Origin of the sequence: Streptococcus ratti FA-1 = DSM 20564 (genome assembly GCF_000286075.1) — a bacterium.
Taxonomy (GTDB): Bacteria; Bacillota; Bacilli; order Lactobacillales; family Streptococcaceae; genus Streptococcus; species Streptococcus ratti.
Map to the genome: position 1 here is coordinate 229381 of NZ_AJTZ01000005.1, position 230686 is coordinate 460066.

Genomic DNA, 230686 nt, shown 5'->3' on the forward strand with positions numbered 1-230686 from the left:
TTAGCTTGTGACTTGCTCTCTTTTTAAAAATCCTTTAAGATAGACTTATGAATATTAAGGAAGAAATCCAAAGGCTGGCTCGAGAAATCGGGATTTCAAAAATCGGCTTTACGACTGCCGATGATTTTGCTTATTTGGAAAAATCGCTGCGCGCTTCTGTTGAAGAAGGGCGTTCTTCAGGCTTTGAACATAAAAATATTGAGGAGCGGATTAAACCTAAGCTCTCTTTAGCAAGTGCCAAAACAATCATTTCCATCGCTGTGGCTTATCCGCATAAGCTCCCTGTTAAACCGCCCAAAACACAGTATCGGCGAGGCAGAATCACCCCTAACAGCTGGGGCTTGGATTATCATTATGTTCTCCAGGACAAGCTTAAACAGTTGGCCGACGGAATCGAAAGGCTGACTGAAAATTTTGAGTATAAAGGCATGGTTGATACAGGTGCCTTAGTTGATACAGCTGTTGCCAGACGGGCTGGGATAGGCTTTATCGGGAAAAACGGTTTAGTCATTTCCAAGGAATTTGGCTCTTACATGTATCTGGGAGAATTGATTACCAATCTGGAAATCGAACCTGACAGTCCTGTTGATTATGATTGCGGCGATTGCCGCCGCTGCTTGGACGCCTGTCCGACTTCGTGTTTGCTTGGTGATGGAACAATGAATGCCAAACGCTGCCTGTCTTTTCAGACACAGGATAAGGGCATGATGGATCTTGAATTCAGAAAGAAAATTAAGACTGTCATTTATGGCTGCGATATTTGTCAAATCTGCTGTCCTTATAATAAAGGGCTCGATAATCCTTTGGCCAGCGCTATTGATCCTGAACTGGCAGAACCAGAGCTGATTCCTTTTTTAAATTTGTCTAACAGTCAGTTTAAGAAAACATTTGGCATGATTGCCGGTTCCTGGCGCGGAAAAAATATTTTGCAGCGCAATGCCATCATTGCCCTGGCTAATGCCCATGACAAAAACGCTGTTGTCAAACTGCTGGAGATCATTGACAGCAGCCAAAATCCCATTCACGCTGCAACAGCCATCTGGGCCTTGGGCGAAATTGTCAAAAAACCAACAGAGGAGCTGCGGAATTTTATTTTAAGCATTGATTCAGATAATGACGCTATCATAAAAGAACGAGAGGCCGTGATTAATAGATGGCAATTTTAAATGAACTATGTTAGAATAAAACAGATACTGAAAAATGAGGTATGAAATATGGATATGGCAGAAATGCGCCAAAAATTAGCAGAAAACAAAGAAAAGCTGACTGGCTTTCGGAGGTCTCTTTGACTTAGATCGCTTGGAAGAAGAGATTGCACTCTTAGAAAATCGGATGACTGAGCCTGATTTTTGGGATGACAATTTGTCAGCTCAAAAAACTTCACAAGAGTTAAATGACTTAAAACTTAAGTACGACACTTTCCATAACATGGAAAGCCTATCCGATGAAGCTGAAATTTTGTATGAATTGGCAGATGAAGAGCCTTCAATGCAGGCTGACTTGGAAGATAGTTTGGAAAAGCTGGACAAGATGATGTCCAGCTATGAAATGACTCTTCTTTTGTCAGAACCTTACGATGCCAATAATGCTATCTTAGAAATTCATCCGGGTTCCGGCGGTACAGAAGCACAGGACTGGGGAGATATGCTGCTGCGAATGTATACACGCTTTGGCAGCAGCAAACATTTTAAGGTAGAAGTTCTGGATTACCAAGCGGGTGATGAAGCAGGTATCAAGTCTGTAACGCTGTCCTTTGAAGGCCCTAATGCTTACGGCCTTTTGAAGTCAGAGATGGGCGTTCACCGCTTGGTAAGAATTTCGCCCTTTGATTCGGCTAAACGCCGCCATACGTCCTTTGCCTCTGTAGAGGTTATGCCTGAACTTGATGATACGATTGAAGTGGACATCCGAGATGAGGACATCAAGATGGATACATTTCGTTCTGGCGGAGCCGGCGGTCAAAATGTTAACAAAGTTTCGACAGGTGTCCGTCTGACCCATGTACCAACTGGCATTGTAGTAGCTTCAACAGTTGACCGTACGCAGTATGGCAACCGTGACCGGGCTATGAAAATGCTGCAGGCAAAGCTCTATCAGCTGGAGCAGGAAAAGAAAGCTCAGGAAGTAGATGCCCTTAAAGGTGATAAAAAAGAAATCACTTGGGGCAGTCAGATTCGCTCTTATGTTTTCACCCCTTACACTATGGTAAAAGACCATCGCACAGGCTATGAAGTTGCGCAGGTTGACAAGGTTATGGACGGTGATTTGGATGGCTTTATTGATGCCTTCCTCAAATGGCGCATGGAGTAGAAAACTGGTTTTTTACAAAGGAGAGCGATTCTCCAAAGATATTATTAAAGAAAAGGAAACGCAAGACATGGCATTAATTCAAATGAAGGGTGTTACAAAAAAGTATCACCGCAGTACGACTGCCTTGAGAAACATATCAATTTCTGTTGATCAAGGTGAATTTGTCTATCTGGTAGGACCATCAGGTGCAGGGAAGTCAACCCTTATCAGACTGCTTTACCGTGAAGAAAGAACGACTAAGGGGTTGCTTAAGGTTGGCAAATTTAACCTGTCTAAAATGAAAAAGCGAGAAATTCCCATCCTTCGCCGCGGCATCGGTGTTGTCTTTCAGGACTATAAGCTTCTGCCTAATAAAACAGTGTTTGAAAACATTGCTTTTGCCATGGAAGTTATCGGGGAAAAGCCGCGTGTGATTAAAAAACGTGTAGCAGAAGTGCTTGACTTGGTTGGACTCAAGCATAAAATGCGTTCTTTTCCTGATCAGCTCTCAGGCGGGGAACAGCAGCGGGTTGCAATTGCCAGAGCTATTGTCAATAATCCTAAAGTTCTGATTGCCGATGAACCGACAGGAAACCTAGACCCTGAAATTTCATGGGAAATTATGCAGTTGCTTGAACGTATCAATCTTCAAGGGACTACTGTTTTGATGGCAACCCATAACCGCCAGATTGTAGATACACTTCGCCACCGTGTGGTTGCCATTGAAGACGGCCGCATTGTTCGCGACGAAGAGGAAGGAGTTTACGGATACAATGATTAGAAGATTTTTCCGTCACTTATGGCAGTCCATTAAAAATATCAAGCGCAATGGCTGGATGTCTATTGCAGCTATCACGTCTGTAGCGATTACCCTGACCTTGGTTGGTATCTTTGCAGCTTTTCTCCTGAATACCGAAAAATTAGCTTCTGGCATTGAAAAAAATGTTCAGATTAACACTTATTTGCAGGTTGATTCTAAAGATAATGTAAAGTCATATGTTGACCCTAACAATTCAAACAAAAAAATTAACAACCCTGATTACCACAAGGTTTATGATCAGATCAAAAAGATTAAAAACGTTAAAAAGATTACCTTTTCAAGCAAGGACGAGCAATTAGAAAAACTGAAGAAAACAATGGGGGATGACTGGACCCTGTTTGACGGGGATTCCAATCCTCTGTACGATGTTTATATCGTGCAGACAACTTCGCCTCGCAAGGTTAAGTCAGTAGCCAAGGCGATTGATAAAATATCAGGCGTTGATTCGGTGGCTTACGGCGGTACTGACACCGACCGCATCTTTGGGTTGGCTAACTTTGTGCGTACCTGGGGACTGGTTGGAACTGGTCTTTTGGTTCTGGTTGCTATCTTCTTGATTTCGAATACGATTCGGATTACCATTCTTTCCCGCCGCAATGAAATTCAAATCATGCGTCTGGTTGGTGCTAAAAATGGCTATATCAGAATGCCTTTCTTCTTTGAAGGAGCCTGGGTCGGTCTTATAGGAGCCATTGTTCCGTCACTGATTGTCGGTTACCTCTATCAGTTTGCTTTTGAACAGTTTAACCCTAATCTGGCCACTCAAAATCTGTCTCTTTATGAGCCTAATCCATTTGTCTTTTATCTCATTGGAGCGATGTTTGTCATCGGTATTATTATCGGTTCTCTTGGTTCTATTCTGTCAATGAGACGCTTCTTGAAGATATAAAAAAGGTACGGAACAGCCTGGGTCAAATGACATTGATATTATTAAAGGGGTCAGCCCTAAAACCGATTTCTGACAAGATTACGGTTTTGGGGCTGACCCCTTTTTCTTCTAGTCTGATAATAAAAGAACAGCAAGTTCATTGGTGCTTTAACTAATTATAACAGGCCTCATGCGGAGTACATCAGCTAAAAGAAAGGATTGAAATTTTTTTCATGCCCAATATGGGTTTCAGGTCCGTGTCCGGGGAAGACCTGAAAGTGATTGGGCAGAGTGAAGAGATTTTCTCGGATACCTTTAATAAGTTCATCAAAATTGCCGGTTGGCAGATCAGTGCGGCCAATCGTTTCTCGAAAAAGAGCATCGCCTGAAAAAACAGCCTGATCGTCATCAAAGATAAAGGAAACACTTCCCCAAGAATGACCCGGCGTTGGGACCACTTTAAAAGTAAAGCCAGACAGCTGATAAATTTTTTCATAATCAAAGTAAAAATCAGCAGGAGCTGCAATAATATCTTCCATATCACTGTGCCGATCCAAGCCCGATAAGTTATCTCGGGGACTGCCCAGCCATGAAGCTTCTTTTTCAGAAATGTAAACAGGCGGGTGATTGAACTGCTGGCGTACCGCATCAAGGCTCATAATGTGATCGTAATGAGCGTGCGTCAATAAAACAGCAGCAAGAGGCTTATTGATGCTCTTTATTTGCTTAAGAATTTCATCGGTGTTGCTTCCTGGGTCAATGACAAGAACAGCTTGGTCATTAACCAGATAATAAGTGTTTTCAAGTGCAGCGTCATTTAATGTCTTCAAAATTTTCATACTTTTAGTTTAACAAAAATGTCTTTCTTTTGAAATTAAAAAGAAAGAAACTGAAGAATATTTTCCATTGACTTTCTGCAGTGTCCTGTTTATACTGCTAGCATAAGAAAAATGGAGGTTATTTATGACAAAAGTTGCTATTGTTACTGGTGCAGGACAAGGAATCGGTCTTGCTATTGCCAAACGTCTTTACAAGGATGGTTTTAAAGTGGCTATTCTTGATTATAATACTCAGGCAGCTCAAGATGCGGCTGCTGGTCTTTCAGAAACTGATGCTTTTGCTGTAACAGTAGATGTGTCTAAACGCGAAGATGTTTTTGCAGCCTTTGATAGGGTTGTTGAAAAATTTGGAGATTTGACAGTTGTTGTTAATAATGCCGGCCTTGGTCCGACTACTCCGGTTGAAACAATTACTGAGGAGCAGTTTAAGCAGGTCTACGGTGTCAATGTCGGCGGTGTTATCTGGGGAATTCAGGCAGCTCAAAAACATTTTAAAGCGTTGGGGCATGGCGGAAAAATTATTAATGCAACTTCTCAGGCAGGCGTGGTCGGCAATCCGGAATTAACGCTTTATTCAGGGACTAAATTTGCTGTGCGCGGCATCACACAGGTAACAGCGCGTGATTTGGCTAAGGATGGCATTACTGTCAATGCCTTTGCACCCGGAATTGTCAAAACACCGATGATGTATGACATTGCTCACAGAGTGGGCAAAAATGCTGGCAAAGATGATGAATGGGGCATGCAGCAGTTTGCCAAAGATATCACTTTGCAGCGTTTATCGGAGCCAGAGGATGTAGCTAATGTTGTTGCATTTTTGGCAGGACCTGATTCGGATTATGTTACTGGTCAGACCCTGCTTGTTGACGGCGGCATGCAGTTTCATTAAAATTAAAGGCTCAAATACTGAAGCCCAAGTTGGAGAAAGAAGCTATGCCTTATTTTCTTCAGCTTTTTTTGCTGGAAAAATAAATGTCGGTAAATAATCAGAAAATTTTGTCATTTTTCTAGAATTCTCTGAAAAATTATGCTAGACTAAAAAAGTAAAAACTAGAAAGAAGAAACACTTATGGATAGAAAAATGAATTTTATCATGATTTCCCCCCATTTTCCGGCTAATTTTGAAACCTTTGCCCATCGTTTGTATGAAAATGGCATCAATACTTTAGGAATTGCTGACAGTCCCTATGAAGAACTGAGTCAGGGACTGCGCGATCATTTGACAGAATACTACCGTGTGGATAATATGGAAGACTACGATCAAGTTTACCGCGCAGTGGCTTATTTTGCCCATAAGTATGGAAGAATTGATCGTATCGAGTCCCATAATGAATACTGGCTGGAATTGGATGCACATTTGCGGACGGATTTCAACGTTTTTGGCTATAAAAATGAAGATATGCTCTCCATCAAGACCAAGTCACAGATGAAGGAAATCTTCCGTAAAACAGGGCTCAAGGTTGCTCGCGGACGCGTCTTTACCAGTGCTGACGATGCCAGAGCTCTGACTGAAGAACTTGGATTTCCGGTCATTATCAAACCAAATTCCGGTGTTGGAGCTTCTGACACCTATAAGATTAAATCTGAGCAAGAATTGGAAGACTTTTTTGGCTATTGCAATCCCCAAGTGGAATACATCATGGAAGAATTCATTGATGGGGATATTGTGACCTTTGATGGCCTGACTGACCATGAAGGCAATATTGTTTTTTATTCCAGCTTAGAGTATTCGGAAGCCGTTCTTGATACGGTGGAAAAAGACAGCGATATGTTTTATTATGTACCGCGGGATATTGCACCTGAACTTATTGAACTAGGCAAGAAGTGTGTGCAGGCTTTTAATGTCAAAGAACGTTTCTTCCATTTTGAATTTTTCCGCATTAAAAAGACCAAAGACCTGATGGCGCTGGAAGTGAACTGCCGTCCGCCAGGAGGCTTGACCATTGACATGTGGAATTATGCAGATGATTTTGATATTTTTGATCAATATGCTAGGGTGGTTAAAGACAACCAATTTACAGCAGATGTACAGCATCGCTATAATGTCGTTTATATTTCGCGTAAGGCCAATAAGAATTATGCTCATAGCATAGCAGACATTGAAGCCAAATACGGGCACCATATCATTGATATCGAATCTGTTCCCGGCATATTTGCAAAAATTATGGGGGAAGTTGGGATTTTGGCTCGGACTGAAACCATGGATGAGCTGCGTGAGATCGTCCAATTTGCTCAGGCAAAACAATGAGTGTGCTGCTCAGCAGAGCTGAAAAATAATTTACATAGAACTTAGAAAGATAAAGATATTCTTTGTGCGCTGGCACTGGCATCTGTTTTTCAATTTCTATGGTTCGGTAAGTCATATTTGGTATTTTAGAAAGGAAGAGAGCAGGCACAAAACATGTGTTTAGCTGCTCGCAAGATCTTATATATGCATTTTGAGAGAAGAAGCCAATGGTCGGGAGAACTCGGCCGTGAAATGTACTTTAATGTTTACGGCCATGCCGGAAAGCCTGTCATTGTTTTTCCATCGTCAGGCGGCAGTCAGAATGAATACGGTGATTTTGGCATGATCGAGGCCTGCCAGGATTTTATCAACCGCGGTCTGGTCAAATTTTACACACCCGATTCGTTGGATAAAGAGTCCTGGCTGGCTCAAGGGAAGTCAGGCCATGATATGGCGCTTGCCCATGAGGCCTATGACCGCTATATTATCCATGAATTGGTGCCGCTGATTCGCTATGAATCCAATTGGGATGGCGGCATGATAGCTACCGGCTGTTCGATGGGGGCTTTTCACACTGTGAACTTTGCCCTGCGCCATCCGGATTTGTTTGATGCTGCTATCGCCTTGTCCGGTGTTTATGATGCACGCTTTTTCACCGGTGATTTTGCTGGAGATCTAGCTGTGTATTACAATTCTCCTATTGATTATCTCTGGAATCAAAATGACCCCTGGTTCTTAGACCAATACCGCCGCAATCGTTTTATCGTGGCTGTCGGTCAGGGGGCTTGGGAAGAGCCGCATGTGATTGACACGATTCGTCTGCAGGAAGCATTTGAAGCTAAGTCAATCCCAGCCTGGTTTGATTTCTGGGGACACGATGTTGCCCATGATTGGAATTGGTGGCGCGTGCAGATGCCGTATTTCTTAGGAAAATTGGAAGAAGAAGGGCGGATTTGATAAAAAATAGCTCTTGACTTGTGTTTTAATTCAAATTATAATAGAAGTATCTTTTTTATTCGTTTTAAAGCAAATATTTTTGCTGTTTATTTCTAATTAAGAGCAATACAAATCAATTTGTTTTTTTTAAAAATGAATATTATAAAGAAGGTTGTAATCAAGTTTTGCTTGATTAATAAACCAAAATAGGGAAAGGAGACTACAAGAATTTTTTATAATTGGAAATCATCATTTTATAACTAATGCTGTTTGTATAAACACATTATAATTTGAAAATTTAAAAAAATATTAAGGAGATTATATTATGTCTAATTATTCAATTAAAGAAAACGAAATTATTGATACACAAACTAAGAGTATGAAAAAAATCGTTCATGATTGGGAGGGCGAAGATGATAGTTGGGGGGTTACTGTCATAAAGGACAACGGACACAGACTTCATGAGTTTACCAATGTGCGTGATATTAACATTCTGTGTTGCTGCTGTGCAAAAGGTGGAACAGGTTCCTTGAATTAAGTAGTATGGATAAGTTTAGAATAAAATCGTTTTTACTATATGATATTAATCAACATGAGACAGTAGTACAGACAAATGCTTCGATATCTATTTTAAAAAGTCAACGGATGATTAACTTTTTAAAATCAATTGAAGACTCACATTTTATTACGGAGCAAGATATACTTGCTGTGTTTGAAGAAAAGTATGAATCCGCTCTTCATTTTTTAAAATCTCAGGCTATTTTGACAGAAGATATTGATTTAAATTTCTCGGTTCAAAAAATTTATTTTTTGTATAATGGGAGCTTAAATGAGCAATTTATCCCCAGTACTTTTGATAATATTCTTATAGAAATTAAAAAATTAGAAGAAGTAAAATTTGAAAGTTTGGCTGAGAACTCTCTTGTCATATTAATGTTGAATTCTTATCATACCAAATACGTTAAACAACTGTATAATACTATTAATAATAAGCAAAATATTTATCTATTAAGTGTTTTTTATTATGGATTTAATTATTATATTGATAACCTTTATCATTCTGATTGGGTTGTTCCGACACACTTTGATCACATTGGTATCATAAAAACAACCTTACCTGATACAGAGGAGCATTTATCCTACAATTCACTTGTGGAGGCTATTCTTGAAAAAGAGCCTTACTTTAGCAATGAGAGAAATCTCAATGATATGGAACAAATTTTTCTAATCAATACAGTAATGGTCAGAATCTATGAATTATTTTCTATTGATGATAAAGAAGTACTGAGTCAGTCCAGTTTATTGGAAACAGTTGAGATTAATTTATCAAATCGAAAAATATCCAAAGATTCAGCCATATTTTGGGAGCTTCTAGAATGACAGATGATATCAATAAATACTATTATGACAATTCAATCGGTAAGCAATATCAAAATGAAAAAGATATTGCTTTAATGCGTGATATTAATAAATTTCACCAGAAGTCAGTCTTTATTAGTCCACAACATAATCAAAAAAGGTATTTGAATCCTCTTTTAGAATCTTATCTCATTGAAATTGAAAAGAAAATACCTAAGATTGAAATATACGAGGATGCTATTGCACTTGATAATGTTGTTATTGATAACAAAGGTTCTCTACGTCAATTCAATGCTAATTTAAATCTCCAAGAAATAAGCTATGTTCTGAATCACTCTTTTGGGATTGATAAAAGCAATTTGCATAGGAAGTTTCCTTCTGCAGGAGGCTTGTATCCTGTTTATCCTATTTTTATACAGCTTCAGGATAATGAATATGACAGCAGATTAGCCAGAGGTTACTACTATTTTGATAGTATCCAAAATAAATTATTGAAATTAGGAAGTCTTGATAAACAAGTTATGGGTAGATCTATTGAATTTGCTTTAGGAACTGATGAATTATCCATGTCTCCTCAATTGATTGTTTATGTGGGGGATTTAGAGAAGGTCGTTTCAAAATATCATTATCTAGGTTACAAACATTTATTTATAGAAACAGGCATGATGGCACAATGTTTAAGAGAGGCTCTATCTTTAATACCTTCTGCTGGTGATCTTTCTATTTCAGGTTTTAGACATAATCTTTTAGCCAAACATTTGAACTTATCCTTAAGTACTAACTTAATATCAATGGTTCAATGGATAGGGAAAAAGTATGAAGAATAACTTTTGTCACCTTTCACGGAAACCTCTATTTCTGGATTATTATCTTTCATCAATAAAACCTGGGAGGATTTCGTATCAAAACAATGTTGGTCCCTCAGGCGGAAATGCTATTGATAAAAAGGCTGATTTATCTATGCTGAAATCTTTCTCTGAATCTTTAGATCGCAGATCATCTATCTTTTGGTATAATAATAAGGAAAGTGTTAAAGCTTATGATATAGTAACAAACTCCTTATGCGAAATAAAAAAAGAACAGTTTTCCTTAAGTAATAACCCAAACTCTTATAAAGACACAACTGGAACAGCTGTACATATAGATGGTAATTTGGCAGTATATAACTCTTTACAGGAGTTATTCCAGAAAAACGCCTTGGCTTTGATGTGGTACTCACGACGCTTATATAGGAGAAAGTTTAAAGGATTTGATTTGTTAGTAAATACTGATTTTTTTCCTATGTATCATACTTTGATATTGGTAGATTTAGATGGTAGAAGTTGTTTCGGCATGGGAAGTTCGGTAGACTTTGAGATAGCTAGCCAAAAGGCCTTTGAAGAAGCCTTGTTATTATTATATGAAAACGCACATACTGAATTTCTTTTCCATGGGAGAAATAGATTAACTTATCAGCTTACTGATGAAAAGCAAAAATCCTATTTCAACAGTTTGCTTGAAGACGCTAATGAGTATTCGTTCAAGAAGATAAATAAAAGGGAAGAAGATTATTGGCTTAATGAATTTGTTCCTCATTGGGTTCGTCATATCTATGTCTCACTGTTACCTAATGAATATAATACTCTGTTCAAAGTTGTTAGACTCTACTCACCAGATTTATTTGCTTCACTTCCTTATAAAGCTGTTGTATTGGCAGCAAAGAACAAGGGAATTTTGAGATTTATTAATAAAGAGGAGCTTATTTCAGTTCCCAATATACCAAATTTGTAATGGAGAAAAAATGAAACATATTTTATCTGGAACTCATCATCAATTATATACAAATAAACTATTATTTAAAAAAGAATATCTAGCAAAATGGAGCACGAACATTTTAGGAAGTCAAGGAGTTGGCAAGTCTAGTCAAAAAGTTGATGCTGTCAGGAAAGCTTTTGGTGAAAATTTTGAAAGAAGAGAACTGTTTAGCTGGATTAATGTTTTAAAGCAGTCTGGGGTAGTTACTTTTTTTAATAATAGATTTTCTTTTGAACAGGCTCCTAACTTTCAATTGTTAATAGGTAACCTTAATAAGGATACTTCTGGAGTGGCCGCGGGGAGTCACTCTGCAATGGCGATAGAGCATGCTTTTTATGAGTTTATTGAACGGCAGAGTTTTGTTTATAGTTTTGTGACACAGTCTGCTGGTATAACCCTTAGTCATCTTGTTAAAGAAAGTAGTGATTTTAAGTTAATAAATAAAGGAAACTATTATGTTAATGATATTAGTATTGTTCCTAATATCTCAGTTGTTATTTTTATTTATTGGACGAATAAACATTTTTCTATGGGCTTAGGCTGTCACAAAAATCAATATGAAGCATTTTTAAAGGCGTTCAAGGAAGCTTCTGGATTTGGGAATCATTTATTTCCAAATGTTGAAAAGGAAAAGATTTCTTTTACAGACTTTATTTCGGGGCAGGAGTATACCCACAATGCATATACGGATTATTTTGAAAAGCACGTCTCTTTAAAGTTATTGCTGGAAACCTATAACTATTTAAAAGCAGCTGAGAGTCTTGATAATTGGATACTGAGAGATAGAACTTTTTCAATAGACGATTTCTTAATAGCTTCTAATCATCTCAATATTCCCATAAGTCTTCAATTGCAAGAAACAGCCTCAGCAATGAATTATTGTAAGTTGGTCAGAGTCTATTCTACTGAAGGCTTTCCTTCAATTGATAATACAAAAATAGACCCCAAAAATTATAAAATTTCTTATTACAAAGATAAAAATCAGTCTTTTCCAAATGAGAAAAAGTATCTGCCTTTTCCATAATTTTCAGTATTAATATAACTTGGAGGTAACCATCGGTCATGTTAAAAAAATTATTGGCACTGTTTAGATTTCAGCTAAATATAACTCTGTCCAATAAATTCTTTTTGGTCTATACTTTGCTTTTGCCGGCTGTCAATTTGTTTGTTGCTTTGGACAAAAGAGAAACGGCCTTACATGCTCAAGAGAAACTTGTTTTGTTAACCCCCTATATTTCTTATATTATTGTTATAGCTATGTTATTTGGCTGGGCAGGAAATATCGTTTCTCTAAGAGAAAATAACTACCTCAAAGTTTTTTCTAGCCTAACGGGTTCAAAATTTTATGTTTTTACTGTCAATTTGCTAGTTAACTTTTTTTTAGCAATCGTACAGGTCAATATTCTGCTCCTGATTTTTGAATGTATCAATAGAAGTATTGATTTAAAATTATTTTTATTTTTTAATACTTTAACTGTTTTGGGAGTAGCTGTTTGCTTTTTTGCTTTTGCTGTCTTTTTAAAATTCTCGGTAAATGCAATAACCTTACAGGCTGTCTTAATGTCTTATCTGCTGATTTCTTTACTGTCATTGGAATACGTCCCTGAAAATGCCATTCTGAAAGGAGCGTTTCATTTTGTCAACCTCTTTTCTCTGGTTAATGAGATTGGCTTAGTGGTAGGTGGTAAGCTTACGACTGTAACTCCGCTATGCGTGCCGGTAGTCGTGTGGTTTATTGTAGGCACTTATTGTCTGAAAAAGTCATCAGTATTTTCAATAAAAGATAGGAATTAACATGCATATAGAAAATTTTGATTTAAAAATAAACCAGGAACTCTTATTGGATAATGCCAGCATGTCGTTTGAAACTAAGAAATTAAATCTTATTATCGGCAGAAATGGTGTTGGAAAGACATTGTTATTGGACTTGATCTCTGATTTAGATCATAATCGGCCTAAAAACTTTCACGGTTTTCCTGAAAGCAGCCGGATAATTTATCACAGTCAGGGTCTGCCTTTTATTGCAGAAGCCACTGTAAAAGATACGATAGCCTTGATTGGCGATCTGTCCAAAGACAGTGCAGTCACAATGGACTATCTTCCTCAAAAAATTAGAAATAATTTGGATAAACCTTTTGGTGCTTTGTCTATGGGGGAGCGTAGATACCTGACCATCTGGTTATTTTTGCAGATTGAGAGAGATTTGTATATTTTCGATGAACCCTTTGCTAATTTAGACTTGGGTGTTATTTCTGATATCTTAAATCTCTTTTACGATAAACTGAACCAAGGAAAGCAGATGATACTCACCTCTCATCAATTTGATTTTTTAATTCCTGAAAAAACACACATCATTTTTATTGAGGAGAGACAGGTCAGATTTAATGATAGTCTGACAGCTTTTTTAGATCATTATCAGTCATTTGGTCAGGCCTTTGATATATAATAATCTTTCAGGCTGATTTTTTCGAATCGTTTTTAAAATCATAGAAAAACATGACAGACTGCTGTGATTCATTAGCAGCCTGTCATGTTTTTTATGTTATTTATTCTGTTAGGGTAAATTTTAAAAATTCAATAAAGTGATCTGCCCAATATTTTTCATGGTGAATTTCATTAGCCATAATATGCAAATCAATATTTTCCATAGGAAGTCCTGTGCCTAGGAGAGACTGATAGTAGTGGAGGGTGCAGTCAATATAGGCCTGATTCATATTTGGAGCAAAGGCTTCGTCTACCTCATCGCCTTCTTTGGTGCCAACCTGGATAAAGACTTTGCTGTTCTTATCCAGAGGATGGTGATCGCAAAAGCGCAGGAAATCACGTTCGCTGAACCAGGAAGCTAAGGAAAAGACACCTAAATTACCGAAGATGTCAGGATAGGCTGCTCCCATGTAGGCAGTGATAATGCCGCCCATAGACGAGCCAGCCAGCAAAGTGTTTTGGCGGTCAGGTTTTGTTCTGTAATTGTCATCAATAAAGGGCTTAACTGTATGGACTAGCCAGTCGCCATAAGCCATACCATCACCGCCGACGCTGGCAGTTTCAGGTGTCGTCCCAACATCGGTCATCCAGGGAGCATATTCATTGAGGCGGTTGTCACCAGCATTGTCAATACCAACAATAATTAACTTAGGCAATTCCTTGTGCTGCTTGATGGTCGGAATGATTTTCCAAGAGTAGCCTGAAAAAGATTCCTTGCTGTAAAAGATGTTTTGGCCGTCATGCATGTAAAGAACAGGATATGAAGCCCAATCTTCCTTATCATAGTCCTTGGGCAGAAGCACACGAACGCGCCTTTTTTCATTGTAATAAGGGACATCAAGATAATGCTCCATCATTTCAAGATAGTAGTTGTTCAGCTTGGTTTTCTTTTTCACAGCAGTCTCCCTTGCAAAATAGAATTAAGGCTATTATAACATAGAAAATTTTGAAAAAATAGCTGGAATTTTTGACAAATTCTGCAGAGCTCTTGTTCCTGCATTTGAGAAGGAAGGATAAGCCATCTTTTTCCCTTTAAATATGGTATAATTTTAATGTTATGACAGAACGTAATTCAAGAAAGTATGCTGTGGTAGATTTGGAAGCAACAAGTGCCAGCAGCTCAGCTTCTATTATCCAAGTGGGCATTGTCATTATTGAGAATAATCGCATTGTACAGACCTATGCGACGGATGTCAACCCTCACGAGAAGCTTTCTCAGGCCATTGTCAGCTTGACGGGTATTACTGATAGCCGCTTACAAAAGGCTCCCGATTTTTCTGAAGTAGCTGCTGATATTTATGAACTCATTGCTGACAGTATTTTTGTTGCTCATAATGTTAAATTCGATGCCAATCTCTTGGCTGAGCATCTTTTTTTAGAAGGCTATGAACTTTTGAACCCTCGTGTGGATACGGTTGAACTAGCACAGATTTTTTATCCGACTTTTGAAAAATATTCACTGGGCAATCTGACTGAACTTTTAGGAATTGAGCTGTCGGATGCCCATACAGCCATTGCGGACGCTAAAGCTACCGCAGAGCTGTTTTTAAAGCTGAAAAAGAAAATGGCTGCCTTGCCTAGGATAACGCTGGAAAAAATTCTTGTATTTTCTGACAGCCTGCTCTATGAATCCAGGCTGCCAATTGAAGAAGCATTGGAGCTGGCTCCCCTTCATCTGTCAGAAGACTATCAGGAAGCAGCAGGACTTGTCTTAAGAAAAGAGGAGCCTGTGCTGCATGAACGCTGCTTATCTCAAGATTTTGCAGCTAATATCGCTCTTTTGAACCTTGAGGACAGGGCAAAACAGCTTGACTTTGCAAATCTGGTTGCTAAGAGATTTGACGATCCCAGAGCAAGTTTCATCGAAGCGCAGTCTGGTATTGGCAAAACCTATGGCTACCTGCTGCCTTTGCTGAATAATGCTAAAACAGAGCAAATTATTGTCAGTGTTCCGACCAAGGTCCTGCAGGATCAGATTATGGCCAATGAAGCTAAAGCTTTGAGGAACATTTTTCATATTAACTGTCACAGCTTGAAAAGTCCCAAAAACTACCTTAAACTGGACAGTTTTTATGAGAGTTTAGCAAGAAGTGATGACAACCGCCTGCTCAATCGCTATAAAATGCAGCTTTTGGTCTGGCTTTTGGAAACAAGGACCGGTGATCTGGATGAAATCAGACAGAAACAGCGTTATGCCGCTTATTTTGATGAAATTAAGCATGACGGCCGTCTCAGCAGGCACTCGCTTTTTTATGACTGTGACTTCTGGCAAAGAAGCTATCAGAAGGCTCAGAACAGCCGTTTAATTATCACCAATCATGCTTATCTGCTGACACGAATAGAAGATGATCAAGCCTTTGTAGAAAATCAGATTTTAGTCATTGATGAAGCTCAAAAGCTGTTTTTAACCTTGGAACAATTTTCCCAACAGCAGATTAATATGACTAAGATACTGCAAACATTGAGTCAGCTCTTGGAAAAGTCTCGGGATATTTTAGAAAAACGGCTGCTGGAAAGCATCCAATTTGAACTGAACCACCTGCTGACTCTCTTCTATAAACGAAGAAGAAAGCAGCTTAAGGACGAGGATGTCAGCCGTCTGAGGCAGAATCTAAAAGAGATTGATCTGCCGGAATTAGCTGATTTGAAGCAGCTGTTTGCAGATTCTTTTTCTGATTTTTGGTTTGAAGAAGAAGTTTCTCCGGACCATCGGATTGTGCTGCTCAAGTCTGTCCGTTTGGACTTTACAGATTTTACCAGCTTTTTGCCGCCGACTAAAAAAACCTACTTGGTTTCGGCTACTCTTCGCATCAGTCCGCAGGTCAGTCTGGCTAATCTTCTTGGTTTTGCAACCTTTAGTTTCGACAGTGTTCCGGGTGATACCTCTAAGCAGCAGGCTATTTGGATTGATGACAGTATGCCTGATATTGCTGAGCTGACAGACACAGAGTATGAGCGTCTGCTGGCGGAACGTCTGCTGGCTCTAGCCGAGCTTGAGCAGCCCATGCTTGCCCTTTTTAATTCTAGAAAAACCATGTTTGCCGTGTCTGAACGTCTTGATGAAGCGCAGCTGGCTCATTTAGCCCAGGATAAAAACGGCACACCTTTTAATGTCAAGCGGCGTTTTGACCGAGGAGAAGCTAACCTTCTTTTAGGAACCGGCAGTTTTTGGGAAGGGGTTGATTTTGTTGAGCAGGAGCGGCTGATCGAAGTTATTACGCGCCTTCCTTTTGACAATCCCGAAAATATCTTTATTAAAAAGTTAAATCGCAGGCTCAGACAAGAAGGTAAGAATCCTTTTTATGATTATGCTCTGCCCAGTACGATTTTGCGGCTGAGGCAGGCTATCGGCCGTACGAAGCGCAAGAGCCGCCAGCTTTCTGCTATTATTATACTGGACAGCCGCATTATGCGTAAAAGATATGGCAAGACCATTTATGATGCCTTATCTGCACAATTTCCTCTCGTCAATCAGAAGTTCCAAAACATCCTTGATGACATTGCTCATTTTTTAATGTTTTAAGGAAGCAAGAAAAGGGAATCCAGGCAGCTGTTCTTATTCCCAGCTGCTGCGCTAAGCTGTTTATATAAGGAGGCTAAGATTTCTGTCTTGGCCTCCTTTACTCAATTTGACAGAGCCTAATAACAAATTCTATAAAGAACAATGAAACATTTTCCAAGCAAAGAAGTTGAAGACCCTATTTTGCAGCTGTGTGCGGACTTTCAAGAATATTTAAATGGCAGTTGGAAATTTAGAGTCATGTTTGATATAATAAAAAGTATTAGTGTGTAATGCTATGAATCAGTGTTTGAGAAGAAGAACAAAGGAGATAGGATGGTTAAATTATCAAGGCGTGTTGTAGAGATGGAAGAATCAATTACTTTGGCTGCCAGTGCACGTGCTAAAGAACTAAAAGCACAGGGTCGGGACATTTTAGAACTCTCTGTGGGACAGCCAGACTTTATAACGCCTAAACACATTCAAGATGCAGCTATTAAGTCTATCCAAGACGGCAGTGCATCTTTTTATACGGTTGCTTCGGGTCTGCCTGAGTTAAAAGATGCAGTCATCCAGTATTTTGAAAACTTCTACGGTTATTCTGTAGAGCGCAGTCAGATAGTTGCAGGAACCGGTGCTAAATTTATGCTTTATGCGCTCTTTGCAGCGCTTATTGACTCGGGCGATGAAGTTATTATTCCGACACCTTTTTGGGTGTCTTATGCTGATCAAATTAAGATGAATGAGGGGGTTCCGGTTTTTGTCAAAACCAGCGAAGACAATCATTTTAAAGTTACCTTGGATCAACTGGAAGCAGCAAGGACAGATAAGACTAAAATGTTTTTGTTCAACAGTCCTTCTAATCCAACAGGGATGATTTACAGCAAAGAAGAATTAGAAGCTATCGGTAACTGGGCTGTAGAACATGATATTCTAATTTTGGCTGATGATATTTATGGCCGTTTGGTCTACAACGGTGCTAAATTTATCCCTATTTCAACTCTGTCAGAAGCGATCCGCAAGCAAACGATTGTTGTAAACGGTGTTTCTAAGACCTATTCGATGACCGGCTGGCGTGTCGGCTATATTGTTGCAGATCCTGAAATTGCTGCAGCGATTTCTAAGATTGTCAGTCAGACAACATCTAATCTGACCACTGCGGCTCAGTATGCGGCCATTGAAGCTTTGACCGGAGCTCAGGACAGCGTTGAAGAAATGCGTCGGGCCTTTGAAGAACGTCTCAATACAATCTATCCGCTGCTGGCAGAAGTCCCTGGTTTTGATGTCGTGAAGCCGCAAGGAGCTTTTTACTTCTTCCCAAATGTTAAAAAAGCAATGGAAATGAAGGGCTATAGGGATGTGACGGCCTTTACAACTGCTATTTTGGAAGAGGCTGGCGTTGCTTTGGTGACAGGAGCAGGCTTTGGCGCTCCTGAAAATGTTCGCATGAGCTATGCGACTGATATGGATACACTTAAAGAAGCAATCCGCCGCCTCAAGGTCTTTATGGAAAGCTAAGCAATGGTTTAGAAGATTCATCGCTAATTCATTCCGGCTATTCTGATTCTAATCATCATAGGCCTCAGCTGTGCCTTTTCCAAACTAAAATGGAGCTAAGAACAGTTAAAGATAGGGCTTTCCGCATCTTGCCTTTGACCAAAGGGATATCAAATTCAAAAATCTGATGACACCTTTAAGTTGACTTTTGTATCTAACGGCTCGACTGGCTATTTTTGGAAAGTGAGCGATGTGTCTGAAAAACTGGATTTGGATGAAATTACTTCTGAAGATTTATCATCATTTTACGGTTCTGATGAGCAATTACGAGTGGGACTCAAATTTTTCCTACCTTAAGAGGAAGTGCCGGCACCAGTTTAAATTGACTTATAAGCGCCAAGGGGAGAAAACATCTCTGGAGAAACACTGTCTTGTTACTGTCCAAAGTTAAACAAGCGTTATAGCAAAACATCTTCAGAGCCTGTAATCAGCTTAATTTCCATCCAAGAAATCATAACGAAATAAGAAAGTAGAAAAGAGAACCACTATACATGTCTAAAGAGTTAGTATCTATTATTGACGTTCCTAAACACGTTGGCGAAGAGGTGACCATAGGTAGCTGGGTTGCCAACAAGTCAGGCAAAGGTAAAATTGCCTTTCTTCAGCTGCGTGACGGCTCTGCCTTTTTCCAAGGTGTGGCCTTTAAACCAAACTTTATCGAAAAATTTGGGGAAGAAGCAGGGCTTGAAAAGTTCACTGCCATCAAGCATCTTAATCAGGAAACAGCTGTTTTGGTGACAGGTACCGTCAAAGAAGATGAACGGTCAAAATTTGGCTATGAGCTCGATATAACTGATCTTGAAATAGTTGGAGAATCGGAAAATTATCCCATTACCCCCAAGGAACATGGAACTGATTTTTTGATGGATCACCGTCATCTCTGGCTGCGCTCACGCAAGCAAATGGCCATCATGCAAATTCGTAACGCTATTATTTATGCCTCTTATGAATTTTTTGATCAAAACGGCTTCATCAAATTTGACAGTCCAATCTTATCGGGTAATGCGGCTGAAAACACGACGGATCTTTTTGAAACCGATTATTTTGGAGAGCCTGCCTTTCTCAGTCAGTCCGGCCAGCTCTATCTGGAAGCAGGGGCTATGGCGCTCGGCCGTGTCTTTGACTTTGGCCCTGTTTTCCGTGCTGAAAAATCAAAAACCCGCCGCCATCTGACAGAATTTTGGATGATGGACGCCGAATACCCATTCATGTCGCATGAGCAGTCCCTTGACTTGCAGGAAGCTTATGTCAAAGCGCTCATTCAGGGTGTTCTTGACCGGGCACCGCAGGCTCTTGATATCTTAGAGCGTGATAGTGATTTACTCAGAAAATATATTGCTGAACCCTTTAAGCGTGTCTCTTATGATGATGCCATTACCCTTCTTCAGGAGCATGAAGCAGATGAGGATGCTGATTATGAACATGTTGAGCATGGCGATGATTTTGGTTCGCCCCATGAAACATGGATTTCCAACTACTTTGGCCTCCCAACTTTTGTAGTCAATTATCCAGCCAGCTTAAAAGCCTTTTACATGAAACCGGTCCCTGACAATCCAGATCGTGTTCTCTGTGCTGATTTGCTTGCTCCGGAAGGCTATGGTGAAATTATCGGCGGTTCCGAGCGTGAAACGAATTATGATAGTCTGCTTGAGAAAATCAGAGAAAACGGACTTAATCCAGATGACTATGCCTTTTATCTTGACCTGCGCAAATACGGTTCTGTTCCGCATTGTGGTTTCGGTCTTGGTTTGGAGCGTATGGTGACCTTTGTAGCAGGAACTAAGCATATTCGCGAAGCTATTCCGTTTCCGCGCATGCTCCATCGAATTAAACCGTAAATATTCTTAAAACTGGCAGCTAATCCGGCTGTACAGCGAGCGGATACTATTTTGGTTTTGGCGGTAGAAGGGTCCTTGATACAGCTAAAAGGGTTGCTAAAAAACTGGACAAACCGACCTTCGCCTTCCCAATGATTTGTTCCAATTGCCCAGCTACCCAGCTGGGACTGCAATCGCAGTCGTTTACAATGATGATCATTCTCTTTTGAGGTATGGTTATCACGACTCACCGCTCCATATTTTCATCAATACGCGGATTATTGCAGAAGCACCTGAAAAAATGTTTTTGGGCAGGGATTGGCGATGGTATTTCCAAAACTCCTGAAGTAGAGCATGCTATTAAGGAAGCAAAGAAAAAAGACAGCGGCCTTTCCTCATACCGCAACATTGGGTGAAGCTTTAGCACTGTCTTCAAAAGAGGCCTTTAATCCTGAAAAAATTTGCTCAGGCCATTCGTGCAGTTGATTGTCTAGGTCAGCAGCTATAGGTAAGAAAAAAGAAAGAAGGAAAAAAAGATGAAAAATATTCACACAGATAAAGCACCTGCCGCTATCGGTCCTTATGTCCAAGGGAAAATTGCCGGCAATCTTCTATTTGCATCCGGCCAAATTGCTCTTTCACCGGAAACCGGTGAAATTGTCGGTGAAACCATTGAGGAGCAAACACAGCAGGTATTAAAAAATATTTCAGCTATTCTGTCAGAAGCAGGTACAGACTTTGACCATGTTGTTAAAACGACTTGTTTTTTAGCTGACATCAAAGATTTTGTTCCTTTCAACAATGTTTATGCAACAGCCTTCGGTCAGGAATTTCCGGCTCGCTCCGCTGTTGAAGTAGCCCGTCTGCCAAAAGATGCTAAAATTGAAATTGAAGTCATTGCTTCTATTGACTGATAACATCAGACACAAAAACTCGGACAATAAGTCTGAGTTTTTGCTTATTATTTGAGAAAGAAAATCATCGATAAAAAGTTAAAAATGAGAGGCGGAGCCATCATAGATGTCTGTCCCGCTCTCTCGTTTTTTATGTCAGTCAGCGGTTTTGGCTAGGCTTTTTGCTTTTTTTTGGCAGTCGTCATCATAAGACGGATACGGTTGAGCTGATTAACTTCTGATGAACCCGGGTCGTAGTCGATTGGGGCAATGTTGGCACCCTTGTATTGGCGGCGCAGCTCCTTAATCATTCCTTTGCCGACAATATGATTTGGCAGACAGCCAAATGGCTGCAGGCAGACAATGTTTTTAACATCATTGTTGAGCAGTTCAATCATTTCACCGGTCAGGAACCAGCCTTCGCCGGTATGGTTACCGATGGAAATAATCTTGGAAGCACCGTCAGCAATCTTGTAAATGGATTCAATGCCTTCAAAGCGCTGCGATTTTTCCAGAGCCTTATTCATCGGTTTTTCAAGGAGGTTAATGGCATCAATGCCCAATTTAGCCAAACGCTTGGTTTTGCTGCTCATGTTGAGCTCATCAGCCTTCCAAATTTGGTTGAAAAGAGAGTAGTTCATAAAACCAATCAGGTCAGGGACGACAGCCTCACCGCCTTCTCTTTCGATGATACCAACGATGTCATTGTTAGCAGTTGGGGCATATTTAACAAGAATTTCACCGACCACACCGACACGGGGTTTTTGATCAAAATCAACTGTTTCAAGCTGGTCGAATTCCTTGATAATACGCTTCATGTTGCGGTTGAATTCAAAGTAGGAACCAGATTTGATATTTTTCTTAGCGGTGCTCAGCCATTTATTATAAAGAGCATTGGCAGAGCCAGCAACCTTTTCGTAAGGGCGGACGCGGTAGAGAACGCGTTCAAAAAGGTCGCCGTAGAGAACGGCAATGAGCAGCCGCTTGACAAAGGGCAGGGTAATAGTCCAGCCCGGAGTTTCTTCTGTCCCTTGATTGCCCATGGAAATAGAAACGACTGGAATTTGCGGGAAGCCGGCATCCTTTAAGGCCTTGCGCAAGAGCGGAATATAGTTGGTTGCCCGACAACCGCCGCCTGTTTGCGTCATCATGACACTGGTATTGTTTAGGTCGTACTTGCCGCTTTCTAAGGCTTCAACTAGCTGACCAATAGTGATAATGGCGGGATAGCAGGCATCATTGTGGACAAATTTGAGGCCGACATCGACTGCTTCTCTGTCCATGGCAGGCAGAATAACAACATTGTAACCAGCCTGCTTGAAGGCTTCTTCAATAAGTCCGTTTTGGTGGATGGGAGACAGCATGGGCATAAGCAGGGTATGAGTTTTCCTCATCTCTTTAGTGAAGACCGGATTGGTCGGCGTATCTTCCTCCGTTTCACTGGTGAATTGCGGCGCTTGATTGAAGATGTGGTCAAGGTTGGCTTTTTTGAGTTTGTTATCACGTTCTTCTACGGCAGCCTTGAGCGAACGTAGGCGAATGCGGATGGCGCCCATATTGCTGCCTTCGTCAATTTTAAGAACGGTATAGAGTTTGTTGTGACCGCGCATGATTTCCTCTACTTGATCGGTCGTCACCGCATCGAGGCCGCAGCCAAAACTGTTTAATTGAACCAGTTCCAGATTAGGGTTTTTAGCGACGACTTTAGCTGCTGCATAGAGGCGTGAGTGGTAAACCCATTGGTTGACAACTCGCAGACCAGAGACTTCTTCCAAACCTGAAACCATATCTTCTGTTAAAACATGGAAGCCTTCCTGAACGATGATATTGGCAATTCCATGATTAATTTCCGGATCAAGATGATAGGGGCGGCCGGAGAGAACGATAGCCTTTTCCCCGTTCATACTGATAGCTGTCAGCAGTTCATCAGCTTTTTTCTGCAAATCATCCTTGAAATCAGCCAAAGCTTGATAGCCGTGGTTAACAGCCTTACGAATGTTCTCAGGCCTTATATCATCGTAGTCAGCAAAGGCTTGCGATAAAGAATGCACAAGAGTTTCAGGATCAGCCAAATTAACGAAAGGATGGTAAAATTTAACATCGCCGTCACGAATGGAATCCATATTTTTTTCGATCACTTCTGGATACCCTTGGACGATAGGGCAGTTGTAATGGTTGGGTGCCTTGGTGTTTTCCACGCGTTCATAGATAACACTTGGGTAGAAGATAGCATCTACCTTCTTGTCAATCAAAGATTGGATGTGACCGTGAACTAGCTTGGCAGGATAGCAGACCGTATCGCTTGGAATGGTTTCGATTCCTTTTTCAAAGAGTTTCTTGTCAGATTTCGGTGAGATCTGCACGCGAAAACCAAGATCGGTCAGCACCGTATGCCAGAGGGGATAATTCTCATACATGTTGAGTACACGCGGAATTCCCATAATACCATGGACAGCATCGCGTTTTGACAGAGCCTTGAATTTGAAGAGTTTCTTGTATTTGTAGTCAACCAGATTTTCTTTAGCCTTGCTGCGGTCGAATTTAATCTTAGTGACCTTTTCAGCTCCGCGCTCACAGCGGTTGCCGGTAACAAATTTTGAACCATCGCTGAAAATGGTGACCGTCAAGGCACAGTTGTTTTCGCACAGACCGCAGCGCGTGAATTCTTTTTTAGCGGTAAAGGTGTCTAGTTCATCCAGATTCATGATGCTTGAACGTTTGCGGTGTATCAGTTGTTCAGACATAGCATTCTCCTTTAGCCCATAGTCATTTCAGGCTGGGCAGCAGTTTGGTCAGTTTGTTTTTGATTGTCCAAGGCGATCTCGTCTTCATATTTTTCCTGAGCAATGAGAGCACAGCCATAGGCTCCCATGAGGCCGGCAATATTAGGGCGGACCACTTGGCGGCCGGATACTAGCTCAAAGGCACGAAGCACCGCCTCATTGTAGAAGGTGCCTCCTTGGCAGACAATCTTTTCACCTAAATCTTCGAGTCGTTTGAGTTTGATAACCTTATAGAGGGCATTCTTGATGACTGAGTAAGACAGTCCTGCGGAAATATCGGCAATGCTGGCACCTTCTTTTTGGACTTGTTTGACCTTTGAATTCATAAAAACGGTGCATTTTGAACCTAGATCAACAGGATGTTCAGACAGCAGGGCGACCTGAGCGAAGTCCCTGACATCATATTTTAGCGATTTGGCGAAGGTTTCGATGAAAGAACCGCAGCCAGATGAACAGGCTTCGTTAAGCTGAATGCTTGATAGAGCTCCGTCTTGAACAGACATAGCTTTCATGTCCTGCCCGCCAATATCTAAAATAAAATCAACACCGGGATTGAAATAATTGGCAGCCTTGAAGTGAGCAACGGTTTCCACCTCGCCATAATCCACACGCAGGGCAGCTTTGATTAAATTTTCACCGTAGCCGGTCACGCAAGAACGAGCAATGAAAGCCTCCTTAGGCAGCTGATGATACAAGTCTTTCAAAACAGCAATGACATTTTCCAAGGGCTGGCCTTGATTGTTGCTGTAATGCTGGAAGAGAATATTGCCACAGGGATCGGTTAAGATGACTTTTGAAGTAGTAGAACCAGCATCTATACCTAAGAAAACAGGACCGGAGACAGCTGAGATATCCTTGTACTTGGCGCTGGCCTCATCATGACGCTCACGCCAGTCTTTCAGCTCTGTCTGATTTTCAAAAAGACGATCCAAGGTATTTTTAGGAACCAAGGATTTTGAGGTATTTTTTTCAAGATTATCAATAATTTGTGTCAGGCTCAGCTGGGCTTGTTCTTCTTCCAAAGCTGCCCCCATAGCTACAAAGAGCTGCGGGTTTTCCGGGAAAATCACATGTTCAGGGGCAACATTTAAGGTTTCGATAAAGCGCTGGCGGAGCTCACTCATAAAGAAGAGCGGACCGCCCAAAAAGGCAATGTTGCCAGTGATTTTACGGCCCGAAGCAAGACCTGCGATAGTTTGATTGACGACAGCCTGAAAAATAGAAGCGGCAATATCTTCCTTGCGGGCTCCTTCGTTGATGAGGGGCTGTACATCAGTTTTAGCAAAGACTCCGCAGCGACTGGCAATGGGATAGATGGTTTTGTAATCTTTGGCCAGTTCGTTGACACCATTAGCGTCGGTTTTTAAAAGCTCTGCCATTTGATCAATAAAGGCTCCTGTACCGCCCGCACAAGTCCCATTCATCCGCTGTTCCAATGTATCGCCAAAGAAAGTCATCTTTGCATCTTCACCGCCTAACTCAATGACCACATCGGTTTGCGGAATGAGTTTTTCAACAGTAGTGGTGGCAGCGATAACTTCCTGAACAAAGGGAATATCAGCAGCATCCGACAATCCGATACCTCCTGAACCGGTAATAGCAATACTGACCTCTTGATCACCGATATCAGCAATAGCTTCTCTTAGTACTTTAACAGTAGCTGTTTTGACATCTGAAAAATGGCGCTGATAGCGTGAAAAAAGTAATTTATCGTTTTCATCAAAGACAACCAGTTTAACGGTTGTTGACCCAACATCAATTCCTGCTTTATACATCATTAAGACAGTATAAGGGCAAAAAAGCGGCAGACATGGGGGAAATAGGCCATGCATTGATCCTATCTCACACTGAATAAGTTTTGAATATTGAAAACAGTTCTCTTTTCAGATAATGTGAGCTGCTGAAATTTTGCCCGCCTTAGTCCTTTCTTTTGTTTTAGGCGACAGGCTGTCAGTCCTGTAACAATCTGTTGCTTAATTAACAGTCTGTCTGTTATAATATTATTATAAAACTCATAAAGACAAATGCAATCGTTGATTTTTTTAAAACTGTTGTTTAAGCAACACACTGCCAACAAAGTGTTGCTTATCTTGCCAACGAACACCGTTGCAGGAACAAGCGAGCAGTGACAGTCTAAGCGTTTGGGGTCTCAGCATTAAGATTTGTTATACTCTATAAGCAGGCCTGCTTTTAGATGGCATTCGTTTTTTAGGGCAACTAATCTGGACGACTGTTTTATCGGATTGGTTAAGGACTGTTATTTGTTTTAAGAGAAAGAGTGCTCATGAAATTTACCGATATTCGTTATCTACGGACAGAAAAACTTATTTTTGATGCTTTTACCAAGCTTTTGAGTGAAAAGCCTTATGAAAAAATTACAGTGCAGGACATTGCAGGTGAAGCCATGATTAACCGCGCGACCTTTTATGCTCATTATGCAGACAAAGATGAGCTGCAGCAGGGCATTCAAAAACAGCTCCTGCAGGAGCTATCTGATATGATTGATGCGGCTCAGGTAACCAACGGTGATATTGTGCAGGTTAGAAAGGCAGAAAATTTATTGACCGATTTCTATCACAGTCTGGAAAAAAATCGCTCCATTGCCAAGATAGCTTTAAAGAGCATTTCACAGGAAATTATGCAGGAAAATTTCGGCAGGCTCTTAAGAGAAAAGTATGCTGATTTGCTGGAAAAATTGAATGTCACAGAATCTGGAGAATCAGTGCCGACGGATTTTATCGTTGCTTATCTGACCAGCATTTTTACAGGGACGCTCATGTGGTGGATAAAATCCAATTTTGATATGCCTGCCAAGGAACTGGCTCGTTTAGTCATTACCCTGGTCAGCAATGGGCATTTGACTGTTCTGGGGGTTACGATTAACCGTGATTAACAGCGGGCGCTGCTCCAAGCCCATTTTTAGCAGTCAGTCCTCTAAAAAAGTCCGCTGAAGCGGTTTTTTTGTTATAATAGAAGCAATAGAAAGAAGGCAGATTATGAGCAGGAATGAACGGTTGGTGGATGCGATTGACCATAAAAGCTATCTGTTAGAGGAAGGGGTTTTTTTATCTGACTTGGATAAGCGCCTGCAAAAGCTCCTCTGGCAGCATCATCCGCAGCTGACTGAAAAAAGTTTTATCAGTCACAAAAATCTGGCGCAGTACCGCTTGATTTTTTTACGGGAAATTGTTGAAAAAGCTAATAAAAAGAATGATTACGTTCGTGAATCGGTCTATGAAGTAACTAAAGATCAAGATTATAAGCCGTTGAATCTGCAGGAAGAGTGGGACAAAAAAATTACATTTGGCCAGCGGATTGCTGATGATGTCGCGCGCTTTGGCGGCTCATGGACCTTTATTATCTGCTTTGTTGCCCTGATGATTATCTGGATGGCTTTCAATGTTATCAAACCCTTCGGCTTGGTTTTTGATGCCTATCCTTTTATTCTTTTGAATTTAGCCTTATCTACTTTGGCGGCTGTTCAGGCCCCTTTGATCATGATGAGCCAAAATCGGGCTTCGGACTATGACCGCCTGCAGGCTAAAAATGATTATTATGTTAACAAAAAATCAGAAGAGGGCGTGAGACTTCTGCATGCTAAGATTGACCATTTGGTGCACCAAGATCAGTCAGACCTTTTGGAAATTCAGAAATTACAGGCAGAAATGCTGGTTTCTATCACCAAACAGCTAGCCGATATGCAGGAGCAAAATCAAGCCCTGATGGGAAAAGTGGAAGAGCTAGAAAAAAGGAGCAGTGAAAATGTCTGACAAAAAAATTGATCTTGTTTTTGTTACAGGTATGAGCGGTGCTGGGAAAACCGTTGCCATCCAGTCTTTTGAAGACTTAGGCTACTTTACAATTGATAATATGCCGCCGGCCTTGGTGCCCAAATTCTTAGAATTGCTTGAAAGCAGCGGTGACAATGATAAGGTTGCCCTGGTAGTTGATATGCGCAGTCGTCTCTTTTTCAAGGAGGTCATCTCTATTTTGGACAAGATAGAACTGAACGACTCCATTAATTTTCGCATTCTCTTTTTAGATGCCACTGACAGTGAATTAGTGTCACGCTATAAAGAAACCCGCCGCAGCCATCCTTTAGCAGCAACAGGCCGTGTTTTGGACGGTATTGCGCTTGAGCGTAAGCTGCTGGCGCCTTTAAAAAACCTCAGCCAGAATGTTGTCGATACGACAGAATTAACACCGCGGCAGCTGCGCCAAACCATCTCAGAGCAGTTTTCAGGAGAACAAAATCAAGCCACTTTTCATTTGGAAGTTGTCAGCTTTGGTTTTAAATACGGTCTGCCTTTGGATGCTGACTTGGTATTTGATGTGCGCTTTCTGCCCAATCCCTATTATAAGCCCCAACTGCGCAACAAAACTGGCCTTGACAAAGATGTCTCAGACTATGTCATGAATCATGAGGAATCAGAGGAATTCTATCACAATCTTTTAGCTCTGTTAAAGCCTATCCTGCCCGGTTACCAAAAGGAGGGAAAATCCGTTTTAACTATCGCTATTGGCTGCACAGGCGGTCAGCATCGCAGCGTGGCCTTTGCCCATCGCTTAGCTGAAGATTTAAAGCACAATTGGACTGTTCATGAAAGCCACCGTGATAAAAATCGACGCAAGGAGACAGTGAATCGCTCATGAGAAAACCCAAAATAACCCTTATCGGCGGCGGTACAGGCCTGCCTGTTCTTTTAAGCAGTCTGCGTCATGAAGATGTGGATATTACAGCGATTGTGACTGTAGCAGATGATGGCGGCAGCTCCGGAGCTATTCGTCATGTCATGCAGCTGACCCCTCCCGGAGATCTGAGAAATGTTCTGGTGGCGATGAGCGATATGCCCAGATTTTATGAAAAAATTTTTCAATACCGCTTTAATGCTGAAGACGGCGCACTTGCTGGGCACCCGCTCGGCAATTTAATCATTGCCGGCATTTCAGAAATGCAAGGTTCTACCTATAATGCCATGCAGATTCTGTCAAAATTTTTCCACATTACTGGCAAAATCTATCCTTCCAGTGAAAAAGCTCTGACGCTTCATGCTGTTTTTCAGGACGGTCAGGAGGTCGTCGGTGAGAGTCAGATTGCCAAACACAAAGGTATGATAGACCATGTTTATGTGACCAATAGCTATGACGATGCTAAGCCAACTGCCAGCCGCAAGGTTGTTGATGCCATCATGGATAGTGATATGATTGTCTTGGGACCGGGTTCACTCTTTACCTCTATCTTACCAAACTTGGTTATTGATGAAATCGGGAAAGCACTCTGTGAGACCAAGGCAGAAGTGGCTTATGTCTGCAATATCATGACCCAATACGGAGAGACCGAGCATTTTACTGATGCGGATCATGTGCGGGTGCTCAACCGTCACTTGGGACAACAGTTTATTGATACAGTCTTAGTCAATGTTGAGCAGGTGCCCAAAGAGTATATGAATTCTAATAAATTTGATGAGTATCTCGTTCAGGTAGAGCACGATTTTGCCGGCCTTAAAGAGCAGGTGCCCCGGGTCGTTTCGTCAAACTTTCTCTGTCTGGAAAATGGCGGCGCTTTTCACAACGGCGAGAGTGTTGTTGCCGAGCTGATGAGCCTGATTAGAATGAAAGAATTATGAGTTTTACCACATCTGTTAAAGAAGAAATTTTAAATTTAGATACAGCTGACAAAAATGAATTGTCAGCTATTATTAAAATGTCAGGAAATTTGGGTCTGACCCAGCAGGGTCTGACCCTGTCCATTATTACCGAAAATGCGAAAATTGCCCGTCATATTTATGCCCTGCTGGAGCAGTTTTACCAGATAGGTCCCGAAATCAAATACCATCAAAAGACCAATCTGAGAAAAAACCGAATTTATACAGTTTTTCTTGAGCAGCATGTGGATAAGATACTATCTGATTTGCAGCTGTCAGATGCTTTCTTTGGCATTGAAACAGGGATTCAGAAAAAAATCCTGTCTGATGATGACGCAGGCCGTTCTTATTTAAGAGGTGCTTTTCTGTCTGCCGGTTCTATCAGAGATCCGGAATCCGGCAAATACCAGCTGGAGATTTTTTCTGTCTATTTAGATCATGCTCAGGACCTTGTCCAGCTGATGCAAAAATTTATGCTGGATGCTAAGGTGATTGAGCATAAGCACGGAGCAGTTACTTATCTGCAAAAGGCAGAAGATATCATGGATTTTCTGATCGTTATCGGCAGTATGGATGCCATGCTAGCCTTTGAAAAAATCAAAATCATGCGGGAAACCAGAAATGATGTCAACCGCGCCAATAATGCAGAAACTGCTAATATTGCCAGGACTGTCAGCGCAAGCATGAGAACAATTAATAATATTATTAAAATCAGAGACAGTGTTGGTCTAGAAAGTCTGCCCTTGGAGCTGCAGCAGATCGCTCAGATAAGAGTTGCCAATCCTGATTTTTCCATCCAGCAGATTGCTGATAGTTTAGAGACGCCCTTGACAAAGAGCGGTGTTAATCATCGCTTGCGCAAAATCAATAAAATTGCTGAAGAATTATAATAAAGGAGATGCTTCATATGACATGCACAACTATTCTGGTCGGTAAAAAGGCCAGTTATGATGGCTCGACGATGATTGCCAGAACAGAAGATTCGCAAAATGGTGTCTTTTGTCCTAAAAAATTTGAAGTAATAGGTTCAAAAGATCAGCCCAAACATTATAAATCAGTTTTATCAAGTTTTGAACTTACTTTACCCGATAATCCCCTATCCTACACATCAGTTCCTAATGCCTTAGACAATGAAGGTGTCTGGGGAGAAGCAGGTATCAATGCTGCCAATGTAGCCATGAGTGCCACCGAGACTATCACTACCAACAGCCGTGTATTAGGGGCAGATCCTCTAGTAGCATCGGGCATTGGTGAAGAAGATATGCTGACTTTAGTTTTGCCTTATATCCATTCAGCGCGGGAGGGGGTTGAACGTTTGGGCAAGCTTCTTGAAGAATACGGCACCTATGAATCTAATGGCATAGCTTTTTCAGATCTCGATAACATTTGGTGGCTGGAGACTGTTGGCGGCCACCACTGGATTGCCCGCCGTGTGCCTGATGATGCCTACGTTACCAATCCTAATCAGTTAGGAATTGACCATTTTGAATTCAATAATCCAGATGACTACCTTTCTTCCAGTGATTTGAGAAGTTTTATTGATGACAATCACCTTGATCTGACTTATTCAAATGAGCATTTCAATCCTCGCTATGCCTTCGGCAGCCAAAAGGATAAGGATAGACATTACAATACACCGCGTTCTTGGGCCATACAACGGTTTTTAAATCCAGAAATTGAGCAAGACCCACAGAGTTTTTTTATTCCTTGGTGCCAAAAACCTTATCGTAAGATTACAGTGGAAGACATCAAGCATGTTTTAAGCAATCACTATCAAGATACGGCTTTTGATCCTTACGGTTCTGAGGGAAATCAGCTTAGCTTTAGAACGATTGGTATTAACCGCACCAGTCAGACAGCCCTTTTGCAATTGCGTCCTAATCAAAGTCAAGCAACAAGGGGCATTCAATGGCTTTCTTACGGCTCTATGCCTTTTAATACCATGGTGCCTTTCTTTACACAAGTGTCAAAAACGCCGGACTACTTTGCCAATACCACTGATAAGGTATCTACGGACAGTTTTTACTGGGTCAACCGTTTGATTGCCGCGCTTGCCGATCCGCATTACCATAAGCATGAAGCTGATTTGGAAGCCTACGCTGAGAAAACGATGGCAAAAGGACACGAAATGATTTGCCGGGCAGATAAGGCCTTGGCGGCAGGAGAGGCAGTTGATTTTGAAGCAGAGAATCAAGCTATGAGTGATTTTATTGAGAAGGAGACACAGATGCTTCTTCAAAAAATTCTCTTTGATGCCAGCAATCTGATGACCAACCGTTATGGTGTCAGTGATTAAGCTGGCATTATTTTATTGTTTTCAAGATATAAAAATGCAGAAGCTGAATGCTGTGCTGACTTTCCAAGCTGTTTTTTCTGTCCAGTTTTTGGGGTGCGGTTCAAAGTAATACCGGCTCTTTGTAATTATTACTTTAAAAATCCTTTGCTGAAAAATAAGCAAAGGAAATAGGTAAACTATTCGTGTGTTAGAACATCAAGTAGGCTTACCAGTTTTTCGGCTTCTGGTGAGAGCAAGGCGGCTTTAGGATAGGCATAGCTGACATGAAAAGCCATGTGATCATCTTTCAAAGGGATTTTCACTAAACCTTTAAAATTTTTTGGAAAGGCAATGTCTGTCAAGAAAGCAATGCCTAGATTTTCATTGACCATTTGCCCCAGCATAAAAACATCATCCAGTGTCACCAGCACCTGCGCTGCCTCATGGTATTTGTCATTCATGATGTGAAAGGCTTGGTGATGGACATGTCGGTCATCTAATAGGATAAAGGGTTCCTCCAAGACCTCCTCGAAGCTCAAAGCTTCTTGCTTAGCTAAAGGGTGTTTTTCTGACAGCACAAAATAGAAAGATTTGGTCACTAACTCTTTGGTGACCAATTTTGGATGATGCAAGCTTTCCAAACTGCCAATCAAACTCATATCCAACTCACCTTCAACGAGGAGATGTAGCAGCTCAACCGAGCCACCATAAATCGTCCGCAAAGCAGAAAGGAAGGTAACATCTTCTTTCCTTGTCAAGAGTAAATCAAGGATGTAGCCACTGATAATAGGTGGAAAACCAAGCCGTGTTTCTTGCTGGAAAGAGCGCTTCATGTCTTTTTGGAGACGATTGAGCTCCAGCAGTATTTCCTTACAATGATTAGCTAAAATCTTGCCTTGCGGTGTCAGTGCAAATGTCCGATGCGAAGGATCCTTGACAACAAGGTCACAGCCAAATTGTTCTTCCAAGCGCCTAAGAGCATAAGAAACCGACGGCTGACTAATGTGAAAGCGTTTCGCAACCTTAGTAAAGGATTGTAACTGTGATAGAGCATAAAAATACTGTAAATCTTTGGTATTCATGAACATCCTCGCTGACTTTTCTCCTAGTGTAGCATAAATTTCAAATTTAGGAAAAAACTAGAAGTCTTATAAGTATTTTTTATCCGTTTCGCAAAGGTTGACTATAAGTTGAAGAATTCACTAAAATAAGCAAGGTAAAATCACTTTCTAAGTCTAAGAATTTGTGCATACAGCATTAAGCGTAAGAACATCAAAAATGTTGAGCACCGGTTCTCAGATGGTATTAATTAAGATTATCAAGAGCAGACTGAGATTGTGATTTTAATTTTCAATTTGATTGATGTCTTTCAGGCCTAGTCCAGCTTTTTCAGAAAGTTTTTCTTGGCTAAGAGTTTGGACTGTCTGTGAAATCGAACCTTGTCGGCAATGTATTTTGTAAATAATACTTTTTTGTCCTATATTAAGTATGATACTTTCGTTTTATTTTATAACCCCATAGACATAACTAAGTATTATATCAAATTCATTCGTGCTATAACATAAGTTTATAGATAGGTTAGCTGTCTTGTGTCATCATAAAAAGGAGGACTATTATGACTGGACATACTATTTTAAACAACCCTTTTCTCAACAAAGGTACAGCCTTTAGTCTAGAAGAAAGACAAGAACTAGGTCTTGTCGGTCTTTTACCGCCTTATGTGCAAACTTTGGAGGAGCAGGCGGCTCAGACCTATGCTCATTTTTCCAAAAAAACAACTGACTTGGAAAAACGTTTGTTCTTGATGGAAATTTTCAACACCAATCGCACGCTGTTTTACTATCTTTTTAACCAACACATTACTGAATTCAATCCGATTGTTTATGATCCAACGATTGCAGACACGATTGAAGGTTATAGCGATTTGTTTGTTGATCCACAATATGCAGGGTATTTAGACATTAATCACCCTGAAAATATCGAAGCAACACTCAAGAATGCAGCTGGAGACCGTGACATTCGACTTATTGTCGTGACAGATGCCGAAGGAATTTTAGGTATCGGCGATTGGGGAACCAATGGTGTGGATATTTCGGTTGGTAAGCTTATGGTTTACACAGGAGCGGCTGGCATTGACCCTGCAACAGTTTTACCTCTGGTCATTGATGCTGGGACTAATCGTAAAGAACTGCTGGACAATCCTAACTATCTGGGTAACCGTCATGAACGTATCCGTGGCGATCGTTATTATGATTTTATTGACCAATTTGTACAAACAGCCGAACGTCTTTTCCCTAAACTCTACCTGCATTGGGAAGATTTTGGTCGTCTCAATGCTGCTAACATTCTAAACAAATACAAGGATAAAATTCCTACTTTCAACGATGATATCCAAGGAACAGGGATTGTCACACTGGGCGGTATCTATGGTTCTCTGGATATTACTGGTGAAAAATTAACGGACCAAGTCTATCTTTGCTATGGTGGTGGAACAGCTGGTGCAGGGATTGCGTCACGTGTTCTCAGTGAAATGGTCACCGAAGGACTCTCCGAAGAAGAAGCTTACAAACGTTTCTTTATGGTCGATAAACAAGGACTCCTCTTTGATGACATGAGTGATTTGACACCAGAACAACGTCCATTTGCCAAGAAACGCTCTGACTTTGCTAATGCTGACCAGCTGACAGACTTGCTTGAAGTCGTCAAAACGGTCAAACCAACTATCTTGGTAGGAACATCAACGCAACCTAACACTTTTACCAAAGAAGTTGTTCAGGCCATGTGCCAAAACACTGAACGCCCAATCATTTTCCCACTCAGCAATCCAACGAAATTGGCAGAAGCAAGCGCTAAAGATTTGATTGAGTGGTCTGATGGGAAAGCTTTTGTAGCGACAGGAGTCCCTGCTGACAATGTGGATTATAAAGGGGTATCCTATCAGATTGGTCAAGCCAATAATGCCCTCATCTACCCGGGTCTGGGTCTGGGAATGCTGGCGTCAGAGGCTAAGCTATTGACGGATGAAATGATTGGTGCCGCTGCGCATTCATTGAGTGGTATCGTGGATTCTGGTCAACCAGGCGCACCTGTCTTGCCGCCATTTGCTTATGTGGCAGAAGTTTCAACTAAAGTAGCAGAAGCAGTTGCTCAAAAAGCCCAAGAGCAGGGCTTGGCGCAAAGTCAAGAAACCGATATGATTAAAGCCGTTCGTGAACTTAAGTGGTCTCCCAAGTACTAGGAAGTAGGAGAGATTATGATTTTTTTAACTTCAGTTGAGAGTATTCTTCCCATCATTGTCATTATCATTCTAGGCTATTTCTTGCAGGTGCGTGGCTGGTTTGACGATAGTTTTGGCGGCAATTTATCTAAGCTAATCATGAATGTCGCAATGCCTGTTTCCATCTTTGTATCTGTCATGAAATACCTGACTTTAGACAAGTTGATTAGCTTGTCTGGTGGTCTGATTTATACCTTCGGTGCTTTTATTCTAGGCTATGTCTTAGCTTTTGCGGCTGTCAAAATCTTCAAGGTTCGCCCAGGGCGTCGTGGGACAATGATTAATACCTTTGTCAATGCCAATACCATTTTCATTGGTCTGCCTCTAAATATTGCTCTTTTCGGTGATAAGGCACTGCCTTATTTCCTCGTCTACTACATCACCAATACGGTCTCAACATGGACTTTGGGTGTTTACTTGATGACGACGGACAGCAAATCAGGGCAAAGTAAGGAAGCTGCTAAGTTTAACTGGAAGAAACTTTTCCCTGCTCCCCTTGTTGGTTTCCTCGTTGCTTTGGTCTTTTTAGTCCTGCGCCTTCCCGTGCCTGATTTTGCGACAAACACGCTAACTTACATTGGAAATCTGGTGACGCCTTTGTCTCTTCTCTATATCGGAATTGTCTTAGCCAAGGCGGGCTTGAATACCATTCGTTTTGATACTGATACCATTGTCACACTGGTGGGACGTTTTATTTTGGCACCTGCCCTCATGTATCTTCTGTTAAAATTTGCTGCCGCTGGCATGGAGACTACAGAATTTAAGACCTTTGTAGTACAATCAGCCGCCCCAGCCTTAGCCGTCTTACCAATTCTAGCCGATCAAGGAGATGGCGATGTCGAATTTTCCACAAACGTCGTCACTTTGAGCACTATCCTCTTTATCATTGTCGTTCCGATTGTAGTCACCCTATTAGGCTAGTTCTCATGTTTATAAACAAAACTTTCCTTTCAGCCTTAGCTTTGAAAGGAAAGTTTTTAGGTTCTTTTCTACCATTTGCCAAGGATGATGCGATTTTCCAGTACTAAATATTTTCTGAATGAGCATCAAGGAATTGTCTAAAAGATGAGCTCGATTTGTATTTTTGAAATTTTAGCCCACTAAAAGGATATCTCATCTGGTTGGGCTGTCACTAGGAGCTAGTCTCGCTTTAAAACTGTTGGAACGGCAGACGGATTTGCATGATCGAGTTATTATTGATGGTTCTGGTCATCAACCCATTAAAGGGTATCGCAAAATTATTGTTACAGTCCATTTGATGTCCTTTTTAAAAAAGACCAAATTGGTGGAAAATTTAATGAGTAAAATGATACAGGCAGATGGAGTGACAAGTCAAGAAGTGCAATCGTTTATAGCAGATATGCTAAGAGCATCTAAAAAGTCATTTCCTCATGTAATGTCGCAAGCTAATTTGCTGAGACTGAATTTAAATATTGATAATCCAGTTTTCTTTGTTTTGGGTGCAAAGAATCTTCGTCCATGCATGCGTCGCATCAGTTACTGGCAGAAATCAACAGTCAGAGTGAGTGTGCCTATTTTCCAGAAAGGGGATATGCTTGGCTATTTAGCAATGTGGATACGCATATTCAGCTGGTAAAATACTGTTTTCAGGGATATCCTTTCCCAGAAAAGTTAAAATATGTTAATCGCTTCTTAACAGCTGCTGCTTGGAGTATTTGGATGGTTTTATTTCAATTGACGAATGGATAAAATTATACCTTTCAAAAAGGTCATTTAGGCACTGTGATGTAATCACTGCTTAAATTGACTTTTTTGTTTTTTGTCTTATAATATGTATACAAACTATATGTATGCATATTATAAATGGAGAGATACAATGGAAATTCAAAATTCGCTAGGATTTATTCTGAATACGAGTGCCAAATTGATGAAAAGGCGTTTAGATGCGGAGCTGAAAGCATTTGATATTACTTCCTCGCAATGGGCAGTCTTAAAACTATTAGCTTGTGAAGATAATTTATCGCAAGCAGAGATTTCAGATAAGCTGAATACTGACAGAGCAACATGCGGAGCTGTGATTGAAAAACTCACGTTAAAGGGTCTTGTAACAAAAGCACTATCAAAAGAGGACCGCAGAAGCTATAAGGTGAAGATTTCTCCCAAGGCTTCAGTTATTTTAGAGAAAATAGCACAAAAGGCTGATGAAGTTAATAATTTGGCAATACAAGGACTAACCAATGATGAACTGAAACTATTTATTAAATGCTTGCATACAATTACAAAAAATTGTGAGAAATAGGACAAAGTATTAGTTTCTGCATACAATTTAATTGGAGGTGCATAAAATGAAACTTACAATATGGGTTATGCTCATAGTTGGAATAATTGAGCTAACAGCAAATACATTTTTTCTAATCAATTTAGGCAGAGGAAAGGGTTTGAAAATTGCCAAAAAATTTCATGGTGATTTTCCGGTATATGCGACTGACAAGGCATGGCTTGTCAAAATAGTATCATCAGTAATTCTCGGAATAATTGCTCTTCTTGCCAGCTACACAATAAGTAAAGATTTTTCCATAAAGATAATATTATCCAATCTATTTTCCTTTGGAATGCTGATTATGTGTATAGTGCAAGCCTTATTATATGGGAAAAAACATATACCTGCTCGGATAAGTGTAGTTTTGGGAATCATATTCGTTATGTTCACTATTTTAAAATTATAAGCAGCTGGTCATAAAAGTTATGACAAAATGGTTTTTATGCCCTATATGTAAAAATAAAACAGGCTTGAAATAAGAGGCGATACAGAGATAATTAATTTCACCTTTACTGTCCTAAGTGTAAATTAGAAACTTTGGTCAATATAAAAGAGTTCAAAACTACAATAATTAAAGAGCTGGACACAAAGAAGCAAAGCCGATAATGTAAGATATAAAATCTTATGTTGCCGGCTATCTTTAGTAGGAGAATTATCATGAAAAATATATATTATAAGCCGATTTTATACGGCGTTTACTTACGAACATAAAACACCATTATCCATACAAAAGAAGCCTCCGTGTTTTTTACCTTCACAAATAATATATAAGCAAACACTGCATAAACAGAGAGCAATCTGTTTGTGCTTTTTTTATTTATCTAAAATTTTTTGACCGACCGTCAATGCAACAAATTCCCTTTTCACGCCAGGACTAAGAGTAAAAGGAGATAAAGGGGCAAAGCTCCCTTCAGAGTGTAGACAAACACATTTTTCAATGCAAACATGCTTTGAAGTTCTTCAAATATCGATTAAATGGCTTTGGTTTGCGAGCGAAGCGATCCTTAATCCGAGACTTTCCGCCGTGATAAAAGTGGCAGAAACCCCATTGTTTCTGCCACTCGGAAGATTTGAGACCTTAGGCTCAAATCTTAGGCATGGAATTCCGAAGGAAGTCGCTGCCGTCCGCATCACCTAAGGAAAGTCTCACAAAAGACTTTGTCTTCAAGTTGAAAGGAGCAAAGCTCCCTTTCTTTCAATCCAAAGAAAGGGGTGAAAACATGGAACCATTATCTTTTCAGACGAAAATTTAGCTAAAAAGCTTGCAAAAATTTTTAAATGTGCTATACTTAACCAGTAAATAATTAACTGGTTAACAAAAAAGGAGATTTAGATGAAGAAAAAACCTGTTATCATCATATCACTGCTCATGTCTATATTACTGGCAGCTGTCACATTTTTAATGAATCAGAAAGAAAGCAAGAAAACCGATGGCAAGATAGCTGTCGTTACTACCTTTTATCCCATGTATGAATTTACAAAAAATATTGTTGGCAATCAAGGGCAGGTCTCTCTCTTAATCAAAGCGGGAACAGAAGTCCATGACTTTGAACCGTCAACCAGAGATATTAGCAAAATTCAGGATGCTGACGCCTTTGTCTACGATTCTGACAGCATGGAAACTTGGGTCAAATCTGTTAAAAAAACGATTAATACTAAAAAGGTACCATTTGTCAAAGCAACAGGTAATATGGTTTTAGCGCCAGGAGTGGCAGAGGAAGGAGAACATGGTCATAAAGGGCATCATCATGCTTATGATCCTCACGTTTGGCTGTCACCAAAACGTGCTATTAAGTTGGTGGAAAATATTCGTGATGATCTCTCTAAAAGTTTTCCTCGTCGTGCTGAAGTCTTCAAGAAAAATGCAGCAAACTATATTGAAAAACTTCAGTCCTTGGACAAGGAGTACTCAGAAGTCCTCACCAATGCAAAACAAAAATCTTTTGTCACACAGCATGCAGCTTTTGGCTACTTGGCCCTTGATTATGGCTTGACTCAAATTCCGATTACAGGCTTAACAGCTGAATCTGAACCTTCAGCTAAACGTTTGGCAGAACTTTCTAAATATGTTAAAGAGTACGGCATTAACTATATTTATTTTGAAGAAAATGCCTCTTCAGCCGTTTCCAAAACCTTGGCTGATGAAGCTGGTGTCAAAACGGCTGTACTGAGCCCTTTGGAAAGTCTGACAAAAAAGCAGATGGTGGCTGGCGAAAATTATTTTTCTGTCATGCGGCGCAATCTAAAAGCTCTCCAAAAAACGACAGATACAGCCGGCAAGGCTATTAAGCCTGAAACAGATAACAGCAAGACTGTTGCTAATGGCTACTTTAAGGATAAGAATGTGAAAGATCGCAAACTTTCCGATTGGACGGGTAAGTGGCAGTCAGTTTATCCTTATTTAAAAGACGGCAGTTTGGATAGTGTTTGGGATTATAAGGCCAAGTCTAAAAAAGATATGACTGCGCAGGAATATAAGGCTTATTACACTAAAGGCTACAAGACAGATGTTGACAAGATTGTTATTGATGGCAAGAAAAATACAGTTACCTTTACCCAAAAAGGCAAGGATTATAAGTATACCTATAAATATGTTGGTTACAAGATTCTCAAGTATTCAAAAGGAAATCGCGGTGTTCGCTATCTTTTTGAAACAAAGGCAAAGAATGTTGGCTCCTTCAAATACATTCAATTTAGCGACCATGACATCAAACCTCAAAAGGCAGAGCATTTCCATCTGTTCTGGGGCAGTGAAAGCCAGGATAAGCTGCTGGAAGAACTGGAAAACTGGCCAACCTACTATCCAAGTAAATTAAGCGGTCAAGAAATTGCTCAGGAAATTGTGGCTCACTAAAGACAGCCTGTTAAAATCAAGAAAAAAGCAAAGCAGCCGACAATTTTAAGATGAAGCGGCTGCTTTATTTTTTGTGAGTCATTGAGAAATGATGAAAAGGGCTGTTGCTATTTAGATGAGTAAACGTTTGCAAATAATCCTGCTATTTCTTATAATAGCAGTAATGAAGAAAGGAGTGCTTATGAAAGCAGCAGTTGTTTATAAAGCTGGTGGTCCGGATGCTTTTGTCATCGAGGATAGGCCGCTCCCTAAACTCAAAGCAGGGTGGAGTCTCATCAAGGTTTTAGGCTTTGGTATCAACCATTCAGAAATTTTCACAAGGCAAGGGCTGTCTCCCAGTGTTACCTTTCCCAGAATTTTGGGAATTGAATGTATCGGAGAGGTTGTTCAGACACGGTCTCCCTATCTAAAGGCTAACCAGCAGATTATTTCTATCATGGGAGAAATGGGGCGCGATTTTGATGGTTCTTATGCAGAATACACACTTCTGCCGGATGAGCAGATTTATCCTGTTAAAACGGATTTGCCGATAGAAAAGTTAGCTGCTCTGCCTGAAACTTATTATACTGCCTACGGTGCTTTTAAAAACCTGCAAATTAAAGCAGGAGATGTGACTCTGATACGGGGAGCATCGTCTGGTGTTGGTCTGGCCATGCTTGGTCTGATTAAGGCACAGTTTCCTCAAAATAAGGTTTTCGGCAGCAGCCGCCATCTAGAAAAAGAGGCTGTTTTATTAAACTTGGGCTACGATGAGATTATTTTGGATGAAAACAATGTTTTACAAACGGATTTGAGCTTTGATAAAATTTTAGAGTTAATCGGGCCGGCCTCTGTCAAAGATTCTTTTGATCATATTAACGAGCAGGGGATTGTCTGCTCCAATGGTCAGCTGGGCGGCCGCTGGTATCTGGAAGACTTCGATCCGATTATGGAATTAAAGCACAACAGTTATCTGACAAGTTTTTACTCTGGTAATGTTGACCGAAAAAAGCTACAGGAAATGCTGGATTATGTGACTAAATTCCAAGTTCCGATTCGTGTTGAGAGGACTTTTAAACTAGAGGACATTAGCAAAGCCCATGCTTATATTGAAAGCGCAGCGGGTTTTGGTAAGGTTATTGTTTTAAATTAGGGCTTCTGAGCCCGCAAAACAGGAAAAACTCAGCCTGTCTTGCAGTTTGTAACCTATAGTAGAGATCGGCTGTAAAAAGAAAGAGGAAAAAATGGTTTATATTGAAAAACTTCAGCCTAGCAAGGTATTAGATTTAAAAAAAGAAGTTCCGATTGAAGAAGAGCAGATGCTTAGTAAAACACTGGTACAGCGGAAGGAACTGGGAATGACACTTTTCTCACTGGATAAGGATCAGGAGATCAGCCGCCACTCATCACCTGGTGATGCCATGGTTAATGTTTTAAGCGGTCTGGCAGAAATTACTATTGATGAAGATGTCTTTGAAGTAGCTGCTGGCCAGACTATTGTTATGCCGGCGGGTATTCCGCACAGCCTTTATGCAAAAGAAGCCTTTCAAATGCTGCTAGTTGTTGTAAAACCAGAGGTGGACCATGATTGATAATCTTTTAGAGCTAGTAAAATACCATGACGGGCAAATTGCCAGCCGCTCTTTAACCAAGAAATTGGGAATGAATAATCCCATCACTCTCTATGCCATGCCAGCTGGTGAGTCCATTAGTAATGAAAGCAGTAAATTATGCAAATTGATACAGGTTTTAGAAGGCAGTTTGCAAGTGGAAATAGCGGGAGAGAAGCATATTCTTAATCATCAAGGCTTGATTAGCATTGCTGCCAATCAAGTACACAATCTCTATGCGCTTAAAGATACTAAGCTGTTGCAGATAGAAGGGGAATAACGAAAACAGCTGAACAAACAAAAAACCTTGACAAAGCAAGGTTTTTCTTTCTTATTTGAGACCGTATTTTTTGTTGAAACGATCGACACGTCCGTCTGCTTGAGTGAATTTTTGACGTCCTGTGTAGAATGGGTGTGAATCAGATGAAATTTCCACACGGATGAGTGGGTATGTTTCACCTTCGAATTCAACGGTTTCATTTGAAGTCTTAGTTGAACCGCTGAGGAACTGATAGCCAGTTGAAGTATCCATGAAGACAACTGGACGGTATTCTGGATGAATATCTTTTCTCATTTTAAAAAATTTCCTTTCTGCCATAGCCCTTTTCGAGCCATAGTTAATCAACTATTCTAGTCTAGCAAAACTTTGCCCAATTGGCAAGTCTTTTATAGGATTTTTTTGCTTGGCCGCCCTTCTTGGAACACTTTGTTCGACTTCTTTGATGGTCTTATTGCTAATAGGGGGCCAGATAAGCTATAATAGTAGCAATGTTTGAGAGATAGCATCTGAAATTGGCTGATATAGAAGATTATTCACGGATACCCATGAACAAAGCTTATATAGAGATGGGCAAATCAGCCTCCTTAATCCCTATAAATTAAAGATTAGTGACAGTATCGCAAAGAGAGGAAAGAACCAAGCAACTTTTAAGGGATTAGCAATCAGGACATTAGGCTTGCCTTGAGCGTCCAGACAGAGCTAGTCTTTTGACAAGGTAATAGAGGAGGATTTAGATGTTTACAAGAAAAGATGGTTTTGCCATTCGCCCCTTAAGGGCAGACGATTTAGAAATGTATTATGAAGAAGGTTTTCATCCTTTAGATCCAGCTGTTGTCTATTTTACTGGAGGGACTGCCGATTTTTCAAAGGAGGAGATCAGAGCTTATCTGAATAAGATCAGTCAGGACAGCAGCCGCTTTGATTTTGCCATCTTAAATCCCCAAGGGCGTATCATCGGGGAGGTGGTCATCAACGAGATTGACCAAGAAGTAAGGCAGGCTAATTTTAGGATTCTCTTGTTTTCACAAGCCTATCGCCATCGCGGCATAGGAAGCTGGGCGACCAATTTTGCGCTGGATTTCGCTTTCCAAGAACTAAACCTTCACCGTCTGTCACTTGAGGTTTTCTCTTACAATCAAGCTGCACAGGCCATGTATAGAAAAGTAGGCTTTAAAGAGGAAGGACGCCTGCGTCACGCCATCTTAGACGGAGAAAATTATGCCGACCTAATCTTGATGGCGATCTTAGAAGAAGACTATCACCAATTAAGAACAGGCGGTTGCTGACAACCGCCTGTTTGTTTCTTTAAATGAGTGCTTTCTGTAATTCCTTGTAAATGTCTTCATTCTCGTCGAGAGAATAAGAGTTCGCACCGCTAGCTAAGGGATGGCCGCCGCCGGCATGTCTTTTGGCAACTTCATTGATGACGGTAGACTTGCTGCGCAGGCGCACGCGGTAATGGCCGTCCGGCTGTTCCACAAAAATGGCCCAGGCTTCCACACTGTCGATTTTTCCTGGACTTCCGACAATGGCGGATGTTTCTGCATCGGTTAGTTCATATTCTTTCATCAGATCCTGTGTAAGGGTGACACGCGCTGCTCCATGTGCATCAATTTCAAGATGGTCAAAGACATAAGCCTGCAATTTAGCCACTTTATAGGGGAACGAGTCCATCTGCCGAACCATAGTCGCAAAGTCAAAGTCATATTTCCGAAGTTCACTGGCGATTGCTAAGGTTTTGGCGCTTGTGGCAGGATAGAGAAAGCGTCCGGTATCTCCGACAATACCGGCATAGAGAAGACGTGCAGCCGAATCAGAGAGCTTGAGCTGATGTGACAAGGCAAAATCAGCAATGATTTCACTGGCGCTTGAAGCACTTGTATCAACGAGAGAAATATCGCCATATTGGTCTTCGTCTGGATGGTGATCAATCTTAATCTGAAATGCTCCTTGGCCATAACGTTTGTCATCAATCCGAGGCCGATTGGCAGTGTCAACAATAATAACAAGAGCACCGTGATAATCCTCATCCTGAACGGAATCCATCTGCGTCAGCCAGGCAAGACTTGGTTCATCAAAACCAGTTGCTTTAACGGTTTTTTGGGGGAAATTGGTTTTGATAATTTCTTTTAAGCCAACCTGACTGCCTAGGGCATCAGGATCAGGCTTCATATGACGGTGGATGATGATGGTATCATAAGTTTTAATTTTTTCTAGAATTTGTTCGAATAAAGTCATGTTTTGTCCTTATAGTTATTTTATTTCTTTAACTTCATGTCAATATGAGGAATACCGTCTTCTAAATATTCTTGAGAGCTAGGCTGGAAACCAAAGGAGGCATAAAAAGATTTTAGATATGCCTGAGCCTGAATGTAAATAGGCTGGTTTGGAAATGTTTTTTGACAGATACTGAGTGCTTTAGTGACAAGCTCTTTTGCTAGTCCTTTTTTCCTATTTTCTGGACTAACTAAAACGCGTCCAATTTGAACAAGCTCATTATTTGGAATAATACGACAATAAGCAGAAACAGCTTGGCCATTTTCCAAAAACAAATGAAGGGCAGTCAAATCCTTGTCATCAACTTCGGGGTAGGCACAATTTTGTTCAACCACGAAGATATCTGTACGTACCTTGTAGATAGCAAATAATTCATGTGTGGACAATTCATCAAATGTTTTTAGTTTCCACATAATAAAACCTCCATGGCACTATTATAGCATGAAAAACCCAGTCCTCAAACAGGATTGGGTTTTCCTTATGTGATGGCTTTATAATCAGCTTTCAAAGCCCGCTTAACAGCAGGACGCTGAGCGATTCTTTGCGTCCAGTCTAGTAAGTGTTGGTAGGTGTCTAAAGCGAGAAATTCATAGGCTCCCTCGTAAAGGGCATCCTGTGCTAAACGGCCATACCAAGACCAGACAGCTATATCAGCGATGGTATAGTCTTCTCCGGCAATGTAGGACTTATCAGCTAATTCCTTATCCAATAAGTCTAGCTGACGCTTGGTTTCCATCGTAAAGCGATTGATGGGATATTCTAATTTTTCAGGAGCATAGTTGAAAAAATGACCGAAACCGCCACCGACAAAGGGAGCTGCCCCCATTTGCCAAAAGAGCCAATTAAGAACTTCTGTTCTTTGCGCCCAATCTTTAGGAATGAAGTGTCCAAATTTATCAGCTAAATAAAGCAAAATAGAGCCAGATTCAAAGACACGGATGCTCGGTTCCTGAGACTTATCCAAAAGAGCTGGAATTTTAGAGTTGGGGTTGATGGCAACGAAATCAGAACCAAATTGGTCGCCCTCCATGATGGAAATTTTGAAGAGGTCATAATCCGCTTCTTTGACACCAAGCTCGCGCAGTTCTTCCAGCATAATAGTTACTTTAATACCGTTAGGTGTGCCTAAAGAATAAACCTGCAGCGGCTTGTCACCTTGAGGTAGTTTTTGGTCGAAACGGCTGCCAGCAGTCGGACGGTTGATGCCAGAAAATTTTCCTTGATTGCTTTCCTCATCAGACCAAACTTTTGGCGGGATATAGTGAGACATAATTTCTCCTTTCAAATGCTAAGATATTTTCAAAATATAGCACAGAAAAATGAGAAAAGCAACTGAAATATGTTATGATAGATAGCAATAGAAATTGGAGTCTGATAATGAAAAACATTTTACATGATTTGGCAAAGACTGAGCTGCACTGTCATTTAGATGGTTCTTTATCATTTGAGGCTATTCGAGAATTAGCTAGAATGGCAGATATAGCGCTGCCTGAGTCAGATAGCGAACTTGCAAAATTAGTAACGGTTCCTGAAAACTCTGAAAGTTTACTTGACTATTTAAAGACCTTTGACTTTATTCGTCCGCTGCTGCAGACCACGGAGGCTCTTCGTTTGGCTGCCTATGATGTGGCCAAACAGGCTGCTGCTGAAAATGTCATTTATATTGAGATTCGATTTGCACCTGAGCTGTCTATGGACAAAGGTTTGACGGCTGTTCAGACGGTGGAGGCGGTAGAAGAGGGCTTGAGACAGGCTCAGGCTGACTTTGGTATTGTCGCTAAGGCCTTGATCTGTGGTATGAGGCAGTCGTCTCAGCAGCTAACAAAAGATATTTTTAAACAGATTAGTGCTGCAGAAGGATTGGACTATGCTGGTTTTGACTTTGCCGGCAATGAGCATGATTTTCCGCCGGCAGATATAGCTGAGCTCATCCGCTATACACAGAATTTAGATCGACCTATGACCTTTCATGCTGGCGAGTGCGGCTGTCCTAGCCATATTGCTCAGTCAATAGCCTTGGGGCTCAAACGTTTGGGGCATGTCACAGCTATCCATGATCATCCGGAATTGATAGCAGACTTTGTTAAGAATGAGGTGACAGCAGAGCTATGCTTGACTAGCAATCTTCAAACTAAGGCGGCCAAGTCTCTAGCAGATTTTCCCTATCAAGAACTCTATAAAGCTGGTGCAAAAATAACGATTAATACTGATAACCGCACTGTTTCCAATACTAATTTAACAAAGGAATATCAGCTGTTTGCGGACTATTTCAGAACCAGTCTGGCAGATTTTTATCGCTTTAATCAGATTGCCATTGAGGCTTCTTTTGCCTCTGAAATTGAAAAGTCAGAGCTTTTATCTGCCTTGGCAGCAGCTTATCAAGAGATTGATTAAAATATTTTAAAAGTCAAAAAACTATGATATAATCAAGTTACTATTATTTTGGAGGGTATTATGGCTTTCGCTAAGATTGTTTTTGCTAGTATGACAGGAAATACGGAGGAAATTGCTGATATTGTTGCTCAGAAATTAGAGGAATTAGGACACACGGTTGATGTGGATGAGTGTACGACAGTAGATGCCGATGAATTTCAGGATGCCGATATTGCAATTGTAGCCAGCTATACTTATGGTGACGGTGATCTTCCTGATGAGATTGTAGATTTCTATGAAGATCTGCAAGACCTTGACCTTTCAGGTAAGATTTACGGTGTTGTTGGTTCTGGTGATACTTTCTACGATGATTTTTGCAAATCTGTCGATGATTTTGAATTGGCCTTTGAAGGAACGGGTGCCACAAAAGGAGCTGATTCTGTCAAGGTTGATTTGGCAGCAGAAGATGAAGATATTGACAATCTGGAACGTTTTGCAGAAGAGATTTCTAGTAAGGTCGGCTAGATAAGATATACTGAGGCTGTGAGCTGATTTAGGAATTAACATGTCACTGTTAAGGATCGGCTTGCGGCTTTTTTATTATTGCTAATGCAGCATTGGAGGGTTGCAGGCCTGAATTTTCGTAAGAAAAAGAGTATAATGAAAATGAAAGCGAGTTTTTTCAATACTAAACAGATTTACTTTTAGATGTGAGGTGAGATCGATTGAAGAATAGAGATTATGCTTTTGGCTTTCATGATGATGTTAAGCCTCTTTACTCAACAGGTAAGGGACTGACAGAAGAAGTTGTCCGTAATATTTCTGAGGTTAAAAATGAACCTCAGTGGATGTTAGATTATCGTTTGCGCTGTTTGGAACTTTTTTATAAATTACCCATGCCTAAATGGGGCCCAGATTTATCCGGTATTAATTTTGATGATGTCATTTATTATCAAAAACTCAGCGGTCAGCCTTCCAGAAGCTGGGATGATGTTCCTGATGAAATTAAAAAAACCTTTGAACGTTTGGGGATTCCAAATGCAGAGCAGCAGTTCTTATCAGGTGCCGTGGCTCAGTATGAGTCAGAAGTAGTTTACCATAATATGAAGGAAGAATTTGAAAAACTGGGCATTATTTTTACGGATACAGATACAGCCTTGCAGGAATATCCTGACCTTGTGAGAAAGTATTTTGCGACGGTTGTTTCGCCTGCTGAGCATAAATTTGCAGCTCTAAACGGTGCTGTCTGGTCGGGCGGAACTTTCATCTATGTTCCTAAAGGTGTCCAATGTCAGATTCCTGTTCAAACTTATTTTCGCATTAACGGTGAAAATGCCGGTCAATTTGAACGTTCACTCATCATTCTTGAAGAAGGTGCCTCCATTCAATATATTGAGGGCTGTACGGCTCCAACATATTCAACCAATAGTTTGCATGCGGCTACTGTGGAAATTATTGTTAAGCGTGATGCTTCTTTTCGCTACACCACTATTCAAAATTGGTCCGATAATGTCTATAACCTTGTTACCGAAAGAGGAACAGTAGAAGAAAACGGAACTTTGGAATGGATTGATGGCAATCTTGGCAGTAAGGTCAATATGAAATATCCTTGTTCGATTTTAAATGGTCCGCATGCCAGAACATCTGTTCTATCCATGTCCTTTGCCAATTACGGCCAGCATCTGGACGCTGGCTGTAAGGTTTATCATAATGCTCCTAGGACTTCCAGTACTCTGATTTCCAAGTCAGTCGCTAAAGATGGCGGTAAAACGGATTACCGTGGGACTGTAAAGTTTGGGAAAAACAGTGCAGGCTCCAAGTCGCATATTGAATGTGATACCATTTTGATGGACGGTGAGTCCAGTTCAGATACGATTCCTTTCAATGAAATTCATAATTCAGATGTTTCTTTGGAGCATGAAGCCAAGGTTTCTAAAGTGTCTGAAGAACAGCTTTATTACATTATGAGCCGTGGTATCAGTGAAGAAGAAGCGACTGCTATGATTATTAATGGCTTTATGGATCCCATCACCAAAGAGCTGCCGATGGAATACGCCGTGGAATTAAATGCACTCATCAATATGAGCATGGAAGGTTCGGTCGGCTGACAGACTTTAATGCTGCTTACTCTTTAAAGCAGCAAGCCGAATAAAAGAAGGATTGGATAAACACACCTGCCCAATTTACCTTTGAGCCTTAGTGTGAGAAGAAATCAACTATGAAAAAAATATCTGTAAAATACAAGCAAATCAGCCGCTTCTTTCTTTGGCTGGGTCTGGTAATGACAGCTGCCTATCTTGCCTTTGTTCTTTATCGCTATTGGGATCGCTGGCTGCTGCTTTTAAATCCTCAAAGGGCTGTTAAAGCTTTTGAACAGCAGTTTCGTTCAGAAAACGTACTTAATTTTGTCATTTTAACGCTTTTAACCAGCCTGACGTCTGCCCTTCCATTTTTGTCCAGCTCTGTCCTGTCTGTTTTTAACGGACTGGTTTTTGGACCTTGGCTGGGAAGCTTGATGAATATCAGTGGCAATATGCTGGGCCATTTTTTCCTGATTCAGGTCATGGCCCGTATCAATTTGACAGAAAAAGACAGCAAATTAAATGAGCGGTTGGATAAACTGACACAGCTCAAAAATCCTTATCTGGCTTTGGCACTGGGCTATATGATTCCTTTTATTCCATCTTTTTTAGTGGATTATACAGTTCTTGATACCAAGATATCTTGGCAACGCTGGCTGTTTTGTCTGGTATTGGGAGTGACTCCGGCCAGTGTTCTCTATGCTTTCGGCGGCCATGCCCTTATGCAGGGGAATGTGAAACAGCTCCTTTTCATTGTTGCTGTTGTTCTTGTTTGTTTGATTGTTTATAAAAGTTTTGAACAAAAGAAAGGCTAGAAGCAAGGCCTTTTTTTTGCTATAATGAAGCAAAGGAGTAGATGATGGATTTACAAGATATTAGAGAGCAGATTGATGCTATTGACAGGGAATTAGTTTCTTGTTTAGAAAAGCGCATGGATTTGGTCAGCCAGGTTGCTGCCTATAAAAAAGCAACCGGCAAGGCAGTGCTGGATCCCGAACGTGAGCAGCTCCTGCTGCAAAGAATAGCCGCATTAGTTGCCAATGAGGCTTACCGTCCAGCTATTTTAGCGACCTTTGTTGATATTCTCAAACATTCAAGAGATTATCAGATAAAAGCATTGGGAGAGGATGCAGATGGAAGCCTTTCTTGATTTGAAGAAAAACGGTCGCCTATTGCTGGTATCAGCAGCAGCTATTCTTGTAGGCCTGCTAGTCGGCGTTGTTGACATGATTTTTGGTGTTGTTTTGAATGCCTTGACCGTATTTCGGGACAGTCATTTTTTATTCCTCATTCCTTTTTTGTCCCTGTCCGGTCTTTTGATTGTTTTTCTTTATGATCATTTTGGCGGCAAAAGTATTAAGGGAATGGGGTTGGTTTTTGATGTCGCTGATGAGAGGGAAAAGGCTATTCCTAAAAGATTAGTGCCTTTAGCTATTTTTTCAACCTGGCTGACCCATCTGTTTGGCGGCAGTGCCGGCCGTGAAGGAGTGGCTGTCCAGATAGGGGCAGCCTTATCTCATGCCTTTTCTCCTATTTTTTCATTTAAAGAATCTTCAAGAAGCTTTTTGATTATCGGAATTGCAGCAGGTTTTGCAGGACTCTTTCAAACGCCCATAGCAGCTATACTTTTTGCCCTTGAAGTTCTTGTTATCGGCCGCTTAGAGCTGGCTGCGCTTTTGCCTACCTGTCTGGCTGCTTATACTGCCAGCTATACTTCGCATTTATTAGGATTGAAAAAATTTACCCGCTCAATAGAGGTAAATATGGAGCTCAATCCTCTGCTGTTTTTAAAATTTGCGCTTTTGGGCATATTGTTTGGGCTGACAGGAACTCTTTTTGCCTATTTATTAAGAAGAACCAAGCTAGCCTTGGTTCTGCGCTTTAGAAGACCCTACCAGCGCATAATGATAATAGGGCTGCTGCTCAGTGTATTATTGATTGTGCTGGGTATGGGACGCTATTCTGGTTTGAGTACAGACCTGATTGCAGCCAGTTTTTCAAAGGACGGCAATGTCTATCCTTTCGATTGGTTTTTTAAGCTGATTTTAACAGTTCTAACCCTGTCTGCAGGCTATCAAGGCGGTGAAGTAATGCCTATGTTTACAATCGGAGCAACCCTTGGTGCAGTGCTTGCGCCTTTATTTCATTTGCCGGCAGACTTTGTTGCAGCTCTTGGCTATGCCAGTGTTTTTGGCAGCGGAACGGGAACTTTTTTGGCACCGATTTTTATTGGCGGTGAAATTTTCGGCTTTGATAACATTCCTTATTTGTTTATTGTCGTTTGTTTTGCCAGTATTATAAAAAAACGTATCAGCGTTTACGGTGCCCAAAAAACAAGCTCAAAGATTTGAGAAAGGCTTAGTATCTTTTTAAAAAGGAGATGGGATGACGGAAAAGAAACTTCAGGAAGCTAAGGAACTCCCTTATTCAGTTTTGATTTTGCTGGCTTTAATGGGAATCCTTATAGGCGGTATTGTAGGAGCGATTGATGCTGTATTTGGCCGTGTTCTTTTGTATTTGACTGCTGTCAGAACAGCACATCCTTGGTATTTCTTGCCCTTTTTAGGACTTATTGGCTTAGCGATTGTCTATGCTTATCGCAGTATCGGCGGTAAAAGCAGCAAGGGCATGGGTCTGTTGTTTGAGGTTGGTTTTGACGAGGAAAAAACGATTCCCAAGCGGTTAGTGCCGATGGCTGTTGCAACAACTTGGCTGACCCATTTGTTTGGCGGCAGTGCCGGCCGCGAAGGTGTTGCGGTACAGCTGGGAGGAGCAGTTTCTCATTGGTTCAGCCGCTTTTTTCACTTTCCTAATAAATCGCGTATTTTTCTCCTTACCGGAATGGCAGCTGGCTTTGCAGGTCTCTTTCAAACACCGATGGCTGCGATTCTATTTGCCCTAGAAGTATTGATTGTCGGCAATCTTAGTCTTAGTGCCTTGGTGCCAATGACTGTTGCCTCTTTTACTGCAAGTCTGACTTCACACAGTCTCGGACTGGAAAAATTTTCTCATGTGATTTCTGAGACTCTTTCGCTGACCCCAAAACTCTTTATAGAATTGCTTGTTCTCGGTCTTTTCTTTGGTTTGGCCGGAAATCTTTTTGCCTATCTCCTAGCAAGAATTAAACAGCTGCAAGCGCGGCTGTTTCCCAACCCCTGCTTGAGGATCTTAGTGACTGGAATAGTGTTAAGTATTCTGTTTCTCAGCCTTCATCAGGGACGTTATTCGGGGCTGGGAACCAATTTGATTGCGGCCAGTTTTTCTGGCCAGCAAATTTATGTTTATGATTGGCTGTTAAAATTAATTTTAACCGTTCTGACCTTATCTGCTGGCTTTCAAGGCGGTGAGGTGACGCCCTTATTTGCAATTGGTTCTTCCCTAGGAGTTTTCTTAGCCGGTTTCTTTAACCTGCCGGCTGAGCTGGTTGCGGCTTTAGGTTATATCAGCGTTTTTGGCAGTGCCACTAATACTTATTTAGCACCGATTTTTATTGGAGGAGAGGTTTTTGGCTATCAGAATTTGCCAGCCTACTTTATCGCAGCAACCTTTGCCTATGTTGTAAACCGCAGGCAGTCCATCTATGCGCTTCAGAGGATTAGAGAACATTCAGCAAAGCAGTGAAATTTATTCTTTCAGATGAAGATAATAAAGTGTATTGCAGAATGTTTTTGCTACTAGGCATTTAATAAGACTATTAAAAATCAAGGCTGGAGCTTTTGTAATATTTTACTTTACAGCTGCCGTAGATTTTGTTACAATATTTTTTGTGTGTAATGGACGCACAAAAACGGCTAATCCGCTGGGACAGAAAGCTCTCATGATTAGTAAGATAAGGAGAAGAAAAAATGAATCCATTAATCCAAAGTTTGACTGAAGGTCAGCTTCGCACTGATATTCCAAGTTTCCGTCCTGGTGACACTGTTCGTGTTCATGCCAAGGTTGTCGAAGGAAACCGCGAACGTATCCAGATCTTTGAAGGGGTTGTTATTTCTCGCAAAGGTCAAGGCATTTCAGAAATGTACACTGTTCGTAAGATTTCAAGCGGTGTCGGAGTTGAACGTACTTTCCCTATTCACACACCGCGTGTTGAAAAAATCGAAGTTGTTCGTCACGGTAAAGTGCGTCGTGCTAAACTTTACTACCTGCGCGCATTGCAAGGTAAGGCTGCACGTATCAAAGAACGTCAGTAAAAATAATTTAGAAAGGTCTTTGTTAGAGAGGCCTTTTTAAATTTTCAAAATTCACAGGACTATTCTTGATCCGGCAAATAAGGCTTGCATTCCTTTTTTGTCTAGGGTACAATAGAAAGAGTTAATTGGTCCCCTTAGTTAAATGGATATAACATCTTCCTCCTAAGAAGCAGTTGCTGGTTCGATTCCGGCAGGGGATATTTTGGAATTTTGATGAGAGTAGTTTCGCTGATTTTACAGCCTTTAAGCGATGCTGACTATTGAAATAAGCCGTTTTAATTTTTGGGATAAAAAGTTTTTTATGTACAATAACACTAAGCCTTTTTGGACGGCAGCCATCAGGAATCTGCCTGCAGTAAAGGGCTTTTTAGTATATCATTTTTAGATTCGTCATTGGTAAGCAAGCAGTTAAAACAAAGATCATTGTCAAGTTTCAGAGAATTGACAGGCAAATGCAGGGAAGAAAAGTGATTTGACTTATTCAATGATTATTTTAATCTTTGTTTAGAGGATTTTAGCTTTTAAGACACGATGAAGTTATAAAAATGATATAATGTTTTCTATAACATTCTTAGGAGCAAGCATGGCAACGAAAAAAAACCTATTGACAGTCGAGTTGATTATTCTCTGATTTTACCAGTCTTCTTTTTAGTGCTGATTGGACTGTACTCCGTCTATACTGCAACGATTCATGACTATCCCAGTAAGATTGCTTTTGTGATGGGACAGCAGCTGATTTGGCTGGTTATAGGAGGCGTCATTAGTTTTGTTGTCATGCTTTTTAGCACAGAATTTCTTTGGAAAATCACACCGTATTTATATGGTTTAGGCCTTGTCCTGATGATTTTACCCTTGATTTTTTACAGCCCGGAGCTAGTGGCTTCAACTGGCGCTAAAAACTGGGTTTCCATTGGCTCAGTCACGCTCTTTCAGCCTTCTGAATTCATGAAGATTTCTTATATTTTAATTCTGGCACACCTGACCGTCAGCTTTAAGCAGAAATATAAGGACGGAGAAAAGGATTTGCGGGAAGATGGCAAGCTGTTGCTGTGGTTCGCCCTTTTAACCTTGCCGATTATGGTTTTGCTGGCTTTACAGAAAGATTTGGGAACGGCTATGGTCTTTATGGCTATTTTAGTGGGTCTGGTTCTCATCGCTGGCATTTCCTGGCAGATTATTTTGCCGGTCGCAGGAGCAGTGATCCTTATAGTTGCGCTCTTCATGGTTGTCTTTTTGGTGCCGGGAGGAAAAGAATTTCTTTATCATCATATGGGCATGGATACTTATCAGATTAATCGTCTGTCAGCTTGGTTAAATCCCTTTGATTATGCTGGCAGCATTGCCTATCAGCAGACGCAAGGGATGATTTCTATCGGCAGCGGCGGTTTGTTTGGCAAGGGGGTCAATGTTGTTGATTTGCCTGTTCCTGTGCGTGAAAGCGATATGATTTTTACAGTCATTGCTGAGAATTTTGGCTTTATCGGCGGCAGCATCGTTTTAGCTCTGTATTTGATTTTGATTTACCGCATGCTGCGTGTAACTTTTGCTTCTAATAATTTGTTTTATACTTATATTTCAACTGGCTTTATCATGATGATTCTCTTTCATATTTTTGAAAATATTGGAGCAGCCGTTGGAATTTTGCCTTTAACTGGTATTCCGCTGCCCTTTATTTCTCAGGGCGGAAGTTCCCTGATTTCAAACTTAATCGGTGTCGGTTTGGTGCTTTCGATGTCTTACCAAAACAGCCTTAATCAGGAAAGAGCAATGGAAAAACACTTTAAATATCCTAAGAAAAAAACAGAAGCTAAAAAAGCCTCTAAGGCTTAAATCAGACTTGTTCTATCAGAGCTTTTATCATGAAATCTTGTTTAAAAAGTATCGTTTTTATGTAAACGGTGCTTTTCTACCATTTGTCAAGTCTATCAACGGTTTTGAGAACTATTTTTTTCTACCATTTGTCAAGTCTATCAACGGTTTTGAGAACTATTTTTTAAAGATATAGTAGATGTTTAAAGTCTACTGTATCTTTTTAAGTTGTTTAAATCTAAAAAGTGTACACTAAACCAACACCTTATTTTGTGATTTTTTTGATAAGGTGTTACAATAATAGTGCATAACCCCTTTATTGATTTTGGGTTGAAGTATAATCGTAAAGTTTGTTATGCGTTATGAGGTAATACATTGTCCGAATGAGACGATGTATGGAGGCAATCGTGTGCGGCTTAGTTGAAGTCGTTTGCGATTGTCTTTTTCGTTTCTCATAAAAGTCTGCGATATGGCAAGGATTGGTGTGACTGGCTGAAGCGATATTGTGAATGCATTTGAAAAGAATCTTTCTGGCATAAGGGTTGCCGCGTTTGGTAATATGTTCCTGTGCCAAAAAGTTTCCAGATTCATAGTGCCTAAGATCAATGCCGATAAAGGCGTTGATTTGATTGGCAGAATGAAACCGACGAATGTCACCGAGTTCACCAATAATGCTTGTTGCAGTTGTTTCAGCGATACCAGGAATAGAGAGAAGGATCTCATATTCTGGTAAGGATTGAGCTAGTTCCACCATTTCGTCTAAGATTGTTTGTCTCTTTTCAGAAAGTCTGAGTAATTCTTGTGCATAGTAACGGATCTCTTCGAACATTGGAGAGGTTTTCTTAACGGCACAATAAGACTGATTGGCTAGTGCTGTCAGCTTCTCTGCTAAGTAAACCACACGCTTGTCAGAAATGCGTTTTGAAGTGGATTGCCGAATACTATCTAAGAGTTCATTGCCATCCCTATCTAAGACCAACTCCTTACAAGGAAAAGTCATGACCAATTTCCAGTATTGTTCCCCAGTTGGTGTTGCCAAGATATTTTCCAACTCTGGGAAAGTGACTTGCAAAACCTTGTGCAGACGATTTTTGGCCCGAACAATGTCCTCAGTCAGATTCTGATAGAAACGGCTGAGATCCCGCAAGTTTTGGTAGACTTCTTCTTGGACATAAGTCGGTTTACGATTCAGCACAAATTGAGATTGAGCCAGTTTTTCAGCGTCAATTTGATCGGTTTTACGCACACGCAAGCTATCCAGTTGCTTCTTAGCTTCTAAGGGATTAAGTCGTGTGTAAGCATAGCCATTATCTTCTAGAAAAGCTTGGAGACGGCGAGAGTAGACACCTGTTGCTTCAAAGATGATTTCTGGCTTGTGGACGGTTTTCAAATCGCCAAGTAGCCGAGCAAAGCCAATGGCATCATTGGGCATGGTATAGCCATGAACCTTCTCGCCGTTGACTAGAATAGCCACTTCTGAACTTACCTTACTCACGTCAATCCCAAATACTACTCGCATGCTATTACCTCTTTGTCTTGAATGATTCCTTGTTTTAGTGATGTCATTTTCAATACGCGACGTCTGGCGCCCCACATACTTTGATAACATTCTTCCTAAAACAGGTGTCTTGCCAGTTTTTATTGCGACGTCTAGCGTCAAAAGCACCCACGACTTAACAAGACACCTCTACTTTAACATAAAGAAAAAGCAGTGAGTACTTTCTCCCGTTGGAGATTTCCTCACTACTAATCTTAGTATGTTTTTATTGTGTAGCTGCTCAATGATTGTATAAAAATCTTTTTGTGGTCTCTAAAACAGCCAAGTTAATTTGTCTAGAAAAAGAACATTGTTATTTTTGAAAAAGCGATATCCTGAATTTTATAAAAGGTTCTTTTCCCGCTGAAAATGCTGCATTTCATGTATTTATCCTAGTTTTTCTTGCGGTCCTAACTGTCAAAAATCTTAAAAATATGTTACAATGAAAGATATGAATTATCAGGATTATATCTGGGATTTAGGCGGAACGCTGCTTGATAATTACGGCATGTCAGCCAAGGCCTTTGCTGTTACTCTGGCAGATTTTGGGATTTTAGCCTCTTATCAGCAGGTCTATGACAAACTGCGTGAGTCAACAGATGCTGCGATTGCTTATTTTGTGCCTAATCAGCCGGATTTTTTAAAAGCCTATAAGAAAAATGAGGCTAAATTTTTAGAACATCCCATTCTTTTCAAAGGAGCCAAGGAAATTCTTGAGAAGATTGCAGCAAGCGGCAGCCGCAATTTTTTAGTCTCTCACCGAGATAATCAGGTTTTGGATATTCTGGAAAAAACAGGGATTGCTCCCTTTTTTACAGAAGTTGTCACCAGCAGCAGCGGCTTTGCCAGAAAGCCGGATCCCACCAGTATGCTTTACCTCAAGAAAAAATATGCTATCAAAAAGGCGCTGGTTATTGGTGACCGCAGGATTGATATCGAAGCCGGCCAGGCGGCTGGCTTTGATACAGTACTGACAGACGGTTCTCAATCTCTGATAGAAATCATAAATTAAAGGTTAGGATAATGACAGAAGAAAATAAAAGTTTAGATCAGTTAGCTCAAGAATATGATGCCAGTCAGATCCAGGTTCTGGAAGGTCTGGAAGCTGTGCGGATGCGTCCGGGCATGTATATCGGTTCAACTTCTAAAGAAGGTCTTCATCACCTTGTCTGGGAAATTGTTGATAATTCCATTGACGAGGCTTTGGCAGGTTTTGCCAGCCATATTCAGGTATTTATTGAAGAAGATAATTCGATTACGGTTATTGATGACGGCCGCGGCATTCCAGTTGATATTCAGGAAAAAACCGGCCGTCCGGCAGTTGAAACGGTCTTTACGGTCCTTCATGCCGGCGGGAAATTCGGCGGCGGCGGTTACAAGGTATCTGGCGGTCTCCATGGTGTTGGCTCATCTGTTGTTAATGCTCTGTCAACGCAATTAGATGTTCGAGTTCATAAGAACGGCAAGATTCATTTTCAGGAGTATTATCGCGGCGTTGTTGCTGATGATTTAAAAGTGATTGGTGATACCGATATTACCGGAACGATTGTTCATTTCACACCAGACCCTGAAATTTTCACGGAGACCACTGAATTTGATTTTGACAAACTGGCTAAACGTATTCAAGAACTTGCCTTTTTGAATAAAGGTTTGAGAATCTCGATTACAGACAAGCGTCCTGGTCAGGAAAAAAGTGAGGAGTTCCATTATGAGGGCGGTATCGTCAGCTATGTGGAATTCATCAATGAAAATAAGGATGTTATATTTAATCACCCTATCTATACGGACGGTGAAATGGACGGTATTACGGTTGAAGTGGCCATGCAGTATACAAGCGGTTTTCATGAAAACATCATGAGTTTTGCCAATAACATCCATACCCATGAAGGCGGAACGCATGAACAAGGTTTCCGTACGGCCCTGACCCGTGTCATCAATGACTATGCTAAGAAAAATAAGATTCTCAAAGAAAATGAGGATAATTTGACTGGGGAAGATGTCCGCGAAGGTCTGACAGCTATTATCTCAGTTAAGCATCCCAATCCGCAGTTTGAAGGCCAGACTAAGACCAAGCTTGGCAATTCAGAGGTGGTTAAGATTACCAACCGTCTTTTCAGTGATGCTCTCAGCCGTTTCTTATTGGAAAATCCGCAGACGGCTAAAAAAATTGTTGAAAAAGGGATACTGGCTTCTAAAGCGCGGATTGCGGCTAAACGGGCACGTGAAGTGACTCGCAAGAAGTCTGGTTTGGAAATTTCCAATTTGCCGGGCAAACTGGCAGACTGCTCCTCAAATGATCCTATGCAAAATGAGCTCTTTATCGTAGAGGGGGATTCCGCAGGCGGTTCTGCTAAGTCCGGCCGCAATCGGGAATTTCAGGCAATTCTGCCTATTCGCGGCAAAATTCTCAATGTCGAAAAGGCCACCATGGATAAAATTTTAGCCAATGACGAGATCAGAAGTCTCTTTACGGCTATGGGGACAGGCTTTGGAGCAGACTTTGATGTCTCCAAGGCCCGCTATCAAAAATTGGTTATCATGACCGATGCCGATGTTGACGGTGCCCATATCAGAACGCTTCTTCTGACGCTTATTTACCGCTTCATGCGCCCTGTCCTTGAGGCTGGCTATGTTTATATTGCTCAGCCACCGATTTATGGAGTCAAGGTTGGCAGTGATATTAAGGAATACATTCAGCCGGGCAATGATCAGGAAGAAAAGCTGCAGGAAGCTTTAGAAAAATACAGTCAGGGCCGCTCTAAGCCGACCGTTCAGCGTTACAAGGGCCTGGGAGAAATGGATGACCATCAGCTGTGGGAAACGACGATGAATCCGGATAACCGCCTGATGGCCCGTGTCTCTGTAGACGATGCTGCTGAGGCCGATAAGATATTTGACATGCTCATGGGGGATCGTGTTGAACCTCGCCGTGAATTTATTGAAGAAAATGCGGTTTATAGTACGCTTGACATTTAATCGAAGATTTTTTTGAAAAGCAGCTGGAAGTATGTTATAATCGTAACGTTATAGCCTATTTTGACAATAATAAGACAATTTAAGGAGATTAAGATGTCTAGCGGAATTGTATTGCTGATAGTGGCAATAGTGCTGGTAGTTATTACAGCCTACCTGATTGCTATTATTATCAGAAAACGAAATGATTCGTTAATCACAAAATTAGAAGAACGCAAACAAAATCTTTTTGATTTGCCTGTCAATGATGAGATTGAAGAAGTTAAGAAACTCCATTTAATCGGTCAGAGTCAGACGACCTTTCGTGAGTGGAATCAAAAATGGGTTGATTTATCCCTCAACTCATTCAGCGATATTGAAAATCATATCTTTGAAGCAGAAAATTTAAATGACACTTTCAATTTTATCCGTGCTCACAATCAAATCAACAGTATTGAAAGCCAGCTGAATCTTGCGGAAGAGGATATTAAAGCAATTAGAGAGGCCCTTGCTGTTTTAAAAGAGCAGGAAGAAAAAAACAGCGCCCGTGTTTTGCATGCGCTTGAAATGTACGAAAAGCTGCAGGCTTCAGTTGAAGAAGGGGATAGCAATTTTGGGACTACCATGCCTGAAATTGAGAAACAGCTCAAAAATATTGAAGCTGAGTTTTCACAGTTTGTTACTCTGAATTCTTCAGGCGACCCTGTAGAAGCCTCTGAAATTCTTGACCGTGCCGAAGAGCACACAATTGCACTGGGGCAAATGACTGAAAAAATTCCGGCCATTGTTGCTAAATTGGAGGATGATTTCCCCGATCAGCTGGATGATTTGGAGTCTGGCTATCGCCGGTTATTGGAAGAAAATTATCACTTTCCTGAGAAAAATATTGAAGAACGTTTTCAGGAAATTCGCGAAGCAATTGGCAGCAATTCTAACGACTTGGTTTCTTTGGACTTGGATAAGGCTGAGTCAGAAAATGAATCCATTCAAGAAAAAATTGACGCTCTCTATGATATCTTTGAGCGTGAAATCAGGGCTCATAAGAAAATTGTTAAGAGCAAGAAGATTATTCCGGCTTATTTAGAACATGCCAAGAAGAACAATGAGCAGCTGGAAGCAGAAATTGAACGCCTGGCTCATCGCTATATCTTGAATGAGAAAGAAGAAATCAACGTTCGTGACTTCAATGAGGATTTGACAACGATTGAAAAAGATGTGCTGCCGATTATTGAGAATTTTGATGTGCAGGAAAAACCGTTCTCACTTTTAGAAGATAAGTTTGACCGTGCTATCAAGAAGCTTGATTTGGTTGAAGAAGGTCAGCTGGACGTTTTCAACAGTTTGAAAGATATTGAAAATGTTGAAAAGACATCCCGTCAAAAATTGGACGGCTACATCAATCAGCTGCATGCCATCAAACGCTTTATGGAGAAACGCAATCTCCCTGGTATTCCTCAGGAATTCTTAAGTGTTTTCTTTACAACCAGCGCTCAGCTGGAAGCCTTGATGGATGAACTGAATCGTGCCCGTATCCACATTGAAACGGTGAACCGTCTGACAGAAGCAGCGACAGCGGCTGTTGCTAATTTGGAAGAAACTGCTTATCGGGTGGTTCAAAATGCGACATTGACTGAGCAGCTCCTGCAATACTCAAATCGCTACCGCAGCTTTGAGCCAAATGTTCAGGAAAGCTTTGATATTGCTCTTAAACTCTTTGAAGAAGAGTACGACTATCAAGGTTCTTTTGACGAAATTTCTTATGCTTTGGAAACAGTAGAGCCCGGTGTTACAGACCGCTTTGTTTCTTCCTATGAAAAAACGCGTGAAACCATTCGCTTTTAATAATACTAACAACACTGGTTAGCAAGGCTAATCAGTGTTTTTGGCTCTTTGTCAGCTGTAGTAGCCGACAAGTGATTTTATTTTTTATCAACAATAGAAATTAAAAATACATAAATGATTGTCTTTTGCAACAATAATTTTGAAATTTCATTAAAACAGGCTCAATGATATTGTCAAATGAAAGGAAAATTGTTAGACTGGGAACTATTAGCCAAGGATATTTGGCAATAAAAATAAAAGAAAAATTTCTATGAATTCCTTAGCTTTGGCTTCAATGGCATTTGACAACTTTGAGGTAGCGGATACAGCTCTTCTTTCTGAATTAGAAGGAGGCGGTTTGTTACTTGGTATTACTGGTGCTGTCGTAGGCGGTATTGCCGGTGGCGTTTATGGAGCTGCAACTGGTGGAGCAATTGGAACAATGGTTCTTCCAGGGATAGGAACTGTATCAGGTGCTACAATTAAAGGTGTAAGAGATGGTGTGGCATTAGGCGGCGCCCTTGGACTGGCTGGTGCGGCTGTTGATACATGGGGACCATGGATTTAAAGAAGGTATGAAAATGCATTTTCCTAAATTTATTAGCATTATCATGGGAGCTATACCAATACTGTTACTTTTGTTGGTTATATTTCCAAATAATAAAATGAGACTGTTCATCTATGCCCTACTTGTGATTAATGCACTGGTAATTATTTATATTTATTTGAAAAATAATTATCTTAATCGCTAATGATTTGAATTTCTCTGCACCAGCAATTAATATTTATCTGTGGCTGAAAGAGCTTCAGCCGCAAGTGGTGGTATCGGCGGTGCTATTGCTGAGACATTGCCGGATATAACTTACCATTTTAATAAGTCGTTCATCTATGGAAAGGCAAGTCATTATGATACCTTCAAAAAGATTACTTTATCTGAGTTATGGATATTTATTTAGCCTGCCAATTATCTTATTGGTTTCAGTTTTCATCTGAAAAACAGTAGCCAGATGGATTAATATCCAAGAGTTTGGGACAATAGTGCCCCAGCTCAAACAAAAAAAGTAACGGTTTTGATACCGTTGCTTTTTCAATATTCGAGACAGTATTGCTCAAATTTCAGGAAGAATAAGCAGTTTTTAGTAAGAAGCATACCAAGGCTTTATTGGAAGTCCGATAACAATTTAGGGCTTGCAATATTCAGAATTTTCTTGTAAAATAAAGAAAATAGGAAAGCGACGAGAGAAAAAGTCTAAGTCACCGGTTGGGTTACAGGCACAGACAAGCTGTTATATCTATCCGGCAGCAACAGAGAGTATGGGAAGCTGAAAACATACGTAAAACTTAGACGACACATTCTTGAGTGCGGGTGCCAAATCTTAGGAAAGTAGTGCTCGACGGGTAATTCACGTTACGGATTGGAGTTTCAAACTCCCTGAGGGCAGTCTGGCGACGGGCTGCTGAATTGAAGGTGGAACCACGTCTCAAGCGTCCTTGCAAATTTTTTGCGGGGGCGTTTTTTGCATCGCTGGCAGAGGTGATAAGATGATTAGAGGATTGCGACAAATTGAACCTTATGTAGCAGGCGCTCAGCCTGCTGAGAAGAATATGATTAAGTTAAACACCAATGAGAATGCTTATGGTGCCAGTCCCAAGGTTCGTGAGGCTTTAGCAAATTTTGATGCAGATGATTTACGCAAGTATTCGACTTTGGATCAGGCTGATTTACGAGCTGCCTTGGCTGAAAATTTACAGGTCAGACCTGAACAATTGATGATTGCTAATGGTTCAGATGATGCTTTGTCTATTGCCTTCTTGGCCTTTTTCAATAATGATGAACCTGTCCTGTTTCCTGATTTGACTTATGGTTTTTATAAGGTTTGGGCAGATCTTTATCGGGTTAACTACTATGAAGTTCCCTTGGCAGAGGATTTTACCATCAAAACAGAGGATTATTTGGCCGATAATGGCGGTATTATTTTAACCAATCCTAATGCCCCAACAGGGATTTTTAAGCCGCTGGATGAAATTGAGGCTATTTTGAAGGCTAATCAGGACGTGGTGGTCATCATTGACGAAGCTTATATCAATTTTGGCGGTCAATCAGCCATCCCTTTGTTGGATAAGTATGATAATCTCGTCATCACAAGAACTTTTTCCAAAGATGCAGCTTTAGCGGGCCTGCGTGTTGGCTATGCCATTGCTAATGAGCCCTTGCTTGCTGTTATGAATGCTGTTAAGCATTCTATCAACCCTTATTCGGTGGATTTGTTGGCTGAGCACTTAGCAACAGCAGCTATTGAGGATTGGTCTTACTATCAGGCAAATGCTCAAAAAATCCAAGAAAGCCGAGCTTGGTTTTCACAGCAGCTGCGGGAATTAGATTTTGAGGTTCTGCCAAGCAAGACTAATTTTGTTTTGACAAAACCAGCAGGCATTTCTGCGGCAGCTTTGTTTAAAGCCTTGGAAGCCAGAAAAATTTATGTGCGCTATTTTCCGAAAGTAGAACGGATTAAGGAGTATCTGCGGATTTCAATAGGAAAACAAGAGGAAATGGAAGAGGTCGTTAAGGCTATTGAGGAATTAAGAGGATGAAGAAAACAAGTTTACCAGTTGGCATGCATGATAAGCTCTTTAAACGGGCGCGTGTCATGTATGAGATTGAACGAGATATCAGTGATCTTTTAATAAAGGAAGGATTTAATCGGATTGAAACACCTACTTTGGAGCACTTTGAAGTCTTTGCGGATGAGGTGCTGCCAGAGCATTATCACCTTTTTGACAAAAAAGGCAATCTTTTAAGCCTGCGTCCTGATATTACCAGTCAGATTGGACGGGTCATTGCCTCGACCCGTGTTGAACCCCCTATTAAATTTTCTTATTCCGGTAAGGTTTTTAAGGACAATGAAGAGCTGCGCGGGTTACTGAACGAACATACTCAGGCAGGAATTGAAATCGTAGGCTATGAGGCTGAAGATGCCCTCAAAGATGCTCTGCTGTCAGCGAATAATGCGCTGCAGGTCAGCGGTCTGAAAGATTACAAATTTGAATTTTCACACGCTCATATTTTACAGACCATTTTTGCTTGCCAACAGCTGCCAGACCACGCAAAGGAGGAGCTGGCTGTACTTATTCAGGGTAAAAATATTACAGGGCTTAATGAATTTACCTTTCGCTATCCCAGTGAATTTGATGCTCTTATCAGGGAACTGCCGTTTTTGTTTGGTGAAAGTACTAAGGTATTGCAGAAAGTCCGCCGTTTGAGTCAGAATCCTGGCATTTTACAGGCTCTGTCTGATTTGGAAAATATGCTTGAGGATTTGTATGGCATACTTTCAGAAGTTACTTTGGATTTAGCACAGATTGCCGCTATGCCTTATTATACAGGCATTATGTTTAAGGTGTTTGGTGATAAAATTCCGGATGCTTTTGTCTCTGGCGGCCGCTATGATAAGCTGTTTGAACGCTTTGGTGCCAAAGAACTGACAGCTTTTGGCTGGGCGCTTGATATTGACAGTGTTTATCAGGCTATTCATGATCAGATTCTTTTTTAGGAGGCGCTATGACTAAGCAATTAACTATTGCCCTGACTAAAGGGCGGATTGAAGAAGGCACAGTGGAACTGCTGGAAAGAGCAGGATTTGATATGTCTTTTATGGCTGATAAGGGTCGCAATTTGATTTTTGAAAGTCCTGATAAGCGTTTTCGCTTTTTGTTAGTCAAGGCACCGGATGTTACGACCTATGTCCGCCATGGCGTGGCTGATATTGGTGTGGTTGGCAAGGATGTTCTGATTGAACATCCAACAGGCTATTTGGAAATGCTGGACTTAAATTTTGGTCTATGCAAATTTTCTGTAGCTTCTACAAATGCTTATGATCCGACTGACCATAAACGCAAGCGTATTGCCACAAAATATCCGATTCTCGCTAAAGATTTTTTCAATCAAAAAGGCGAAGACGTGGAAATCATTTCCATTCAAGGTAGTGTTGAAATTGCTCCGGTTATTGGTTTGGCCGATGCGATTGTCGATATTGTGGAGACTGGCAATACTCTAAAAGCTAATGGCTTAGAGGTATTTGAAGATATTTGCCGGATTTCAGCACGGATGATTGTCAATAAGGCCAGCTTAAAAAATAAACCTGAGCTGCTGCCTTTTATTAAAAAAATTGAAGGGTTGGTCGGAGACAGGGAGGTGGCTTTTAAATGAAACGATTAACTGGAACAAATGAAGAAATTTCTAAGATTTTGTATCAAGAGCAGTTAGAGCTCAGCAAAGAAAATTTAGATGTTGAAGCGACTGTTCGCGAGATTATCGAAAGGGTCAAAGAAGAAGGAGATGAGGCTTTACGAGCTTATTCCAAGCAGTTTGACCAAGTAGAACTCTCCAATTTGCAAGTTTCAGATCAGGTTATTGATCAAGCTTTTGACAAGATTGATAAGGATGTCCTAACAGCACTTCAAAATGCCAAGGCTAATATTGAATCCTACCACCGCCAGCAGCTGGAGGCAGGTTTTGAAGACAGACCTACCGAAGGTGTCATTCGCGGTCAACTCATTCGTCCCATTGAGCGCGTAGGTGTCTATGTGCCGGGTGGAACAGCTGCTTATCCGTCTTCTGTTCTTATGAATGTTATCCCTGCTAAAATTGCAGGAGTCAAAGAAATCATCATGATTACACCTCCGCAAAAGGAATTTGTCCCAGCCATTCTGGTAGCTGCTAAACTGGCCGGTGTGGACAAGATTTATCAGGTTGGCGGTGCTCAAGGAATTGCTGCTTTGGCTTATGGAACAGAAAGTATTCCTAAAGTGGATAAAATCACTGGTCCTGGTAATATCTTTGTCGCCACGGCTAAGAAACAAGTTTTCGGGCTTGTTGGGATTGACATGATTGCTGGACCATCAGAAATTGGTGTGATTGCGGATCAGACGGCTAATCCAATTTTTGTAGCAGCAGATCTGTTGTCGCAGGCTGAGCATGATAAATTGGCTCGCGCGATTTTGGTGACCAATTCTGAAACGTTGGCTGATGCGGTAGGGGCTGAGATTGAAAAACAACTGCAAACCTTGCCGCGTCAGGAAATTGCCCGCGCCTCTATTGAAAATAACGGTCGCATTATCATTGCTGAGGATGTCGATGGTATGTTTGATCTCATGAATCAAGTTGCTCCAGAGCATTTGGAAGTTGCTATGGAAAATGCTTATGATTATCTAGATAAGATTGAAAATGCAGGTTCTATCTTCCTAGGACATTACACTAGTGAGCCTATTGGGGATTATTACGCTGGTGCCAATCATGTTCTACCAACCACCGCTACCAGTCGCTTTTCATCAGCGCTAGGGGTGCATGATTTTATCAAACGCATCCAATACACCCAATACAGTAAGGTTGCTGTCAATGCGGCTGAAAAGGATATTACTACCTTGGCTTATGCTGAAGGTTTGCAGGCCCATGCTAGAGCTATTGAGGTGAGAAATGATCAAAATTAAAGGATTGTTAGTCATGGACGTGGATTCAACCTTGGTCCAAGAAGAAGTGATTGATTTACTGGGAGAAGAGGCTGGTGTTGGTCAGCAAGTGGCTGCTATTACTGAACGTGCCATGCGGGGAGAATTGGATTTTAAGCAAGCTCTGGCTGAGCGTGTGGCGACCTTGAAAGGACTACCAGAATCTATTTTTGATAAGGTTTATGCCCGTATTCATTTTAATAAAAATGCCAAGGAATTGGTGGAAGAGTTGCATGCGCGTGGTTATAAGGTTGGTCTAGTTTCAGGTGGCTTTCATGAGACGGTTGACCGACTGGCAGCAGAAGCTAATATTGACTATGTCATGGCCAACCACTTGGAGACGGTGGACGGCGTCCTGACAGGTCGAACCTATGGCGACATTGTGACCAAAGAGGTTAAGGTGCAAAAGCTCCGCGATTGGGCTATTGAAAATGGGCTGACGCTGGCAGAGACTGTTGCCATGGGAGACGGCGCCAATGATTTGCCCATGATTCAGTCAGCCGGCATCGGCATCGCCTTTTGTGCCAAACCAATCGTACGCGAGCAGGCACCCTACCAAATCAATGAACCTGATTTGTATAAAGTGATTGAGATATTAGATGAGGTAAGAAAATGAGACAAGCGGAAATCGAACGCAATACCTTTGAAACCAAAATTAAACTGAGTCTAAATTTAGATGCTCAGGAACCTGTTGATATTGAGACAGGTGTAGGTTTTTTTGACCACATGCTGACCCTTTTTGCCCGCCATGGACGGATGTCTTTGGTGGTTAAGGCTGACGGAGACCTTTGGGTGGACAGCCACCATACCGTAGAGGATGTGGGAATTGCTCTCGGTCAAGCCCTGCGCCAAGCTTTGGGAGATAAAGCGGGAATTAACCGCTATGGAACCAGTTTTGTGCCCATGGACGAAACACTTGGGATGGCCAGTCTTGATTTGTCAGGCCGTAGCTATTTGGTCTTTGACGCAACTTTCGACAACCCTAAGCTAGGCAATTTTGATACAGAGCTCGTTGAGGAATTTTTCCAAGCACTTGCTTTTAATGTTCAAATGAATCTGCATTTGAAAATTCTGCACGGCAAGAACACCCACCACAAGGCAGAAAGTCTCTTTAAGGCGACCGGCCGCGCGCTTCGTGAAGCGGTAACGTTGAATCCCGAAATACATGGGGTAAACTCAACAAAAGGATCGTTGTGATATGAAAATAATTGTGATTGATTACGATGCAGGCAATACTGCTAATGTCTTGCGAGCGTTGAATAAGCTAGGGGTCAAAGCAGAACTGTCAGCTGATCCGCAAAAGATAGCGGCAGCTTCGGGTTTGATTTTGCCAGGTGTAGGAGCCTTTCCTGCGGCAATGGCAGAACTGGAAAAACGCGGTCTAGTATCTGCGATCAAGGAAACTGTTGCTAAAGGAACCCCGCTTTTAGGGATTTGCCTTGGCATGCAATTATTAGTTGAAAAAGGGCTGGAACATCATGAAACGGCTGGTCTAGGCTTCATTCCCGGACTTTGTCGAGAAATTCCTGCTAAGGCTGGCTATCCTGTTCCCCACATGGGCTGGAATGATTTACAGGTTAAGCAAGAATCGCCGCTGACGACTGGCTTACAAGATCAAGCAGTTTATTTTGTGCACAGCTATTTTACAGACATCCCTCAGGAATACATTGATGTAACAGCACAATATTCTATTTCTGTTCCGGCCATGATTCACAAGGATAATGTCTATGGTGCTCAATTTCACCCTGAAAAATCAGGAGATGTTGGACTGGGCATTCTCAAAAAATTTGTGGACTTGTGTGAGCGATGAAATAAATTATAAAGGATGGTTCATTTGGGTATTTTCTGAACTGAACCCATGCTAAGATTTAACTAGATAAGCAAGTTATTTTTGTTAGATAAATAAGAAAGAAAGGAATTGAGTTCAAGCTAAAAGCTCGGAATTTAGATGAGTTGTCTAAGGAATCAAGAGTCCTTATTGCCTTCCTAAAATTCGATTGCTTTATAGACGTTCTCGCATCATATATTATGCAAATTCTTCCTGCTATTGATATTAAAGATGGTCAGGCTGTCCGTCTCTTTAAAGGAGATTTTAATCAAAAAACAGTAGTCAATCCCGACGTTCTAGGACAGGCACGCCTTTTTGCGGATGCTGGTATAGAGTTCATTCATGTGGTGGATTTAGATGGTGCCTTGGCTGGGCGAGCCACCAATCGTGATTTGATAGCAGCACTGAAGGTGGCGACAGGCCTTGGTGTTGAAGTCGGCGGCGGCATTCGCACGCTCGAGCAGATTGAAGATTACCTCAATGTTGGTATTGACCGTGTTATCATTGGCTCTATGGCAGTTAAAAATCCTAGCTTTGTCAAAGCTGCGCTGGATAAGTTTGGGGCAGATAAGATTGTAGTTGGCATTGATGCCAAAGATGGCTACGTTGCCACTGAGGGCTGGCTAGAAACAAGCACGGTTGATTATATTAGCTTAGCTAAAGAAATGGAAAAAATGGGTGTTAGTCTCTTTGTCTACACCGACGTTGACCGAGATGGTACACTGACTGGACCAAATTATGAGCACTACCAGCACTTGGTATCTGAACTGACCACAGCTAAAGTTATTGCTTCTGGTGGCATTGCAGATGTTGGCAATCTCACTAAACTTCAAGAAATTGGAGTAGCTGGCACTATCGTTGGCAAGGCCTATTATAATGGCAATATCAGCCTAGACCAATTAAAATCATTTGGAGGGTAAGATGCTAAAAAAACGAATTATTCCCTGCCTTGATGTCAAAGACGGTCGTGTGGTCAAGGGTGTTAATTTTGTCAATCTCACCGATGTTGGCGATCCCGTAGATTCAGCACGTGCTTATTACCAAGCTGGTTGCGATGAGTTGGTTTTCTTAGACATCACAGCGACATCTGACAATCGTGAAACGACAGTAGAGATGGTGCGGCACGTGGCTGATCAAGTTTTTATTCCTTTTACTGTCGGCGGTGGTATCCGTTCGGTCGAAGACATGAATAAAATGCTCAAAGCTGGTGCTGATAAGGTTGCTGTCAATTCTTCGGCCGTGGCCCATCCGCAGCTTATTGCAGACTGTGCCGAAAAATTTGGCAGTCAGTGTGTGGTTGTTGCCATTGATGCCAAAAAACAAGCAGATGGGACATGGCATGTTTATGTGGCTGGCGGCCGCAAGGACACCGGCAAGGATTTGCTCGCTTGGGTCAAGGAAGCGGTCGGTCTCGGTGCTGGTGAGATTCTTCTGACCTCTATGGACAAGGACGGTACTAAGTCAGGCTTTGATTTGGACATGCTAAATGCAGTTGCAGAAGCGGCAGATGTCCCTATCATTGCCTCAGGCGGTGCAGGAAACATTGCCCACATGGTGGAAGTCTTTGAAAAGACCCCGGCCACGGGTGCCTTAGCAGCCTCCATTTTCCACTATGGAGAAGTTGCTGTCGCAGATACCAAGAAAGCCATGGCTGATGCGGGAATTGAGGTGAGACTGTGACAGATTTCAAACTGGATTTTGAAAAGCAAAATGGACTGGTGCCAGTTATTGTGACGGATTACCAGACTAATCAAGTCCTTATGCTGGCCTATATGAATCAAGAGGCCTATCAGCTGACCCTTGAAACCAAGCAAATGCATTATTGGAGCCGCTCTCGTAATGAAATTTGGCATAAAGGAGCTACAAGCGGGCACTATCAATACGTCAAATCCATCAAAACAGATTGCGACCAAGACACCCTGCTCATTGCTGTAGAGCAAGTTGGCGCAGCCTGCCATACGGGAGCTTATTCTTGCTTTTTTAATGAGATTTACTGCGAAGTAAAAGATGAAAAATAAGCTCTGCTATTTTTCAAAAAATCGAAAGAAAGGAATTGAGTTTGAGCTAAAAGCCCAGAATTTAAATAAATTATCTGGAAAATCAGGATTTCCGATAATTTCCTAAAATTCGGTCGCATTTTAGACACTCTCACATCTTAATTATGTTAGAAACCTTATACAAAGAAGCACTGGATCGCAAACAGCATCCAAAAGAAGGATCTTATACCAACTATCTTTTCGATAAGGGTCTGGACAAGATTTTAAAGAAAGTCGGTGAGGAAGCTACCGAAGTTGTCATCGGCGCTAAAAATGCAGACAAAGAAGAAATTGCCAATGAAACAGCCGATGTCCTCTATCATTTGGCCGTTATGCTGGTTGAAACTGGCGTGACGCCGGACGATGTCAATAGAGTACTGGAAGCTCGTCAGGGCAAAAAAAGCAATGTCCACGATCGTAAGGAAATTACAGATTATTAAGGAAGCCAGCAGGAGGTTCGCGACAAACTATTTTCTGCTGAGTTTCGAGGTTTATAATCGTGAAGAAGTTGATGAATTTTTTTGACGATATCATAGCAATCTTGGACACCTTAGATTAGGAAAATCAATCACTCAAAAGACAAATCAAACGGCTGAAGTTGGGAGATGACTATTTATTGTAGGATTAATAATTATGATCACTCGTCAAATGAGTGGTTATGTTTTATCTTGCACAAAGATTGCAAAACAGACAAAGTAAAAAAATCCACACACGTGGATTTTTTTACTTTGTCTCATCTTTTGATTTTAACTGAGTATAAAAATTGAATTCAAAGCATTGATACTTCTATCCTTTAATAGCCGTTCTTGCAGTGATAGTGATGTTGAAAAATCAATCATTCGCTCATAAATAAATTCAAGTGCTTGGATATCGTCTGCCTTGATTGCAAGTAAAAATACAAATTTAATATTACTACCATTCCAAAGTATTCCCTTTGGTAAGATAGCAACTGATATAGCTGACTTTTTCACACTATTTTTTATAGGGTGAGGAATAGCAAGTACATTATCCAAAACAGTGTTCGATATTTTTTCACGCTGCAACACGTCTTGATAAAAGCTATCATATACAAAGTTTTCATTTACCAGTTGTTCTGATAAATGTTGTAATAATTGTTCTTTCGTCATCGGTCTATCAACTACATGCAGCAATTGGGGATAAAATAAGGTGATTCTTTCTCTTTTTTTCTTTAATAGTCCCTCTAAATTTTTAAAATTTTGTTCAAAATTACTAATATCTAAATAATAAACATTAGTCTTATCATGAATATTTGGAATTGTTGAAATAATCAAATCATATTCATCACAATTGCAGGCTTTATACTCTCGATAGGACAATTTATCGATTTTTTCTAGGAGTCCTATAAACTTTCTCATCAGTTTGCTCTCTATGATCGAACTAACAATTTTTCCTGTCCCGCATATGATGGCTACTGACAGTTTATTTGTATCATCTGAACGATGCTTCTCAATCGCATTTTCAAAATATAAGGCTATGAAAGAAATCTCATCTTCAGAAAATGACAGTCCAAATTCTATCTCAACTTTTGACATTTCATTTACAGCCAGTTCAAAAGCATATGGAAAATTATTTTTGATCTGCTTAATAATTGGATTTGTACGGCTGCCATTGATAATTTGGATATTCAAGGCTCTTAAGATATGATTTTTTAAATTATCATGTAAATCGGTATCAAAAACCCAATTGCTAGCTACAGAAGTCGAAAGATTATGGATGATCGCTTTGACAATCTCATCTGCCAATATCTCATTATGTTCTACAGAGTAAAGACTAGAAATAATATTTGGATAGTTTTCGGATAAGATAAAGAGAAAATAGGATTTTTCATTATCAGATATTTCAATTTGAAACTTGTTTTCTATTTCTCTAATAAATTGAATAAAAAATTTATCATATTTTTTGGACAGTTTCGTCTGAGAAATCAATACATGATTTACCTTATGACCAGATTTTATCCGACTAACAGAAAGGAGCAGATGAACAAATGTTAGCTTTTCAAAATAATCTGTATTGCTGAGTTTAATCTCATCAAAAAGAGAATAAAATAATTCTGAAAACAAATCATAATCCACATTTGCGCACACATCTTTGACTGTGGTTGTTTGTTCAATGATAAAATCATGTAAATCATCCTGAAAAATCAGATTTACAATTGCTCTTCGAATATCTTCTTCCTTCCCTTTGACAGTATAGCCTAGATTGCTTTTATTTTGAATTTTAATATCATAAAAGGCCAACATTGTTTTTAGCTTTCTTAAATCACTATAAAGTGTATTTTGACTGACAAACATTGTATCAAGCAGATAATTTTTTGTTATAAAATGTTCTGTTGTCAAAAATATTCTGAGTAGAAATTGTAATCTTGTTTCAGATGAGGTAAATAAAAAAGTTCCAGTATCTTCATGCGACCAAAATTCATCAAATTTATTCTTATTGTCATACTGTAACTGATAACCTTCCTTACGAACAATTTTGACTCTAGCTCCATTTTTCCCAATATAATCGTTAATCAATCGAATATCATTTCTCAATGTACGAATAGAAATATTCAAATCTTTGCATAGGATATCAGAGGGAATGGGATTTTTCTGTACAATTAAGTAATTCAAAATATCATCCAAGCGCACATAATCTAGTTTTGACATGAACTTCCTTACTCCTTTATACAACGGTCATTTGGATACTTATTATATCACATATGTGTAATCGATTAGCCTCAACTATTGCCGCCAAATTCGGAAATAAAAAGGAATATTTTTTACCTTTCTTTGACATCGAAAGAGGCAAAGAGAGTTAGTGACAAGTCATTGTTGCCATGCTATGATTTAACCATAAAGTTTCAAGTCAGCAGAAAAGTAAATTTATCAGGAGGGAAAGTTATGAGTATTGATGAAAACGCTCTCAATTTGTCAGAATTTATAAATTCAAATCTAATTTCAATTCATTTGCAGGCACAATCAAAGTTAGATGCTATTGAAGAACTGAGCGATCTATTATTTCAAAATCACTATATCAATGATAAAAAAGTATTTGTTGAAGATGTTCTATTTCGAGAGACAGAAGGGCTGACAGGCATTGGCAGCGGGGTTGCTATCCCACACGGCAAGTCCCTAGCAGTAGAAAATACAACAATTGCCATTGGCCTGTCAGATAAGGGCATTGAATGGGGATCATTGGACAATGAACCTGTAACCGCTATTTTCTTATTTGCTGTCAGAGATCGAGATTCAAACATATTACATTTGAAATTACTTCAAAAAATAGCAACACTTTTAGCACATGAGGAATTTGTAGAAGCATTACATAAAATAACATCAAAAGAGGAATTAATTCAACTATTACTACAGTAAAGGAGGTCTTGTTATGAACATTGTAGCTGTTGCAGCCTGCACATCAGGCATCGCTCACACTTACATTGCAAAAGAAAAGCTAATTCGAGCTGCGGAAGCACTTGGTCACAACATCCATGTTGAGACACAGGGAACAATTGGTGTAGAGGATCAACTATCGCCAGAAGCTATCAAAAACGCGGATGTCGCTATCCTTGCAGTTGATATTCAAACAACTGGAAACGAACGCTTCAAATCCTTGCCAACCATTAAAGTGCCAACTTCTATGGTTGTAAAAGCTCCAAAACAGTTGCTTGAAAAAATTGAAGCTGATTTAAAAAACAAAAAGTAAAACTATCTTTTTGAAAAGGAGAAAAATAAAATGAAAAAAGTAGGCCAAGAAGTTAAACAGCACCTGCTAACCGCCATTTCCTACATGCTGCCTTTGGTTGTAGCCTCAGGTCTATTGATTGCTATTGGTAATTTAATGGGCGGGGAAAACGTAACTAAGCTAAGTGGCATGTCTTTCCCTGATGCCTTGACAACTCTTGGTGTCTTAGGTATGGGGTTATTGCCATCCTTCATCGCAGGTTATATTTCCTACTCCATTTCTGACAGACCAGGTATTGCACCCGGTTTCTTAATGGGACAGATCGCCTCATTTCTTGGAGCTGGATTCCTAGGTGGTATTATTGGTGGTTTTATCGCAGGTTATACCTCAAAACTCATTAAAGATCATCTAAAAGTTCCTAATTGGGCACAAGCCTTGATGCCTATGATGATTGTACCAACACTTTCTGCTATTATTGGCGGAGCGATTATGTTCTTCATTCTAGGAACTCCTCTGACCATGGCAACAAAAGGTTTGACGGATTTTATTACTGGATTAGACCAATCTCAAAAAGCAATGTATGGATTCATTATCGGTGCTATTGGATGCATTGATTATGGTGGAGCAATTTCAAAGGTTCCTAACTTGATTTGTGATGGCTTATTACTTGAAGGAATTACAGGACCTGAAGGAATCAAAGTCCTTGCAGCTATGGTTCCTCCAATTGGAGTCACATTTGCCTATCTATTCTCCAATATAGTTCACAAACGTATTTACACTAAACAAGAAGTCAATGCTATCAAAGTAGCCTTTCCAATGGGCTTGTGTATGATTTCTGAAGGTGTCATTCCAATCGCAATGAATGACTTGATACGCACTGTTATTTCAACTTCTATCGGATGTGGAATAACAGGAGCAATCAGCTATTTATTTGGCAATGGCAGCCCTGTCCCATCAGGAGGTATCTTTGTAATTCCAGCAATGGATAAACCTCTTGTTGCGGTTATTGCTCTTTTAGTTGGTTCATGTGTCACTGCAGTTCTTCTTGTCTTACTTAAAAAACCATTATCCGATGCAGAGTTTGATAGCGCACTTGATGATACAGAAGAGGAAGTTGATCTGTCTAATCTTTCATTTGAATAATAAAAAATTTGGAGGTCTTAATATGTTAATTAATATGGAACAAATGTTGTCTATTGCAAAAGAAAATAAATTCGCTGTCGGTGCTTATAATATTTCAAATCTTGAATTAATGAGAATCGTTGTTGAACAATGTGAAGAAGACAATGCACCAGCTATCATTGAAGTTCACCCAACAGAAGTATTTTATTGTAAAGATGATTTCTTTGCTTATGTTTTACAACGTATTAAAAATAGCAGTGTGCCTTTTGTACTTCATCTCGATCACGGTGATAACTTGGATAGTGTCGTGAGAGCTATTCATAATGGATTCAGTTCTGTTATGATTGATGGTTCATTGCTGTCATGGGAAGAGAACGTCGACATTACAAGAAAAACTGTTGAAATCTGCCATCGTGTCGGAGTGAGCGTTGAAGGCGAACTTGGCACTATTGGTAAAACAGGCACTGCTGTTGAAGACGGATTACAAAATGGCATTTATACGAATCCAGATGATGCAAAGCGTTTTGTTGAAGAAACTGGTGTTGATACTCTAGCCATTGGTATTGGTACTGCTCACGGAATTTATCCAAAAGATGTTATTCCAAAAATTCGCATTGATATCCTAGACGACATTGTGAGCAAGGTTAATATCCCATTCGTACTACATGGCGGTTCATCAAATCCAGATGATCAAATTGCTGAAGCCGTTAGGCATGGTATTACAAAGGTTAACATCTCCTCTGACTTCAAACATGCATTCTTCGATAAAGTTCGTGAAGTCTTAGCAAATGATGAAGGTTGGGATCCCAATAATCTCTTTCCAGAATGCTTGGTTGAAGGTAAAAAAGTTGTCCATCACAAGAATGAATTATTCAATTCTGTTGGAAAAGCTGACCTATACAAATCAGTGAAACCATGGCGTGCTGAATTTCTATAGTTATAATCACTCGCCAAACAGGATGCTTTGGACAAAGACAATAAGTCCATATCACCAGCCAATACTTAAAGCTACAATAAAAACAAAAACTGACAGCGGAACTTCTGTCAGTTTTTTTGAGCAAAGCTAAAGCTAATGTTAATCCTCAAAAATGTAGGAGCAGAGCTGCACAACTTTCTGAAAAGACGTAGTATCCAGCCGCCCGATTTTCTGAATGTCACGAGCTCTGTAGTCAAAGGTGTGAAGTTGAAAGGGATTGACCCTACCGTCGATTTGCGGATGATTGACAGTGATCAAGAGGCCTTGCTTGCGCAATTTTTCTTGTCCATGCGTGATAGGACAGACCGCCACAAAACCAGTCTGTTTAGCATAATTGTAACTGGAAACCACGAGTGCCGGTCGGCGTTTTTGAATTTCCCTGCCTGTTGAAGGATCGAAATCTATCCAGACCAAATCTTGTTTCTGGGGAATATAGTTAGGCTTCATTATCCAGCAAAGCCATCCCTTCAAAATCGTCGGACATGGCTAAATCAGTCTTGCCATCAAAAGGGTTAGCAAGCTTTGGTGCCAGAACAATCACGCCATCAACCCCTCTGTAAACAGAGAACTCAGTGCCTTCTTTTACCTTTAGATCCTTTGGAATCGTCACAGTCATCGAATTCCCAACCTTTCTCGCTTTTACTGTTGCCATAAAAATCACCCCTAAGTTCTTTTGTATATATTAAGTGTATACAAAAGAGCTTGCAAAGTCAAATGGCTTTCATAGGAATTATTCGGGAAATGATGGTGAAGAACCTTTTTCACCTCTAACAAATATGGTAAAATAAAATTACAATTTTAAATAAAAACAAGAAGCGAGGCTAGCCTCCTTTGTTATATTTATAACAAAGGAGGCTAGCCTCCTTTGTTATATTTATAACAAAGGAAACCTAACAGTCTCTCTTATACAGAGGAAAATATGGACAATATTAGACAAAAACAATTATTGGAACTTTTGGCTCAGGCACAAGAAGAAGTTATGAATGGAAATGAAGTCTCTACTGAGTTTGCGCGTGTTCTTTTCCCACCTTCTCGTAAGGAATATGAACTGACTTACTATGGGAAAGAGAGCGAACAAGCAATTATCAGTCAGACATTTGCGGCACCACTGCAAGAAAATCGCAGATTTGGTAAAGTAACTGAAAATGGATGGTTGAATAAAATTATTTTTGGAGATAATCTTCAAGTATTAAAAACTCTTGTAGAAATGAAACATCGAGGTGAATTGAAAAACGCCGATGGCACAGATGGAGTGAGATTAATTTATATTGATCCGCCTTTTGCAACAAAACAAGATTTTTCAAATAAAGATGCTAAGGCTTATTCAGACAAGCTGGCAGGAGCGGAGTTTTTAGAGTGGCTGAGAAAACGTCTTATTTTGTTGCGAGAACTTCTTTCTGATGATGGTTCTATTTATATTCATTTAGATTGGCATAAAGCTCATTATATCAAGGTGTTGATGGATGAAATATTTGGAGAGGGTAATTTTAAAAATGAAATTATTTGGCATTATCAGACTTATCAAGGTCAAGTAAAAACATATTTCCCAAGAAAACATGATAATATATTTGTTTATGGAAAAACAAAAACAACAGTGTTTAAACTATTAAAAGATAATAAGCCTGAAGGAACTATAGATGCTGAGAGGTGGAAGGATTATTATACAGATGGATGGAGAATTAAAGGAAATAATTATCCTAAAGATGATTCTAGATTTAATGGATATTTAGAGAGATTTAAAAAGAAATATGGAAGAGAACCTAAAGATGATGATATTGTATATGTAAATAAAGGAAAAACCGTAGATGATGTTTGGGATATAAAAGCTGTTGATCCAAAAAATAAGAACGAGAAAGTTGATTATCCAACACAAAAGCCGGAAGAATTATTAGAAAGGGTCGTTGAGGCTTCGTCTAATAAAGGAGACTTGGTTTTGGATTGTTTCGGAGGTTCTGGAACAACGGCTGCGGTTGCAGAAAAACTAGATAGAAGATGGATTACGGTTGATGCAGGTATACTGTCTATTTACACCATTCAAAAAAGAATTTTAGAGATAGAAAACCATGAAGGATTTGCTGTATATGACGCTGGTTTGTATGATAATGATAAATTGAATGCTTTTGACAATACACAATGGAAGCAATTTGCTATGGCGTTGTATAATGTTCAACCTTCTTATCAAACTATCAAAGGGTTTCCTTTTGATGGTATCAAGGATGGTTCATTAGTAAAAGTTTATTCACCTAATGAATTAGAGGTATGGGGAGCAAAAATTTCGGAAGGTACCTTGGAACAAATTTATTCACGATTAGGGTCAGCTGCACCAAGTGAAATCTTCATTATTGCACCACAAGGGAAATTCACCTTTGCTGTAGATGAATTTGATAAGGATGGACAATGGAGTACAATTTTCAACATTCTCCGAGTTCCTTATTCCATGTATCAGAAATTTACTGAAAATTTTGTAGGAACTGTCCAAGCTGATGGAACAGATTCGGTTAATGCTGCTGTAGATGCCTATGGATTTGATTTTAAGAGAAAGCCTAAGGTTGATTTTAAGGTTGATGGTGAAAGATTAACTATTAATTCTTTTGAATCTTTCTCACGGTTAAAAGGGAAAGATAATATTAATGGTTTTGAAGCATTTTCAATGCTTTTAATCGATTTATCTTATGATGGTGAAGCATTTAATATGGATAGAGTTTATTATCATAATGATTTTGATGAGGAGCAGTCTATTGCTTTTAATGAAAATGATGTTGATGGTCAAGCTATGTATATTTTTATTGATAAGTTTGGAAATGAATTTATAACAACAAGGGGAGAAATGGCCTAAATGGAATATAAAGAAAGTGATTTAGTTTTAAAAGTCAGTAAAAATGTAAATCCGTCAATCTGGGATGAAGGCTTCTTTCAAAATTTTTTTGATTTATTATTTGGTCAAAGAACTTATCAAAAAGAAGCCTCAGAGACTGCATTGCGCTTCTTAAATTCTGGAGAGTACAAAAATATATCTGCATTGGCTAAAGAAAATTTTAGTAATAATGATGTTATCAGGACACGCTGGAGTAATAATTTTTCATTGATGCAGGACGACTTAGATTTATCAGATAAACTATCTGCAACATTAGATTTAGCGACTGGTACAGGTAAATCTTATGTCATATTTGGACTAGCTCTTGTTATGTTGGCAACTAAGAAAGTCAATCGTGTCTTAATTTTAGTTCCTAGTTTAACGATTGAAAGTGAGTTAACGCAAAAATTTAAGGATCTATTAGCTAATCAGCAGTTGTTAAAGACATTGGGTGAGGACTTTATTCCACCACAGATTGTGAATGGCGATAGTACACTCGTAGAAAATTCCATTGCGATTGAAAACCGAAATGCTATTTATAAAGCCCAATCAGCTAGAAATTCAATAGTTGATAGCCTGAAAGGTAATGGTGAAAAGACACTTGTATTGAATGATGAAGTTCATCATGTTTATTATTCTGAATCAAATGAATGGAAAAATTTCATAGAAGATGAAAGAAGTAATAATATCAATTTTAAGTATGTTATTGGAGTAACTGGTACTGCTTATAAAGGGAAAAATAAAAGTGGTAATGACTATTTTTCAAATGTCATTTATCGTTTTTCTCTTCGTGATGCTATTGAGCAGGGTTTTGTAAAGGATATTGAGTATATCTCAAAAGAAGATATTCCTAATGATAAAATCGAGCGTTGGCAAGTTATTTTAAATTCTCATGATACTATAGCTAAACGATTGCCGAGTGAACTTGGAATTAAACCAATTACCATCATCGTAACATCTAGGCAGACAATGGCGGATAACAAAGCTAGGGACTTTAAAAAATTTTTGAAACAACAAAGACAGCTCAGTGATGAAGAAGTCGATAATGTTGTATTATCTGTCCATAGTGGAACCCAAGCAGCGGTTGATAGGATGAAGCTCAAAAAGGTTAATCAACAAGGTAATCCTGTAGAATTTATCTTTAGTGTTTCTATGCTTACCGAAGGTTGGGATGTTAAAAGAGTATTTCAAATTGTTCCTGATGAGGAAAGGGCATTTAACTCCAAGCTTTTAATTGCTCAGGTTTTAGGAAGGGGGTTAAGAATCCCTGATGGTTGGCAAAATAATTGGGGAATACCAAGGGTGACCGTTTTTAATCATGAAAAATGGTCTGCTAATGTTGAAGCCTTAGTAAATGAAGTGCTAGAAATTAGAAAGCGTTTGACAGTAGGTATAAATCCAGATTCAGAATATCATTTTGATTTATTGAATGTAACATATTCTTCAAAAGAAGATGTTAAAAATTATCCTAAAATGGGAACCTATCAACTTTGGGAAAAGGGAGTGAATTTACCAACGGACGATAAAGTAGGGAAAAGCACGGTTACTCTGACTGATATCAAATCTCAAGCAGAGAGAAATTTTGAAACAAGCTTTGAACATGAAACTCTCACTTCACTTCAAATGGCTAATATTTTATATAGTCGATTTGAAGATTTAGAAGATAAAGAGTATGCAGGAGAGTATCAAAAATTATGGCCAGTTTCTAGAATTCAGGAAATGGTAGAGAAATCTCTTGAAGATAGTGGCAATAAGTATATTACTAAGAGTTTAAAAAATAGATTTTTAACTTCAATGAATGTTATTTTCCGTAATACAGCTAAAGTTGTCAGTTATGATACAAATCCTACAGAATATCAGTATATATCTACCAAACAATTACCAAGGACCACTACAGACTTATCAGGATTCCACAGGAATAAAGTACTATTTTATAGTTCTGAATTAAGAGATAGTTTATCAGGGGATAATGGCAGTTTAGAAACATTTAAAGAGCTTTCAGACCTGTCAAAAGGCTATAAACAAAGCCCTGTTGAAAATAGATATCATTTTAAGACACCTCAGTTTGGTATTGTGACTACTGGAAATCCTGAGACGGAATTTTTGAAAAAATTGGTAGAAGATAAAGAAGTCAATAATAGTATTGATTCATTTGTAAAATCAGATGATATGAGCTTTTACAACATTGATTATTCTTGGAAAAAAGGGAACCACCAAAAGACAGGACAGTTTAACCCTGATTGGTTCATTAAGCAAAATAATAATATAATAGTGGTGGAAATCAAAGATGATTCACAGATATCTGATCCAGATACTGAGAATATTGGAAAAAACAAAGCTGCTGTGAAACACTTTGATATAATCAATCATTATTTCAAAGAAAAGGGCGAAAAGGTTCAATATAAATTTACGTTCCTAACACCAAAGGATTTTCCGACTTTCTTTAAGAGTTTAACATCAGGCAATATTCAAACTTTCAAAAGTCATTTAGATATTGCTTTAGATGATATGAATTAATTTTATTATTATGCAGATAACTTAATTTATCTGTGAATTATTTTTGAAAACTATAGTTGATGTAAGTTTAGGAGAAGAAAGTAAAAAGCACTATTTTTATTAAAATAGTGCTTTTTATTATTGAATCGTAAATCAAACCATGCTAAAATTATTATAGAAAATCTAGCAAAGGAGTTATGAATTTATTGTCAGTGCAGGAATATTCGAAATGGGAAATCGAAGATATTTTGAAGCAAATCAAATTGTTGATTTCAAAGGATAGATTTGTCATTTTACTCTGAAGGATTTTTTAGGGGATGAGAAAGAAGTGCAGATTTATGCGAAATTTGTACTTGCGACTAGCCAAACTTCTGGTCTAAAAACAATTGTGGTTTCCTTTCATGAAGCTGAAAGGCCGCTGAGTTATTATTTTCAATAATGATAATAAAGGAGTTGAATGTATCATGGCAGAAAAAAGAGTTTTTTGTGAACATTGCTTAGATGATGTTGCTTATCATATTGAAGACCGCGAGCTCACACGTAAATTAAAGGGGAAAAACTATACTTTTAAGGGACAGGAAGCTATATGCGATAACTGCAACAAGCCTGTTTTTGTTGAAGAAATTGATAATGCCAACAGAATAGCTCTTTATGCTTCTTTTAAAAAGGAAAACGATATTATTTCTGTTTCTGAAATTAAAGCTATTCTTAGAAAATATAATATTGGAGCTAAGCCCCTATCAGAGCTTTTAGGCTGGGGCATTAATACCATTCCTAGGTATTTAAAGGGAGATATTCCTAAAGCAGACTATTCAGCTAAACTTCGCAGGATTGCTGCTGAGCCAGATTATTTTTTGTCTCTCTTAAAAGGCGCATCTGATATTTTAAAACCAGTAGCTTATGACAAAAGCATGAGAGCTACTGAGGAAGCGATCAAAGGAGGAGTAGATAAAGAATCTTTAGCAGCGGATTATCTGCTGTCTAAAAATGATGAGATAACTCCTCTTGCTCTGCAAAAACTGCTTTACTATGTTCAGGGCTTTTCTTATGCCTTTACTGGGAACTTCATGTTCAAGGGTGATTGTGAAAGCTGGGTGCACGGTCCTGTATATAGAGATATTTATAATAAATATCAGGACTTTGGCAGAGAACCGATTGTCTTAGAGAAAAGTTATGATTTCAGCCATTATTTCACGTCTCAGGAAATGCAGTTGCTAGATAGTATTGTCAAACATCTCGGCGTCTATAATGGTAAGGTATTGGAGAAATTCACTCATGAAGAAAGTCCTTGGCTGTTGGCTCGAGGAGATTTAAAAGAAGATGAACCTTCTGCCAATATTATTGAAAAAGAGACGATTGCGGATTTCTTTACCAAAGTTAAAGAAAAATATAATATGCTTACAGTGGATGATCTATCGGCTTATATAAACGTAAGGTTTGCTAATCTTAGTTTTTGATATGTGTCATGAAGTTATATGCTTTCATGTAAAAAGCTGTTTTATGATGCAATTACTTTGAAAATCAATAATCAAGTTGTGAGTTTTATCAGAAAGTCTGTACAAGTACACAGCTTGACTGTTTCTGAATTTGCAGGACAGTTCATCCCTGTCAAGTCTGGAAAGAGAGTCTATTATTTTTGGACCATGGAAAATCCAGACATTACCAAATCGCTTGAAGACTTTAACTTTTCCAAATTTACTTACCGCAAATTGGCTAAGTATTTGCAGATTAAATACACAAAATCACAAAATTAGCAGATAGACTGAGTTTTGACTGACATTCATAAAAGATGACTAAAGCTGACTGCTCTCTAAATTGGATTTTTAGTCTCCCACTTAGAAAAGCCGTTCAGCTTTAGTCATTTTTATCTTATTTTAGACAGCTATGCTAGTGTGCGGTCCTTTCTTTGACAGCAGCTGCGGCGGTCTTAGCCACCTTTCTTGAAAAGCATCCGGAATAATATTGGCCGGGCTGAGTTTGGTGTTTGAAATGCCGACTGCTGTCAGTTTTTGCATGTTACTAGCCGCAAATATATCTCTTATCTGAAAGAGCGCCAATATCTTAAGAGCCGGTACTGTCTATACCAAGGTCGGCTGTCCCTACAAAGTATTTGAAAGGCAAAAATAACATTTTTTGTCAGCGACCTATTTGCAGCAGCAAAGAAAACTAATGAATCTTAATTTAAAATAATTTAAGTTTCCTTTAAGCCTTCCTTGCTATAGTATAAGCATCCTAAAACTTTCTTTTTCATAAATCTCCTAAAAAGTGAAGGCACTGATTGGTTCCTTCACTTTTTCTTTATATCGCAAATGTTAATTATCGCTGCCAGTTTCAAGAATAATCCTTTTTAAATCCTCTGCGTTTTCAGCAATATAATCAGCCTTTGCAGCCTGCAGTTCTTCAAAGCTGCCATATCCATAAAGAACACCGAGTGATGCTATTTTATTTTTCTTAGCCCCTAAAATGTCATATTTGCGATCACCAACCATAAGGGCTGAACGAAGGTCTGTGCTGCTGGTATTTTCCAGAGCATAGGCAATGATATCAGCCTTTTTGCTGCGGGAACTGTCCATACTGGCACCAGCAATGTATTCAAAAAAATCGCTGAGTTTAAAGTGTTCTAAAATTTGGCGCGCAAAAATTTCAGGTTTTGATGTGGCTACTAGGAGCTGCTTTTTCTGGTCTTTTAAATCTGCCAGAAGTTCCGGGATACCTGAATAAATCTCATTTTCAAAGATTCCTTTTTCTCTAAAATAGTCTCGGTAAAATTGAATACCTGCCTGACTTTCAGCCAAGGACATACCCAGAGTTTGTTCAAAACTGGTTTTCAAAGGGGGGCCGATAAAGGTTTTTAGCAGATCGTCGTCTGGAATCGGGCGCTTGAGTTGGGTCAAAGCATAGCGGATAGAATTGAGGATTCCCTGTCCTGAGTCGGTCAGGGTACCATCCAAATCAAATAAAATCGTCTGATACATATAATCTCCTTCGACAAGATCGGCGGGTAAGGTTTTCTGCAATCAAGAAAAGTCTCAAAAAATACTTAGACGTGTTTATCATATTAGTAGTTAATCGGCTCTGACTGTTAAAAACAAGAAGCAGTCAGTCTGATTATCCAATATGAAAATTTTGCTGTTTCTATATTTTGCCAAACCATTTTTTCCAAAATGATTTTTGCTGCGGCTGTTCATCCTGCTGTGCAAATAGTTTAGGATAGAGAGTCTTGATGTCAGTATTTTCAAGGTGTTCAGCTTTGTTTGTATGAACCAGCAAACCAAAGGGGGACTGGCAGTTGTCTTCATCAACGATGGTCGCAGGAAGGCTGGCTTCTTGTGCCTTTTTCATGTAAACCATCTGGCTGTTCAATGAGAGCTTGGATGAAATCTTCAGGCAGCATTCGTCGTAGTTTGCTTTGAGGTCTGCTAAAATAGCATCCAAAGCCTTAAAAACGGCTGGTTTTTCAGCATCTGTTAAAAGAATGCTCAGTACCAGACGTTCAGCAAAGGTTCCTAAGTACTTTCGCTGTTCATCAGGATTTAACCGGCGTTCACCCTGAGCACTTTCCAGAACTTTTTTCTCTAAATCAGTCATTATTCACCTCAATTTATCACTTATAAAAATTATACACTATTTTACAGAGAAAAGCTGTGCTAATTAGAGCAGAAGTTGCTTTTTAGGGAAATTTAATGATATAATCAACACAATAAAAGCTAAGAGAGGGCAGAAGTAGATGGAAAAAAGAACAGATGTTTGGAAGATTCTCGCTATAGTCTTCATTGTTTTAACCAGTGTTTTTTTCATTTTAACAGTGACAATGACAACCGTCTATATTTTATCCAATCAGGAGGTTCATCGCTTGATTGAACACTCAGAAGATAAGGAGGATAAAATTTCTGATTATCGAAAAATAGTGAGAAAGTATAAGGAAAAAGAAGTTCAAGATAGCAAAAATACTTATTATAGCTACAATGACCAGAGCTACGGTTCAGATGACAGCTACGATAACTAAAAACTAACGGAAAAGAGAAGAAAAATGGAAAAAAGAACAAATGTCTGGAAAATTCTTAGTATTGTTTTTATGAGTGTAACAGGTTTTTTCTTTCTGCTTACCTTAGTTATGAGTGCTTTTTATATAGTATCCAGACAAGATTTTAATCATTGGACAGCAACGAACAATATGCAGGACAGAACCATTGCCAACAAGAAAAAAGAAATTAAACGGCTGAAGCTTGAAGATGAGATAAGAAATGGCAATAGGAGCTATGATGATTCGTATGATAAAGCCAAACAGTACATTTTTGGTGAGAGTGCCAAACTGGATACCGGTGAAGAAGTAACTGTAACAGGTATAAAAACAGCATCAAATCTTAAAATAAAAGGTGCTTCCAGCGATGACCAAAAAATTGTTTTGACCGTAAGCGTGAAAAATACAACAATGAACACTATTCAGTTCAGTCCCCGAGATTTCTATATTTACGACAGTGCACTTGATATTGCCGATTTGAGTAATTATGCTGGCAATGAAAAAATTCCAGATACTATTAAACCGGGAGAGACCATTGATGTTAAAATTTATTTCACTATCTCTGAATCATCTCCTTATATCGTCAATTTCGGAAATGCTTACTGGATCCCTCAGTCTGCCTATCAGAAAAAATCACGTTCAGTCTGACAGCTGGGCGCCTGTTTCGCACTTTCCCGGATAAAAACTTAACAAAAGAAAATGTATTTTTGCTTTAATTTTAGAGAGGCAGAGCAAACAAATCTTTTTTTGGTTTGCCTAAGTTCCAACTTTGTGGTATCATTAACATGTAAAAATTAAAACTCATAAGGAGAGTAACATAATGTCAATTATTACTGATGTTTACGCTCGCGAAGTCCTTGACTCACGCGGTAACCCAACACTTGAAGTAGAAGTTTACACTGAATCAGGTGCTTTCGGACGTGGTATGGTTCCTTCAGGAGCTTCTACTGGTGAACACGAAGCAGTAGAACTTCGCGATGGAGACAAATCACGCTACGGTGGTCTTGGTACTCAAAAAGCTGTTGATAACGTAAATAATGTTATTGCAGAAGCACTTATTGGCTACGATGTTCGTGACCAACAAGCTATTGACCGTGCTATGATCGCTCTTGATGGTACTCCAAACAAAGGTAAACTTGGTGCTAATGCTATTCTTGGTGTTTCTATTGCCGTAGCTCGCGCTGCTGCAGACTTCCTTGAAATTCCGCTTTACAGCTACCTTGGCGGTTTCAACACTAAAGTTCTTCCAACTCCAATGATGAACATTATCAACGGTGGTTCTCACTCAGATGCTCCTATTGCTTTCCAAGAATTTATGATTGTACCTGCTGGTGCACCTACATTTAAAGAAGCTCTTCGCTGGGGTGCTGAAATTTTCCATGCTCTTAAGAAAATTCTTAAAGAACGCGGACTTGAAACAGCTGTTGGTGACGAAGGTGGATTCGCTCCTAAATTTGACGGAACAGAAGATGCTGTAGAAACAATTATCAAAGCTATTGAAACAGCTGGTTATAAACCAGGTGAAGAAGTATTCATCGGATTTGACTGTGCATCATCAGAATTTTATGCAGACGGCGTTTATGACTACACTAAATTCGAAGGTGAAACAGGTGCAAAACGTACTGCTGCAGAACAAATTGACTACCTTGAAGAATTGGTTAATAAATATCCAATCATCACTATCGAAGATGGTATGGATGAAAATGACTGGGATGGCTGGAAAGCTCTTACAGAACGTCTTGGCGGACGTGTTCAATTAGTTGGTGACGACTTCTTCGTTACAAACACTGACTATCTTGCTCGTGGTATCAAAGAAGGTGCAGCTAACTCAATCCTTATCAAGGTTAACCAAATCGGTACTTTGACTGAAACATTCGAAGCTATCGAAATGGCTAAAGAAGCTGGCTACACTGCCGTTGTTTCTCACCGTTCAGGTGAAACTGAAGATTCAACAATCGCTGATATCTCAGTTGCAACTAATGCTGGCCAAATCAAGACTGGTTCATTGTCACGTACAGACCGTATTGCTAAATACAACCAATTGCTTCGCATCGAAGACCAACTTGGTGAAGTTGCTGAATACCGTGGTTTGAAATCATTCTACAACCTTAAAAAATAATCGTTGATTTAACAACGTTTCAAAGCTCTCAGTTTATAGACTGGGGGCTTTTTGGCTGCTCTGATATTATTTATTAATAATTGTAAAAAATGAAATATAAAAGATTGCAGAGAAAATGGTTGATTTTGAGCAAGACTTGCGAATATGTTATAATGAAAACAACTATATTTTAAAGGAAAGCAATATGGCAAAAAATAATGTTAAAACCTATCTGATGATTCCTTTGGCCCTGACTCTTTTTATGGCTGCAAGTAAGGTATCTGCAGATGAAACAGCTCAAACTGCCTCTGCCTCAGATAAGCTAGCATCTTCTGAAGTCGCGGCAGCAACCAGCACTGAAACATCAGTATCAAAAGCAAGTACCAGCCAGAACACTGCTGCAGTCAGTCGTCAATCAACCAGCCAGAAAGAGCCAAGTCAGCCTGTCGATCAGACAGCTGCTGCTGAATTAACAACTGCAGAAAGTTCTCAGCAAAGGAAGGAAACGACAGCTGCTGCAACAAGTCCGTCTGTTTCCAGTCAGAAGACTGTTCAGACTCAAAGCCAGCCAACAACCAAAGCTGCTAGCATCCAAAACCAGCAATCCTCGTCTTCTCAGTCCTTTAAGCAAGCCGCACCTTTGAAAAGGCTAGCTGTCACAAAGACTCCTCAGTCAAGTGCTGCAACTGTACAAAAGACGCCTAAGGAAGTGACAGCTGCTGCAGTTGAAGCAAAAGGGATAAAATTACAGTACAAACAGCCTATTGCCAAAGGCAGCAAGATCCAGTTTGCCGTTTGGACGGCGCAGAAAGGGCAGGATGATCTTAAATGGTATACAGCCAATAATATGGGAGCAGCTTATGCCGAGTTCAAGAATCACCGCGAGTATGGAACCTATTATATTCACACCTATGCCAATCAAAATGGTAAGATGACAGGACTCAATGCGATGACTGTTAGGGTTGCTAAGCCGCAGATTAAGACAAAGATTCAAAAAACCTCAGCTAATCATTTTGAAATCACTGTCGCAAATGTTCCCAATACGATTACACAGGTTGATATTCCTGTCTGGTCAGATAAAAAGGGACAGGACGACCTGAAATGGTATAGAGCGGCAAAAATAGCTAATGGCAGTTATAAAATTACAGTCAATCTGCAAAATCACAAAAATACTCTGGGTCACTACCAAGCTCATATTTACGGCTACAGCACTGTTACTCAGTCTCAAATTGGATTGGGGGTCAGTTCAGGTTTTGATAACGTTGACAGCCGTTCCAATGCGACTGCTTCAGTTGTAGGTTACAAAGAAACCTCTGGTACTTTCAATGTAGTTGTCAAGGGCGGTCCAAGTACAAAAGTGATAAAATCAGTCAGTGTCGCCGTCTGGTCAGAAGAGAAAGGTCAGGATGATCTTAAATGGTATACACCGGCAGTTATCAACAATCAAGCGACTGCTAAAATAAATATCGCCAACCATGCCAACGTCTCTGGACTCTACCATGTTCATGTTTACACAGACTATACTGACGGAACAAAATCCGGAAAAATTTTGGGAACCTATAAGATTACTAAGGCAGCTGCTGAGGCCAAATTAACTTCTAAGGGGATTTCTCTAAAGCTAACTGCTGCTAACATTAAGGATAAGACTAAGGTTTCCTTTGCTGTTTGGTCCAATGAAAAAGGTCAGGATGACCTGAAGTGGTATCAGGCAGATAAACAGGGGGAGGCAATCGCCAGCTACGATAATCACAAGGGCTACGGTCTTTATAACATCCATGTTTATCACAGCCAAAACGGACGCTTGACAGGGCTGGGAACAGCGACCATAAACATTCCCAAACCATCTGTAACAACGAGCATTGCTAAAACAGCTGACAATGAGTACACTGTTATTCTTAAAAATGTGCCTTATTATATTTCCTCCGTACAGGTTCCTGTGTGGACGAGTAAGAACAATCAAGATGATATTAAGTGGTATGGAGCTCGCAAGATATCAGATAAAACTTATGAAGCGAAAGTTCTTCTTAAGAATCATCAGTTTGAAACAGGCCGCTATAATGCTCATGTCTATGGCAAAAGCAGACTGGAAAACAACAAATTAATTAGCATGGGAGGAAAAGAATTTACAGTCAGTGCAGCTAAAATCAGCAGTCCAAAGGTTAGCGTGACCAATCATCAGGCTAAGAAGGGGAATCTGGATGTGGTCATTACTGAAACCAGTAATTCTAAAAAGCTGAAATCTGTTAAGGTCGCTGCTTGGTCAGAAGCCAAACAAAGCAATCTCTACTGGTACACCAGCAGCACTGTCAAGGATGGCAAAATCAGCATTACTGTTAACGAAAAAAATCATGGCTATATCAAAGGCAGCTACCATGTTCATGTTTATGTGACTTATCAAGATAATCAGGAAACTGGTTTTGATAAAGGAACTTATCGCTTGGAAGCTGAAAAGCCGGCTGTTGCTTTGCCGTCCTACTTTATTGATATCAGCAGCCATAATGGAACGATTTCTGTTGCAGAATTTAAGAGTTTAAAGCAGCAGGGGATTCAGGGAGTTGTTGTCAAGTTAACAGAAGGTACCAGCTATATCAATCCTTATGCAAAATCACAGATTGCCAATGCCAAAGCAGCAGGAATCAAAGTTTCTGCTTACCACTATTCGCACTATACATCAGCAGCAGGAGCCCAAGCAGAAGCACGTTATTTTGTTAATGCTGCCAAGGCACATGGTTTAGCTTCTGCAACGGTTATGGTAAATGATATGGAAGAATCTTCCATGCTAAGTAATATCAATGCTAATGTTCAAGCCTGGCAAGATGAGATGAAGCGTCAGGGATACAGCAACTTGGTTCACTATACCATGGCGAGCTGGCTGGATATTCGCGGCGGAAGTGTTAAAACAGCACAATTTGGCCTTAATAATTTCTGGATTGCTCACTACGCTAAGGGCTATACTTATATGACTCAGGAAGAGGCTAAGTCCTTTAATTATTATGCCAATGCAGCGGCTTGGCAATACACAAGTGTCTCTCCGAAATTATCTCATCCTTTAGATGAAAATATTGACTATACCGGTCGTTTTACGCGGCAGTCCTAATAAGGAGTTTGATTTATGAAAAAGAAACCTATCTTCAAGAATTTTATTCTTGTATTGCTGTCTGTTTTTCTTCTTATCGGCTGCTCAGATCAGAAAAAGACTTATAATGGGGACAAATCAGCTTCCCCTAAGACAAGTTTGCAGTCGAAATCGCATAAGAGGGATAAACATAGCTCATCCGAACAGGAGAAAAGAACAGAGTCTGCTTCAGAAAGCAGTCAGTCGTCCAGTTCTTCCAGTGAAGAGAGCCGTGAGGCAGAAAGTCTTTCTCCTATTGATACAGGTGCTATCTTAAAGGCTGATTACAGCACAGCGGCAGGTACTTGGAAGAATGCACAGGGACAGACTCTTACCTTCAATGCACAAGGGTTGACAACGTCTGGAATGACAGTCAGCCTGCTGGATATTGATCAGGATGGTATTCTCTTGCTGAATGTGGAGACAGGGAACAAAACAAATTTAACTCTCTACATGGTAACGGCAAATCATACTTTGCCTCAGCGTTACTTTTCTAATGGGCAAACAGATACATCTGATAAATCAAAAGACCGCATCATTTCGTCTAAAACGTTGAGCAGCAATCAGTTGGCAGATCATGTTTATTATCATGTATCAAATCATTAACCAAACTGAAAAAATTCTGAATAATATTTTAAAAAACCGCATATATCTGTGGTTTTTTCTGTTATAATTAAGAGGATAAGAGGTAGAAAATGACTTACGATAATTTGTTAAAACGCTTTTTGACCTATGTTAGAATCAATACTAGAAGTGACGCAAACAGTACTAAGACACCAACAACACAGAGTCAGGCTGACTTTGCATTGACTGTTTTAAAGCCAGAAATGGAAAACATTGGTCTCAAGGATGTTCATTATTTGCCAAATGGTTACTTGGTAGGAACCTTGCCTGCAAATGGGGATTTTCCTTATAAGATCGGTTTTATTGCTCATATGGATACAGCTGACTTTAATGCCGAAGGTGTGAATCCGCAGGTTATTGAACATTATGACGGCGGCTCTGTTCAGCTTGGTCAGACCGATTTTACTCTTAATCCGGCAGACTTTCCCAATCTTAAAAATTATGTTGGACAGACTCTGATTACTACAGATGGAACGACCTTGCTGGGAAGTGATGACAAGTCTGGTATTGCTGAAATTATGACGGCAGTGGAATATTTGGTCAACCATCCTGAGATTGAGCACAGTGAAATTCGTATTGGTTTTGGACCCGATGAAGAAATCGGTATTGGTGCTGATAAATTTGACGTGGCAGACTTTGATGTTGATTTTGCCTATACTGTTGACGGGGGACCGCTGGGCGAGCTGCAATATGAAACCTTCAGTGCCGCAGCGGCAAACATTAACTTTATAGGACGCAATGTTCATCCGGGAACTGCTAAAAATCGGATGATCAATGCACTGCAATTAGCTATTGATTTTCATGAGCAATTGCCTGCTGATGAGCGCCCTGAGAAGACAGATGGGTATGAAGGCTTTTATCATTTGCTCAGTCTTAATGGGACAGTTGAAGAAGCCCACAGTTCCTACATTATCCGTGATTTTGAGGATGGGAGCTTTGCTAATCGCAAAGCATTGCTGCAGCACATTGTTGAGAAGATGAATGCACGTTTAGGAGCCGAACGAGTGGAGCTCAAACTTAATGACCAATATTATAATATGCGAAAAGTGATTGAACAGGATATGACCTGTGTCAATATTGCCAAGAAAGTCATGGAGGACCTAGCTATAGAGCCTGTCATTGAACCCATTCGGGGCGGCACAGATGGCTCTAAAATATCTTTTATGGGACTTCCGACACCGAACCTTTTTGCAGGTGGTGAAAACATGCACGGTCGCTTTGAATTTGTCAGCTTAGAGACCATGCAGAAAGCTGTCGAAGTCATCATAGGCATTGCTGCTTTCAGACATTAAATTTTGGAAAAAATCACTTAACTATGATAAAATGATGTAACATGGAGGAAAAGTAAGTGATTAAAATATTTGGAAAAGTGCGCTATCATTGGCAGCCTGAACTGTCGTGGCTAATCATTTATTGGTCCATTGCGATTATGCCGATTTTCATTGCTTTGTCACTTTTGTATGAGCAAACCAGTATTCCGCAGTATTTCTTTATTTTGTTTATTGCTTTTGTAGTTTTGGTCGGTATTGGATTTCATCGCTATTTCATTATTGAAGATAAGGGTATTTTAAGGGTTGTATCCTTAAATATATTTAGACCGTCTAAGATTATGATTGCTGATATCGAAAAAGTGGAGGTCACAAAATCAACAGTTACTCTGCTGCTTAAAAATAAAAAGAAAAGCCTCTTTTACATGCGAAAATGGCCGAAAAAATATTTTTTAGATGATCTGGCTGTTCATCCAGATTTTAAAGGCGAAGTTGAGCTGATTGATAATTTTGTTAATCTTGATTATTTTGAAGCTTACAAGGATGAAAAAAAGCCCTTACGGTAAAGTAAGTGCTTTTGTTGGACAAGATTTGACCGCAGTGAGAATATTGGCATCATCAATAAAGGTTTTAACGTTTTCGCTAGTACCTGAAAATTTGACAATGCCGTCATCATCATAATCAAAGACATCTGAATAAGTCTGGCAAAGCCCGCAGGCAATACATTTTTCTGGGATAATAGCTACTTTCATAGTAACATTGTAATACTATTGTTGACATTTAACAAGGGGGAAAATCATGTCCAATAAACCATGGGAAGAAAAAGTGACAGAAACGGATACTGAAAACAAGGAACTAACAAGGAACTCTAAAGATGATCGTGCTGTCAGTACACCGGTTTTGACGATTTTGCTGAGTCTCTTTTTCTTGATTATTATTGGTATTTTATTTTTTGTACTTTATACTTCTAATGGCGGCAGTGATGAAAAGGCGGCAACTTCAGGATTTTACGGTTCCTCTAAAACCATCAAAAAATCTAATGATAAAGTCAGTCAATCTTCTGAATCTGAATCGGAAGAACAGACAGTGACAGAAACAACCGAGACTGAGACCACTCAAACAGAGACAACGACTTCTTCTGACGGAGAAGATACCCTTACTGTTCAAGGCGGTGAAGGTGCTGCGGCCATTGCTGCACGTGCAGGAATTTCTGTTGAGAAACTTTATGAGTTAAATCCGGATCACATGACAAAGGGCTATTGGTACGCTAATCCCGGTGATAATATAAAAATTAAGTAAGAGGATTGTATGACAGGAATTAAAATTGCTATTGACGGTCCTGCTTCAAGTGGGAAGAGTACAGTCGCTAAGATTATTGCAAAGGATCTCAATTATACTTATTTGGATACAGGAGCCATGTACCGCTCTGCGACTTATTTGGCCCTTCAAAATGATGTTGCCCTAACTGATGAAGGTGCTATTGTTGAACTTTTACAGAAATATCCAATTAGTTTTGGCCGCCGCGAAGATGGGCAGCAGTTAGTCTTTGTCGGGGATGTTGATGTCAGCCTTCCTATCCGGGAAAATGAGGTAACCAATAATGTTTCCACGGTATCAGCCCTGCCTTTGGTGCGTGAAACTTTGGTTGCGCTTCAGCGTCAGATTGCTGATCAAGGCGGTATTGTTATGGATGGCCGTGATATCGGAACGGTTGTTTTACCAGATGCTGAATTAAAGATTTTTCTGATTGCTTCTGTTGATGAAAGGGCTGAGCGCCGATATAAGGAAAATCTTGAAAAAGGGATTGAAACTGATCTAGCTAAGCTTAAAAGAGAAATTGCAGCGCGTGACTACAAGGACAGCCACCGAAAGGTTTCTCCTCTTAAAGCAGCTGCAGATGCTATTACTTTTGACACAACAGGTGTAACAATTGATGGTGTTGTAAACTTTATTGAAGAAAAAGCAAAGAAAATGATTGACAGACATTAATTGACATGTTATACTGATTAACAGTGAGAAAAGCAGAAGTGAGAACTTCTCGCCTTGCGACTAAGGTTGTCTGGCCCAACATGTCAAAATTCCTTATCTAAGGAAAGTTATGTGTGCGGGCTTGAAATGTCAAGTCCGCTTTCGTTTTTCTCGAAAAAATATAAAGGGGTGAAGAACATAGCTAAAAAAGATTTGTTCATTAATGATGAAATTCGTGTCCGCGAAGTTCGTCTTATTGGCCTTGATGGTGAACAATTAGGAATTAAGCCCTTGGCAGAAGCGCAGTCTATTGCTGATGATGCCAATGTTGACTTAGTTTTAATTCAGCCGCAGGCTACACCGCCTGTAGCCCGTATCATGGACTATGGTAAGTTCAAATTTGAGTATCAGAAGAAGCAAAAAGAGCAGCGCAAAAAACAAAGCGTTGTTACTGTTAAGGAAGTCCGTCTCAGTCCTGTTATTGACAAAGGGGACTTTGAAACAAAACTCCGCAACGGCCGTAAATTCCTGCAAAAAGGAAACAAGGTGAAAGTTTCAATTCGTTTTAGAGGACGTATGATTACTCACAAAGAAATCGGAGCAAAGGTCTTAGCTGATTTTGCTGAAGCAACGCAGGATATTGCGATTATTGAGCAAAGAGCTAAAATGGATGGCCGTCAGATGTTTATGCAGCTGGCACCAATTCCAGATAAAAAATAAGTCGATAAAAATAGTAAAGTAGGAGAATATTAAAATGCCAAAACAAAAAACACACCGCGCATCAGCTAAACGTTTTAAACGTACAGGTTCAGGTGGATTGAAACGCTTCCGCGCTTACACATCTCACCGTTTCCATGGTAAAACTAAGAAACAACGTCGTCATCTTCGCAAGGCATCAATGGTGCATTCAGGAGATTTCAAACGTATCAAATCAATGCTTACTCGCTTGAAATAAGTGTGTCAGTTTAGAAAAATTAGAAAGAACTATTGGAGGATCAATAAATGGCTCGTGTTAAAGGTGGCGTTGTTTCACGCAAACGCCGTAAACGTGTTTTAAAATTAGCTAAAGGTTACTATGGTGCAAAACATATCTTGTTCCGTACTGCAAAAGAACAAGTGATGAATTCATATTACTATGCCTACCGTGACCGCCGTCAAAAGAAACGTGATTTCCGTAAATTGTGGATCACTCGTATCAATGCGGCAGCTCGTATGAACGGACTTTCATACTCACAATTAATGCATGGTTTGAAATTAGCCGAAATTGAAGTTAACCGCAAGATGCTTGCTGACTTAGCAGTTAATGATGCAGCAGCTTTCACAGCTCTTGCAGATGCAGCTAAAGAGAAGCTGGGTAAATAAGGATATAAAAAGTGGGATGGTAAGTTATTGACTTTGTCCCGCTTTTTTATTGCTTAGCAGTGCTAGTACACGGGAAGCACGGTCTGTCAGCGAATATAAGAAATCTAGCAGACATAGCCACAGTCAGTACAGATGAAATACTATTTTGGGGGATGAAGATGGCTTGTTTAGTTAAAATGCGGTTTTCGTCAATATTTAAAAAGACTGGAAAAGAGTTCATTACTCTTTTCCAGTCTTTTTTATACAGAATTATTTTTTCGAATCCGTATTTGCTGTTGATGAGGAGGCCTTGGTTTCTTCCGGGTGTAATTCCTTGTAACTTGGGGCTTTGTATAAATCTTGGGTTGATTTGTTGCCGTTTTTGCTATAAAGGCTGGTTGAATTTTTACCTAATTTCTTTTCAATTTTTTTCAGAGAAGCCAGAGAGTCATTCTTATATGAGATAGAACTGATATTCACCTGTTTTAGACCGCTGTCTTTATCAAAGCGCAGCAAGTCACCTGTTTGAATTTCGTCACTCATACTAAGCTGCTTATCAGCTGCTTTACGGAGTTCCTTAAGTTTTGCGGTTGTCGTTTCATCAGGGTTGGTGATTTCAACACCTGTCTTGGTATCATAGACCTGTCCGCTGTAGTTGGTATAGTTAGGGGTGATGTAGTTGCCTTCAGAGCGGAAAGCAACCAGCTGTTTATTAGCTGGAGACAGCAAATCTTGCCCTAATTCAATATAGTTTTTACTGTCAATTCCAAGCAGATGGAGCAGCGTTGGCAGAGCATCAACTTCACCGCCGTAGGTATTGCTGATAAAGCCCTTGTCTGTTCCAGGAACATGAATCATGTAAGGAACGCGCTGCAGCATGGCATTGTTGTATTCTGTCCATGTCTGTGGATCTTTGCCCAGAAGCGGTGCGAGGTCAGTATTTCTTGAATTTGCAATACCGTAATGGTCGCCGTACAAGACAATAATGGAATTTTTATATAGACCGGAAGCTTTCAAATAGTCAAAGAAACTTTTGATTGCAGAGTCTAGATAATTAGCAGTTGCAAAATAACCATTTATGGTTTCGTCATCTGTCTTAGCAAGAGGGAAGCCCGTATCATCACCAGTCAGACTTTGGTAAGGGTAGTGATTAGATACGGTAATAAACTTGGTATAAAAAGGCTGCTGCAGATGCTCCAGATATTTAATGGAATCTGAGAACATGACTTTATCATTAAGACCGTACTGGAAGGAATTATCCTTGGTCATTTTAGACATGTAAGACTGATCAAAGAAATGCTGATAGCCTAATTGTTTGTAAGCATTGTTGCGATTCCAGAAAGTGCCGATATTACCATGAAAGACAGCACTGCTGTAGTTGTTGGTATCATTGAGGATGTGCGGTGCGGCCTGCTGGGTGTTGTCCCCTCCGTATTGGACGAAGAAAGATCCTTGGTTGAGGCCAAAAAGCGATGTTTCCATGAGGGTTTCAGCATCAGATGTCTTTCCGGCTTTAACCTGATGGAAGAAGTTTGAAAATGCAAATGTTTCTTTGGAGTGGTAAAGAGAATTGAGGAAAGGCGTGACGACATACTCTTTGCCATCAACATTGAGCTTATAATCAATAAGGAACTGCTGGAAACTCTCCAAATGAAGGATGATGACATTCTTGCCCTTGGCAATGCCATAATACTTAGAATTCGGAGCGGCATAATGTTCTTTGACATATTTCTTAACAGTTCCTAGCTCGTCAGCAGTTGCCTCAGACCGTACTTTTTGTGTTTGATAGGTTTGATTGGCACTGTAGGCACTAAAAGCCGGCAGACCTAAAGCACGAACAATGTAGACATTTGAAAAGCCGCGTGTCAGCAATTCGGGCCGGTCAATTTCGGCCATGAAAAGATTAATCGAAAAGAAAAGTCCTGATAGTGCTGAAATAGCAAAGCTGGCTCTTTTATTAAAAGGTCTTGGATCAAAAGAAATTTTCTTGAGGGAAAAGAGCGTGATGAAGATGATGTAATCTAAAATGTAAATAGCATCCCAAGGTCTTAACAAATTAAGAGCCGAAGCTCCCAATCCGGCAGAAGTTTTACTGCTGGCAAGAGCTGCGCTGACCGTAATGAAATCCGAAAATTCTCTGAAGTAAATTGAATTTGCAAATAAAAGAACATTGAGCACAGTGTAAATGACAGCTGCGACGATGTAAAAAGCGCGCGTGTTTTTTATGTAAAGGCTCAGCCCCAGAAGCAGCAAAGATACTGGAATAGGATTAATCAGTGTTAAAAGAAGCTGATAGGAATTTCCTATGTCCAAACTAAAATCAATATTATAGGCCCACAGAGTTTTGAGCCAATAAATGAGCACAAGTGTCAAAATAAATCCTAAACGCGTCTTGACAACGCTCAGGAGAAATTTAACTATTTTTTTCATTATACCGATTCCTTATCATTATAAAGATAAAATCTCATTACTTGATTATAACATAAATTTATTTTTGGCATATAGAAGAAATGTTTTTTAAGGGAGAAAATTTCTTAATTTTTTGTTATAATGATTGTTATGAATAGACTTAGGGTGAGCTTTTCAGCGGAAAAAAAGATTAAGCTGGGAATTCAGTTATTAAGCAGTAAAGATTTTCCCCATATAAGGCTGACTGACCAGATGGTTTATCTGTATTCTCAGGCGGACAGTTTTTTAGGGACTGCTTACCTGTCCAAGCAAAATAAGGGAGTCGGCTGGTTGCTGTCATCCAAAAAGGTGACACTGGATCAGGCTTATTTTGTTGAATTGTTTCAAAAGGCTAAAGAAAAGCGGGAAGCTCTGGCAAATTCGGATTTAACGACAGCCTATCGTCTTTTCAATCAGGATGGCGATTTTTTTGGCGGTATGACTGTTGACCGTTACGGGCAGTTTGCTCTTTTTTCTTGGTACAATGCTTTTGTTTATCAGCTGAGAGATCAGATTACAGCTGCCTTTTGTCAGGTGTACCCAGAATTTTTGGGGGCCTATGAAAAAATTCGTTTCAAAGGACCTGATTACGAATCGGCTCATTTATACGGAAAAGAGGCACCTAGGCATTTTGTTGTTACAGAAAATGGTGTGTCTTACAGCGTTTTTTTGAATGATGGCTTGATGACAGGTATTTTTTTGGATCAGCGTCAAGTGCGTAACAGCCTAGTAAATGGCTTGGCCGCTGGGAAAAGAGTCTTAAATTTATTCTCTTATACAGCTGCTTTTTCTGTTGCCGCTGCTATGGGCGGAGCTCTTGAGACAGTATCAGTGGACTTGGCTAAGCGTTCTAAAGAGCTTTCTTTAGAGCATTTTCAGGCCAATTATTTGGATATGGCTCAGCATCAGCTGCTTGTTATGGATGTTTTTGAGTATTTCAAATACGCTAAGCGACATCAGCTGACCTTTGATGTTCTCATTATTGATCCACCGAGTTTTGCGAGAAACAAAAAAGCGACCTTTTCTGTTTCAAAAGATTACCATAAGTTAATTAGTCAGGGACTGGAGATTTTATCTGAAGGCGGTCTTATTATTGCTTCAACAAATGCTTCTAATATGACAGTGCCTCAGTTTAAAAAACAAATTGAAAAAGGTTTTGAGAAACAAAAACACGCTTATCTTGACTTACAGCAGTTACCCAGTGATTTTGCAGTAAATCCAAAAGATGAAAGCAGCAATTATTTAAAAGTATTTACAATAAAGGTTTAGTTATTTATGAAAATAGTAGTTCCTGTTATGCCTCGAGATATTGACGAGGTTAATCAGCTTGATTTAGCAAAAATTAGCAGCGCTGACATCATTGAATGGCGGGCAGATTATCTGTCTAAGGATGACATTCTGACAGTAGCTCCGGCTATTTTTGAAAAATTTGCAGGGCGTGAAGTCATCTTCACCCTGCGGACAGAAAAAGAGGGCGGCAATATATCGCTGACCAGTTCGGAATATCTTGCAATTATTCGTGATATTGCAACTCTTTATCAGCCGGATTATATTGATTTTGAGTATTTTTCTTATCGTGAAGTCCTAAAAGAAATGTACGATTTTTCTAATTTAGTTCTGTCCTATCATAATTTTAAAGAAACTCCTGAAAATTTGATGGAGGTATTTTCGGAACTGACAGCTCTGGCACCGCGTGTGGTGAAGATAGCTGTCATGCCGCAAAATGAACAGGATGTCCTTGATTTGATGAACTATACGAGAGGGTTCAAAACCTTGAATCCTGAGCAGGACTATGTTACCGTGTCCATGTCCAAATTAGGACAGGTATCGCGTTTAGCGGGTGATTTAACAGGCAGCTCGTGGACTTTTGCCAGTTTGGAGCAAGAAAGCGCTCCAGGGCAGGTTTCATTGACAGATATGCGCAAAATTAAGGAGGTTTTAGATGCAAATTGACGGTCATACGCGTTTAGCAGCAGTTGTTGCGACACCAATTAAACATTCTATTTCACCATTTATTCATAATTATGCCTTTGATAAAACGGGTGTCAACGGCGTTTATGTAGCTTGGGATATTCCAGAGTCTGAACTTGAGGCTACTGCGGAAAATGTCAAACGTTATGATATGTTCGGTATTAATATTTCTATGCCTTACAAGCAAGCTGTTATTCCTTATCTTGATGAGATAACAGAAGCAGCTGACCTAATTGGAGCGGTCAATACGGTTGTCAATCAAGATGGCAGACTCTTAGGTTACAATACAGATGGGCTGGGCTTTTTTAGAAGTCTGAGTGTTTTTGCTGATTTTGATGTTAAGGGTAAGGTGATGACTATTCTTGGCGGCGGAGGTGCTGCAACAGCTCTTATTGCTCAGGCCGCCATCAATGGTGCTGCAAAGATTAATATTTTTAATCAGACAGAGTTTTTACAGGAAACTAAGGAAAAGGCTCAGCGGATTTCTAGTAAAACGGGTGTTCCTCTTGACGTTTTTCCGGTTGAAGATGTGGATTTAATTCAGGAAAAAGTTTTAGAATCAGACTTATTTGTCAATGCTACCAGTGTTGGTATGGATGGCGAATCCATGATCATTGACGAAAATTTTGAATTTCCTGAGAATATCATGGTTGCCGATGTTATTTACCAGCCTTTTGAAACTCCGTTTTTGAAGTTGGTACGCAGCCGCGGCCTAAAGGCTGTCAATGGTTTGGGGATGCTTTTATTTCAGGCAGCAGAAGCTTTTGAGCTCTGGACAGGAAAAGAAATGCCCAGTCAGGAAATTTGGCAGGCTTTAGAGGAAAAGTATAAAACAAAATAAAATAGGTGATTTTATGAAATTAAATGTTAATCTCCCTGATGCTCCCTATGACATTATGATTGAAAAGGGCAGTTTATCCAAGGTCGGCCAATGGGTCAAGACACTTTGGAAGCCGCAAAAAATTGCTATCATTACTGACAATCGTGTCGGAGGTTTCTATGCTGAAAAAGTAAAACTCAGCCTTGAAGATGCAGGATACGAAGTGGTTGTTTTTGATTTTTTAGAGGGTGAAGCCAGAAAAAATTTAACAACAGTTAATAAGGCTTATGAATTCTTAGTAAAACAAGGAATGACCAGAAGCGATGGGATTATTGCTCTTGGCGGCGGTGTTGTTGGAGACTTAGCAGGATTCGTTGCTTCAACCTATATGCGCGGTGTTCACTTTTTACAAATTCCGACCAGTTTAACGGCCCAAGTAGATTCATCTATTGGCGGTAAGACAGGTGTTAACACACCCTTTGCTAAAAATATGGTGGGGACCTTTACCCAGCCTGACGGTGTTCTGATTGATCCGGATACTCTCAAGACGCTTGGCAAACGTGAACTGATTGAAGGCATGGGTGAGGTTATCAAATACGGTTTGATTGCTGATGTGCCCTTGTGGGAAAAATTGGAGGCTCTGGATGGTTCTGCAGATTCCATCTTAGAAAATTCTGAGATGATTATTTACCATTCCTGTGATGTTAAGCGAAAAATCGTTATCGAAGATGAGCTGGATAACGGCGTTCGTCTTTACCTCAATTTTGGTCATACAATAGGGCATGCGATTGAGCAGACAGCTGGCTACGGCAAGGTCATGCATGGTGAAGCTGTTGCCATTGGTATGGTACAGGTTTCCCGTGTTGCTGAAAAAAAGGGCCTTATGTCTGAGGGAGTAACAGATAAAATTGAGGCCATGTGTTCTAAGTTTGGTTTGCCGACTGACTATGAGCCATGGGACATTGAATCGATGTATCAAGCTTTGAGACATGATAAAAAAGCGCGCGGTCAAATGATTAAGATGGTTATTGTTCCTCAGTTGGGGCAGGCTGCTATCAATGAAATCAGTCTGGAAGAGATGAAGGAGTACTTGGAGAAGTAAGATGAGATATTTCACAGCTGGGGAGTCGCACGGCCCTCGTCTGACAGCTATTATTGAAGGAGTACCAGCAGGTTTGCCTTTGACTGCTGAATACATTAATGCTGAATTGAAGCGCCGTCAAGGAGGCTATGGCCGCGGCGGACGTATGAAAATTGAATCCGATCAGGTCGAAATCACATCAGGTGTCCGTCATGGTTTAACAATGGGAAGTCCAATTACACTTAATGTTACCAACAGAGACTTTAAGAACTGGACTGAAATCATGAGTGCTGCTGATATTGAGAAAAAGAAAAAATCTATTCGCAAGCTGACCAAGCCGCGTCCGGGGCACGCAGATTTAGTGGGTGGCATGAAATACCGTTTTTCTGATTTGCGTAATAGCTTAGAGCGCTCCAGCGCGCGTGAAACAACCATGCGTGTCGCAGTAGGAGCAGTGGCTAAAAGGATTTTAGAAGAAGTCGGCATGGATCTTGCCAGCCATATTGTGGTCTTTGGCGGGATTGAAATTGATGTCCCCGAAAATCTAACAGTAGCTGAAATCAAAGAGCGTGCACGTCAATCAGAGGTTTCTATTGTTAATCAGGATCGTGAACAAGAGATTAAAGACTATATTGACCAAATCAAGAAAGAAGGCAATACTATTGGCGGTGTCATTGAAACAGTCGTTGGCGGCGTGCCTGTGGGACTAGGTTCCTATGTTCAATGGGATCGCAAACTAGATGCTAAAATAGCACAGGGTGTTGTTTCCATTAATGCTTTCAAAGGTGTCGAGTTTGGTTTAGGGTTTAAGGATGGCTATCTTAAAGGCAGTGATGTCATGGATGAGATTGTCTGGTCTAAAGAGGATGGCTATACTCGCAAATCCAATAATCTCGGTGGTTTCGAAGGTGGTATGACCAATGGTCAGCCTATCGTTGTCCGCGGTGTTATGAAGCCGATTCCGACACTCTATAAACCTTTGATGAGTGTTGATACGGAGACACATGAGCCTTACAAGGCCAGTGTAGAACGCTCAGATCCGACAGCTGTTCCTGCAGCTGCAGTTGTTATGGAAAGTGTAGTTGCAACTGTTTTGGCAGCAGAAGTTCTGGATAAGTTTTCTTCTGATAATATGGAAGAACTGAAGGAAGCAGTCGAGCGCCATCAACAATTTGTCAAAGCCTTTTAACGTTTGAAGAATTTGCGAAACTAGCGGAATTTTTTCAAAGTTAGAAACAGCAGCTGACTTGGTTTGGAGAAAAAGATGGAAGAAAAAACTATTTATGTAGCAGGTTTAGGTCTGATTGGCGCTTCTCTTGCTTTAGGGATTAAGCGCGGGCATCCAGACTATAAAGTGATTGGCTATAATCGCTCTGATAAGTCGCGTGAAGTTGCTCTGGAGCGCGGAATTGTTGATGAGGCTACATCTGACTTTAAAGAATTTGCTCCTTTGGCAGATATTATTATCTTGGCAGTGCCGATTAAACAAACAATCGATTTTATCAAAATTTTGGCAAATTTGGATTTAAAAGAAAATGTTATTATTACAGATGCCGGTTCTACCAAATTTGAAATTGTCAAGGCTGCAGAGCATTACCTTAAAGATAAGCCTATCCAGTTTGCAGGCAGCCATCCGATGGCTGGAAGCCATAAATCAGGAGCTATCGCAGCAGACGTCAATCTCTTTGAAAATGCTTATTACATCTTTTCGCCGTCGAGTCTGACTAAAGCTGATACCATACCTGCTTTACAAGATCTTTTATCAGGTCTGCATGCTAGATATGTTGAAATTGATGCAGCAGAACACGATCAAGTGACTAGCCAAATCAGTCATTTTCCCCATATTATTGCTTCAAGCCTGATGGAGCAGGCAGGTGACTTTTCAGAGAGCCACGAAATGACCAAGCACTTTGCTGCGGGCGGTTTTCGCGATATGACGCGCATTGCAGAAAGTGAACCTGGCATGTGGACGAGCATTCTGTTGACGAATTCTCAAGCCGTTTTAGATCGCATTGAAAATTTCAAGCAGCGGCTGGATGGAATTTCTGATTTAATTAAAGCTAAAGATGAAGATGCCATTTGGGAATTCTTTAATCGAGGCCGGCAAATTCGTAAAAATATGGAAATCCACAAACGCGCAGGTGTTGACAGCTTTTATGATCTTTATGTTGATGTTCCCGATGAAGAAAATGTTATTTTGGAAATTTTGGAGCTGCTGAGAGGCACCTCTTTGGTTAATATCCGCATTAATGAAGAGAATCGAGAAGATATTAACGGGATTTTGCAGATTTCATTCAAGAATGAGCGCGATCTTAAACGTGCTGAGGGGCTCATTCGTAAACATACCAACTATCGTGTTTATTTAAATTAAAGGAGACAATATGACAGTAAATGTATATGATTTAGCAAATGATTTGGAGCGCGCTATTCGTGCTTTGCCTGAGTATCAAGCCGTTTCAGCGGTTAAATCTAAAATTGACGCGGATGAAGAGGCCAAAAAACTGTGGTCTGAGTTTACAGAATTTCAAATGAAAATTCAAGGGCTTATGCAGACAGGTCAAATGCCAACACCTGAAATTCAAGAAGAAATGCAAAGTTTCGGTCAAAAAATTGAAGCCAATCCACTCTTAAAAGAATATGCTGAATCTCAGCAGGCTCTGGGTGTTTATATTAATGATATTGAACGTATTGTTTTTCAGCCTCTTCAAGATCTGGCTAAAACAGACGCCTAAATATCAAGTATTGATCAGACAGTGTTTTAAAAGGCAGGATGAATTATCTGTCTTTTAAAAATCAGTTAATTATTAAACAAAATCCCTCATTAGATGAATATCTATGAAGTAATAATTCCAAAAAGTTAAATATTATATTTAAGCTAAGGATTGAGTTCTGTACTGGACAGGACTCAGTCCTTTTGGCTTTAGTGTGATGCGTTTATTGTTGTAATAGTCAATGTAGTCTGAAATAGGAGTTTTCAATTCTTCAAGAGAAGACAACGTCTTCTCAAATCCTGTGAGGCGGGAGAGTTTGGATTTGTTAAAGGCAGGCAAGCTGTCTGCTGAGGAGATAGCAGAGCAGTTTGATTTGGCTGCTGCCACGAGTTTCAATTACCATAAGGTTTTAAAACAGTCCGATTTGACTTTGGCAACAGGTGAGAAAAATTTTATGTACTATGAGTTGAACACCTCGGTTCTTGAAGAAGGGCTGGTCTGGTTGGCTGACTTGAAAGGAAGTAAAGACGATGAAAATGAATAAAAAATTAGTGGTATTGACGAGTTTGCTTACTCTGCTGCCTGTTTTGATTGGCTGCTTCCTATGGTCACGATTGCCAGAAACGGTAGCAACACATTTTAGCTTATCAGGTAAAGCAGATGGTTTTAGCAACCGTTTGTTTACAATGTTTGGACTTCCGTTCTTTCTTTCTACCATTTGTCAAGTTTATCAACGGTTTTGAGAACTATTTTTTAAAGATATAGTAGATGTTTAAAGTCTACTGTATCTTTTTAAGTTGTTTAAATCTAAAAAGTGTACACTAAAACAACACCTTATTTTGTGATTTTTTTGATAAGGTGTTACAATAATAGTGCATAACCCCTTTATTGATTTTTGGTTGAAGTATAATCGTAAAGTTTGTTATGCGTTATGAGGTAATACATTGTCCGAATGAGACGATGTATGGAGGCAATCGTGTGTGGCTTGGTTGAAGTCGTTTGCGATTGTCTTTTTCGTTTCTCATAAAAGTCTGCGATATGGCAAGGATTGGTGTGACTGGCTGAAGCGATATTGTGAATGCATTTGAAAAGAATCTTTCTGGCATAAGGGTTGCCGCGTTTGGTAATGTGTTCCTGTGCCAAAAAGTTTCCAGATTCATAGTGCCTAAGATCAATGCCAATAAAGGCGTTGATTTGATTGGCAGACTGAAAACGGCGAATATCTCCCAGTTCACCAATAATGCTTGTTGCAGTTGTTTCAGCGATACCAGGAATAGAGAGAAGGATCTCATATTCTGGTAAAGGCTTAGCTAGAGTAACCATTTGGTCTAAGACAGCTTTCCTGCGTTCAGAAAGTCTGAGTAATTCTTGTGCATAGTAACGGATCTCTTCGAACATTGGAGAGGTTTTCTTAACGGCACAATAAGACTGATTGGCTAGTGCTGTCAGCTTCTCTGCTAAGTAAACCACACGCTTGTCAGAAATGCGTTTTGAAGTGGATTGCCGAATACTATCTAAGAGTTCATTGCCATCCCTATCTAAGACCAACTCCTTACAAGGAAAAGTCATGACCAATTTCCAGTATTGTTCCCCAGTTGGTGTTGCCAAGATATTTTCCAACTCTGGGAAAGCGACCTGCAAGACCTTGTGCAGACGATTTTTGGCCCGAACAATGTCCTCAGTCAGATTCTGATAGAAACGGCTGAGATCCCGCAAGTTTTGGTAGACTTCTTCTTGGACATAAGTCGGTTTACGATTCAGCACAAATTGAGATTGAGCCAGTTTTTCAGCGTCAATTTGATCGGTTTTCCGTACACGCAAGCTATCCAGTTGCTTCTTAGCTTCTAAGGGATTAAGTCGTGTGTAAGCATAGCCATTATCTTCTAGAAAAGCCTGAAGACGACGAGAATAAACGCCAGTCGCCTCGAAGACAATCTCTGGCTTGTGGACGGTTTTCAAATCGCCAAGTAGCCGAGCAAAGCCAATGGCATCATTGGGCATGGTATAGCCATGAACCTTCTCGCCGTTGACTAGAATAGCCACTTCTGAACTTACCTTACTCACGTCAATCCCAAATACTACTCGCATGCTATTACCTCTTTGTCTTGAATGATTCCTTGTTTTAGTGATGTCATTTTCAATACGCGACGTCTGGCGCCCCACATACTTTGATAACATTCTTCCTAAAACAGGTGTCTTGCCAGTTTTTGTTACGACGTCCAGCGCCTAGAGAGAACACGACTTAACAAGACACCTCTACTTTATCATCTTGAGAATGAAAAAAGTAGCGAGTACTCTCTCCCGTTGGAGATTTCTTCACTACTAATCTTAGTATGTTTTTGTTGCTGCACTGGTTTTGTCTCTTTGTAACTAGTGGGGATCCCAAATCAGCTAATGCTGACAGAAAAATGCAGACTTTTGTCTACTGGTTTTGTCCATCTGTTTCTAATATTCTTATGCTGGGAATTTGTTTACCTAAAACAAGACAAAGTTATACCATTGGTATTCGTCTTCCTTGGACCTTGGACAATGAAGAAAACTGGGTGAAGACCCATCGTATGGCTGGCAGACTCTGGGTAATTGGCGGTTTATTAATTTTATTAGATGTTTTTTTCCATTTAAGCCATGAAATACTGACAATGGTTACTCTCTGTGTTTTGATTGTGTTGCCAGTGATTTATTCTTACTATCTTAGTTTGAATGTCAAAAAATAAAAAAGCTTCTGAATCGGTGTCCTTGAGCAGTTTTGAGTTTGACGGCTCTATTTTCTTGTGATATGCTAAGATTAAGATACGTGATATTTTCTCGGTTGAAAATATCTAATTTTAAAGTGAGAGTTGAGATGTTAAAACAATTTTACCCCTATGCCTATGTAGACAGTGTCTATGCGATTGATTACGAGAAGCTTTATAGATCAGGCTATCGAGCCTTGATTTTTGATATTGATCAGACACTTGTTCAACATGGTTATCCGTCAACCAAAGAAGTTGATGCCCTTTTTAGTGGCCTTCATGCTCTTGGTTTTAAGACACTATTTTTATCCAATAACAGTGACGAGCGGATTCAGGATTTCACTAAAAATATTGATGCTCAGTATATTCCCATGGCTGATAAGCCACAGGTTGATGGTTATTTAAAAGCTCTGCAGTTATTAGAGATTGATAAGGATCAGACAATTTTTATTGGAGATCAAGTATTTACAGACATTCTTGGAGCTAATCGTGCAGGTATTCCTAGTATCTTGGTCAAATTTTTAAGACATGAACATGAGACTAAAATCGGGAAGAAACGTCAATTGGAACGACTCATCCTAGCATGCTACCAGATGAGTCGTCATAAAAATAGATTGGGAAGTATTGATAAGGGGAGTAAATAGATGGTTTTTTGGAATAAAGAGTTGCTGTTTTGTGAAATTAGTCCGACAACTTACGCTATTTCTGTACAGAAAGAAATTATCAAGCGTCATTTACAAGACTTTAAGGCAAAGAAAAACTTTGCTAAAACCTTTGATACACATATTTTACCCCAGTTGGTATCCAGTCATGCTTCGGGCCTTATCAAAAAAGGACCTGGGATTGATGTTAGCTTGCAAAAAAATAAGGCAATTAATATTGATATCGCCTCTAAAAAAATGAATCACATTTTAATTCGTCCAGGGGAAGAGTTTTCTTTTTGGAAGTTAGTTGGAAAAATTACCAAGCGTCATGGCTATTTGGACGGTCGTGTCATTATGGGAGATAAGGTTGAGCCGGGGCTTGGCGGTGGACTTTGCAATTTAGCCAATACAATTAACTGGCTGATTGTTCACAGTCCGATGGATATAACAGAATTTCACACGCATTCTGATGCACTAGCACCCGACGGTGACAAGCGTACTCCCCTAGCTAACGGTACTTCAGTAGCCTATAACAATATTGATTATCGCTTTAAAAATAATACTGACCAAATAGTACAAATGCTTTTATGGTGTGACAATGAAACTTTATTTGCTGAATTAAGAAGTGAGCGTGACTTTCCTTGGATTTATGAAATTTTAGAAGAAGACCACCATTTCAAAAAGGAGGGGCAAAAATTTTACCGTAATTCTAAAATTTATCGCTTAAAACGTGATAAGCAAACGGATCAGGTTTTAGAGAAAACTCTGATTTGGGACAATCATTCAGAAGTAATGTTTGACTATGACTCAATTCCGCAAGAACTAATAAGAGATCAAAAGAGCTAGGTTTTTATCCTAGCTCTTTTGATCTCTTAAACATAATCGTTTAGTACAGTATGGAAGTGAGGAATAGAATAGAACTTTATAAGCATTACAAGTCTATATCTAAGAGCAATGATTTTTATTCTGCTCCCTTTTGATTAATATAATCGCAAACAGCGTTGATTTGCTGGGTAAAATCGTGGCCAAACTTATTTTCAAAGAAAGCACTGCCGATGGTGAAAGTCCAAGGTGCTGCATCTTGGATTTGATCTAAACGCTGATAACTATCAATACTTCCTGCAATACAAACAGGTGCAGGAACTTGTTCGACAAAGGCCTTGTTGAGCGCAATAGCATCTCCTGTATAACGGTAGCCAAGAAGATCAAAGCCATGAACACCTTTATCAAGATAAGCTTTTGCTTGTTCTATCATGCTATCGATACTTCCGTCTAAAACAGACGGACGACCTGTGATTTCCCCTACAAAGGGCATGTATTTCATCTGGTTTTCTTTACAGAAGTTATTAATTTTGTCAGAAAATATGGTTCCCATCAAAAAATCACAACCACACTCAACAGCGATTTTTGCACCTTCTAACCCTTCTTTTTCGCTATATTCAACGACTTCTAAAAAGGTGGTTTTGCCCTGAGCTCTCATATAAGCAAAGAGTTCTTTCATCTGAGGAAGCGGCAAAGCTTTTTCTTTAAATCCCCAAAATTTAGCCTTGGAATCTTTATGTTTGTCAAAAATGTCGTAAGCATTTTCGACAGTCAAATCGTTATGAGTTAACATAACAATAAGTTCAGAATGGCTCACTTAATTTTCCCTTCTCTTAAGTTAATGTAAATACTTTAAAAATTATATCATTAAATCCCTGATCTGACAATGAAGCGGGCCCAATCTGATGAGCAAAAAGTCTTCTTAAATTGATAAATTCATGATTTCTGACTGTGTAGCGATAAAGTCAATAAAATTCTTTAAGTCGGTATGCAGCTCCTTGCCTTTATGATAGGCAGCATAATAGACGCGGCGATTTTCCAATGATTTAATATGGGGACAGACTCACCATCGGGAGCTAATAATGCCTGGGCTTTGACTTCGGGTAAGTTAGCAGCTGAAAAAATTAAGAATAAAATTGAGCACTAACCTTTTGAAGGCGGTTTGTTTCCTATTATTTAAGGAATGGGCCGTCTTATTTGCAAACTGTTATGGTTAATCTTAATTTTATGGCATAAGTTTGTCAAAACATCAGAAAATTTAGCAAAATTATGATAAAATGAATGTAACTTTCCTAAAAAATTCGCTATAATGACTGCCGCTGCAGTTTTGGCGGTCAAAGTTGGGGGAAGTCAGCCTTAGATTAGGCAGAAGCAGTTAACAGTCTTATCTCATGTTTCTTCTTGAACTTGGAACAGTTTAGTTAAAATGAATTAAAGGAGTTTGTTATGGCAAAAGTGTTGCTTGGCTTTATGGGTGCCGGCAAAACAACAGTTGCTGGGGAATTGCAAGAAAGCTTTGATCAGTTTTTAGACATGGATCTTATTATTGAAGAGCGTATCGGCATGTCTATTTCAGAATATTTTGCGCGGGAAGGAGAGGCTAGCTTTCGTAAGATTGAGTCTCAGGTGCTGGAAGAATTATTGGCTTTAGAAGGAAACATTATCATTTCTACAGGCGGCGGTGTTGTTATTTCAGAACACAATCGCGAACTACTGAGAGCCAACCGTAAGAATAATGTCCTTTTGGCTGCATCCTTTGAAGTGTTGTATGATCGTATTGAACATGATAAAATCTTCCAGCGTCCGCTCTTCCTAAACAATTCCAAAGAAGACTTTCATGGGATTTATGAACGCCGCATGAAACTCTATGAAGGTCTGTCGGATTTGATTATCAATACCGATCACCGCACTCCAAAAGAAATAGCCAGAATTATTGAGTGCATGTAAGGTATTTCTTCCATACTATGTAGCCTGTTTCCACCCTTGCGGTGGTTTTTTTGTTTCTGAAATTATGGTAAAATAAAGGAAAATTATTTTTGGAGCAATAAATGAAACTACGGACAAATGCAAAACAGTTAAAAGGACAGCTAAGAATTCCAGGAGATAAATCGATTAGCCACCGTTCGATCATATTTGGCAGTTTGGCCCAAGGGGTAACCACTGTTTATGATATTTTGCGCGGTGAGGATGTCCTATCAACAATGCAGGTCTTTCGCGATTTGGGCGTTGACATTAAAGATGAGGGAGATGTGGTTGAAATTCATGGCCGTGGATTTAAGGGGCTTAGGGCGCCTCAAAATGCCTTGGACATGGGAAATTCAGGGACGTCTATCCGCTTGATTTCAGGAGTTTTGGCAGGTCAGGATTTTGAAGTGGAAATGTTTGGAGATGACAGTCTGTCCAAGCGGCCTATGGATCGGGTGACTATTCCGCTTCGGCAGATGGGGGTCACAGTTTCCGGACGAACCGAGCGCGATTTGCCGCCTTTAAAAATGAAGGGATCAAAAGCACTCAAACCCATCCACTATCAGCTTCCGGTTGCTTCTGCTCAAGTTAAATCAGCCCTTATTTTTGCAGCGCTTCAGGCTGACGGTGAAAGCATCATCATTGAAAAAGAAAAGACACGCAATCATACTGAGGATATGCTCAAACAGTTCGGCGGTCATTTAGAGGTAAAGGGTAAAGAAATTCGCATTGCCGGCAAGCAAGAGCTGACGGGACAAAAAGTCACTGTTCCTGGTGATATCTCAAGCGCAGCCTTCTGGCTGGTTGCAGGGCTGATTGTTCCTAATGCTAAGCTAACCCTTAAAAACGTTGGAATCAATGAAACGCGGACAGGGATTCTCGAAGTTATTAAGGCTATGGGCGGCAAGATTAAGCTAAGTGATAAGGATGAGACGGCAAAAGCAGCAACCATCACGGTTGAGAGTTCCCAGCTAAAAGGAACAGAAATTGGCGGAGATATTATCCCGCGCTTAATTGATGAGCTGCCGGTTATCGCTCTTTTAGCGACACAGGCTGAAGGAAAAACAATTATCCGGGATGCTGAAGAGTTGAAAGTCAAGGAGACCGATCGTATTCAAGTTGTAGCAGATGCCCTGAATGCCATGGGTGCTCACATTACACCGACGGATGATGGAATGATTATTGAAGGAAAAACCAATCTTCACGGTGCTAAGGTCAATACTTTCGGCGATCACCGTATCGGTATGATGACTGCCATTGCAGCTTTGCTGGTGGCTGATGGCGACGTTGAATTAGAGCGAGCCGAAGCAATCAATACCAGCTATCCTAGCTTTTTTAGTGATTTAGAAAGAATTATCCAGGATTGATAGTTTAGAATAACCGCCATATTTTTGTTTTCATGGCAAAATCAGCTGCTTCAAAGTACTTTTGAAGCAGCGGGTAGGCTGTGAAAAGCTAGATAGAATTGCTAATATTACTGCTTAAACACCCCTAACAATCAATTGAGGAAATAAATCAAATGAAAATTGCTTATTTAGGTCCCAACGGATCCTTTACGCATAATGCAGCTATACAGGCTTTTCCGGAAGCTGAACTGCTTCCTTTGGCTAATATTACGGAAGTTATCAAGGCTTATGAGGATCAGAAGGTTGATTTTGCCATTGTTCCTATCGAAAATTCGATTGAGGGCAGTGTTCATGAAACCACTGATTATCTGTTTCATCAAGCAGAAATTCAAGCTGTGGCTGAAATCATTCAGCCGATTAAGCAGCAACTGATGGCTGTTCGAACAGACAGGAATATTGAGAAGATTTTTTCTCATCCTCAAGCCATTGCTCAAGGTAAAAAATATATTAAACATCATTATCCTAATGCTAAAATTGAGATGACTGCCAGCACTGCTTATGCAGCTCGGCTGGTAGCGGAGCATCCTCAGGAAAACTTTGCGGCCATCGCCCCTAAAGCAGCAGCTGATGAATATGGTTTGTCTATTATTGCACAAGATATTCAGGAAATTGAAGAAAATTATACACGTTTTTGGGTGCTGGGCCATCAAGTGCCCGAGATTCATCTGGAAAAGACTGATGACAAAGTATCGCTGGCTCTGACACTTCCTGACAATCTTCCGGGAGCCCTTTACAAGGCCTTGTCCACCTTTGCTTGGAGAGGGATTGATCTGACTAAGATTGAAAGCCGCCCTTTGAAGACGGTTCTGGGGGAATATTTCTTTATTATTGATTTTGAGAATGACAATAAAAAATTGGTTTCTTTTGCCCTTGAAGAGTTGACAAGTATCGGAATTCAGTATAAAATTTTGGGTATGTATGCCGTTTACAGGCTTTAAAAGAATTGCTAAGTATTAGAAAAAAATAAGTTAGAGACATTAAAAAATGAGCAGAAACGACAAGGGGAAAGTAAGCCGTCATGAACAGCTGCGTTACGAGTACCTCTTAAGAAACATAGCCTATCTCAGCGAGCGTGAACAGGCTGAGTTTGACTATCTTAGAAAGAAGGTTGAAGCTAACAGCGCTGAGGAAGCCTCTTATTATGATGAGCCTGAGGAAGATTACTATCAGGATTATGGACAGTCTTATGATGATTATTATGACGATGATTATCAAGATGATGATTCATGGAAGGAAGATTCTTCAAATGGTCAATACACAGAACAGGGCCTGCCTGTTTATCCAGACCAGACATCAAAGCGCTCCCGTCAGAGCCGCAAGGAGGAAAAGGCAGCTCAGGCACTGACTAAGGTTAAGCCGAAGAAAAAACGGCTGACCTTTAAACGTTTTTTAAAAATTATCAGTCTTATACTGCTAGCAGTATTTGTTGGTATGGTCATTATGTTTATTAAGGGAGTGTATGATATTTCCTCCGGAAAAAATAAGGACTATAAACCAGCTGTTGTTGAAAAATTTAACGGTCAAGATGCCAAAGACGGAACGAATATTTTGGTTTTAGGAAGCGATCAGCGCATCACACAAGGTTCATCAGAAGCACGGACAGATACTATCATGGTCTTAAATATCGGCAATAAAGATAAGAAGATCAAGATGGTCAGCTTTATGCGCGATACGCTTGTTAATATTAAAGGTGTTAGTGCTGATAATTACTCTTATGACAATAAGCTTAATACAGCCTTCAACATTGGAGAGCAGGACAATAACCAAGGCGCTGAGCTGATGCGTCAGACCCTCAAGCGTAATTTTGATATTGACATTAAATATTATGTCATGGTTGATTTTCAAACTTTTGCAGAAGCCATTGATACGCTTTTCCCTAATGGCGTAGAAATTAATGCTAAATTTGCTACGGTTGATGGCAATGCAGTGGATTCTGTTGAAGTACCGGATGACCTGAATATGAAAAACGGTGTCGTACCTAATCAGACGATTTCTGTCGGCAAACAGAAGATGGACGGACGGACGCTCCTTAACTATGCACGTTTTCGTAAGGATGACGAGGGTGATTTTGGGCGAACCAAGCGTCAGCAGCAAGTTATGTCGGCTGTTATGTCCCAGATTAAAAATCCGGCTAAGCTCTTTACAGGTTCTGCAGCCTTAGGTAAAATTTATGCTTTGACCTCTACCAATATATCTTACGGCTTTTTGCTTAGCCATGGTTTATCCGTTTTGACCAACGGTAAAGAAATTGAACAAGTAACAGTCCCTGAGTACGGTGATTGGATCGATGACTACGATATGTACGGCGGTCAGGCACTGTCTATTAACTTCAAAAAATATAAAAAGAGACTGTCGAAATTAGGCGTTCGCTAATATGATATAATAAAAGGCGGCTGAGAAGTTGAGACCGCCTTTTATATTGGAGAAAAAATGTTAAAAAAGAATGATATTGTAGAAGCTGAAATTGTTGATTTAAGCCATGACGGTTCAGGGGTTGCCAAAATTAACCGCCTGGTTTTCTTTGTGGATAATACTCTGCCGGGTGAAAAAATCCTTATGCGTGTGCTCAAAGTCAGAAAAAATATCGGTTACGGAAAAGTGGAAGAATATCTCACCAAATCACCATACCGAAATGAAGATGTAGATACAACCTATTTACGAACAGGGATTGCTGATTTTGCCCATCTGGCTTACAGCCAGCAGCTTAAATTTAAAGGTAAACAGGTAGCAGATAATCTCTACAAAATCGCAGGAATTACAGATGCAGAAATAGCAGAAACATTGGGGATGGACCATCCTTTCGCCTATCGCAATAAGGCACAGATCCCCGTCCGCCGTGTCAACGGTCAGCTGGAAACAGGTTTCTTCCGCAAGAATTCCCATGACCTCATGCCCATTGAAGATTTTTATATTCAAGACAAAGAAATTGACAGGCTCATCAATTTCATGCATGATTTGCTGCGTCGCTTTGACATCAAACCTTATGATGAAAAAGAGCAGACAGGTCTCATCCGCAATTTGGTTGTTCGCCGCGGCTATTATACCGGTCAGATGATGCTGGTTCTGGTAACGACGCGCCCAAAAATCTTCCGTATTGAGCAGCTGATTGAAAAGATTGTGACCGAATTTCCAGCGGTCAAATCCATCATCCAAAACATCAACGATAAGAATAGCAATGCTATTTTTGGTCCAGAATTCCGCACGCTTTATGGAGTAGATACCATTGAAGATACCATGCTGGGCAATCGCTTTGCCATTTCCGCCCAATCCTTCTACCAAGTCAATACTGTCATGGCAGAGAAACTCTATCAGACAGCTATTGATTTTTCAGAGTTAACCGCTGATGATGTGGTCATTGATGCCTACTCAGGAATTGGGACAATAGGCTTGTCTTTTGCTAAGCAGGTCAAGGCCGTTTACGGCGTGGAAGTTGTCGAAGCGGCTGTCCGTGATGCTCAAAAAAATGCTGCGCTCAACAAGATTACAAATGCTCACTACGTGGCAGACTCAGCCGAGAATGCCATGGCCAACTGGAGCAAGCAGGGCATCAAACCTGATGTTATCCTTGTTGACCCACCGCGCAAGGGCTTGAGCCAAAGCTTTATCAAAGCCAGTGCCGCCATGCAGCCCAAGAAAATCACCTATATCTCCTGCAATCCGGCCACCATGGCGCGTGATATCAAGCTTTATGAAGAACTGGGCTACAAACTTACTAAGGTCCAGCCCGTGGATTTGTTTCCGCAGACGCATCATGTTGAATGCGTAAGTTTGCTTGTCAAGGAATGAAGTGACAAGGAGAAGCGTTATTTCTGTTCAGGTGATAGAACTCGGAGAATTTGTAGGCTGAAAATTTAAAGTAAGGATAATTATATGGCTAATAAAAAAATGTTACAGATTCCGATTAATCGTTATGAAAAGCTGCCTTCTTGGCTGCAGGTGATATTATTTTGTTTTATGCTGCTTGTTTTTGAAATACTGGGCAGTCTGCTTGGAGCAGTTATTTTGGGTGTTTTGTCAGCACCTGTAGCTTTGCTGGATCCCGCCTTCGCAAAAAATTGGTTGAGTTCACTCTATTTTCAATTGTCTCTTTTTGCTTTTGTAACAATTTTAGTTTTAGTCTGGGTTAAATTTTTTGAAAAACGATCAATCAGCAGTTTAGGATTTATAAAAGAAAAATGGCTGATAGAGATAGGAAAGGGCTGGCTGGCTGGAACAGTTTTGTTTAGCTTATCCTTTGTTTTATCCTATTTTTTAGGAGGTTTGACATTTGAAAGAGTAGATTTATCTCCAGCGACACTGGCCTATGTTTTTTCTCTTATTCCTTTTTGGTTTGTCCAGAGTGGAACAGAAGAATTACTAACGCGCGGCTGGCTCTTGCCCAATGTTTATAAGCGGACCAACCTAGCGATTGCTGTTGCAGTTTCCAGCAGTTTATTTGGACTTTTGCACCTGGCAAATAATAACGTAACCATCTTATCTATAGTAAGTATTATTTTATCTGGCTTCCTGATGGCTCTCTATATGCTCAAAACGGATAATATTTGGGGTGTAGCTGGTTTGCATGCTGCTTGGAATTTTACTCAGGGTAATATCTTCGGAGTTGCTGTCAGCGGTCAATCAGCCGGTGCTTCAATTCTTCGATTTTCAGTAAACTCAGATGCAGCTGAGTGGATTTCAGGCGGTTCATTTGGTACAGAAGGCAGTTTGCTGGCCTGTGTTGTTTTGCTTTGCGGAATTGCTTTTCTAGCTGTTAGTTTAAAAAATGAAAAGTTGAACTGCTGCAAAAACGGTGAGCAAGAATGAGCTAATAAAAGAATGACTTAGCTTTATTTTAGTCTTCCGCTGTTTTTAGACCTATATTTTAAAAAATATTTTAGGAGATATTGGATCTCACTGTCAACTGTAGTGGGTAGACGAAAAGCTAAATCCAAGAGAGAATCGACTGATTCTCTCTTTTGATATATTTAAAGCAATGAAAATTTTAAATAGAAAAGCATTTAAGGACAAGAGGAATATAATTTGCAGACATGTCCATAGTCACAACTTTAACAGCCTTATGAACTTTTTTTCATACATTCAAAAAGTTTTATAATAGCTAAGTGGATTTACCCACTACAGAAATTATATTATATTTATAAAACGGCGCAAACTAACAGTTGGGGGTGCTTTTTTGATAAATGAAGGTCTGAAGATAAACTAGAATTTTAATAAGTTAAGTAAGGCTGAATATAAAAAGTAAAGAAGAAATTGTTAATAGCACACAAAATAGCTGACCTTTTTGTAAGTATGCGGTAGAATAATTTTAAAAGCCAAAAAAGAGACCGCTATGACAATAATGCGGAACCGGCAACTAGAAGAAAGTTACGTGCTGGTAAACACGATTAAGACGGATTGCAGCAGGAAGTTCCTGAGGCGTTTTGTGGTGATAAAACCTGTTTAATAGAGAGGATATGATGGAAATGACAAAGACGGTTGTTGAATTAATTCCCCTTTGCATGGAGGACAAGGAGCAATTTATTCTTGACAATCAAGAAGCGTTTACTTACGGGGCGCTGGAAGAGTTTGGCAGAAGGAATGACCATTTTGAAGAAGGTGGAGAGATTATCTCACGGGCCACCATTGCTAACTCAATTGACAGCGGTCAGGCCTACAGGATTTTATGGGATGGTAAGAAAGTCGGCGGTCTGGTCGTTAAAGTGGATGGTCAGCACGGCGAACTGGATTTGCTGTTTACAGCGCCTGCTTTTCACAGTAAAGGCATTGGCTATGCTGCCTGGTGCGAGGTGGAGCGGCTTTTTCCTGAGGTGAAGGTTTGGGAAACAGTAACTCCTTATTTTGAAACAAGAAACATCCATTTTTATGTCAATCGCTGCGGTTTTCATATTGTTGAATTCTTTAACAGCCATCATCTTAATCCTAATGATCCTGATAGTAGGCATGAACCAGAAGGTGAGCAGTTTGCGGATGGAATGTTTAGATTTCAGAAAAAAATACAAAATAAACTCTAATATATGAAAACAGCAGTGCAACTTGCCTGCTGTTTTGTCTATTTTTAAAAATATTTTAGTATTTCAAGGTTAATTCAATCCTAATGGTTTATACTAAATAACAGCAGATTTTAAAAGATAAGGGAAAGAAGTGTATGCGGATTCTAGTTGTTGAAGATGAGAAAGGCATTGCAGAAGCTATAAAAGCTATTTTAGAAGAGGGTCATTACGATGTTGATTTAGCTTTTGACGGTGAAATGGGAATGGATTATATTTTAACGGAACTTTATGATTTAGTTTTGCTGGACATCATGCTTCCCAAAATAGATGGTGTGACCGTCTTGAAGCGGGTACGTCAGCTAGGTATGGAGGTTCCTATCATTTTCCTGACAGCCAAATCTCAGCTAGAGGACCGTGTTGCAGGGCTTGACCTAGGAGCAGACGACTACTTGACTAAGCCTTTTGAGGCGGAGGAATTGCTGGCGCGCATTCGTGTAAGAACCCGCCAATCATCGGCGGCCAAGGTTAATCATCTCAAGCTGGGTAATGTCATTTTGAATTTGGATACCCGTGAGCTGACTGTGAGTGACCACGAAGTCAAACTCTCCAATAAAGAATTTCTACTCATGGAAACCTTGTTACGCAATCCCAAGCAGATTATTCCCAAAAGCCAACTGATTATGAAAGTCTGGGGACCCTTGGATGAGTCAGACTACAATCAACTAGAAGTCTTCATCTCCTTCTTGCGGAAAAAGCTGCGCTTCCTCAAGGCAAATATTGCCATCAAGACCACCAAGGGGGTTGGCTATTCTTTGGAGGAGGCTAGCGCATGCTAAAAAATCTGCGTAAGAAATTTGTCCTTATCACTATGTCCCTGATGACGGGCCTCGTTCTTCTCTTATTTATCATTAGTAATTACTATGACCGTTACTGGGATGACTATGATACCTACCGTATTGTTAAGGTCGTTGCCAATAATGGCTATGTTAAAAACTTTTCCAATGAAGCTATTGCTATAGTTTCCATTGATAAGGACGATAAGCCAACGATTGCTTCCAACTATACTTTGATGACCAATAAGGAAGTTAAGAAGGTTAGTCGTATCCTGATGAAGAAGGGTAAGAAGGGATGGAAGTGGCGTGATTATGTTTATAGTCTAAAAGAGCGAAATGATGGCACATGGCAGCTGGTATTTATTGACTTAAATAGTTATTCCAACCTAACTGATGAGCAATTTTTATTGACTGTGCTATTCACAATTTTTGGTTTTTTGCTGTTAACGAGCATCAGTATTTATCTGTCGCGCTTTATTATTCAGCCGGCTAAGGATGCTATTGACCGAGAAAAGCAGTTTGTTTCTGATGCTAGCCATGAATTAAAAACACCCATTGCCGCTATTCGAGCCAATGCTCAAGTGTTGCAAAATCAGACTGAACCCAATCGTTACTTGGATCACATTCTTTCAGAAACCAAGCGAATGGAGCATTTAGTGCAGAACTTGCTTGGCCTCTCTAAATTAGATGAGACTGAGCAGATCGCTAACTTTATTAGGATCGATTTGTCGAAAATCTGTGAGGAGATGGTTCTCAGCTATGAAAGTCTGGCTTATGAAGAGGGCAAACTGATTGAAGCCCAAATAACTGATGGTGTTTGGATTCTAGGAGAGGAGTCACAATTAAAACAATTAATTACAATCTTGCTGGACAATGCCATCCAGTATTCTCTGGATAAAAGTGTTATTCATATTAATCTGGCACAAGTGAAAAAGAAAGTTGTTCTGCAAGTATCGAATCCAAGTCAAACTTATTCAAAAGAAGTCATGGACAATTTGTTTGAACGCTTTTATCAGGCGGAAGGTTCTCGCCACAGCACATCAAGCTTTGGGCTTGGATTGGCTATTGCTAAGGGGATTGTTAAGCATCATCAAGGGCAGGTGAAGGCTTGGCAGGATAAAGGAGAAATGATTTTGGAAGTGCAGCTGCCAATCACATAAGGAGTTAATTAATGAAACCATTTGTTCAATTTGTATTGAGAACATTAGTTTATACTTTGATTTTCTTAATTTTAATTTATTTTTTCAGTTATCTGGGCCACGGTCAAGGTAATTTCATCTACAATGAATTTTAGAAAGGACAGATACATGCTGCACGATATGATTGACAATCTTGAGCATCTGGCTCAATCGCAGGGAGCTTTTCCCGTTTATAATATTTTGGGATACGTTCACACTTATACTGACTTGAAGGCTGACTCTGATTCCTTGGCGGCTTACATTGATGCTATGAAGCTGCCAGCCAAGTCAGCTGTATTGGTCTTTGGCGGCCAAGAGTATGAGATGCTGGCCAGTTTTGTAGCGCTGACTAAGTCAGGACATGCTTATATTCCGGTGGACCAGCATTCGGCCTTAGAGCGCATTGAGGCTATTATGGAAATAGCAGAGCCTAGTCTTATTATTTCTGTTGGGGACTTTCCGGTGGATATTAAGACTATTCCTGTCATTAAGCTGACGCAGTTAAAGGATATCTTTGCACAAAAGATTTCTTATGAGCTGACGCATTCTGTCAAAGGTGACGATAATTACTATATTATCTTTACCTCTGGCACGACTGGCAAGCCTAAAGGGGTGCAAATTTCTCATGACAATCTGCTCAGTTTCACTAATTGGATTATTTCAGCAGAAGCTTTCTCAGTGCCAGACCAACCGCAGATGCTGGCACAGCCGCCTTATTCCTTTGACCTGTCAGTCATGTACTGGGCACCGACTTTGGCTAAAGGAGGCACGCTTTTTGCCCTGCCAAAAGAATTGACAATAGATTTCAAGCGTCTCTTTGACACTATCAACCAAATGCCTATCCAAGTCTGGACATCAACGCCGTCCTTTGTAGACATGACCATGCTGTCAAATGACTTCAATGATGAGAGTTTGCCGCACTTAACTCATTTTTATTTTTGCGGGGAAGAACTGACAGTCAAGACAGCCCAAAAACTTCATGAACGTTTTCCAAAAGCCCGTATTGTTAATTCCTATGGTCCGACGGAAGCAACTGTTGCCCTATCAGCTCTTGCAGTGACTGATGACCTACTAAAAACCTGTAAGCGCCTGCCAATTGGCTACCCTAAGTTTGACTCGCCAACTTTTATCATTGATGAAGAAGGCAGACAGCTCCCTCATGGGCAGCAGGGTGAGATCATCGTAACTGGTCCTGCTGTGTCCAAGGGCTACCTCAACAGTCCGGAACGCACCGAGGCTGCCTTCTTTGAATTTGATGGACTGCCCGCCTACCATACCGGTGATGTGGGTAGTCTGACAGAGGAAGGTCTGCTTCTTTACGGAGGCCGTGTGGATTTCCAAATAAAATTTAACGGCTATCGCATTGAGTTAGAAGAAGTATCGCAAAATCTTAATAAATCCCGGTATGTCAAGTCAGCCGTCGCTGTGCCCCGTTATAATAAAGATCACAAGGTGCAAAACCTATTAGCCTTTGTCATTCTTAAGGAAGGTGTCAGCAAGCAGTTCAGCCGAGAATTGGATCTAACCAAGGCTATCAAAAAAGATTTGAAAGACATCATGATGGACTATATGATGCCGTCTAAGTTTCTTTATCGCGACAGTTTGCCGCTGACGCCAAATGGGAAGATTGACATCAAGGGTCTGATGAGTGAGGTAAACAGCCGATGATCAACTTTCTCCATCAGCTGCCTCGCTTAGAGGCCTACAGCAATCCCCAGTACTTTATCTATTTGATTGCGGCAGTTACGCCCATTTTTGTCGGTCTTTTTTTCAAGAAACGTTTTCCAGTTTATGAAGCGCTGGTCAGCCTGGCTTTTATTGTGCTCATGCTGACAGGGAAACACCTTTATCAGCTGGCTTCTCTTTTGGCCTATGTCATCTGGCAGATTGTGTTGGTTTACAGTTACAAATTCTATCGTAAGACGCACAATAACAAGTGGATTTTCTACCTCTGGGTCTTCTTGTCCGTCTTACCACTGGCCTTTGTGAAAATCAGTCCGTTAATTGAAGTGGAAAAGCGTGCCTCGCTCTTTGGTTTTTTAGGAATTTCCTACCTGACCTTTCGTGCGGTGGGCATGATTATGGAGCTGCATGACGGGATACTGACAGGCTTCAGCCTTTGGCAATTCTTGCGCTTTCTGCTCTTCATGCCAACTTTCTCCAGCGGTCCAATCGACCGGTTTAGACGCTTCAACGAAGACTATGAGAATATCCCTGAGCGGGAGGAATTGCTGGAACTGCTGGAGCAGGCTGTCCATTATATTATGCTGGGGTTTCTTTACAAGTTTATTCTGGCTTATATTTTTGGTCAGGTGCTCATGAATCCTATCAAGGTAATAGCTCTGCAACGAGGCGGTATTTTTAACCTACCGGCACTTGGTGTCATGTATACTTACGGTTTGAATCTCTTCTTTGATTTTGCAGGTTATAGCATGTTTACGCTAGCTATTTCCAATCTTATGGGCATTAAGAGTCCAGTCAACTTTAATCAGCCTTTTAAATCACGTGATTTGAAAGAATTCTGGAATCGTTGGCACATGAGTCTATCGTTTTGGTTTCGGGACTTTGTCTTTATGCGCCTGGTTAAGGTCATGGTCAAAAACAAGGTTTTTAAAAATCGCAATGTAACATCAAGTGTCGCCTACATCATCAATATGCTTATCATGGGCTTCTGGCATGGGGTGACTTGGTATTACATTGCCTATGGTCTTTTCCACGGATTTGGTCTTGTTATCAATGACTGGTGGCTTCGCAAGAAGAAAAAAATCAACAAGGAGCGAAAAAACAAGGGACAAAAGCCGCTTCCGGACAATAAATGGACCAAGACTTTGGGTATCGTCATTACCTTTAATACAGTCATGCTGTCTTTCCTGATATTTTCAGGATTTTTAGACCAACTCTGGTTTCCAAAGCTGCCAATGAAGCCCTAAGAATTCTTGACAGTAGCTTTTCTAAGCAGCGGGGATCTTGGTAGTTATTTAAATTTTCTATTTTATGATAATGATAAAGTCGCCCTTAAAACCGTAGTTTTCAGACGAAAGACCGACTACCTCAAGATTGACTGAAAAAAAGAAAGCTATTTTTTAAATATTAAGTACAGCTTTCACTTTGATCAGCTATAAAAAAATTAACCAACCTGCGCTGACAGCCTTATATTTATCAATTGGTTACGCTCTAAAAGCATCGTGAAAAGATAAACTTGCTATCACTTTCTTAATGGGCTTTGTATCTTAACTAACTGAACACGGGCTAAACGCTGTGTCAAAAAGATAGAAATCCTAGAGTCTTGAGGACTCTTCGGCTTTCTCCTATTTTGACTTTGCGTTCTTAACGCCCTTTGTATCTTAATTAAAGGAGTAATTGACAATGGATGTAAAATCAGAAGTATTAGCAATTATTGATGATCTTTTCATGGAAGATGTTTCTGACATGATGGATGAAGACTTGTTTGATGCGGGTGTGCTTGACAGTATGGGAACTGTTGAGCTGATTGTAGAGCTGGAAAACCGTTTTGGCATTACGATTCCCGTATCAGAATTTGGCCGTGATGACTGGAATACTGCCAATAAAATCATTGCCGGAATAGAGGAACTGAGCCATGCTTAAACGCCTCTGGCAGATTTTAGGTCCTGTTTTTTGCGCTCTGCTGTTAGCCTTAGCCCTCATTATTTTTCACCCTAGTGCTGTAAAGTACTCTTTGACGGCTGAAAAAAAGGATGCGGTGGCTCTGACTAAAACTAGTTTTAAAAGCAAATATAAAAAAGTTCGCGCACTGACAGACCCCAAGCAGCGCTTTGTACCTTTTTTTGGCTCAAGTGAGCTGTCACGGCTGGACAAGATGCATCCGTCAGTTTTAGCGCAGGCCTATCATCGTAATTACACGCCTTATTTATTGGGACAAAAGGGTGCAGCATCTCTGACACATTACTTTGGCATCCAGCAGATTAGCAGAGAGCTTGAAAATAAGCAGGCTGTCTATATTATTTCACCACAGTGGTTTGTAGCCGAGGGCGCCAATTCTCACGCTTTTCAAAATTATTTTAGCAGTAGTCAGTTTGTTGATTTTTTGCAGAATCAGACCGGCAGTCCTTATGATCGATATGCTGCTAAACGTTTCCTGCAACTCTATCCAGATTCAGAATTTAAACCATTAGCAGAAAAAACAGTGAAAGGAAAAGAAATAAACTCTTTCGATCGGTTCTGGCTGACTTTAAAAGAGAAAATTTTAGCCAAGGAAGATGCCTTTTTCAGCGATTTGTCATTTTTTGATGGCTATAAGAAAAAAGTTTTATCTCAGACGGCTGATTTACCTTCCGAATTTTCCTATGTTGCATTGAAACGGCTAGCTACTGAAGAAGGGAAAAAATCAACGTCTAATAATAGATTTGGCATTGAAAATACTTTCTACAGCATGCGTGTGCAGCATCAGCTTAAAAGATTGCAAGGGTCGCAAAAGTATTTTGATTATACTAAATCTCCTGAGTACAACGATTTACAGCTAGTATTGAACCAATTTGCGAAAACCCATACCAATGTTCTCTTTGTTATTCCGCCTGTTAACAGTAAGTGGGCAGCTTTCACAGGACTTAATCAGACTATGTATCAAAAAGCTGTCGCTAAGATTAAGTATCAGCTGCAGAGTCAAGGCTTCACCAACATTGCCGATTTTTCAAAAGATGGCAGTAAACCCTACTTCATGCAGGATACCATCCACATGGGCTGGAACGGCTGGCTAGCACTGGATATGGCGATCAGATCCTTTCTCAGTGAAGAGACAAATGCTCCGGCTTATATGATTAACGATCGTTTCTTGAGCAAAGACTGGGCCGATTTTACAGGTCAGCCGGATAAATTTTAGAACGGCTGAGAAAACTTTCATTTTATAGCTATTTAAAAAAGCATATTTCTGTAAAGTATGGGACTAACAAATGCATGAAATCCAAAACGACTTCATGCATTTTTGTATATCGTTCTAAGGAGTCTGCTGAGTCTCTTGTATCTTTATTCCGTTATTTCACTAAATTCTCTCTATCTCCCCAATTATCGTTGCAGCAGGACATGCAGAAGTTAAAAAAGAAAAAGGTTTGCAGCGGAAATATTGTAAATGCTGATTTGTTATCTTAAAAAAGAGAGCAGGTATTTCTACAGGAATTTTTACATAGGCTACCTGCTCTTTGCATATTGATGATAGGGTAACTTGGAATTTGATAATAAGTTGGTCTTTAGGAACAACTGAAAATGATGAGACAAAAATGATGCCTTCAGGAATATACAAAATCAGCAGAAGTCCTGCCTTTCTTGAGATTTATTTGCTTTATCTTGGATAAGATAATAATGTGATAGCCGAGCTATCTTCTGGAAAAGTGTTATAATAAAATCAAAGTTAATAATCACAGGCCGTGAAGAACCAGGGAGCTTTGCTGATAAAAAAATAAACAGTAAAATCTATCTGATGATAGTTATTGCTATTGGTCAGCTCAGACGTGAGTACTATAGTTAAATAGGTGAATTTAAGTTGGTTCAGCCTTGTTGAGAAGCTGTAGTCTGCTACTTATGGACTGTTTTAGGCGACAGTATGACTGGCGGCCTATAAGAAAGAGAATTACCAGCTGAATGTAGAAAGGAAAAATGATGACTGATAAACATTTGCACGAAATTCGTGTGTTTGAAAATTTTGATATGGTTTCGTTTGAAAAAGGCCATGTAGTTGTAACGACAGAAGTAGTAGATAAATCCTTGAATTATTATGGCTTTGCACATGGCGGTTATATCTTTACCCTGTGTGACCAAATCAGTGGCTTGGTCTCTATTTCAACTGGTTTTGATGCAGTGACACTTCAATCCAGTATCAATTATTTAAAATCTGGCAAACTAGGTGATACGTTACTAATTGATGGACGTTGCGTTCATGATGGTCGGACAACAAAAGTAGTTGATGTTACGGTAACCAATCAGTTAGAACAAGAAGTGGCTAAGGCTACCTTTACTATGTTTGTGACAGGCGAGCATGCGAATGATTGACCCTTTGTTTTGCAATCAATAAAGCGCATGCCAATGGGAGAACAATCTGATGAAAAAAATAATTATCTGGATTTCAGCCATTTTTCTTGTCATTGTTCTAGCTGGAGGTATCTATATTATGGGGTGGGGAATGCCGGGAAATGTCCTGCATGCCAAAATCAGCTACGGACACTCTAAAATCTACACCCTGAAAGATCGAAAAGCGGCTGCTAATCTGATAAGAAGAAATTTCATTACCTTTAATGGCTGCCGTCTGGAAACATTGGACTATACTTCAGATAAAATATCTCAGGAAATGTTAGCATCAAAAAAACATAGGGATGCTGACAGGTATAAGGAGAAGTATGATAAAAAAGACGCTTCCAAGACCTATGATGAGTGCATTGTTTACCAATCAAGCTTCAGCACAGACGGCTGTCCTGATGCAGGTTTTAGCGCTAATAGTCATTACAGTCATTGGAATTGGATTTTGGTCAGAAAAAAAGGCAGCCCTTGGCGGCTTTACAGCTACGGGCACGATTAAAATTAAAGTGGAGGTTAGATAATGTCCTTGTTTAGTTGGTTTAAGAAAAAGCAGGCTCTCCAAAATTTTGAACCTGGTCTGTCTTTGACGAGCCATAAAGTTGATATTTTAAGTCCTAATTTAAAAGAAGTCAAAGAAGCTGTTTTAGCCGCTGATGAACCAGAAGGTTTTGTCACCTTATCTTGGACTAGTATCAGTGGAGATTGTTCCTTTATTCAAGCGCTTTGCTTTGATGGCACTTACCTTATTGAATATCGAACGAATGATTTAAAAAAGGGCTATGTCTATAGAAAGACGAATGTCTCAACAGAAGAAACGTTACAGCTCTTTCAGTCATTTTTTGAAAATCAGACGCTTACTCTTGATGATACTTGGTCTCAAGTTAAGGTCTATTAGTATAACAATTTTTCGTGAAAGGAGCTGACATGACAGCATATAAGCATTTAGTTCAATATTATGAAACGGATCGCATGGGTATTACCCATCATTCAAACTATATTCGCTGGATGGAGGAGGCGCGTGTTCATTTTTTGACAGAAATCGGCTGGCCCTATGATAAATTGGAAGAAGAAGGCATTATCTCTCCGGTTGTTTCAGTCAGCTGTCAGTACCTGACAACGTCAACCTTTGCGGATGAGATTAGCATTAGTGTTAAAGTAGAGCAGGTCAAGGCTGCCCGTCTCATTCTCACATATAAGATGATCAATCAAAAAGATGACATAGTTTGTCAGGCACAATCAGAACACAGCTTTTTAGCTCAAAGCGGTACTTTTGTCAATATTAAAAAAGAATACCCTGACTTTTACAGCAAGTTATCAGAACTCAGTCAGTCTTGACAATAAGATCTTGACAAACTAAAACAACCCTTTTTAAGTTTATCGATGATATAATGAAGTAAAAAGCATAAGGAGGCTCATTATGACAATTGCTATTACGGGTGTGACAGGAAAATTAGGCGGTAAGGTTGCCAAGCTCATTTCAAAAAACGGACTTTCAGCCAGACACCTTGCCCGAAACCCGCAAAAGGCGGCTAACTATGACAATGCTGAAGTTGTCAGGGCTGCTTTTGAAAATTCTCCAGAAGCCATTAAAGCTCTAAAGGGTATTGATACCTTATTGATGGTATCTGCTTCAGAAAGCCCCGATCGCTTGCAGCAGCATTTTGATTTCATTGATGCAGCGGCAAGTGCAGGTGTTAAGCATATTATTTATACTTCTTTTTATAATGCCAATGCTGAGGCCACTTTTACTTTAGCGCGTGATCATGCTAAGACAGAAAATTATATCAAAGAAAAAGGTTTTGTCTATACTTTTTTGAGGGATAATTTTTATTTGGATTTCTTTTTAGATTTATGTTTAGAAAATGGTGAAATTCGCGGACCAGCCGGCAATGGGAAAGTATCTGCCGTAGTTCGGCAGGATGTTTCTGAAGTGGCTGCAGCAATTTTAGCCAGTCCTTATAAATGGGAAAATCAAACATTAAACATGACCGGACCGGAAGATTTATCTATGACTGATATTGTTCAATTTGTCGGCAAACAAAGGGGGCAAAACATTCCTTATATCAATGAAACACTTGAAGAAGCTTATCAGTCACGCAAGGCTTGGCCGGCAGAGCAGTGGGAATATGATGCCTGGGTCAGCACCTATACAGCTATTCAAAAAGGCGAACAAGCAGGAGTTTCTTCTGATATCGAGCGTGTCCTCGGACGTCCGGCTACCTCTTTGCAAGAATTAATGAATCCCAAAAATGACCTGAGATAAAGGAATGATTTTGTAAGGGAGGAATTCATGATTGTATTAACTTATTTAGATGCTTATCAAACTAAAAAGAAAGCTTTTTTAACAGCCTTGAAGAATTTATGCTGTCACTCAGCGGCTGTGTAACCCTGCCGGATGCTTACCAGGTTGTGTCTTTAACTTATAAAGGACAAGATATTGGTTACAAAGGAGTGGTTGGAGACTTATACCGAACAGTCAGCCAGATGGACTGGAAACAGTTTGAGGCAAATTAAATCTGGCTGCTAAAAGACCTGCTTGCCAGAGAAGAAAAAATACTAAAAGCAGGATAACTGTTTATCGAAACAGATTATCCCGCTTTTGGTCTTTTTTAATCTAACTTATCAAGAAACTTTTTAATATCAACAATGACGCGCGTGTGTTCTCCCTTACCGATGAGTTTGTCACCTTCGTAAACCTCAATATTGAAGCGGGAGCGCCGACCGTCTTTCTCAACATCTAAGATTCTGACTTCCACCGTTTTTCCAATTTTAGTAGCAGCTAAGTGCTGAACGGAAATTTGAGCACCGACCGTTGTTGCTGATACGTCTAAGTCTTCTTCACAATACAAAAAAGCAGCATTTTCTATAAAAGCAATCATACTGGGAGTTGATAAAACGTTAAGACTGCCCGAACCCCAATTCATAGCTGAGTGTTCAGGTGTGGTGACATAAGACTTACTGTAAATTGACATACTTGCCTCCTTTTATTGTAGAGAGAAGTGGGACTAGGAAAATCACAATGCACTTTTTCGTTTTTAAGCTTATGAAAAAATTTCCAGTAGATAATTTCTTTTGTCCCACCCCTGTTATTTTAACTTTAACACATTTAAAAAGAAATCACAAATAATTTTTGGAAGCGTTTCCCGTTGCTTGCTGTTTGCTTATTCCTGTAATTCATGGTAAGATAAATAAGATAAAACGCTGTGAAAGAGGTAAAAAAATTGGCTTTTGGAGATAATGGACCGCGTAAGAAAACACCGTTTGAAAAACTGACCTTAGTTGTCGTTATCATTATGGTTTTGGTTACTGTTGGAGCACTGGTTCTTAGTGCACTTAGCGCCGTTATTTAAAAAGAAACGCTTACGGGCGTTTTTTTAAGCGAATTACAATAAGGTAGAAAAGTTATGAGCATGTTTTTAGATACTGCTAAGGTTTCAGTAAAAGCTGGCCGCGGCGGTGATGGTATGGTTGCTTTCCGCCGTGAAAAATATGTCGCTAATGGCGGTCCTTGGGGCGGTGATGGCGGCCGCGGCGGCAATGTCATCTTTGTCGTTGATGAGGGACTTCGCACTCTCATGGATTTTCGCTACAACCGCAAATTTAAGGCGAAGAACGGTGAAAAGGGAATGACTAAAGGGATGCACGGCCGCGGTGCAGAGGATCTTTATGTACACGTACCGCAAGGAACAACTGTTCGTGATGCAGAGACTGGCAAAGTGATTACTGACTTGGTAGAAAATGGTCAAGAGTTTATCGTAGCTCATGGCGGCCGCGGCGGCCGTGGTAATATCCGTTTTGCAACACCGCGTAATCCTGCTCCGGAGATTTCTGAAAATGGGGAACCCGGTGAAGAGCGTGAATTAGCCTTAGAATTAAAAATCTTAGCTGATGTTGGTTTGGTTGGTTTTCCTTCAGTTGGGAAATCAACTCTTCTCAGTGTTATCACAGCTGCTAAGCCTAAGATTGGCGCCTATCATTTCACAACCATTGTCCCTAACTTGGGCATGGTGCGTACCAAATCAGGTGATTCTTTTGCTGTGGCTGACTTGCCGGGTTTGATCGAAGGGGCTAGTCAAGGTGTTGGCCTTGGTACACAATTCCTTCGCCATATTGAGCGTACTCGTGTTATCCTACACGTGATTGATATGTCAGCCAGTGAAGGTCGTGATCCTTACGAAGATTATTTGGCTATTAATAAGGAATTGGAAACCTATAACCTACGTTTGCTGGAACGCCCGCAAATCATTGTGGCTAATAAGATGGATATGCCTGAGGCTGCAGAAAATCTTGAAAAATTTAAGGAAAAACTGGCTGCTAACTATGATGAATTCGAGGATCAGCCACCAATTTTTCCTATTTCAGGTATTGCTCACCAAGGATTGGATGCACTTTTGGATGCGACAGCCCAGCTTCTAGATCAGACAGATGACTTTCTTCTTTATGATGAATCGGACATGCAGGAAGAAGCTTACTATGGTTTTTCTGAGGAAGAGAAGGCCTTTGATATTTCACGTGCAGACGATGCCTCTTGGATACTTTCGGGTGAGAAGTTAGAAAAACTCTTTGTCATGACCAATTTGGAACGCGATGAGGCTATCATGAAATTCTCACGGCAATTGCGAGCTATGGGGGTTGACCAAGCCCTGCGTGAACGCGGAGCTAAAGACGGAGACATCGTTCGAATCGGAAACTTTGAATTCGAATTTGTGGATTAACCTGCCACTTGTCGTTGATAGCTTAGCTATCTAACGACAAGAAAGCAAGCTCTATGGAGCCTTGCTTAGGCAGCTTACTAGCTCGAAAATGGCTTAGTATCGAACTCATTTTCTTACGTCGTAGTTTGTATTTTAATGACGTGTTTGATTGCTGTGCTGGTTTGCTTAAATAGGAATTGTGATGATTCACAATTGAGCTTATATTACATTTTACTGGAGGTTCTTATGGGTGATAAACCGATATCTTTTCGAGATAAAGATGGTAATTTTGTATCAGCAGCCGATGTTTGGAATGCTGAAAAGCTAGAAGAACTTTTCAATACTCTTAATCCAAATCGACGTTTGCGCTTAGAGCGTGAAAAATTAGCTAAAGAAAAAGCAGGCGAAGTCAAGGAACAAGAATCATAATGCTTGCCTTACTTACCTGCATAAAACTCGCTTTTCAATTTTTAGGCTCATGAAAAAACTGTCCACTGGACAGTTTTTTTAGTATTTTTGAAGGTCTTTGTCAGTCAATTGATAACGCAGATTAGCAACGTCATCAATGAATTTTCTATCGTGAGAAACACTGATAATACAGCCCTTAAAATTTCTTAAAAGTTCTCTGATTAATGGCTGACTAGTTGGTGAAAAATGCCTTGTCGGCTCATCAAGAATTAAGATATGATTTTGGGCTAAAACCATACGTGCTAAGAATAATTTTGCTTTTTGCCCACCTGAAAGCTCAAGGACGCAGTGTTCCATTTCTTGTCTTGTAAATTGAAGGCTGGCAAGGAGTGTTCGAGCTTTTTCGCTGTCTGATACCTGTGTTAAAAATGTTAAAGCGGTCATTTCTTTGTGAAAAACACTATCGTAATCTTGTGGCATATAACCGATTGAAAAATGATTTTTATCTAGCTCTTGGTAAATTTGTGTGAGCAGACGTGTTTTTCCGCTACCGTTTCTCCCAGTAATCACCAGTTTATCTTGACCTAAAATGGTTAAACTGACTTTTTGGCCAGTTGATAAATCATGATTGTCCCAAGACAGAAGTTTTTTCTTTTTATCGAGAGGGACAATATCATCAAAAAATAGTTTTATACTATCCATTTCTTCAGGAAAATCGGTCATTTTTTCCTCTTCTTTGGCATAGCGTTTTTCAAGGGATAAGACATTTTTCATCTTTTTAGCCGCTAATCTCCCCATAGTGCTATCATGAGTATTTCGCACATTATATTGCGCCGCCTGATGAAGCCGTTGCATTTTAGCGTCTCTTTTAGCTTTCATACGGCGGTCATTTTTGGCTTGTCCCAGTTGTTTGGTGTAAGCTTTGTGACGATAAGTCATATAGTCTGTGTAATTTCCTGAAAAATAGCTTGCGCGAGCAACTTGACGACGCTTTATTAACTCAAGGTGTAGAATAGCGGTAGCAGTTTTTTCTAGCAGAGCTTCATCATGAGAGATAAAAATAATTGTCTTGTCAGATGATTGAATGAATGCTTGTAAAGTATTAATTGCCTGCGCATCAAGGTCGCTAGAGGGTTCATCTAGCAGGAGTAAATCATTATTTTTACCAGCTAATTTAGCCAGTTGCAGTTTTAATTTTTCTCCGCCAGATAAGCTTTTCAAAGTCTGATTTCTACTTTCTAAGATTTGAATATCCAAATCTAATCGCGCAGCCATTTGATAAAAAGCATTGAAATCGAAGCTAACATAATCTAAATCATCATAAAGAAATTCTGAAACTGTCATCTTTTCTTGTTTTTGTGACAAAGCTTGTGGTAAATATCCAATTTTGGGAAAATGATTGTCAATTTTTCCCTCAAGGATACTGTAGTTGTCAATTAGTTTTGGAGACAAAATAGCCTTTAAAAGTGTTGACTTCCCAGTACCCTCTTCGCCAATAATAGCTAATTTATCTCCAGAATTGACGATTACATTTAAATCAGAAATTAGCTGTCTTAAGTCTTTAAGATGTGTAATTGTTAAATGATTAATCTGCAGCATAAGAACCTCACTTTCAATAAAAAAACTCTCTACCAGATCAAGTAGAGAGTGAGGCTCAGTTTTATCAAATCAAAAAGCAACCCAATAATGGTAACAAACGACCAGTAATTGGAATTGAAAATGAATTAAGAGCACACTAAAAACAAAACTTGATATGGTAGTATCAAAAATTCTGTTCTTAGTTGTTCATTGCTCCTTTTCCTCCTGAATGTTAATTTGATATTAGTTTATCAAAAGGTGCTATAAAAGTCAAAGGTTATAGTAGGTAGTACTAACAGCAGGTAACGTAAAAGGTCGAGATGTTTTAGCATCCGACCTATATAAAAAGGTTATGACGCAAAAGGAGTAGGTTCGATAATAACCTGCTCCTTTTGCTAATAAGTGAGTTAGGGAGTGAGACAGAAATTAGTAGTTTCGTAGAAACTTGATTTCGTCGTCTCACCCCCGCAAAGTTGAGTAGGGTTGTAAAAGCTGATTTATCAGCGCATTAGAACCCACTCAACCACTGCGCTTTGCAATTGTAACTAGATAACAGAAGAGCTTGAGAACTTTTTGTCTCAGCCTTGTGGAAAACTAACAGCTTTAGCTGTTAAGTTTTCAGCTGTTAAGTTTTCTTACTCAGTTACACATTCAACACCTTATCCAAGAAGTCTTTTAGGCGCGGGTGTTGTGGGTTGTCGAAGATTTGTTCTGGTGTGCCGTCTTCGAGGAATTCACCGCCGTCAGTAAAGATAACGCGGTTGGCAACTTTACGAGCAAATCCCATTTCGTGGGTTACAATCAGCATGGTCATGCCTTGTTCAGCTAAGTCCTTCATAACGTTGAGAACATCACCGACCATTTCAGGGTCAAGAGCCGATGTTGGCTCATCAAAAAGCATGATATCGGGATTCATGGCCAGACTGCGAGCGATAGCCACACGCTGTTTTTGTCCACCTGACAGGCTGTCCGGGTAGGCTTGAGCCTTGTCAGACAGTCCGACTTTTTCCAAAAGTTCCATGCCGTGTTTTTGAGCTTCTTCCTTAGATTCTTTGCCTAGTTCAATCGGAGCAAAAGTAATATTGTCAAGGACAGTCATGTGCGGAAAAAGATTGAAGTGCTGGAAGACCATGCCGATATTTTCACGAGCTTTATCAACATTGGTAGATGGGTCTGATAATTCATAACCATCTACAATTACTTTTCCACTGGTAACTGTTTCAAGAAGATTCAAGGTACGAAGAAAGGTTGACTTTCCTGACCCTGAAGGCCCGATGATACAGACAACATCTCCCTCATTAAATTGCACATCAATGCCCTTGAGGACTTCGTTTTGTCCGAAAGATTTATGCAAATCCTGAACATCAATTTTTAAATCAGTCATTAATTAATCCTCTTTTCTAAGCGTTTTGCCAGGCGTGTCAAGAGTGTAATGATTACAAGATACATCAAAGCAAGAATGGCATACATGCGGAATGATTGGTAGTTGCGGGCGATGATAATTTTGCCGGCTTGGAAAAGCTCAATCAGTCCGATGGCTGAGATAATGGTTGTATCTTTAAGCGAGATAACAAATTGATTGATGAAGTTGGGCAGCATCATTTTAAAGGCCTGCGGCAAAATAATTTTTTGCATGGTTGTCTTGTAGGAAATACCCAAACTGCGGCTGGCTTCCATTTGCCCAATTGGAACAGCTTCAATACCGCCGCGGACAATTTCAGCTATATAAGCACCGCCATTTAGAGTCAGAGCGATGGTACCTGCTACGAAGTCGTTGATTGGACTTTGGTGGCCGGTAATAGACTCAATCAGGTTAGGAATTCCCCAGAAGATAAAGGCCGCGACAATCATCAGCGGAATACCGCGCACGACATCAACAAAAATGGCAGCAATAACACGCAATGCTTTGTAAGGGCTGACACTCATCATACCAAAGAGAATGCCGACAATCAGAGCAAGACCGAATGAAAGAAGGGCTAAACTCAGGGTTGTTCCAAGGCCGGATAAGAGCTGTTTATAATTGTTGGTAATCAAGCCCCAAATGGTTGATTCATTGACAGCTGATTCTGATTTATCCTTTTGCTTATCATCAGACAGGTATTTATTGATAATTTTATCGTACTGACCTGATTTTTTTAGGGCTGCCAAACCGTTGTTAAACATTTGAATGAGCTCAGGATTATTGCCTTTTTTAACGGCAAAGCCATATTCGCCAGATTTTTCACCCGGAATCGGTGTTTCAAAATGACGTCCTTGCTGGATAGCGTATTTAAGCACAGCTTCATCATCCATGAGTGCATAGATAGAACCGGAATTCAGACTATCATACATGGTTGAAGCTTCATCAAATGATTTCAAGGAATAACCATACTTATCTTTGTTTTTTTCCAGAAAGGCGTAAGAAGCAGTTCCGTTTTTGGCACCCACTTTTTTGCCTTTTAAATCCTTGTAAGACACTACGTCGCTTCCTTTACGGACAGCAAGCAAGGTATTTGAAGTGTAGTAAGGATCTGAAAAATCGAAAATTTTCTTGCGCTCATCGGTAATAGACATCCCCGCCATAACGGCGTCTGCCTGACTGGCTTGGACAGTATTGAGAGCTGCATCGAAACCAGGATTTTCGGTTTTGATATTAAAGCCCTGCTGTTTAGCAATGGCCTTAATCAGCTCGACATCAATTCCAACGTATTTACCAGCATCATTTTGGAATTCAAATGGTGCAAAGGAAGAATCCATGACAATCTTATAGCTGCTTTTAACAGGTTTTGCCTTTGCTTTGGCATTGCCAGTACCAGTACTTTGAGATTTACTGGTATCAGCAGAAGCAGACTTAGAAGAAATCCACTTGTTCATGATTTCATCATAAGTACCATCAGCCTTCATTTGCTTTAAGGCTTTGTTGAAATCTTTGATGAGGTATTCATACTTGCTGCCTTTTTTGACGGCGAAGGCAAAGCTGCCGATAGGTTCGCCGTCCATTTCGATACGGAGATTTTGCCCCTGACTGATAGCGTATTGAGCAACGGGTTTATCATCCATAACCGCATCAACAGAAGCCGACTCTAGGCTGTTGTACATAGAATCGCCAGTGTCAAAGGACTTAATCTTAAAATCGTATTTATCCTTATTTTTTTCAAGGAAACTTTGCGCTGCTGTTCCGTTTTTAACACCAACGGTTTTTCCTTTTAGCTGACTGTATTTGGTAATTTTGTCCTTTTTGCGGGTAACGATGACAATTTTAGTATCATAGTAGGTATCTGAAAAAGTAAAGACCTTCTTACGCTCTTTAGTAACAGTTGTTCCTGCCATCAGGGCATCTGCCTGACCGGACTGAACGGCATTGACCGCCGCATCAAAGCCAGGAAAGGTCATCTTATAATCCCAGCCGCTGATTTCAGCCACTTTTTTAATAATATCTACATCAATGCCCTTGTAAACTTGGTCACTGTCCTTAAATTCAAATGGTGCATAAGTGGAGTCTGAAACAATCTTAATCGTATCAGCAGAAACTTTTGCGCCAAACATAAAAGCCAGTGTTAAAAATGCTGTCATAAGAGCAATTATCTTTCGCTTCATGTTCGTACTCCTTAATAAAAATTACTTTATTATACCAAACATTAGGTATTTAAGCAAACTTTAAGATATTAATGTGTCAGGTTTTCTGACATACACAGTGAGGCTTTTCGCTCTTAATTTTTTATCAGAATATGTTAGAATGAAAAAGAGGTAAAAACATGATTGATAAAGTTGAAAACAATAGATTTAAATTAGTTTCTAAATACCAACCATCAGGAGATCAGCCAGAGGCTATTGAAGCTTTGGTGGATAATATCGAAGGCGGTGAGAAAGCACAGATCCTGATGGGAGCAACCGGTACAGGCAAGACCTATACCATGAGCCAGGTTATTCAAAGGGTCAACAAACCGACCTTGGTCATCGCCCATAATAAGACGCTTGCTGGTCAGCTTTACGGGGAATTTAAGGAATTTTTCCCTGATAATGCCGTTGAGTACTTTGTATCTTACTACGACTATTACCAGCCAGAAGCTTATGTGCCGTCCAGTGATACCTATATTGAAAAAGATAGTTCAGTCAATGATGAGATTGACAAACTCCGCCACTCAGCAACATCATCCTTGCTTGAGCGCAATGATGTCATTGTTGTCGCATCTGTTTCTTGCATTTACGGTTTAGGTTCGCCTAAGGAATACGCTGACAGTGTTGTCAGCCTGCGGCCCGGGCAGGAGATTTCTCGTGACCGGCTCTTAAATGACTTGGTGGCTATTCAGTTTGAGCGTAATGATATTGATTTTCAGCGCGGTCGCTTTCGTGTGCGCGGTGATGTGGTGGAGATTTTTCCAGCCAGCCGTGATGAACACGCCTTTCGTATCGAATTTTTCGGCGATGAAATTGATCGCATTCGTGAAATTGAAAGTCTAACCGGCCGTGTTCTCGGTGAGGTTGACCACCTAGCTATCTTCCCGGCCACTCATTTCATGACCAATGACGAGCACATGGAGATTGCTATTGCAAGAATCCAAGAGGAGCTCAAAGAGCAGCTCAGACTCTTTGAATCAGAGGGCAAGCTCTTAGAAGCGCAGCGATTAAAACAAAGAACCGACTACGACATCGAAATGCTGCGGGAAATGGGCTATACCAATGGTGTTGAAAACTATTCCCGCCATATGGACGGCAGAACTGAAGGTGAGCCGCCTTATACGCTTTTAGACTTTTTCCCTGAAGATTTTCTGATCATGGTCGATGAAAGTCACATGACCATGGGACAGATTAAGGGAATGTATAATGGCGACCGCTCGCGTAAAGAGATGCTGGTCAATTACGGCTTTCGTCTTCCGAGTGCCTTGGACAACCGTCCCTTGCGCCGGGAAGAATTTGAAAGTCATGTTCATCAGATTGTCTATGTCTCAGCAACGCCGGGAGATTACGAACTTGCGCAGACAGACACGGTCATTGAGCAAATTATTCGTCCGACTGGTCTCTTGGATCCGGAAGTAGAAGTACGGCCGACCATGGGGCAGATGGATGATTTGTTGGGCGAAATTACTAGGCGTGCCGAAAAGGGTGAGCGGGTCTTTGTCACAACTCTGACTAAGAAGATGGCAGAAGACCTGACGGACTATCTCAAGGAAATGGGGGTCAAGGTCAAATATATGCACTCAGACATCAAGACCTTGGAACGTACTGAGATTATCCGTGACCTGCGTCTGGGCGTTTTTGATGTGCTTGTAGGGATTAATTTGCTGCGCGAAGGAATTGACGTCCCAGAGGTCAGCTTAGTAGCTATCCTTGATGCGGACAAGGAAGGCTTCCTGCGCAATGAACGCGGTCTTATCCAGACCATTGGCCGGGCTGCCCGTAACAGCGAGGGTCATGTTATCATGTATGCTGACACCATGACTCAGTCCATGCAAAATGCTATTGATGAGACCCACCGCCGCCGTCAAATTCAAATGGCCTACAACGAAGAACACGGCATTATTCCGCAAACCATCAAGAAAGATATCCGCGACCTTATCGCCATCAGCAAATCAACGGGCAGCGATGTAACAGAAGAAACCATTGATTACAATGCTATGACCAAATCTGAACGCCAAGAAACTATCAAAAAGCTGCAAAAACAAATGCAGGAAGCCGCCGAGCTGCTTGACTTTGAGCTGGCTGCCGAGATCCGCGATATGGTGCTGGAGCTCAAGGCTATGGATTAAATAAGATGAAAAGAATTCTTTAAGTTAAAAGAATGAGTTATTTAATAACACTCAGCAAACATGATTTATTCAGCAAATACTTTGGTGAAAAAGGCATGATTATTGTAGGCAGTCTCTTGAATTTTATAGGATTAGCAGTAGCCGTCTATACGCATCAGGATTGAACTAGGGAAATGTTTCAAGTTAGGCAAAAACGGATTCTCTGGCTCTGCGCCATCTTGATTTTAGCTGCTGTCAGCCCGCCTTGGCATTATCATTGGAAAGATTTTCCGGTAAGCTATTATTTATTGTTCACAACAGTATCGGTTTTCTGGCAGGAATACCTTACTTTTGGTCTTTTGCAGCAGTATTTGCAGAAGAAATATCTTTTAGGTGGCTAATTGTCTTTCTCCCGCTCTTGTTTACATCGGGACATTTTCTTTACCTTGCAACCAACCCATGATGGTCGTCTTGACTTTTGTAATGGCTATGCTTTTTACTTATTTGAGGGAAAAAACGCAGACCCTGCACTGGCTGATTTTCCTTCATTTACTATTTTATTTTGTGATGGCTTAGAGAAGCATTTTAGCATCAAAAAAATGTTTTTGCAAATAGGTGGAAAACACTGTGAAATAAAGGAATTATGCAAAATGCTACGGAAAGTAGCGATAGTTTTGGTGAATGTTATCAGTAGTTGCTTGTTTGCCTTCTTTCTTTTGATTAAACTTGGAGTGTTCATCAGCAACAAATGATTTTTAGGAGGAAAATGAAGATGACATTTGAAGCACGCTTGCGTGATTATCGTAAACAATTAGGGTTATCGCAAGAGAAATTAGCAGAGGAACTCCATATTTCCAGACAAGCTATTACCAAGTGGGAATCGGGAGCAGGAACACCAGACATTGCCAATTTAATGGCTCTTTCTGACTTCTTTCAGATCTCAATAGACCAACTACTCTTTGGAAAAGAAGCAAATGGACAATCGAAAGATTTTCGTTATGAAAGCAGTACGGAATATGATATTGATGGAAAAAAAGATTTTGATATGCACTTAGGCGGTGCCTATCAGGTTAGTCTGCAAGCTATAGAGAGCGAAAAAGTTAAGGTCAAGCTTCTCAGCAATAACTTAAATCAGTTGGAAGAATTCTTTAAAATTAAAATTGACGATGTTAAAAATAGCATTGATATTGATTTAAATAGGCTGGGGGATATGACAGAAGCTATTGCCAAGGAAAATTTAAGAATTGAAATCCTCCTGCCGGAAAAATACCTTGGGAAAATAGAACTTGCAGTCAACGCTCAAGAATTGCTGCTGACTAATATTTGCAGTCATCGTTTTGAACTGAGCGGAAAAGTTTCAGCGATTACTGTTGATGGCGGTGTCGGCGCAATGGAATTTGACAGTAATCTTGATATGTTTGTTAAGATTTTGTCTCATCAAGGTGAGATTGCTCTCAATCAGCTTTCGGCAACATCCAAGATTCAAGTGCCTAGAGATTATGTTTTCCAAGCTGTTAAAAAAGGGCTTGCCACCAAAATATTCTTTGAAGAAAATGGGAAAACAAGCGATGACTTTTCTATCCAAGATTGTGAAAATATCCTCGAATTAAATGGTTTTAAAAGCGAACTGGTTATTTCAAGAAATTTAAATGATTGAATGCTAACTATCTCATAATGGATATTATTAAAAACATGAAGGAGTTTTCTATGTCCCGTTCAGAAAAGGTCATTCTAACCAATATGTGCTTAGTTGAAGATGGAAAGGGTAATATTCTTATACAGTTTCGCGACCCTAAGCGCTACACTTGGTCAGGAGCTGCTCTGCCCGGCGGGCATGTCGAAGCTGGAGAATCTCTGCACGCTTCGGTTGTTCGTGAGATTTTTGAAGAGACCGGCCTGACCATTGCCAATCCCAGTTTGGTTGGCATGAAGCACTGGCATACCAAAGAAGGTATTCGTTATCTTGTCTTTTTGTATCGAACTCACGAATTTAAAGGGGAAATTCGCTCATCGGAGGAGGGAGAAGTGCGCTGGATAGCGCGTGAAGAATTGCCTCATATAAATCTGGCTTATGATTTGCTCAATTTGCTGCGCGTCTTTGAGGAAGATGAGCTCTCGGAACTTTTTTACAGTGAGCGTTTGCAGGATGACTTTGTCAGAGAATTTTGGTAATAGTTTTTTAGCTGTTTAAGCTAATAGCGAAGTGGACTAAGATATAATGTTTTTGGATTTTTATAAAAAAATGCTTGACAAATGCATAAATATGAAATATAATAATCCTATCTTAATAAAATTAGAAATTGAGGATTGTTATGAAAATAGTTAAAAAAGTTTTAGTAGGAGCTCTTACCGCTTTATCGCTGATCAGTCTTGCTGCCTGCAGCTCTTCATCCAAGGATGATTCTGTAAAAAAGATCGAAGACAAAGGGAAGCTTGTTGTTGCCATGAATCCTGAGTTCGCTCCGTTTGAATTCAAGACATTGGTTAATGGCAAAGATACCATCGTCGGAGCAGATGTTGAGATTGCTAAGGCTATTGCCAAAGAATTGGGTGTAAAAGTAGAATTTTCAGCCATGTCTTTTAACAATGTCCTGTCAAGTGTTCAGTCAGGTAAGGCTGATATTGCTATTTCAGGCATTTCGGCAACCAAAGAGCGTCAAAAGGTTTATGATTTCTCAGAAACTTATTACGAATCTGTTAATGTGGTGATTGTCAAAAAATCTGAGTTGGCAAAATATAAGAAAACTGATTCCCTGAAGGGTCTCTCCGTAGCCACTCAAAAGGGAAGCATTCAGGAAGATGTTGCCAAGAAACAATTGACAGGTGCTAAAATTATCTCTCTCGTTCAAAATGGTGAAATGATTAACGAATTAAAATCTGGCCAAGTTAACGGCGTTGTTTTAGAAAAGCCGATTGCAGAAGGCTATGTTGCTAAAAACAGCGATTTGGCTATTGCCCAAATCAAATTAAAATCCGGAGCATCTGATTCTTATGCTGTTGCCATGCCTAAGGGAAGCACCTCTCTTAAGAAAAGGGTGGATAAGGTCATCAAGAAGCTTAAGAAATCTAACAAAATTGATGCTTTTGTCAAAGAGGCCTATAACTTATCTGTTTCCAGCAAAGAATAAGAAAATGCTTTTTTGAGATAAACTTTCATGAACTATCACGATACCCTTCGGCAGGTGCTTGCGGATCTGCTGAAGGTTTTTAATTAATGGCAGCCTGACTTGCCTGTCCTTAATTTCTTGGCATTGACAAGTACCTATTTATTAAGTATTATCATTAGTAGGAAAAATAAGGAAGTCATACTGGAATTCACGTTTTAGAGTGGAAGAATGGCTGAATATTCATGAAAAGGAGGCTCTCTATGCTATTACCGGTGTGTCTGTCTCAGCTTTGATCATGGAGGCGTTTTTTGGCTGGTACACCAAGAAAGGATATTTTTAAATGGGCTCTATCAAAATTACCTCAGTGTTTGGGAGATTTTGATTAATAAAGGTTATAAATGTTATAACAGACTTATCAAATAGAAAAGAGAAAAAATGACATTAAAAAAATTATTGCTGACTTGCTTAAGCCTTTTGGCTGTGATTGCTCTGACTGCCTGCGGCGCTTCAAATGCAAAAGACATGCAGGATAAAGTGAAAGAGAAGAAGAAAATTGTTGTTGCTGTCAGTCCGGACTATGCTCCCTTTGAATTCAAGGCTCTGATTGACGGGAAAGATACCGTTGTCGGCGCTGATATCGAACTGGCTAGGGCGATTGCTGATGAGCTGGACGTCAAATTGGAAATCTCATCCATGAGTTTTGACAATGTTCTCTCCAGTTTAAAGACAGGAAAGGCTGATATCGCCATTTCCGGTCTGTCCTATACTAAGGAACGTGCCAAGGTTTATGATTTTTCAGATGCTTATTACGAGACTGAAAATGCTATCTTAGTCAGAAAGTCTGATTTTAATAAATACACATCGCTGGCTGCTTTCAACAAGGCCAAGGTTGCTGTGCAAAAAGGAACCATTGAAGAAGGACTGGCAAAAGACCAATTGAAGAAGTCGAATATTACTTCTCTGACTTCCATGGGTGAAGCTGTTAACGAACTGAAATCAGGACAAGTTGATGCTATTGATTTGGAAAAACCGGTAGCAGAAGGTTATATTTCTCAAAACAGCGATCTTGTTCTTGCGAAAGTTGCCCTGAAAACAGGTGAAGGCGATGCCAAAGCCGTTGCACTGCCAAAGGACAGCGGCAAATTAGTTAAGACAGTTAACAAGGTTGTTAAAAAGCTTAAAAAGGAAGGTAAGTATAAACAGTTTATCAGCGATGCAGTTAAATTGACCGGGCAGCAAATTGACTAAAAGGGACTTAATTTTGACTTTGGTTTTCAGCGGTCGTGAAAATAAATTTTAAAATAACCTGAAAATGTCTTGACATTTATTTCAACATTCTTGTATAATGTTTAAGAACGTGTAAATGTTACAATGAAATTGAGGGGAGTGAGATACATGTCAAAGACTGTAGTGCGTAAAAATGAATCACTTGACGATGCTCTTCGTCGTTTCAAACGTTCTGTAACTAAAGCTGGTACACTTCAAGAATCACGCAAACGTGAATTCTACGAAAAACCTTCTGTAAAACGTAAACGTAAGTCAGAAGCAGCTCGCAAACGTAAAAAATTCTAAAGTGATTATTAGTGAAAGGCTGAAACAAAGTTTCAGTTTTTTTATTTTGCCTTCAATTCAGCTAAAATATTCTTTAGATATATCATAATAAAAAAGGACTGTTAAACAGGAAGCGTCTTTAAAAACAGCCAATAAAAAAAGACAGCCTCAATATTGAACCGTCCCCAAAAGTCAGATGAAAAATCTAACGATTGGAATCAGCACAGCAAGGACTGTCTTTGTTCAAAAAGAGAAGCAGCAGCTCAACGATTGTTTAATCGTGATTGCTTCTTGATGTTTTTACTTTTGTTTTTCTAAAAGGGCTTTAATGTCTGCCAGCAGTTCAACTTCAGTAGGTTCAGCTTCAGCAGTATCTTCTTCTGTCTTTTTGGTAAGAGCCATTGCATGATTGGCAGCTTTAACAACGAAAAAGAGTGTTGTTCCTACAATCAAGAAGTTAATGACAGCACTTAAGAAATTACCATAAGCAACACCGTTCCATGAAAGGTCAGCAATTTTGTCTACACCAGCAGCTTTTAAAGCAGGATTCAGAAAGAGCGGTGTGATAACGTCTGAAACGAAGGATGTGATAATAGCATTGAATGCTGCCCCCATAACAACAGCTACAGCAAGTTCAAGAACACTTCCTCGGAACAAAAACTCTTTAAGTTCTTTAATCATTTCTTTTTTCCTTTCCTATTATTAGTTACTTATTATACGGGAAAAAGAGATATTTGACAATATATGTGCTTCACTTTTTTCAAAAATATGGTAAAATTGTAATGCTGCAAAAAATATATTTTCTGAAGGGAAGACAATGGAAAACAGAAGACACAAGAGAAAGGGGCTAGTTCGGAAAAGAGAAATCATCGCATTAGCTATTTTTGTTTCGTCGGCCGTTTTGCTTCTGGCGGCAACGAATTCTTTTAGGGTTTTGGCCAGAACCTTGAATCTAAAGCCTGTCGGAATTGCCCTTCCTTTTGTCAGTAAGGAAGCGAAGCAGAAATCACGATATGATTCCGGCCAAAAGGTTCAAATAAGTTCTGGTAAAAAGCTGGCAGATTATCAAAATTGGATTGGAACAATCAAGAAGGTCAAATCGACAGAGACATCACAGCGAAAATTAGCATACAGCTATGAAATTAAATTTGATAACGGACGCACCATCAAACACGTTCGGGAAAGTGATTTAGCCAAAACTAAGAAGTCAACCTACCATCAAGGGCAGGTCGTTAAGCTAAAATCGTCTGCCAAAGAGAACTTAAAAGGGCGCAGCTTGTCTGATTATCAGACATCGGCTGGCCGAGTTGACCAAGTCTCTTATAATCACAGCAGTGCTGCCGGCGGCTATAAATACGACATTACATTTGATGATGGCGGCAAGGTCACTGACATCCAAGAAGGGGATTTGGAGACTATTTACCAAGTTAAGCTAAAAGCAGAAAATAGTGCTGCTCAAAACAACGACGTTTTGAGACAGGCCTTTGCTTATGCTAAGGAGCACCCAGGCACCATTTTAGGCCTGCCCAGCGGTAAATTTAAAATCGGCAATCAGACACCAAACAAAGATTACCTTACCTTGGCTTCTAACACTGAAATCAGAGGTGATAATACGACACTTCTGGTTGAAGGAGCGGCTTACTGGTTTGCCTTAGCAACAGGGCCTAAGGCAACTGATGGGGTTAAAAATTTCACCATGCGCAACCTTAATATTAAGGCCAGCGATTTGGATAAGGGAAACCATTTTATGATTATGGCCAACCATGGCGATCATTGGCGGGTTCTTAACAACAGTTTTACCATGGTTCATAAAAAAGGCAGCCACGTTTTTGACATGGGAGGCTTGCAAAACTCCACTTTTAAGGGAAACCAGTTCACAGGCTATGCTCCAGAACTGGTTAATGCCAAGCAAATCGATGCTAATACTTCCCTTCACGATTATTATTCGGAGGCTATTCAGTTAGATGCTTCAAGTGACAACGGTGTATGGGACGGCGGCTTAATCAAGGCAATTGACCCTAATTACAGCAGTCACAATAAAGAAAAACAGCTCAGCCGAAATATTGTTGTTACTGATAATTCCTTTGTCCCTTATTATGACAGCAAAGGCAATATTAAAGCTTACAGCGGAAGCGTTGGTCAGCATTCCTCGGATGTAGGGCCGATTAAGATTTACAATAATGTCTTTAGCAATACTCTGGTTGGCCGGATTAGTGTTAATGAGAAAGATAAGCTTTGGCTGTTTAAAGCCGTTCATCTAAAGTTAGAACGCAAAGGTACTGTATACGATAATGATATAGACTAATTGCTGCTGTTAAAAAAATTCTGACAGGGCACCTTCTAAGCTGATTACAAAGATCAAGCTTAGAGGGTGCTTTTGTGCCTCTTTAATTTACAAAAAGTCCTAAAAATGTTATAATGAAAAGCAACGCTAAAATAGGGATTTTGATGTGGAGGTGATGATTTCTGGCTATTGATAAGGAAATGATTAACGACATTAAAAACAGCGTCAATATTGTTGATGTGATTGGTGAAGTTGTCAGTCTTTCACGGGCTGGCCGCAATTATTTAGGTCTTTGTCCCTTCCACAAAGAAAAGACGCCCTCGTTTAATGTTATTGAAGACAGGCAATTTTTTCACTGTTTTGGCTGCGGCCGCTCAGGTGATGTTTTTAAATTTTTAGAAGACTACCGCAATATCAGCTTTTTAGAGAGTGTTCAGGTGCTTGCTGACCGCGCTGGAATTAATATTACGGTTCAGGATAAGAGTCAGGAAACAAGGCAGGAGCACCCCAACCAACGATTTTTTAACATCAATGATGCTGCTAGCAAGTTTTATCAGGCTATTTTAAAGACGACCAAGATAGGCGAAACAGCCCGGCAGTATCTTTATGACAGGGGACTGACGGATGAGTTGATTGATTATTTTAAGATAGGTTTGGCTCCGGATGAACATGATTATCTTTATCAGGCTATGCTGAAAAAATATGATGAAGATACCATTATTAACTCTGGTCTTTTTAATCTGTCCGACAGCAATACAGTTTATGATGCTTTTAGGAATCGCATTATGTTTCCTTTGACGGATGAATTTGGCCACATTGTTGGTTTTTCAGGTCGGATTTGGACAGAGGCTGACAGTGCCAAGAAACAGGCAAAATATAAAAATACACGTGCGACGGCTGTTTTCAACAAATCTTATGAACTTTATCATTTGGACAGAGCCAAAGCAACTGCAAAGAAAGAGCATGAAATTTACCTTATGGAGGGTTTCATGGACGTTATTGCTGCCTATCGTTGTGGAATCAGCAATGCTGTTGCTTCTATGGGTACAGCGCTGACGCCGGAGCATGTGAAACATTTGCAGAAATTCACTAAAAAAGTGATCCTGACCTATGACGGTGACAGTGCCGGGCAGAAGGCTATTGCTAAATCTCTGGATATTTTATCGGATATGGCAGTGGAAATCGTCAGGATTCCCGGTCAGATGGATCCCGATGAGTTTATCAAGGAAAATTCTGCGGAAGAATTAAAGAAACTGCTGACACAGGCAAGGATCAGCAGCGTTGAGTTTTGGCTCCATCATCTAAAACCTGAAAATATTGATAACCTGCAGGCAGAGATTGATTATGTGGAGAAAATGGCGAAAATCATCGCAGCCTCCCCCTCAATTACTGCCCAAAATACCTATATCAATATGGTGGCTGAAGGTCTGCCGGACTTCAATTACCAGCAGGTAGAGCAGGCGGTTAATAATGAGCGCCTGCAAACGCGCTCGCAAAGAAGCGAACAGGCGCTCAGTCAGCCAATCAGGGCAGAGCTGCCCATGAGTAAGCATCTGAGTGCTGTGGCTAAGGCTGAAAGTCAGCTCTTTCACCGGATTCTTCACCATGGTTACCTTCTGAATGAATTTCGCAATCGGGATGATTTTAAATTTGAGACTCCGGAATTGCAGGAACTTTATCAGCTTTTAAAAACCAATGGTGAATTGAATGCTTATGATTTGTCTCAGCTTCCTGAGAAACTTCAAAATGCCTATTACCGTGTTTTAGAGGAAAATCTTCCTGAAGAGATTGCTGAGGGTGAAATCAAACAGCTGGAAAGCCGGCGAAATAAATACTTGCAGCAGCAAGAGATGCGAAAACAAAGCAAAACCATCCGTGAAAACAGTAATCACGGAGACATAGATACTGCAGTTGAGGGCTTGGCAGCTCTCATCGCTCAAAAAAGAAATATGGAATAGAGGAAAAATGGCAAGTAGTAGTAAAAAAACATCAAGTACCTTTAATGTTCAAGTGGCAGATTTTATTCGCAATCATAAAAAAGAAGGGGTTGCTGTTGACGATGAAGTTACTGAAAAACTCGTTATCCCTTTTGGACTGGAGGCCGAGCAAATTGACGATCTGCTGGAACGCTTGACTGACGGCGGTATCTCTATTACAGACAAAGACGGCAATCCTTCATCTAAGTATGCTGTTGAAGAGATTAAACCTGAGGAGCTGACTGATGAAGAACTGCTGGGCAGTAATTCTGCAAAGGTCAATGACCCTGTACGTATGTATTTGAAAGAAATTGGCGTTGTTCCTCTTTTGACAAATGAAGAAGAAAAAGAATTAGCTATTGCAGTTGAAAATGGTGATCTTGAAGCCAAACAGCGCTTGGCAGAAGCCAATCTGCGTTTGGTTGTCTCCATCGCTAAGCGTTATGTTGGCCGTGGTATGCAGTTCCTGGATCTTATCCAAGAAGGCAATATGGGCTTGATGAAGGCGGTTGATAAGTTCGACTACTCCAAGGGATTCAAATTTTCAACCTATGCAACTTGGTGGATTCGTCAAGCCATTACGCGTGCGATTGCGGATCAGGCCCGCACGATTCGTATCCCCGTTCACATGGTGGAAACGATTAACAAATTAGTACGCGAGCAGCGCAACCTTCTGCAAGAACTGGGACAGGATCCAACGCCTGAACAGATTGCAGAGCGGATGGATATGACTCCAGACAAGGTTCGTGAAATCCTGAAAATTGCTCAGGAACCAGTGTCTCTGGAAACACCGATTGGTGAAGAAGATGACAGCCATCTGGGGGATTTCATCGAAGACGAGGTGATTGAAAATCCTGTAGATTATACAACACGTGTTGTACTGCGCGAACAATTGGACGAGGTGCTTGATACGCTGACTGATCGGGAAGAAAATGTTCTGCGTCTGCGTTTTGGTTTAGATGATGGCAAGATGCGTACACTGGAAGATGTGGGCAGAGTATTCAATGTTACTCGCGAACGCATTCGTCAGATTGAGGCTAAGGCCTTACGCAAATTGCGCCATCCCAGCCGCAGCAAGCAGCTGCGTGATTTTGTAGAGGATTAAAAGGAGAGGGAACTATGGCAGAAGCAAACTATACTCCCGAGGAAGTCACAAAAATTAAAGACAGAATCCTTGAAGCTTTGGAAATGGTTATTGATCCAGAATTGGGCATTGATATTGTCAATCTAGGACTTATCTATGACATCCGTTTTGATGACTCAGGCCATACTGAAATTGATATGACCTTGACTACCATGGGCTGTCCTTTGGCAGATTTGCTGACGGATCAGATTTACGATGCCTTAAAAGACGTGCCCGAGGTTCTTGATGTTGATGTTAAACTGGTTTGGTCACCGGCCTGGTCAGTTGACAAAATGAGCCGCTATGCACGGATTGCTTTGGGGATTCGTTAGGGTTGTTGCATCGTAAAAAGGATAATTTTTATTTTTTCTAGTGTAAAATAGAGACAAAGCATTTTTAAAGGAGAATACGAATGATTTTAATCACAGGAAGCAATGGTCAGTTGGGTACAGAATTACGCCATCTGCTTGACGAACGCCATGAAGACTATGTGGCTGTTGATGTTGCAGAAATGGATATTACGAATGCAGACAAAGTGGATGAGGTTTTTTCACAAGTGCAGCCCAGTCTTGTTTATCACTGCGCAGCCTATACAGCTGTTGACGCTGCAGAAGATGAAGGCAAAGAGCTGGACTATGCGATCAATGTGACAGGAACTGAAAACATTGCTAAAGCCTGTGAAAAATACGATTCAACTTTGGTTTATATATCGACAGACTATGTCTTTAATGGTCAAAAACCTGTCGGTCAGGAGTGGGAAGTTGATGATCAGCCCGATCCAAAAACAGAATACGGCCGGACCAAACGCCTAGGTGAAGAAGCCGTTGAAAAATATCTCAGCCATTTCTATATTATCCGCACGGCTTGGGTTTTTGGCAATTACGGAAAAAACTTTGTTTTTACCATGCAAAATTTAGCTAAGACCCATGATACGCTGACGGTCGTAAATGATCAGCACGGCCGTCCGACCTGGACCCGTACTTTGGCTGAGTTTATGACTTATTTGGCTGAAAATCAAAAAGAATTTGGTTATTATCATCTTTCAAATGATGCCGCAGAAGATACAACTTGGTATGATTTTGCCCTTGAAATCTTAAAAGATACAGATGTTGTTGTAAAACCTGTAGATTCCAGTCAGTTTCCGGCTAAAGCTAAGCGCCCTTTAAATTCAACGATGAGTTTAAAAAAAGCAAAAGCAACCGGTTTTGTTATTCCAACTTGGCAGGAAGCCCTGCAGGAGTTTTATAAGCAAGATGTGAAGAAATAAGGTGTCAAAAACGTCTTCATTAAATCTTTGTAATATTGTAAATGACAGCAGGTTTAAGCCTGCTGTTTCTTTTCGCAAAATTCCGTGAAATATGCTATAATGATATGGATTGTATTGTTAAAATGGGGGAATAGAGTTTGCGTCATGTATTCATCATCGGAAGCCGAGGATTGCCGGCTAAATACGGCGGTTTCGAGACTTTTGTAGAAGAATTGGTTAAGCATAAACAGTCACAAGAGCTGATTTATCATGTGGCCTGCCTCAGTGAAACTGACCACCATAAGCATTTTACCTATCTGAATGTTGATTGTTTTACAATCAAAGCTCCTAAATTAGGACCTGCCAGAGTGATTGCCTATGATATGATGGCCATTAGCTACGCTTTAAAATTAATTAAGACCCAAAGTATTGCAGCCCCTATTTTTTATGTTTTAGGCAATACAATAGGCGCCTTTATGGCACCTTTTGCTAAAAAGATTAAGGGGATAGGCGGGCAGTTTTATATTAATCCAGACGGATTAGAGTGGCGCCGTTCTAAATGGTCTCGTCCCGTACAGTCTTATCTGAAATATGCTGAAAAATGCATGACAAAGTGGGCAGACTTGGTTATCTCAGATAATATTGGAATCGAAGACTATATCAAAAGGACCTATCCTTGGTCAAAGACCGTTTTCATTGCCTATGGAACTGATACGTCACCATCCGGGCTGAGTGCAGATGTTCCTAAAGTCCAAGAATTTTACGAGCGGTGGGGGCTTAAGAACAAGGATTATTATTTAATTGTTGGCCGTTTTGTACCTGAAAACAACTATGAGACGGCTATTCGAGAATTTATGACATCGACAAGTAAACGCGATTTAGTCATTATCTGCAACCATGAAGGAAATGTCTATTTTGAAGAATTGAGGCAAAAGACTGCTTTTGATAAGGATCCGCGCATTAAATTTGTCGGGACGGTCTATGACCGCGATTTACTGACCTATATTCGCGAGCATGCTTTCGCTTATATCCACGGACATGAAGTTGGCGGGACAAATCCCGGATTGCTGGAGGCCTTAGCCCATACTGACTTGAACCTTGTCTTAGGTGTTGATTTTAATCGCTCGGTTGCACGGGATGCCGCTTATTATTGGACTAAAGACACAGGCAGTCTTGCGCATTTGATTGAACAGGTTGACAGACAGGCTGATTTTTCAGAATATGGTCAAAAAGCCAAAGAGATTGTTCACAGCCATTACACATGGAAAAAAATTGTAGGAGAGTACGAGGACTTATTTTTGCATGAAAATTAATATTGTAATGTCTGCCTACAATGGTCAGGAATTTATCGCAGAACAAATTAGGAGCATTCAGCAGCAGACCTTCAAAGATTGGAAACTGCTGATCCGCGATGACGGCTCAACTGATGACACACCAAAGATTATTGCAGACTTTGCACAGCAAGATTCCCGTATTCATTTTATAAATGCTGCTGAGCGTATTAACTACGGTGTGATTAAAAATTTTTATACGCTAGTTAAATATGAAAAGGCTGATTATTACTTTTTAAGCGACCAGGATGATATTTGGCTGCCTAATAAATTAGAACTGTCTTTGGCAGAAGCACAAAAATATGACAATGCGAAGCCTCTGATGGTTTATACTGATTTGAAGATTGTTGATAAACATCTGCAGGTTTTGCATGAGAGCATGATTAAAACACAGTCTCATCATGCAAACCAGACACTGCTACAGGAATTAACAGAAAATACAGTAACCGGCGGTACAGCCATGTTTAACCATACTTTAGCTGAAAAATGGAAGGTTTACGATGGCATTCTTATGCACGACTGGTATCTGGCATTGCTGGCTGCTGCTTTAGGAGAATTGGTCTACATGGAAGCTGCGACAGAACTTTATCGTCAGCATGAGAGCAATGTTCTGGGAGCGAGGACCTGGTCTAAGCGTTTAAAAAATTGGCTGCAGCCCCATAAACTGCTTGCCAAGTATTGGTGGCTGATCACATCCAGTCAAAAACAAGCTGCGTATTTATTAGACTTGGATCTGCCAAAAGATAAGCGCCAGTTGGTGACAGCTTATGTTGAGCTGCTCAATCAGCCATGGCTGCAAAGACGGCATGACCTTAAAAAATACGGCTTTGCTAAAAACAGAGCTTTTCATACCTTGATCTTTAAAACCTTAATTACAACAAAAATCGGCTATAGTCACTATCTAAAAAATGGCTATCAGGCATAGGAGAATATCATGGACTTACTTAGTAAGAAGAATCGTATCCTACTAAAAGAACTTATTAAAACAGATTTTAAACTGCGCTATCAAGGCAGCGTCATCGGTTACCTTTGGTCAATTTTAAAACCTTTGCTGCTGTTTATGATCATGTATATGGTCTTTATCCGTTTCCTGCGGTTGGGCGGAGATGTTCCGCATTTTGCTGTGGCGCTGCTCTTGGCCAACGTTATCTGGTCTTTCTTTACCGAGGCAACCAGCATGGGAATGGTCTCTATCGTAACCCGCGGTGATCTGCTGCGTAAACTGAACTTTTCAAAATCTATCATTGTACTGTCAGCAGTCTGCGGAGCCTTGATTAACTTTGGTATCAATTTAATTGTGGTGCTGATTTTTGCCTTGGTCAACGGAGTTCACATCGGCTGGTCAGCTCTTTTGTCTATTCCGCTCTTTTTTGAGCTCTTTATCATGGCTTGGGGAGTAGCGCTACTCTTGGCAACTCTCTATGTTAAATTCCGTGATATCGGCCAAATCTGGGAAGTTATCCTGCAGGCTGGCATGTATGCAACGCCAATCATTTATCCTTTAACCTTTATCACTAATCAAGGAGCTAAGGGAGTGCTTGCTGGTAAAATCATCATGCTCAATCCTTTGGCGCAGATGATTCAAGACCTGCGTTACCTTTTGATTGACAAGGCCAATCTGACCATCTGGCAGCTGATTAATCACTGGTGGTATTACGCTATTCCTTATGTGCTGCCTTTTATTATTTTTGGCATAGGATTAGTCGTTTTCAATCGTAGTTCTAAGAGATTTGCGGAGATTCTATAATGACAGAAAAAAATAATATTGCAGTAAAAGTTGACCATGTCAGTAAGTATTTTAAGCTGCCTGTTGAATCAACAAACAGCTTGCGTACGACTTTGGTTAACCGTTTTAAAGGCGTTAAAGGCTATAAGAAACAGCATGTTCTGCGTGACATCAATTTTGAAGTGGAGAAGGGCGATTTCTTTGGAATTGTCGGCCGAAATGGATCGGGAAAATCCACGCTTTTAAAAATCATTTCACAAATTTATGTACCTGAAAAAGGCTCTGTCAGCATTGATGGGAAACTGGTTTCCTTTATTGAGCTGGGAGTTGGTTTTAATCCTGAGTTGACAGGCCGCGAGAACGTTTATATGAACGGGGCTATGCTGGGCTTTTCAACTGAAGAAGTAGACGCCATGTACGACGATATCGTGGAATTTGCTGAACTCAAAGAGTTCATGAATCAAAAGCTCAAAAACTACTCCAGCGGTATGCAGGTTCGCTTAGCTTTCTCGGTTGCCATCAAGGCTCAGGGAGATATCCTGATTCTTGATGAGGTTCTAGCTGTCGGTGATGAAGCTTTCCAACGTAAGTGCAATGACTACTTTATGGAGAGAAAAGAAAGCGGCAAGACGACGATCCTTGTGACCCATGACATGGCAGCTGTTAAGAAGTATTGCAACAAGGCTGTTTTAATTGATGATGGCTTGATCAAGGCTTATGGCGAACCTTTCAATGTTGCCAATCAATACAGTTTTGACAATACCGACAAGGTTGTTGATGACAGTGGTGAGATGATTGAGGCAGATGCCGATAAAGAACAAGTCACGCATGTTGAGCATTTGGCGGTTAAGCTCCTGTCTGACAATCCTATGACCCCTAAAGATAAGATTAGGTTTGAGATTTCTTATGATGTGCTCAATGATGTTCCAACCTATATTGCCTTGTCATTGACAGATATTGACCGCAATATCTGGGTTTACAATGACAATTCCATGGATTATAAAACATCAGGTGCCGGTCATAAATCGGTCGTCTATGAATGTGATATTGCGCATTTAAATGATATTAAACTGAAATTGGAAGTGACTGTTCGTGATGACGATAATCAGATGCTGGCCTTCTCTGATGCCAAGCAAACACCGATTATTGTTGTTCACCGTGATGACATTGAAGCAGATGATCTTTCAGCTTTGGATTCAGCCAGCGGGCTTTATCAGCGCAATGGTCAGTGGCAGTTTGGATAAGATAAGGAAGAAGTATGAAGGTTTCCATTATTTGTACTAATTTTAATAAGGGAGATTGGATCGCAGAAGCTATTGAAAGCTTTTTGGCCCAGCAGACAGATTTTCCATTTGAGATTATTGTCGTAGATGATGCTTCAAGCGATCATTCAGCGGAAATTATGCGGCAGTATGGTGAGCGCTATCCCGATAAAATTAGGCTGTTCTTTAATGAGACCAACAAAGGCATAACGAGAACCTGGCTTGATATTTGCAAAGAGGCTAAGGGTCAGTATATTGCCAGATGCGATGGCGACGATTACTGGACAGATAAGCTTAAACTCCAAAAACAGGTCGAACTTTTAGAAACATCTCCAGAATCTAAATGGTCTAACACGGACTTTGATATGGTGAATTCTAAGGGGGAAGTTACTCAAAAAGACGTACTGAAAAATGGCATTATTCCTTTTATGGATTCTTATGAAAAAATGCTGGCCTTAAAAGGCATGACTATGGCTTCAACCTGGCTTGTGGAAACCGAGCTGATGTTAGAGGTAAACAGTCAGATTAACAGTGATGCTGTTGATGATACTTTCAATATTCAGCTGGAATTATTCCGCAGGACAAAGCTGGCTTTCTTGGAAGACTCAACAACCGTTTATCGAATGGATTCCGAATCTGATTCCCGAACAAAGGATTCCACAAAGATAAGGGAACGCTTTGACAAACTTTTGGCCACGCAGCTGGAGTATATTGCGAAGTACCCTGACAGTGACTACAAAAAGATTTTAGAATTTTTACTGCCTCAGCACAATGAATTTGAAAAAGCCCTGGCTCAGACGGGTGAGAACAGCTGGGACAATCAGCAGATTACCATTTACTTGGATCGCGGCAGCGAACAGCCTTTTTCAGAAGAAGACTGTCTGCATTTTCCCTTGGAGCATTCAGGCAGTCTTCAGCTGAGCTTTGCAGAAGATGTGCAAAAAATCCGCATTGATCTGTCTGAAATTCCAAGTTACTATCGCAAGGTTTCTTTGATCAATACCCAATCTGATACGGAATTGCTGCCGGCTTGGACCAATGCTAAGGTGGTTGACGAAGCTTACTATTTTGTCGCTCCTGATCCTCAGATTATCTATGAGATTCCTCAGCAAGCAGGCAGAGACTTTCAGCTGACCTATGAATGGTTCAATGCTGACAGACCCAATCAGCCTGACTTCGTTGCTAATAGTTTAGCAGAAGACTTAGCGGCGGCAAGAGCGGAATTAAAAGAAGTTCTGTCCTATAAGCATCAGTACCAAAAGACTGCCTCTGAAAGGGATCAGTACCGCCAGCAGCTCAATGAAATGACCAATCGTTACAATGCGGTTGTTCATTCTCGCCGCTGGACTATTCCGACAAAAATTATCAATCTATTCAGGAGAAAGAAATGAAGCGTCTGCTTTTGTATGTCCATTTTAATAAATATAATCGCCTTAGTTCACATGTCATCTATCAGCTGACGCAGCTAAGATCGCTGTTTTCTAAAATTGTTTTTATCTCAAACAGCGAGCTTGCCTCAGCCGATTTTGATAAGCTGAGAAAAGAGCAGCTGATGGATCATTTTATCCAGCGTCAAAATTCTGGTTTTGATTTTGCCGCTTGGCACGATGGTATGGTTTTTATTGGTTTTGATGAACTAAAAACCTATGATTCCATTACTACTATGAACGACACCTGCTTTGGTCCGCTTTGGGATATGGCGCCAATCTATCAGAAATTTGAAGCTGATCAGGCTGTGGATTTCTGGGGACTAACTAATAACCGTGCCACCAAAGCCTTTCGTGAGCATATTCAAAGTTATTTTATTTCTTTCCAAAAGCCAGTTATAAACAGCAGTGCTTTCATGAACTTCTGGGAAAATGTAGGGGAGTATCAAGATGTTCAAGAGGTTATTGCTCACTATGAAACACAGATGACAACTGTCCTTTTGGATGCCGGATTCAGATACGGTGTGGTTTTTGACACGCGAGAAGAAGATGCCAGCCAGCTCTTGCATGCAGATTTCTCCTACTATCACCCGACAGCCATTTTAAACCACAAGGTTCCCTTCATTAAAGTTAAGGCAATTGATGCCAACCAGTCTATAACACCTTATCTTTTGAACGATATTGAAAGCCGCTCATCCTATCCGATTGACCTTATTGTGTCTCACATGTCAGAAATTAATTATCCTGATTTCAGCTATTTGTTAGGTCATAAGTATATCAAAAGAAAGCCGACGGTTGACTTGAGCAATCAAAAGATTGCCGTCCATCTTCATGTTTTTTATGTGGATTTGCTGGAAGAATTTTTAAGCAGTTTCACACATTTTCATTTTGCTTATGATCTGTTTATAACGACAGACTGTGAAAGTAAAAAAGAAGAAATTCTGGATATTTTGCATCAGCATAACAATCAGGCGCAGGTCTTTGTAACAGGCAATATCGGCCGCGATGTACTGCCCATGTTAAAATTAAAAGCAGAGCTGTCCCAGTATGATTATGTCGGTCATTTTCATACCAAAAAATCCAAGGAAGCCGACTTTTGGGCAGGTGAGTCTTGGCGCAAGGAACTGATTAGCATGCTGGTTAAACCGGCGGATACCATTCTTTCAGAGTTTGTTCGCAATCCCAAAATTGGTTTAGTCATTGCAGATATCCCTACTTTCTTTCGCTATAATAAGATTGTTAACGCTTGGAACGAGCATTTAATTGCACCGGAGATGAATGACTTATGGCAAAAGATGGGAATGAGCAAGTCCATTGATTTTGAAACTTTTCAAACCTTTGTCATGAGCTACGGTACCTTTGTCTGGTTCAAATACAGCGCCTTAAAGCCGCTTTTTGACTTAGATTTGACCGATAAAGATGTGCCTTTAGAACCTCTGCCGCAAAATTCAATTTTACATGCCATTGAACGGCTGTTAATCTATATCGCTTGGAATGAGCATTATGATTTTAGAATTTCTAAGAATCCTGTTAATCTGACACCGTTTATAGACAACAAACTGTTAAATGAGCGAGGAAACTCAGCACCTCATACCTTTGTTGATTTTGACCATATGGGAGGAATAAAGGGAGCCTTTAAATATATTTTTATCGGACCTGCCAGAGCAGTCAAATATATTATCAAACGCTCTCTGCAAAAGATAAAATCATGAAAAACAATCTAAAAAATATTAATTGGGTAAAGATAGGCTATAGTTCACTTTTACTTCTTTCCATCTTTGGCATTAATTTTTTGACACTTAATAACAGCATCCTCAGTGATTTGGGACAAGCAGGCAAAAACATTCTGAGCCATCTTGGTTTTATGCCGTTTATCTTTGTAATTTCACTTGCCATCATTGCTTTTGATTTAGTCCGCAACATATCTTGGAAATTTGTGGGAAAGCTAAGTCTGGGCTATATCATTTATTTGATTGTTGCTTATTTTTTGCTGATTACCCGAAACCTTAATAATGAAAAGTTTAAATTATGGGATTTAGAAGGCAACGGTTTTTGGCAGGTTGATTTTTTACCTATACTGATCCCGCTGGTTATTTCTGCCTTTTTGATAAAGGCTCTGTTTGACTACCTGAAACCCAAACGTCTTAGAGGTGAATTACTCAAGGACTGTCAGACCTCCAATCTTTTGCTTGCAGGCTTGCTTGCCTCTGTTGCTGTTAATGATGGGCATTACATCAGTATCCTGCGTGAAGGTTTTATAAATTCAATTAAAACCAATCAATTTAATGACTACCTGCATAATGTTATCATAGCTTTGGTACTTTCCTTGATAGGTCTTATTTTAATATCTTACACAGCCTTTCAGGCGGGAAAAGATATTATCCAGAATCAGCCGAGCTTATCTTTAGCTTTTACAACCAGCGCTTTACTAGCAGTTATATTTAATTATACTTTGCAACTGGGAGTGGAAGATGATGCGATACTGCTGGGAAAGTACGTTTTTCCTGGGGCTACACTCTATCAGATTTGCCTTTTATTGGTCGTTTATCTTTTTGTATACTGCTTGATTAATAGGTATTTAATATCAACTATCATAATTGTCTCATCTGGTATTGTGATTTCAGTTGTAAATGCTGTTAAAGAAGGTATGCGCAGTGAGCCTTTATTAATTACTGATTTCGTTTGGTTGCAGCAGGTTGATTTATTAGTCAGCTTTGTGAATATAAAGTTGGTTGTCTATACAGTCTTATCTCTTTTGTTAGCTGTATTAATCTATCTATTTTTAAGAAAAAGAATTTTTCCAGGAAGGATTATCAATCGTAAAAGAATCAGATTCGTATTATTAACAGCTCTTGCTTTTTTGTCAGTATCGGTTTTTACTGTTTTTCGAAATGAGAGAGATGCTAAAATTGTAAATGGAATACCTATTATTTCTAAAGTCAATAACTGGTATGATATTAATTGGATGGGCTTTTCAACCAGTGCACGCTATAAATCATTGATGTATGTCTGGACTAAACAACTGACTAAATCAATCATGGATACTCCTAATGATTATAGCCAAGAGAAGATGAATGAGGTATCAAAAAAATACACTAAATTGGCTAAGAAAATAAATCAAAGTCGAAAAGAGAACATTTCTGATCAAACAGTTATTTATCTCTTAAGTGAAAGTTTCTCTGACCCCAACAGAGTAGATGGAGTAACACTGTCGCGGGAAGTTATTCCTAACATCAAACAAATTAAGCAAACTACTACAAGCGGTTTGATGAAGTCAGACGGCTATGGCGGAGGCACAGCTAATATGGAATTTCAGGCCTTAACCGGTTTGCCGTTTTATAATTTTTCATCTTCTGTTTCAGTTTTATATACTGAAGTTGCTCCAGAAATGTCAATATTCCCTTCACTCAGTAGTCAATTTAAATCGAAAAATAGATTAGTGCTTCATCCTTCAGGAGCCAATAATTATGGCAGAAAAAATATTTATAAAAATCTTGGATTTAGTGATTTAGTCTTTACGACTGATTCAAAAGATAAGTTTTCAAATAAAAAATTTACAGGTGTCAGTGTTAGTGATGAAACGCTCTATAATAATATTCTTCAACGTTTAGATACCACACAGAATCAATTCTTTTCAGCCATAACAATGCAGAATCATGTACCATGGTCAGTGTCAGATCCTGCTGATGTTTCTGGTTCTGGCAAAGGGTTTACGGATGGGGAAAATAATAATTTATCAAATTATGCAAGGCTTTTGACTCACACAGATAACTCAACTAAAGCCTTTCTGGATAAGTTATCAAAAATTAATAAGAAAGTTACCGTCGTTTTTTATGGGGATCACCTTCCAGGTTTTTATCCAGACAGTGCTTTTAGTTCTAATGCCGAGAGTAAATACCAAACTGATTACTTCATTTGGAGCAATTTTGAAACCCCAAAGATGAACTATCCGTTGGTAAATTCAAGTGATTTCACTGCCGAATTACTTAAACAGACGAATTCGAGGGTATCGCCTTATTATGCACTCTTGACAGAAGTTCTAGATAATGCTAGTGTTGATAAGAAGAAACTTAATAAAAATCAAAAAAAAATAGCAGAGGATTTGAAATTGATTCAATATGATATAACTTTGGGGAAAGGGTACATCTTAAAACATAAAGACTTTTTTAAGATAGGAAAAAACAATGACTAAGTTATTAAAATTTGGAAACACTATTTTCTTTATACTGGCTTTCTTTTGGTTTTATTTTTCTATTTATTTTTTATTTCAGTATATCAATATTGATTATGTAAATTTAAAAGGATCTATTGCTAAATCACTTGTTATCTTTGTCATTCTCCTTTTTTTAGCATTTTGGTTTAAAGATTCTTTTATAAAGATAGTAAAAAAAGCAACTCATTTTTTGGTCACTAATAAAATTTATGTTTTTGCTGCTATGTTTATTTTTCAGCTTGTTATACTATTAACTAGTTTGGGACTTGCTTCGGCAGATACAACAATCGTGTACAAAATTGCTACAGATGCTGATTTTGCCTCTAAAAGTGATTACATATCTACCTATCCCAATAATTTTTTGCTAGTGGTTTGGATGAAACTTAATTACTTCTTGTTTAGAAGAAATGTAATTTTTGCTTTAGCTTGTTGGAATATTCTTTTTATTGATTTTTCAATATTGCTTAATTATCGTATTCATAAGAAAGTTTTTAATGAAGCTATTGCAAATGTCTCTTTTATGATATTAACGCTGATTATTGGATTATCTCCGCAGCATATTTACACCTATTCTGATTCCGTTACTTTATTTTTACTAAGTTTGTTTTTATATACTGTAGTATATATTAAGTTTTCAAAAAGAAATTTCTGGCTGCCGGCTTTATCAGGTATTATTCTAGCCTTTGCTTACGGATTTAGACCCACAGTTATGATTTTTATCATTGCCGGAGCTCTTGTTTTGCTAAATAACTTACTTTCAGATACTGGGCGGCGTTCTGTTATAAAAGGTGCAAAATTACTATTAATCGGACTTGTTTTATTTGTTTTTGTCAATCGAGGGATGTCCTATATCATTAAGCATCAAAAAGCTGTCAATTACGAACCTAAACAGAGTCGCACACTGCTATATTTTGTTGATTTAGGGCTGACATATTCAGGCAATGTTCATTCTGATATTTCTGAAAAAGTAAGAGAATCAGAAGGAATGTCTAGAAATAAATTAGCACTTGCTGAAATTAAAACTAGACTTCATCAATATAAATTTAATACTTTTGTAGGGCATCTGTTCTATAAGTATTATTGGATTACCGGTGAGGGCATGTTTGGTTGGTATCAAGAGAGGGTTTTAAACGAAAATCAAAGACTGAAGGTTCCGTGGCTAAAAAAAATTCAAGATACAAAATTTGCTTCCTTGGTAAGGACCTACGTTTATGTAGAAGGAGAAAATTATTTCTTTTATAATCTATTTATGCAAATTGTTTGGATAATTATCTCATTTGGTCTTCTTCTCAGTGCATTTTTCTTTAGTGCCAAAAACTCATACCAACTTTGGATGCAGATAGCATTGTTTGGGGGATTAATATTTTTAATGATTTTTGAAGGCGGAAGAACCCGATATTTAATTCAGTTTTTACCTGCTATTGTTACCATGTCTTCAATTGGTTGGTATCATCTATATGAGAAAATTCAGAACAGGATAAAGGAGATATCTTGATGAAAAAAAATCCTATTTTATTTATAGTTATTCCTTGTTACAATGAAGAAGAAGTATTACCTATAACCGTTCCTGAGTTTTTAAAGAAGTTAAATGATTTAATTGAAACAAACAGAGTTCATCATGATAGTAAAATCTTATTTGTTGATGATGGTAGCAAAGATTCAACATGGGAAAAAATCATGAATTTTGCTGCTGATTATCCACAAATTATCGGAATAAGACAAAGTAGAAACAGAGGACATCAAAATGCTGTTTATGCTGGTTTGATGGAAAGCAAAGATAGAGCAGATATTACTATCTCAATTGATTGTGATGGTCAAGATGATATTAATGCTATGGATAAAATGATTGCAGAATATGAAAAAGGTTCTGAAATTGTTTATGGTGTTAGAAACGACAGAGAAACAGATACTTTCTTTAAGCGTACGACTGCCCAATCATTTTATAAAATGATGGAGTTTATGGGAGTTGAAAATATCTATAATCATGCTGACTACCGTTTAGTTTCTTCCAGAGTCTTAAAAGAATTTGCTAATTTTAAAGAAGTCAACCTCTTTTTACGTGGGATGTTTCCGCTTGTAGGTTTTAAGAGTACTTCTGTTTACTATAAAAGATTTGAACGACTGGCCGGAAAAAGCAAATACCCTATTAGCAAAATGTTAAATTTAGCTTTTGAAGGGATTACTAGTTTGAGTGTAAAACCAATAAGGTTTGTTACTTTTTTGGGAATATTTGTCTCTGTCATAAGTTTTTTGATTATTATATGGATATTTATAGCTTATTTTACTCATAAAACGGTTTCGGGCTGGGCAAGCAATGCTACACTGATCTCTTTCTTTTGTGGAGTACAGTTAATTTGTACTGGGATTATCGGAGAATATGTTGGGAAAATATATTTGGAAGTTAAAGGCAGACCGAAATATATTATCAGTGATAGAACTGAAGAATGATGTTTAAATGTATCAATTTTTTAGCTAAATTGTGTTGAATTTTATGCTCCATGTGACATTATGAGAAGCTATTTAGGCTTTTTATGATGTCACATGGAATTTTTTGTGAATTAAAAAACTGCTATTCCTTTGAATGTATTCACACATTAAAGGAGTGGCAGTTTTTTATTTATTATGCAGGTATAAATTTCCATTTTTGTGCCAAAGTGCCGTTTCGCACGTAGAGCTGTACATTAGTTCCTGCTTTTGCAGATCCGCCTGCGACATCTAGCAGCATGTTTTTATGTTTGGATACAATTTCAAAAAATCCTTTTTTAGAACTTTCTTTGATAATCCACTGCTGTGCTTCAGACTTATTAGGACTATAGATAACCACATTAGTTCCATTGTAGCTGCCATTGCCAACGGCATCTAAAGCTTTTCCAGATTTTTTGGCCGTTATAGAATAGTAGCCGTTATTTAAATATTTTACTGTAAAAGTTTGATTAGAATCTGATAGATTAGGATAAATTTGAACATTTGTATTATCAGCTGTTCCAGCTGCAGCAACATCTAGTCCCATTTTTTCATTTACTGCAGAGACAATGTGGTAAACACCATCAGGCAATGTTCTTTTAGCATCTGAATCTACTGCTATGAATCTAAATTTTTGAGCATTGGCTCCATTGGGCTCGTACATTTGAATATTAACGCCATTAGCTACCTTTCCGCCACTAACATCCAAACTTAAACCGCTTCTGCGGGAAATAATTTCAAAAGTATTATTTGGTCCATTTTGTTTTAAAATCCATTGTTGAGCTGCAGAACCATTATAATCCCATAATTGCACATTCGTCTTAATGTCGCGAGAAGCGCTTGCAACATCAATAGATTTTTTCGTGTGTTTATGAATCAGCTTATAATATCCATTGCCTAAATAAGAAACGGTAAATATTTGTGAAGGATCTGAAGCATTTTTATAAATTTGAATATTAGTACCGTTAGCAGAAGCAGCACCAGCCACATCTATTCCATAATTTGGATTTGCTGCTAAGACGATGTGATAGTCACCGTTTGAAATGGTTTGCCCCACTGAAGCAGACAGCTGGTCAACATTGTAACGTTTAACATTTGGTACCGGTGTTCCCTTTAAATAAACATAACCTAAGAAAGTTCGTGCTATATTAGGCACTTGTGATTTAGAGTAATTTCCGTAAGATACGCCTGTATATCCATTCCAAGATGCTCCATAGACTCCCCCTTGAGAGATGGCAACAGTGTTTCCATTGACGTTTTCAACGAAGGCTGCATGGCCATAATTTTCATATCCAGATACTGTTGTGTAGCGCCAAATTGCAAGAGCATACTTAGCAGGTTCGCTTCCCTTAGGATAATTGAGGGTATACCACCAGTTTGAGGCACCGGCTACTCCGCTTGGAGAAGTTCCTGTAGATGGGAGTGTAATCCCTAAGAGGTCTTTTACTCGGTGATTACACCATAAAACACACCCTCCATTGCTGTAATCACGGTTGTAATAAGCACTAACAGTGGTTTTACCCGATATCTTAACTGTTTTGCTGCTGCTTGTTTGGGGTAGTGGTGTTTGCTTATTAAAGCTTTTGTTATCTGAGATGCTCCCAGAAGTATTTTTTTGAGGAAGCGTAGTTTTATCAGAAACTGCAGTTTGTTCTTTTAGAGTATCTCTTTCTTTTGTTACAGTAGGTTGTTCATCAATTTGTTTCTGGTTAGTTTGATCTGAGACTATGTTTGGACTATCATTTTGTGAAGTAACATTGTCTGCTGAGGTTGTTTCACCATCACTTGAAGTATTATTAATTACTGTAGAGGGAAGTGGAACTTCAGAAGTAGAGACGTTATTACTGGATTCCGTTGTTTTTTCTGTTACAGTTTCTTCATTAATTGTCTCCGTTGAAGTTACTTCTGCTTCAGTAGTCAAAGGTGTTGGCGGTAAACCTGTTTCATCATCTGCATAGGCAGTTATAGCAGCGGACGAGGCAGCTATTCCCATAGCTACTGCAGCAAATCCTGCTAAGGCCAATTTATTGAAATTGGTCTCTTTTTTGATCTTATGCTTAAGCATCTTCTTTCTACTTTTCATAAGATTAACCTCCTTATATTTTTATATTATATTTCGGATAATTAATAATTCGAAAAGACAGCAGTGATGGTAAAGTTCATGAAAAAAATTATATTAAATTATTTAGAGTTATTGGTTTATTCACCTAATATTTAATCAACCTTATTATAAAACATTTTAAGATAAATATCTAGCTCAATATTGCTAAAAACTAGCTAAATTTTACTAAAAACTGGTTTTATCTTATGATTTTAGAAAAAAGTAAAATACTTCTGAAAAATAGTTCTTTTTCTAAATTTTATTTCTTCATTTTCGAATATAGAAGTGAGATAAAAAGGGAAAGGAGATTTTTATTGAAAAAAGTCAAATCAATACTTTTTAGTACCTGTCTGTTAGGTATTTTAGCCTGTTCACAAAATGTTAAAGCGGATTCAGGTAGCGCCAATCTGTTCATCAGCAATTACAGTAAATTTTCAGGTGTTTTTGATGTAAATGCCCTAGATCCAGAAGGCGGAAAAACTATCAAAGATTTAAGAGTGGCTATCTGGTCGGAAGAAGGAGGACAGGATGATATGCAGTGGTATTCGGCTCATAATACTGGGAATGATTCTTTAATAGTTCATTTTAATCCTGTCAACCATGCAAGTAAAGCTGGAAATTATGCTGTTCATGCCTATGTGACCTATACTGATGGCAGCAAACAGGGTATCAATTTGGGAAAGCAAAAGATTTCATTGGCGGAGCCTCAGCTGGGGCTGGCACAAAATGGTATTGAGATATTTTCTAAATTAAAACCAAGCGGGCAAGGGAAGCTGGTTTCAGCGGTTTGGTCCGACGAAAATGGCCAAGACGATCTTAAGTGGTATGAGGCCGATGCTGCGGGGAATGCTTTAGCTGATTATGACAGTCACAAGGGTTACGGCACTTATCATATCCACACGTATTTAAAGAAAGACGGGGAAATGCAGCCTGTCGCTGCTCAGACCTTACAGCTGCCTAGACCCAATGTCAGCTGTCAGATTAATAAAATAAAGGATACAAGTTATGAAGCTGTTATCAGTAATGTTCCTCCTTACATGACCTCTATTTATGTTCCTGTCTGGAGTGAGCAGAGCGGTCAGGATGATATTCAATGGTATCAGGCAAAAAAAGAAGCAGATGGTACTTTTAAGGCGAAAATCACTTTGAAAAAGCATTACTTTGATTTGGGAACTTATCAGCTTCATCTGTATGGGAGCGGTCCCTTAAGAGAGTGGAAGCTGGAAGGTTTAGAATCGTCTGCTTTTAATGTTGAAAAGATAGCGGCTTATGAGGAACCTCAACTAGCTGTTCATCATTATAATCTGAAAGAGGGCACCTTTGATGTCAGTGCAGCTGAAACGGACGATTCTAAGATGATCAAATCAATCAGCCTTGCTGTTTGGTCGGATACGGATCAGGCTAATCTGTATTGGTATGAATCAAGTAAGTTATCAAACGGGCAGGCTTCCATTACTGCTGATGTGCAAAAGCATGGCAATAAAAGCGGCAGCTATAATGTTCATGCTTATATTCATTATACAGATGGGACATCAACAGGCCATATATTGCCCAATCAACAGCTCAATGCGCTTAAACCCTCATCTCTTGAAACTCCTGCACCGAAAATTATGGCTTACATCAGCGAGACCAATACCTATCCGATCGGTCAATGTACCTGGGGAGTAAAAGAATTAGCACCTTGGGCACCTAATTGGCTGGGCAATGGCGGCCAATGGGCTGCTAATGCGCGTGCTAAGGGTTTCAGGACAGGAAATGAGGCACGGGTAGGTGCCATTGCCTGCTGGGATGACGGAGGCTATGGACATGTCGCCTATGTGACGCAGGTAGAAAATAATAATCGCATTCAAGTTAAGGAAGCTAATTATCAAAATCAGCAGTATATTGAGAATTTTCGCGGCTGGTTTGATCCGACTGCTTCTTACTGGGGACGTCTCACCTACATTTATCCGGACTAAGACTGATAGGAAAAAAGCAATACTGTCTAAAAACAGATTCCGCAAAAAGGATGTTTATTTGAATCGGCAAAACAGTTAAAACTCTCAAAGGCCGTTAGTCTTTTGAGAGCACAAAAAAACATAGCCTTTGGGAAGGCAGGGCGCTTCATCTGAATGCAGTATCAGTTCATAGCAGGTTCATCACAGCTCAAAAGTAAGCTTGCCGTTTTCTGTAGCAAAAAATTGTCAGCCGATTTTTTTTGTGGTACAGTAAATCTATTATGAAATCAAGGAGTTGTTTGTATGACAAAACAATATGATTATATTGTTATTGGCGGCGGTTCCGGCGGAATCGCATCTGCTAACCGTGCCGCTATGCACGGTGCTAAGGTTGTTCTTTTTGAAGCCAAAGAAATTGGCGGAACCTGTGTTAATGTTGGCTGTGTGCCTAAAAAGGTCATGTGGTACGGTGCACAGGTCGCGGAAACGATAAATACCTATGCGGCTGACTATGGCTTTGATATAGCAGAAAAAACTTTTGATTTTGAGGTGTTAAAGAAGAATCGTCAGGCTTATATTGATCGTATTCATGGCTCTTATGAACGTGGTTTTGACAGTAATGGTGTTGATCGTGTGTATGACTATGCTACTTTTGTGGACAGTCATACGGTCGAAGCAGGCGGTGAGCTTTATACGGCACCGCACATTTTAATTGCGACAGGCGGACACGCTCTTATTCCTGATATTCCGGGCAGCGAATACGGCATGACTTCGGATGGCTTCTTTGAATTAGATACCGTCCCTAAACGGACTGCTGTGATTGGTGCTGGCTATATTGCGGTTGAATTAGCCGGTGTCTTGCATGCTTTGGGCAGTCAGACACATCTTTTTGTTCGCTACGACCGTCCCCTTCGAAAATTTGATGAGGAGATTGTTGAGACACTGGTTGACAGTATGAAAGAAGATGGCCCCGAATTGCATACTTTTTCTGTACCGAAGGAAGTCATAAAGAATGCTGATGATAGTTTGACCTTGGTTTTGGAAAATGGGGAAGAGTATACGGTTGATGCTCTGATTTGGGCAATTGGCCGTGCGGCTAACACAAAAGGCTTTAATCTAGAAGTGACTGGCCTCGCCTTAAACGATAAAGGTTTCATTGCGACGGATGAATTCGAAAATACCAATGTTAAAGGGCTCTATGCAGTGGGAGATGTTAATGGTAAGTTGGAATTGACGCCTGTTGCAGTGGCAGCAGGCCGCCGTCTATCAGAGCGTCTGTTTAACAATAAACCTGAGGAAAAGTTAGATTACAGCAATGTGGCAACAGTTATTTTCAGCCACCCTGTTATTGGTTCGGTCGGTTTGTCAGAGGAAGCTGCTCTGGCCAAATACGGTGAGCAGGAAGTGACCGTTTATCGGTCAACGTTCACTTCCATGTACACAGCGATTACCAGCCATCGTCAAGCTTGTAAAATGAAACTGATAACTGTTGGACCAGATGAAAAAGTTGTAGGTCTTCACGGCATCGGTTACGGTGTGGATGAGATGATTCAAGGATTTGCTGTCGCGATTAAAATGGGAGCTACCAAGGCTGATTTTGACAATACTGTGGCCATTCATCCGACAGGAGCTGAAGAATTTGTCACTATGCGATAAGGAAAAATAGCAAAAAGCCCTTAGAAACTGAATTCTAAGAGCTTTGTCTTCAATCTGAACAAGGCTCAGCTGATCCTTGTTTTTTTAAGTAGATAATTTCTGATTTCAGAGATGAAGTAAAGGGAGCCCGTCACGACAAAGAGATCCTCGGACTGCTCAGCTCTTTTCAGCCAAGAACGGTAGTCCTTTGTTTTAGGGTAGCGCTCAGGGTAACTCTCCAGCTGCGCTGCCTCATAGAAAGAGAAAGTAGTTAGGGTAATATCAAAGGAAGCAAGATGTTTTAGCATATTTTCTAAAGGTTTTCTTTTTAGACCGGCAAAGAGGATATGGATCGTTTTGTCCGGAAATTCATCTTTGAGCAATTGGCTAAGTTTTCTAATACTGTCTTCATTGTGAGCTCCGTCAAGCAGCAGGTTGTCTGCAATTAACTCTCCCCGTCCCGGCCATAGAGCTGACTGGATTCCGCTTTTTATGACAGAGGGAGTGATTTTGGGGAACTTTGAAGAGAGAATGAGGCTGGTCATGATAGCTAGGCTGGCATTAATTTTTTGATGGCGGCCCAGCATTTTCAAATGAATATCGGTAATATTTGCCATTGGACTGGTGAAATCAAATGTTCTGTCTTTTTCTAAAATGGAAAAATCCTGTTCAAATTCGTAAGGAATACTTTGCATCTGCTGAGCAGTTTGATAGAAAATAGGTCTGATCTCATCTGTCATAGGTCCAAATATGAGAGGAACTCCTTTATCCAGAGCGCCTAGTTTCTGTCTGGCAATTTCTGTCAGGCTGTTTCCCAGCGTTTCTGTATGATCTCTGCTGATAGATGGACAGACAAGAGCCAAAGCTTTGAAAACATTAGTGGAGTCATGCAATCCTCCAATACCGGCTTCAATAATAGCTATATCAACTGGATTAACCTGTCCGAAATAGACAAACATCATAAACGTTATAACTTCAAACTCAGTTGGCCTGCCAAGTGAAGTAGTGTTTTGCAGCTTCTCAACAGCAGGCTTTACTGTTGCCGCTAAGCAGCTGAGTTTGTCATCAGAAATGGGCTGTCCATTGATGGCTAAACGTTCATTAAAACGAGTGATGAAAGGAGAGGTAAAGGTGCCTGTTTGATAGCCGGCTTCAGTCAATAGATGCTGGAGAAAACTAGCTGTGGAGCCCTTACCGTTGGTGCCAACGATATGGACGGCTGCTAGATTTTGCTGAGGATTGCCGCTGTTTTCAAGAAGAAAGGTCATCCGTTTTAAATTAGGTCTGCGCCCATTGGCTTTGAAAGAGTGGATCCATTCAAGTGTTTGCTGATAGTTCATAAGGCATCCTTTGGCAGTTTTAATCTATTTTATTATAGCATTATCTCTGTCTTATAAAGCATGATTCTGAAAGATTTTGAACAAAAGAAAGGCTGGAAAATGTTGTTCCAACCCTTTGAGAATTATTGAGCAGCATCAGCAGCACTGTCTGCATTATTTTGCTGATTATTGGCTGCTGACGTTTGACTGTCTGCTTGGTTTTGATTAGCAGCGTTGCTGTCACTGTCGTCTGCGACTGTTGTTGCCGTTTGATTTTGATTAGCAGAATTGTTGCTGTTGCCCGCAGTATTACTGTCAGCAGAATCGCCAACCTGAGCATTATTAGCATTGCTGTTGTTACTTGCATCTGAATTATCTACTTCTTTTTCTTTGATAATGGTGGTTTTAGAAGTAGTGTCTTTTTTATTGCTGTTGCCATTGCGGTAATTATTGATAGTAATCAAAGCTGTAATAATCCCTAAGATCCCAGCAGTAATAGCAACGGTCTTTTGCAGGGCTGAAAAGCCTGTCTTGATATGCTCAGTCGGACGTCTGCGATTTTGTCCTTTAGGTTTTTTATTAGGTTGTTGACGACGAGAATAATTATTTGCCATGTTTCCTCCTTTTTTATAATATTATACGCTTTTTCCCTAAAAAAGCCATAAAAAAGTAACTCTTATTTTCTAAAGATGTATAGGGAAATATGATATAATGTAGCTACTGTATTAAAAAAGGTGATAAGATGATTTATTTTGATAATTCAGCTACAACTCTTCCTTATCCAGAGGCAATCAAGACCTATGAGGAAGCAGCAGCTAAGGTTTTTGGCAACCCCTCGAGTTTACACCGGTTGGGCAGTCAGGCAACGAGGATTTTACAAGCTTCCAGACAGCAGATTGCAGCTCTTTTGGATAAGTCTGAGAAGGAGATTTTTTTCACTTCCGGCGGAACAGAAGGAGATAATTGGGTCATTAAAGGTGTAGCTTTTGAGAAAAAACACTATGGGAAACACATTATCGTTTCTGATATTGAACACCCAGCTGTTAAGGAATCCGCCAAATGGCTGCAAGATCAGGGATTCGCAGTTGATTTTGCTCCTGTTGATGCCAGGGGATTTGTTGATGTAAAAGCTCTAGCTGACTTAATCAGACCTGAGACAACGCTGGTCTCTGTTATGGCTGTTAACAATGAAATCGGTTCTGTTCAGCCGATTGAGGCTATTTCTGAGCTCTTGTCTGATAAGCCGACAATTTCCTTTCACGTTGATGCTGTTCAGGCTGTTGGTAAGGTTGCAAGGGAAACTTATCTGACTGACCGTGTTGATTTTGCGACTTTTTCCGGTCATAAGTTTCACTCGGTGCGAGGCGTTGGCTTTATTTATAAAAAAGCAGGCAAGCGCATTTCACCTCTTTTAAATGGCGGGGGTCAGGAAGCAGGACTTAGAAGTACAACTGAAAACGTGGCTGGCATTGCAGCGACTGCCAAGGCTCTAAGAATGGTACTTGATAAAGAAGCAGCAGCACAGCAGAAGCTTCAGTCTATCAAAGAAACTCTGGCAGGCAGCCTGTCTGTCTATGAGGATGTTACTCTTTTTTCAGGGATGGATCATTTTGCGCCAAACATTTTGACTTTTGGTATTAAGGGCGTCCGCGGTGAAGTGCTGGTGCACGCTTTTGAAAAACATGATATTTATATATCAACAACCAGTGCCTGCTCATCTAAAGCGGGCAAGCCTGCCGGTACGCTGATTGCCATGGGAATTCCTGCAAAATTGGCTCAGACTGCAGTTCGAATCAGTCTTGATGATGATAATGACATGAGCCAGGCTGAACAATTTTTAACGACTTTTAAGCATATTTACCAACAAACAAGAAAAGTCAGGTAAAACTCTTGTTTCACACCACGCAAAGCTAAAAAAAAGAATATAGGTTAGAGGCCTTAGATAAGCAGTGAAGAATTCTGTGAGCCATACTGATCGCTGCTTTCTTGGTTTTCCTACATACATATTTTTAGAAAGGACTGAAAAACAGCCCCAAAACTCGGAAATTTAAACAGCAGTGTAGCAAAACTAAAATTTTGCTGCAGCGATTTTCTTAGATTTTCATTGTTTTGAGGGGCTTTGTATTTTTATATTATGCAGTATTCAGAAATTATGGTACGCTACGGAGAGCTGTCCACCAAGGGCAAAAACCGGATGCGCTTCATTAATCAATTAAAACGAAATATTAAACATGTCTTGTCTGCTTATCCGGACGTCAAGGTGACAGCGGATCGAGACCGTGCCCATATCTATTTAAATGGAACAGACTATCTTGCGGTGGCTGAATCACTCAAACAGATTTTTGGTATTCAGGCCTTTTCGCCATCTTATAAAGTTGAAAAAAGTGTTCCTGTTTTGGAAAAAGCCGTTCAAGATATTATGACGGATCTTTATCAGGATGGTCTGACCTTTAAAATTTCGAGCAAGCGCAGCGATCATCATTTTGAGCTTGACAGCCGCGAGCTTAACCAAGTATTGGGCAGTGCTGTATTTGAGGCTTTACCGCAGATACAAGCACAGATGAAAAATCCAGATGTCAATTTGAAAGTGGAGATTCGTGAAGAAGCAGCCTATCTTTCTTATGAAAATATTAAGGGAGCAGGAGGGCTCCCGGTAGGAACAGCTGGCAAGGGCATGCTCATGCTGTCAGGTGGAATTGATTCACCCGTTGCTGGCTATCTTGCTTTGAAGCGCGGTGTTGATATTGAGGCTGTTCACTTTGCCAGCCCGCCTTATACCAGTCCCGGTGCTTTAAAGAAGGCACAGGATCTGACGCGCAAATTAACGAAATTTGGCGGTAATATTCAATTTATTGAGGTTCCTTTTACTGAAATTCAAGAAGAAATCAAGGCAAAAGCACCGGAAGCTTATCTCATGACCCTGACCCGGCGCTTTATGATGCGGATTACAGACCGCATTCGAGAGGAACGCGGCGGTCTAGTGATTATTAATGGTGAAAGTCTGGGTCAGGTTGCCAGCCAAACCCTAGAGTCTATGCAGGCCATCAACGCTGTCACGACAACACCTGTTATACGACCGGTCGTTACCATGGATAAGTTGGAAATTATTGACATTGCTGAGAAGATTGATACTTTTAATATTTCTATTCAGCCTTTTGAAGACTGCTGTACGATTTTTGCACCTGATCGGCCAAAAACCAATCCAAAAATTAAAAATGTAGAGCAGTATGAAGCTAGATTAGATGTTGAGGGTCTGGTTGCACGGGCTGTGGCTGGTATTAAGGTCACGGAAATAAGCCCACAAATGCATGAGACTGATGAAGTTGAACATCTAATTGAAAATTTATTGTAAAAAAACTTAATAAATCTGTATAATATTATTAAAAGATTTAGCTCATTAAATTCAGAAACAATATTGGGTATCAATTATGGAAAATCCATTAAAAGAAAGCATTTCTAAACGTTTAGAAAAGGAACGTTTGAAAATTCCTTCAGAAGAAAAGGTGCCGAAAAAGAATTATATGGCAGTGATTGCAGCCGCTCCGATTGTTATCGCTTTAATCTTTATTTTACTTAAAACGCTTTTTTAAGTAAGGGGTGTTTTTTGAAAGGTCAGCAAAGAGATGAGAATACACATTACAAATTTATATGGCCAGTCTCCGCAAAGTGTAGCGCTGATGTCTCAAAATATGGTAACGGAAATTGCTAATAGTCTGGGATTTAAAGAAATTGGTATTTATAATTTCTGTCCTGATTTATCCAACAAAGAAGCAGTCTTCTCCCGATTTGACGGGATGAATGCCGCTGTTGGAAGTGACGATATTGTTATCATTCAGTCGCCGACTTGGAATGGTACTGAGTATGATTTGGCTTATATCCGCCGCTTAAAAATCTATTCAAACATCAAATTGGCTGTTTTCATTCATGATGTGATTCCTTTGATGTTTACCAATAATTTCTATTTGATGGATCAAACAATTGAGATGTACAATTTGGCAGATTTGCTCATAGTCCCTTCTCAAAAAATGCTGGATACTCTGCGAGGTTACGGTCTGACCGTTGAAAAAGTTATTATTCAGCATATGTGGGATCATCCGACAGATTTAAGGCTGGATAGTCCTAAGTTTGAACGGCTTATTAATTTTGCTGGTTCTCCTGATCGTTTTCCTTTCCTGTATGACTGGAAATACGAGACTAATTTAAGATTGTTTTCAGATAAGAGGATTGATAATCCTGACTTAAACATTAAATCAGAAGGCTGGCGCTACAGCATAGATTTGTTAAACAGTCTTTCCCAAAACGGCGGCTTTGGTTTAGTTTGGCCGCAGGGTGGCGACGGCAACTATTATGAGCTGAATATTTCATACAAATTAAGCACCTATCTGGCAGCAGGTATACCGGTAATTGTTCCTAAAACACTCTCCAACGCTTCTATCATCGAAAAAAATAATCTAGGATTTGTCGTTGAGAATCTTCAGGAAGCTAACGATTTGGTTTCTATCATTTCAGAAGATCATTACCGTTTCTTGCTGAACAATGTATGGGAATACAGAGAATTGCTCATCAGAGGTGATTACACTAGGAAATTACTGATTGATACCGTTCATTCTCTTTTGACGACAGATTAAGGAGATGCTCGTGATATTCCTTAAAAAAATAGTAAGGCGTCCTTTGACTCGGAAACTCATGGTATCGGCGTGGCTGGTACTTGTTGTGATGATAGGGCGCCATATTCCTATACCGAATGTTTCTATTTCGGATTATTTACTTAAAGATAATACATTTTTAGGTCTCTCTGCCAGTGTTTTGGGTGGAGATCTATCTAGAGTAAGCTTATTTTCACTGGGTCTTGGTCCATGGATGTATACCCTAATTTTACTGCGCGTGGCTAATCTCGGCAGAAAGAAGGTCAGCTCTCCTAAAACCGATACGATTAAGCGCAATGCTTTGATGCTGATTATTGCTATTATCCAATCACTCAGTATCATTGTGAATGTTGATTTTCACAGTTCTGCCAATCAGCTGCTATTAGTGTTAGAAACGATGCTGGTCTTGGTTGCAGGTGCTTTTGTTTTGAGCTGGCTGGGAAATATGAATACCTATTTTGGTATCGGAGGCCCCACGGTTATTGTGTTAGTCAGCATGCTGAATACTCAGTTAAATGCTATCTTGTCTTCTTATACAGCTATCTTTAGTCCCAGCAATAGATGGCTGACTGTAGGGATTGTCCTATGGTCTTTAGCGGCGATTTATATTTATATGATTTTTGAGCATGCAGAGTACAGAATCCCCTTAAAAAGAGTCTCTATCAATAGCAGTCTGATTACCGAGACTTACCTGCCTATCAAGGTTAATTCAGCTGGGGGAATGCAGATGATGTATGCCATCTCATTTTTGCTGCTGCCTCAGTATATCTTATTGCTGCTGCAATATCTTTATCCGCACAATAACCAGTTGAGCAAATGGCAGTCTTATTTTAGTACCTCAAGTTTAGCAGGAATACTGATTTATATGGGAATTATTTTTGCTTTAACGCTGATTTTTTCTTTTGTTAATATTGATTTAACTAAGACGGTTGAAAATTTTAGAAAATCAGGAGACTATATTCCCAATATCAGACCGGGAAAAGATACAAAGGAGTATCTGAAGCGGGTGATTATTGTTTTGTCAGTTTTCAGCGGCTTCATTATTTCAGCGATTGTTGCTTTTCCTTTATTTGTTGCTCTTGGAAACACTGATTTAGCAAAAGTAGCTCCCTTGACAGGAGTATTGATGATGAGTTCTGCAATGATCTGGATTATTAGGGAAGAAATCAGAACGATTCAGCTGCAAAAGCAGTATACTTCTTTATTTGAATGATATAAACCAGTGAGGAGAAACGCAATGTTCTATTTTGTTCCATCTTGGTATAATCCTAGCCGAACTTGGTATGACACGACTAAGGCTTGGTATGATGGTAAGGACAGCATACAGTTTGATGACACGCTAAGCCAGATGCGAATGTTTCAGTCTTCGAAGGAGCCTTTGACTGCTCTTGTGCTGAATTATGCGCCCAATCTTCGCTATTTCCTCCATAAAAATGATCTTTTAGAAATTCCTTATTTTTCAGTTTTTGATGATATTCAAGGGATAGGAGCAGTCAAAACGAAGATTATTGATTTTAAAGACCTCACTTGGCCTCAAGAAATTGAATTCATCTATACGCCTTTTTCCATCCAAGCTTATTTAGGCAAGGATTTGTTTGCTAAGGTTGATTTTGGAGAAGATGGACAGGTTATCTGGATTGACTATTATATTGACGGTTTTCTTCAAAGAAAATGTGTGTTTGATGACAGAGGTTTTCTATCCAGTATCATATATTATACAAAAGAAGGGGCAGCCTACTATCAGGAATACCTTGACTATGATGGTCAATGGCAGATAAGAGAATATCTTTTGCCTAAAGATAAGCATGTTCAGATCAATCCTAATGTTCAAGAACGTTTTAAAAGAGATTTTTATGCTGATATTAAAGATCTGATTTTTGAAAGAACTTTTGATTTTTTTTCAGAACAGGTTAAGCAGGAAGATACCCTTGTAGTTGCCTCTGATAAGCGGCACAATGATCTCATTTTATCTATGGTGACCAAGCAGCAGCTTATTTTATCTTTCTTTAAAAATCGTTATCCAATAAAAACAGACAGTGATGGGCATTTGGCAGAAACGCTTCCTCAGGCAGATTTAGTTTTATCTGACAGTTCTGCACTTGCTGAGCAGCTGCAGTCCAATGGTGTTCGTGTTCAGCATCTGTCTCCCTTTGATGCCCGATTAACCTTGGGAGAAAGCCAGCATATCCAAGACCTTATTTTATATGTCTTGCTTGACGGCTTTTCGCAGGAGATGCTGTCGAGTGTTTTGCCGCAATTTTTCCAGCTGTTAATGGAAAATGAAAATGTTAAAATCTTATTCGTCTCTTATGATAATGACAAGGCTTATTTGAACACTGTTAAAGACAATATTCAAACAGCCTTTGAAAGTTTTAAAGAGCAAGAGAGCTGTTTTGGTGATTTTTTCTTTGAGGATGTGTTTGAAATAGCTGATGGCAGTGAAAGAGACAGCTCTAAAAGAATTTCCCTGCTGAGCTTGTATTCAGAATATGAGATTATTCAGGTTTTAAATACTGTCCGTTTAATTATTGATTTGGGGGATGAGCCTGATTTGTATACACAAATTGCAGGAATTAGTGCAGGTATCCCGCAGATTAATAAGACAGCAAATGAATTTGTTGAGCATAAAAAGAACGGCTGTATCATTGAGACATCGGAAGATTTAAAGGCGGCCTTAGATTATTTTCTGAAGGGATTAAAAAATTGGAATGAATCTCTCGTTTATTCCGTTCAAAAGATTTCTGACTATACCAGCGGAAAATTAGTCCAAAAGATAAAGGATTCCCTGATGACGGATGGAAAAGAAAATGAATAAGATAAAGATTTTACAAGTCGGAACATCAGACTGGCAATCAGAAATAGAACTGCCAGAACATATAGACTGGGTTTTTTTGGAGTCAAAAAACATTGCCCAATCATTAACTGCTCTACAGGAAAGGTATCAATCACAGATTAATTTTAACCGTCCTAAAATTTTTGATGCTCTTTTACTGACAGACACAAAAATAGGTGAGAGTATTTTTCAGCTTGAAAGTTTGGTTGAAAGTTACAGTATCTTCTATCCTAAAGCTCCTCAAATAATCTCTTCTCCTCTGCAGAGATTTTTGAATCGAAAATTAGCACAGAAGATGGAGATGACAGATAAAAAGAAGGTCGTCTATACTTTGTCAAAGATTTTATTTCCTGAACAGTATGGCCGAAAAATTCCTATTTATGATTTAGAAATATCTCCAGATTTTAAAGGCGTGCTGAATTATCAAGGGAAAACAGGTCTCACTGTGGAAGGGAATTATGGGCTTAAATTTCGTCAGTTTGCGACCTTTAGGACTAATATTCCTTATGATTCACGCAGGATTTTTGATATTTGGCAGGAGTTTTCTAAAGACAGCAGCTGCGATTTAAAAATTCAAGTCAAACTGATTGATAACAGTCTAGAAGCAAATGTACTGAAAGAATGGCAGTTAGAAACAGGAACTGTAAAGAAACCCCTTCAGATTGATGCCCGTCAAAATGGTTACCTGTCTATATCCCTGTGGACTAAGGGTTTTGGTAAAATGACTATTGGGACATTACACTATCGATGGGGCAGAGCTGGTTATGGTGATTTTATCTTGGGCGGCCGCCGTTTGATAGATGACAATCAATCTGAAGTCGCTTATTACTTTAACCCTCAAGATTTTACGCCTCCCTTAGTTGTTCACTTTTCAGACTGGTCTCTTAAGGAAGGCTTCGCTGATTATCGTGATATAGAAGCGCTGGGCTGTCCTTTTCTCCTAATTTCTGATCTTCGATTGGATGGCGGTGCCTTTTTCATTGGCAGTCAGAAGCTTGAAAGCAGTATTATATCCATCATCAAACAATCAATAGCTTTTTTAAATATTAAATCAGACGATCTTATTTTTTCTGGCCTATCTATGGGGGCTTTTGCTGCATTGTTTTATTCAGCAGAAATACAGCCCAAAGCACTGGTGCTGGGTAAACCGCTAGTCAATATCGGAACGGTAGCAGAGAAGGAAAAGATTGACAGGCCAAACGTTTTTCCAAGTTCACTTGATTTTTTGCTGCAGACCTGTCAAACACTAGATGCTCTTTCTGTACAAAAAATGGATGCCTATCTTTGGGAACGATTTGATCAGGCTGACTTATCCGGCACCCAGATTATGGTTGCTTATATGAAAAACGATGACTATGACCCATCTGCTTTTTCTGATATTATCAGTCATGCTAAGCATAGAAATATAAAGGTTGCTGGCCGGGGCTGGATTGGCCGCCATGATGATGAGGCTTCTAAAGTTTCTACTTGGTTTATGACACAGCTGCAAGCGATTTTACGAGATGATTTTGGAAGGAAAGAAGAATAGTGCATTATAAAATATATTGGAAACGGGTATCTAACCGAAATTATCTTTACGGTTCATCAATACATATAAATGGCAGAAAAATCCGATTTTACAATGAATTAATGCCACCAAGTCTGGTTATCCAAGAGTGGAATTCTTTATCTTCCTACCAGTCAAACCATCTTCAGCCTGACTTGCCTTTATTGAAAAAAGGCAGTCTTTATCAAATCAGTTCCTATATACAGCTTGTACCTGAAAAAAGTCTGTATGTGAGGATAGAATTTTTTGATCGCTTTAGTCAGCTCATTGACTTTAAAATTTTTAAAGAAATGACTGGTCAGTTTCGCTATCCTGAATCAGCCTATTCTTATCGTATACAGCTTGTTAATGCGGGATGTCAGTCCATCGAATTTGACCATTTGCTGCTGCAGAGCTGTTCGTAACTCTGAAGTGCAAAAGATATTACAGAACCAATGAAAGCTAATAATAGGTAATAGATAGGATAAACTATGGGAAATCTAAAAACATTTTTCTCTTTGGATTATTTTCGCCTCAAAAAGGTTCGGAAAATTTTAAAAAAGATTAATTCCTATGCTGCAGAAATGGCGACTCTTTCAGCTAGTGCCTTACAGGCTAAAACTTCTGAATTTAGGGAAAGAATAGAACAGGGACAGGAAACTTTAGAGGATATTTTACCTGAAGCCTTTGCAGTTGTGCGTGAAGCTGACAAGCGATTGCTGGGACTTTATCCCTATGATGTCCAGGTGATGGGAGCTATTGTCCTGCATTATGGAAATATCGCAGAAATGAGGACAGGTGAAGGGAAAACTTTGACAGCAACCATGCCTCTTTACTTAAATGCTTTGTCAGGTCAGAGTGCAATGCTTATCACAACGAATGAATATCTGGCAATACGTGACGCTACAGAACTGAAAAAGGTTTATGAGTTTCTTGGTTTGACTATTGGTGTTGGAGTCCGAAATGATGAGAAAAAAATGACGGTTACACAAAAACGTCAAGTTTACCAGAGTGATATTATTTATACCACCAGCAGTGCCCTTGGTTTTGACTATCTGATTGATAATCTAGCAGATTCTCCCAATAAAAAGTTTCTTTCTCCTTTTAACTATGTCATTATTGATGAAGCTGATGCTGTTTTACTGGATACTGCACAGACGCCGCTGATTATTTCAGGAGCACCGCGTGTGCAGTCGAATCTTTATCGGGCAGCTGATAATTTTATTACCACTTTGCTTGCAGACGAAGATTTTCATTATGATAAGGAGAAAAAAGAGGTATGGCTGACTCAGAAAGGGATTGATGAAGCTGAGCGATTCTTTTCGGTCAAAAATCTTTACCATCCTGATCATTTTGAATTAGTTCGGCACCTGACTCTGGCTTTGAGAGCTCAAAAATTATATAAGCTGGGAAAAGATTATATTATCGATAATAATAAGATTAAATTAGTTGACCAAAAAAACGGCCGTATTTTAGAGGGTACCAAACTTCAGTCTGGACAGCACCAAGCAATAGAAGCTAAGGAGCAGCTAAAAATCACGCAGGAATTGCGTGCTATGGCTTCTATTACCTATCCCAATTTATTTTTGATGTTTAAAAAGATATCGGGTATGACAGGGACGGGAAAGCCCGATGAAGCCGAATTTATCGATGTTTACAATATGGAAGTTATCAGAATTCCGACCAACAAGCCGGTTATTCGCAAGGATTATCCTGATTTGATTTATACAACCCTGCCTGAAAAGGTAGCGGCTTCCATTGCCCAAGTCAAAAAAATTCATAAGACGGGTCAGCCTATTTTGCTGATTACAGGTTCTGTCAGAATGTCAGAGCTTTATTCTGAAATTTTGCTTTTAGAAGCTATTCCTCACAATCTGTTAAATGCCCACAGTGCAGTCAAAGAAGCTCAGATGATTGCTGAAGCTGGCAGGTTGGGTTCTGTTACTGTGGCGACTAATATGGCTGGTCGAGGGACAGATATCAAGCTCAGTGATGAGGTTAAAAAGCTGGGTGGATTAGCAGTTATTGGTATTGAGCGAATGGTCAGTGAGCGGATGGATTTACAGGCGCGTGGTCGTTCAGGCAGGCAGGGAGATCCCGGATTCAGTCAGTTTTTCGTTTCTTTAGAGGATGATTTGCTGGTGGAATATGGCAGTGCTTGGCTGCTTGATTATTTTAAAAAATATAAAGATACTGTTGATGAATCTCGGCCCCAACCGTTAAAGGCTGGAAAGTTTAAAAGAGCTGTCCGAAATGCCCAGAGTGCGAGTGCCAGCAATGGCAGAAGTGCTAGAAATATGACACTGTCATTTGATGAAAGTGTTAAAATTCAAAGAAATAAAGTCTATAGCATGCGCAATCAGCTGCTGAGCGAAAAGGAATTTATTTTTGATGCTCAGTCTGTTATTGAAGGGGCGATTGAAGACTTTATTGCCAGCCATCCCAATATGGATTCATTTGTATTGGAACGATATATTTTTGATCATATTTCTTATTCTTTTGCGGGAATTGATTCTGATTTTGATTTGCAAGATAAAAAGGCTGTTAAACAATTATTGCTTGATCTGGCGATGGGAGAGCTGCAGCGCAAAAAAGAATTGATTCACCAGCAGTTTGATGATTTTCAAAGGGTGGCTGTTCTCAGAGCCATTGATGAATCTTGGATTGAAGAGGTAGACTATCTTCAGCAGCTGCGTATTGTTGTTAGCGGACGCTCATCAGCACAGAGAAATCCAATTTATGAATACCATAGAGAAGCTCTGTTGTCTTATAAGGATATGAAAAAAGAAATCCAAAAGATGACTTTGCATTATCTGATGCTGAGCGAAGTTTCCTATACTCCTAACGGGGATTTGTCCGTTTACTTTATATAAAGGAAAAAAAGATGACAATTTATAATGTTAATATTGGAATTGGCTGGGCCAGCAGCGGTGTAGAGTATGCTCAAGCCTATCGTGCTACTATTTTTCGGAAATTAAACTTGGATTCTAAGTTCATCTTTACAGACATGTTTCCAAGAGAAAATCTGTCAAATTTAACTAGAAATATCGGCTTTTTAGACAGTGAAATCATTTGGCTCTATTCTTATTTTACTGATCAGAAACTAGGTCCCAGCACCTATACTTTGGAGCAGCTAAAATCGACTTTAACCCAGCCTGTACTGTCTGAAGAAGCAGCTGCTGATCTTGTGACTTTAACATTGGATAACAAGCAGGTCATCAAAGCCTATTTAGCCAAAGGCTCTAAAGAGGTAGTGAAATTTGTAGAATATCTCTTCAATGGCAACCTTTCGCGACGGGATTTTTTTATCCAGAAAAAATTATTTACAGAATACTACATGCTGAGTGATAAAAAAGTTCAACTGTGCCAAAGGGTTTTCTACAATAAGGACGGTTCTTTTGCTTATGAAGAAATCATTGATGATAAGAATCGTATCTACCGATTTCCAAATCAGATTTTTTACTCTAAAGAAGAGCTGCAGGAACATTTCATTAAAAGTTTACAGCTTCAAGAGGATGACGTGATTATTCTAGATCGTTCAACCGGTATTGGACAGGCTGTCTTTAGAAATCATGGGAAGGCAAAGCTTGGAGTAGTTATCCATGCTGAACATTACAATCAAAAAGCGACAAATCAGGAAACCATATTGTGGAATAATTTTTGTGATTATCAGTTTACTAACTCCGATCGTGTGGATTTTTTTGTGACCTCTACAGAGAGACAAAGGGATGTCCTTTCGGAACAATTCAGAAAGTATACTAAGAGAACCCCTAAAGTTGTTGCCATTCCTGTAGGAAGCTTAGATGAACTTCAGTTAGCGGATGACGCAGGTAGAAAACCATTTTCAGTTATTACCGCTTCACGTTTGGCAGGTGAAAAGCATATTGATTTGTTGGTAAAGGCAGTTATTCAGGCTAAGAAGAAACTACCGCAGCTTCAATTTGATATTTACGGATCTGGCGGTGAGGAGTCCAAACTGAGAAATATCATTTCGAATCAGGGAGCAAAAGATTACATTCGCTTGTGCGGTCATCAGAATTTGACTTATGTCTATCAAAAATATGAAGCTTATTTATCAGGGTCAATGAGCGAAGGATTTGGTTTAACCTTACTGGAAGCCATTGGATCTGGGCTGCCCATCATAGGATTTGATGTGCCTTACGGCAATCAGACTTTCATAAAGGATGGCAAAAATGGCTATCTTGTTAATCTGGCAGACAAGGAAAATGAAGAACTATTGGTTTCCTTACTCTCTGAAAAAATTGTTCAGCTCTTTACTTCCAACAGATTAGCAGATGCCCGCCGTGAGTCTTATGAAATTGCAAAGTCATTTTTGACATCTGAGGTGGAAGGTAAGTGGAAACAATTAATAGAGGAGCTTGTGTCTTATGATAAATCTATTCGATAATTACACGCAAAGCAGCTGGGATTTACATTATTCATTGATTGTTGCCGGCTTTGAAAATCCGACTATAGCTCTTAATGATGATGGCTTTTTGCCTAGTGATGTTCAGTCACCCTATTCACATTATCTTGAATTTGAAAATCTGGACAGCAGAGCTTTGTACTTTAATGAGATTCCTGTTCCCGATTATTGGGAGATAAAGGCAACTAATGATTTTGGTGAGATTTTTAACCTAGGTAAAAAGAAAGCTAATATCTATTTTGCAGCTCCCAGCCATAATCGTTTTGTCAGAACAGTTGAATGGTTTGATGATAGCGGCAGAGTTAGAAGCATAGATCGTTATAATAAATTTGGTTTTAAATTTGCAGAAACGATAGTCAGCAGAGAGGGAAAATGGCTTAAAACATCTTATTACAATCGTTTTAAAAAAGAAATTATCAGTGAAAATCATCAGACAGGAGAATTTATTTTATCTTGGAAGGATAGGGTTCAGCTCTTTAACTCTAAAAAGGAATTTGTCATTTTTTATTTAAAGGATGCAGGTTTTAACTTGGACAGGATATTTTATAATTCGCTTTCGACTCCTTTTTTAGTAAGTTATAATTTGGCTGAGCAGGGCGATGATATTCTTTTTTGGCAGGAAAAGATTAAGGATTCTCTTCCTTGGAATATGAAACTGCTGCTGCATGACCAAAAACGCCGAACAAGAATTTTGGTTCAGGATCATGAGAGTTATTTGCAAATGCAGTCTCTTTTGGGTAAGGCAGAGCAAGAAAGAGTTGGCTTCTTAGGCTATATGTATCCTTTTAAAAATACCTACACATTCTCTCATCAGGCTTTAATCTTAACAAACTCTGATCACATTGAGCATTTGGAAATGCTGCTAGGAGCTCTGCCCGAACTTCATTTCCATATAGGTGCTGTAACAGATATGTCTAATAAATTGAAAGATTTTGCTAAGTATCAAAATGTCAGCTTATATCCTAATATTGCCATGTCAAAAGTTTATCAGCTTTTGCAGGATTGCAGTATTTATTTGGATATTAATTATGGTAAAGAAATTTTATCAGCTATTCGAGCTGCATTTGAAAACAATCTTTTAATTTATGCTTTCACTTCAACAGTACATAATTATACTTATATCAATCCGAAAAACTGCTATCAAGCAGAAGGTGCAGAAACGATGGCTCAGGCTCTTAAGTCAGCGATAAGCAGTCAAGAGGCCTTCATTGATCAGCTAAATCAGCAAAAAGAAGCAGCCTTTGTTGAATCGGCAGACAGTTACCAGCAAAAGATTGGGCTTATTTAGGTAGTCTATCTAAAAGGGAAGTGGGAAGACGAACCCTTTTGTTATTTTTAAATCAATGCAGCACTTATATTCTACTGAATCTCTTATTATTTTCTAAAAAAATTAAAATTACCATATTATTAAAAAAACGTAAAATTAAATTAAGAAAAAGTAATATCTATGTTATAATCTAAAGTAAGGGAATATTATACATTATTTAAGGAGAATTGTATGCGACGTAAGCGCTTTAATAAAGAGTATGACGAAGTCAACCGAAAAAGCCGTGTTAAAATGCATAAGTCAGGAAAAAATTGGGTTAGAGTAGTAATGTCACAGCTCAATTTATTCCGACTTATGAAAGGAAAAGGTGGTGCCGATACTGTTCAAGTCAGAGAATTTGAACAGCGTGATCAGATTAATTCTAGTAGTACAAAGTATCTTAAAGGCCTTATTTCTTTAGGAGCTCTTGCTGGCGGAGCGCTTATTACAAGTTCTGGATTTGCTGATGAAGTAGAGGCAACAGAAACGGATGCCGTTGAAAATGGTGACCAAGTTGTTGTAGAATCATCAACAGTTATTTCAGAAGAAGCTGCTGTTAACAGCGTTTCAGAAGTAGAGTCAACATCTGTAAGCCTTACAGAGAGTACTAGTGCCACAGAAACTGCCAGTCTTTCAGCTTCGGAAGCTCCTCAGACTTCTCTAAGTAATTCAGAAGCAGCCTCGGAATCTGTCAGTAATTCTGAATCTGTCAGTGTTTCTGAAAATGTCCCAACTTCAGAAAGTGCAAGTGTTTCAGAAGTGGCTTCAGAAACAGCTAGTACTTCAACTTCAGCTACAGAAGCAGCATCTGAAGCGGCTTCTAAAGCAAATAGCACAGCAACTGTTGCTGCTCCTAGAGTACGCATAGCAAGAGCGCTTGCAAATAACAACACATCAGCTATACAGACAACAAATGGCGGAACTTATTATGACGATGTCCCGTCTGCAAATGATAATTTATTAGGTCCCGCACAAAACTTCCATGTTTTTGTTAAGGATAAGGCAACTCTTAATGGCCATACCGATGGTAATGTTGCTACTGGAATTCTTGAAGCAAATTCTAACTTTGGTACTAATACTTACCAAGGTCAAGATTATCACTATGCTAAAAATATCACTAGCCTTAACCAAAGCAGTGGTGTAGCTGCTGTCAATGAAAAATTTGTAGTTGGTCCAAATGTCCAAGTTGACCGTAATTACGATAACGGAAACGGAATGACCATTAACGGTATTGGGTTCAACGCAGGCGGTAATTTGAGACCGGATGAAGTTTATAAAGAGTCTGGAGGAGATTATCTTAATCTAGATTCAGAATTTAACAAGTTAAAACAAACAAGTTCTCAAATCGCTAATTATCAAGCTGATGCAACTTATACTAATGCCAGCTTCCCTGATCAAAATCAACGTAAAATTGATATTAGTCAAATCGGAGATCCAAACAATGACGGAGTCGTTGTCATTAATGTTGATGCTTCAGTTCTTAGCAATGCTACACAATTAAGAATTTCTGGTATCAATGCAGCAACCCCTCAAACGGTTTACTTTAATGTCATTAACAATTCAGGTGCGCAGCAAATTGATTCTAATTCACAAATTTATTTAGACTACACTGATGGCAGCACAAGAACAACTCACGAATTTATTTATACAGACCCTTCTGAAAAGAAAAATACCATTCTGTGGAATTTCGTGAATGCAGACAAGTCACCATTTACTGGAAAAATTAACATGACTGCTGGAAATTGGCAAGGTTCTATTTTAGCACCAGCTGCTAATCTTCACACAGCAGTAAATGTTGACGGTAATATTATCGTAAGTAATTTCTCTACAAATGCTGAAACTCACCGTTGGGATTTCCAAGGTGAAAAACCTAAGACACCACATTCTGATTCACAAAGTGAATCGCAATCCGAGTCCCAAAGTGAATCGCAATCTGAATCGCAATCTGAATCGCAATCAGAGTCTCAATCCGAATCAGAAAGTGAATCGCAATCTGAATCTCAATCCGAGTCACAAAGCGAATCCCAATCAGAATCCCAAAGTGAGTCACAAAGCGAGTCTCAATCTGAATCGCAAAGCGAGTCCCAATCTGAATCCCAATCGGAATCCCAAAGTGAATCTGAGTCAGAATCCCAATCTGAGTCACAATCTGAATCGCAAAGCGAGTCTCAATCTGAATCTCAAAGTGAATCGCAAAGTGAGTCCCAATCTGAATCCCAATCGGAATCCCAAAGCGAGTCACAAAGCGAGTCCCAATCTGAATCCCAATCGGAATCCCAAAGTGAATCGCAATCAGAATCCCAAAGTGAGTCTCAAAGTGAGTCTCAATCAGAGTCCCAAAGTGAGTCACAAAGCGAATCGCAAAGCGAGTCCCAATCCGAGTCTCAATCTGAATCTCAAAGTGAGTCTCAAAGTGAATCGCAATCCGAATCCCAAAGTGAGTCTCAAAGCGAGTCTCAATCAGAATCCCAAAGTGAATCGCAATCCGAGTCTCAATCCGAATCTCAAAGTGAATCGCAATCCGAATCCCAAAGTGAGTCTCAAAGCGAGTCTCAATCAGAATCCCAAAGTGAATCGCAATCCGAGTCTCAATCCGAATCTCAAAGTGAATCGCAATCTGAATCCCAAAGCGAATCGCAAAGTGAGTCCCAATCTGAATCCCAATCGGAATCCCAAAGCGAATCCCAATCTGAGTCACAATCTGAATCGCAAAGTGAATCCCAAAGCGAGTCACAATCTGAATCCCAAAGTGAGTCCCAATCAGAGTCCCAAAGCGAGTCTCAATCTGAATCCCAAAGTGAGTCTCACAGAGATCCTCATCATTCACACTCAACCTCTGAATCAGGTACAGGTAAAAGACTTCCAAATACAGGTAGTCAAGAGGATAACCTTAGCATGCTCAGCGGCCTAGGACTCTTAGTCGGTGCTGGAGCTATTGCAAAATTACGTAAAGAAGATAAAGAATAATAGTGATTCATTCAAATACTATTTTCTTTAGAACACTATTAAAAATCTGAAGTTAAGTTGATAAAGATTCCCTAAAAAGGAGCAGAAAAATGTCCCCGCTTTCTGCTCTTTCTTTTATTGCTGCTAATTTTTAAGGTTTACCCTGAAAATGGGTTCTGAAAGTGTTATAATAAAGTAAGCGCTTTACATACTGCCCCCCTTTTTTGGAAAGGAATTGAGATGAAAAAGAATAGAATAGAAAAAGGAAAACTTGAGACTCTTTTTTTGGCAATTTGCTTCACAGTTTTATTGATTTTTGTTACGATTTATCACTTTATGGTAAAAACGGACGGGAATCATGACAGCAATAAAGTCCAGACAGCCCGTGTAGTAGCCAATGGCGATATTCTCTACCATGATATTCTTTATACAAGTGCCAGAAAAGATGATGGTTCCTATGATTTTAACCCCTATTTTGAATATGCTAAAAATTGGATTGCTAAGGCTGATTTAGCTATTGGTGATTTTGAAGGAACTATTAGTCCTGATTATCCCTTAGCGGGTTATCCCCTTTTTAATGCACCGGCAGAAGCTGCTCAATCCATGAAAGATACAGGCTATGATGTTGTTGACTTAGCTCACAATCATATTCTTGATTCTCAGCTGTCGGGGGCTTTAAATACGGTTAAGACTTTTAATGATTTAGGATTAGATACGATTGGCATTTACAAAAAAGATCGTGCTAAGGAATCTTTTCTGATTAAGAAGGTCAAGGGCATCAAAATAGCTATTTTAGGCTATGCTTATGGCTATAACGGGATGGAGGCCAACCTGACTAAAAAAGAGCGGGCAGCTCATCTTTCCAATCTCAATCAAAAGAAAATCAAGGCCGAACTTAAAGAAGCCGAAAAGAAAGCAGATGTCACCATAGTGATGCCGCAGATGGGAACGGAGTACGCTCTTGAGCCGACAGATGAGCAAAAGACACTCTATCATAAAATGATTAAATGGGGTGCAGATGTTATTTTTGGCGGACACCCTCATGTTGTTGAACCATCAGAAGTTATCAAAAAAGACGGAGAAAAGAAATTTATCATTTATTCTATGGGAAATTTCATCTCTAATCAGTCTTATGAAAATCTGCAAAATTATTGGACGGAACGCGGGCTGCTTATGGATGTCACTTTTGAAAAGAAAGCAGATAAGACTAAAATTAAAACGGTCAAGGCTCATCCGACTATGGTTTGGTCTTGGGGCAAGGGCGAAGTAGGCGCAGAAGGCTATGAATACAAGGATTACCGAGTCCTGATTTTAGAGGATTTCATTAAGGGCGGCAAATACCGCAATAAGCTGGACAACACTATGAAGGAAAAAGTCGACACTGCCTATCAAGAAATGAATAATTTGGTAAATTTAAAATGGTAGCAAAGACATTGTTAAGTAAGAAAGGGAATCAATGATTTTAACTGAGCAAAAAGTAAGATTCTTTAGCAAGGCTTATCGTGATGTTAAAAGCTTGTATCTCTCGGCCTTTCCACCTAATGAGCGTCTGCCTTACATCTTGCTATTAGCAAACAGTTTGCGTCCTCTGGCGAGTTGCTATGCTTATTATGATAAGAAACAATTTGTTGGTTTTACCTATATCCTTGAATCTAGGGAACAGGTATTTGTCTTTTTTTAGCCGTTAATGAGTCAGTCCGTTCTAAAGGATATGGCAGTGTGATATTAGCACAAATTCGTGAATATGCTGATGTAAGACCGCTTATTTTGACGATAGAACCTCTCGAGAAAGAAGCTCCCAATATTGAACAAAGAAGACAGTGTCTTGCCTTTTATGAGCGCAATGGTTACCAACTGACATCTCATTACTATTTTGAAGGACAGGAGAGCTATCAGGTACTGACTACGGATCAGAATGTTGATTTGGAGCATTTTCAAAAATTAGTCAAAAGAGCAGTTCTGGGCTTAGTGTCCATTGCAGTTAACTAGTCATCAGATATTGGAATCTTGGTTGATAAATCATCAAATAAAATTAATTAGAATCCTTGAAATGCCTAGGTGATTATGCTATAATGTAAAAGTTGACTAAATGCACATCCTGTGCAACCGCACGAAAATCGTTTGTAAGCAGCTTTCGCAGCTCACGATTTAGGCGAGTCTTCACAAGAGGGATTTCCTCGAACAAAAATCTTATAGGAGGTGCATAATGAGCACATATGCAATCATCAAAACTGGTGGAAAACAAGTTAAAGTTGAAGCAGGTCAAGCAATCTATGTTGAAAAACTTGATGTTGAAGCAGGAGCAGAAGTCACTTTTGACCAAGTTGTTCTTGTCGGTGGTGACAAAACTGTTGTTGGTACTCCAGTTGTTGAAGGAGCTACTGTTGTTGGAACTGTTGAAAAACAAGGAAAACAAAAGAAAGTTGTTACTTACAAATACAAGCCTAAAAAAGGCAGCCATCGTAAACAAGGTCACCGTCAACCTTATACTAAAGTTGTCATCAAAGCAATCAACGCTTAATTGATTATATGATTAAAGCAATTTTTATTCGCAATCAGTCAGGCAGTTTGGTGAGCGCTAAGCTTACAGGACATGCTGGCAGTGGTGAATATGGCTTTGATATTGTGTGTGCATCAGTCAGTACGCTGGCAATTAACTTTGTTAATGCACTTGAGGCACTGACAGTCTGTACACCAGACTTACAATTAGACGATATTGCAGGTGGTTACATGGAAATCACTGTACCACAAGACAGCTCAGGAGATGTACAGCTTTTGTTTGAAGCATTTCTCCTAGGTATGACCAATCTGGCAGAAAATTCTTCGGAATTTGTTCAGACAAGGGTCATAGAAAACTAACTGAAGAGAGGACACAACATTATGTTAAAAATGAATTTTGCTAATTTGCAACTTTTCGCCCACAAAAAAGGTGGCGGTTCTACATCTAACGGACGTGACTCAGAAAGCAAACGCCTTGGTGCCAAAGCTGCTGACGGTCAAACTGTTACAGGTGGTTCAATCCTTTACCGCCAGCGCGGAACGCATATCCATCCAGGAGCTAATGTAGGCCGTGGCGGAGATGATACGCTTTTTGCTAAGGTTGAAGGCGTGGTACGTTTCGAACGTAAAGGACGCAATAAGAAACAAGTTTCTGTTTACCCAATTGCAAAATAAATGAGAGTGGAAAAATCGGTCATTTCTTCGAAATGACCGATTTTTCAGTGGGTAATCTCAATTAACCTATTAGACTAATTTTGATATTTACTTACGTCAGTTTTGGTCTTCGCTTGTAAAAGTTGCCCAAATATTTATCCTCCACTTCACACAGCTCAAAAGATTTCCCAAACCTTTTGAGCATGGAAATAAAGTCAAGGATAACTTGACATCAAAAGTACTTTAAACTTTGATTTATCAAGGACTTAGAGCCATCAAGCAGTGATTATTTGATCTTAAAGAGCCCTTTCTTATGTATGGAAAACTTTAAGTTGACTAAAGACAAGAGAAGCTCGAGAAACTTCTTCAAACCACTATGCCTTAGATTTACTTTTACCAACGGTAGTGGTCTGGAACATTTTTATCCCAAATTCTTTTCTTTTATTCGTAGTTAACTTTAGAGGGTTATGTGTTAAAACAAGAAAAAGGATATTTTAATTGCACACTTCTTTTTAAGGGAGATGAGGATGTCAAAAAACGTTTATTTTAATTAGCTTAAAACATTTTCCGTTATCGAATATGCAAATTTCTCAATTTTTTGTTGCAATCGCTTTCATCTTATGATAGAATATCTTTGTAAATGAATAATTGTGTAACACTTCATGGAAGTTTGGTTAGATCCCAATACGGTCCCGCCACTGTAAACAGCATTAGCTGGAGTCAGGTCTTTGAAGGTTATTACTATCTTATTTAAGCTTTTTCGTGGAGAAAGAGGCTTAAATTGTGGTTTCTTGTGCAATGGTGCATGACTGTTTTAGTAATACAAAGTTTGAAGTCTTGATTTTAGAAGTGTTTTCAATAATTGTTCAATGGTGAAATATTTTTGATGACCAATAATTAAGACTCACAATTTATGGTGCAGTACGTAGTGATCTGCTCTTAAATTGTGATTTTATTTTACAAAAATTTTGGTTATAAGAAGGTGAGGTCTCATTGGAACAAAAAACTCGCAAAGTTTTTGAATCTGTCCCTGGCAAGCAGGTGACTCTGGCTCATATCATTTCTAATCCCGATGATAAACTATTTGTGAAATTAGGATTGGGAAATAAAAAAGCTAATGCTATGGGAATTTTAACTATTACTCCAAGCGATGTTGCTGTAATTGCTGTTGATTTTGCTAAAAAAGAAGCAAATGTCAATATAGGTTTTGTTGATCGTTTCAGTGGATCAGTCTGTGTTATTGGAGATGTTTCTGCTGTAGAGTCCAGCATAGCCAAAGTACTGACGGAACTTCAGAGTTTAATGAGCTTTTCCGTTTGCAATATTACAAGGTCTTGACAGTCTATGGTAAGGATAATGATGCTAGGCCCCATTGGACATGGAAAAACAGCTTTAATCCAAGGGCTGACCAAAGAAAAACTGGTTTATAACAAAACACAGGATGTAATTTATACTGATAATTTTATTGATACTCCGGGTGAGTTTGTCCAGCATAGACGCTTTAATATCGCATTACAGGTGACTTCACAAGATGCTTCTCTTCTGTTATTTGTTTTGAATGCAACTGCAAAGGAGCAAGTTTATTCACCAAATTATGCACAAAGTTTCAATAAGCCAGTTATTGGTGTTTTAACTCATATTGATATGGCATCAGAAGAGGAGCTTAAGCGCTCTCGCAAGCAATTGGAACTTGCAGGAGTAGAAGAAATATTTGAAGTTTCATCTGTAACAGGTGATGGTTTGGCTGAATTAAGAGAGTATTTGAGCGAGGTGAACTGATGCAAATCTATACAAGAGTTGGTGATAAGGGGTTTACAAAAGTTATTGGCGGGGAAAAATTAGCTAAAGACAGTACTAGAGTAACTGCCTATGGGGAGCTGGATGAGCTGAATTCTTTTTTAGGCTTTGCAAAGAGTTTTTTAAAAGATGAGCGTTTAGTTGATGAGTTGCTGACAGTGCAAAAATTGATTTTTGACTGTGGTAGCGATCTAGCTGATCCCGCTATGAGAATGCAAAGAATTACACAGCATGACATTGACTGGCTGGAATCTAGGATAGATGAGTATTCAACAGTTCCAGATGAAGTAGAATCCTTTATTTTACCAGGCGGATCGCCTGCAGGCAGCGCCTTGCATGTCTGCCGTGCCATAACTCGGAGGGCTGAAAGGGCCATCGTTACTTTTCAGTGGACCAATGATATGTTTTCTGAAGATTTAAAGTTTGTGAATCGTCTGTCTGATTATTTTTATGCTTTAGCAAGAGCCATTAATAAGTGGGATTATCAGATTGATACTCTATATGATCGTGGCGGCAAGGTATTTCATAGAGAAATTACTAAGAATGATATTTTTAAAAATTAAAGAGGCTATAATGACAATGATGTCTGTTATAAAACGCAACGAAGCGAAACTTTCCTATGGAAGATAAAGGATAGTTTCGCTTTTTTTTACTAGATTTAAAAGGAGGGACAAAAATGCAGAAAATCTACCTCGTTCCAAAAATTATTTTTGGGGATGATGCTTTGGATTATTTGGAGGATATGACAAATGAGCAGATTGTTATGATTACTGATCGTTTTATTGCTTCTTTGCCAAGCTTTATAAAGATTAAAGAAGGTCTGGCTGCCAATAATGCTGTAACTGTTTTTAAAGATGTTGTGCCTGATCCGCTTATTGAAAACATTATTGAGGGAATCAGAGCTTTTGGCGAAACTATTCCCACAGTTATTATCGCAATTGGAGGTGGGTCAGCGATTGATGCGGCAAAGGGAATTATCTATTTCGCTTGCAAAACGAGTGCACAGATTGACAGAAATTTGCTGCAATTTATCGCTATTCCAACAACAAGCGGAACAGGGTCTGAAGTGACTGATTTTGCTGTTATTACTGATAAAGACAAAGGTGTGAAATATCCCTTAGTAGAACAGGATATTTTGCCTGATGTAGCCCTGCTTGATACTGATTTGGTAATGGAGTTGCCGTCAACTGTTACAGCAGATACTGGTATTGATGTTTTGACCCATGCTATTGAGGCTTACGTTTCTACTAATGCTTCAACATTTTCAGATGCTTTGGCGGAAAAAGCGATTAAGCTGGTTTTTGAAAATTTACCAGAGGCCTATGCAGCAGGAAAAGCCAACAAGGTAGCTAGAGAAAAGATGCACCAAGCATCAACAATTGCGGGTTTGGCTTTTACTATGGCTTCATTGGGTATTAATCATAGTTTAGCTCACGCTATTGGCGGGAAATTTCACTTGGTTCATGGCAGAATTAACGGTGTTTTGCTGAAAAATGTCATTCTTTACAATGCGGGTCTTTTAGATAATCAGCGGCTTCCTGCAACAGACAGAGCTCTTAAGAAATATGGTGAGATTGCTCAGATGATTGGGGTGAATATTAAAAACCCTAAATTTGCTGTTCAACAGCTAATACAAAATATTCAGCGCTTGCTAACTCAGCTAGACATGCCACAAACGTTTAGTGAATTGAAGATTGATGAATCGCAGTATATAAACGAAAGGTCAGCCATTGTCCAAGCGGCTCTGAATGATCGCTGTACACCGACAAATCCTAGAAAGCCTAATATTTCTGAATTAGAATCATTATTAAAAAGGACATATTAGATAATGGCAGAAAAGGAAAGAATTATTCAGGAGTATGTTCCAGGGAAACAGATGACCATTGCACATTTAATTGCTCATCCTGATTTAGAAGTTTATGAAAAATTGGGTATTGTAGATTTTAACGACTGTGCTATCGGGTTGGCAACTGTGACTCCGTGTGAAGCGGCTATTATTGCTGTTGATATTGCAACAAAAAGTGCTGAGGTTGAAATAGGTTTTCTGGATCGTTTTTCAGGCTCCTTGGCTATTGTGGGTAGTTATAGCTCTGTCAAGTTTGGCTTAGAAGCGATGCGTTCAGTATTAAAAAATGATATGGGATTTGATACAGTGGAGTTAAGTATCTCATAAAAGACTAGGATGAGAGATTATACGATATGAAATATAAAGTAGTAATAGCAGATGACGAAACAATCATGCGCTTGGATATCAGTGAAATGTTAAATAATGCTGGCTATGATGTTGTTGCTCAAGCCAAAGATGGGATCGAAGCTGTTAAGCTGTGTGAAGACTATAGACCGGATTTAGTGGTTATGGATGTAAAAATGCCTTTGTTAGATGGTCTATCAGCAGCTAAGCAAATAATTGGCAGCAAGTATAGCTTGTCAGTGTTATTGCTCACTGCCTACAGTGAGCAAGAATTAGTACAAACAGCCAGTGAAATTGGTGCTCAAGGCTATGTTGTTAAGCCGATTGATGAGAGGTCTTTGATTCCAGCTGTTGAGCTTGCTATAGCAAATGGACGGAAACAGCAAGAATTAGGCCAGCAATTGGAAAAATTAAAAGGCAAATTTGAAGATCGCAAATATATTGACCGTGCCAAGGGGGTGTTGATGTCAAAACAGCAATTAACAGAAGATGAAGCCTATAAAACATTGCGGACAATAGCTATGGAAAAACGCTTAACTATGAGTGAACTCTCTAGGATATTAATTGGTGAATAAGATGACTTATACTTATTTTGAAGAAATAAGACCTATCTGTTCCAATCAGACGGATTTAAGCAAAGAGGATATTCGCTATTTAGAATTGGTCAGGGATTCTATTTTACAAGACTGCAGCAACGAAGATAAGGATGTTTTTATTGATGTTCGTGACCGGGTTACAGGCGAGGGCTTGGTTGTGTTTCATCGTATTCCTTCTAAGTGTCCTTCTAATTATAAACAGACAGTTGTCGGCGAACTTGCTTTTCGCAAAGATGAGCCTGGTGTCCTGCGGACTTTAGATACAGGACGGCATTCACTTGGTTTATATGCTCAGACTCAAGAGGGTAAATTTATTGAGCAGGATGTCTCACCAATCCGTTCAAATGGAAGGATTATTGGTGTTATCATAACAGAAAAAGATATCAGTGCACAAATATTAGACACCTTTGAATTAGGCAATTCTATTGATCATATTAACATGTTTAGTGGTGTAGTGTCTGAGGTCAATGCTATTGATAACACTATCTCTGATTACCTGCGAGAAGTTGTTTTAATATTTGATAAACAAGGGATATTGATTCACTGTAATCAAGCGGCAAAAGAAAAGTACAAGGAGTTTGGCTATATTAATCGTCTAGAAAATCTGCACTACAATAATTTAACCTTGGATTTTGATCCTTTCGAGAGTGTTCAAAAAGAATTTTCTCAAACTGGTAAAAACTACTTGGAAAAGGTTGTGCATCTTGATTATAAGACCTATATTCAAAAAACGATTCGTTTAGCGGAAAATAATTTGTATGTCATGTTGTTGACCGAAATTGACGGACAATTTTCGGATAAAGTATCCAAGGTTGAAAATCAAGAGATTCATCACCGTGTAAAAAACAGCTTGCAGTCCATTGTTTCAATTTTACGGTTGCAGTCACGAAGGGTTAAGAGTGAAGAAGCTAAAAAGGTTTTGAACGAATCCATTAATAGGGTTATGGCCATTTCTGCCATACACGAGTTGCTTTCAAAACAAAAGGGTAACTTGGTTCAGCTGTCCCTAGTTTTAAACAGGGTTATCAGTCATCTAAAGCGAGCTTATATTGATGATAATAATATTGTTTTAGAAACCTCTTTAGACCAGTCGCTTGTTTTAAACAGTGACACTACAGTTACCATTGCACTGATTACAAATGAAATTATGCAAAATTCATTTGAACACGCCTTTGATGAAACGATTGAAAAACCTAAAATCACTGTCAGTTTGACTAAGTCTAATTCTAATATAGAATTAACAATATCAGATAATGGTGTCGGTTTTGATCATGATGCTATTGATGATGATAAATTAGGCATTCAATTGATAAAGGCCTTTACAGTGGATAAATTAAAGGGAGACTGTTCCTTTGATTTTCCGGATACAGGAGGAACAGTGGTAAAGATAGCCTTTAATCAAACTATTTTCAATTGAAAGGGAGGCTTAGATTGGCAGAAACTTTATTAAGTATTGGAGTTGATATAGGGACTTCAACAACGCAATTGACTCTATCACTAATTACTTTTGAAAATATGGCATCTAGTTTTACAGTTCCTCGAGTTGTTATTACAGACAAAAAAGTAATTTATAAAAGTGCTATTATCATAACTCCGATTGATGATCAAAATCATATTGACAGTCAAAAAATTCAAGAATTTATAGTTGGAGAGTATGAAAAGGCGGATATTCGCAAAACAGATGTGCAGACAGGAGCTGTCATTATTACAGGGGAATCAGCCAGAAAAGATAATGCTAAAAGTGTAGCTGAGGCCCTTAGCGGTTTTGTTGGTGATTTTGTTGTAGCAACTGCGGGCCCTGATTTGGAGAGTATTATAGCCGGAAAAGGAAGCGGTGCTTGCAGGTATAGTGCAGAACATCATAACTTAGTTGTTAATTTGGATATTGGGGGTGGAACCACGAATATAGCCGTTTTCCAAGACGGCGATGTGCTTGATACAGGATGTTTTGATATTGGTGGTCGCCAAATCAAAATCAATGAGCAGGGAAAAATTTCTTATCTCGCTCCTAAAGTCAAAAAAATTGTGGATAGTGAACATTTGTCACTGCGTGAAGGGGGCTCTCCAAAGTTAGATGAAATCTATACTGTTATTGATATTTTTATTCAGGTATTAGGTAATGCTATAGGTCAAGGAAGAAAAAGTCCTTATTATGACCTTTTAATAACTAATAAAGGCCTGAATCTAGAAAACTATGAGAAAATTGAGCATCTTTCGTTTTCAGGAGGAGTAGCAGAGTGCATCAAGGAGAAGCATTTTAAAACTTACCAATATGGAGATATTGGAGTGCTTTTTGGAAAAAGATTGAAGGAGTCTTGGCTGTTTGAAAATAACGATGTGATAAGCACAGCTGAAACCATTCGTGCAACTGTTGTCGGTGCAGGCTCTCATACAATGGATATCTCAGGAAGCACCATAGCTTATGATAGGCAGGCGATTCCTTTAAAAAGTCTTCCAGTAGTTAGGTTTTCAGCAGCAGAAATGGCTCAGCAGGAAAAGCTACCAGAGATGATTAAAAACAAAATCATGTGGCATAATTCTGATGGCGTTCAAAACTGTGCTTTAAGTTTTGTAGGCTACCAGAGTCCAACCTATCAAAATATTACGGATCTTGGTGATGCTATTTATGAAGGCAGTAGAATCCTTAGAAAGAAAGGTTTTCCAATTGTTGTTGTTATTGAAAATGACATGGGCAAATCATTAGGGCATTATTTAAAGGCGAAATTAAAAGGCAGCAATAATCTGGTTTGTATTGATCGAGTTATTGCGGGAAACGGTGATTATATTGATATTGGAGAGCCGATTGCTAAAGGCGAAGTTTTGCCAGTAGTTGTGAAAACATTAGTTTTTAATTAGCAACACCTTCAAATGATATGATGCAAAGGAGGCAATTATGATTTTAAAAACAAGGTTTGCAGGTGATACTTTTGAATTTCATTCAGTAAAGGAAGTGATGAACAAAGCCAATGAAGAACGTTCGGGAGATAAGTTGGCTGGTGTAGCAGCAAGCAGTGCTCAAGAAAGGGTAGCGGCAAAATATGTTCTGAGTCATCTGAGCTTAAATGATATTTTTAACAATCCAGCAGTTCCTTATGAGGAAGATGAAATTACACGTGTTATCATTGACCAGACCAATCTAACCATTTTTGAAAAGATTAAAAACTGGACGGTTGCTGATTTACGTGAGTGGCTGTTGGCTGATACAACGACTGGCTATGATATTCATATGATTCGCAAAGGTCTAACTTCAGAGATGATTGCTGCAGTTTGTAAGATTATGTCAAACCTAGATTTGATTTTAGCAGCTAGCAAAATTGTTATTGAGAAGACTTGCAAAACAACTGTCGGCCGTCCAGGAACTTTTAGCTCACGCTTGCAGCCGAATCATACAACAGATGATATTGATGGTATTATGGCTTCAACCTTTGAAGGGATCTCAATGGGTGCTGGCGATGCACTTATCGGCTTGAATCCTGTAGATGATTCTTTAGAGTCAGTTAAGCGTATCTTAACTCGTTTTAATGATTTTATTGAAGAATGGGAAGTACCGACTCAGCATTGTGTACTCTCTCATGTTACCACCCAGATGAAAGCTATGGAAGAAGGAACACCGGTTGGATTGGTCTTTCAAAGTATTGCTGGGTCTGAAAAAGGAAATGAGGCTTTTGGTATTTCTGCAGCTATGCTAGACGAAGCTTATGCAATTGCTAAGAGAAATTCAACAGCACCTGGTCCTAATTTGATGTATTTTGAAACGGGACAAGGATCTGAGTTGTCATCGGATGCTAATCACGGAACCGATCAGGTTACAATGGAAGCGCGCTGTTATGGCTTCGCCAAACGCTATGATCCCTTCTTGGTAAATACAGTTGTAGGCTTTATTGGACCGGAATATTTATATGATGCCAAACAGGTCATCCGTGCTGGTTTGGAAGACCACTTTATGGGTAAACTGACAGGAATTTCGATGGGGTGTGACATTTGTTATACCAACCATATGAAAGCTGACCAAAATGATGCTGAAAATCTTACAGTTTTATTGGCAACAGCAGGGGTCAATTATATCATGGGAATTCCAAATGGTGATGATATTATGTTAAATTATCAAACAACTGGTTACCATGAAGCAGCAGCTATTCGTCAATTGTTAAACAAGCGTCCTATTAAAGAATTTGAGGAGTGGTTAGAAAAACATGGATTTATGGAAGATGGAAAATTAACGGAAAAGGCTGGCGATGGTTCTTACTTTTTGAGTAAATAGGAATACAGGAGGTAAAAATTGTGAATGATCAAGAACTTAAAACGATGATCCAAAGTATTCTTTCGGAAGTTATGGCAAAAGAAGAGGTTCCACTGCCATCAAGGGCCGAAAGTGAGCAAAATCAGGAAATAGATTCTCTTTCTCATGCGACTGAGTCTGAAGAATTACCGGATATCTCAGCAACTCGTATTCAAGACCAATATCTGGTCCCTCATCCTTTTAACAAAGAAGCATTTATGAAATTAAAAGCAAAAACCCCTGCGCGTGTTGGTCTATGGCGTACAGGAACACGTTATTTAACAGAACCTATGCTGCGTTTTCGTCTAGATCATGCTGCTGCACAGGATGCTGTTTTCAACGATGTTGATGAAGAAATTATTAAAAAAATGAATTTTGTTCCTGTCAAGACAATTTGTCAGGACAAAGATGAATATTTAACACGTCCAGATTTTGGCCGAAAATTTGATGATGAAAATGCGGAGGTCATTGCCAAAACCATCAAGCCAAATGCTAAGGTTGTCGTTTTAGTTGGTGATGGTCTGAGTTCTGCAGCTATTGAAGCTAATATTGAACAAGTATTGCCTTCTTTAGAGCAGGGATTAAAAAATCATCATTTAGAAATAGGGAATATTCTATTTATAAAATACTGCCGTGTGCCTTCAATGGACCAAATTGGGGATATTACCAATGCTGAAGTTATTTGTTTATTAGTTGGTGAACGTCCAGGATTGGCAACTGCCGAATCAATGAGTGCTTATATGGCTTATCGTCCCCATGTTGGTTTGGCTGAAGCAAAGCGCACAGTTATCTCTAACATTCACAGCGGCGGAACTCCGGCTGTAGAAGCAGGTGCTTATATTGCTGATACTATACAGAAAATGTTAGATGCTAAGAAATCTGGTGTTGATTTATATTAAGAAAGGAGATTCCCTAATGATTGGAGAACGTTTAGGTGCTAAAGTACTCAGTGTCCAAGTTATTCCAAATGTAGATGCTGCCTTAATAAAAGCATTGAATTTGAATGAAAATCAAAAAAGTTTGGGAATTATCACTTCTGATTGTGATGACGTTACCTATGTAGCCTTAGATGAGGCAACCAAAGCAGCCGAAGTTGAAGTCGTTTATGGCCGAAGCATGTATGCTGGAGCTGGCAACGCATCAACAAAATTAGCTGGAGAAGTAATAGGTATTTTAGCTGGTCCCAGTCCATCAGAAGTAAAGAGCGGACTTGAAGCAGCTGTCCGTGTCATTGAGACAGAAGCGAGTTTTTACAGCGCAAATGATGATGATTCTATACCTTATTTTGCGCACTGCATTTCAAGGAGCGGCAGTTATCTCTCGGAAGGAGCAAATGTTTCTGTGGGTGAAGCTATTGCTTACCTGATAGCACCTCCGGCTGAAGCCATCGTAGCTATAGATGCAGCCTTAAAAGTTGCAGATGTCAGCATGGGAGTCTTTTATGGCCCGCCTTCAGAAACAAATTTTGCTGGTGCATTGTTAACAGGAAGTCAGTCTGCCTGCAAAGCTGCCTGTGATGCTTTCGCAAGGTCAGTCATTGATGTAGCGAATGCTCCTATCAAATATTAAGTAGGTGATGATAGTGGCAAAAAAGGCATTAGGAATGATTGAAGTTAGAGGCTTGTTAGGGTCTATTGTGGCTGCTGATACTGCTGTTAAGACTGCTGATGTACGTATTGTAAATCAAAGTACAATTAAAGGAGGGTTGACAAGCGTAGAATTATTTGGTGATGTTGGAGCAATTAAAGAAGCTGTCGACAATGCGAAAGGGGTGGTTAGTAAAATGAATTGTTATATTAGTTCTAATATTATTGCTAATCTTGATCCTCAAGTTGAAGAAATGATATTGCAATCATTATTTAGCTATACCGAAAAGACAGATGATACAGCAAAAAAGATTTCTGAAAAAAAGGAGGTTAAACAGGCTGCTGACAGCAAGTACATTTACAATCAGTTTTTGAATAAAATTAAGCGCGAAAAAATTGACAATCTTGAGGAGTTAAAAGTAACAGAACTACGCTCCTTAGCCTATGCTTTGGAATTAGAGTCCATGACCAAAAAAGAAATAAAATTTGCAAATAAGCAAACATTAATAAAGAAATTAAAAGAGGAAGGAGTGGAATAATGTGCTTGATAAAGATTTAGCTTCTATCCAGGAAACACGCGATTTATTGCGAAAAGCGAGTGCAGCTCAAAAAGAGTTAGCAAAAATGACTCAAGAAAAAATTGACAGCATTTGCAAAGTTATCGCTAAAGCGGGATTTGATCATCGTCAAGAGCTGGCTAAACAGGCTGTTGAAGAAACAGGTTTTGGCAAGTGGCAGGATAAAGTTATTAAAAATGAATTTGCTTCAAAACGGGTCTTTGAAGCAATTAAGGATATGAAGACGGTAGGTATCCTGCGGGAAGATGAAGAAAAAAGACTGACAGAGATTGGTGTGCCTATAGGAGTGATTGCTGCTCTTGTCCCTTCTACCAATCCAACTTCGACTGTTATTTATAAGGCTTTGATTGCAATTAAGGCTGGAAATGCTATTGTTTTTTCACCGCATCCAGCTGCAAAAAAATGTATTCATAGAACAGTTGAATTGATTCGCTCAGCAATTGTTGAAGCTGGCTGTCCTGTTGATGCCATCAGCGTTCAAGATACTTTAACAATGGCTGGAACAGAAGAATTAATGAAAAACAACTTGACAAAATTAATTTTGGCAACAGGCGGTTCAGCAATGGTTAAGGCAGCTTACTCTTCGGGAAGGCCAGCAATTGGCGTTGGCCCTGGGAACGGCCCAGCCTACATAGAAAGCAGTGCCGATATTAAAACAGCTGTAAAAAATATTATCGCTTCCAAAACCTTTGATAATGGGACAATCTGTTCATCTGAACAATCAATTATCACCGATAGCAAAATTAAAAATCAAGTGATTGCAGAGTTAAAAAAGGAAAACGCTTATTTCTTAAACCATGAAGAATCTGCAAAACTGGCAAAATTAATTCTGCGTGATAATGGTACCATGAATCCTCAGATTGTAGGCAAGGATGCTAATACTATTGCAAAATTGACTGGTTTACAAGTACCAAGTGATACTACTGTTCTTATTGCTCCAGAAACAAAAGTGGGAAACACTATCCCTTATTCTCGTGAAAAGTTGGGGCCGATATTAGCATTTTACACGGTTGATACATGGCAGGAGGCCTGCCGTTTATGCTGTGAGATTTTAACTAATGAAGGGGCTGGACATACCATGACCATTCATTCGCGAAACGATAATATTATCAGAGCCTTTGCCTTGGAAAAACCAGTATCTCGTTTGTTGGTCAACACATTGGGAACACTTGGCGGAATTGGAGCAACGACAAATTTATTTCCAGCTTTAACACTTGGCTGCGGGGCTGTTGGAGGAAGTTCAACATCTGACAATATCAGTCCGCTTAATCTGATTAACATTAAGCGTGTTGTCCACGGTGTTCGTACAATGGAAGACATTCGTGGCACAGCTGGAGAAGAGAAGGTAAAGACAGTTGATGGCGATCTTTCTCAGGAAGAAATCATTGATTTGTTAGTTAACAAGGTTATTAATAAACTTAATGTATGAAGCAGGAGGAAAGCATAATGAATAACGCACTAGGAATGATTGAAACTAAAGGTTTGGTAGCAGCCATTGAAGCCGCAGATGCCATGGTCAAGGCAGCCAATGTCAATCTTATTGGCAAAGAACATGTCGGCGGCGGTCTGGTCACCGTCATGGTTCGCGGTGATGTCGGCGCGGTCAAAGCGGCAACCGATGCGGGAGCCAATGCCGCATCAGCGGTTGGAGAACTAATTTCGGTTCATGTAATCCCGCGTCCGCATACAGAAGTAGACAGCATTTTGCCTAACTAAAAATAGAAGAAAGAAGATGAGGTATTCCTGTGTTTTAAAATAATTGAGTCTGGGATAAAAGGTCCCATTCTCTTTAAAAGCATTACACCTGCCGCATCTGCTTAATATCTATTAACTACAAAATGAGTTTTCCATAATTGTTTAGAGGTAAAAGGCAAATGGATTTAAGTCATATGGATGCAATTACAAATGAAGTAGTTGCAAGAGTAAAAGAACAAATGCTTCCTTCATTTGAAGTAGAAGCATCAGGGAGACATATACATTTATCTGAGAAAGATTTACATACCTTATTGGGAGAGCATGCTCAACTGACACCAGTAAAAAGTTTATCACAGCCTGGCCAGTTTGTCTCACAAGTTCGTTTAACTGTTTTAGGGCCTAAAGGAGCTCTGCACAATGTTGCTGTTTTAGGCCCCACACGAACTGAGACACAGGTTGAGCTATCATTGACAGATGCACAAAACATTGGGATTAGCGCTCCTATTCGGCTCAGCGGTGACATCAAAGGAAGTCCGGGAATTACGATTATTAATGGTGGCTTTGCTGTGACAATTGATCACGGAGTCATTGCAGCTAGGAGGCATATTCATGTTAAAACGGCAGATGCAAAAGCACTGGGTGTGACTGACCGAGAAATTGTGCAAGTTAAAATAGACGCAAAAAGGCCACTTATTTTTGATGATGTTGTTATTCGGATAGATGATAATTTTTGTACCATGATGCATATTGACTACGATGAAGCGAATGCCTGCGGTTTTAAAAAAGGAATCAGAGCAACTATTGTGAGATGATGAAGAATGGATATGAATCAATTAATTCAGCAAGTAAGTGATCAAGTAATGGAGCGTTTGACTCAAAATAGGCCCATATATTATGTTATTGGTTCTCATTTAACTAAAGTTGAATCCTACTTGCTGCAACAAGGCATGACTGTAAAAAAAGAGTTGCCAGCGTTAGAGGAAGCAGTACAGGAACATTTTATCGTTGTGGAAATTAGCTCTTTAAAATCATTGATTCGGATAGCTAATCTAATTGCTGTCAATCAATTAGAAGATTTGGTTGTTGAGAGCTTGTTGACCGGCCGGCCTCTCTTTGTTCAATTAACTGCTGAAGTGCCAATCAACAGCCATCTTGTTTCAAAAATAAATGCGGCTAAAAGAGAGCTTATTAAAATGGGAGCCAGACTCATAAAAGAAAATAATTTAGAGTATTATTTCCCGCCGTTTGGCAAGTCATGCAGAGCTCCGTTTGAGCAGACAAGATGCAGTAAAAACGGTACAAGCAAAAAGCAGCTCATTTCCTTGAAAGTCTTAAAAGATAATTATCCCTTGGATGAACTGACAACATTTGATCTTAGTCCTAATATGATACTGACAGCACTGGCAAGAGACTATCTTCGTGAGAACAATATTCAAATAGTGAAGGAGTGAGGCAAATGTTTATTGGTAAAGTCGTTGGGAATTTATGGTCAACTAAAAAGGATGATAAATTAAATGGCAAAAGATTTTTAGTCATTCAAAAATTTACCAGTCAAAAAACAGTCGCTGCAGATATTTTAGTGGCAGCGGATAAGGTTGGAGCAGGGATTGGAGAAACAGTTCTAGTAGCCACAGGAACAAATGCAAAATATACATTTGATGATAAAAATTTGCCAATAGATATGGCTATCATTGGAATTATTGACTCATTTGATATAACAGAATAATAGGTGAAATTATGGGAATTAATGAAATCGTTATTTGGATTATCACCATTTTTATGGTTTTAGGAGGTATTGATTACTGTCTGGGAAAGAAAATAGGATTAGGTGAAAAATTTGAGGAAGGAGTTATGGCCATGGGAGCTTTGACGCTATCAATGGCAGGTATTATTGTTATTGCTCCTTTACTCTCAGAATTACTCAGTCCAGTCATTGTCCCGATTTATAAATTGCTGGGGGCAGATCCCAGTATGTTTGCTGGAACTATTTTAGCTAATGATATGGGAGGATTTTTCCTAGCTAGGTCAATGGCATCAAATGCAACAATCGGTCAGTTTTCAGGTGCTATACTAGGTGCTATGATGGGGGCGACCATTGTCTTTTCCATTCCAGTATCATTGGGGATTATCAAAAAAGAAGATCAAGAATATTTAGCGATTGGTATTCTTTGCGGTTTAATGTCTATTCCTTTTGGTGCCTTTGTTGGAGGTATCCTGCAAGGAATCAATCCTATGCTGGTGCTGCAAAATTTGGTTCCGATTATCATTGTAGCTGTTTTGATAGCCTTAGGCTTGTGGAAAATGCCTAAGAAAATGATTTCAGGTTTTAAAGTATTTGGGCAAGGCGTAGTTATTGTAGCAATTTTCGGCCTAGTTTTAGGGGGATTTGAATTGCTGACAGGTGTTAAGCTTATTAAATCCACGGAAAATATTTCCTCTGCCTTTGAAATTGTGGGAACGATTGGGATTACTTTGGCTGGTGCTTATGGCTTGGTGTTTGCTATCAATAAATTCTTCCAAAGGCCTTTGATGAAACTTGGCAATCTTTTGGGGATGAATGATGTTTCTGCAGCAGGTCTGGTAGCTTCGCTGGCTAATAATATTGCTATGTTTCAAACCATGAAGGATATGGATAAGCGCGGCAAGATTATTAATGTAGCTTTTGCGGTCTGTGCTTCCTTTACCTTTGGCGATCATCTTGGATTTACGGCTGGTGTTGCCCCCAAATTGGTGGTTCCGATGATTGTTAGTAAATTAGTTGGAGGAATTGTCGGTATTGTGATTGCCTTGGCAGTTGTCAATAGACAATTTCCAGAAAATGACTTGAAGGAGAAGTGATTAATGGAGATCGATGAATATAAAATTGAAGCCTTGGTTCGGGAAACCTTGCTGGAAATGATGGATGAAAATAAACCACTTAAAGCTTGTGCGTGTTATGGTGTGAAAAAGATAGAGCTGCCCTTTGTTAAAACACGACCTCAAGACCGCTTGGATACAGGTAGTGAAAAAAACATTGTCTATACGCGCGACCTATTTACTTTGGAAGAAAGCCCAAGGCTAGGCTGCGGTCTGATGGAGATGGAAAAGACATCTTTTGATTGGCATTTGACTTATGATGAAATTGATTATGTCATTGAAGGCCAACTAACAATTATCATTAATGGTGAGAAAGTTACTGCTGGCCCTGGGGAAGTTATTTTAATCCCTAAAGATAGCAAAATCCAATTTTCTGCTCCAGAAAAAGCACGGTTTATGTATGTTACTTATCCTGCAGATTGGGCAGGATAGTGAAATAAAAGCATGTTTGCCTGAATTTTCGAATGAAATTAATTTTAAGGAGAGTTTTATGAAAGTAAAAAAACTATTGTTTAGTCTATCTATGCTCTTATTAAGCTTCGTTCTGATTGCCTGTGGCAATAGTGCTGATAATAAATCCTCTTCGCAAGAAACAAAGAGAATAGCTATTCAAGTAATTGTTAAGCCCGAGGGTAAAGAAGCCAGCACAAAAACAGTAACTGTTGATAAAGGTACTACTGCTATGGAGGTACTTAAAAAAACACATAAAGTCGAAGAAAAGGATGGCTTTATCACAGCTATAGATGGAAATAAACAAGATGAAGAAAGAAAGCTCTATTGGATGTTTAAAGTTAATGATGAAGTTGCTTCAAAAGGAGCTAATAAGATAAAAGTTAAAAAGGATGACAAGATTGAATTTTATCAGGAGATTTATAAATAATTTTAGGTTGAAGAGACTGATCGCCTAAAACACTTCCTTCAATTTTTATACGGAAGTCAAAAACAGTAAAATTAACTGATAAAAAGAGTACTATGATCACAAGATTTCGCTCCCAGATATTTTTTGCATTTGTCTCAAAATAACTGAATAAGGAGAGAAAACGATATTGTATAAAAACTAAAACAAGGCTAGGACAAAAATCCTGCCTTGTTTTAATATGAAATAACATATAATGATTGCTGCAGTGAATTCTAGCAATTCTGCCTTCCTTACTTGCAGTGTAAATGCTGGCTTTAACTCTTTGAAGATAGGAAGTTAAAAAATTCACCTCATCACTTATATTAAGGCTGCTGGAGACTTGCCTTGCCTTGGGAATCAATGTGATAGGTCTTGCCATCATATGTCAAAGTACGGTCAGTCCATTTTTCGCCACTGTCCGGATCAAAATAGTAGAGACTGCCATCAATTTCAAAAAGCTCTCCTTTGATTTGCCCACCTTCTTGATGAGAATAGCCCAGTTTACTATTATAGGACGGCTGAAAGTAGAGCTGTTTGCCATCAATAGTCTGCCAGCCTAAAAGGGCGGCACCATCTGCTCCCAAGTAAAGCCAGCCGCTAAAAACGGGCTGATAATAGTAATTGTTAGACGGCGTGATGTAAACAAAACGATTGGTCCACATCTCTCCGCTGTCCGGATCAAAATAATAAAATTTGCCCTGATCTTGAATCAGCCGACCTTTAGCTTGACTGCCGTCAGAATAAAAATAAAGCTGCTTGCCGTCAATAGTCTGCCAGCCTGAAACAGCTGCGCCATCGTCGCCTAAATAATACCACACATCATAGTAACTGCTGTAGCGGTCACTGTATTGCTTTTGGCTGACAAAACGATTGGTCCACATCTCTCCGCTGTTTGGATCAAGATAATATTTTTTGCCATTAAGAGTCAGCATCGTTCCTTTAACTTGGCTGCCATCACTGTTAAAATACAGTCGTTGGCCGTTGATGGTTTGCCAGCCTTTGGCAAACTGATTATTCTCATCAAGATAATACCAGTTATTTTCATTCTGATAGAATTGGCTCTTTTCTATTTTTTGATTGAGAACGATCCCGCTTTGACGATCGGTCAAAATGATCTGACCATTATCGTCGTAGCCGATACCCTTTAGCTGTTTGCCTTGTTTGTCAAAATAGTAGCTTTGATTATTGATGGTTTGATAGCCGGTGAGAACCTTTCCCTGACTGCCAAGGTAATACCAGTTGCCGATATAATTGACAAAACGATTAGTCCACATTTCCCCGCTGTCCGGATCGAAATAATACTTGTCACCATCAATCGTGTATAGGCTGCCTTTATATTGAGCAGCCGTTCTAGCTTTGCCTTTTTCAGCGAAGTAAAGCTGTTTGCCATCAATAGTCTGCCAGCCTGTGAGTGCTTTTCCGTCTTCGTTCAAATAGTAGAAGCTGCCAGCTTTTTGGACGAATTGATTGACAGCTGGATGTCCTTGTGAGTCAATATAGTAAATTTCATCATTTACAGTAATAAGCCGGTCCTTCTGCAGGCTTCCGTCTGTTGAAAAATAGTAGGTCTGACCGTCAATCGTCTGAAAGCCTGTGAGAGTCTGGCCTTCTTGGTCAATGTAGTAAGTTTTTCCGTTATTTTTAGTGATAAATCCCTTTGTTTCAGCAGAGGTCTGCTTTTTGTCTTTGGTTGTCTGTGCTTGAGAAGAAGCCGATGACTGCTTTTGAGTGGCTTGTTCTTTCGTTGTAGCAGCAGTTGTTTGGCTATCTTTGTTTGCCACCGCCGTTTCTTCTGTTGTGGCAGCTGTTTGTTTTTGACTGTCCTCTTGGGAAGTGGTCGGTGGCTGAGTTTGTGCTGCTTCGTTAGAAACACTATTAGTTCCTTGCGGCTGATCGGAATCTTTGATTAAATCAGAATTTGAATAGTGATCTGAAGCAGACTTAGCAACAGTTTCAGTAGTTTGGGCAATAGCTGAGCTGCTTTGTACAGGTGTCTGATCCTCGGCCAACACCGGAGCAGCTAAGGAGCTCAGCAGCAACGCGGCTGTACCCATGATAGATGCTCTGTGTTTTTTTATCTTTTGTCTAGCTAATTTAAAATCCCCTTGTCTTATCATAAAAAACCTCTTTTCTTCTAAAGCAAAGTATTGGTCAACACCTTTATTATAGCACGCTATTTGGGCTTTGCTCCTTAGTGACTGTAAATGATAGCTATCTGTAATGCTGCTGAGATGATGACACTGTTTTGTCAAAAAAACTATATCTGGAATCTGGATCTGTCTTTTGGGGGTAGTAAAATGCTTAAAAATATCTCTTTTTCGATAAGACAGGCTCTCTAAAGATAATAAAAGAAAATCACGCGTAAAATGTAACTTTTGTTGTATAATAGAAACAGCAGTTAAAAAAGAAAGTAGTATCATGAACATTCAACAATTACGATATGTGGTAGCTATCGCTAACAGTGGAACTTTTCGCGAGGCGGCTGCCAAGCTTTTTGTCAGTCAGCCTAGCTTGTCTGTAGCTGTCAAAGATTTGGAGCAGGAGCTGGGTTTTAAAATTTTTACACGAACAACAACAGGAGCAGTTTTAACAAGTCAGGGGCTGACTTTCTATGAAAAGGCACTGGATGTTGTCAAGAGCTTTGATTCTTTTGAGAAGCGCTATGCCAAGCCAGACAGTGATAAAAATCAATTTTCAGTAGCCAGTCAGCACTATGATTTTCTGCCGCCTCTTCTGACTGCCTTTTCTAAAAAATATTCGGAATATAAGGATTTTCGAATCTTTGAGACAACAACAGCTCAGATTTTAGATGAAGTGGCCGAAGGACACAGTGAAATCGGTATTATTTATATGAACCAGCAAAACCGCAAAGGTATCTTGCAGAAAATGGATAAGCTGGGCTTGGAATTTGTCGAAATGATTCCTTTTAAGACGCATATTTACCTGCGTCAAGATCATCCTCTGACTCAAAAAGAACTTTTAACTATGGAAGATTTAGAAGGTCTTGAAACGGTTCGCTTCACTCAGGAAAAAGATGAATATCTTTATTATTCTGAAAATCTCGTTGATACCACAGGCAGTTCCTTGATTTACAATGTTACCGACCGGGCAACTCTAAATGGTATTTTGGAGCGCACGGATGCCTACGCGACTGGATCAGGATTTTTAGACAGTCGCAGTGTCAATGGCATTACGGTCATTCCTTTGGATGATCAGCTAGACAATCGCATGGTTTATGTCAGACGCAGCAGCACTGCCCTGTCAACTTGCGCCTTAAAGTTTATCAATGTCATGTTTTCTTATTTTGAAACCTATCAGCCCTAAGGAGAAGCTATGAGAAAGATATTATTGCCTTTTACCATTCTTCTTTTGGTTGCTTTTGATCAGCTCAGCAAATTTCTAGTCGTCAGATCGATTGCTTTGGGTGAAATTGTCAATGTCATTCCTAATCTAGTTAGTCTGACCTATTTGAAAAACACAGGGGCAGCCTTTTCAATTTTAGAAAATCAGCAGTGGTTCTTTGCAATTATTAGTATACTGGTGCTGGGAGCCGCCAGCTACTACCTTATCAAATTTATACAGTCTGACAGCGTCTGGCTGTTAGCTGGCCTGATTTTGATTATTTCCGGCGGTCTAGGCAATTTCATCGATCGTCTGCGGCTGGGCTATGTTGTCGATATGGTTCATCTTGATTTTGTTGATTTTGCAATATTTAATGCAGCAGATACATATTTGAGCCTTGGAGTGCTGCTCTTAATTATTGCTTTATGGAGAGAAGAAAAAAATGGAGATTCGCATTAAAGAAACAGGGACGCGTCTGGATAAGGCGCTGGCAGATTTGACAGAACTGTCCCGCAGCCAAGCCAGTGAACAGATTAAGGCGGGGCTTGTTTTGGTTAATGGCAGAGCTCAAAAGTCCAAGTATGCGGTTAAGGCCGGGGACATAGTTACTTATGAGCTGCCGCAGGAAGAAATACTGGACTGTCCGCCTCAGGATTTGCCACTTGATATTATCTACGAAGATGCTGATGTAGCGGTTGTTAACAAACCCCAAGGAATGGTGGTTCATCCTTCAGCAGGCCATCCTTCAGGAACCTTGGTTAATGCTTTGCTCTTTCATATCAAAGACTTATCAACCATCAACGGTGTGGTAAGACCAGGCATTGTTCACCGCATTGATAAAGATACATCGGGACTTTTGATGATAGCTAAAAATGACCGGGCGCATCAGTTTCTGGCTGACGAGTTGAAAGAAAAGAAATCGCTGCGTCAGTATCTGGCTATTGTTCACGGCAATCTGCCAAATGACCGAGGTGTTATTGAAGCACCTATTGGCCGCAGTGACAAAGATCGCAAAAAGCAGGCTGTGACAGCAAAGGGTAAGCCTGCCTTAACACATTTTCAGGTTGTGGAGCATCTGGGTGACTACACTCTAGTAAAACTGACTTTAGAGACGGGAAGAACCCATCAGATTCGCGTTCATATGGCCTATATCGGCCATCCGCTTGCGGGAGATCCGCTTTATGCCCCTAAAAAAACGCTTAAGGGACAGGGACAGTTTCTTCATGCTGAAACCTTGGCTTTTACTCATCCTGTTACTGGCCAATTAATGCGCTTTTCTGCAGAAGTACCGGCAATTTTCCAAGAAACTTTAGAACAGCTGCGCCATCATTTAAACTAAAATAAAAATTAGACCAGCAGCCGGCAGCACATGTTTGTCTGGCTTTTTTTGAGTCAACAGTTTATCGCAGTAGATTTCACAAGTTTTTGCTACAATAAAATCATGAAAAAATCCAATCCTTTAAAAACAGAAACCAAACTGAAGTATGTTCGTATGTTTTTGCGTTTATTTGCCTGGCTAGTAATTTTAGCGATGATCCTTTTGACAGTTCATCTCTATAATAAGGGTTATCTGACAGATGTTCAAAAGCTGCGTGCTGCTATGAAGCGTTATGGTACGTGGAGTCCGTTGATTTTTATACTGCTGCAGATTATTCAGGTGGCTATTCCGATTTTGCCGGGAGGGGTTTCCACTTTAGCAGGGGTTCTTATTTTTGGTCCTGTTTGGGGATTTATTTGGAATTATATTGGCATTTGTACCGGTTCTGTTTTAGGGTTTCATATTGCTAGACGGTTCGGACGGCCTGTTTTGGAGGCTTTCTTTAGCCCCAAGCTGCTTGAAAGCTATGAGCATCGAACCAATTCGGACAGTAAATTTGCTAAATATTTTGCCTGGGCCATCTTTCTGCCAATTGCGCCGGATGATTTGCTTTGTTATCTGGCCGGAACGACCAGTATGAGCTACAAACAGTTTATAACAATTATACTACTGGGAAAACCGGCAGCACTTTTGGCTTACAGCCTAGGGTTAACCACTATCTTATCAAAATTATTTGGGCTCAGCTGATCTCTTTTTGCCGACAGAAAAAAATTACGGTTGCCTCTTGAAAATTTAATGCATTATGTTATAATAAACAAAGTGAATATTCCTTTAACACTGTCCCGTGAGGCAGGCAAGGAGTCGGTAAGGAAAAAAGTGCAGGGAAAACTGTACTTATATTTCGTGAAATCTCCTTGTATAAGGAGATTTTTTCTTATTTTTTACAGAAAGGCAGTCTATGAAAACAAAAGAAATTGTTGACAGTGTCACCATGAAGCGTGCTATTACACGCATTACTTACGAAATTATTGAGCGTAATAAGAGGCTCGATAAGATTGTATTGGCAGGTATTAAGACGCGCGGTGTTTTTATTGCCCGCCGTATTCAGGAGCGTCTTAAGCAGATTGAAGGTATTGATGTGCCGCTCGGTCAGCTCGATATCAGACCTTTTCGCGATGATATAAAAATTGAGGAAGATACCACCGATATGCCGGTTGACATTACAGACCGAGATGTGATTTTGGTAGATGATGTTCTCTACACGGGCCGCACTATCCGTGCTGCTATTGATAATCTTGTCAGTCTCGGACGTCCATCTCGGGTGAATCTGGCTGTCTTGGTAGACCGAGGACACCGAGAGCTGCCTATCCGTGCGGACTATGTTGGGAAGAATATTCCAACCAGCAGTTCAGAAGAAATTGTTGTCAATATGACAGAGACTGACGGCAAAGACAATGTTTTGCTGCTTGCTAAAGAAGATTAATAGAAATTTGTTTAAGATGTTCTGAGACATTTTAAGTGTCCGGATACAAAACAAGCTCTTATGGATTTCTCTCAGAAAGGTACAGGTTCTAATGATATTTACTGATGGTGTTGTGTCGCTTAAGCATTTGGTCAGCATGGAAATTTTATCCAATGAAGAAGTGCTCGGCTTAATTAAAAGAGGTTTGGCTTTCAAAGAAAAAAAGGTCCAATTTTCGCTGGACAGGCAGTACTTTGCTGCAAATCTATTTTTTGAATCATCCACGCGGACGCATAAATCTTTTGAAGTGGCAGAGAAAAAGCTGGGACTTGATGTTATTGAATTTGATGCTAAGACCAGCTCCGTAAACAAGGGTGAGACACTCTATGATACGATTTTGACTATGAGCGCTTTGGGTGTCGATATCTGTGTGGTTCGCCATTCGCAGGATGACTACTATAAGGAGCTGATTGACAGCCGAACGATTCAAACCTCCATTGTTAACGGCGGAGACGGATCGGGGCAGCATCCAAGCCAGTGTCTGCTGGATTTGATGACCATTTATGATGAATTTGGAAGCTTTGAAAATCTTAAGATTGCCATTGTAGGGGATATTACTCACTCGCGTGTAGCTAAGTCCAATATGCAGATTCTGAAGCGCTTGGGAGCACAGATTTATTTTGCTGGACCTGAAGAATGGTATTCTTCGGAATTTGATGTCTATGGCAAGCATGTCGCCATTGATGAAATAATTGATGAGGTGGATGTTCTGATGCTTTTACGTGTGCAGCATGAGCGGCATGACGGTAAAGAAAGTTTTTCCAAGGAAACCTATCATCAACACTATGGTCTGACCAAAGAGCGCTATGGCCGTTTAAAAGACTCTGCCATTATCATGCATCCGGCTCCGGTGAACCGTGATGTGGAAATTGCTGACAGTCTGGTGGAAGCTCCTAAGTCACGAATTGTGGCTCAGATGAAAAACGGTGTTTTTGTGAGAATGGCTATCTTAGAAGCTATCCTTAAAGGAAAGTCCTAATCGAAGTTTTAAGAGTAAAGGTAAAAAAGATAACTGAGAATTTCAGTCAGCTGTTTTTGCTAAGCCGCTGCGAATGACTAAAGTGAGAACTGGTTGATTTTACTGAAAGGTAACTATATGAGAAAGAGACTTTTAATTTTAGAAGACGGAACCATTTTTGAAGGACAGGCCTTCGGGGCAGACCTTGATGTGACGGGTGAGATTGTTTTTAATACCGGCATGACAGGCTATCAAGAGTCTATTACTGATCAGTCTTATAACGGTCAAATTTTGACCTTCACCTATCCACTGGTCGGCAATTACGGGGTTAATCGTGATGACTATGAGAGTATCACACCGACCTGTAAAGGAGTGGTCGTTTCAGAGAATGCCCGTCTGGCAAGTAATTGGCGTAAACAGATGACCTTGGATAAATTTTTGAAAGCTAAGAATATTCCAGGTATTTCTGGCATTGATACCCGTGCGCTTACAAAGATCATCCGTCTTCATGGGACAATGAAGGCTACACTTGCCAATGATGGGGATTCGATTGAACATTTGCAGGATCAGCTGCGAGCAACCGTCCTTCCGACAAACAACATTGAGCAGGTATCGACAAAGACAGCCTACCCAGCGCCTGGTATTGGTAAAAATATTGTTTTAGTTGACTTTGGTCTTAAACATTCTATCCTGCGTGAGTTCTCAAAGCGTGATTGTAATGTAACGGTAGTTCCTTACAATACTACAGCTCAGGAAATTTTAAATTTGAATCCAGACGGTGTCATGCTATCAAATGGTCCAGGGAATCCACAGGATGTTCCGGAAGCCTTGGATATGATTCGGGGAGTTCAGGGGAAAATTCCGATTTTTGGCATCTGTATGGGGCATCAGCTCTTTAGTCTGGCTAATGGTGCCACTACTTATAAGATGAAATTTGGCCATCGCGGTTTTAACCATGCGGTTCGTGAAATTGCTACAGGCCGGATTGATTTTACCAGCCAAAATCACGGTTACGCGGTGGAACGTGAAAGTCTGCCGGAAGAATTGATGATTACGCATGAAGAAATTAATGATAAATCAATTGAAGGCGTGCGCCATCGCCATTATCCGGCCTTTTCGGTTCAGTACCATCCGGATGCTGCACCGGGACCGCACGATGCGTCTTATTTGTTTGATGAATTTTTAGAAATGATTGATGCTTTTAAAGCTGAACAAGCTAACCATCACTAGTCTCATATTTAATGCCGCCCTGAGAGACGGCGAATAAAAGAAAGGAGAAAGGGTTATAAGCTGTATTCGGTTAAACTGAATACGGGCTACGGACTTTGCAAAAAAGATAAACATATCCTAGACGCGAGCGTCGTCGGCTGGTTTCCTATTTTTGCTGTGTCCGCTTAACGCCCTTAATATCTTATAAATGCCTAAACGTACTGATATTAAAAAAATCATGGTTATCGGTTCTGGTCCGATTGTTATCGGTCAGGCTGCGGAATTTGACTATGCAGGAACTCAGGCCTGTCTGGCTCTCAAAGAAGAGGGCTACAGTGTTGTGCTTGTTAATTCTAATCCAGCCACTATTATGACTGATAAGGAAATCGCAGACAGTGTTTATATCGAGCCCATCACCATCGAATTTGTAACACGCATCCTGAGAAAAGAACGGCCCGATGCTTTGCTGCCAACTCTTGGCGGGCAAACAGGTCTTAATATGGCTATGGAACTGTCCAGAGCTGGTATTTTGGATGAATTGGGTGTTGAACTCTTAGGAACTAAGCTGTCTGCCATTGATCAGGCTGAGGATCGTGACCTCTTCAAACAGCTGATGGAAGATTTAAAGCAGCCTATTCCTGAATCCGATATTGTCAACAGTGTTGAAGAAGCGGTAGCTTTTGCCAATGAAATCGGCTACCCTGTCATTGTCCGTCCTGCCTTTACACTCGGCGGTACTGGCGGCGGTATGTGTTCAGATGAAGAAGAACTTCGTGAAATTGCCGAAAACGGCCTAAAATTATCACCAGTGACCCAGTGTTTGATTGAACGCTCTATCGCTGGTTTTAAGGAAATTGAATACGAAGTAATGCGGGATAGTGCTGATAATGCCTTGGTTGTCTGTAACATGGAAAACTTTGATCCTGTCGGTATTCACACTGGAGATTCCATCGTTTTTGCGCCGACACAGACATTGTCAGACATTGAAAATCAGATGCTGCGCGACGCCAGCCTCAGCATTATTCGCGCCCTGAAAATTGAAGGGGGCTGTAATGTTCAATTGGCGCTTGATCCAAATAGCTTTAAATATTATGTCATAGAAGTTAATCCGCGTGTGTCCAGATCATCAGCTCTGGCGTCCAAAGCGACTGGTTATCCCATTGCTAAATTGGCTGCCAAGATTGCTGTCGGTTTGACCCTTGATGAAATGATTAATCCGGTTACCGGCACCACCTATGCTATGTTTGAGCCTGCTCTTGACTATGTGGTGGCTAAAATTCCGCGTTTTCCGTTTGATAAATTTGAACACGGGGAACGCCGTCTGGGAACTCAAATGAAGGCGACCGGTGAAGTTATGGCTATCGGCCGCAATATTGAAGAGAGTCTTCTCAAAGCCTGCCGATCGCTTGAAATCGGTGTTTACCATAATGAAATTGCAGAACTCGCTGAGGTGACGGATGATGCCTTGGTTGAACAAATTGTTAAAGCTCAGGATGACCGGCTTTTCTACCTGTCAGAGGCTATCCGCCGGGGCTACACGATTGCAGAACTGTCAGAATTGACGAAGATTGATATCTTCTTCCTTGATAAACTGCTGCATATCTATGAAATTGAGCAAGCTCTAGCAGGCCATATGGAGGATCCTGTTGTGCTTAGGGAAGCTAAGCGCAACGGTTTTTCAGACCGTAAGGTTGCCGATATTTGGAATGTGTCAGCTGAGGATGTTCGCAAGATTCGTCTTGATAACAAGATTATCCCAGTCTATAAGATGGTTGATACCTGTGCCGCCGAATTTGAATCGGCAACGCCTTATTTCTATTCTACTTATGAGTGGGAAAATGAGTCTGTCAAATCGGATAAGGAATCCGTTTTGGTTTTAGGCTCAGGTCCAATTCGGATCGGTCAGGGTGTGGAGTTTGACTATGCTACCGTTCATTCCGTAAAAGCTATTCAGGCGGCTGGTTATGAAGCCATTATCATGAATTCCAATCCGGAAACAGTGTCAACGGATTTCTCAGTCTCAGACAAGCTCTATTTTGAACCTCTGACCTTTGAAGACGTTATGAACGTTATCGAATTAGAGCAGCCAAAAGGTGTTATTGTTCAGTTTGGCGGTCAAACGGCTATCAATTTGGCTGAACCTTTGTCAAATGCCGGTGTCAAAATTCTTGGGACACAAGTGGCTGATCTTGACCGGGCTGAAGACCGTGATCTCTTTGAACAGGCCTTGAAAGATTTGGAAATTCCTCAGCCGCCCGGACAAACAGCGACGAATGAGGAAGAGGCTGTTGATTCTGCCCGTAAGATTGGATTCCCTGTTCTTGTGCGTCCGTCTTATGTTTTGGGCGGCCGTGCCATGGAAATCGTAGAAAACGAAGATGATTTGCGTTCCTACATGCGGACGGCTGTTAAGGCCAGCCCAGATCATCCAGTTCTGGTTGACTCTTATTTGGTTGGCCGCGAGTGTGAAGTTGATGCCATTTCTGACGGCAAAAATGTTCTTATTCCAGGAATTATGGAACATATCGAACGGGCCGGGGTTCACTCAGGGGATTCTATGGCGGTCTATCCACCGCAGACGCTTTCAAAAGAAATTCAAGCAACTATCGCAGATTATACCAAACGTCTCGCTATTGGTCTCAACTGTATCGGTATGATGAACATTCAGTTTGTCATTAAAGACGAAACGGTTTATGTTATTGAGGTCAATCCTCGTGCCAGCCGGACCGTGCCTTTCTTATCTAAAGTAACTGATATTCCGATGGCTCAGGTGGCGACTAAGTTGATTTTGGGCAATAGTCTTGCTGAACTTGGTTATAAAGACGGACTCTACCCGGAAAGTCAAAATGTCCATGTTAAAGCCCCTGTCTTTTCCTTTACAAAACTAGCTAAAGTTGACAGTCTTTTGGGACCTGAAATGAAGTCCACAGGTGAAGTGATGGGGACAGACTCAACCCTGGAAAAAGCTCTTTATAAAGCCTTTGAAGCCTCTTATTTCCACCTTCCGTCTTTCGGAAATGTCATCTTTACTATTGCTGATGATACTAAAGAAGAAGCACTGGATCTGGCACGGCGCTTCTCAAATATTGGCTATAGCATTCTCGCAACTAAGGGTACTGCTGAGTTCTTTGCTAAACATAACTTAGACACTCAGCTTGTAGATAAACTTGGAGAAAATGATGCCAATGACATTCCTGCTTTTGTCCGAGCAGGCAAGGTTCAGGCTATTGTCAATACGGTTGGCAACAAGCGTACCTTTGATGAAGACGGCGCAGCCATTCGCAGCTCTGCTATTGAACACGGAGTGCCGCTCTTTACAGCCTTGGATACAGCGGCTGCAATGGTTCGGGTTCTTGAAAGCCGAGGCTTTATTACTCAGGCTATATAACTTAAATGTAAAAATGTAAGCTGATGCCCGTACGGTTTTCACCTGTGCACAAAACCAAATCGGAAATTCTTAGAACTTAGAGTGAAGTCAATTATTGTTGTTTTGCTTCACTCTTTTTTGTTTACAGCCAGAAAAAACTTGACATCAATAGATAAAGGTTGTATATTTGTATTATAAAGTTAGAACAATAAGCTGTCTGTTTGGTCCGCATACAGCAGTCTTACATTTTTGTAAGTTTTTTAGGTAAAAGTGTAAGGCTTTTATGTTCGCTTTAACGGTATGATGAAAAGGAAAAAGCAGGAGGAGAAGTTTATGCCAAAAAGAAAAGGAAAAATGACCAAAAAGAAAAAAGGGTGGATTATCGGCGGCAGTTTTGCAGCTGTTGCAGTTCTGCTGGGATTGATTTGGATTAGACTGCAGCAATTCAGTCAAATAGAGTCACAGAATGTTGGCTATCAGACGGTTAAGGTAAAAGAGGGTTCTATCTCCTCATCAACCTTGCTTTCAGGGACAATCAAACCCGAATCAGAACAGTATGTTTATTATGACAGCAGCAAGGGAAGCAATCCCAAAGTAGTAGTTGCTGCCGGAGATCAGGTTACTGCGGGGCAGCAATTGGTACAGTATGATACAGGCGAAGCCCAGGCGGCTTATGATCAAGCGGTTAGAAACCTTAATAAGGTTAACCGTCAGATTACAAATTATCAAAACTATGGTATTGCACCGTCAGCAGATAGCTCTGCTGATAATGGTTCTGCATCTGGCAATCCGTCAGCAGATGAAGGAAACACTTCTGGTGCTCAAAGCAGCAATTCAGCAAGCGGTGTAACTGACAGCAGTGCAGCTGCTCTCACACCGACGAATTCCACTGCCTATGATCAGCAGCTGCAGGACTTGTACGATGCTCAAGCCAGTGCTCAAGATGAGGTTAACAAGGCTCAGACAGCTCTTGACAATACTTCTGTCAACAGTGAAGTAACTGGAACAGTAGCAGAAGTTAACAATGATATCGACCCTTCTGGTAAGACCAGCAAGGCTTTGGTTCATGTAACCAGCGAAGGGAAATTGCAGGTTCGAGGGACTCTGACAGAGTATGACTTAGCTAATATCAAGGTCGGGCAAGCCATTAAAATCAAATCCAAAGTTTATGACAATAAGGAATGGGATGGTAAAATCTCTTATATTTCAAATTACCCAACTCAGTCGGATCAGGATCAGTCTCAAGGTTCTGGATCATCTGGCAGCGGTTCGTCTTCCAGTGCGGCTGCTTATGAATACAAAGCAGATATTACCAGTGATTTAGGCGATTTAAAACAGGGCTTCACGGTATCTGTAGAGGTTGCTAACGAAAACAAGAGCCTTATTATTCCTACCTCGGCACTGGTGAGCAAGAATGGGAAAAACTATGTTTGGGTTTATGACAAATCGAACTCTCGAGTTTTAAGAAAAGAAGTTGCGGCAGGCAATGCCGATGCTAAGTCACAGGAAATTTCTTCCGGTCTTAACAAAGGGCAAGTTATCATCGCTAATCCTGATAAAGGTTTGAAAGAAGGTAAGAAGATTGACAAACCTTCTGCTAAAAATGATAAGGCTGGCGAAAAGAGGTGAGCAGTATGAGTGATAAAAAAGAGCTCATCCATCTTGAGGGCATCACAAAAAGCTATCATAACGGCAATCAGGAATTGCAGGTTTTAAAAGGTATAGATTTGATTGTTAATGAAGGAGATTTCCTTGCTATTATGGGGCCGTCCGGTTCTGGAAAATCAACCCTGATGAATATTATCGGTCTTTTAGATAAGGCAACAGACGGTTCTTATTCTTTGGCGGATGAGTCTATTGAAAAGCTAAATCAAAATAAGCTGGCACATCTTCGCAACAAAGAAATCGGCTTTGTCTTTCAGCAGTTTTTCCTTTTGTCCAAGCTTAATGCGCAGGATAATGTTGAGCTGCCTCTTATTTATGCAGGCGTATCAGCATCAAAGCGCCATCAGCTAGCACAGCAGTTTTTAGAAAAAGTCGAATTAGCTGACAGGCGTAAGCATCTGCCATCAGAACTCTCCGGCGGACAAAAGCAGCGAGTTGCTATCGCACGTGCTTTGGTTAATAATCCCTCAATTATTTTAGCAGATGAACCCACAGGTGCTTTGGATACCAAGACCAGCAACCAAATTATGGAATTGTTAACTCAGCTCAATCATGAAGGAAAGACAATTATTATGGTAACTCATGAACCTGAAATTGCTGATTATGCGACTCGCAAGATTGTTATCCGTGACGGAGAGATTACTTTAGATACGACTGACAGTGTCCGTATTGATTAAGGGAGGAAATTTATGCAAAATTGGAAATTTGCCCTTAGTTCAATTATGGGGCACAAGATGCGCTCCTTTCTGACAATGCTGGGAGTTATTATCGGGGTGACAGCCGTATCTGTCATTATGGCTATGGGAACAGGCATGCGCCATTATATTACAGATCAAGCGACTAAATATCAGCATGATGTTCAGATTTATTATGCGTCAAATGATGAAGATGCACAGGAGCAGTATTATAACTTAGACCAATCCCAAGAAGATGCACCCAAAATTAAAGAGGAGTGGCTTCAAAACATTGTAAAAGAAGTTGATGGGATTGATAACTACTATGTGACCAATACAACTTCAAGCAATGTTCTCTATCAAAATAAAAAAGGAAAACAGGTTACTCTGACAGGCGTCAGTCAAAACTATTTTGATGTTAAGGGCTATAAAGTTGTAGCTGGCCGTCAGCTTAATGCCAGTGATTACACGAATTTTTCGCGTTTTATCATGATTGATGAAATGTTAGCAAAAAAGTTATTCTCTAGCTATGAGGAAGCGCTGAATAAGATTATTGAAGTCGGAGATAAAAAATACCGTGTTGTTGGGGTTTATAAGGATCCTGATGCAGGTTCTTCCGCCTATGGCATGAATTCAGATGGCAATGCCATTTTGACTAACAGTCAACTGGCTTCTGAATTCGGTGTTGATGAAATTAGCAGTATTTATGTTCATGTACCTGATGCTAGTGTTTCTTCAAAGGTAGGAAAAGAAGCGGCCAAACGATTGACTAAGCTTTCCAATGCTTCTAATGGTCACTATACTATGTTTGACATCAGTAAGGAATTAGAAAGTGTTCAGTCACAAATCACTGCGATTACGACCTTTATAGGTATTATCGGCGGAACATCGCTTTTAGTTGGCGGTATCGGCGTGATGAATATTATGCTGGTGTCGGTAACAGAGCGTACCAGAGAAATCGGTTTGCGTAAGGCCTTGGGAGCTACACGCCGCAATATCTTGACGCAGTTTCTGATTGAGTCTATTGTACTGACCTTAATCGGAGGTTTTATTGGTTTGCTTTGCGCCTATGGCTTGACCAATATTTTGGGCAATTCAGAAGGTCTGGTCAATGCTATCGGCAAACCTGTCATTGCATTGAACACGGTACTGGTCAGCATCGCCTTCTCAGTCTTTATCGGTGCCGTCTTTGGTATTTTACCGGCCAATAAGGCAAGTAAATTGGATCCGATTGAAGCTTTGAGATACGAATGATACTATCAAAAGAGAGAAGGAAGCTGTAAAGTTAAGAATACAAAAATTTTTGGCCGCCAGATTTGCAGCAATTAAAAAGTATACGTACAGATTATTTCTTATGATGATATAAACGGAGGGTGGGTGAGAACCCAAAAATTGAAAATTTTGGTTCTCACCACATCCTGGTTTTAAGGTGGTGACCTGAAATGGTCTCTCCCCAGACCGTTTCACTCCCATCTCTGCACAGTTGGCTAGGTTTTCCGCTTTGGCCTTGTGACGAAAGGAAAGTCAGCCAACCACTGCGTCCAGAGCTTATTCCAAAACAGGAATATTGGACGAGTTTTGCCCAGCCTCGTTGTAGTATTCATTGGTGACATTCTTTTCATCAGTGCTAACTGCATCAGATTCAATGGGTATGATCTCAGCCCAAAGCATCCCAAATGTTTGCTTCATATTATTACTGTCTTAATCATAATATGGAATTCCTGAAATGTAAATGAACCTATTTTAAGTGCTGTTCTTAAATTCAGACTGTCAAGTTTTTTTCTTGACAGTCTGAATTTTTGTGTTATAATAAATAAAGTAGTTTATAGCACAGCTATGCTCAAAATAAAAAAACAGAAAAGAGATTATTTCAAAATGGCAGTAAAAATCCGTTTAACTCGTATGGGTTCTAAAAAGAAACCTTTCTATCGTATCAATGTTGCAGATTCACGTTCACCGCGTGACGGCCGCTTCATCGAAACTGTTGGAACCTACAATCCGCTTGTAGCTGAAAATCAAGTAACCCTTAAAGAAGACCGTATTCTTGAGTGGTTAGGCAATGGCGCTCAACCATCAGATACTGTTCGTAACATCCTTTCAAAAGCTGGAATTATGCAGAAATTCCATGAAGCTAAATATTCAAAAAAATAAAGAAGTAAGTAGTTGCCTATGGATACCATTGAAAATCTGATTATCGCTATTGTGAAACCTTTGATTTCGCAACCAGATAATTTTACCATTAAAATTGAAGATACACCCGAGTTTTTGGAGTATCATCTTGACTTAGATTCTAGTGATATTGGCCGAATTATCGGTAAAAAAGGTCGCACCATCACAGCGATAAGATCGATTGTCTATTCGGTTCCAACTCAGGGTAAAAAAGTCAGACTTGTGATTGATGAAAAGTAGTGACAGCAGTCGCTGCTTTTTTTACATGGCATTGAGAATTATGAAACATGATGCTAAAATAAAAGCAGTAATTTTTTATTGGAGAAGACATGAACTATTTTAATGTTGGAAAAATTGTCAACACTCAAGGACTTCAAGGAGAAGTCCGTGTGTTATCTGTGACGGATTTTGCAGACGAACGCTTTAAAAAAGGAAGTTGCCTAGCTCTTTTTGATAAAAAAGATCACTTTGTTATGACTGTTGAGATTGCCAGTCACCGTAAACATAAAAATTTTGATATTGTCAAATTTAAAGGGCTTTATCATATTAATGATGTTGAAAAATATCGCGATTTCACCCTTAAAGTTGCGAAAGAGGATTTGACGGATCTGGAAGATGGCGAATTTTATTATCATGAAATCATTGGACTTGATGTTTACGAGGGTGAGGTTTTGATTGGTCAGGTTAAGGAAATTTTACAGCCAGGTGCCAATGATGTCTGGGTGGTTAAGCGCAAAGGGAAACGTGATTTGCTGCTGCCATACATTCCCTCAGTTATTTTAAATGTTGATGTGGCAAATGGCCGTATTGATGTCAATGTTTTGGAAGGATTAGACGATGAAAATTGATATTCTGACGCTCTTTCCAGAGATGTTTGCCCCTTTGCAACATTCGATTGTCGGCAAGGCGCAGGAAAAAGGTCTCTTAGAAATTAACTATCATAATTTTCGTGAAAATGCAGAGAAGGCCCGCCATGTAGACGATGAACCCTATGGCGGCGGTCAGGGGATGCTTTTGCGGGCTCAGCCTATTTTTGATACTCTTGATAAGATTGAATCCCCAAATTCGCGTGTTATCCTTTTAGATCCTGCAGGGCGGCGGTTCAGCCAGTCTTATGCAGAAGACTTAGCGCAAGAAGAAGGAATTATTTTTATTTGCGGTCATTATGAAGGTTATGATGAGCGCATCAAGTCTTTGGTGACTGATGAGATTTCTCTGGGAGATTTTGTTTTAACTGGCGGTGAGTTGGCTGCTATGACGATTATTGACGCGACCGTCAGACTGATTCCAGAGGTTATCGGCAAGGAAGCCAGTCATCAAGATGACAGCTTCTCCTCTGGTCTTTTAGAATATCCCCAGTATACACGTCCTTATGAATATAGGGGTATGAAGGTGCCTGATGTTCTCATGAGCGGTCATCATGAAAATATTCGCCTATGGCGCTTAGAGCAAAGTTTGCGCAAAACCTGGGAGTACAGGCCTGATTTGTTGGAGCATTATCATTTTACTGAAGAAGAAAAGCAGCTTTTAGAAAAAATAAAGAGCGAGGGACTGAGCTGACCTTGATGCCTGTTTGGAAAGTTTGTTTCCTACTCTTTTTATTTGCTGGCTTTCAATTGTGCTATAATGGAATTACTTTGTTTATGGAGGAAGAAAAATTGACATCTGAAAAAGATATTTATGATATAACGGTTATCGGCGGCGGCCCCGTCGGTCTTTTTGCGGCTTTTTATGCTGGTTTGCGCGATGTGCGGGTCAAAATCATTGAAAGTTTGTCTGAACTGGGCGGCCAGCCTGCTGTCTTGTATCCGGAAAAAGTTATTTACGATATTCCCGGTTTTCCAGCGATTACAGGAGCTAATTTGGTAGACAGTCTTATTGAGCAGACAGAGCGTTTTAAAGATAAGACCAGTATTTGTCTGAAAGAAGAAGTCAAGACCTTTGAAAAAGAAGGCGATATTTTTACTATTGAGACCAATAAAGGACAGCACTTTTCAAAAGCTATTATTATTGCTTGCGGAAATGGAGCCTTTGCGCCGCGGCAGCTCGGTCTAGAAAATGAAGAGCGCTATGCTGATTATAATATCTTTTACAATGTTCATAAATTAGATCGGTTTGCCGGTAAAAAAGTTGTCATTTGCGGCGGTGGTGATTCTGCTGTTGACTGGGCTAATGCCTTAGATAAAATTGCAGAAAGTGTTACTTTAGTGCACCGCCGTGACGCCTTTCGTGCTCATGAGCATAGTGTGGAAGTTTTGAAAGCTTCCAATGTTACTATTATGACACCTTATCTTCCTTTGGAACTTAAAGGAGACGGTGAAAAGGTCCAAAGTCTTGTTATTCAAAAAGTAAAATCAGATGAGACTCAGGAACTTGCCCTTGATGATCTCATTGTCAGCTTCGGTTTTTCAACATCCAATAAAAATCTAAAAAATTGGAATATTGATTACAAACGTTCCAGTATCAATGTATCTCCTGTCTTTCAGACCAGCCAGGAAGGTGTCTATGCTATTGGGGATGCAGCTCAGTATGCTGGCAAGGTAGATTTGATTGCGACTGGTTTTGGCGAAGCGCCAACGGCAGTTAATCAAGCTATTCACTACATTTACCCGGATCGTGACAATCGTGTGGTTCACTCAACGTCATTGATTAAATAGACGTCAGAATAAAGGAGAAGTAGGATCAAAAAGAGCTAAGAAGCTACAGCTTTTCTGCCTACTCCCAGCTGGCTGGCAGACGGATAAAGAAAGTTCACAGAGCCGGCAAAATAATTTAATGAAAAGAAAGCGGAGAGAAACCAGTCATTCGAAGAAGGTACTTTCTCTCCGCTTTTTTATGCTCAGCAGCCAATCAAAGTAGTTTTCGTCAGTCTTTCTACTTTTAAAAACGTTAAAATAGAACAGACAATAGCAGCAGATTTACGATTGGTAGGGGATTGACAGACCGTTTTGCAGGAGCTTTACTATTGTTGCTTACTTTTAAGACCTTTGTTGCTTTTTGAAAGAATTTGGCAGAAATTGCTTGACAGTTATCCTATGGCAGTATATAATAACAGGTGTAAACGATTTCAACAGGAGGTGAGGTCATATTTTAAAATCTGAACGTAAGCAGATTATCATGGAAAAGCTGTCGCAGGAAAATTTTGTAACCTTGGAATTTCTTGTTAGTATTCTTGATACTTCTGAATCGACCGTTCGCAGAGATTTAGACGAGTTAGCAAGTGAGAAAAAGCTTCACCGTGTTCATGGCGGAGCTGAAAAAAATCATCCCTTACAAGAGGAAGAAACGATTCTGCAAAAATCTATCAAAAACGTTCAAGCCAAACAGGCCATTGTTCAAAAAGCAGCTGAGATGATTTCTAACGGTGATGTGATCTTTATTGATGCCGGAACGACAACTGAATTGCTCTTAGACCTGCTGCAGCAGGAAGGACTGACTGTGGTAACCAATTCGATTCACCACGCAGCAAAAATGGTGGAAAAAAACATCAATACCTTGGTTATCGGCGGCTATGTCAAAAATTCAACAGACGCCAGTATCGGTCAGTTTGCGATTAATCAGCTCAGTCAGCTGAATTTTGATAAAGCTTTTATTGGCATGAATGGTGTTGACTTGCATTTCTTGACAACCCCTGATGCAGAAGAGGCAGCTATCAAAAAGACGGTCATTGACAATGCTCAGACGACCTATGCTTTAGTGGATGCTTCAAAAATGGGACAGACCTCATTTGTTAAAGTTGATCGGCTGGAAGCAGTGACTATTATCACTAATAAATCGGACAGCCGTATGTTAAAAGAAACGAAGAAAAAAACGAAGGTGATTGAAGTATGATTTATACCGTAACTCTCAATCCTTCCATTGACTTTATCGTCCGCATTGATACTGTAAAAATTGGCAGTGTTAATCGTATGGACAGTGACGATAAGTTTGTCGGAGGAAAGGGGATTAATGTCAGCCGTATCTTGCAGCGCTTAGGACAAGATAATACTGCAACAGGTTTCATTGGCGGTTTTACCGGTAGATTTGTTGAAGAAGGCTTGCTTGCTGAAGGTATTAAGACTGATTTTGTTCATGTTGATCAGGACACACGGATCAATGTTAAAATCAAGGCTGATGAAGAAACCGAGATTAATGGGACAGGCCCCCTTATAAGCGATGAGCAGGTAAAAGCCTTAGAAGCTGTTTTAAGCCAGCTTTCCTCAGAAGATACCGTTGTGTTTGCAGGAAGTGCTCCGGCCAATCTGGGCAATCAAATCTATAAACGTTTGATTCCGCTTGTCAGACAGACCGGCGCCCAAATCGTGTGTGATTTTGAGGGACAAACCTTGCTTGACGCTCTGGCTTATCAGCCACTCTTGGTCAAACCCAATAACCATGAGCTGGAAGCTATTTTCGATGTCGAACTGAAAGGATTGAATGATGTTGAAAGATATGCGCGTGAGATTTTGGCTAAGGGAGCGCAAAATGTCATCATCTCAATGGCAGGTGACGGTGCTTTATTGGTAACGCCGGAGGCGGCTTATTTTGCTAAGCCAATTAAGGGACAGGTAAAGAACTCTGTTGGTGCCGGCGATTCCATGGTTGCAGGTTTTACAGGTGAATTTGTTAAGACAGCAGATCCTGTAGAAGCTCTCAAATGGGGGGTTGCCTGCGGTACAGCAACAGCTTTTTCAGATGATTTAGCCAGTATTGACTTTATAAAGGAAACTTACAAAAAAGTAGAGGTAGAAAAAAGATGAAAATTCAGGACTTACTGAACAAAGACGTGATGTTACTTGATCTTCAGGCAACCACTAAGGAAGCTGTTATTGATGAAATGGTTTCAAAGCTGGTCGAAAAAGGTATCGTTACTGATTTTGATACGTTTAAAGCTGGTATCATGAACCGTGAAGCACAGACGTCAACAGGCCTTGGTGATGGCATTGCCATGCCCCACAGCAAGAATGCAGCTGTTAAGGAAGCGACTGTCCTTTTTGCTAAATCCAATAAGGGCGTTGATTATGAAGCCCTTGATGGTGCACCGGTTGATCTTTTCTTTATGATTGCTGCACCAGACGGTGCTAATGATACGCACTTAGCAGCCTTGGCTGAACTGTCTCAGTACCTTTTAAAAGATGGATTTGCTGATAAATTGCGCCAAGTAACTACTCCTGACGATGTTATCGCTCTCTTTAATGAAACTGAAGAAGAAAAGAAAGAAGAAGCACCAGCTGCACCGGCAACCGACAATCAAGATTTTATCGTGGCTGTAACAGCTTGTACAACTGGGATTGCCCACACTTATATGGCAGAAGAAGCCCTCAAGAAACAAGCTGCTGAAATGGGAGTTGCTATTAAGGTTGAAACAAACGGTGCTTCAGGTATCGGCAATAAACTGACTGCTGATGACATTAAGCGTGCCAAAGGTGTTATCATTGCAGCCGACAAGGCTGTTGAGATGGATCGTTTTGATGGCAAGCCTTTAATTTCACGGCCGGTTGCAGAAGGTATCAAAAAACCAGAAGAGCTAATCAGTATAATTCTTGATGATAAGGCTGACACTTATACAGCTGCAGCCGACAGTGCTGCTGTCAGCGATGCTTCTGCTGAAAAGTTAAGCTTGGGTGGTGCCTTCTACAAACACCTAATGAGCGGTGTTTCACAGATGCTGCCATTTGTTATCGGTGGCGGTATTGCCATTGCTCTTGCCTTCTTGATTGATAATTTGATGGGAGTTCCTAAGGATCAGTTATCTAATCTGGGATCTTATCATGAACTGGCTTCTCTTTTCAAAAATGTCGGTAATGCAGCCTTTGAATTTATGCTTCCGATTTTAGCTGGTTATATTGCCTACTCTATTGCTGAAAAACCTGGTCTGGTTGCCGGTTTTGTTGCCGGTTATATTGCTAAATCCGGTTTGGCTTTTGGTAAGGTTCCATTTGCCAGCGGCGGCAAAGAAACTTTGGCTTTAGCAGGAGTCCCTTCTGGTTTTCTGGGTGCCCTTGTAGGTGGTTTTCTTGCAGGCGGAGTTATCTTGCTTCTTAAGAAACTCTTGACCGGGCTACCGCGCTCACTTGAAGGGGTTAAATCAATCCTTCTTTATCCTTTGTTAGGTGTTTTGGTAACTGGTTTCCTCATGCTCTTTGTTAATATTCCGATGGCCAGCATCAATACGGCTCTGAATTCCTTCCTTGAAAACCTCTCAGGCAGCTCAGCTGTTTTGATGGGGCTCTTGGTTGGCGGCATGATGGCTGTTGACATGGGCGGTCCTGTTAACAAAGCAGCCTATGTATTTGGTACAGGTACATTGGCAGCGACTGTTTCCTCAGGTGGTTCTGTGGTTATGGCTTCTGTTATGGCCGGAGGTATGGTACCGCCGCTTGCCGTCTTTGTTGCTACGCTGCTCTTCAAAGACAAATTTACCAAAGAAGAACGCGATTCTGGCTTAACTAACATTGTTATGGGACTGTCTTTCATTACTGAAGGTGCCATTCCGTTCGGTGCAGCTGACCCAGCGCGTGCGATTCCAAGTTTCATCGTTGGTTCAGCCCTTACAGGTGCCTTGGTTGGTCTGTCAGGTATCAAATTGATGGCTCCTCATGGCGGAATTTTTGTTATCGCCTTGACCAGCAATGCTTTGCTTTATCTTTTGTATATCCTCATTGGAGCTGTCGTCTCAGGCATCCTCTTTGGTATGCTTCGCAAGGCAAAGTAAAAATAGAGCCTTAAGAGCTCTGTCAAAAAAGATAAAAAGTAAGGGAGTGGGATCAACCCAAAAATTGAAAATTTTGGTTCTCACCGCTCCCTAATTTCTAGGCGGTGACCTGAAACGGTCTCTCCCCAGACCGTTTCACTCCCACCCCCGCACAGTTGAATCGGTCAGCTCAAGAGCGTAAAACACGAACGAAACTGCCAGTCAACAGTGGTTCATTGGCACTAAAGTGCCTAATGAACTGTGCAGGGGAAACTCTAGGTTAGCTAAAGCTGACAGAGTTTCTCCCAACCACTGCCTTATGATGTTAAAATGAACTCTAATTGATGAGGTTGGACTTTTGGCCCAACCTCTTTTTTTGTGCTAGACTGCAGTTTTGAATTTTAGCAGCT

General features: G+C 39.9%; 220 protein-coding genes, 1 tRNA gene, 8 pseudogenes, 1 riboswitch and 2 other annotated features. Of the genes and pseudogenes, 197 read left to right on the top strand and 32 right to left on the bottom strand.

From position 1 onward, the window contains the following. Positions 1–47: 47 nt before the first annotated feature. The 4 genes from queG (at position 48) to ftsX (ending at position 3998) form a co-directional block, all read left to right on the top strand. Positions 48–1166 carry a tRNA epoxyqueuosine(34) reductase QueG gene (queG, locus tag SRA_RS03140; protein WP_003087565.1) on the top strand — a complete coding sequence of 373 codons (1119 nt, stop codon included), beginning with the start codon at positions 48–50 and terminating at the stop codon, positions 1164–1166. Between the two features lie 48 nt (positions 1167–1214). Then, positions 1215–2310 (top strand): peptide chain release factor 2 gene (gene prfB, locus SRA_RS03145; RefSeq protein ID WP_126417917.1). Its coding sequence is split into 2 segments (ribosomal slippage): positions 1215–1286 and positions 1288–2310, totalling 1095 coding nucleotides; the frame shifts between segments, so codons are not numbered across the junction. Between the two features lie 67 nt (positions 2311–2377). Then, complete coding sequence (gene ftsE, locus SRA_RS03150; RefSeq protein ID WP_003087568.1) at positions 2378–3070, top strand: cell division ATP-binding protein FtsE; 693 nt, start codon at positions 2378–2380, stop codon at positions 3068–3070. Continuing rightward, a complete protein-coding gene (ftsX, locus tag SRA_RS03155) occupies positions 3063–3998 on the top strand; it encodes a permease-like cell division protein FtsX (protein ID WP_003087570.1) in 936 nt (311 codons plus the stop codon). The genes ftsE and ftsX overlap by 8 nt, the downstream gene beginning before the upstream one ends. 185 nt (positions 3999–4183) lie before the next feature. On the opposite strand, the gene SRA_RS03160 is transcribed toward ftsX, so the two are convergent. Continuing rightward, positions 4184–4816: an MBL fold metallo-hydrolase gene (locus tag SRA_RS03160; protein ID WP_003087571.1), complete on the bottom strand. Its 633-nt coding sequence runs from the start codon at positions 4814–4816 to the stop codon at positions 4184–4186. Between the two features lie 124 nt (positions 4817–4940). Between SRA_RS03160 and SRA_RS03165 the strand changes: the two genes are divergently transcribed. The 10 genes from SRA_RS03165 (at position 4941) to SRA_RS03210 (ending at position 13578) form a co-directional block, all read left to right on the top strand. Next, a complete protein-coding gene (locus tag SRA_RS03165; protein WP_003087578.1) occupies positions 4941–5705 on the top strand; it encodes a (S)-acetoin forming diacetyl reductase in 765 nt (254 codons plus the stop codon). A gap of 180 nt (positions 5706–5885) precedes the next feature. Beyond that, a complete protein-coding gene (locus SRA_RS03170; protein WP_003087579.1) occupies positions 5886–7064 on the top strand; it encodes an ATP-grasp domain-containing protein in 1179 nt (392 codons plus the stop codon). 183 nt (positions 7065–7247) lie between these two features. Further along, positions 7248–8000 (top strand): esterase family protein, encoded by a 753-nt coding sequence (locus SRA_RS03175; RefSeq protein ID WP_003087581.1) that lies wholly within the window; start codon positions 7248–7250, stop codon positions 7998–8000. A gap of 304 nt (positions 8001–8304) precedes the next feature. Next, positions 8305–8517, top strand: coding sequence for a hypothetical protein (locus tag SRA_RS03180; protein ID WP_003087583.1), 213 nt, complete (start codon positions 8305–8307; stop codon positions 8515–8517). Positions 8518–8522: 5 nt separating this feature from the next. Then, positions 8523–9359, top strand: coding sequence for an McbB family protein (locus tag SRA_RS03185; protein WP_081498708.1), 837 nt, complete (start codon positions 8523–8525; stop codon positions 9357–9359). Continuing rightward, positions 9356–10165: a nitroreductase family protein gene (locus tag SRA_RS03190; protein ID WP_003087585.1), complete on the top strand. Its 810-nt coding sequence runs from the start codon at positions 9356–9358 to the stop codon at positions 10163–10165. The genes SRA_RS03185 and SRA_RS03190 overlap by 4 nt, the downstream gene beginning before the upstream one ends. Then, a complete protein-coding gene (locus SRA_RS03195; RefSeq protein ID WP_003087586.1) occupies positions 10155–11108 on the top strand; it encodes a YcaO-like family protein in 954 nt (317 codons plus the stop codon). The genes SRA_RS03190 and SRA_RS03195 overlap by 11 nt, the downstream gene beginning before the upstream one ends. 337 nt (positions 11109–11445) lie before the next feature. Beyond that, positions 11446–12156, top strand: coding sequence for a hypothetical protein (locus SRA_RS09915; RefSeq protein ID WP_236608989.1), 711 nt, complete (start codon positions 11446–11448; stop codon positions 12154–12156). Positions 12157–12194: 38 nt separating this feature from the next. Beyond that, positions 12195–12926: a hypothetical protein gene (locus SRA_RS03205; protein WP_003087589.1), complete on the top strand. Its 732-nt coding sequence runs from the start codon at positions 12195–12197 to the stop codon at positions 12924–12926. Position 12927: 1 nt separating this feature from the next. After that, the gene (locus tag SRA_RS03210) at positions 12928–13578 is read left to right on the top strand and encodes an ATP-binding cassette domain-containing protein (RefSeq protein ID WP_003087590.1); all 651 of its coding nucleotides are present in this window, start codon (positions 12928–12930) and stop codon (positions 13576–13578) included. A 100-nt stretch (positions 13579–13678) separates the two neighbouring features. Here the strand turns inward: SRA_RS03210 and SRA_RS03215 are convergent, their stop codons facing one another. Beyond that, complete coding sequence (locus SRA_RS03215; RefSeq protein WP_003087591.1) at positions 13679–14512, bottom strand: alpha/beta hydrolase; 834 nt, start codon at positions 14510–14512, stop codon at positions 13679–13681. Between the two features lie 161 nt (positions 14513–14673). Here SRA_RS03215 and SRA_RS03220 point away from each other — a divergent pair, with 161 nt between their 5' ends. From SRA_RS03220 to SRA_RS03235, 6 genes and pseudogenes are all read left to right on the top strand, one after another. Then, entirely contained in the window at positions 14674–17139 is a 2466-nt protein-coding gene (locus tag SRA_RS03220; protein ID WP_037609247.1) for a bifunctional DnaQ family exonuclease/ATP-dependent helicase, read from the top strand. 312 nt (positions 17140–17451) lie between these two features. Continuing rightward, positions 17452–18633: a pyridoxal phosphate-dependent aminotransferase gene (locus SRA_RS03225; protein ID WP_003087594.1), complete on the top strand. Its 1182-nt coding sequence runs from the start codon at positions 17452–17454 to the stop codon at positions 18631–18633. A 180-nt stretch (positions 18634–18813) separates the two neighbouring features. Further along, positions 18814–18969, top strand: coding sequence for a hypothetical protein (locus tag SRA_RS10150; RefSeq protein WP_155960963.1), 156 nt, complete (start codon positions 18814–18816; stop codon positions 18967–18969). Between the two features lie 194 nt (positions 18970–19163). Then, a complete protein-coding gene (asnS, locus tag SRA_RS03230; RefSeq protein WP_003087597.1) occupies positions 19164–20510 on the top strand; it encodes an asparagine--tRNA ligase in 1347 nt (448 codons plus the stop codon). A 9-nt stretch (positions 20511–20519) separates the two neighbouring features. After that, positions 20520–20936: pseudogene (locus tag SRA_RS09920) on the top strand (dehydroquinate synthase/iron-containing alcohol dehydrogenase family protein); the annotation flags it as partial. 89 nt (positions 20937–21025) lie between these two features. Next, positions 21026–21403, top strand: a complete 378-nt coding sequence (locus SRA_RS03235; RefSeq protein WP_003087599.1) for a RidA family protein — start codon at positions 21026–21028, stop codon at positions 21401–21403. A gap of 152 nt (positions 21404–21555) precedes the next feature. Here SRA_RS03235 and SRA_RS10350 read toward each other — a convergent pair whose 3' ends face one another. Beyond that, on the bottom strand, positions 21556–24126 hold the full coding sequence (locus tag SRA_RS10350; RefSeq protein WP_003090427.1) for an acyl-CoA dehydratase activase-related protein: 2571 nt from the start codon (positions 24124–24126) through the stop codon (positions 21556–21558). A gap of 11 nt (positions 24127–24137) precedes the next feature. After that, a complete protein-coding gene (locus SRA_RS10355; protein ID WP_169313091.1) occupies positions 24138–25940 on the bottom strand; it encodes an acyl-CoA dehydratase activase in 1803 nt (600 codons plus the stop codon). 509 nt (positions 25941–26449) lie between these two features. On the opposite strand from SRA_RS10355, the gene SRA_RS03245 reads away from it, so the two are divergent. The 6 genes from SRA_RS03245 to SRA_RS03270 all read left to right on the top strand — a co-directional run bounded on the left by SRA_RS03245 (position 26450) and on the right by SRA_RS03270 (position 32106). After that, positions 26450–27058, top strand: a complete 609-nt coding sequence (locus SRA_RS03245; RefSeq protein ID WP_003087600.1) for a TetR/AcrR family transcriptional regulator — start codon at positions 26450–26452, stop codon at positions 27056–27058. A 103-nt stretch (positions 27059–27161) separates the two neighbouring features. Beyond that, positions 27162–27935, top strand: coding sequence for a DUF1003 domain-containing protein (locus tag SRA_RS03250; RefSeq protein ID WP_003087601.1), 774 nt, complete (start codon positions 27162–27164; stop codon positions 27933–27935). Next, positions 27928–28818: an RNase adapter RapZ gene (gene rapZ / locus SRA_RS03255; protein WP_003087603.1), complete on the top strand. Its 891-nt coding sequence runs from the start codon at positions 27928–27930 to the stop codon at positions 28816–28818. The genes SRA_RS03250 and rapZ overlap by 8 nt, the downstream gene beginning before the upstream one ends. Further along, positions 28815–29792 (top strand): YvcK family protein, encoded by a 978-nt coding sequence (locus SRA_RS03260; protein ID WP_003087604.1) that lies wholly within the window; start codon positions 28815–28817, stop codon positions 29790–29792. The genes rapZ and SRA_RS03260 overlap by 4 nt, the downstream gene beginning before the upstream one ends. Continuing rightward, positions 29789–30700, top strand: coding sequence for a DNA-binding protein WhiA (gene whiA / locus SRA_RS03265; RefSeq protein WP_003087606.1), 912 nt, complete (start codon positions 29789–29791; stop codon positions 30698–30700). The genes SRA_RS03260 and whiA overlap by 4 nt, the downstream gene beginning before the upstream one ends. 17 nt (positions 30701–30717) lie before the next feature. Beyond that, positions 30718–32106 carry a C69 family dipeptidase gene (locus tag SRA_RS03270; RefSeq protein WP_003087608.1) on the top strand — a complete coding sequence of 463 codons (1389 nt, stop codon included), beginning with the start codon at positions 30718–30720 and terminating at the stop codon, positions 32104–32106. A gap of 176 nt (positions 32107–32282) precedes the next feature. On the opposite strand, the gene SRA_RS03275 is transcribed toward SRA_RS03270, so the two are convergent. Continuing rightward, entirely contained in the window at positions 32283–33167 is an 885-nt protein-coding gene (locus SRA_RS03275) for a LysR family transcriptional regulator (RefSeq protein ID WP_003090425.1), read from the bottom strand. Positions 33168–33431: 264 nt separating this feature from the next. After that, positions 33432–33535 (bottom strand): annotated as a pseudogene (locus SRA_RS09925) (helix-turn-helix domain-containing protein); the annotation flags it as partial. Between the two features lie 165 nt (positions 33536–33700). Between SRA_RS09925 and SRA_RS03280 the strand changes: the two are divergent. From SRA_RS03280 to SRA_RS03320, 10 genes are all read left to right on the top strand, one after another. Beyond that, positions 33701–35323 (top strand): malolactic enzyme, encoded by a 1623-nt coding sequence (locus SRA_RS03280; RefSeq protein ID WP_003087612.1) that lies wholly within the window; start codon positions 33701–33703, stop codon positions 35321–35323. Between the two features lie 12 nt (positions 35324–35335). Next, positions 35336–36283, top strand: coding sequence for an AEC family transporter (locus SRA_RS03285; RefSeq protein WP_174267033.1), 948 nt, complete (start codon positions 35336–35338; stop codon positions 36281–36283). Positions 36284–36521: 238 nt separating this feature from the next. Beyond that, a complete protein-coding gene (locus SRA_RS10440; protein WP_003087615.1) occupies positions 36522–36959 on the top strand; it encodes a hypothetical protein in 438 nt (145 codons plus the stop codon). Between the two features lie 240 nt (positions 36960–37199). Next, positions 37200–37622 (top strand): MarR family winged helix-turn-helix transcriptional regulator, encoded by a 423-nt coding sequence (locus tag SRA_RS03295; protein ID WP_003087617.1) that lies wholly within the window; start codon positions 37200–37202, stop codon positions 37620–37622. A gap of 46 nt (positions 37623–37668) precedes the next feature. Further along, on the top strand, positions 37669–38049 hold the full coding sequence (locus SRA_RS03300) for a hypothetical protein (RefSeq protein WP_003087619.1): 381 nt from the start codon (positions 37669–37671) through the stop codon (positions 38047–38049). Positions 38050–38180: 131 nt separating this feature from the next. Continuing rightward, a complete protein-coding gene (locus SRA_RS10555) occupies positions 38181–38249 on the top strand; it encodes a hypothetical protein (protein ID WP_404827216.1) in 69 nt (22 codons plus the stop codon). A 727-nt stretch (positions 38250–38976) separates the two neighbouring features. Beyond that, positions 38977–40497 carry a metal ABC transporter solute-binding protein, Zn/Mn family gene (locus tag SRA_RS03305; protein ID WP_003087621.1) on the top strand — a complete coding sequence of 507 codons (1521 nt, stop codon included), beginning with the start codon at positions 38977–38979 and terminating at the stop codon, positions 40495–40497. A gap of 181 nt (positions 40498–40678) precedes the next feature. Then, entirely contained in the window at positions 40679–41629 is a 951-nt protein-coding gene (locus tag SRA_RS03310) for a zinc-binding dehydrogenase (protein WP_003087623.1), read from the top strand. Positions 41630–41720: 91 nt separating this feature from the next. After that, positions 41721–42068 (top strand): cupin domain-containing protein, encoded by a 348-nt coding sequence (locus tag SRA_RS03315; protein ID WP_003087625.1) that lies wholly within the window; start codon positions 41721–41723, stop codon positions 42066–42068. After that, complete coding sequence (locus tag SRA_RS03320) at positions 42061–42366, top strand: cupin domain-containing protein (RefSeq protein WP_003087626.1); 306 nt, start codon at positions 42061–42063, stop codon at positions 42364–42366. The genes SRA_RS03315 and SRA_RS03320 overlap by 8 nt, the downstream gene beginning before the upstream one ends. Positions 42367–42417: 51 nt before the next feature. Here SRA_RS03320 and SRA_RS03325 read toward each other — a convergent pair whose 3' ends face one another. Next, positions 42418–42660, bottom strand: a complete 243-nt coding sequence (locus tag SRA_RS03325; RefSeq protein ID WP_003087628.1) for a type B 50S ribosomal protein L31 — start codon at positions 42658–42660, stop codon at positions 42418–42420. A gap of 440 nt (positions 42661–43100) precedes the next feature. On the opposite strand from SRA_RS03325, the gene SRA_RS03330 reads away from it, so the two are divergent. Beyond that, positions 43101–43652 carry a GNAT family N-acetyltransferase gene (locus SRA_RS03330; RefSeq protein WP_003087630.1) on the top strand — a complete coding sequence of 184 codons (552 nt, stop codon included), beginning with the start codon at positions 43101–43103 and terminating at the stop codon, positions 43650–43652. A 19-nt stretch (positions 43653–43671) separates the two neighbouring features. Here the strand turns inward: SRA_RS03330 and SRA_RS03335 are convergent, their stop codons facing one another. From SRA_RS03335 to yghU, 3 genes are all read right to left on the bottom strand, one after another. Next, complete coding sequence (locus tag SRA_RS03335; protein WP_003087631.1) at positions 43672–44604, bottom strand: DHH family phosphoesterase; 933 nt, start codon at positions 44602–44604, stop codon at positions 43672–43674. A 20-nt stretch (positions 44605–44624) separates the two neighbouring features. After that, positions 44625–45056 carry a GNAT family N-acetyltransferase gene (locus tag SRA_RS03340; RefSeq protein ID WP_003087632.1) on the bottom strand — a complete coding sequence of 144 codons (432 nt, stop codon included), beginning with the start codon at positions 45054–45056 and terminating at the stop codon, positions 44625–44627. Between the two features lie 65 nt (positions 45057–45121). Then, positions 45122–45913 (bottom strand): glutathione-dependent disulfide-bond oxidoreductase, encoded by a 792-nt coding sequence (gene yghU / locus SRA_RS03345; protein WP_003087633.1) that lies wholly within the window; start codon positions 45911–45913, stop codon positions 45122–45124. Positions 45914–45987: 74 nt separating this feature from the next. Here yghU and add point away from each other — a divergent pair, with 74 nt between their 5' ends. The 10 genes from add (at position 45988) to SRA_RS03395 (ending at position 55117) form a co-directional block, all read left to right on the top strand. After that, entirely contained in the window at positions 45988–47037 is a 1050-nt protein-coding gene (gene add, locus SRA_RS03350; RefSeq protein ID WP_126417919.1) for an adenosine deaminase, read from the top strand. A gap of 60 nt (positions 47038–47097) precedes the next feature. After that, positions 47098–47541 (top strand): flavodoxin, encoded by a 444-nt coding sequence (locus tag SRA_RS03355; protein ID WP_003087636.1) that lies wholly within the window; start codon positions 47098–47100, stop codon positions 47539–47541. Between the two features lie 200 nt (positions 47542–47741). Next, a complete protein-coding gene (gene sufB, locus SRA_RS03360) occupies positions 47742–49124 on the top strand; it encodes a Fe-S cluster assembly protein SufB (RefSeq protein WP_003087638.1) in 1383 nt (460 codons plus the stop codon). A 110-nt stretch (positions 49125–49234) separates the two neighbouring features. Beyond that, positions 49235–49912, top strand: coding sequence for a TVP38/TMEM64 family protein (locus tag SRA_RS03365; protein WP_003087640.1), 678 nt, complete (start codon positions 49235–49237; stop codon positions 49910–49912). A gap of 44 nt (positions 49913–49956) precedes the next feature. Further along, entirely contained in the window at positions 49957–50247 is a 291-nt protein-coding gene (locus tag SRA_RS03370; protein ID WP_003087641.1) for a chorismate mutase, read from the top strand. Next, the gene (locus SRA_RS03375; protein ID WP_003087643.1) at positions 50231–51448 is read left to right on the top strand and encodes a chloride channel protein; all 1218 of its coding nucleotides are present in this window, start codon (positions 50231–50233) and stop codon (positions 51446–51448) included. The genes SRA_RS03370 and SRA_RS03375 overlap by 17 nt, the downstream gene beginning before the upstream one ends. Positions 51449–51482: 34 nt before the next feature. Continuing rightward, positions 51483–52718 (top strand): voltage-gated chloride channel family protein, encoded by a 1236-nt coding sequence (locus tag SRA_RS03380; RefSeq protein ID WP_003087645.1) that lies wholly within the window; start codon positions 51483–51485, stop codon positions 52716–52718. Between the two features lie 224 nt (positions 52719–52942). Next, positions 52943–53287: a 50S ribosomal protein L19 gene (gene rplS, locus SRA_RS03385; protein WP_003087647.1), complete on the top strand. Its 345-nt coding sequence runs from the start codon at positions 52943–52945 to the stop codon at positions 53285–53287. Between the two features lie 128 nt (positions 53288–53415). After that, positions 53416–53487: transfer RNA gene (locus SRA_RS03390), tRNA-Arg, on the top strand. Between the two features lie 367 nt (positions 53488–53854). Next, positions 53855–55117, top strand: a complete 1263-nt coding sequence (locus tag SRA_RS03395) for an FtsW/RodA/SpoVE family cell cycle protein (protein WP_040840827.1) — start codon at positions 53855–53857, stop codon at positions 55115–55117. Positions 55118–55412: 295 nt separating this feature from the next. On the opposite strand, the gene SRA_RS03400 is transcribed toward SRA_RS03395, so the two are convergent. After that, positions 55413–56615 carry an IS110 family RNA-guided transposase gene (locus tag SRA_RS03400; RefSeq protein WP_003086305.1) on the bottom strand — a complete coding sequence of 401 codons (1203 nt, stop codon included), beginning with the start codon at positions 56613–56615 and terminating at the stop codon, positions 55413–55415. Positions 56616–57084: 469 nt separating this feature from the next. On the opposite strand from SRA_RS03400, the gene SRA_RS03405 reads away from it, so the two are divergent. The 15 genes from SRA_RS03405 to hisE all read left to right on the top strand — a co-directional run bounded on the left by SRA_RS03405 (position 57085) and on the right by hisE (position 71215). Beyond that, positions 57085–57645: an HAD-IA family hydrolase gene (locus SRA_RS03405; protein WP_003091246.1), complete on the top strand. Its 561-nt coding sequence runs from the start codon at positions 57085–57087 to the stop codon at positions 57643–57645. Positions 57646–57656: 11 nt separating this feature from the next. Then, the gene (gyrB, locus tag SRA_RS03410) at positions 57657–59609 is read left to right on the top strand and encodes a DNA topoisomerase (ATP-hydrolyzing) subunit B (RefSeq protein ID WP_003087660.1); all 1953 of its coding nucleotides are present in this window, start codon (positions 57657–57659) and stop codon (positions 59607–59609) included. A 93-nt stretch (positions 59610–59702) separates the two neighbouring features. Next, positions 59703–61427, top strand: coding sequence for a septation ring formation regulator EzrA (ezrA, locus tag SRA_RS03415; RefSeq protein WP_003087662.1), 1725 nt, complete (start codon positions 59703–59705; stop codon positions 61425–61427). Between the two features lie 274 nt (positions 61428–61701). Next, on the top strand, positions 61702–61974 hold the full coding sequence (locus SRA_RS03420) for a bacteriocin (protein ID WP_174267034.1): 273 nt from the start codon (positions 61702–61704) through the stop codon (positions 61972–61974). Between the two features lie 974 nt (positions 61975–62948). After that, on the top strand, positions 62949–63998 hold the full coding sequence (hisC, locus tag SRA_RS03425; RefSeq protein ID WP_003087667.1) for a histidinol-phosphate transaminase: 1050 nt from the start codon (positions 62949–62951) through the stop codon (positions 63996–63998). After that, on the top strand, positions 63995–64957 hold the full coding sequence (locus tag SRA_RS03430; protein WP_003087669.1) for an ATP phosphoribosyltransferase regulatory subunit: 963 nt from the start codon (positions 63995–63997) through the stop codon (positions 64955–64957). The genes hisC and SRA_RS03430 overlap by 4 nt, the downstream gene beginning before the upstream one ends. A gap of 8 nt (positions 64958–64965) precedes the next feature. Next, the gene (gene hisG, locus SRA_RS03435; RefSeq protein WP_003087671.1) at positions 64966–65613 is read left to right on the top strand and encodes an ATP phosphoribosyltransferase; all 648 of its coding nucleotides are present in this window, start codon (positions 64966–64968) and stop codon (positions 65611–65613) included. Further along, the gene (gene hisD / locus SRA_RS03440; RefSeq protein ID WP_003087673.1) at positions 65610–66893 is read left to right on the top strand and encodes a histidinol dehydrogenase; all 1284 of its coding nucleotides are present in this window, start codon (positions 65610–65612) and stop codon (positions 66891–66893) included. The genes hisG and hisD overlap by 4 nt, the downstream gene beginning before the upstream one ends. Next, positions 66880–67527: a phosphoserine phosphatase SerB gene (serB, locus tag SRA_RS03445; protein WP_003087675.1), complete on the top strand. Its 648-nt coding sequence runs from the start codon at positions 66880–66882 to the stop codon at positions 67525–67527. Before hisD ends, serB begins: the two co-directional genes overlap by 14 nt. Beyond that, on the top strand, positions 67524–68108 hold the full coding sequence (gene hisB / locus SRA_RS03450) for an imidazoleglycerol-phosphate dehydratase HisB (RefSeq protein WP_003087677.1): 585 nt from the start codon (positions 67524–67526) through the stop codon (positions 68106–68108). The genes serB and hisB overlap by 4 nt, the downstream gene beginning before the upstream one ends. Position 68109: 1 nt before the next feature. Continuing rightward, the gene (gene hisH / locus SRA_RS03455) at positions 68110–68721 is read left to right on the top strand and encodes an imidazole glycerol phosphate synthase subunit HisH (RefSeq protein ID WP_003087679.1); all 612 of its coding nucleotides are present in this window, start codon (positions 68110–68112) and stop codon (positions 68719–68721) included. 218 nt (positions 68722–68939) lie between these two features. Beyond that, positions 68940–69659 (top strand): 1-(5-phosphoribosyl)-5-[(5-phosphoribosylamino)methylideneamino]imidazole-4-carboxamide isomerase, encoded by a 720-nt coding sequence (gene hisA / locus SRA_RS03460; RefSeq protein ID WP_003087680.1) that lies wholly within the window; start codon positions 68940–68942, stop codon positions 69657–69659. Position 69660: 1 nt separating this feature from the next. Next, positions 69661–70419 carry an imidazole glycerol phosphate synthase subunit HisF gene (gene hisF / locus SRA_RS03465; RefSeq protein WP_003087681.1) on the top strand — a complete coding sequence of 253 codons (759 nt, stop codon included), beginning with the start codon at positions 69661–69663 and terminating at the stop codon, positions 70417–70419. Then, complete coding sequence (gene hisI / locus SRA_RS03470; protein ID WP_003087682.1) at positions 70416–70757, top strand: phosphoribosyl-AMP cyclohydrolase; 342 nt, start codon at positions 70416–70418, stop codon at positions 70755–70757. Before hisF ends, hisI begins: the two co-directional genes overlap by 4 nt. A gap of 143 nt (positions 70758–70900) precedes the next feature. Then, positions 70901–71215, top strand: coding sequence for a phosphoribosyl-ATP diphosphatase (hisE, locus tag SRA_RS03475; RefSeq protein ID WP_003087683.1), 315 nt, complete (start codon positions 70901–70903; stop codon positions 71213–71215). A 306-nt stretch (positions 71216–71521) separates the two neighbouring features. Here the strand turns inward: hisE and SRA_RS03480 are convergent, their stop codons facing one another. After that, positions 71522–73441, bottom strand: coding sequence for a BglG family transcription antiterminator (locus SRA_RS03480; RefSeq protein ID WP_003087684.1), 1920 nt, complete (start codon positions 73439–73441; stop codon positions 71522–71524). Positions 73442–73675: 234 nt separating this feature from the next. Between SRA_RS03480 and SRA_RS03485 the strand changes: the two genes are divergently transcribed. From SRA_RS03485 to SRA_RS03500, 4 genes are read left to right on the top strand one after another with little or no spacing between them, the layout of a single operon-like run. Further along, on the top strand, positions 73676–74146 hold the full coding sequence (locus tag SRA_RS03485; RefSeq protein WP_003087685.1) for a PTS sugar transporter subunit IIA: 471 nt from the start codon (positions 73676–73678) through the stop codon (positions 74144–74146). Positions 74147–74159: 13 nt separating this feature from the next. Next, entirely contained in the window at positions 74160–74477 is a 318-nt protein-coding gene (locus SRA_RS03490; protein ID WP_003087686.1) for a PTS fructose transporter subunit IIB, read from the top strand. Positions 74478–74507: 30 nt separating this feature from the next. Continuing rightward, entirely contained in the window at positions 74508–75599 is a 1092-nt protein-coding gene (locus SRA_RS03495; protein ID WP_003087687.1) for a PTS fructose transporter subunit IIC, read from the top strand. Positions 75600–75621: 22 nt separating this feature from the next. Further along, the gene (locus tag SRA_RS03500; protein ID WP_003087689.1) at positions 75622–76515 is read left to right on the top strand and encodes a ketose-bisphosphate aldolase; all 894 of its coding nucleotides are present in this window, start codon (positions 75622–75624) and stop codon (positions 76513–76515) included. 138 nt (positions 76516–76653) lie between these two features. Here SRA_RS03500 and SRA_RS03505 read toward each other — a convergent pair whose 3' ends face one another. Together SRA_RS03505 and mazE are read right to left on the bottom strand one after the other, a co-directional pair. Beyond that, positions 76654–77001, bottom strand: a complete 348-nt coding sequence (locus tag SRA_RS03505; protein ID WP_003087691.1) for a type II toxin-antitoxin system PemK/MazF family toxin — start codon at positions 76999–77001, stop codon at positions 76654–76656. Beyond that, positions 76991–77206: a type II toxin-antitoxin system PemI/MazE family antitoxin gene (gene mazE, locus SRA_RS03510; RefSeq protein ID WP_003087697.1), complete on the bottom strand. Its 216-nt coding sequence runs from the start codon at positions 77204–77206 to the stop codon at positions 76991–76993. Before mazE ends, SRA_RS03505 begins: the two co-directional genes overlap by 11 nt. 267 nt (positions 77207–77473) lie before the next feature. On the opposite strand from mazE, the gene SRA_RS03515 reads away from it, so the two are divergent. The 4 genes from SRA_RS03515 to SRA_RS03530 all read left to right on the top strand — a co-directional run bounded on the left by SRA_RS03515 (position 77474) and on the right by SRA_RS03530 (position 83658). Then, a complete protein-coding gene (locus SRA_RS03515) occupies positions 77474–79390 on the top strand; it encodes a site-specific DNA-methyltransferase (RefSeq protein ID WP_003087698.1) in 1917 nt (638 codons plus the stop codon). After that, positions 79391–81925 (top strand): DEAD/DEAH box helicase, encoded by a 2535-nt coding sequence (locus SRA_RS03520; RefSeq protein WP_003087700.1) that lies wholly within the window; start codon positions 79391–79393, stop codon positions 81923–81925. Positions 81926–82368: 443 nt separating this feature from the next. Beyond that, positions 82369–83361: a type II toxin-antitoxin system antitoxin SocA domain-containing protein gene (locus tag SRA_RS03525; RefSeq protein WP_003087701.1), complete on the top strand. Its 993-nt coding sequence runs from the start codon at positions 82369–82371 to the stop codon at positions 83359–83361. 18 nt (positions 83362–83379) lie between these two features. Beyond that, positions 83380–83658 carry a hypothetical protein gene (locus tag SRA_RS03530; protein ID WP_003087703.1) on the top strand — a complete coding sequence of 93 codons (279 nt, stop codon included), beginning with the start codon at positions 83380–83382 and terminating at the stop codon, positions 83656–83658. A 120-nt stretch (positions 83659–83778) separates the two neighbouring features. On the opposite strand, the gene SRA_RS10160 is transcribed toward SRA_RS03530, so the two are convergent. From SRA_RS10160 to SRA_RS03540, 3 genes are all read right to left on the bottom strand, one after another. Continuing rightward, positions 83779–83919, bottom strand: a complete 141-nt coding sequence (locus SRA_RS10160) for a hypothetical protein (RefSeq protein ID WP_003087705.1) — start codon at positions 83917–83919, stop codon at positions 83779–83781. A gap of 297 nt (positions 83920–84216) precedes the next feature. Next, a complete protein-coding gene (locus SRA_RS03535; protein WP_003087706.1) occupies positions 84217–84879 on the bottom strand; it encodes an HAD family hydrolase in 663 nt (220 codons plus the stop codon). Between the two features lie 160 nt (positions 84880–85039). Then, a complete protein-coding gene (locus tag SRA_RS03540; RefSeq protein WP_003087707.1) occupies positions 85040–85492 on the bottom strand; it encodes a YueI family protein in 453 nt (150 codons plus the stop codon). 139 nt (positions 85493–85631) lie between these two features. Here SRA_RS03540 and SRA_RS03545 point away from each other — a divergent pair, with 139 nt between their 5' ends. The 7 genes from SRA_RS03545 (at position 85632) to SRA_RS03575 (ending at position 93596) form a co-directional block, all read left to right on the top strand. Next, the gene (locus SRA_RS03545) at positions 85632–85910 is read left to right on the top strand and encodes a hypothetical protein (protein ID WP_003087709.1); all 279 of its coding nucleotides are present in this window, start codon (positions 85632–85634) and stop codon (positions 85908–85910) included. A gap of 24 nt (positions 85911–85934) precedes the next feature. Continuing rightward, positions 85935–86573 carry a DUF4352 domain-containing protein gene (locus SRA_RS03550; RefSeq protein WP_003087712.1) on the top strand — a complete coding sequence of 213 codons (639 nt, stop codon included), beginning with the start codon at positions 85935–85937 and terminating at the stop codon, positions 86571–86573. 172 nt (positions 86574–86745) lie between these two features. Continuing rightward, positions 86746–88044 (top strand): surface-displayed alpha-enolase, encoded by a 1299-nt coding sequence (gene eno / locus SRA_RS03555; protein ID WP_003087713.1) that lies wholly within the window; start codon positions 86746–86748, stop codon positions 88042–88044. Positions 88045–88228: 184 nt separating this feature from the next. After that, on the top strand, positions 88229–91120 hold the full coding sequence (locus SRA_RS03560) for a GBS Bsp-like repeat-containing protein (protein ID WP_040840893.1): 2892 nt from the start codon (positions 88229–88231) through the stop codon (positions 91118–91120). Positions 91121–91135: 15 nt separating this feature from the next. Then, positions 91136–91744: a DUF6287 domain-containing protein gene (locus tag SRA_RS03565; RefSeq protein ID WP_003087718.1), complete on the top strand. Its 609-nt coding sequence runs from the start codon at positions 91136–91138 to the stop codon at positions 91742–91744. An 89-nt stretch (positions 91745–91833) separates the two neighbouring features. After that, the gene (gene pepT, locus SRA_RS03570; protein WP_003087720.1) at positions 91834–93054 is read left to right on the top strand and encodes a peptidase T; all 1221 of its coding nucleotides are present in this window, start codon (positions 91834–91836) and stop codon (positions 93052–93054) included. A 56-nt stretch (positions 93055–93110) separates the two neighbouring features. Beyond that, positions 93111–93596: an EbsA family protein gene (locus SRA_RS03575; RefSeq protein WP_003087722.1), complete on the top strand. Its 486-nt coding sequence runs from the start codon at positions 93111–93113 to the stop codon at positions 93594–93596. Here the strand turns inward: SRA_RS03575 and SRA_RS03580 are convergent. After that, complete coding sequence (locus SRA_RS03580; RefSeq protein ID WP_003087724.1) at positions 93588–93782, bottom strand: ferredoxin; 195 nt, start codon at positions 93780–93782, stop codon at positions 93588–93590. The two genes, SRA_RS03575 and SRA_RS03580, sit on opposite strands and share 9 nt — an antisense overlap. 46 nt (positions 93783–93828) lie before the next feature. On the opposite strand from SRA_RS03580, the gene SRA_RS03585 reads away from it, so the two are divergent. The 5 genes from SRA_RS03585 to rplT all read left to right on the top strand — a co-directional run bounded on the left by SRA_RS03585 (position 93829) and on the right by rplT (position 96360). Continuing rightward, positions 93829–94329: an SAG1386/EF1546 family surface-associated protein gene (locus tag SRA_RS03585; protein ID WP_003087725.1), complete on the top strand. Its 501-nt coding sequence runs from the start codon at positions 93829–93831 to the stop codon at positions 94327–94329. 9 nt (positions 94330–94338) lie between these two features. Then, on the top strand, positions 94339–95019 hold the full coding sequence (gene cmk, locus SRA_RS03590) for a (d)CMP kinase (protein ID WP_003087727.1): 681 nt from the start codon (positions 94339–94341) through the stop codon (positions 95017–95019). A 24-nt stretch (positions 95020–95043) separates the two neighbouring features. Continuing rightward, positions 95044–95172 (top strand) — a sequence feature (ribosomal protein L20 leader region). 15 nt (positions 95173–95187) lie between these two features. Next, positions 95188–95718: a translation initiation factor IF-3 gene (infC, locus tag SRA_RS03595; RefSeq protein WP_003087728.1), complete on the top strand. Its 531-nt coding sequence runs from the start codon at positions 95188–95190 to the stop codon at positions 95716–95718. Between the two features lie 34 nt (positions 95719–95752). Continuing rightward, positions 95753–95953, top strand: a complete 201-nt coding sequence (gene rpmI, locus SRA_RS03600; RefSeq protein WP_002263327.1) for a 50S ribosomal protein L35 — start codon at positions 95753–95755, stop codon at positions 95951–95953. Between the two features lie 47 nt (positions 95954–96000). Continuing rightward, positions 96001–96360, top strand: a complete 360-nt coding sequence (gene rplT / locus SRA_RS03605) for a 50S ribosomal protein L20 (RefSeq protein WP_003087760.1) — start codon at positions 96001–96003, stop codon at positions 96358–96360. A 249-nt stretch (positions 96361–96609) separates the two neighbouring features. Here the strand turns inward: rplT and SRA_RS03610 are convergent, their stop codons facing one another. After that, on the bottom strand, positions 96610–98769 hold the full coding sequence (locus tag SRA_RS03610) for an LTA synthase family protein (RefSeq protein WP_003087761.1): 2160 nt from the start codon (positions 98767–98769) through the stop codon (positions 96610–96612). A 129-nt stretch (positions 98770–98898) separates the two neighbouring features. On the opposite strand from SRA_RS03610, the gene SRA_RS03615 reads away from it, so the two are divergent. From SRA_RS03615 to SRA_RS03645, 7 genes are all read left to right on the top strand, one after another. After that, the gene (locus SRA_RS03615) at positions 98899–100056 is read left to right on the top strand and encodes a class I SAM-dependent rRNA methyltransferase (protein ID WP_003087763.1); all 1158 of its coding nucleotides are present in this window, start codon (positions 98899–98901) and stop codon (positions 100054–100056) included. Between the two features lie 6 nt (positions 100057–100062). After that, on the top strand, positions 100063–100740 hold the full coding sequence (aroD, locus tag SRA_RS03620; RefSeq protein WP_003087764.1) for a type I 3-dehydroquinate dehydratase: 678 nt from the start codon (positions 100063–100065) through the stop codon (positions 100738–100740). Continuing rightward, positions 100730–101599: a shikimate dehydrogenase gene (locus SRA_RS03625; RefSeq protein ID WP_003087767.1), complete on the top strand. Its 870-nt coding sequence runs from the start codon at positions 100730–100732 to the stop codon at positions 101597–101599. The genes aroD and SRA_RS03625 overlap by 11 nt, the downstream gene beginning before the upstream one ends. Before the next feature lie 13 nt (positions 101600–101612). Further along, positions 101613–102680: a 3-dehydroquinate synthase gene (gene aroB / locus SRA_RS03630; RefSeq protein WP_003087769.1), complete on the top strand. Its 1068-nt coding sequence runs from the start codon at positions 101613–101615 to the stop codon at positions 102678–102680. A 1-nt stretch (position 102681) separates the two neighbouring features. Next, the gene (aroC, locus tag SRA_RS03635) at positions 102682–103848 is read left to right on the top strand and encodes a chorismate synthase (RefSeq protein WP_003087771.1); all 1167 of its coding nucleotides are present in this window, start codon (positions 102682–102684) and stop codon (positions 103846–103848) included. A 75-nt stretch (positions 103849–103923) separates the two neighbouring features. Next, positions 103924–105030, top strand: a complete 1107-nt coding sequence (locus tag SRA_RS03640) for a prephenate dehydrogenase (RefSeq protein WP_003087773.1) — start codon at positions 103924–103926, stop codon at positions 105028–105030. Between the two features lie 10 nt (positions 105031–105040). Then, positions 105041–105391 carry a YlbF/YmcA family competence regulator gene (locus SRA_RS03645; protein WP_003087774.1) on the top strand — a complete coding sequence of 117 codons (351 nt, stop codon included), beginning with the start codon at positions 105041–105043 and terminating at the stop codon, positions 105389–105391. Between the two features lie 138 nt (positions 105392–105529). Here the strand turns inward: SRA_RS03645 and SRA_RS09940 are convergent. Next, a pseudogene (locus SRA_RS09940) lies at positions 105530–105670 on the bottom strand (IS3 family transposase); the annotation flags it as partial. Between SRA_RS09940 and SRA_RS03650 the strand changes: the two are divergent. Together SRA_RS03650 and SRA_RS03655 are read left to right on the top strand one after the other, a co-directional pair. Next, complete coding sequence (locus tag SRA_RS03650) at positions 105624–105914, top strand: winged helix-turn-helix transcriptional regulator (RefSeq protein WP_174267035.1); 291 nt, start codon at positions 105624–105626, stop codon at positions 105912–105914. The pseudogene SRA_RS09940 and the gene SRA_RS03650 overlap by 47 nt on opposite strands. Beyond that, positions 105901–106080 (top strand): annotated as a pseudogene (locus tag SRA_RS03655) (DUF1648 domain-containing protein); the annotation flags it as partial. The gene SRA_RS03650 and the pseudogene SRA_RS03655, both read left to right, overlap by 14 nt. Before the next feature lie 175 nt (positions 106081–106255). Here the strand turns inward: SRA_RS03655 and SRA_RS03660 are convergent. Beyond that, complete coding sequence (locus tag SRA_RS03660) at positions 106256–107458, bottom strand: IS110 family RNA-guided transposase (protein ID WP_003087782.1); 1203 nt, start codon at positions 107456–107458, stop codon at positions 106256–106258. Between the two features lie 245 nt (positions 107459–107703). On the opposite strand from SRA_RS03660, the gene SRA_RS03665 reads away from it, so the two are divergent. From SRA_RS03665 to SRA_RS03675, 3 genes are all read left to right on the top strand, one after another. Continuing rightward, positions 107704–108084, top strand: a complete 381-nt coding sequence (locus SRA_RS03665; RefSeq protein WP_003087784.1) for an SdpI family protein — start codon at positions 107704–107706, stop codon at positions 108082–108084. 128 nt (positions 108085–108212) lie between these two features. After that, positions 108213–108746 carry a YqeG family HAD IIIA-type phosphatase gene (locus tag SRA_RS03670; RefSeq protein ID WP_003087785.1) on the top strand — a complete coding sequence of 178 codons (534 nt, stop codon included), beginning with the start codon at positions 108213–108215 and terminating at the stop codon, positions 108744–108746. Further along, positions 108747–109592 (top strand): VanW family protein, encoded by an 846-nt coding sequence (locus tag SRA_RS03675; RefSeq protein WP_003087787.1) that lies wholly within the window; start codon positions 108747–108749, stop codon positions 109590–109592. A gap of 115 nt (positions 109593–109707) precedes the next feature. Here the strand turns inward: SRA_RS03675 and SRA_RS03680 are convergent, their stop codons facing one another. Further along, positions 109708–110385: a hypothetical protein gene (locus SRA_RS03680; protein ID WP_003087789.1), complete on the bottom strand. Its 678-nt coding sequence runs from the start codon at positions 110383–110385 to the stop codon at positions 109708–109710. A 629-nt stretch (positions 110386–111014) separates the two neighbouring features. Here SRA_RS03680 and SRA_RS03685 point away from each other — a divergent pair. The 20 genes and pseudogenes from SRA_RS03685 to SRA_RS03780 all read left to right on the top strand — a co-directional run bounded on the left by SRA_RS03685 (position 111015) and on the right by SRA_RS03780 (position 129496). Further along, on the top strand, positions 111015–111515 hold the full coding sequence (locus tag SRA_RS03685; protein ID WP_003087794.1) for a shikimate kinase: 501 nt from the start codon (positions 111015–111017) through the stop codon (positions 111513–111515). A gap of 101 nt (positions 111516–111616) precedes the next feature. Continuing rightward, positions 111617–112900 carry a 3-phosphoshikimate 1-carboxyvinyltransferase gene (gene aroA / locus SRA_RS03690; protein ID WP_003087796.1) on the top strand — a complete coding sequence of 428 codons (1284 nt, stop codon included), beginning with the start codon at positions 111617–111619 and terminating at the stop codon, positions 112898–112900. A gap of 152 nt (positions 112901–113052) precedes the next feature. After that, the gene (gene pheA, locus SRA_RS03695) at positions 113053–113877 is read left to right on the top strand and encodes a prephenate dehydratase (protein WP_003087798.1); all 825 of its coding nucleotides are present in this window, start codon (positions 113053–113055) and stop codon (positions 113875–113877) included. A 46-nt stretch (positions 113878–113923) separates the two neighbouring features. Continuing rightward, positions 113924–115312 (top strand): LCP family protein, encoded by a 1389-nt coding sequence (locus SRA_RS03700; protein ID WP_003087799.1) that lies wholly within the window; start codon positions 113924–113926, stop codon positions 115310–115312. A gap of 57 nt (positions 115313–115369) precedes the next feature. Then, positions 115370–116725: a 23S rRNA (uracil(1939)-C(5))-methyltransferase RlmD gene (gene rlmD / locus SRA_RS03705; protein ID WP_003087800.1), complete on the top strand. Its 1356-nt coding sequence runs from the start codon at positions 115370–115372 to the stop codon at positions 116723–116725. A gap of 84 nt (positions 116726–116809) precedes the next feature. After that, a complete protein-coding gene (locus tag SRA_RS03710; protein ID WP_003087801.1) occupies positions 116810–117742 on the top strand; it encodes a CPBP family intramembrane glutamic endopeptidase in 933 nt (310 codons plus the stop codon). Positions 117743–118389: 647 nt separating this feature from the next. Further along, positions 118390–118947 (top strand): GNAT family N-acetyltransferase, encoded by a 558-nt coding sequence (locus SRA_RS03715; RefSeq protein ID WP_225310747.1) that lies wholly within the window; start codon positions 118390–118392, stop codon positions 118945–118947. Positions 118948–119081: 134 nt separating this feature from the next. Next, entirely contained in the window at positions 119082–119762 is a 681-nt protein-coding gene (locus SRA_RS03720; protein WP_003087804.1) for a response regulator transcription factor, read from the top strand. Continuing rightward, positions 119756–120919: a sensor histidine kinase gene (locus SRA_RS03725; RefSeq protein ID WP_003087805.1), complete on the top strand. Its 1164-nt coding sequence runs from the start codon at positions 119756–119758 to the stop codon at positions 120917–120919. Before SRA_RS03720 ends, SRA_RS03725 begins: the two co-directional genes overlap by 7 nt. Positions 120920–120930: 11 nt before the next feature. Further along, positions 120931–121053, top strand: a complete 123-nt coding sequence (locus SRA_RS03730) for a teichoic acid D-Ala incorporation-associated protein DltX (RefSeq protein ID WP_003087806.1) — start codon at positions 120931–120933, stop codon at positions 121051–121053. A gap of 13 nt (positions 121054–121066) precedes the next feature. After that, on the top strand, positions 121067–122605 hold the full coding sequence (gene dltA, locus SRA_RS03735; protein WP_003087808.1) for a D-alanine--poly(phosphoribitol) ligase subunit DltA: 1539 nt from the start codon (positions 121067–121069) through the stop codon (positions 122603–122605). Beyond that, complete coding sequence (gene dltB, locus SRA_RS03740; protein ID WP_003087810.1) at positions 122602–123867, top strand: D-alanyl-lipoteichoic acid biosynthesis protein DltB; 1266 nt, start codon at positions 122602–122604, stop codon at positions 123865–123867. The genes dltA and dltB overlap by 4 nt, the downstream gene beginning before the upstream one ends. A gap of 436 nt (positions 123868–124303) precedes the next feature. Further along, positions 124304–124543 (top strand): D-alanine--poly(phosphoribitol) ligase subunit DltC, encoded by a 240-nt coding sequence (dltC, locus tag SRA_RS03745; RefSeq protein WP_003087812.1) that lies wholly within the window; start codon positions 124304–124306, stop codon positions 124541–124543. Beyond that, positions 124536–125795: a D-alanyl-lipoteichoic acid biosynthesis protein DltD gene (gene dltD / locus SRA_RS03750; protein ID WP_003087814.1), complete on the top strand. Its 1260-nt coding sequence runs from the start codon at positions 124536–124538 to the stop codon at positions 125793–125795. Before dltC ends, dltD begins: the two co-directional genes overlap by 8 nt. 773 nt (positions 125796–126568) lie before the next feature. Next, positions 126569–126958 (top strand): PaaI family thioesterase, encoded by a 390-nt coding sequence (locus tag SRA_RS03755; RefSeq protein ID WP_037610251.1) that lies wholly within the window; start codon positions 126569–126571, stop codon positions 126956–126958. Between the two features lie 49 nt (positions 126959–127007). Next, complete coding sequence (locus tag SRA_RS03760) at positions 127008–127481, top strand: hypothetical protein (RefSeq protein ID WP_003090633.1); 474 nt, start codon at positions 127008–127010, stop codon at positions 127479–127481. A 21-nt stretch (positions 127482–127502) separates the two neighbouring features. Further along, complete coding sequence (locus SRA_RS03765; protein WP_003087819.1) at positions 127503–127877, top strand: hypothetical protein; 375 nt, start codon at positions 127503–127505, stop codon at positions 127875–127877. A gap of 29 nt (positions 127878–127906) precedes the next feature. After that, positions 127907–128317 (top strand): acyl-CoA thioesterase, encoded by a 411-nt coding sequence (locus SRA_RS03770; protein ID WP_003087821.1) that lies wholly within the window; start codon positions 127907–127909, stop codon positions 128315–128317. Positions 128318–128399: 82 nt separating this feature from the next. Beyond that, entirely contained in the window at positions 128400–129245 is an 846-nt protein-coding gene (locus SRA_RS03775) for an SDR family oxidoreductase (protein WP_003087822.1), read from the top strand. 27 nt (positions 129246–129272) lie between these two features. Beyond that, a pseudogene (locus SRA_RS03780) lies at positions 129273–129496 on the top strand (DUF4649 family protein). A gap of 95 nt (positions 129497–129591) precedes the next feature. On the opposite strand, the gene SRA_RS03785 reads toward SRA_RS03780, so the two are convergent. After that, complete coding sequence (locus SRA_RS03785; RefSeq protein WP_003087826.1) at positions 129592–129954, bottom strand: thioesterase family protein; 363 nt, start codon at positions 129952–129954, stop codon at positions 129592–129594. A 249-nt stretch (positions 129955–130203) separates the two neighbouring features. Between SRA_RS03785 and SRA_RS09945 the strand changes: the two genes are divergently transcribed. The 3 genes from SRA_RS09945 to SRA_RS03795 all read left to right on the top strand — a co-directional run bounded on the left by SRA_RS09945 (position 130204) and on the right by SRA_RS03795 (position 132105). Next, positions 130204–130332 (top strand): DUF4044 domain-containing protein, encoded by a 129-nt coding sequence (locus tag SRA_RS09945; RefSeq protein WP_003087827.1) that lies wholly within the window; start codon positions 130204–130206, stop codon positions 130330–130332. Between the two features lie 54 nt (positions 130333–130386). Further along, positions 130387–131697 (top strand): GTPase ObgE, encoded by a 1311-nt coding sequence (gene obgE, locus SRA_RS03790; protein WP_037610253.1) that lies wholly within the window; start codon positions 130387–130389, stop codon positions 131695–131697. A 225-nt stretch (positions 131698–131922) separates the two neighbouring features. Then, complete coding sequence (locus SRA_RS03795; RefSeq protein ID WP_003087831.1) at positions 131923–132105, top strand: hypothetical protein; 183 nt, start codon at positions 131923–131925, stop codon at positions 132103–132105. 78 nt (positions 132106–132183) lie between these two features. Here the strand turns inward: SRA_RS03795 and SRA_RS03800 are convergent, their stop codons facing one another. From SRA_RS03800 to SRA_RS03810, 3 genes are all read right to left on the bottom strand, one after another. Then, complete coding sequence (locus tag SRA_RS03800; RefSeq protein ID WP_003087832.1) at positions 132184–133683, bottom strand: ATP-binding cassette domain-containing protein; 1500 nt, start codon at positions 133681–133683, stop codon at positions 132184–132186. A gap of 622 nt (positions 133684–134305) precedes the next feature. Next, positions 134306–135046 (bottom strand): amino acid ABC transporter ATP-binding protein, encoded by a 741-nt coding sequence (locus SRA_RS03805; protein ID WP_003087836.1) that lies wholly within the window; start codon positions 135044–135046, stop codon positions 134306–134308. Next, positions 135046–137238, bottom strand: a complete 2193-nt coding sequence (locus SRA_RS03810) for an ABC transporter substrate-binding protein/permease (RefSeq protein WP_003087838.1) — start codon at positions 137236–137238, stop codon at positions 135046–135048. Before SRA_RS03810 ends, SRA_RS03805 begins: the two co-directional genes overlap by 1 nt. Before the next feature lie 158 nt (positions 137239–137396). Between SRA_RS03810 and uvrB the strand changes: the two genes are divergently transcribed. The 8 genes and pseudogenes from uvrB (at position 137397) to rpsU (ending at position 144046) form a co-directional block, all read left to right on the top strand. Next, on the top strand, positions 137397–139388 hold the full coding sequence (gene uvrB / locus SRA_RS03815; RefSeq protein ID WP_003087840.1) for an excinuclease ABC subunit UvrB: 1992 nt from the start codon (positions 137397–137399) through the stop codon (positions 139386–139388). A gap of 32 nt (positions 139389–139420) precedes the next feature. Next, entirely contained in the window at positions 139421–139552 is a 132-nt protein-coding gene (locus SRA_RS10485; RefSeq protein ID WP_263641519.1) for a hypothetical protein, read from the top strand. A gap of 9 nt (positions 139553–139561) precedes the next feature. Next, a pseudogene (locus tag SRA_RS03820) lies at positions 139562–139810 on the top strand (hypothetical protein); the annotation flags it as partial. Between the two features lie 323 nt (positions 139811–140133). Further along, positions 140134–141024 carry a helix-turn-helix transcriptional regulator gene (locus SRA_RS03830; RefSeq protein WP_126417922.1) on the top strand — a complete coding sequence of 297 codons (891 nt, stop codon included), beginning with the start codon at positions 140134–140136 and terminating at the stop codon, positions 141022–141024. 50 nt (positions 141025–141074) lie between these two features. Beyond that, positions 141075–141539 (top strand): 8-oxo-dGTP diphosphatase, encoded by a 465-nt coding sequence (locus tag SRA_RS03835; protein WP_003087850.1) that lies wholly within the window; start codon positions 141075–141077, stop codon positions 141537–141539. Between the two features lie 140 nt (positions 141540–141679). Beyond that, complete coding sequence (locus SRA_RS03840; RefSeq protein ID WP_003087855.1) at positions 141680–142495, top strand: transporter substrate-binding domain-containing protein; 816 nt, start codon at positions 141680–141682, stop codon at positions 142493–142495. A 414-nt stretch (positions 142496–142909) separates the two neighbouring features. Then, positions 142910–143722, top strand: a complete 813-nt coding sequence (locus SRA_RS03845; protein WP_003087862.1) for a transporter substrate-binding domain-containing protein — start codon at positions 142910–142912, stop codon at positions 143720–143722. 147 nt (positions 143723–143869) lie between these two features. After that, complete coding sequence (gene rpsU / locus SRA_RS03850; RefSeq protein WP_000048058.1) at positions 143870–144046, top strand: 30S ribosomal protein S21; 177 nt, start codon at positions 143870–143872, stop codon at positions 144044–144046. A 279-nt stretch (positions 144047–144325) separates the two neighbouring features. On the opposite strand, the gene mscL is transcribed toward rpsU, so the two are convergent. Further along, positions 144326–144706 carry a large conductance mechanosensitive channel protein MscL gene (gene mscL / locus SRA_RS03855; RefSeq protein ID WP_003087866.1) on the bottom strand — a complete coding sequence of 127 codons (381 nt, stop codon included), beginning with the start codon at positions 144704–144706 and terminating at the stop codon, positions 144326–144328. A 136-nt stretch (positions 144707–144842) separates the two neighbouring features. Between mscL and SRA_RS03860 the strand changes: the two genes are divergently transcribed. The 14 genes from SRA_RS03860 (at position 144843) to SRA_RS03925 (ending at position 163061) form a co-directional block, all read left to right on the top strand. After that, positions 144843–146330, top strand: a complete 1488-nt coding sequence (locus SRA_RS03860; protein ID WP_003087867.1) for a hypothetical protein — start codon at positions 144843–144845, stop codon at positions 146328–146330. Positions 146331–146509: 179 nt separating this feature from the next. After that, positions 146510–148267, top strand: coding sequence for a DNA primase (gene dnaG / locus SRA_RS03865; RefSeq protein ID WP_003087870.1), 1758 nt, complete (start codon positions 146510–146512; stop codon positions 148265–148267). Positions 148268–148274: 7 nt separating this feature from the next. Next, positions 148275–149390, top strand: a complete 1116-nt coding sequence (rpoD, locus tag SRA_RS03870) for an RNA polymerase sigma factor RpoD (RefSeq protein ID WP_003087872.1) — start codon at positions 148275–148277, stop codon at positions 149388–149390. 14 nt (positions 149391–149404) lie between these two features. Next, a complete protein-coding gene (locus SRA_RS03875) occupies positions 149405–149740 on the top strand; it encodes a metal-sulfur cluster assembly factor (RefSeq protein WP_003087874.1) in 336 nt (111 codons plus the stop codon). Positions 149741–149820: 80 nt separating this feature from the next. Beyond that, complete coding sequence (gene rfbD, locus SRA_RS03880; protein WP_003087879.1) at positions 149821–150675, top strand: dTDP-4-dehydrorhamnose reductase; 855 nt, start codon at positions 149821–149823, stop codon at positions 150673–150675. 137 nt (positions 150676–150812) lie between these two features. After that, on the top strand, positions 150813–151967 hold the full coding sequence (gene cps2T / locus SRA_RS03885; protein ID WP_003087882.1) for a beta 1-4 rhamnosyltransferase Cps2T: 1155 nt from the start codon (positions 150813–150815) through the stop codon (positions 151965–151967). Continuing rightward, entirely contained in the window at positions 151957–152910 is a 954-nt protein-coding gene (locus SRA_RS03890) for a glycosyltransferase family 2 protein (protein WP_003087884.1), read from the top strand. Before cps2T ends, SRA_RS03890 begins: the two co-directional genes overlap by 11 nt. Positions 152911–152919: 9 nt before the next feature. Beyond that, a complete protein-coding gene (locus tag SRA_RS03895) occupies positions 152920–153732 on the top strand; it encodes an ABC transporter permease (protein ID WP_003087886.1) in 813 nt (270 codons plus the stop codon). Next, complete coding sequence (locus SRA_RS03900; RefSeq protein WP_003087887.1) at positions 153732–154955, top strand: ABC transporter ATP-binding protein; 1224 nt, start codon at positions 153732–153734, stop codon at positions 154953–154955. Before SRA_RS03895 ends, SRA_RS03900 begins: the two co-directional genes overlap by 1 nt. A gap of 14 nt (positions 154956–154969) precedes the next feature. Continuing rightward, positions 154970–156364 (top strand): glycosyltransferase family 2 protein, encoded by a 1395-nt coding sequence (locus SRA_RS03905; RefSeq protein WP_003087889.1) that lies wholly within the window; start codon positions 154970–154972, stop codon positions 156362–156364. Continuing rightward, positions 156361–158112 (top strand): rhamnan synthesis F family protein, encoded by a 1752-nt coding sequence (locus SRA_RS03910; RefSeq protein ID WP_003087891.1) that lies wholly within the window; start codon positions 156361–156363, stop codon positions 158110–158112. Before SRA_RS03905 ends, SRA_RS03910 begins: the two co-directional genes overlap by 4 nt. Further along, a complete protein-coding gene (locus SRA_RS03915) occupies positions 158109–160592 on the top strand; it encodes an LTA synthase family protein (protein ID WP_003087892.1) in 2484 nt (827 codons plus the stop codon). Before SRA_RS03910 ends, SRA_RS03915 begins: the two co-directional genes overlap by 4 nt. Beyond that, positions 160585–162108 (top strand): glycosyltransferase-like membrane protein, encoded by a 1524-nt coding sequence (locus tag SRA_RS03920; RefSeq protein WP_003087894.1) that lies wholly within the window; start codon positions 160585–160587, stop codon positions 162106–162108. Before SRA_RS03915 ends, SRA_RS03920 begins: the two co-directional genes overlap by 8 nt. Then, the gene (locus tag SRA_RS03925) at positions 162108–163061 is read left to right on the top strand and encodes a glycosyltransferase family 2 protein (protein ID WP_003087896.1); all 954 of its coding nucleotides are present in this window, start codon (positions 162108–162110) and stop codon (positions 163059–163061) included. Before SRA_RS03920 ends, SRA_RS03925 begins: the two co-directional genes overlap by 1 nt. A 172-nt stretch (positions 163062–163233) precedes the next feature. On the opposite strand, the gene SRA_RS03930 is transcribed toward SRA_RS03925, so the two are convergent. Further along, a complete protein-coding gene (locus tag SRA_RS03930; RefSeq protein WP_003087897.1) occupies positions 163234–165159 on the bottom strand; it encodes an RICIN domain-containing protein in 1926 nt (641 codons plus the stop codon). 332 nt (positions 165160–165491) lie between these two features. On the opposite strand from SRA_RS03930, the gene SRA_RS03935 reads away from it, so the two are divergent. Together SRA_RS03935 and gorA are read left to right on the top strand one after the other, a co-directional pair. Next, positions 165492–167135 carry a GBS Bsp-like repeat-containing protein gene (locus SRA_RS03935; protein ID WP_003087899.1) on the top strand — a complete coding sequence of 548 codons (1644 nt, stop codon included), beginning with the start codon at positions 165492–165494 and terminating at the stop codon, positions 167133–167135. Positions 167136–167417: 282 nt separating this feature from the next. Continuing rightward, positions 167418–168770, top strand: coding sequence for a glutathione-disulfide reductase (gene gorA, locus SRA_RS03940; protein ID WP_003087900.1), 1353 nt, complete (start codon positions 167418–167420; stop codon positions 168768–168770). A 65-nt stretch (positions 168771–168835) separates the two neighbouring features. Here the strand turns inward: gorA and SRA_RS03945 are convergent, their stop codons facing one another. Beyond that, positions 168836–170089, bottom strand: a complete 1254-nt coding sequence (locus SRA_RS03945; protein WP_003087902.1) for a bifunctional folylpolyglutamate synthase/dihydrofolate synthase — start codon at positions 170087–170089, stop codon at positions 168836–168838. Between the two features lie 122 nt (positions 170090–170211). Continuing rightward, positions 170212–170682 carry a DUF6556 family protein gene (locus SRA_RS03950; protein WP_003087904.1) on the bottom strand — a complete coding sequence of 157 codons (471 nt, stop codon included), beginning with the start codon at positions 170680–170682 and terminating at the stop codon, positions 170212–170214. A 128-nt stretch (positions 170683–170810) separates the two neighbouring features. On the opposite strand from SRA_RS03950, the gene SRA_RS03955 reads away from it, so the two are divergent. The 37 genes and pseudogenes from SRA_RS03955 (at position 170811) to SRA_RS04130 (ending at position 207361) form a co-directional block, all read left to right on the top strand. Then, positions 170811–171953, top strand: coding sequence for a cysteine desulfurase family protein (locus tag SRA_RS03955; protein ID WP_003087906.1), 1143 nt, complete (start codon positions 170811–170813; stop codon positions 171951–171953). A 249-nt stretch (positions 171954–172202) separates the two neighbouring features. After that, the gene (gene thiI / locus SRA_RS03960) at positions 172203–173420 is read left to right on the top strand and encodes a tRNA uracil 4-sulfurtransferase ThiI (protein WP_003087907.1); all 1218 of its coding nucleotides are present in this window, start codon (positions 172203–172205) and stop codon (positions 173418–173420) included. A gap of 76 nt (positions 173421–173496) precedes the next feature. Beyond that, positions 173497–173658 (top strand): hypothetical protein, encoded by a 162-nt coding sequence (locus SRA_RS10170; protein WP_003087909.1) that lies wholly within the window; start codon positions 173497–173499, stop codon positions 173656–173658. Positions 173659–173691: 33 nt separating this feature from the next. Then, positions 173692–174696: a sugar transferase gene (locus SRA_RS03965; RefSeq protein ID WP_037610260.1), complete on the top strand. Its 1005-nt coding sequence runs from the start codon at positions 173692–173694 to the stop codon at positions 174694–174696. A gap of 10 nt (positions 174697–174706) precedes the next feature. Next, positions 174707–175927, top strand: coding sequence for an accessory Sec system protein translocase subunit SecY2 (gene secY2, locus SRA_RS03970; protein WP_162129580.1), 1221 nt, complete (start codon positions 174707–174709; stop codon positions 175925–175927). A gap of 24 nt (positions 175928–175951) precedes the next feature. After that, the gene (asp1, locus tag SRA_RS03975; RefSeq protein ID WP_003087913.1) at positions 175952–177529 is read left to right on the top strand and encodes an accessory Sec system protein Asp1; all 1578 of its coding nucleotides are present in this window, start codon (positions 175952–175954) and stop codon (positions 177527–177529) included. Continuing rightward, positions 177522–179075, top strand: coding sequence for an accessory Sec system protein Asp2 (gene asp2 / locus SRA_RS03980; protein ID WP_003087914.1), 1554 nt, complete (start codon positions 177522–177524; stop codon positions 179073–179075). Before asp1 ends, asp2 begins: the two co-directional genes overlap by 8 nt. After that, positions 179075–179497 (top strand): accessory Sec system protein Asp3, encoded by a 423-nt coding sequence (gene asp3 / locus SRA_RS03985; protein ID WP_225310748.1) that lies wholly within the window; start codon positions 179075–179077, stop codon positions 179495–179497. The genes asp2 and asp3 overlap by 1 nt, the downstream gene beginning before the upstream one ends. A 66-nt stretch (positions 179498–179563) precedes the next feature. Continuing rightward, the gene (secA2, locus tag SRA_RS03990) at positions 179564–181945 is read left to right on the top strand and encodes an accessory Sec system translocase SecA2 (protein WP_003087918.1); all 2382 of its coding nucleotides are present in this window, start codon (positions 179564–179566) and stop codon (positions 181943–181945) included. Between the two features lie 11 nt (positions 181946–181956). Next, positions 181957–183480 carry an accessory Sec system glycosyltransferase GtfA gene (gene gtfA, locus SRA_RS03995; RefSeq protein WP_003087919.1) on the top strand — a complete coding sequence of 508 codons (1524 nt, stop codon included), beginning with the start codon at positions 181957–181959 and terminating at the stop codon, positions 183478–183480. Then, complete coding sequence (gene gtfB, locus SRA_RS04000; RefSeq protein WP_003087921.1) at positions 183461–184786, top strand: accessory Sec system glycosylation chaperone GtfB; 1326 nt, start codon at positions 183461–183463, stop codon at positions 184784–184786. Before gtfA ends, gtfB begins: the two co-directional genes overlap by 20 nt. 210 nt (positions 184787–184996) lie before the next feature. Next, entirely contained in the window at positions 184997–187771 is a 2775-nt protein-coding gene (locus tag SRA_RS10490; RefSeq protein ID WP_003087923.1) for an accessory Sec-dependent serine-rich glycoprotein adhesin, read from the top strand. A 342-nt stretch (positions 187772–188113) separates the two neighbouring features. Beyond that, positions 188114–189175 (top strand): annotated as a pseudogene (locus SRA_RS04010) (CapA family protein); the annotation flags it as partial. Positions 189176–189206: 31 nt separating this feature from the next. Further along, positions 189207–189739: pseudogene (locus tag SRA_RS04015) on the top strand (GNAT family N-acetyltransferase). Between the two features lie 105 nt (positions 189740–189844). Next, positions 189845–189920, top strand: a sequence feature (ribosomal protein L21 leader region). A gap of 36 nt (positions 189921–189956) precedes the next feature. After that, the gene (gene rplU / locus SRA_RS04020; protein WP_003087929.1) at positions 189957–190271 is read left to right on the top strand and encodes a 50S ribosomal protein L21; all 315 of its coding nucleotides are present in this window, start codon (positions 189957–189959) and stop codon (positions 190269–190271) included. An 8-nt stretch (positions 190272–190279) separates the two neighbouring features. Next, complete coding sequence (locus tag SRA_RS04025) at positions 190280–190609, top strand: ribosomal-processing cysteine protease Prp (protein WP_003087930.1); 330 nt, start codon at positions 190280–190282, stop codon at positions 190607–190609. A 21-nt stretch (positions 190610–190630) separates the two neighbouring features. Next, positions 190631–190924: a 50S ribosomal protein L27 gene (rpmA, locus tag SRA_RS04030; RefSeq protein WP_003087932.1), complete on the top strand. Its 294-nt coding sequence runs from the start codon at positions 190631–190633 to the stop codon at positions 190922–190924. Positions 190925–191542: 618 nt separating this feature from the next. Then, positions 191543–191688: riboswitch (adenosylcobalamin (AdoCbl) riboswitch) on the top strand. Positions 191689–191896: 208 nt separating this feature from the next. Then, positions 191897–192241 (top strand): BMC domain-containing protein, encoded by a 345-nt coding sequence (locus SRA_RS04035; protein WP_003087934.1) that lies wholly within the window; start codon positions 191897–191899, stop codon positions 192239–192241. A gap of 18 nt (positions 192242–192259) precedes the next feature. Next, a complete protein-coding gene (locus tag SRA_RS04040; protein ID WP_162129581.1) occupies positions 192260–192682 on the top strand; it encodes a EutP/PduV family microcompartment system protein in 423 nt (140 codons plus the stop codon). After that, a complete protein-coding gene (locus SRA_RS04045) occupies positions 192682–193263 on the top strand; it encodes a cob(I)yrinic acid a,c-diamide adenosyltransferase (RefSeq protein WP_003087937.1) in 582 nt (193 codons plus the stop codon). The genes SRA_RS04040 and SRA_RS04045 overlap by 1 nt, the downstream gene beginning before the upstream one ends. A 113-nt stretch (positions 193264–193376) precedes the next feature. Beyond that, a complete protein-coding gene (locus SRA_RS04050; RefSeq protein WP_003087938.1) occupies positions 193377–194525 on the top strand; it encodes a 1-propanol dehydrogenase PduQ in 1149 nt (382 codons plus the stop codon). A 3-nt stretch (positions 194526–194528) separates the two neighbouring features. Next, positions 194529–194873 (top strand): BMC domain-containing protein, encoded by a 345-nt coding sequence (locus SRA_RS04055; protein ID WP_003087939.1) that lies wholly within the window; start codon positions 194529–194531, stop codon positions 194871–194873. Between the two features lie 26 nt (positions 194874–194899). Next, positions 194900–195466, top strand: coding sequence for an ANTAR domain-containing response regulator (locus tag SRA_RS04060; protein WP_003087941.1), 567 nt, complete (start codon positions 194900–194902; stop codon positions 195464–195466). Between the two features lies 1 nt (position 195467). Further along, entirely contained in the window at positions 195468–196904 is a 1437-nt protein-coding gene (locus SRA_RS04065) for a GAF domain-containing sensor histidine kinase (RefSeq protein ID WP_225310749.1), read from the top strand. A 14-nt stretch (positions 196905–196918) separates the two neighbouring features. Beyond that, complete coding sequence (eutA, locus tag SRA_RS04070; protein ID WP_003087950.1) at positions 196919–198343, top strand: ethanolamine ammonia-lyase reactivating factor EutA; 1425 nt, start codon at positions 196919–196921, stop codon at positions 198341–198343. Positions 198344–198380: 37 nt separating this feature from the next. Continuing rightward, positions 198381–199748, top strand: coding sequence for an ethanolamine ammonia-lyase subunit EutB (locus SRA_RS04075; protein ID WP_003087951.1), 1368 nt, complete (start codon positions 198381–198383; stop codon positions 199746–199748). Positions 199749–199768: 20 nt separating this feature from the next. Continuing rightward, on the top strand, positions 199769–200665 hold the full coding sequence (gene eutC / locus SRA_RS04080; protein WP_003087953.1) for an ethanolamine ammonia-lyase subunit EutC: 897 nt from the start codon (positions 199769–199771) through the stop codon (positions 200663–200665). Between the two features lie 16 nt (positions 200666–200681). Continuing rightward, positions 200682–201335, top strand: coding sequence for an ethanolamine utilization microcompartment protein EutL (eutL, locus tag SRA_RS04085; RefSeq protein ID WP_003087955.1), 654 nt, complete (start codon positions 200682–200684; stop codon positions 201333–201335). A gap of 7 nt (positions 201336–201342) precedes the next feature. Then, positions 201343–201891 carry a BMC domain-containing protein gene (locus tag SRA_RS04090; RefSeq protein ID WP_225310750.1) on the top strand — a complete coding sequence of 183 codons (549 nt, stop codon included), beginning with the start codon at positions 201343–201345 and terminating at the stop codon, positions 201889–201891. 1 nt (position 201892) lies between these two features. After that, positions 201893–203359 carry an acetaldehyde dehydrogenase (acetylating) gene (locus SRA_RS04095; protein ID WP_003087957.1) on the top strand — a complete coding sequence of 489 codons (1467 nt, stop codon included), beginning with the start codon at positions 201893–201895 and terminating at the stop codon, positions 203357–203359. Positions 203360–203373: 14 nt separating this feature from the next. Beyond that, positions 203374–203646: a BMC domain-containing protein gene (locus SRA_RS04100; protein WP_302048531.1), complete on the top strand. Its 273-nt coding sequence runs from the start codon at positions 203374–203376 to the stop codon at positions 203644–203646. A gap of 158 nt (positions 203647–203804) precedes the next feature. Further along, positions 203805–204437 (top strand): ethanolamine utilization phosphate acetyltransferase EutD, encoded by a 633-nt coding sequence (eutD, locus tag SRA_RS04105; protein ID WP_003087962.1) that lies wholly within the window; start codon positions 203805–203807, stop codon positions 204435–204437. A 12-nt stretch (positions 204438–204449) separates the two neighbouring features. Next, complete coding sequence (locus SRA_RS04110; RefSeq protein ID WP_225310751.1) at positions 204450–205076, top strand: hypothetical protein; 627 nt, start codon at positions 204450–204452, stop codon at positions 205074–205076. A gap of 5 nt (positions 205077–205081) precedes the next feature. Next, a complete protein-coding gene (locus SRA_RS04115) occupies positions 205082–205351 on the top strand; it encodes a EutN/CcmL family microcompartment protein (protein WP_003087964.1) in 270 nt (89 codons plus the stop codon). Positions 205352–205362: 11 nt separating this feature from the next. Next, positions 205363–206463, top strand: coding sequence for an ethanolamine utilization protein EutH (eutH, locus tag SRA_RS04120; RefSeq protein ID WP_003087966.1), 1101 nt, complete (start codon positions 205363–205365; stop codon positions 206461–206463). A gap of 3 nt (positions 206464–206466) precedes the next feature. Next, positions 206467–206913, top strand: a complete 447-nt coding sequence (locus SRA_RS04125) for a cupin domain-containing protein (protein WP_003087968.1) — start codon at positions 206467–206469, stop codon at positions 206911–206913. Positions 206914–206971: 58 nt separating this feature from the next. Further along, the gene (locus tag SRA_RS04130; protein WP_003087970.1) at positions 206972–207361 is read left to right on the top strand and encodes a DUF4430 domain-containing protein; all 390 of its coding nucleotides are present in this window, start codon (positions 206972–206974) and stop codon (positions 207359–207361) included. Between the two features lie 341 nt (positions 207362–207702). Here SRA_RS04130 and SRA_RS04135 read toward each other — a convergent pair whose 3' ends face one another. Next, on the bottom strand, positions 207703–209496 hold the full coding sequence (locus SRA_RS04135; RefSeq protein WP_003087973.1) for a glucosyltransferase G: 1794 nt from the start codon (positions 209494–209496) through the stop codon (positions 207703–207705). Positions 209497–209797: 301 nt separating this feature from the next. On the opposite strand from SRA_RS04135, the gene SRA_RS04140 reads away from it, so the two are divergent. The 11 genes from SRA_RS04140 (at position 209798) to SRA_RS04190 (ending at position 222688) form a co-directional block, all read left to right on the top strand. Further along, positions 209798–210703: a LysR family transcriptional regulator gene (locus tag SRA_RS04140; RefSeq protein ID WP_003087975.1), complete on the top strand. Its 906-nt coding sequence runs from the start codon at positions 209798–209800 to the stop codon at positions 210701–210703. A 9-nt stretch (positions 210704–210712) separates the two neighbouring features. After that, positions 210713–211180, top strand: a complete 468-nt coding sequence (gene lspA / locus SRA_RS04145; protein WP_003087977.1) for a signal peptidase II — start codon at positions 210713–210715, stop codon at positions 211178–211180. Beyond that, positions 211164–212060 carry an RluA family pseudouridine synthase gene (locus tag SRA_RS04150; protein ID WP_003087978.1) on the top strand — a complete coding sequence of 299 codons (897 nt, stop codon included), beginning with the start codon at positions 211164–211166 and terminating at the stop codon, positions 212058–212060. Before lspA ends, SRA_RS04150 begins: the two co-directional genes overlap by 17 nt. Positions 212061–212213: 153 nt before the next feature. Further along, positions 212214–212786: a TVP38/TMEM64 family protein gene (locus SRA_RS04155; RefSeq protein WP_037611060.1), complete on the top strand. Its 573-nt coding sequence runs from the start codon at positions 212214–212216 to the stop codon at positions 212784–212786. Between the two features lie 211 nt (positions 212787–212997). Next, complete coding sequence (pyrR, locus tag SRA_RS04160) at positions 212998–213522, top strand: bifunctional pyr operon transcriptional regulator/uracil phosphoribosyltransferase PyrR (protein ID WP_003087982.1); 525 nt, start codon at positions 212998–213000, stop codon at positions 213520–213522. Between the two features lie 91 nt (positions 213523–213613). Beyond that, the gene (locus tag SRA_RS04165) at positions 213614–214540 is read left to right on the top strand and encodes an aspartate carbamoyltransferase catalytic subunit (protein WP_003087984.1); all 927 of its coding nucleotides are present in this window, start codon (positions 213614–213616) and stop codon (positions 214538–214540) included. A gap of 117 nt (positions 214541–214657) precedes the next feature. Next, entirely contained in the window at positions 214658–215749 is a 1092-nt protein-coding gene (locus SRA_RS04170; protein WP_003087986.1) for a carbamoyl phosphate synthase small subunit, read from the top strand. Between the two features lie 187 nt (positions 215750–215936). Then, positions 215937–219116: a carbamoyl-phosphate synthase large subunit gene (carB, locus tag SRA_RS04175; RefSeq protein WP_003087988.1), complete on the top strand. Its 3180-nt coding sequence runs from the start codon at positions 215937–215939 to the stop codon at positions 219114–219116. 312 nt (positions 219117–219428) lie between these two features. Beyond that, on the top strand, positions 219429–220724 hold the full coding sequence (locus tag SRA_RS04180; RefSeq protein ID WP_003087990.1) for an efflux RND transporter periplasmic adaptor subunit: 1296 nt from the start codon (positions 219429–219431) through the stop codon (positions 220722–220724). A gap of 5 nt (positions 220725–220729) precedes the next feature. Then, positions 220730–221437: an ABC transporter ATP-binding protein gene (locus SRA_RS04185; protein ID WP_003087991.1), complete on the top strand. Its 708-nt coding sequence runs from the start codon at positions 220730–220732 to the stop codon at positions 221435–221437. Between the two features lie 12 nt (positions 221438–221449). Continuing rightward, positions 221450–222688, top strand: coding sequence for an ABC transporter permease (locus SRA_RS04190; RefSeq protein ID WP_003087992.1), 1239 nt, complete (start codon positions 221450–221452; stop codon positions 222686–222688). A 294-nt stretch (positions 222689–222982) separates the two neighbouring features. On the opposite strand, the gene SRA_RS10175 is transcribed toward SRA_RS04190, so the two are convergent. Continuing rightward, positions 222983–223123, bottom strand: a complete 141-nt coding sequence (locus SRA_RS10175; protein WP_003087994.1) for a hypothetical protein — start codon at positions 223121–223123, stop codon at positions 222983–222985. 186 nt (positions 223124–223309) lie between these two features. Here SRA_RS10175 and rpsP point away from each other — a divergent pair, with 186 nt between their 5' ends. From rpsP to SRA_RS04230, 8 genes are all read left to right on the top strand, one after another. Continuing rightward, positions 223310–223585 (top strand): 30S ribosomal protein S16, encoded by a 276-nt coding sequence (gene rpsP / locus SRA_RS04195; RefSeq protein ID WP_003087995.1) that lies wholly within the window; start codon positions 223310–223312, stop codon positions 223583–223585. An 18-nt stretch (positions 223586–223603) separates the two neighbouring features. Beyond that, positions 223604–223843, top strand: a complete 240-nt coding sequence (locus SRA_RS04200) for a KH domain-containing protein (protein WP_002262014.1) — start codon at positions 223604–223606, stop codon at positions 223841–223843. Positions 223844–223932: 89 nt separating this feature from the next. Next, on the top strand, positions 223933–224451 hold the full coding sequence (gene rimM, locus SRA_RS04205) for a ribosome maturation factor RimM (protein ID WP_003088008.1): 519 nt from the start codon (positions 223933–223935) through the stop codon (positions 224449–224451). Further along, positions 224441–225163: a tRNA (guanosine(37)-N1)-methyltransferase TrmD gene (trmD, locus tag SRA_RS04210; protein ID WP_003088009.1), complete on the top strand. Its 723-nt coding sequence runs from the start codon at positions 224441–224443 to the stop codon at positions 225161–225163. The genes rimM and trmD overlap by 11 nt, the downstream gene beginning before the upstream one ends. A gap of 83 nt (positions 225164–225246) precedes the next feature. Next, positions 225247–226260 (top strand): NAD(P)/FAD-dependent oxidoreductase, encoded by a 1014-nt coding sequence (locus SRA_RS04215; protein ID WP_003088010.1) that lies wholly within the window; start codon positions 225247–225249, stop codon positions 226258–226260. 430 nt (positions 226261–226690) lie between these two features. Beyond that, positions 226691–227434, top strand: a complete 744-nt coding sequence (locus SRA_RS04220; protein ID WP_126417927.1) for a DeoR/GlpR family DNA-binding transcription regulator — start codon at positions 226691–226693, stop codon at positions 227432–227434. Beyond that, positions 227431–228342 (top strand): 1-phosphofructokinase, encoded by a 912-nt coding sequence (gene pfkB, locus SRA_RS04225; protein ID WP_003088012.1) that lies wholly within the window; start codon positions 227431–227433, stop codon positions 228340–228342. The genes SRA_RS04220 and pfkB overlap by 4 nt, the downstream gene beginning before the upstream one ends. Beyond that, a complete protein-coding gene (locus tag SRA_RS04230; protein ID WP_003088013.1) occupies positions 228339–230297 on the top strand; it encodes a PTS fructose transporter subunit IIABC in 1959 nt (652 codons plus the stop codon). Before pfkB ends, SRA_RS04230 begins: the two co-directional genes overlap by 4 nt. Positions 230298–230686 lie beyond the last annotated feature (389 nt).

Bases quoted from the DNA above. Each gene is read 5' to 3' on its own strand.
- queG (WP_003087565.1), top strand. From the start codon at position 48: ATGAATATTAAGGAAGAAATCCAAAGGCTGGCTCGAGAAATCGGGATT.
- ftsE (WP_003087568.1), top strand. From the start codon at position 2,378: ATGGCATTAATTCAAATGAAGGGTGTTACAAAAAAGTATCACCGCAGT.
- ftsX (WP_003087570.1), top strand. From the start codon at position 3,063: ATGATTAGAAGATTTTTCCGTCACTTATGGCAGTCCATTAAAAATATC.
- SRA_RS03160 (WP_003087571.1), bottom strand. From the start codon at position 4,816: ATGAAAATTTTGAAGACATTAAATGACGCTGCACTTGAAAACACTTAT.
- SRA_RS03165 (WP_003087578.1), top strand. From the start codon at position 4,941: ATGACAAAAGTTGCTATTGTTACTGGTGCAGGACAAGGAATCGGTCTT.
- SRA_RS03170 (WP_003087579.1), top strand. From the start codon at position 5,886: ATGGATAGAAAAATGAATTTTATCATGATTTCCCCCCATTTTCCGGCT.
- SRA_RS03175 (WP_003087581.1), top strand. From the start codon at position 7,248: ATGCATTTTGAGAGAAGAAGCCAATGGTCGGGAGAACTCGGCCGTGAA.
- SRA_RS03180 (WP_003087583.1), top strand. From the start codon at position 8,305: ATGTCTAATTATTCAATTAAAGAAAACGAAATTATTGATACACAAACT.
- SRA_RS03185 (WP_081498708.1), top strand. From the start codon at position 8,523: ATGGATAAGTTTAGAATAAAATCGTTTTTACTATATGATATTAATCAA.
- SRA_RS03190 (WP_003087585.1), top strand. From the start codon at position 9,356: ATGACAGATGATATCAATAAATACTATTATGACAATTCAATCGGTAAG.
- SRA_RS03195 (WP_003087586.1), top strand. From the start codon at position 10,155: ATGAAGAATAACTTTTGTCACCTTTCACGGAAACCTCTATTTCTGGAT.
- SRA_RS09915 (WP_236608989.1), top strand. From the start codon at position 11,446: ATGGCGATAGAGCATGCTTTTTATGAGTTTATTGAACGGCAGAGTTTT.
- SRA_RS03205 (WP_003087589.1), top strand. From the start codon at position 12,195: ATGTTAAAAAAATTATTGGCACTGTTTAGATTTCAGCTAAATATAACT.
- SRA_RS03210 (WP_003087590.1), top strand. From the start codon at position 12,928: ATGCATATAGAAAATTTTGATTTAAAAATAAACCAGGAACTCTTATTG.
- SRA_RS03220 (WP_037609247.1), top strand. From the start codon at position 14,674: ATGACAGAACGTAATTCAAGAAAGTATGCTGTGGTAGATTTGGAAGCA.
- SRA_RS03225 (WP_003087594.1), top strand. From the start codon at position 17,452: ATGGTTAAATTATCAAGGCGTGTTGTAGAGATGGAAGAATCAATTACT.
- asnS (WP_003087597.1), top strand. From the start codon at position 19,164: ATGTCTAAAGAGTTAGTATCTATTATTGACGTTCCTAAACACGTTGGC.
- SRA_RS03235 (WP_003087599.1), top strand. From the start codon at position 21,026: ATGAAAAATATTCACACAGATAAAGCACCTGCCGCTATCGGTCCTTAT.
- SRA_RS10350 (WP_003090427.1), bottom strand. From the start codon at position 24,126: ATGTCTGAACAACTGATACACCGCAAACGTTCAAGCATCATGAATCTG.
- SRA_RS10355 (WP_169313091.1), bottom strand. From the start codon at position 25,940: ATGTATAAAGCAGGAATTGATGTTGGGTCAACAACCGTTAAACTGGTT.
- SRA_RS03245 (WP_003087600.1), top strand. From the start codon at position 26,450: ATGAAATTTACCGATATTCGTTATCTACGGACAGAAAAACTTATTTTT.
- SRA_RS03250 (WP_003087601.1), top strand. From the start codon at position 27,162: ATGAGCAGGAATGAACGGTTGGTGGATGCGATTGACCATAAAAGCTAT.
- rapZ (WP_003087603.1), top strand. From the start codon at position 27,928: ATGTCTGACAAAAAAATTGATCTTGTTTTTGTTACAGGTATGAGCGGT.
- SRA_RS03260 (WP_003087604.1), top strand. From the start codon at position 28,815: ATGAGAAAACCCAAAATAACCCTTATCGGCGGCGGTACAGGCCTGCCT.
- whiA (WP_003087606.1), top strand. From the start codon at position 29,789: ATGAGTTTTACCACATCTGTTAAAGAAGAAATTTTAAATTTAGATACA.
- SRA_RS03270 (WP_003087608.1), top strand. From the start codon at position 30,718: ATGACATGCACAACTATTCTGGTCGGTAAAAAGGCCAGTTATGATGGC.
- SRA_RS03275 (WP_003090425.1), bottom strand. From the start codon at position 33,167: ATGAATACCAAAGATTTACAGTATTTTTATGCTCTATCACAGTTACAA.
- SRA_RS03280 (WP_003087612.1), top strand. From the start codon at position 33,701: ATGACTGGACATACTATTTTAAACAACCCTTTTCTCAACAAAGGTACA.
- SRA_RS03295 (WP_003087617.1), top strand. From the start codon at position 37,200: ATGGAAATTCAAAATTCGCTAGGATTTATTCTGAATACGAGTGCCAAA.
- SRA_RS03300 (WP_003087619.1), top strand. From the start codon at position 37,669: ATGAAACTTACAATATGGGTTATGCTCATAGTTGGAATAATTGAGCTA.
- SRA_RS03305 (WP_003087621.1), top strand. From the start codon at position 38,977: ATGAAGAAAAAACCTGTTATCATCATATCACTGCTCATGTCTATATTA.
- SRA_RS03310 (WP_003087623.1), top strand. From the start codon at position 40,679: ATGAAAGCAGCAGTTGTTTATAAAGCTGGTGGTCCGGATGCTTTTGTC.
- SRA_RS03315 (WP_003087625.1), top strand. From the start codon at position 41,721: ATGGTTTATATTGAAAAACTTCAGCCTAGCAAGGTATTAGATTTAAAA.
- SRA_RS03320 (WP_003087626.1), top strand. From the start codon at position 42,061: ATGATTGATAATCTTTTAGAGCTAGTAAAATACCATGACGGGCAAATT.
- SRA_RS03325 (WP_003087628.1), bottom strand. From the start codon at position 42,660: ATGAGAAAAGATATTCATCCAGAATACCGTCCAGTTGTCTTCATGGAT.
- SRA_RS03330 (WP_003087630.1), top strand. From the start codon at position 43,101: ATGTTTACAAGAAAAGATGGTTTTGCCATTCGCCCCTTAAGGGCAGAC.
- SRA_RS03335 (WP_003087631.1), bottom strand. From the start codon at position 44,604: ATGACTTTATTCGAACAAATTCTAGAAAAAATTAAAACTTATGATACC.
- SRA_RS03340 (WP_003087632.1), bottom strand. From the start codon at position 45,056: ATGTGGAAACTAAAAACATTTGATGAATTGTCCACACATGAATTATTT.
- yghU (WP_003087633.1), bottom strand. From the start codon at position 45,913: ATGTCTCACTATATCCCGCCAAAAGTTTGGTCTGATGAGGAAAGCAAT.
- add (WP_126417919.1), top strand. From the start codon at position 45,988: ATGATAGATAGCAATAGAAATTGGAGTCTGATAATGAAAAACATTTTA.
- SRA_RS03355 (WP_003087636.1), top strand. From the start codon at position 47,098: ATGGCTTTCGCTAAGATTGTTTTTGCTAGTATGACAGGAAATACGGAG.
- SRA_RS03365 (WP_003087640.1), top strand. From the start codon at position 49,235: ATGAAAAAAATATCTGTAAAATACAAGCAAATCAGCCGCTTCTTTCTT.
- SRA_RS03370 (WP_003087641.1), top strand. From the start codon at position 49,957: ATGGATTTACAAGATATTAGAGAGCAGATTGATGCTATTGACAGGGAA.
- SRA_RS03375 (WP_003087643.1), top strand. From the start codon at position 50,231: ATGGAAGCCTTTCTTGATTTGAAGAAAAACGGTCGCCTATTGCTGGTA.
- SRA_RS03380 (WP_003087645.1), top strand. From the start codon at position 51,483: ATGACGGAAAAGAAACTTCAGGAAGCTAAGGAACTCCCTTATTCAGTT.
- rplS (WP_003087647.1), top strand. From the start codon at position 52,943: ATGAATCCATTAATCCAAAGTTTGACTGAAGGTCAGCTTCGCACTGAT.
- SRA_RS03400 (WP_003086305.1), bottom strand. From the start codon at position 56,615: ATGCGAGTAGTATTTGGGATTGACGTGAGTAAGGTAAGTTCAGAAGTG.
- SRA_RS03405 (WP_003091246.1), top strand. From the start codon at position 57,085: ATGAATTATCAGGATTATATCTGGGATTTAGGCGGAACGCTGCTTGAT.
- gyrB (WP_003087660.1), top strand. From the start codon at position 57,657: ATGACAGAAGAAAATAAAAGTTTAGATCAGTTAGCTCAAGAATATGAT.
- ezrA (WP_003087662.1), top strand. From the start codon at position 59,703: ATGTCTAGCGGAATTGTATTGCTGATAGTGGCAATAGTGCTGGTAGTT.
- SRA_RS03420 (WP_174267034.1), top strand. From the start codon at position 61,702: ATGGCATTTGACAACTTTGAGGTAGCGGATACAGCTCTTCTTTCTGAA.
- hisC (WP_003087667.1), top strand. From the start codon at position 62,949: ATGATTAGAGGATTGCGACAAATTGAACCTTATGTAGCAGGCGCTCAG.
- SRA_RS03430 (WP_003087669.1), top strand. From the start codon at position 63,995: ATGAAGAAAACAAGTTTACCAGTTGGCATGCATGATAAGCTCTTTAAA.
- hisG (WP_003087671.1), top strand. From the start codon at position 64,966: ATGACTAAGCAATTAACTATTGCCCTGACTAAAGGGCGGATTGAAGAA.
- hisD (WP_003087673.1), top strand. From the start codon at position 65,610: ATGAAACGATTAACTGGAACAAATGAAGAAATTTCTAAGATTTTGTAT.
- serB (WP_003087675.1), top strand. From the start codon at position 66,880: ATGATCAAAATTAAAGGATTGTTAGTCATGGACGTGGATTCAACCTTG.
- hisB (WP_003087677.1), top strand. From the start codon at position 67,524: ATGAGACAAGCGGAAATCGAACGCAATACCTTTGAAACCAAAATTAAA.
- hisH (WP_003087679.1), top strand. From the start codon at position 68,110: ATGAAAATAATTGTGATTGATTACGATGCAGGCAATACTGCTAATGTC.
- hisA (WP_003087680.1), top strand. From the start codon at position 68,940: ATGCAAATTCTTCCTGCTATTGATATTAAAGATGGTCAGGCTGTCCGT.
- hisF (WP_003087681.1), top strand. From the start codon at position 69,661: ATGCTAAAAAAACGAATTATTCCCTGCCTTGATGTCAAAGACGGTCGT.
- hisE (WP_003087683.1), top strand. From the start codon at position 70,901: ATGTTAGAAACCTTATACAAAGAAGCACTGGATCGCAAACAGCATCCA.
- SRA_RS03480 (WP_003087684.1), bottom strand. From the start codon at position 73,441: ATGTCAAAACTAGATTATGTGCGCTTGGATGATATTTTGAATTACTTA.
- SRA_RS03485 (WP_003087685.1), top strand. From the start codon at position 73,676: ATGAGTATTGATGAAAACGCTCTCAATTTGTCAGAATTTATAAATTCA.
- SRA_RS03490 (WP_003087686.1), top strand. From the start codon at position 74,160: ATGAACATTGTAGCTGTTGCAGCCTGCACATCAGGCATCGCTCACACT.
- SRA_RS03495 (WP_003087687.1), top strand. From the start codon at position 74,508: ATGAAAAAAGTAGGCCAAGAAGTTAAACAGCACCTGCTAACCGCCATT.
- SRA_RS03500 (WP_003087689.1), top strand. From the start codon at position 75,622: ATGTTAATTAATATGGAACAAATGTTGTCTATTGCAAAAGAAAATAAA.
- SRA_RS03505 (WP_003087691.1), bottom strand. From the start codon at position 77,001: ATGAAGCCTAACTATATTCCCCAGAAACAAGATTTGGTCTGGATAGAT.
- mazE (WP_003087697.1), bottom strand. From the start codon at position 77,206: ATGGCAACAGTAAAAGCGAGAAAGGTTGGGAATTCGATGACTGTGACG.
- SRA_RS03515 (WP_003087698.1), top strand. From the start codon at position 77,474: ATGGACAATATTAGACAAAAACAATTATTGGAACTTTTGGCTCAGGCA.
- SRA_RS03520 (WP_003087700.1), top strand. From the start codon at position 79,391: ATGGAATATAAAGAAAGTGATTTAGTTTTAAAAGTCAGTAAAAATGTA.
- SRA_RS03525 (WP_003087701.1), top strand. From the start codon at position 82,369: ATGGCAGAAAAAAGAGTTTTTTGTGAACATTGCTTAGATGATGTTGCT.
- SRA_RS03530 (WP_003087703.1), top strand. From the start codon at position 83,380: ATGCTTTCATGTAAAAAGCTGTTTTATGATGCAATTACTTTGAAAATC.
- SRA_RS10160 (WP_003087705.1), bottom strand. From the start codon at position 83,919: ATGCAAAAACTGACAGCAGTCGGCATTTCAAACACCAAACTCAGCCCG.
- SRA_RS03535 (WP_003087706.1), bottom strand. From the start codon at position 84,879: ATGTATCAGACGATTTTATTTGATTTGGATGGTACCCTGACCGACTCA.
- SRA_RS03540 (WP_003087707.1), bottom strand. From the start codon at position 85,492: ATGACTGATTTAGAGAAAAAAGTTCTGGAAAGTGCTCAGGGTGAACGC.
- SRA_RS03545 (WP_003087709.1), top strand. From the start codon at position 85,632: ATGGAAAAAAGAACAGATGTTTGGAAGATTCTCGCTATAGTCTTCATT.
- SRA_RS03550 (WP_003087712.1), top strand. From the start codon at position 85,935: ATGGAAAAAAGAACAAATGTCTGGAAAATTCTTAGTATTGTTTTTATG.
- eno (WP_003087713.1), top strand. From the start codon at position 86,746: ATGTCAATTATTACTGATGTTTACGCTCGCGAAGTCCTTGACTCACGC.
- SRA_RS03560 (WP_040840893.1), top strand. From the start codon at position 88,229: ATGGCAAAAAATAATGTTAAAACCTATCTGATGATTCCTTTGGCCCTG.
- SRA_RS03565 (WP_003087718.1), top strand. From the start codon at position 91,136: ATGAAAAAGAAACCTATCTTCAAGAATTTTATTCTTGTATTGCTGTCT.
- pepT (WP_003087720.1), top strand. From the start codon at position 91,834: ATGACTTACGATAATTTGTTAAAACGCTTTTTGACCTATGTTAGAATC.
- SRA_RS03580 (WP_003087724.1), bottom strand. From the start codon at position 93,782: ATGAAAGTAGCTATTATCCCAGAAAAATGTATTGCCTGCGGGCTTTGC.
- SRA_RS03585 (WP_003087725.1), top strand. From the start codon at position 93,829: ATGTCCAATAAACCATGGGAAGAAAAAGTGACAGAAACGGATACTGAA.
- cmk (WP_003087727.1), top strand. From the start codon at position 94,339: ATGACAGGAATTAAAATTGCTATTGACGGTCCTGCTTCAAGTGGGAAG.
- rpmI (WP_002263327.1), top strand. From the start codon at position 95,753: ATGCCAAAACAAAAAACACACCGCGCATCAGCTAAACGTTTTAAACGT.
- rplT (WP_003087760.1), top strand. From the start codon at position 96,001: ATGGCTCGTGTTAAAGGTGGCGTTGTTTCACGCAAACGCCGTAAACGT.
- SRA_RS03610 (WP_003087761.1), bottom strand. From the start codon at position 98,769: ATGAAAAAAATAGTTAAATTTCTCCTGAGCGTTGTCAAGACGCGTTTA.
- SRA_RS03615 (WP_003087763.1), top strand. From the start codon at position 98,899: ATGAATAGACTTAGGGTGAGCTTTTCAGCGGAAAAAAAGATTAAGCTG.
- aroD (WP_003087764.1), top strand. From the start codon at position 100,063: ATGAAAATAGTAGTTCCTGTTATGCCTCGAGATATTGACGAGGTTAAT.
- SRA_RS03625 (WP_003087767.1), top strand. From the start codon at position 100,730: ATGCAAATTGACGGTCATACGCGTTTAGCAGCAGTTGTTGCGACACCA.
- aroB (WP_003087769.1), top strand. From the start codon at position 101,613: ATGAAATTAAATGTTAATCTCCCTGATGCTCCCTATGACATTATGATT.
- aroC (WP_003087771.1), top strand. From the start codon at position 102,682: ATGAGATATTTCACAGCTGGGGAGTCGCACGGCCCTCGTCTGACAGCT.
- SRA_RS03640 (WP_003087773.1), top strand. From the start codon at position 103,924: ATGGAAGAAAAAACTATTTATGTAGCAGGTTTAGGTCTGATTGGCGCT.
- SRA_RS03645 (WP_003087774.1), top strand. From the start codon at position 105,041: ATGACAGTAAATGTATATGATTTAGCAAATGATTTGGAGCGCGCTATT.
- SRA_RS03660 (WP_003087782.1), bottom strand. From the start codon at position 107,458: ATGCGAGTAGTATTTGGGATTGACGTGAGTAAGGTAAGTTCAGAAGTG.
- SRA_RS03665 (WP_003087784.1), top strand. From the start codon at position 107,704: ATGTTTTTGTTGCTGCACTGGTTTTGTCTCTTTGTAACTAGTGGGGAT.
- SRA_RS03670 (WP_003087785.1), top strand. From the start codon at position 108,213: ATGTTAAAACAATTTTACCCCTATGCCTATGTAGACAGTGTCTATGCG.
- SRA_RS03675 (WP_003087787.1), top strand. From the start codon at position 108,747: ATGGTTTTTTGGAATAAAGAGTTGCTGTTTTGTGAAATTAGTCCGACA.
- SRA_RS03685 (WP_003087794.1), top strand. From the start codon at position 111,015: ATGGCAAAAGTGTTGCTTGGCTTTATGGGTGCCGGCAAAACAACAGTT.
- aroA (WP_003087796.1), top strand. From the start codon at position 111,617: ATGAAACTACGGACAAATGCAAAACAGTTAAAAGGACAGCTAAGAATT.
- pheA (WP_003087798.1), top strand. From the start codon at position 113,053: ATGAAAATTGCTTATTTAGGTCCCAACGGATCCTTTACGCATAATGCA.
- SRA_RS03700 (WP_003087799.1), top strand. From the start codon at position 113,924: ATGAGCAGAAACGACAAGGGGAAAGTAAGCCGTCATGAACAGCTGCGT.
- rlmD (WP_003087800.1), top strand. From the start codon at position 115,370: ATGTTAAAAAAGAATGATATTGTAGAAGCTGAAATTGTTGATTTAAGC.
- SRA_RS03710 (WP_003087801.1), top strand. From the start codon at position 116,810: ATGGCTAATAAAAAAATGTTACAGATTCCGATTAATCGTTATGAAAAG.
- SRA_RS03715 (WP_225310747.1), top strand. From the start codon at position 118,390: ATGATGGAAATGACAAAGACGGTTGTTGAATTAATTCCCCTTTGCATG.
- SRA_RS03720 (WP_003087804.1), top strand. From the start codon at position 119,082: ATGCGGATTCTAGTTGTTGAAGATGAGAAAGGCATTGCAGAAGCTATA.
- SRA_RS03725 (WP_003087805.1), top strand. From the start codon at position 119,756: ATGCTAAAAAATCTGCGTAAGAAATTTGTCCTTATCACTATGTCCCTG.
- SRA_RS03730 (WP_003087806.1), top strand. From the start codon at position 120,931: ATGAAACCATTTGTTCAATTTGTATTGAGAACATTAGTTTATACTTTG.
- dltA (WP_003087808.1), top strand. From the start codon at position 121,067: ATGCTGCACGATATGATTGACAATCTTGAGCATCTGGCTCAATCGCAG.
- dltB (WP_003087810.1), top strand. From the start codon at position 122,602: ATGATCAACTTTCTCCATCAGCTGCCTCGCTTAGAGGCCTACAGCAAT.
- dltC (WP_003087812.1), top strand. From the start codon at position 124,304: ATGGATGTAAAATCAGAAGTATTAGCAATTATTGATGATCTTTTCATG.
- dltD (WP_003087814.1), top strand. From the start codon at position 124,536: ATGCTTAAACGCCTCTGGCAGATTTTAGGTCCTGTTTTTTGCGCTCTG.
- SRA_RS03755 (WP_037610251.1), top strand. From the start codon at position 126,569: ATGACTGATAAACATTTGCACGAAATTCGTGTGTTTGAAAATTTTGAT.
- SRA_RS03760 (WP_003090633.1), top strand. From the start codon at position 127,008: ATGAAAAAAATAATTATCTGGATTTCAGCCATTTTTCTTGTCATTGTT.
- SRA_RS03765 (WP_003087819.1), top strand. From the start codon at position 127,503: ATGTCCTTGTTTAGTTGGTTTAAGAAAAAGCAGGCTCTCCAAAATTTT.
- SRA_RS03770 (WP_003087821.1), top strand. From the start codon at position 127,907: ATGACAGCATATAAGCATTTAGTTCAATATTATGAAACGGATCGCATG.
- SRA_RS03775 (WP_003087822.1), top strand. From the start codon at position 128,400: ATGACAATTGCTATTACGGGTGTGACAGGAAAATTAGGCGGTAAGGTT.
- SRA_RS03785 (WP_003087826.1), bottom strand. From the start codon at position 129,954: ATGTCAATTTACAGTAAGTCTTATGTCACCACACCTGAACACTCAGCT.
- obgE (WP_037610253.1), top strand. From the start codon at position 130,387: ATGAGCATGTTTTTAGATACTGCTAAGGTTTCAGTAAAAGCTGGCCGC.
- SRA_RS03795 (WP_003087831.1), top strand. From the start codon at position 131,923: ATGGGTGATAAACCGATATCTTTTCGAGATAAAGATGGTAATTTTGTA.
- SRA_RS03800 (WP_003087832.1), bottom strand. From the start codon at position 133,683: ATGCTGCAGATTAATCATTTAACAATTACACATCTTAAAGACTTAAGA.
- SRA_RS03805 (WP_003087836.1), bottom strand. From the start codon at position 135,046: ATGACTGATTTAAAAATTGATGTTCAGGATTTGCATAAATCTTTCGGA.
- SRA_RS03810 (WP_003087838.1), bottom strand. From the start codon at position 137,238: ATGAAGCGAAAGATAATTGCTCTTATGACAGCATTTTTAACACTGGCT.
- uvrB (WP_003087840.1), top strand. From the start codon at position 137,397: ATGATTGATAAAGTTGAAAACAATAGATTTAAATTAGTTTCTAAATAC.
- SRA_RS10485 (WP_263641519.1), top strand. From the start codon at position 139,421: ATGAGTTATTTAATAACACTCAGCAAACATGATTTATTCAGCAAATAC.
- SRA_RS03830 (WP_126417922.1), top strand. From the start codon at position 140,134: ATGAAGATGACATTTGAAGCACGCTTGCGTGATTATCGTAAACAATTA.
- SRA_RS03835 (WP_003087850.1), top strand. From the start codon at position 141,075: ATGTCCCGTTCAGAAAAGGTCATTCTAACCAATATGTGCTTAGTTGAA.
- SRA_RS03840 (WP_003087855.1), top strand. From the start codon at position 141,680: ATGAAAATAGTTAAAAAAGTTTTAGTAGGAGCTCTTACCGCTTTATCG.
- SRA_RS03845 (WP_003087862.1), top strand. From the start codon at position 142,910: ATGACATTAAAAAAATTATTGCTGACTTGCTTAAGCCTTTTGGCTGTG.
- rpsU (WP_000048058.1), top strand. From the start codon at position 143,870: ATGTCAAAGACTGTAGTGCGTAAAAATGAATCACTTGACGATGCTCTT.
- mscL (WP_003087866.1), bottom strand. From the start codon at position 144,706: ATGATTAAAGAACTTAAAGAGTTTTTGTTCCGAGGAAGTGTTCTTGAA.
- SRA_RS03860 (WP_003087867.1), top strand. From the start codon at position 144,843: ATGGAAAACAGAAGACACAAGAGAAAGGGGCTAGTTCGGAAAAGAGAA.
- dnaG (WP_003087870.1), top strand. From the start codon at position 146,510: ATGATTAACGACATTAAAAACAGCGTCAATATTGTTGATGTGATTGGT.
- rpoD (WP_003087872.1), top strand. From the start codon at position 148,275: ATGGCAAGTAGTAGTAAAAAAACATCAAGTACCTTTAATGTTCAAGTG.
- SRA_RS03875 (WP_003087874.1), top strand. From the start codon at position 149,405: ATGGCAGAAGCAAACTATACTCCCGAGGAAGTCACAAAAATTAAAGAC.
- rfbD (WP_003087879.1), top strand. From the start codon at position 149,821: ATGATTTTAATCACAGGAAGCAATGGTCAGTTGGGTACAGAATTACGC.
- SRA_RS03890 (WP_003087884.1), top strand. From the start codon at position 151,957: ATGAAAATTAATATTGTAATGTCTGCCTACAATGGTCAGGAATTTATC.
- SRA_RS03895 (WP_003087886.1), top strand. From the start codon at position 152,920: ATGGACTTACTTAGTAAGAAGAATCGTATCCTACTAAAAGAACTTATT.
- SRA_RS03900 (WP_003087887.1), top strand. From the start codon at position 153,732: ATGACAGAAAAAAATAATATTGCAGTAAAAGTTGACCATGTCAGTAAG.
- SRA_RS03905 (WP_003087889.1), top strand. From the start codon at position 154,970: ATGAAGGTTTCCATTATTTGTACTAATTTTAATAAGGGAGATTGGATC.
- SRA_RS03910 (WP_003087891.1), top strand. From the start codon at position 156,361: ATGAAGCGTCTGCTTTTGTATGTCCATTTTAATAAATATAATCGCCTT.
- SRA_RS03915 (WP_003087892.1), top strand. From the start codon at position 158,109: ATGAAAAACAATCTAAAAAATATTAATTGGGTAAAGATAGGCTATAGT.
- SRA_RS03920 (WP_003087894.1), top strand. From the start codon at position 160,585: ATGACTAAGTTATTAAAATTTGGAAACACTATTTTCTTTATACTGGCT.
- SRA_RS03925 (WP_003087896.1), top strand. From the start codon at position 162,108: ATGAAAAAAAATCCTATTTTATTTATAGTTATTCCTTGTTACAATGAA.
- SRA_RS03930 (WP_003087897.1), bottom strand. From the start codon at position 165,159: ATGAAAAGTAGAAAGAAGATGCTTAAGCATAAGATCAAAAAAGAGACC.
- gorA (WP_003087900.1), top strand. From the start codon at position 167,418: ATGACAAAACAATATGATTATATTGTTATTGGCGGCGGTTCCGGCGGA.
- SRA_RS03945 (WP_003087902.1), bottom strand. From the start codon at position 170,089: ATGAACTATCAGCAAACACTTGAATGGATCCACTCTTTCAAAGCCAAT.
- SRA_RS03950 (WP_003087904.1), bottom strand. From the start codon at position 170,682: ATGGCAAATAATTATTCTCGTCGTCAACAACCTAATAAAAAACCTAAA.
- SRA_RS03955 (WP_003087906.1), top strand. From the start codon at position 170,811: ATGATTTATTTTGATAATTCAGCTACAACTCTTCCTTATCCAGAGGCA.
- thiI (WP_003087907.1), top strand. From the start codon at position 172,203: ATGCAGTATTCAGAAATTATGGTACGCTACGGAGAGCTGTCCACCAAG.
- SRA_RS10170 (WP_003087909.1), top strand. From the start codon at position 173,497: ATGGAAAATCCATTAAAAGAAAGCATTTCTAAACGTTTAGAAAAGGAA.
- SRA_RS03965 (WP_037610260.1), top strand. From the start codon at position 173,692: ATGAGAATACACATTACAAATTTATATGGCCAGTCTCCGCAAAGTGTA.
- asp1 (WP_003087913.1), top strand. From the start codon at position 175,952: ATGTTCTATTTTGTTCCATCTTGGTATAATCCTAGCCGAACTTGGTAT.
- asp2 (WP_003087914.1), top strand. From the start codon at position 177,522: ATGAATAAGATAAAGATTTTACAAGTCGGAACATCAGACTGGCAATCA.
- secA2 (WP_003087918.1), top strand. From the start codon at position 179,564: ATGGGAAATCTAAAAACATTTTTCTCTTTGGATTATTTTCGCCTCAAA.
- gtfA (WP_003087919.1), top strand. From the start codon at position 181,957: ATGACAATTTATAATGTTAATATTGGAATTGGCTGGGCCAGCAGCGGT.
- gtfB (WP_003087921.1), top strand. From the start codon at position 183,461: ATGATAAATCTATTCGATAATTACACGCAAAGCAGCTGGGATTTACAT.
- SRA_RS10490 (WP_003087923.1), top strand. From the start codon at position 184,997: ATGCGACGTAAGCGCTTTAATAAAGAGTATGACGAAGTCAACCGAAAA.
- rplU (WP_003087929.1), top strand. From the start codon at position 189,957: ATGAGCACATATGCAATCATCAAAACTGGTGGAAAACAAGTTAAAGTT.
- SRA_RS04025 (WP_003087930.1), top strand. From the start codon at position 190,280: ATGATTAAAGCAATTTTTATTCGCAATCAGTCAGGCAGTTTGGTGAGC.
- rpmA (WP_003087932.1), top strand. From the start codon at position 190,631: ATGTTAAAAATGAATTTTGCTAATTTGCAACTTTTCGCCCACAAAAAA.
- SRA_RS04040 (WP_162129581.1), top strand. From the start codon at position 192,260: ATGATGCTAGGCCCCATTGGACATGGAAAAACAGCTTTAATCCAAGGG.
- SRA_RS04045 (WP_003087937.1), top strand. From the start codon at position 192,682: ATGCAAATCTATACAAGAGTTGGTGATAAGGGGTTTACAAAAGTTATT.
- SRA_RS04050 (WP_003087938.1), top strand. From the start codon at position 193,377: ATGCAGAAAATCTACCTCGTTCCAAAAATTATTTTTGGGGATGATGCT.
- SRA_RS04055 (WP_003087939.1), top strand. From the start codon at position 194,529: ATGGCAGAAAAGGAAAGAATTATTCAGGAGTATGTTCCAGGGAAACAG.
- SRA_RS04060 (WP_003087941.1), top strand. From the start codon at position 194,900: ATGAAATATAAAGTAGTAATAGCAGATGACGAAACAATCATGCGCTTG.
- SRA_RS04065 (WP_225310749.1), top strand. From the start codon at position 195,468: ATGACTTATACTTATTTTGAAGAAATAAGACCTATCTGTTCCAATCAG.
- SRA_RS04075 (WP_003087951.1), top strand. From the start codon at position 198,381: ATGATTTTAAAAACAAGGTTTGCAGGTGATACTTTTGAATTTCATTCA.
- eutL (WP_003087955.1), top strand. From the start codon at position 200,682: ATGATTGGAGAACGTTTAGGTGCTAAAGTACTCAGTGTCCAAGTTATT.
- SRA_RS04090 (WP_225310750.1), top strand. From the start codon at position 201,343: ATGATAGTGGCAAAAAAGGCATTAGGAATGATTGAAGTTAGAGGCTTG.
- eutD (WP_003087962.1), top strand. From the start codon at position 203,805: ATGGATTTAAGTCATATGGATGCAATTACAAATGAAGTAGTTGCAAGA.
- SRA_RS04110 (WP_225310751.1), top strand. From the start codon at position 204,450: ATGAATCAATTAATTCAGCAAGTAAGTGATCAAGTAATGGAGCGTTTG.
- SRA_RS04115 (WP_003087964.1), top strand. From the start codon at position 205,082: ATGTTTATTGGTAAAGTCGTTGGGAATTTATGGTCAACTAAAAAGGAT.
- eutH (WP_003087966.1), top strand. From the start codon at position 205,363: ATGGGAATTAATGAAATCGTTATTTGGATTATCACCATTTTTATGGTT.
- SRA_RS04125 (WP_003087968.1), top strand. From the start codon at position 206,467: ATGGAGATCGATGAATATAAAATTGAAGCCTTGGTTCGGGAAACCTTG.
- SRA_RS04130 (WP_003087970.1), top strand. From the start codon at position 206,972: ATGAAAGTAAAAAAACTATTGTTTAGTCTATCTATGCTCTTATTAAGC.
- SRA_RS04135 (WP_003087973.1), bottom strand. From the start codon at position 209,496: ATGATAAGACAAGGGGATTTTAAATTAGCTAGACAAAAGATAAAAAAA.
- SRA_RS04140 (WP_003087975.1), top strand. From the start codon at position 209,798: ATGAACATTCAACAATTACGATATGTGGTAGCTATCGCTAACAGTGGA.
- lspA (WP_003087977.1), top strand. From the start codon at position 210,713: ATGAGAAAGATATTATTGCCTTTTACCATTCTTCTTTTGGTTGCTTTT.
- SRA_RS04150 (WP_003087978.1), top strand. From the start codon at position 211,164: ATGGAGATTCGCATTAAAGAAACAGGGACGCGTCTGGATAAGGCGCTG.
- SRA_RS04155 (WP_037611060.1), top strand. From the start codon at position 212,214: ATGTTTTTGCGTTTATTTGCCTGGCTAGTAATTTTAGCGATGATCCTT.
- pyrR (WP_003087982.1), top strand. From the start codon at position 212,998: ATGAAAACAAAAGAAATTGTTGACAGTGTCACCATGAAGCGTGCTATT.
- SRA_RS04165 (WP_003087984.1), top strand. From the start codon at position 213,614: ATGATATTTACTGATGGTGTTGTGTCGCTTAAGCATTTGGTCAGCATG.
- SRA_RS04170 (WP_003087986.1), top strand. From the start codon at position 214,658: ATGAGAAAGAGACTTTTAATTTTAGAAGACGGAACCATTTTTGAAGGA.
- carB (WP_003087988.1), top strand. From the start codon at position 215,937: ATGCCTAAACGTACTGATATTAAAAAAATCATGGTTATCGGTTCTGGT.
- SRA_RS04180 (WP_003087990.1), top strand. From the start codon at position 219,429: ATGCCAAAAAGAAAAGGAAAAATGACCAAAAAGAAAAAAGGGTGGATT.
- SRA_RS04185 (WP_003087991.1), top strand. From the start codon at position 220,730: ATGAGTGATAAAAAAGAGCTCATCCATCTTGAGGGCATCACAAAAAGC.
- SRA_RS04190 (WP_003087992.1), top strand. From the start codon at position 221,450: ATGCAAAATTGGAAATTTGCCCTTAGTTCAATTATGGGGCACAAGATG.
- SRA_RS10175 (WP_003087994.1), bottom strand. From the start codon at position 223,123: ATGAAGCAAACATTTGGGATGCTTTGGGCTGAGATCATACCCATTGAA.
- rpsP (WP_003087995.1), top strand. From the start codon at position 223,310: ATGGCAGTAAAAATCCGTTTAACTCGTATGGGTTCTAAAAAGAAACCT.
- SRA_RS04200 (WP_002262014.1), top strand. From the start codon at position 223,604: ATGGATACCATTGAAAATCTGATTATCGCTATTGTGAAACCTTTGATT.
- rimM (WP_003088008.1), top strand. From the start codon at position 223,933: ATGAACTATTTTAATGTTGGAAAAATTGTCAACACTCAAGGACTTCAA.
- trmD (WP_003088009.1), top strand. From the start codon at position 224,441: ATGAAAATTGATATTCTGACGCTCTTTCCAGAGATGTTTGCCCCTTTG.
- SRA_RS04215 (WP_003088010.1), top strand. From the start codon at position 225,247: ATGGAGGAAGAAAAATTGACATCTGAAAAAGATATTTATGATATAACG.
- pfkB (WP_003088012.1), top strand. From the start codon at position 227,431: ATGATTTATACCGTAACTCTCAATCCTTCCATTGACTTTATCGTCCGC.
- SRA_RS04230 (WP_003088013.1), top strand. From the start codon at position 228,339: ATGAAAATTCAGGACTTACTGAACAAAGACGTGATGTTACTTGATCTT.